This is a genomic window from Croceicoccus sediminis, from assembly GCF_007570835.1.
GTDB classification, from domain to species: domain Bacteria; phylum Pseudomonadota; class Alphaproteobacteria; order Sphingomonadales; family Sphingomonadaceae; genus Croceicoccus; species Croceicoccus sediminis.
Map to the genome: position 1 here is coordinate 567,819 of NZ_SUNC01000001.1, position 229,029 is coordinate 796,847.

General features: G+C 63.6%; 214 protein-coding genes, 2 tRNA genes and 3 riboswitches (1 of these 219 cut by a window edge). Of the genes, 112 read left to right on the plus strand and 104 right to left on the minus strand.

The window, feature by feature from the left end:
- Positions 1-231: 231 nt before the first annotated feature.
- The 6 genes from dapD (at position 232) to FAX90_RS02560 (ending at position 2,823) form a co-directional block, all read left to right on the plus strand.
- Entirely contained in the window at positions 232-1,074 is an 843-nt protein-coding gene (dapD, locus tag FAX90_RS02535) for a 2,3,4,5-tetrahydropyridine-2,6-dicarboxylate N-succinyltransferase (RefSeq protein WP_144095243.1), read from the plus strand.
- Positions 1,075-1,209: 135 nt separating this feature from the next.
- The gene (locus FAX90_RS02540) at positions 1,210-1,488 is read left to right on the plus strand and encodes a hypothetical protein (protein ID WP_144095245.1); all 279 of its coding nucleotides are present in this window, start codon (positions 1,210-1,212) and stop codon (positions 1,486-1,488) included.
- Positions 1,488-1,712, plus strand: coding sequence for a hypervirulence associated TUDOR domain-containing protein (locus FAX90_RS02545; RefSeq protein WP_144095247.1), 225 nt, complete (start codon positions 1,488-1,490; stop codon positions 1,710-1,712). Before FAX90_RS02540 ends, FAX90_RS02545 begins: the two co-directional genes overlap by 1 nt.
- Positions 1,712-1,894 carry a DUF3008 family protein gene (locus tag FAX90_RS02550; protein ID WP_144095249.1) on the plus strand — a complete coding sequence of 61 codons (183 nt, stop codon included), beginning with the start codon at positions 1,712-1,714 and terminating at the stop codon, positions 1,892-1,894. Before FAX90_RS02545 ends, FAX90_RS02550 begins: the two co-directional genes overlap by 1 nt.
- A 6-nt stretch (positions 1,895-1,900) precedes the next feature.
- Positions 1,901-2,320 carry a DUF1810 domain-containing protein gene (locus tag FAX90_RS02555; protein WP_144095251.1) on the plus strand — a complete coding sequence of 140 codons (420 nt, stop codon included), beginning with the start codon at positions 1,901-1,903 and terminating at the stop codon, positions 2,318-2,320.
- A 38-nt stretch (positions 2,321-2,358) separates the two neighbouring features.
- Complete coding sequence (locus FAX90_RS02560) at positions 2,359-2,823, plus strand: ion channel (RefSeq protein WP_144095253.1); 465 nt, start codon at positions 2,359-2,361, stop codon at positions 2,821-2,823.
- Here the strand turns inward: FAX90_RS02560 and FAX90_RS02565 are convergent.
- Positions 2,820-3,560 (minus strand): DUF72 domain-containing protein, encoded by a 741-nt coding sequence (locus FAX90_RS02565; protein ID WP_144095255.1) that lies wholly within the window; start codon positions 3,558-3,560, stop codon positions 2,820-2,822. The two genes, FAX90_RS02560 and FAX90_RS02565, sit on opposite strands and share 4 nt — an antisense overlap.
- Positions 3,561-3,595: 35 nt before the next feature.
- Between FAX90_RS02565 and FAX90_RS02570 the strand changes: the two genes are divergently transcribed.
- Entirely contained in the window at positions 3,596-4,039 is a 444-nt protein-coding gene (locus tag FAX90_RS02570) for a DoxX family protein (protein ID WP_170234831.1), read from the plus strand.
- A gap of 22 nt (positions 4,040-4,061) precedes the next feature.
- On the opposite strand, the gene FAX90_RS02575 is transcribed toward FAX90_RS02570, so the two are convergent.
- From FAX90_RS02575 to FAX90_RS02585, 3 genes are all read right to left on the minus strand, one after another.
- Positions 4,062-4,313: an SWIB/MDM2 domain-containing protein gene (locus tag FAX90_RS02575; RefSeq protein ID WP_066555351.1), complete on the minus strand. Its 252-nt coding sequence runs from the start codon at positions 4,311-4,313 to the stop codon at positions 4,062-4,064.
- Between the two features lie 45 nt (positions 4,314-4,358).
- The gene (locus FAX90_RS02580; protein ID WP_144095258.1) at positions 4,359-4,934 is read right to left on the minus strand and encodes a YbhB/YbcL family Raf kinase inhibitor-like protein; all 576 of its coding nucleotides are present in this window, start codon (positions 4,932-4,934) and stop codon (positions 4,359-4,361) included.
- 185 nt (positions 4,935-5,119) lie between these two features.
- Complete coding sequence (locus FAX90_RS02585; RefSeq protein WP_144095260.1) at positions 5,120-6,112, minus strand: hypothetical protein; 993 nt, start codon at positions 6,110-6,112, stop codon at positions 5,120-5,122.
- Between the two features lie 299 nt (positions 6,113-6,411).
- On the opposite strand from FAX90_RS02585, the gene FAX90_RS02590 reads away from it, so the two are divergent.
- The 3 genes from FAX90_RS02590 to FAX90_RS02600 all read left to right on the plus strand — a co-directional run bounded on the left by FAX90_RS02590 (position 6,412) and on the right by FAX90_RS02600 (position 8,959).
- Positions 6,412-7,020 carry a pyroglutamyl-peptidase I gene (locus FAX90_RS02590; RefSeq protein WP_144095262.1) on the plus strand — a complete coding sequence of 203 codons (609 nt, stop codon included), beginning with the start codon at positions 6,412-6,414 and terminating at the stop codon, positions 7,018-7,020.
- A gap of 62 nt (positions 7,021-7,082) precedes the next feature.
- On the plus strand, positions 7,083-8,516 hold the full coding sequence (locus FAX90_RS02595) for a S41 family peptidase (RefSeq protein WP_144095264.1): 1,434 nt from the start codon (positions 7,083-7,085) through the stop codon (positions 8,514-8,516).
- Positions 8,517-8,680: 164 nt separating this feature from the next.
- Positions 8,681-8,959 carry a hypothetical protein gene (locus tag FAX90_RS02600; RefSeq protein ID WP_144095266.1) on the plus strand — a complete coding sequence of 93 codons (279 nt, stop codon included), beginning with the start codon at positions 8,681-8,683 and terminating at the stop codon, positions 8,957-8,959.
- 50 nt (positions 8,960-9,009) lie between these two features.
- Here FAX90_RS02600 and FAX90_RS02605 read toward each other — a convergent pair whose 3' ends face one another.
- Positions 9,010-9,642: a hypothetical protein gene (locus FAX90_RS02605; protein ID WP_144095268.1), complete on the minus strand. Its 633-nt coding sequence runs from the start codon at positions 9,640-9,642 to the stop codon at positions 9,010-9,012.
- Between the two features lie 142 nt (positions 9,643-9,784).
- Here FAX90_RS02605 and FAX90_RS02610 point away from each other — a divergent pair, with 142 nt between their 5' ends.
- The 4 genes from FAX90_RS02610 to FAX90_RS16860 all read left to right on the plus strand — a co-directional run bounded on the left by FAX90_RS02610 (position 9,785) and on the right by FAX90_RS16860 (position 11,804).
- Positions 9,785-10,729 (plus strand): 1-phosphofructokinase family hexose kinase, encoded by a 945-nt coding sequence (locus tag FAX90_RS02610; RefSeq protein WP_144095270.1) that lies wholly within the window; start codon positions 9,785-9,787, stop codon positions 10,727-10,729.
- Positions 10,730-10,793: 64 nt separating this feature from the next.
- The gene (locus FAX90_RS02615; protein WP_144095273.1) at positions 10,794-11,096 is read left to right on the plus strand and encodes an alkylphosphonate utilization protein; all 303 of its coding nucleotides are present in this window, start codon (positions 10,794-10,796) and stop codon (positions 11,094-11,096) included.
- Between the two features lie 10 nt (positions 11,097-11,106).
- Positions 11,107-11,574, plus strand: coding sequence for a YaiI/YqxD family protein (locus FAX90_RS02620; protein WP_144095275.1), 468 nt, complete (start codon positions 11,107-11,109; stop codon positions 11,572-11,574).
- A gap of 95 nt (positions 11,575-11,669) precedes the next feature.
- The gene (locus FAX90_RS16860) at positions 11,670-11,804 is read left to right on the plus strand and encodes a hypothetical protein (protein ID WP_276612127.1); all 135 of its coding nucleotides are present in this window, start codon (positions 11,670-11,672) and stop codon (positions 11,802-11,804) included.
- Between the two features lie 42 nt (positions 11,805-11,846).
- Here FAX90_RS16860 and FAX90_RS16500 read toward each other — a convergent pair whose 3' ends face one another.
- The gene (locus FAX90_RS16500) at positions 11,847-11,993 is read right to left on the minus strand and encodes a hypothetical protein (RefSeq protein WP_170234832.1); all 147 of its coding nucleotides are present in this window, start codon (positions 11,991-11,993) and stop codon (positions 11,847-11,849) included.
- Between the two features lie 461 nt (positions 11,994-12,454).
- On the opposite strand from FAX90_RS16500, the gene FAX90_RS02625 reads away from it, so the two are divergent.
- Complete coding sequence (locus FAX90_RS02625) at positions 12,455-13,087, plus strand: DUF2726 domain-containing protein (protein ID WP_144095277.1); 633 nt, start codon at positions 12,455-12,457, stop codon at positions 13,085-13,087.
- 32 nt (positions 13,088-13,119) lie between these two features.
- Positions 13,120-14,301, plus strand: a complete 1,182-nt coding sequence (locus tag FAX90_RS02630; protein ID WP_144095280.1) for a hypothetical protein — start codon at positions 13,120-13,122, stop codon at positions 14,299-14,301.
- Between the two features lie 28 nt (positions 14,302-14,329).
- On the opposite strand, the gene thiC is transcribed toward FAX90_RS02630, so the two are convergent.
- The 3 genes from thiC to FAX90_RS02645 all read right to left on the minus strand — a co-directional run bounded on the left by thiC (position 14,330) and on the right by FAX90_RS02645 (position 17,901).
- The gene (thiC, locus tag FAX90_RS02635) at positions 14,330-16,201 is read right to left on the minus strand and encodes a phosphomethylpyrimidine synthase ThiC (protein ID WP_144095282.1); all 1,872 of its coding nucleotides are present in this window, start codon (positions 16,199-16,201) and stop codon (positions 14,330-14,332) included.
- A 250-nt stretch (positions 16,202-16,451) separates the two neighbouring features.
- Entirely contained in the window at positions 16,452-16,850 is a 399-nt protein-coding gene (locus tag FAX90_RS02640) for a hypothetical protein (protein ID WP_144095284.1), read from the minus strand.
- A 151-nt stretch (positions 16,851-17,001) separates the two neighbouring features.
- Positions 17,002-17,901: a MipA/OmpV family protein gene (locus FAX90_RS02645; protein ID WP_170234833.1), complete on the minus strand. Its 900-nt coding sequence runs from the start codon at positions 17,899-17,901 to the stop codon at positions 17,002-17,004.
- A gap of 147 nt (positions 17,902-18,048) precedes the next feature.
- Here FAX90_RS02645 and crtY point away from each other — a divergent pair, with 147 nt between their 5' ends.
- The 7 genes from crtY to FAX90_RS02680 all read left to right on the plus strand — a co-directional run bounded on the left by crtY (position 18,049) and on the right by FAX90_RS02680 (position 26,477).
- On the plus strand, positions 18,049-19,239 hold the full coding sequence (gene crtY / locus FAX90_RS02650; RefSeq protein WP_144095288.1) for a lycopene beta-cyclase CrtY: 1,191 nt from the start codon (positions 18,049-18,051) through the stop codon (positions 19,237-19,239).
- Positions 19,236-20,741 (plus strand): phytoene desaturase, encoded by a 1,506-nt coding sequence (locus FAX90_RS02655; protein ID WP_240704681.1) that lies wholly within the window; start codon positions 19,236-19,238, stop codon positions 20,739-20,741. Before crtY ends, FAX90_RS02655 begins: the two co-directional genes overlap by 4 nt.
- 8 nt (positions 20,742-20,749) lie before the next feature.
- Positions 20,750-21,718, plus strand: a complete 969-nt coding sequence (locus tag FAX90_RS02660) for a phytoene/squalene synthase family protein (RefSeq protein ID WP_144095290.1) — start codon at positions 20,750-20,752, stop codon at positions 21,716-21,718.
- Between the two features lie 51 nt (positions 21,719-21,769).
- The gene (locus FAX90_RS02665; protein ID WP_240704682.1) at positions 21,770-22,369 is read left to right on the plus strand and encodes a thermonuclease family protein; all 600 of its coding nucleotides are present in this window, start codon (positions 21,770-21,772) and stop codon (positions 22,367-22,369) included.
- An 80-nt stretch (positions 22,370-22,449) separates the two neighbouring features.
- Positions 22,450-23,079 (plus strand): hypothetical protein, encoded by a 630-nt coding sequence (locus FAX90_RS02670; RefSeq protein WP_144095292.1) that lies wholly within the window; start codon positions 22,450-22,452, stop codon positions 23,077-23,079.
- A gap of 72 nt (positions 23,080-23,151) precedes the next feature.
- The gene (locus FAX90_RS02675) at positions 23,152-25,929 is read left to right on the plus strand and encodes an ATP-dependent DNA helicase (protein WP_144095294.1); all 2,778 of its coding nucleotides are present in this window, start codon (positions 23,152-23,154) and stop codon (positions 25,927-25,929) included.
- Positions 25,926-26,477: a SixA phosphatase family protein gene (locus FAX90_RS02680; protein ID WP_144095296.1), complete on the plus strand. Its 552-nt coding sequence runs from the start codon at positions 25,926-25,928 to the stop codon at positions 26,475-26,477. Before FAX90_RS02675 ends, FAX90_RS02680 begins: the two co-directional genes overlap by 4 nt.
- A gap of 11 nt (positions 26,478-26,488) precedes the next feature.
- Here FAX90_RS02680 and FAX90_RS02685 read toward each other — a convergent pair whose 3' ends face one another.
- The 6 genes from FAX90_RS02685 to FAX90_RS02710 form a co-directional block, all read right to left on the minus strand.
- Positions 26,489-26,980 (minus strand): MerR family transcriptional regulator, encoded by a 492-nt coding sequence (locus tag FAX90_RS02685; RefSeq protein ID WP_144095298.1) that lies wholly within the window; start codon positions 26,978-26,980, stop codon positions 26,489-26,491.
- A 4-nt stretch (positions 26,981-26,984) separates the two neighbouring features.
- Positions 26,985-27,281: an integration host factor subunit alpha gene (locus FAX90_RS02690; protein WP_144095300.1), complete on the minus strand. Its 297-nt coding sequence runs from the start codon at positions 27,279-27,281 to the stop codon at positions 26,985-26,987.
- Positions 27,282-27,436: 155 nt separating this feature from the next.
- A complete protein-coding gene (locus FAX90_RS02695) occupies positions 27,437-28,417 on the minus strand; it encodes a beta-ketoacyl-ACP synthase III (RefSeq protein WP_144096805.1) in 981 nt (326 codons plus the stop codon).
- A gap of 5 nt (positions 28,418-28,422) precedes the next feature.
- On the minus strand, positions 28,423-29,469 hold the full coding sequence (gene plsX / locus FAX90_RS02700; RefSeq protein WP_144095302.1) for a phosphate acyltransferase PlsX: 1,047 nt from the start codon (positions 29,467-29,469) through the stop codon (positions 28,423-28,425).
- A 35-nt stretch (positions 29,470-29,504) separates the two neighbouring features.
- Positions 29,505-29,684: a 50S ribosomal protein L32 gene (gene rpmF, locus FAX90_RS02705; protein WP_066558963.1), complete on the minus strand. Its 180-nt coding sequence runs from the start codon at positions 29,682-29,684 to the stop codon at positions 29,505-29,507.
- A 181-nt stretch (positions 29,685-29,865) separates the two neighbouring features.
- The gene (locus FAX90_RS02710; protein ID WP_144095304.1) at positions 29,866-30,537 is read right to left on the minus strand and encodes an MBL fold metallo-hydrolase; all 672 of its coding nucleotides are present in this window, start codon (positions 30,535-30,537) and stop codon (positions 29,866-29,868) included.
- 273 nt (positions 30,538-30,810) lie between these two features.
- Here FAX90_RS02710 and FAX90_RS02715 point away from each other — a divergent pair, with 273 nt between their 5' ends.
- Positions 30,811-31,359 (plus strand): PI-PLC domain-containing protein, encoded by a 549-nt coding sequence (locus FAX90_RS02715; protein ID WP_144095306.1) that lies wholly within the window; start codon positions 30,811-30,813, stop codon positions 31,357-31,359.
- Positions 31,360-31,457: 98 nt separating this feature from the next.
- Positions 31,458-32,318 (plus strand): phosphatase PAP2 family protein, encoded by an 861-nt coding sequence (locus FAX90_RS02720; RefSeq protein WP_205700612.1) that lies wholly within the window; start codon positions 31,458-31,460, stop codon positions 32,316-32,318.
- A gap of 56 nt (positions 32,319-32,374) precedes the next feature.
- On the opposite strand, the gene FAX90_RS02725 is transcribed toward FAX90_RS02720, so the two are convergent.
- Entirely contained in the window at positions 32,375-33,043 is a 669-nt protein-coding gene (locus FAX90_RS02725; protein ID WP_144095310.1) for a S24 family peptidase, read from the minus strand.
- 96 nt (positions 33,044-33,139) lie between these two features.
- Between FAX90_RS02725 and FAX90_RS02730 the strand changes: the two genes are divergently transcribed.
- Both FAX90_RS02730 and FAX90_RS02735 read left to right on the plus strand, forming a co-directional pair.
- Positions 33,140-33,349 carry a hypothetical protein gene (locus FAX90_RS02730; protein ID WP_144095312.1) on the plus strand — a complete coding sequence of 70 codons (210 nt, stop codon included), beginning with the start codon at positions 33,140-33,142 and terminating at the stop codon, positions 33,347-33,349.
- Positions 33,339-33,689: a hypothetical protein gene (locus FAX90_RS02735; protein WP_144095314.1), complete on the plus strand. Its 351-nt coding sequence runs from the start codon at positions 33,339-33,341 to the stop codon at positions 33,687-33,689. The genes FAX90_RS02730 and FAX90_RS02735 overlap by 11 nt, the downstream gene beginning before the upstream one ends.
- An 11-nt stretch (positions 33,690-33,700) precedes the next feature.
- Here FAX90_RS02735 and FAX90_RS02740 read toward each other — a convergent pair whose 3' ends face one another.
- From FAX90_RS02740 to FAX90_RS02765, 6 genes are all read right to left on the minus strand, one after another.
- Positions 33,701-38,206, minus strand: coding sequence for a multiheme c-type cytochrome (locus FAX90_RS02740; RefSeq protein ID WP_240704683.1), 4,506 nt, complete (start codon positions 38,204-38,206; stop codon positions 33,701-33,703).
- A complete protein-coding gene (locus tag FAX90_RS02745; RefSeq protein ID WP_144095316.1) occupies positions 38,206-40,110 on the minus strand; it encodes a hypothetical protein in 1,905 nt (634 codons plus the stop codon). Before FAX90_RS02745 ends, FAX90_RS02740 begins: the two co-directional genes overlap by 1 nt.
- A complete protein-coding gene (locus FAX90_RS02750) occupies positions 40,110-42,068 on the minus strand; it encodes a heme-binding protein (RefSeq protein WP_144096807.1) in 1,959 nt (652 codons plus the stop codon). The genes FAX90_RS02745 and FAX90_RS02750 overlap by 1 nt, the downstream gene beginning before the upstream one ends.
- Positions 42,069-42,070: 2 nt before the next feature.
- Positions 42,071-43,489: a cytochrome c family protein gene (locus tag FAX90_RS02755; RefSeq protein ID WP_240704684.1), complete on the minus strand. Its 1,419-nt coding sequence runs from the start codon at positions 43,487-43,489 to the stop codon at positions 42,071-42,073.
- A gap of 104 nt (positions 43,490-43,593) precedes the next feature.
- Positions 43,594-45,030 (minus strand): aldehyde dehydrogenase family protein, encoded by a 1,437-nt coding sequence (locus FAX90_RS02760; protein ID WP_144095318.1) that lies wholly within the window; start codon positions 45,028-45,030, stop codon positions 43,594-43,596.
- Positions 45,031-45,055: 25 nt separating this feature from the next.
- Positions 45,056-46,711: an acetolactate synthase large subunit gene (locus FAX90_RS02765; RefSeq protein ID WP_144095320.1), complete on the minus strand. Its 1,656-nt coding sequence runs from the start codon at positions 46,709-46,711 to the stop codon at positions 45,056-45,058.
- 121 nt (positions 46,712-46,832) lie between these two features.
- On the opposite strand from FAX90_RS02765, the gene FAX90_RS02770 reads away from it, so the two are divergent.
- The gene (locus FAX90_RS02770) at positions 46,833-47,744 is read left to right on the plus strand and encodes a YihY/virulence factor BrkB family protein (protein WP_144095322.1); all 912 of its coding nucleotides are present in this window, start codon (positions 46,833-46,835) and stop codon (positions 47,742-47,744) included.
- 99 nt (positions 47,745-47,843) lie between these two features.
- Here the strand turns inward: FAX90_RS02770 and cysS are convergent, their stop codons facing one another.
- From cysS to FAX90_RS02815, 9 genes are all read right to left on the minus strand, one after another.
- Positions 47,844-49,316: a cysteine--tRNA ligase gene (gene cysS / locus FAX90_RS02775; RefSeq protein ID WP_420810961.1), complete on the minus strand. Its 1,473-nt coding sequence runs from the start codon at positions 49,314-49,316 to the stop codon at positions 47,844-47,846.
- A 64-nt stretch (positions 49,317-49,380) separates the two neighbouring features.
- Positions 49,381-56,415: a hypothetical protein gene (locus FAX90_RS16865; RefSeq protein WP_170234834.1), complete on the minus strand. Its 7,035-nt coding sequence runs from the start codon at positions 56,413-56,415 to the stop codon at positions 49,381-49,383.
- Positions 56,416-56,453: 38 nt separating this feature from the next.
- Entirely contained in the window at positions 56,454-58,253 is a 1,800-nt protein-coding gene (locus FAX90_RS02785; protein WP_170234835.1) for a ShlB/FhaC/HecB family hemolysin secretion/activation protein, read from the minus strand.
- A gap of 86 nt (positions 58,254-58,339) precedes the next feature.
- On the minus strand, positions 58,340-59,149 hold the full coding sequence (locus tag FAX90_RS02790) for a hypothetical protein (RefSeq protein WP_144095330.1): 810 nt from the start codon (positions 59,147-59,149) through the stop codon (positions 58,340-58,342).
- Complete coding sequence (locus tag FAX90_RS02795; protein ID WP_144095332.1) at positions 59,136-61,247, minus strand: adenylate/guanylate cyclase domain-containing protein; 2,112 nt, start codon at positions 61,245-61,247, stop codon at positions 59,136-59,138. Before FAX90_RS02795 ends, FAX90_RS02790 begins: the two co-directional genes overlap by 14 nt.
- A 40-nt stretch (positions 61,248-61,287) precedes the next feature.
- The gene (locus FAX90_RS02800; RefSeq protein ID WP_170234837.1) at positions 61,288-64,287 is read right to left on the minus strand and encodes a CHAT domain-containing protein; all 3,000 of its coding nucleotides are present in this window, start codon (positions 64,285-64,287) and stop codon (positions 61,288-61,290) included.
- Between the two features lie 271 nt (positions 64,288-64,558).
- Positions 64,559-66,376, minus strand: coding sequence for a cobaltochelatase subunit CobT (cobT, locus tag FAX90_RS02805; protein ID WP_144095336.1), 1,818 nt, complete (start codon positions 66,374-66,376; stop codon positions 64,559-64,561).
- A 21-nt stretch (positions 66,377-66,397) separates the two neighbouring features.
- Positions 66,398-67,051 carry a fructose-6-phosphate aldolase gene (gene fsa / locus FAX90_RS02810; protein ID WP_144095338.1) on the minus strand — a complete coding sequence of 218 codons (654 nt, stop codon included), beginning with the start codon at positions 67,049-67,051 and terminating at the stop codon, positions 66,398-66,400.
- A 165-nt stretch (positions 67,052-67,216) separates the two neighbouring features.
- Complete coding sequence (locus tag FAX90_RS02815) at positions 67,217-67,897, minus strand: DUF4197 domain-containing protein (RefSeq protein ID WP_144095339.1); 681 nt, start codon at positions 67,895-67,897, stop codon at positions 67,217-67,219.
- A 72-nt stretch (positions 67,898-67,969) separates the two neighbouring features.
- On the opposite strand from FAX90_RS02815, the gene FAX90_RS02820 reads away from it, so the two are divergent.
- The 4 genes from FAX90_RS02820 (at position 67,970) to FAX90_RS02835 (ending at position 75,149) form a co-directional block, all read left to right on the plus strand.
- Entirely contained in the window at positions 67,970-70,135 is a 2,166-nt protein-coding gene (locus FAX90_RS02820; protein ID WP_144095340.1) for a primosomal protein N', read from the plus strand.
- Positions 70,136-70,247: 112 nt separating this feature from the next.
- Positions 70,248-71,861: a tetratricopeptide repeat protein gene (locus tag FAX90_RS02825; RefSeq protein WP_144095341.1), complete on the plus strand. Its 1,614-nt coding sequence runs from the start codon at positions 70,248-70,250 to the stop codon at positions 71,859-71,861.
- 77 nt (positions 71,862-71,938) lie between these two features.
- Complete coding sequence (locus FAX90_RS02830; protein WP_144095342.1) at positions 71,939-73,495, plus strand: cryptochrome/photolyase family protein; 1,557 nt, start codon at positions 71,939-71,941, stop codon at positions 73,493-73,495.
- A gap of 58 nt (positions 73,496-73,553) precedes the next feature.
- Positions 73,554-75,149 (plus strand): tetratricopeptide repeat protein, encoded by a 1,596-nt coding sequence (locus tag FAX90_RS02835; RefSeq protein WP_144095343.1) that lies wholly within the window; start codon positions 73,554-73,556, stop codon positions 75,147-75,149.
- A gap of 4 nt (positions 75,150-75,153) precedes the next feature.
- Here FAX90_RS02835 and FAX90_RS02840 read toward each other — a convergent pair whose 3' ends face one another.
- Positions 75,154-76,197: a bifunctional transcriptional activator/DNA repair enzyme AdaA gene (locus tag FAX90_RS02840; protein WP_144095344.1), complete on the minus strand. Its 1,044-nt coding sequence runs from the start codon at positions 76,195-76,197 to the stop codon at positions 75,154-75,156.
- A gap of 103 nt (positions 76,198-76,300) precedes the next feature.
- On the opposite strand from FAX90_RS02840, the gene FAX90_RS02845 reads away from it, so the two are divergent.
- The 6 genes from FAX90_RS02845 to FAX90_RS02870 all read left to right on the plus strand — a co-directional run bounded on the left by FAX90_RS02845 (position 76,301) and on the right by FAX90_RS02870 (position 82,951).
- Entirely contained in the window at positions 76,301-77,950 is a 1,650-nt protein-coding gene (locus FAX90_RS02845) for a S1C family serine protease (protein WP_240704685.1), read from the plus strand.
- A gap of 224 nt (positions 77,951-78,174) precedes the next feature.
- Positions 78,175-78,729: a F0F1 ATP synthase subunit delta gene (locus FAX90_RS02850; RefSeq protein ID WP_144095346.1), complete on the plus strand. Its 555-nt coding sequence runs from the start codon at positions 78,175-78,177 to the stop codon at positions 78,727-78,729.
- A 31-nt stretch (positions 78,730-78,760) separates the two neighbouring features.
- Positions 78,761-80,290, plus strand: a complete 1,530-nt coding sequence (atpA, locus tag FAX90_RS02855; protein ID WP_144095347.1) for a F0F1 ATP synthase subunit alpha — start codon at positions 78,761-78,763, stop codon at positions 80,288-80,290.
- Between the two features lie 31 nt (positions 80,291-80,321).
- Positions 80,322-81,197 (plus strand): F0F1 ATP synthase subunit gamma, encoded by an 876-nt coding sequence (locus FAX90_RS02860; RefSeq protein ID WP_144095348.1) that lies wholly within the window; start codon positions 80,322-80,324, stop codon positions 81,195-81,197.
- A 21-nt stretch (positions 81,198-81,218) separates the two neighbouring features.
- Entirely contained in the window at positions 81,219-82,691 is a 1,473-nt protein-coding gene (gene atpD, locus FAX90_RS02865; protein WP_144095349.1) for a F0F1 ATP synthase subunit beta, read from the plus strand.
- A gap of 2 nt (positions 82,692-82,693) precedes the next feature.
- A complete protein-coding gene (locus tag FAX90_RS02870; protein WP_144095350.1) occupies positions 82,694-82,951 on the plus strand; it encodes an ATP synthase F1 subunit epsilon in 258 nt (85 codons plus the stop codon).
- A 79-nt stretch (positions 82,952-83,030) separates the two neighbouring features.
- Here FAX90_RS02870 and FAX90_RS02875 read toward each other — a convergent pair whose 3' ends face one another.
- Complete coding sequence (locus tag FAX90_RS02875) at positions 83,031-83,309, minus strand: HNH endonuclease family protein (protein WP_144095351.1); 279 nt, start codon at positions 83,307-83,309, stop codon at positions 83,031-83,033.
- A 151-nt stretch (positions 83,310-83,460) separates the two neighbouring features.
- Between FAX90_RS02875 and FAX90_RS02880 the strand changes: the two genes are divergently transcribed.
- The 4 genes from FAX90_RS02880 to FAX90_RS02895 are packed head-to-tail and all read left to right on the plus strand — an operon-like array spanning position 83,461 to position 88,236.
- Positions 83,461-84,480, plus strand: a complete 1,020-nt coding sequence (locus FAX90_RS02880) for a glycosyltransferase family 2 protein (protein ID WP_144095352.1) — start codon at positions 83,461-83,463, stop codon at positions 84,478-84,480.
- Positions 84,480-86,174, plus strand: a complete 1,695-nt coding sequence (locus FAX90_RS02885; RefSeq protein WP_144095353.1) for a hypothetical protein — start codon at positions 84,480-84,482, stop codon at positions 86,172-86,174. Before FAX90_RS02880 ends, FAX90_RS02885 begins: the two co-directional genes overlap by 1 nt.
- An 8-nt stretch (positions 86,175-86,182) precedes the next feature.
- A complete protein-coding gene (locus tag FAX90_RS02890; protein WP_144095354.1) occupies positions 86,183-87,250 on the plus strand; it encodes a glycosyltransferase family 4 protein in 1,068 nt (355 codons plus the stop codon).
- On the plus strand, positions 87,247-88,236 hold the full coding sequence (locus FAX90_RS02895) for a glycosyltransferase family 4 protein (protein ID WP_170234839.1): 990 nt from the start codon (positions 87,247-87,249) through the stop codon (positions 88,234-88,236). Before FAX90_RS02890 ends, FAX90_RS02895 begins: the two co-directional genes overlap by 4 nt.
- Here FAX90_RS02895 and FAX90_RS02900 read toward each other — a convergent pair.
- Together FAX90_RS02900 and FAX90_RS02905 are read right to left on the minus strand one after the other, a co-directional pair.
- The gene (locus FAX90_RS02900) at positions 88,233-88,970 is read right to left on the minus strand and encodes a glycosyltransferase (RefSeq protein WP_144095357.1); all 738 of its coding nucleotides are present in this window, start codon (positions 88,968-88,970) and stop codon (positions 88,233-88,235) included. The genes FAX90_RS02895 and FAX90_RS02900 overlap by 4 nt on opposite strands.
- A 29-nt stretch (positions 88,971-88,999) precedes the next feature.
- Positions 89,000-89,644: a sulfotransferase family 2 domain-containing protein gene (locus FAX90_RS02905; protein WP_170234841.1), complete on the minus strand. Its 645-nt coding sequence runs from the start codon at positions 89,642-89,644 to the stop codon at positions 89,000-89,002.
- A 175-nt stretch (positions 89,645-89,819) separates the two neighbouring features.
- Here FAX90_RS02905 and FAX90_RS02910 point away from each other — a divergent pair, with 175 nt between their 5' ends.
- The 4 genes from FAX90_RS02910 to FAX90_RS02925 all read left to right on the plus strand — a co-directional run bounded on the left by FAX90_RS02910 (position 89,820) and on the right by FAX90_RS02925 (position 95,506).
- A complete protein-coding gene (locus tag FAX90_RS02910; RefSeq protein ID WP_144095361.1) occupies positions 89,820-90,989 on the plus strand; it encodes a glycosyltransferase in 1,170 nt (389 codons plus the stop codon).
- A 48-nt stretch (positions 90,990-91,037) separates the two neighbouring features.
- Complete coding sequence (locus FAX90_RS02915) at positions 91,038-92,525, plus strand: lipopolysaccharide biosynthesis protein (protein ID WP_170234842.1); 1,488 nt, start codon at positions 91,038-91,040, stop codon at positions 92,523-92,525.
- Positions 92,522-93,898 (plus strand): acyltransferase, encoded by a 1,377-nt coding sequence (locus tag FAX90_RS16870; RefSeq protein WP_144095365.1) that lies wholly within the window; start codon positions 92,522-92,524, stop codon positions 93,896-93,898. Before FAX90_RS02915 ends, FAX90_RS16870 begins: the two co-directional genes overlap by 4 nt.
- A 102-nt stretch (positions 93,899-94,000) precedes the next feature.
- A complete protein-coding gene (locus tag FAX90_RS02925; protein WP_144095367.1) occupies positions 94,001-95,506 on the plus strand; it encodes a TadA family conjugal transfer-associated ATPase in 1,506 nt (501 codons plus the stop codon).
- Positions 95,507-95,543: 37 nt separating this feature from the next.
- Here the strand turns inward: FAX90_RS02925 and FAX90_RS02930 are convergent, their stop codons facing one another.
- Positions 95,544-95,786: a hypothetical protein gene (locus tag FAX90_RS02930; protein ID WP_240704688.1), complete on the minus strand. Its 243-nt coding sequence runs from the start codon at positions 95,784-95,786 to the stop codon at positions 95,544-95,546.
- 50 nt (positions 95,787-95,836) lie between these two features.
- Between FAX90_RS02930 and FAX90_RS02935 the strand changes: the two genes are divergently transcribed.
- Complete coding sequence (locus FAX90_RS02935) at positions 95,837-96,766, plus strand: DMT family transporter (RefSeq protein ID WP_144095369.1); 930 nt, start codon at positions 95,837-95,839, stop codon at positions 96,764-96,766.
- A gap of 77 nt (positions 96,767-96,843) precedes the next feature.
- Positions 96,844-96,957 (plus strand): entericidin A/B family lipoprotein, encoded by a 114-nt coding sequence (locus FAX90_RS02940; RefSeq protein ID WP_420810962.1) that lies wholly within the window; start codon positions 96,844-96,846, stop codon positions 96,955-96,957.
- 65 nt (positions 96,958-97,022) lie between these two features.
- On the opposite strand, the gene FAX90_RS02945 is transcribed toward FAX90_RS02940, so the two are convergent.
- The 16 genes from FAX90_RS02945 to FAX90_RS03020 all read right to left on the minus strand — a co-directional run bounded on the left by FAX90_RS02945 (position 97,023) and on the right by FAX90_RS03020 (position 112,114).
- Positions 97,023-97,667: a DUF938 domain-containing protein gene (locus FAX90_RS02945; RefSeq protein WP_144095373.1), complete on the minus strand. Its 645-nt coding sequence runs from the start codon at positions 97,665-97,667 to the stop codon at positions 97,023-97,025.
- Positions 97,648-98,127 carry a methyltransferase family protein gene (locus FAX90_RS02950; RefSeq protein WP_144095375.1) on the minus strand — a complete coding sequence of 160 codons (480 nt, stop codon included), beginning with the start codon at positions 98,125-98,127 and terminating at the stop codon, positions 97,648-97,650. Before FAX90_RS02950 ends, FAX90_RS02945 begins: the two co-directional genes overlap by 20 nt.
- Entirely contained in the window at positions 98,124-99,098 is a 975-nt protein-coding gene (locus FAX90_RS02955; RefSeq protein WP_170234844.1) for a bile acid:sodium symporter family protein, read from the minus strand. Before FAX90_RS02955 ends, FAX90_RS02950 begins: the two co-directional genes overlap by 4 nt.
- Positions 99,099-99,175: 77 nt before the next feature.
- Positions 99,176-100,807 carry an aminomethyl-transferring glycine dehydrogenase subunit GcvPB gene (gcvPB, locus tag FAX90_RS02960; RefSeq protein ID WP_144095379.1) on the minus strand — a complete coding sequence of 544 codons (1,632 nt, stop codon included), beginning with the start codon at positions 100,805-100,807 and terminating at the stop codon, positions 99,176-99,178.
- The gene (gene gcvPA / locus FAX90_RS02965) at positions 100,804-102,162 is read right to left on the minus strand and encodes an aminomethyl-transferring glycine dehydrogenase subunit GcvPA (protein ID WP_144095381.1); all 1,359 of its coding nucleotides are present in this window, start codon (positions 102,160-102,162) and stop codon (positions 100,804-100,806) included. Before gcvPA ends, gcvPB begins: the two co-directional genes overlap by 4 nt.
- Before the next feature lie 10 nt (positions 102,163-102,172).
- Complete coding sequence (locus FAX90_RS02970; RefSeq protein WP_144095383.1) at positions 102,173-102,919, minus strand: class I SAM-dependent methyltransferase; 747 nt, start codon at positions 102,917-102,919, stop codon at positions 102,173-102,175.
- On the minus strand, positions 102,919-103,290 hold the full coding sequence (gene gcvH, locus FAX90_RS02975) for a glycine cleavage system protein GcvH (RefSeq protein WP_144095385.1): 372 nt from the start codon (positions 103,288-103,290) through the stop codon (positions 102,919-102,921). Before gcvH ends, FAX90_RS02970 begins: the two co-directional genes overlap by 1 nt.
- A 17-nt stretch (positions 103,291-103,307) precedes the next feature.
- Positions 103,308-104,447: a glycine cleavage system aminomethyltransferase GcvT gene (gcvT, locus tag FAX90_RS02980; protein ID WP_144095387.1), complete on the minus strand. Its 1,140-nt coding sequence runs from the start codon at positions 104,445-104,447 to the stop codon at positions 103,308-103,310.
- A gap of 53 nt (positions 104,448-104,500) precedes the next feature.
- A riboswitch (glycine riboswitch) is annotated at positions 104,501-104,618 on the minus strand.
- A riboswitch (glycine riboswitch) is annotated at positions 104,619-104,723 on the minus strand.
- A gap of 36 nt (positions 104,724-104,759) precedes the next feature.
- A complete protein-coding gene (locus FAX90_RS02985; RefSeq protein ID WP_144095389.1) occupies positions 104,760-105,476 on the minus strand; it encodes an NAD(P)H-binding protein in 717 nt (238 codons plus the stop codon).
- Positions 105,469-106,686: a deoxyguanosinetriphosphate triphosphohydrolase gene (locus tag FAX90_RS02990; RefSeq protein WP_144095392.1), complete on the minus strand. Its 1,218-nt coding sequence runs from the start codon at positions 106,684-106,686 to the stop codon at positions 105,469-105,471. The genes FAX90_RS02985 and FAX90_RS02990 overlap by 8 nt, the downstream gene beginning before the upstream one ends.
- 42 nt (positions 106,687-106,728) lie before the next feature.
- Positions 106,729-107,448 (minus strand): aspartate/glutamate racemase family protein, encoded by a 720-nt coding sequence (locus tag FAX90_RS02995; protein WP_240704689.1) that lies wholly within the window; start codon positions 107,446-107,448, stop codon positions 106,729-106,731.
- 108 nt (positions 107,449-107,556) lie between these two features.
- A complete protein-coding gene (locus tag FAX90_RS03000) occupies positions 107,557-108,762 on the minus strand; it encodes a S8 family peptidase (RefSeq protein WP_144095394.1) in 1,206 nt (401 codons plus the stop codon).
- A gap of 172 nt (positions 108,763-108,934) precedes the next feature.
- A complete protein-coding gene (locus FAX90_RS03005) occupies positions 108,935-110,416 on the minus strand; it encodes an NAD(P)(+) transhydrogenase (Re/Si-specific) subunit beta (RefSeq protein WP_144095396.1) in 1,482 nt (493 codons plus the stop codon).
- Positions 110,416-110,721 (minus strand): NAD(P) transhydrogenase subunit alpha part 2, encoded by a 306-nt coding sequence (locus FAX90_RS03010; protein WP_144095398.1) that lies wholly within the window; start codon positions 110,719-110,721, stop codon positions 110,416-110,418. The genes FAX90_RS03005 and FAX90_RS03010 overlap by 1 nt, the downstream gene beginning before the upstream one ends.
- Before the next feature lie 113 nt (positions 110,722-110,834).
- Positions 110,835-111,977, minus strand: coding sequence for an NAD(P) transhydrogenase subunit alpha (locus tag FAX90_RS03015; RefSeq protein ID WP_144095400.1), 1,143 nt, complete (start codon positions 111,975-111,977; stop codon positions 110,835-110,837).
- Positions 111,978-111,991: 14 nt separating this feature from the next.
- Complete coding sequence (locus tag FAX90_RS03020; protein ID WP_144095402.1) at positions 111,992-112,114, minus strand: aa3-type cytochrome c oxidase subunit IV; 123 nt, start codon at positions 112,112-112,114, stop codon at positions 111,992-111,994.
- Positions 112,115-112,432: 318 nt separating this feature from the next.
- Between FAX90_RS03020 and FAX90_RS03025 the strand changes: the two genes are divergently transcribed.
- Entirely contained in the window at positions 112,433-113,848 is a 1,416-nt protein-coding gene (locus FAX90_RS03025) for a sigma-54-dependent transcriptional regulator (protein WP_144095403.1), read from the plus strand.
- Between the two features lie 32 nt (positions 113,849-113,880).
- On the plus strand, positions 113,881-114,651 hold the full coding sequence (locus tag FAX90_RS03030; RefSeq protein ID WP_144095405.1) for an SDR family NAD(P)-dependent oxidoreductase: 771 nt from the start codon (positions 113,881-113,883) through the stop codon (positions 114,649-114,651).
- On the opposite strand, the gene FAX90_RS03035 is transcribed toward FAX90_RS03030, so the two are convergent.
- The 3 genes from FAX90_RS03035 to FAX90_RS03045 form a co-directional block, all read right to left on the minus strand.
- On the minus strand, positions 114,641-115,207 hold the full coding sequence (locus FAX90_RS03035; protein ID WP_144095407.1) for a DUF1643 domain-containing protein: 567 nt from the start codon (positions 115,205-115,207) through the stop codon (positions 114,641-114,643). The two genes, FAX90_RS03030 and FAX90_RS03035, sit on opposite strands and share 11 nt — an antisense overlap.
- Positions 115,204-116,346: a dihydropteroate synthase gene (gene folP, locus FAX90_RS03040; protein WP_144095409.1), complete on the minus strand. Its 1,143-nt coding sequence runs from the start codon at positions 116,344-116,346 to the stop codon at positions 115,204-115,206. Before folP ends, FAX90_RS03035 begins: the two co-directional genes overlap by 4 nt.
- A gap of 69 nt (positions 116,347-116,415) precedes the next feature.
- Entirely contained in the window at positions 116,416-117,561 is a 1,146-nt protein-coding gene (locus FAX90_RS03045; protein ID WP_144095411.1) for a site-specific DNA-methyltransferase, read from the minus strand.
- 266 nt (positions 117,562-117,827) lie between these two features.
- Between FAX90_RS03045 and FAX90_RS03050 the strand changes: the two genes are divergently transcribed.
- The gene (locus FAX90_RS03050; protein WP_144095414.1) at positions 117,828-118,526 is read left to right on the plus strand and encodes a sulfotransferase family protein; all 699 of its coding nucleotides are present in this window, start codon (positions 117,828-117,830) and stop codon (positions 118,524-118,526) included.
- A 12-nt stretch (positions 118,527-118,538) separates the two neighbouring features.
- Here the strand turns inward: FAX90_RS03050 and FAX90_RS03055 are convergent, their stop codons facing one another.
- Both FAX90_RS03055 and FAX90_RS03060 read right to left on the minus strand, forming a co-directional pair.
- Positions 118,539-119,450 (minus strand): oxidoreductase, encoded by a 912-nt coding sequence (locus FAX90_RS03055; protein ID WP_144095416.1) that lies wholly within the window; start codon positions 119,448-119,450, stop codon positions 118,539-118,541.
- A 17-nt stretch (positions 119,451-119,467) separates the two neighbouring features.
- Positions 119,468-120,055: a ribonuclease HII gene (locus FAX90_RS03060; protein WP_144096811.1), complete on the minus strand. Its 588-nt coding sequence runs from the start codon at positions 120,053-120,055 to the stop codon at positions 119,468-119,470.
- A gap of 114 nt (positions 120,056-120,169) precedes the next feature.
- Between FAX90_RS03060 and FAX90_RS03065 the strand changes: the two genes are divergently transcribed.
- The 7 genes from FAX90_RS03065 to FAX90_RS03095 all read left to right on the plus strand — a co-directional run bounded on the left by FAX90_RS03065 (position 120,170) and on the right by FAX90_RS03095 (position 126,675).
- Positions 120,170-121,297: a PQQ-dependent sugar dehydrogenase gene (locus tag FAX90_RS03065; RefSeq protein WP_240704690.1), complete on the plus strand. Its 1,128-nt coding sequence runs from the start codon at positions 120,170-120,172 to the stop codon at positions 121,295-121,297.
- Positions 121,298-121,433: 136 nt separating this feature from the next.
- On the plus strand, positions 121,434-121,955 hold the full coding sequence (locus FAX90_RS03070; protein WP_144095420.1) for a GNAT family N-acetyltransferase: 522 nt from the start codon (positions 121,434-121,436) through the stop codon (positions 121,953-121,955).
- Positions 121,956-121,983: 28 nt separating this feature from the next.
- The gene (locus tag FAX90_RS03075; protein WP_144095422.1) at positions 121,984-122,553 is read left to right on the plus strand and encodes a DUF1285 domain-containing protein; all 570 of its coding nucleotides are present in this window, start codon (positions 121,984-121,986) and stop codon (positions 122,551-122,553) included.
- Complete coding sequence (locus FAX90_RS03080; RefSeq protein ID WP_144095423.1) at positions 122,550-123,152, plus strand: CoA pyrophosphatase; 603 nt, start codon at positions 122,550-122,552, stop codon at positions 123,150-123,152. Before FAX90_RS03075 ends, FAX90_RS03080 begins: the two co-directional genes overlap by 4 nt.
- On the plus strand, positions 123,149-124,330 hold the full coding sequence (locus tag FAX90_RS03085; RefSeq protein ID WP_144095425.1) for a CCA tRNA nucleotidyltransferase: 1,182 nt from the start codon (positions 123,149-123,151) through the stop codon (positions 124,328-124,330). The genes FAX90_RS03080 and FAX90_RS03085 overlap by 4 nt, the downstream gene beginning before the upstream one ends.
- Positions 124,331-124,390: 60 nt before the next feature.
- Positions 124,391-125,047, plus strand: coding sequence for a retropepsin-like aspartic protease family protein (locus FAX90_RS03090; RefSeq protein ID WP_144095427.1), 657 nt, complete (start codon positions 124,391-124,393; stop codon positions 125,045-125,047).
- A gap of 221 nt (positions 125,048-125,268) precedes the next feature.
- Complete coding sequence (locus FAX90_RS03095) at positions 125,269-126,675, plus strand: DEAD/DEAH box helicase (protein WP_144095429.1); 1,407 nt, start codon at positions 125,269-125,271, stop codon at positions 126,673-126,675.
- 73 nt (positions 126,676-126,748) lie between these two features.
- Here the strand turns inward: FAX90_RS03095 and pgsA are convergent, their stop codons facing one another.
- Positions 126,749-127,300: a CDP-diacylglycerol--glycerol-3-phosphate 3-phosphatidyltransferase gene (gene pgsA / locus FAX90_RS03100; RefSeq protein WP_144095431.1), complete on the minus strand. Its 552-nt coding sequence runs from the start codon at positions 127,298-127,300 to the stop codon at positions 126,749-126,751.
- A 113-nt stretch (positions 127,301-127,413) separates the two neighbouring features.
- Here pgsA and FAX90_RS03105 point away from each other — a divergent pair, with 113 nt between their 5' ends.
- Complete coding sequence (locus FAX90_RS03105; RefSeq protein WP_144095433.1) at positions 127,414-128,727, plus strand: MFS transporter; 1,314 nt, start codon at positions 127,414-127,416, stop codon at positions 128,725-128,727.
- 10 nt (positions 128,728-128,737) lie between these two features.
- On the opposite strand, the gene FAX90_RS03110 is transcribed toward FAX90_RS03105, so the two are convergent.
- The 7 genes from FAX90_RS03110 to FAX90_RS03140 all read right to left on the minus strand — a co-directional run bounded on the left by FAX90_RS03110 (position 128,738) and on the right by FAX90_RS03140 (position 134,154).
- Positions 128,738-129,025 (minus strand): hypothetical protein, encoded by a 288-nt coding sequence (locus FAX90_RS03110; RefSeq protein WP_144095435.1) that lies wholly within the window; start codon positions 129,023-129,025, stop codon positions 128,738-128,740.
- Positions 129,026-129,165: 140 nt separating this feature from the next.
- Positions 129,166-129,582, minus strand: coding sequence for an EVE domain-containing protein (locus FAX90_RS03115; RefSeq protein ID WP_144095437.1), 417 nt, complete (start codon positions 129,580-129,582; stop codon positions 129,166-129,168).
- Between the two features lie 89 nt (positions 129,583-129,671).
- Positions 129,672-132,206 (minus strand): DNA ligase D, encoded by a 2,535-nt coding sequence (gene ligD, locus FAX90_RS03120; protein WP_144095439.1) that lies wholly within the window; start codon positions 132,204-132,206, stop codon positions 129,672-129,674.
- Positions 132,203-132,700, minus strand: a complete 498-nt coding sequence (locus FAX90_RS03125) for an MgtC/SapB family protein (protein WP_144095441.1) — start codon at positions 132,698-132,700, stop codon at positions 132,203-132,205. The genes ligD and FAX90_RS03125 overlap by 4 nt, the downstream gene beginning before the upstream one ends.
- Positions 132,700-133,536 (minus strand): non-homologous end joining protein Ku, encoded by an 837-nt coding sequence (gene ku / locus FAX90_RS03130; RefSeq protein ID WP_144095443.1) that lies wholly within the window; start codon positions 133,534-133,536, stop codon positions 132,700-132,702. Before ku ends, FAX90_RS03125 begins: the two co-directional genes overlap by 1 nt.
- Positions 133,537-133,600: 64 nt before the next feature.
- A tRNA-Ala gene (locus tag FAX90_RS03135) sits at positions 133,601-133,676 on the minus strand.
- A gap of 166 nt (positions 133,677-133,842) precedes the next feature.
- Complete coding sequence (locus FAX90_RS03140; protein WP_144095445.1) at positions 133,843-134,154, minus strand: FYDLN acid domain-containing protein; 312 nt, start codon at positions 134,152-134,154, stop codon at positions 133,843-133,845.
- A gap of 175 nt (positions 134,155-134,329) precedes the next feature.
- Here FAX90_RS03140 and aroA point away from each other — a divergent pair, with 175 nt between their 5' ends.
- The 5 genes from aroA (at position 134,330) to gloB (ending at position 139,467) form a co-directional block, all read left to right on the plus strand.
- On the plus strand, positions 134,330-135,667 hold the full coding sequence (aroA, locus tag FAX90_RS03145) for a 3-phosphoshikimate 1-carboxyvinyltransferase (RefSeq protein ID WP_144095447.1): 1,338 nt from the start codon (positions 134,330-134,332) through the stop codon (positions 135,665-135,667).
- The gene (locus FAX90_RS03150) at positions 135,664-135,918 is read left to right on the plus strand and encodes a CBU_0592 family membrane protein (RefSeq protein WP_240704691.1); all 255 of its coding nucleotides are present in this window, start codon (positions 135,664-135,666) and stop codon (positions 135,916-135,918) included. Before aroA ends, FAX90_RS03150 begins: the two co-directional genes overlap by 4 nt.
- Entirely contained in the window at positions 135,915-136,538 is a 624-nt protein-coding gene (locus FAX90_RS03155; RefSeq protein ID WP_144095449.1) for a (d)CMP kinase, read from the plus strand. Before FAX90_RS03150 ends, FAX90_RS03155 begins: the two co-directional genes overlap by 4 nt.
- A gap of 255 nt (positions 136,539-136,793) precedes the next feature.
- Positions 136,794-138,500 carry a 30S ribosomal protein S1 gene (gene rpsA / locus FAX90_RS03160; RefSeq protein WP_144095451.1) on the plus strand — a complete coding sequence of 569 codons (1,707 nt, stop codon included), beginning with the start codon at positions 136,794-136,796 and terminating at the stop codon, positions 138,498-138,500.
- Positions 138,501-138,708: 208 nt separating this feature from the next.
- A complete protein-coding gene (gene gloB, locus FAX90_RS03165) occupies positions 138,709-139,467 on the plus strand; it encodes a hydroxyacylglutathione hydrolase (protein ID WP_144095453.1) in 759 nt (252 codons plus the stop codon).
- Positions 139,468-139,473: 6 nt separating this feature from the next.
- Here the strand turns inward: gloB and FAX90_RS03170 are convergent, their stop codons facing one another.
- The 9 genes from FAX90_RS03170 to FAX90_RS03210 form a co-directional block, all read right to left on the minus strand.
- Complete coding sequence (locus FAX90_RS03170) at positions 139,474-140,547, minus strand: PAS domain-containing protein (protein WP_144095455.1); 1,074 nt, start codon at positions 140,545-140,547, stop codon at positions 139,474-139,476.
- Between the two features lie 88 nt (positions 140,548-140,635).
- Positions 140,636-141,241 (minus strand): F0F1 ATP synthase subunit B family protein, encoded by a 606-nt coding sequence (locus FAX90_RS03175; protein ID WP_144095457.1) that lies wholly within the window; start codon positions 141,239-141,241, stop codon positions 140,636-140,638.
- Positions 141,241-141,726: a F0F1 ATP synthase subunit B family protein gene (locus FAX90_RS03180; RefSeq protein ID WP_144095459.1), complete on the minus strand. Its 486-nt coding sequence runs from the start codon at positions 141,724-141,726 to the stop codon at positions 141,241-141,243. The genes FAX90_RS03175 and FAX90_RS03180 overlap by 1 nt, the downstream gene beginning before the upstream one ends.
- Positions 141,727-141,827: 101 nt before the next feature.
- The gene (locus FAX90_RS03185; protein WP_066552832.1) at positions 141,828-142,055 is read right to left on the minus strand and encodes a F0F1 ATP synthase subunit C; all 228 of its coding nucleotides are present in this window, start codon (positions 142,053-142,055) and stop codon (positions 141,828-141,830) included.
- Positions 142,056-142,094: 39 nt separating this feature from the next.
- A complete protein-coding gene (locus tag FAX90_RS03190; RefSeq protein WP_420810963.1) occupies positions 142,095-142,853 on the minus strand; it encodes a F0F1 ATP synthase subunit A in 759 nt (252 codons plus the stop codon).
- Positions 142,854-142,926: 73 nt separating this feature from the next.
- Positions 142,927-143,244: an AtpZ/AtpI family protein gene (locus tag FAX90_RS03195; RefSeq protein ID WP_144095463.1), complete on the minus strand. Its 318-nt coding sequence runs from the start codon at positions 143,242-143,244 to the stop codon at positions 142,927-142,929.
- Between the two features lie 173 nt (positions 143,245-143,417).
- The gene (locus FAX90_RS03200) at positions 143,418-143,825 is read right to left on the minus strand and encodes a YdbL family probable chaperone protein (RefSeq protein WP_144095465.1); all 408 of its coding nucleotides are present in this window, start codon (positions 143,823-143,825) and stop codon (positions 143,418-143,420) included.
- Positions 143,825-144,040 (minus strand): YnbE family lipoprotein, encoded by a 216-nt coding sequence (locus FAX90_RS03205; protein ID WP_338080237.1) that lies wholly within the window; start codon positions 144,038-144,040, stop codon positions 143,825-143,827. The genes FAX90_RS03200 and FAX90_RS03205 overlap by 1 nt, the downstream gene beginning before the upstream one ends.
- Before the next feature lie 59 nt (positions 144,041-144,099).
- Positions 144,100-147,300 carry an intermembrane phospholipid transport YdbH family protein gene (locus FAX90_RS03210; protein ID WP_144095466.1) on the minus strand — a complete coding sequence of 1,067 codons (3,201 nt, stop codon included), beginning with the start codon at positions 147,298-147,300 and terminating at the stop codon, positions 144,100-144,102.
- A gap of 166 nt (positions 147,301-147,466) precedes the next feature.
- On the opposite strand from FAX90_RS03210, the gene radC reads away from it, so the two are divergent.
- Entirely contained in the window at positions 147,467-148,177 is a 711-nt protein-coding gene (radC, locus tag FAX90_RS03215; RefSeq protein WP_144096814.1) for a RadC family protein, read from the plus strand.
- Positions 148,177-148,926, plus strand: a complete 750-nt coding sequence (locus FAX90_RS03220; protein WP_144095468.1) for an NRDE family protein — start codon at positions 148,177-148,179, stop codon at positions 148,924-148,926. Before radC ends, FAX90_RS03220 begins: the two co-directional genes overlap by 1 nt.
- Here the strand turns inward: FAX90_RS03220 and FAX90_RS03225 are convergent.
- Positions 148,914-149,810 carry a DMT family transporter gene (locus FAX90_RS03225; RefSeq protein WP_170234847.1) on the minus strand — a complete coding sequence of 299 codons (897 nt, stop codon included), beginning with the start codon at positions 149,808-149,810 and terminating at the stop codon, positions 148,914-148,916. The genes FAX90_RS03220 and FAX90_RS03225 overlap by 13 nt on opposite strands.
- A gap of 167 nt (positions 149,811-149,977) precedes the next feature.
- On the opposite strand from FAX90_RS03225, the gene purB reads away from it, so the two are divergent.
- The 10 genes from purB (at position 149,978) to FAX90_RS03275 (ending at position 158,321) form a co-directional block, all read left to right on the plus strand.
- Positions 149,978-151,288 carry an adenylosuccinate lyase gene (purB, locus tag FAX90_RS03230; RefSeq protein ID WP_144095472.1) on the plus strand — a complete coding sequence of 437 codons (1,311 nt, stop codon included), beginning with the start codon at positions 149,978-149,980 and terminating at the stop codon, positions 151,286-151,288.
- Positions 151,289-151,397: 109 nt separating this feature from the next.
- The gene (locus FAX90_RS03235) at positions 151,398-151,697 is read left to right on the plus strand and encodes a LapA family protein (RefSeq protein WP_144095474.1); all 300 of its coding nucleotides are present in this window, start codon (positions 151,398-151,400) and stop codon (positions 151,695-151,697) included.
- Entirely contained in the window at positions 151,694-152,368 is a 675-nt protein-coding gene (pyrF, locus tag FAX90_RS03240) for an orotidine-5'-phosphate decarboxylase (protein WP_144095476.1), read from the plus strand. The genes FAX90_RS03235 and pyrF overlap by 4 nt, the downstream gene beginning before the upstream one ends.
- A gap of 2 nt (positions 152,369-152,370) precedes the next feature.
- Positions 152,371-152,895 carry a hypothetical protein gene (locus FAX90_RS03245; protein ID WP_144095478.1) on the plus strand — a complete coding sequence of 175 codons (525 nt, stop codon included), beginning with the start codon at positions 152,371-152,373 and terminating at the stop codon, positions 152,893-152,895.
- Positions 152,892-153,407 (plus strand): GNAT family N-acetyltransferase, encoded by a 516-nt coding sequence (locus FAX90_RS03250; protein WP_240704692.1) that lies wholly within the window; start codon positions 152,892-152,894, stop codon positions 153,405-153,407. The genes FAX90_RS03245 and FAX90_RS03250 overlap by 4 nt, the downstream gene beginning before the upstream one ends.
- A 10-nt stretch (positions 153,408-153,417) precedes the next feature.
- Positions 153,418-154,056 (plus strand): phosphoribosylanthranilate isomerase, encoded by a 639-nt coding sequence (locus FAX90_RS03255; protein ID WP_144095482.1) that lies wholly within the window; start codon positions 153,418-153,420, stop codon positions 154,054-154,056.
- Positions 154,057-154,093: 37 nt separating this feature from the next.
- Positions 154,094-155,347: a tryptophan synthase subunit beta gene (trpB, locus tag FAX90_RS03260; RefSeq protein WP_144095484.1), complete on the plus strand. Its 1,254-nt coding sequence runs from the start codon at positions 154,094-154,096 to the stop codon at positions 155,345-155,347.
- The gene (trpA, locus tag FAX90_RS03265) at positions 155,344-156,135 is read left to right on the plus strand and encodes a tryptophan synthase subunit alpha (protein WP_144095486.1); all 792 of its coding nucleotides are present in this window, start codon (positions 155,344-155,346) and stop codon (positions 156,133-156,135) included. Before trpB ends, trpA begins: the two co-directional genes overlap by 4 nt.
- Positions 156,132-156,983 (plus strand): acetyl-CoA carboxylase, carboxyltransferase subunit beta, encoded by an 852-nt coding sequence (gene accD / locus FAX90_RS03270; protein WP_144095488.1) that lies wholly within the window; start codon positions 156,132-156,134, stop codon positions 156,981-156,983. The genes trpA and accD overlap by 4 nt, the downstream gene beginning before the upstream one ends.
- Positions 156,984-157,004: 21 nt before the next feature.
- Positions 157,005-158,321 carry a bifunctional folylpolyglutamate synthase/dihydrofolate synthase gene (locus tag FAX90_RS03275; RefSeq protein WP_144095490.1) on the plus strand — a complete coding sequence of 439 codons (1,317 nt, stop codon included), beginning with the start codon at positions 157,005-157,007 and terminating at the stop codon, positions 158,319-158,321.
- On the opposite strand, the gene FAX90_RS03280 is transcribed toward FAX90_RS03275, so the two are convergent.
- Positions 158,318-160,057, minus strand: a complete 1,740-nt coding sequence (locus FAX90_RS03280) for an AmpG family muropeptide MFS transporter (RefSeq protein ID WP_144095492.1) — start codon at positions 160,055-160,057, stop codon at positions 158,318-158,320. The two genes, FAX90_RS03275 and FAX90_RS03280, sit on opposite strands and share 4 nt — an antisense overlap.
- 113 nt (positions 160,058-160,170) lie before the next feature.
- On the opposite strand from FAX90_RS03280, the gene FAX90_RS03285 reads away from it, so the two are divergent.
- Together FAX90_RS03285 and rsmD are read left to right on the plus strand one after the other, a co-directional pair.
- A complete protein-coding gene (locus FAX90_RS03285; protein ID WP_240704693.1) occupies positions 160,171-161,103 on the plus strand; it encodes a pseudouridine synthase in 933 nt (310 codons plus the stop codon).
- Entirely contained in the window at positions 161,100-161,645 is a 546-nt protein-coding gene (gene rsmD, locus FAX90_RS03290; RefSeq protein WP_144095496.1) for a 16S rRNA (guanine(966)-N(2))-methyltransferase RsmD, read from the plus strand. Before FAX90_RS03285 ends, rsmD begins: the two co-directional genes overlap by 4 nt.
- A 5-nt stretch (positions 161,646-161,650) precedes the next feature.
- On the opposite strand, the gene FAX90_RS03295 is transcribed toward rsmD, so the two are convergent.
- Both FAX90_RS03295 and FAX90_RS03300 read right to left on the minus strand, forming a co-directional pair.
- Positions 161,651-161,962: a hypothetical protein gene (locus tag FAX90_RS03295; RefSeq protein WP_144095498.1), complete on the minus strand. Its 312-nt coding sequence runs from the start codon at positions 161,960-161,962 to the stop codon at positions 161,651-161,653.
- A 181-nt stretch (positions 161,963-162,143) separates the two neighbouring features.
- The gene (locus FAX90_RS03300) at positions 162,144-162,752 is read right to left on the minus strand and encodes a hypothetical protein (RefSeq protein ID WP_144095500.1); all 609 of its coding nucleotides are present in this window, start codon (positions 162,750-162,752) and stop codon (positions 162,144-162,146) included.
- A gap of 145 nt (positions 162,753-162,897) precedes the next feature.
- Here FAX90_RS03300 and FAX90_RS03305 point away from each other — a divergent pair, with 145 nt between their 5' ends.
- Both FAX90_RS03305 and FAX90_RS03310 read left to right on the plus strand, forming a co-directional pair.
- Entirely contained in the window at positions 162,898-165,183 is a 2,286-nt protein-coding gene (locus tag FAX90_RS03305) for an ATP-dependent helicase (protein WP_205700638.1), read from the plus strand.
- A 149-nt stretch (positions 165,184-165,332) separates the two neighbouring features.
- Positions 165,333-165,770: an FKBP-type peptidyl-prolyl cis-trans isomerase gene (locus tag FAX90_RS03310; protein ID WP_144095504.1), complete on the plus strand. Its 438-nt coding sequence runs from the start codon at positions 165,333-165,335 to the stop codon at positions 165,768-165,770.
- A gap of 54 nt (positions 165,771-165,824) precedes the next feature.
- Here the strand turns inward: FAX90_RS03310 and FAX90_RS03315 are convergent, their stop codons facing one another.
- Together FAX90_RS03315 and FAX90_RS03320 are read right to left on the minus strand one after the other, a co-directional pair.
- Complete coding sequence (locus FAX90_RS03315; protein WP_144095506.1) at positions 165,825-167,216, minus strand: DEAD/DEAH box helicase; 1,392 nt, start codon at positions 167,214-167,216, stop codon at positions 165,825-165,827.
- 241 nt (positions 167,217-167,457) lie between these two features.
- Positions 167,458-167,922 (minus strand): hypothetical protein, encoded by a 465-nt coding sequence (locus tag FAX90_RS03320; RefSeq protein WP_144095508.1) that lies wholly within the window; start codon positions 167,920-167,922, stop codon positions 167,458-167,460.
- 223 nt (positions 167,923-168,145) lie between these two features.
- Between FAX90_RS03320 and FAX90_RS03325 the strand changes: the two genes are divergently transcribed.
- On the plus strand, positions 168,146-169,591 hold the full coding sequence (locus FAX90_RS03325) for an FAD-binding oxidoreductase (RefSeq protein ID WP_144095510.1): 1,446 nt from the start codon (positions 168,146-168,148) through the stop codon (positions 169,589-169,591).
- A 143-nt stretch (positions 169,592-169,734) separates the two neighbouring features.
- Positions 169,735-170,514, plus strand: a complete 780-nt coding sequence (locus FAX90_RS03330) for a SapC family protein (protein ID WP_144095512.1) — start codon at positions 169,735-169,737, stop codon at positions 170,512-170,514.
- Positions 170,515-170,818: 304 nt separating this feature from the next.
- Here the strand turns inward: FAX90_RS03330 and FAX90_RS03335 are convergent, their stop codons facing one another.
- Positions 170,819-171,793: an N-formylglutamate amidohydrolase gene (locus FAX90_RS03335; protein WP_240704694.1), complete on the minus strand. Its 975-nt coding sequence runs from the start codon at positions 171,791-171,793 to the stop codon at positions 170,819-170,821.
- Positions 171,794-172,053: 260 nt separating this feature from the next.
- Here FAX90_RS03335 and cpdR point away from each other — a divergent pair, with 260 nt between their 5' ends.
- From cpdR to FAX90_RS03360, 6 genes are all read left to right on the plus strand, one after another.
- The gene (gene cpdR / locus FAX90_RS03340; RefSeq protein WP_144095514.1) at positions 172,054-172,431 is read left to right on the plus strand and encodes a cell cycle two-component system response regulator CpdR; all 378 of its coding nucleotides are present in this window, start codon (positions 172,054-172,056) and stop codon (positions 172,429-172,431) included.
- Positions 172,432-172,547: 116 nt separating this feature from the next.
- Positions 172,548-172,622: transfer RNA gene (locus FAX90_RS03345), tRNA-Val, on the plus strand.
- A 169-nt stretch (positions 172,623-172,791) separates the two neighbouring features.
- Positions 172,792-174,018: an NADP-dependent isocitrate dehydrogenase gene (locus tag FAX90_RS03350; RefSeq protein WP_144095516.1), complete on the plus strand. Its 1,227-nt coding sequence runs from the start codon at positions 172,792-172,794 to the stop codon at positions 174,016-174,018.
- A 40-nt stretch (positions 174,019-174,058) separates the two neighbouring features.
- A complete protein-coding gene (locus tag FAX90_RS16505) occupies positions 174,059-174,205 on the plus strand; it encodes a hypothetical protein (protein ID WP_170234849.1) in 147 nt (48 codons plus the stop codon).
- Positions 174,206-174,270: 65 nt separating this feature from the next.
- Positions 174,271-174,600 (plus strand): hypothetical protein, encoded by a 330-nt coding sequence (locus tag FAX90_RS03355; RefSeq protein ID WP_144095518.1) that lies wholly within the window; start codon positions 174,271-174,273, stop codon positions 174,598-174,600.
- 51 nt (positions 174,601-174,651) lie between these two features.
- Positions 174,652-176,280 carry a bifunctional GNAT family N-acetyltransferase/carbon-nitrogen hydrolase family protein gene (locus FAX90_RS03360; RefSeq protein WP_144095519.1) on the plus strand — a complete coding sequence of 543 codons (1,629 nt, stop codon included), beginning with the start codon at positions 174,652-174,654 and terminating at the stop codon, positions 176,278-176,280.
- Between the two features lie 18 nt (positions 176,281-176,298).
- Here FAX90_RS03360 and FAX90_RS03365 read toward each other — a convergent pair whose 3' ends face one another.
- Complete coding sequence (locus FAX90_RS03365) at positions 176,299-177,921, minus strand: long-chain-fatty-acid--CoA ligase (protein ID WP_144095521.1); 1,623 nt, start codon at positions 177,919-177,921, stop codon at positions 176,299-176,301.
- Positions 177,922-178,086: 165 nt separating this feature from the next.
- Between FAX90_RS03365 and FAX90_RS03370 the strand changes: the two genes are divergently transcribed.
- On the plus strand, positions 178,087-179,886 hold the full coding sequence (locus FAX90_RS03370) for a cation:proton antiporter domain-containing protein (RefSeq protein ID WP_144095523.1): 1,800 nt from the start codon (positions 178,087-178,089) through the stop codon (positions 179,884-179,886).
- Between the two features lie 22 nt (positions 179,887-179,908).
- On the opposite strand, the gene alaS is transcribed toward FAX90_RS03370, so the two are convergent.
- The 5 genes from alaS to smpB all read right to left on the minus strand — a co-directional run bounded on the left by alaS (position 179,909) and on the right by smpB (position 187,547).
- Positions 179,909-182,569 carry an alanine--tRNA ligase gene (gene alaS, locus FAX90_RS03375; protein ID WP_144095525.1) on the minus strand — a complete coding sequence of 887 codons (2,661 nt, stop codon included), beginning with the start codon at positions 182,567-182,569 and terminating at the stop codon, positions 179,909-179,911.
- Between the two features lie 160 nt (positions 182,570-182,729).
- Positions 182,730-183,788 carry a recombinase RecA gene (gene recA, locus FAX90_RS03380; RefSeq protein ID WP_144095527.1) on the minus strand — a complete coding sequence of 353 codons (1,059 nt, stop codon included), beginning with the start codon at positions 183,786-183,788 and terminating at the stop codon, positions 182,730-182,732.
- Positions 183,789-183,924: 136 nt separating this feature from the next.
- Positions 183,925-186,333, minus strand: a complete 2,409-nt coding sequence (locus FAX90_RS03385; RefSeq protein WP_240704695.1) for a hybrid sensor histidine kinase/response regulator — start codon at positions 186,331-186,333, stop codon at positions 183,925-183,927.
- On the minus strand, positions 186,334-186,882 hold the full coding sequence (locus tag FAX90_RS03390) for a DUF2062 domain-containing protein (protein ID WP_338080240.1): 549 nt from the start codon (positions 186,880-186,882) through the stop codon (positions 186,334-186,336).
- A gap of 182 nt (positions 186,883-187,064) precedes the next feature.
- Positions 187,065-187,547, minus strand: coding sequence for an SsrA-binding protein SmpB (gene smpB, locus FAX90_RS03395; RefSeq protein ID WP_144095529.1), 483 nt, complete (start codon positions 187,545-187,547; stop codon positions 187,065-187,067).
- Between the two features lie 150 nt (positions 187,548-187,697).
- Here smpB and FAX90_RS03400 point away from each other — a divergent pair, with 150 nt between their 5' ends.
- Positions 187,698-189,656, plus strand: a complete 1,959-nt coding sequence (locus FAX90_RS03400) for an alpha/beta hydrolase family protein (protein WP_240704696.1) — start codon at positions 187,698-187,700, stop codon at positions 189,654-189,656.
- A gap of 27 nt (positions 189,657-189,683) precedes the next feature.
- Here the strand turns inward: FAX90_RS03400 and dapA are convergent, their stop codons facing one another.
- Positions 189,684-190,565: a 4-hydroxy-tetrahydrodipicolinate synthase gene (dapA, locus tag FAX90_RS03405; protein ID WP_144095531.1), complete on the minus strand. Its 882-nt coding sequence runs from the start codon at positions 190,563-190,565 to the stop codon at positions 189,684-189,686.
- Between the two features lie 112 nt (positions 190,566-190,677).
- Between dapA and FAX90_RS03410 the strand changes: the two genes are divergently transcribed.
- From FAX90_RS03410 to FAX90_RS03420, 3 genes are read left to right on the plus strand one after another with little or no spacing between them, the layout of a single operon-like run.
- Positions 190,678-192,729 carry a lytic transglycosylase domain-containing protein gene (locus FAX90_RS03410; protein ID WP_240704697.1) on the plus strand — a complete coding sequence of 684 codons (2,052 nt, stop codon included), beginning with the start codon at positions 190,678-190,680 and terminating at the stop codon, positions 192,727-192,729.
- A gap of 35 nt (positions 192,730-192,764) precedes the next feature.
- On the plus strand, positions 192,765-193,271 hold the full coding sequence (gene greB, locus FAX90_RS03415) for a transcription elongation factor GreB (RefSeq protein ID WP_144095533.1): 507 nt from the start codon (positions 192,765-192,767) through the stop codon (positions 193,269-193,271).
- Positions 193,264-193,731: a hypothetical protein gene (locus tag FAX90_RS03420; protein WP_144095535.1), complete on the plus strand. Its 468-nt coding sequence runs from the start codon at positions 193,264-193,266 to the stop codon at positions 193,729-193,731. The genes greB and FAX90_RS03420 overlap by 8 nt, the downstream gene beginning before the upstream one ends.
- Before the next feature lie 69 nt (positions 193,732-193,800).
- Here FAX90_RS03420 and FAX90_RS03425 read toward each other — a convergent pair whose 3' ends face one another.
- Positions 193,801-194,457, minus strand: a complete 657-nt coding sequence (locus FAX90_RS03425; protein WP_144095537.1) for an outer membrane protein — start codon at positions 194,455-194,457, stop codon at positions 193,801-193,803.
- 305 nt (positions 194,458-194,762) lie between these two features.
- Here FAX90_RS03425 and rlmN point away from each other — a divergent pair, with 305 nt between their 5' ends.
- Positions 194,763-195,995 carry a dual-specificity RNA methyltransferase RlmN gene (gene rlmN / locus FAX90_RS03430; protein ID WP_144095539.1) on the plus strand — a complete coding sequence of 411 codons (1,233 nt, stop codon included), beginning with the start codon at positions 194,763-194,765 and terminating at the stop codon, positions 195,993-195,995.
- A gap of 15 nt (positions 195,996-196,010) precedes the next feature.
- Here rlmN and FAX90_RS03435 read toward each other — a convergent pair whose 3' ends face one another.
- Complete coding sequence (locus FAX90_RS03435) at positions 196,011-196,439, minus strand: winged helix-turn-helix transcriptional regulator (RefSeq protein WP_240704698.1); 429 nt, start codon at positions 196,437-196,439, stop codon at positions 196,011-196,013.
- A gap of 38 nt (positions 196,440-196,477) precedes the next feature.
- Between FAX90_RS03435 and FAX90_RS03440 the strand changes: the two genes are divergently transcribed.
- The 7 genes from FAX90_RS03440 (at position 196,478) to FAX90_RS03470 (ending at position 203,809) form a co-directional block, all read left to right on the plus strand.
- Positions 196,478-197,071, plus strand: a complete 594-nt coding sequence (locus tag FAX90_RS03440) for an FMN-dependent NADH-azoreductase (protein WP_144095541.1) — start codon at positions 196,478-196,480, stop codon at positions 197,069-197,071.
- Between the two features lie 196 nt (positions 197,072-197,267).
- A complete protein-coding gene (locus FAX90_RS03445; protein ID WP_066765668.1) occupies positions 197,268-197,627 on the plus strand; it encodes a glycine zipper 2TM domain-containing protein in 360 nt (119 codons plus the stop codon).
- 129 nt (positions 197,628-197,756) lie between these two features.
- Complete coding sequence (locus FAX90_RS03450) at positions 197,757-198,524, plus strand: SDR family oxidoreductase (protein WP_144095543.1); 768 nt, start codon at positions 197,757-197,759, stop codon at positions 198,522-198,524.
- A gap of 57 nt (positions 198,525-198,581) precedes the next feature.
- The gene (locus tag FAX90_RS03455; RefSeq protein WP_144095545.1) at positions 198,582-199,829 is read left to right on the plus strand and encodes an SAM-dependent methyltransferase; all 1,248 of its coding nucleotides are present in this window, start codon (positions 198,582-198,584) and stop codon (positions 199,827-199,829) included.
- Positions 199,830-199,873: 44 nt separating this feature from the next.
- The gene (locus tag FAX90_RS03460; RefSeq protein ID WP_240704699.1) at positions 199,874-201,247 is read left to right on the plus strand and encodes an MATE family efflux transporter; all 1,374 of its coding nucleotides are present in this window, start codon (positions 199,874-199,876) and stop codon (positions 201,245-201,247) included.
- A gap of 9 nt (positions 201,248-201,256) precedes the next feature.
- Positions 201,257-202,474 (plus strand): argininosuccinate synthase, encoded by a 1,218-nt coding sequence (locus FAX90_RS03465; protein ID WP_144095547.1) that lies wholly within the window; start codon positions 201,257-201,259, stop codon positions 202,472-202,474.
- A gap of 765 nt (positions 202,475-203,239) precedes the next feature.
- Positions 203,240-203,809 (plus strand): septal ring lytic transglycosylase RlpA family protein, encoded by a 570-nt coding sequence (locus FAX90_RS03470; protein WP_144095549.1) that lies wholly within the window; start codon positions 203,240-203,242, stop codon positions 203,807-203,809.
- A gap of 9 nt (positions 203,810-203,818) precedes the next feature.
- Here the strand turns inward: FAX90_RS03470 and FAX90_RS03475 are convergent, their stop codons facing one another.
- The 5 genes from FAX90_RS03475 to FAX90_RS03495 form a co-directional block, all read right to left on the minus strand.
- Positions 203,819-204,229 (minus strand): hypothetical protein, encoded by a 411-nt coding sequence (locus FAX90_RS03475; protein WP_144095551.1) that lies wholly within the window; start codon positions 204,227-204,229, stop codon positions 203,819-203,821.
- Positions 204,230-204,374: 145 nt separating this feature from the next.
- The gene (locus FAX90_RS03480; RefSeq protein WP_144095553.1) at positions 204,375-204,689 is read right to left on the minus strand and encodes a hypothetical protein; all 315 of its coding nucleotides are present in this window, start codon (positions 204,687-204,689) and stop codon (positions 204,375-204,377) included.
- Positions 204,690-204,769: 80 nt separating this feature from the next.
- The gene (locus FAX90_RS03485) at positions 204,770-205,213 is read right to left on the minus strand and encodes a CHRD domain-containing protein (protein ID WP_144095555.1); all 444 of its coding nucleotides are present in this window, start codon (positions 205,211-205,213) and stop codon (positions 204,770-204,772) included.
- 52 nt (positions 205,214-205,265) lie between these two features.
- Entirely contained in the window at positions 205,266-208,202 is a 2,937-nt protein-coding gene (gene uvrA / locus FAX90_RS03490) for an excinuclease ABC subunit UvrA (protein WP_144095557.1), read from the minus strand.
- Positions 208,203-208,310: 108 nt separating this feature from the next.
- Positions 208,311-209,294: a hypothetical protein gene (locus tag FAX90_RS03495; protein ID WP_144095559.1), complete on the minus strand. Its 984-nt coding sequence runs from the start codon at positions 209,292-209,294 to the stop codon at positions 208,311-208,313.
- Positions 209,295-209,378: 84 nt separating this feature from the next.
- Here FAX90_RS03495 and FAX90_RS03500 point away from each other — a divergent pair, with 84 nt between their 5' ends.
- Both FAX90_RS03500 and thpR read left to right on the plus strand, forming a co-directional pair.
- Positions 209,379-210,128, plus strand: coding sequence for a 2OG-Fe(II) oxygenase (locus tag FAX90_RS03500; protein ID WP_144095561.1), 750 nt, complete (start codon positions 209,379-209,381; stop codon positions 210,126-210,128).
- Positions 210,125-210,679, plus strand: coding sequence for an RNA 2',3'-cyclic phosphodiesterase (thpR, locus tag FAX90_RS03505; RefSeq protein WP_144095563.1), 555 nt, complete (start codon positions 210,125-210,127; stop codon positions 210,677-210,679). Before FAX90_RS03500 ends, thpR begins: the two co-directional genes overlap by 4 nt.
- On the opposite strand, the gene FAX90_RS03510 is transcribed toward thpR, so the two are convergent.
- From FAX90_RS03510 to FAX90_RS03530, 5 genes are read right to left on the minus strand one after another with little or no spacing between them, the layout of a single operon-like run.
- Positions 210,672-210,995, minus strand: a complete 324-nt coding sequence (locus FAX90_RS03510) for a hypothetical protein (protein ID WP_144095565.1) — start codon at positions 210,993-210,995, stop codon at positions 210,672-210,674. The two genes, thpR and FAX90_RS03510, sit on opposite strands and share 8 nt — an antisense overlap.
- 39 nt (positions 210,996-211,034) lie before the next feature.
- Entirely contained in the window at positions 211,035-211,817 is a 783-nt protein-coding gene (locus tag FAX90_RS03515) for an ABC transporter ATP-binding protein (protein ID WP_144095567.1), read from the minus strand.
- Positions 211,817-212,776 (minus strand): FecCD family ABC transporter permease, encoded by a 960-nt coding sequence (locus FAX90_RS03520; protein ID WP_144095569.1) that lies wholly within the window; start codon positions 212,774-212,776, stop codon positions 211,817-211,819. The genes FAX90_RS03515 and FAX90_RS03520 overlap by 1 nt, the downstream gene beginning before the upstream one ends.
- Entirely contained in the window at positions 212,773-213,597 is an 825-nt protein-coding gene (locus FAX90_RS03525) for an ABC transporter substrate-binding protein (RefSeq protein ID WP_144095571.1), read from the minus strand. The genes FAX90_RS03520 and FAX90_RS03525 overlap by 4 nt, the downstream gene beginning before the upstream one ends.
- Before the next feature lie 3 nt (positions 213,598-213,600).
- Positions 213,601-215,466 (minus strand): TonB-dependent receptor plug domain-containing protein, encoded by a 1,866-nt coding sequence (locus FAX90_RS03530; protein ID WP_144095573.1) that lies wholly within the window; start codon positions 215,464-215,466, stop codon positions 213,601-213,603.
- A 98-nt stretch (positions 215,467-215,564) separates the two neighbouring features.
- Positions 215,565-215,799: riboswitch (cobalamin riboswitch) on the minus strand.
- Positions 215,800-216,030: 231 nt separating this feature from the next.
- On the opposite strand from FAX90_RS03530, the gene mdh reads away from it, so the two are divergent.
- From mdh to FAX90_RS03575, 9 genes are all read left to right on the plus strand, one after another.
- Entirely contained in the window at positions 216,031-216,993 is a 963-nt protein-coding gene (gene mdh / locus FAX90_RS03535) for a malate dehydrogenase (RefSeq protein ID WP_144095575.1), read from the plus strand.
- Entirely contained in the window at positions 216,980-217,483 is a 504-nt protein-coding gene (locus FAX90_RS03540) for a hypothetical protein (RefSeq protein ID WP_144095577.1), read from the plus strand. Before mdh ends, FAX90_RS03540 begins: the two co-directional genes overlap by 14 nt.
- Positions 217,480-218,100, plus strand: a complete 621-nt coding sequence (locus FAX90_RS03545; protein ID WP_144095579.1) for a hypothetical protein — start codon at positions 217,480-217,482, stop codon at positions 218,098-218,100. The genes FAX90_RS03540 and FAX90_RS03545 overlap by 4 nt, the downstream gene beginning before the upstream one ends.
- 22 nt (positions 218,101-218,122) lie before the next feature.
- Positions 218,123-219,013: a succinate--CoA ligase subunit alpha gene (gene sucD, locus FAX90_RS03550; RefSeq protein WP_144095581.1), complete on the plus strand. Its 891-nt coding sequence runs from the start codon at positions 218,123-218,125 to the stop codon at positions 219,011-219,013.
- A gap of 111 nt (positions 219,014-219,124) precedes the next feature.
- The gene (locus FAX90_RS03555; RefSeq protein WP_144095583.1) at positions 219,125-221,956 is read left to right on the plus strand and encodes a 2-oxoglutarate dehydrogenase E1 component; all 2,832 of its coding nucleotides are present in this window, start codon (positions 219,125-219,127) and stop codon (positions 221,954-221,956) included.
- Between the two features lie 22 nt (positions 221,957-221,978).
- Complete coding sequence (gene odhB, locus FAX90_RS03560; RefSeq protein ID WP_144095585.1) at positions 221,979-223,202, plus strand: 2-oxoglutarate dehydrogenase complex dihydrolipoyllysine-residue succinyltransferase; 1,224 nt, start codon at positions 221,979-221,981, stop codon at positions 223,200-223,202.
- Positions 223,203-223,243: 41 nt separating this feature from the next.
- On the plus strand, positions 223,244-224,647 hold the full coding sequence (lpdA, locus tag FAX90_RS03565) for a dihydrolipoyl dehydrogenase (protein ID WP_144095587.1): 1,404 nt from the start codon (positions 223,244-223,246) through the stop codon (positions 224,645-224,647).
- Between the two features lie 62 nt (positions 224,648-224,709).
- Positions 224,710-225,402 carry a PepSY domain-containing protein gene (locus tag FAX90_RS03570; RefSeq protein WP_144095589.1) on the plus strand — a complete coding sequence of 231 codons (693 nt, stop codon included), beginning with the start codon at positions 224,710-224,712 and terminating at the stop codon, positions 225,400-225,402.
- On the plus strand, positions 225,402-226,043 hold the full coding sequence (locus FAX90_RS03575) for a trimeric intracellular cation channel family protein (protein ID WP_144096822.1): 642 nt from the start codon (positions 225,402-225,404) through the stop codon (positions 226,041-226,043). Before FAX90_RS03570 ends, FAX90_RS03575 begins: the two co-directional genes overlap by 1 nt.
- On the opposite strand, the gene FAX90_RS03580 is transcribed toward FAX90_RS03575, so the two are convergent.
- The 4 genes from FAX90_RS03580 to FAX90_RS03595 form a co-directional block, all read right to left on the minus strand.
- Positions 226,025-226,816, minus strand: a complete 792-nt coding sequence (locus FAX90_RS03580; protein WP_144095598.1) for a hypothetical protein — start codon at positions 226,814-226,816, stop codon at positions 226,025-226,027. The genes FAX90_RS03575 and FAX90_RS03580 overlap by 19 nt on opposite strands.
- A 172-nt stretch (positions 226,817-226,988) precedes the next feature.
- Positions 226,989-227,579 carry a hypothetical protein gene (locus FAX90_RS03585; protein ID WP_144095600.1) on the minus strand — a complete coding sequence of 197 codons (591 nt, stop codon included), beginning with the start codon at positions 227,577-227,579 and terminating at the stop codon, positions 226,989-226,991.
- A gap of 201 nt (positions 227,580-227,780) precedes the next feature.
- Entirely contained in the window at positions 227,781-228,203 is a 423-nt protein-coding gene (gene rplQ / locus FAX90_RS03590) for a 50S ribosomal protein L17 (RefSeq protein WP_144095602.1), read from the minus strand.
- 261 nt (positions 228,204-228,464) lie between these two features.
- Positions 228,465-229,029, minus strand: the 3' portion of a protein-coding gene (locus FAX90_RS03595; protein ID WP_144095604.1) for a DNA-directed RNA polymerase subunit alpha. 491 nt of this gene lie beyond the right edge of the window; the window shows 565 of its 1,056 coding nt (coding positions 492-1,056); its start codon lies off the right edge, out of view; its stop codon occupies positions 228,465-228,467.

The window sequence follows — 229,029 nt, forward strand, 5'->3', positions numbered from 1 at the left end:
TTCGCAGGCCTTGTTGCTTCGCCCAAGCGGCGTTCGCGCCGTTGCGGACCCTATCGCGCAGGGTATGGACGATCCGTGAATGAAGGCCCACGGGTAAGACGGCTTGCCAAAAGCGCAAGTCTTGGCCCCTAATCCCGGTTGCCCGCGCGCCGTTCTGGCGATAGGCGGCGCGGTGAGATCGTCACATTCGTGCCCGCAATCCATGCTGGCGACCCATCGCGAGGTATTTTCATGTCCGACAACGCCGCCCTGATCGCCGCCATCGACGCCGCTTTCGAAGATCGCGCCAGCGTCACCCCCGAAAGCACCGAAGTGCGCGCGAATGTCGAAAAGGCGCTGGCCATGCTGGACAGCGGCGAGGAACGCGTGGCCGAGAAAAAGGACGGCGAATGGGTCGTGAACCAGTGGCTGAAAAAGGCCGTGCTCCTCTCGTTCCGCCTCAACGACAACGAAATCGTGCCCGAAGGGTCCGCCGGCGCGCCCGCCTATGACAAGGTGCCGTCGAAGTTCTCCGGGTGGAGCGACACGCGCTTTGCCGAAGCAGGCTTTCGCGTCGTGCCCGGCGCGATCGCGCGTCGCGGTTCCTACATCGCCAAGGGCGTCGTCCTGATGCCCAGCTTCGTCAACATCGGCGCTTTCGTCGACGAAGGCACGATGGTCGACACATGGGCGACGGTCGGCTCGTGCGCGCAGATCGGCAAGAACGTGCACCTTTCGGGCGGCGCGGGCATCGGCGGGGTGCTCGAACCGCTTCAGGCCGGGCCGGTCATCATCGAGGACAACTGCTTCATCGGCGCACGTGCCGAAGTGGCCGAAGGTGTCCATGTCGGCGAAGGCGCAGTGCTATCGATGGGCGTCTATCTTGGCGCATCGACCCGCATCGTCGATCGGGCCACCGGCGAAATCCACATGGGCAAGGTTCCGCCCTACGCAGTCGTCGTGCCCGGCGCCATGCCCGGCAAGCCGCTTCCCGATGGCAGCCCAGGCCCCTCGCTCTATTGCGCCGTCATCGTGAAGACCGTCGACGCGCAGACCCGTTCCAAGACCTCGATCAACGAGCTTCTGCGCCCCTAAAACGGTATCTTCCATCGTCGGTCCTGTGCGTTGCGGGCGGAACATATCCGCCTGCAACCGCGTTCTATGTGGTGAAAGCCCGGCTCTTTTGATGGAAGCCGGAACCACAAGATCGCGAAACAACAGGAGCATTCGATGGAACGACATGGCGACGAAGTTGACGTCACCACTAACGAGGCACGTGGCGGGAGCACCCCGCACATCGTGCGCTACGTCCTCATCATCAGCCTCGTTCTGGCGGCCGCTGCAATGACGATTGTCTGGGTCACGGGTGCCGCAACGGCCGACGATCCGATCGAGAGCGGAGCGGAACGCACGTCCGAACCCTACACCGCCGCAGGCGAACCCGTCGCCGGCGCGGCGGACGAAGTTGGTCAGGCCAGCGAACCGGCGGCAATGGAAGAGGCCAACTGATGGCCGACAACAAGTTTCAGAAGAACCAGCACGTGAAGTGGAACTGGGGCAATGGAACCGGCACCGGCCAGGTAAAAGAGCGTTTCGAACGTGACGTCGAACGCACGCTTCAGGGCAGCAAGATCAGCAAGAACGGGACCGAGGACAACCCCGCCTACCTCATCAAACAAGAAGACGGCGACGAAGTCCTGAAGCTGGGTTCCGAGCTTGAGGCGGCGAACTGATGAAGGCCGAATCAAAGGCCCAGCAGCGCGCGGCAGGCGCCGCCTTGTCCGCCAAGCGCGGCAATACCAAGGTCGGCGACCTGCAGGGCGCGTCGAAAGACATGTACGAATCCATGACCGAAGAGGAACTGGACGACATGGCATCGACCAGTACGAAAGACTTGCCCGACCACAAGGATTGAGGTCGCTTGGCCGCCCACCTCGATCGCTTTGTCACCGCGCAGGAAGGTGTCTTCCCGATTGCGCTTGCGGAACTGCGGGCTGGCAACAAGCGCAGCCACTGGATGTGGTTTATCTTCCCGCAGATCGCGGGTTTGGGCCGGAGCGCTACGGCCCGTTTTTATGCCATTGCAGATCGGGGCGAAGCGGCGGCTTATCTCGCCCATCCGGTCCTTGGCCCGCGCCTTCGCGAATGTTGCGAAGCCGTTCTGGGCTGGGCCGGGAAACGCAGCGCGGTCGCGATCCTTGGTCCGGTCGACGCGATGAAGCTGCAAAGCTCCATGACGCTGTTTCTGGAGGTGGCCGACTCCCCCGCCCCTTTCGCCGATGTTCTCGATGCCTTCTTCGCAGGCGCACGTGATAACGCGACGCTCGAACGCTTGACCTGACCGCCTGTGCTGGCAAACCTCTTACCGGGGAGGTCAGCGTGGACGACAATACCGTTCAATCGATACATATCCTGATGCCGCAGCTGGCCTGGGCCACGGCCATGATCATGGCCTGCGTCACCGTGCACGGCCTTGGCCTCGCCCTGTTGACCCATTTCGTCCACCCGTCCGATTCGGATCAGCGGGTCACGCACCTGCCTCCCGTCTCGTTCCATGGCATTCTGGTCACGCTCGCCATTGTCTATGGCTTGTTCATTCTGCACGGCATCGAAATCTGGATGTTCGCCCTGTTCTTCCGCGCGGTCGGTGCTTTGCCGACGCTGGAATCGGCGATCTACTACTCGACCATTTCCTACGGCGCGATCGGTTATGACGACGTCGCCATGGCAAGCGACTGGCGCATCGTCGGCGCGCTGGAGGGTATTTGCGGCATCATCCTGCTCGGGTGGTCGACCGCCTATTTCGTCCGCATCCTCGGGCGGCTCGACATCAAGCGGCGCTAACCTGACATTTTCCGCGCCAGCGCCATCGCGGCGGCAGGTGCACGCTCTTTCGCGCCGTTGATGCAGAACATGAAGACATCGCGCCCGCCCTTACCCCACGCCTCTGCCCGACTGGCCAGCCGCTCGATCTCGGCAGGAGGATAGCCGCGCTTCAATCGGGATTGTGCGCGTTTCAACCGGGCATAGGAAAAGTCGGCGGTCTGCCGGTCGATCGTCGGTACGTCTTCGGCATCGATATAGGCGATGGCCACGCCCGCATCCCTGGCGATGTTTGCGAAGGCGTCGCAGTCGAAACTGTCGTGCTGCACCTCGATCGCATGGCGCAGCGGCAGTCCTGCCGCCTCTCGCGGCAAGAGGTCCAGAAATGCCGCGATATCGTCGGCATCGAACGCACGCGTCCTGGGCATTTGCCAAAGAACTGGTCCCAACCTGTCGCCCAATTCGGCAATGCCCTGATCGACAAAGCGCCGAACCGCCTCGCCCGCATCGGCCAGTTTCCTGCGTGTCACGACATAGCGCGAGCCCTTGAGCGCGAACACGAACCCGTCCGGCGCTGCGGCGCGCCAGCGGGCGAATGTCTCCGGTTTTTGCAGCCGATAGAACGTGGCATTGACCTCGATCGCACCGAGGCGCGATGCGGCATAGGCCAGTTCGTCCTTTTGCCGTAGCCCGTCAGGATAGAACAGCCCGCGCCACGGTTCATAGGTCCAGCCGCCGATACCGGTACGAATGGTCATTGCACGATGGGACCGGCTCTGCGCATGACATTGCAATGAGCAACGCCCAGACCGGTTCCGCCCCGCCCCGAAGTGAAAGCCGCAAGCGAATGGTCGCACGCCTCGTGCTCGCCGCGCTCTACGCCTATGCAGGCTATGCCCATATCGCGACGCCAGAGACTTTCCTGAAGATCACGCCGGACTGGGTGCCGATGGCCGAAACGGTCATTTTCTGGACGGGCATCGCCGAACTGGCGGGCGCGATCGCGCTGGCCCAGCCATTCAGCCGTCCGCTGCGGCAGGCAGCCGGGATCGGCCTTGCGCTTTATGCGCTGTGCGTCTGGCCGGCCAACATCAATCACATGATGATGGACCTGGCGTCACCGGATGGTGGCTGGGGCCTTGCCTATCACCTGCCGCGCATGGCGCTGCAACCGGTGCTGATCTGGCTGGCCCTCTGGACCGGCGGGGTCATCGACTGGCCCCGCCGGAAGAGGTAATCGCGGGCCGAAGCCCGTATTATTAGCCGAGGTGCTTCGACACCGCAGCGGTCATCTTGAACATCGAGATCTTCTCGTTGCCGATGACGGCGCCCAGCTTGGCGTCGGGTTCGATCATGCGCTTGTCGTCCTTGGCCTGCAGGTCGTGCTTCTTGATGTATTCCCACACCTTCGAAGTCACTTCACCGCGCGACATCGGACCCTTGCCGACGATTTCCTCGAGCGTCGGCGAAACGGCGACGGGCTTGTTGATCGCATTGTTCTTGGCGGCCATTTCCTTGGCTCCCTTCAAATATGGGCATCGATTGATCGCGGTGGACTATTCCACGTCGATGTCGTCCCAATCCTCAATTTCCTTCTCACGGGCATACGTGCCCGTCAGCAGCGACACGGCAACGACGTGCCCCTGCATCGCCTCGACCAGCGCCTTGCGCGAGGCGCCCGGCGCGAGATTCAGCGGTGCGTCCAGCGCATAGAGCTGGAACACGAATGAATGTTCTTCCTCGTCTTTCAGCGACGGAAGCAGCCAGTCGGAATTGCCGGCACCGTTCTTGCCCGTGCGGGGCGGAACTTCGCCCTCCATCAGCTTTCCGCGCTGCGGTGCGATGCCCCAGACAAGCCAGTGACACTTCGCCCCGTCGGTCGCATCTTCGACGATCAGCGCCATTTCCATCGTGCCTGCAGGCGGCTGGCTCCATTCCAGTGGCGGGGCGACGGCGTCTTCCTCGTCCGCGGTAAAGGACGGGTCCAGCTCTTCCCCGTCCTCGAACGCGGCGCTGGTCAGCTTCAGGCCTCCCGCACCAAGCAGCGAACCACTGCCAAGCGTTGCAACGCTAAGCGCGCCGTTGGCGGCATCGTTCAGGGCGGCTTCTAGCCAGGCGGGGCACTCGGGCATGGTCAACTCTTGCAAATTCGTGTCTTCAACTCCCGTGCCGAGCGGCCCTTACAGGCGTGTTCGACACGATTTCACTCTCGGACTTATGGGAAAAGCGCCCCCCTTGCGAGAGGTGCGCCGGGCGTTTTGCCCCATTTAGATGGCATCTGGCGACCCCGCGGGACTTGACGGGGCCGCCAGAACACTCAGGCAACCGGGTTCCGGCGCTGTGCGAAGCCCTGGTAAAAGCGGCGGAAGTCCAGATTCGGCTGCTCCCGCAGACGCTCGGTCAGGCTTTGCACGATCAGGCGTGCACGGCGGCGGCGGGCCTTCGGCGAACGGAACGGATTCGCCTCGTCGGGCCTGGCGCGAACCAGCCGCTTCAGAAGGGCGCGGCGGCCTTCGGCGCTACGCGGCACATCGCCGGTGGGCAGGACCGCGATGGTGGGCGAGGCATTGACGAACCCCGCGTCGTCCCACTTGCTGCCACCGTACGTGACATTGGGTTGGCGACGCTGGACGGCGACAGGCCTGGCCTCTGCGACCATCGCATCGTTCGGGGCGGCGGCGGCATCAGGAACGCGTTTGCGCAAGGGCATCGCCTTACGTTCGTCCGTGATTGCCGCCGTCGCCCCGTGACGGTCCCGACGCCTGCGACGCGCCGATCCCGCCATGAACAGTCCGATGAACCCGAAGCCTAGCGCCGCAGCCCCGCCCGCCATCGTGAGTGTCGCGTTATTCTCTTTCCCGGAAACATCCCCGCTGACCGGCAAGGCGGTTGCCGCGCTGGTCGCAGCGAGAGCGCCATCGCCATCGATCGCAGTGTCGGTCGCGGGCAGACCGGCGATTTCCGCGTCATTTGCCGCATCGGCCTGTCGAGTCGAAGACACGTCCGCAGCATCGCTGACTACAGCACGGGCAGAGGACTCACTTCGGTTGAGCGTCGTTGCCGTCGGCTGCGATACAGATGGTGCCGTCGCAATCGGTGCCGCCTCGACCTGCTCGACAGGTGCCGCAGTGACAGTCGGCCCGGACTCGGCCGCAATCGTCGTGGCAGGTGACGTAGTAGGGTCAGGAATCACGATCTGCGGCGCGGGTTGCGTCGTCTTTGCGGGCGCGGCTTCGGTAACCGTCGGAACGGTCGGCACCACGATTTCGGGCAACGCAGCGTCCTGCGCCAGCGCGTTGGTTGCAGTCAATGCCAGGGCAGCTGCAATCGCGCTGCCGGCGGGGCGGACAAAATACGGTTTCGTCTTCATAGCATCGGAAGTAACAGCGATTGTCATCATCCGATCCGCAAACATGGCAATCTTGCGGCAAGACGACCCGTTTTAATCGGCAAATAGAGATTTAGACAATTCAACTAATCTGATTATTAACAGAGAAGTGCACTTACATTAATATAGCGTTCATTTGATCAGAACGTAATTAATTTGGTGTTCATCGAAACGACATCCTTATCTTGACGCTGTCGTCGCCGGGATCGATAGCGCATGACATGGCAAAGCCCCTGCTCATCACGGCGTTCGAACCGTTTCCCGGCGTTCCCGAGAACCCGACGGAAACGCTCCTGCGCTCCCTCGCCCAATCGGACGACGATGTTCTTGCGGGCGCGCGGCACCTGGTCCTGCCCACCCGATATCACGTGGCCCAGGCAACCCTGCTGGACGCACTGGACCTCGAAGCTTCTGCCGTAATCATGACCGGATACAGCAACCGCGCCACCGGGCTGACACTGGAAAGCCGGTCGACCAGCGCGTACCTGCCCGACAGGCCCGATTCTGCAGGATACTGCCCAGTTCCGGACGATGCGCCGATGGTCACGAGAGCGACGCAGGTCGATCTGCACGCCCTTGTCGATCGATTGTCAGGCGAAGGTCTTCCCGCCGAGATTTCGGACGATGCCGGAAGCTACGTTTGCAACCATGTCTACCACGCGGCGCTGGGCGGCCCGTGCGGGGCCGACGGTATTCCCGGCCTGTTCGTGCATATCCCCGCCATTGCAGGCTCACCCCTTGCCGAAACCGCTGCGGGCCGGATGTCGCTCAACGACTTGCAGAAGGGCTTGGGCATTATAGCCAGAGCGGTCATCGTAAATTCAGAATAATACTTGCATATGAAACTGCAACAAGCGGACAGCCCGGTCCGCGACAACGGATTAGGACGCCCGTGAAAGCCAAGAAATTTCCCCTCGCCCTTGCGGCTTGCGCGCTTCTGTCCGCCTGTGGCGGCGGTGGCGGCAGCAGTGGTTCGGGCACGTCCGGTGGCACAATCGGCGGAACGCCGACGCCAACTCCCACTTCGACGACTGCGGCCTGTTCGCTTTCGAACCGTCAGCAGTTCGCCCGCGACGTCATCAACGAATGGTATCTGTTCCCCGACCTGGTCGATACCGGCGTGCGCGCGTCGAACTTCGACAGCGTGCAGGGATATATCGACGCGCTCGTCGCACCGGCGCGTGCGCAGTCGAAGGACCGCTATTTCACGTATATTACCTCGATCGCCGAGGAAGAGGCTTACTACAACAGCGGCTCGACCGCGGGTTTCGGTATCCGTCTCGGATATGGCACCGACAGCGTTTACGTGATCGAGGCGTTTGAGAACGCCCCGGCCCTGGCCGCTGGCATGGACCGCGGCACGCAGATCCTGGCCGTCGGCGATAGCGAGGGCACCTTGCGCAACGTCAGCGACATCGTGGCCGCAGAAGGGTGGGACGGCTTCTCCGACGCGCTTGGCTCCTCGGACGTGGGCGTCACCCGCTCGTTCCGCCTGCGCGACGTCGACGGCACGACGCGGGTCGTGACGATTTCGAAGGAAGACTACGCGCTCGATCCGGTCTCCGATCGGTATGGCGCGAAGGTGCTAAACGACAACGGCACCAGTGTCGGTTACCTCAACCTTCGCACTTTCATCGATACGGCAGACCCGGACCTGCGCGCCGCATTCGCCGATTTCCAGGCGCAGGGGATCGACAAGGTCATCGTAGACTTGCGCTACAACGGCGGCGGGCTGGTCCGCATTGCCGAGCTGATGGGCGACCTGATGGGTCGCGACAAGGTCGGCCAGGTGTTCAGCCGCACGACGCTGCGCGACAGCAAGTCGGAATACAATGAAAGCTATCTCTTCGCGAACCAGCCGCAGTCGATCGCGCCGATGAAGATCGCCTTCATCGGGCGTGGCGGCACGGCCTCGGCCAGCGAGCTGGTGATCAATTCCATGATCCCTTACCTCGGGACGGACATGGCGCTGGTCGGCACGAACACTTACGGCAAACCCGTGGGCCAGTTCGGTTTCGACAACGAGGATTGCGACGACCGTATGCGCGTCGTCACGTTCCGCACCGAAAACGCGGACGGCAATGCCGACTACTTTACCGGCCTCGCCTCTTCCGTTCCGGTGACCTGCCGTGCGGAGGATGACATTTTCACCCCGCTGGGCAATGCGAACGAGGCATCCATCGCAGGCGCGCTCGACTTCCTGGCAGGTCGTTCGTGCACCGCAATCAGCACCGGGCAAACCACCCAGTCGCTTTCGGGACAGCGCCGCCTGTTGATGCCGACGCGGCCAAGCACCGCGCAAAGGGAAGTGCCGGGCCTGTTCTGATCCGGAGCTTTTCGATCAGTAAATTATAGGTTCGCGGCCCGCTTGTATTTAATGCAAGCGGGCCGCTTTTATTGCATTTGCTGCACTGCAACCTTTTCGTATGCTGCATCGCACAACATACGGATGTCTCGAGGCAATCCCAACTCTTTGGAAGGAATTGCTTCATGCGTAAAATCGCTATCTCCCTCGCTCTCGCATCCACCGCCGTCGCCGCTCCGGCGATCGCACAGGAAGAGAAAACTTTCACCCACAACGGTGTCGAGTACGAATACACGACCCGTACCGTCGGCGACGCCACGATGGTCACCGGCACGGACGACCGCGGCAAGGCCTTCCGCCTCTACGTCACGGATTCGCGCGTTCGCGGCACCTACAACGGCTCGCGCGTCTCGTTCGACCGTTCGGAAGCGCAGGCACGCGGCATTCCGATGGCATCGCGCTGATCGCTGCGGATTGATGAAAGGGTCGGGGCGTTCGCGCTTCCGGCCCTTTTCTATTCGGTCGCGCCGGGCCTAAGCGATTGAAGCAGGACTTCGAGGTGTGCGCGGCCAAGCCTGCTCCACACGTTGTAGGTACAGGTCTGCCCGCCAAACCGGACATAGGCGAGCGAGTTGTCGCCCACGCCGTCTGGCGCTTCGGCGCGATAGGGCTTGGCCCCTTCCAGCCCATATCCCGCAAAAGCAGGTTGCTGAAGATCCGGAAGCTGCATGAAGTGCGGCCACTGGTCACGAAGCCTGTTCTCCTGCCCGTCCGCCTTATCAGCAGGAATCACGCCGGGCCCCGCAACGCCGTAGGCGCTGTTCACTTCGTCCGTATCGAAGGCAACGCCCCAGCCGCCCGCGAAATTCGCGCGACGCGGCTCGCCCCCTGCGCCGCCGTCACTGGTCAGGATAAGCGGCGCACACTCATCCCGGTTGGCGGCGGTTTTCCATTCGTTGCGCGTCAAATCGACGGCAAGCGGGACAGGATCGGGCGTATCGACGGAATCGGGCCCCACGTGCGGCGGAGGGCTGATCGGGGCCTGCGGCGTGTCGGGTGCCTCGGTCCCGGTTTGCGCAGCATCGGGCGCAGCATCGCACGCCGCAAGCGCAGCGCAGCAGATCGCCAATGTCAAAATCTTCTTCATGCTCCACCAACGCTCTCGCGACCGCATGGCTCCCCCCGATGCTGCGCGAAACGGACAAAGCGCATGATGCCTGCGGCAAGGCGGCCGAGCCGGGTGCAGGCTTTGCTTGCCCGACAAGCCCGATACGCGGCATGACGCTGTGATGGAGCCAATCCTCACCCTGACCCTCAACCCCGCCATCGACGGGGCTTGCGAGGCCGACGAAGTCCGTCCCACGCACAAGATCCGAACGAGCGCGGAACGCTACGATCCCGGCGGCGGCGGCATCAACGTGGCACGCGTGCTGAACCGGCTAGGTGCGCCGGTCACGGCGGCCTATTGCGCCGGCGGGGCCAGCGGCGGATTGCTCGACGACCTGATCGACCGGATCGGCCTTGCCCGCCATTGCATCCCGATCGAGGGACAGACACGGATGAGCCTGTCCGTATTCGAACGCAGCACGGGGCAGGAGTACCGTTTCGTGCCCCAGGGCCCCACCTTCTCCCCCCAGGAATGGCAGGGGGTTATCGACTATGTCTCGACTGCCCAATGCGGCTGGCTGGTGGCAAGCGGGTCGCTGCCCCGCGGTGTGCCGGACGATTTCTACGCCCGCCTTGCCGCCACATGCCGCCAGCGCGGCATCCGCATGGTCCTCGACAGCTCCGGCCCTCCGCTTGCGTCTGCGGTAGAGGCAGGCGGCCTCACCCTCGTCAAGCCGAGCCTTGGCGAGTTCGAGGCGCTGACCGGCACGAAATACGCCAGCCCGCAGGAAATCGGCGCCGCGGCCCATGCCATGGTGCTTGCCGGAAAGTCGGACATAGTGGCCGTCACCCTCGGCCATCGCGGTGCCGTTCTGGCCGATGCGAACGGATCGCTCTGCCGCCCCGGCCTCGACGTTCCGGTGCAAAGTGCGACCGGTGCCGGAGACAGCTTCGTCGCAGGCATGGTTCATGGCCTTGCCAGCGGGATGGACACGGCCAGCGCCTTTCGCCGCGGCATGGCGGCAGGCACGGCCGCGGTCCTGACGCCGGGGACGGACTTGTGCACCCCGGAAGACATCGAAACCATCTGGGCCCGAATGGGCGAGGATGACGGCTGCACCGCCTGATCCGCCCTACCCTCTGGCTTTCCGCGCCGACAACTGCCATCTGCCCCCGTCAAAGGAGCATGCGATGAGCGACGACGAATATGTTTACGACGAGGAAAGCGGCGAGTGGATGCCCGCTTCCGAACTGGCGGCAAAGCAGGCTTCCGCAGACACGGTCGAGGTTCGCGACGCGGTGGGCAACTTGCTGGCCGACGGGGACCAGGTCACGCTGATCAAGGACCTGACCGTCAAGGGCGCGGGCCAGACGTTGAAGCAGGGCACGCTGATCAAGTCGATCCGCCTTACCGGCGACTCTCAGGAGATCGACTGCAAGTATCCCGGCATCAAGGGCCTGGTCCTGCGCGCCGAGTTCGTGAAGAAACGCTGATCCGCCCTTGATGACGGAGCCTGTCACGATCCTGGTCGACGCCGACGCCTGTCCGGTAAAGGCGGAAATCTACAAAGTGGCGCAGCGCTATGGCGTGCCCGTCAAGGTCGTGACCAATTCGCCGTTTCGCGTGCCGAACGATGCGATGTTCGAATTGGTCATGGTCTCGGACGCATTCGACGCGGCGGACGACTGGATCGCAGAGCATTCAGGCCCGCGCAGCGTCGTGGTGACCGGCGATATCCTCTTGGCCGACCGCTGCATCAAGGCGGGCGCGACGGTCCTTGCCCACAACGGCAAGCCTTTCGACGCGGCCAGCATCGGCAGCGCCATCGCCACGCGCGCCATCATGGCCGACTTGCGCGCAGGGATGGACGGTGTCGGCGGCGGGCCTGCGCCGTTCAGCAAGGCCGACCGTTCGCGGTTCCTGCAGTCGCTCGACCGGGTCATGGTGGTGCTGTCGCGAAAGGCGGGCTGACGCCGCCATTAGGCGGCGAACACCGATTTCGTGCAAGGCTATCGCGCCGGGTGGGATAAGGTGCGTCGGGGCATTCCGCCCCGATTGGAACGGACATGGCCAAGGGCCAACGCAAGTCGAACAAGGAAATCCGCAAACCCAAGGCCGAAAAGGCGCCCAAGCAGAACGCGTCCCAGCCCAGCCTGAAGCCAGGCGGGATCAAGGGGCTGGAGAATATGAAAAACGGTTGAGCGCCGTCTCCGGCGGCCCACGCCGCCGGACCGTGCCGCCGCCTAGCGCGTCTTGTGCGCGGCGATCGCCTTGTCGATCTCCTCGATGCGCAGCCGTTCGGGCGTGCCCTTGGCCAGCCCTTTCAGACGGCAAGTCGCCCACAGCTGGCGGCGTTCGGATTCAAGGTTCTTGAGATAGAGATCGACCATGACGGCGCTTATGCGCGCACGGTTCCCCGCTGGCTAGTGTTGTGGGGGTTTTGATCGAGATGTGAGGTTGGAAAAGGGTTGAGCGCGGGCCTTACGGCCCGTGAGAGGGTGGTGAGTGCCGCCGGGTTTTTGTCTAGCCTCAAGCGCCGGCGGCTGCATCCGCAACCTTGGCTTTCCTCGCGCCTGACGGCGCTGCGGGCGGCCGTTCGGCCTTGCGGGAGACACCTTCGGTGCCCCGTGACAGCGCTACGTCGCTGACTGGCACCAAGCATCATGTTGCCAACCGTGAACTCTGGCGAAAGTCCGGGGCGCGTCAGCGACACCCGCAAGTGCGAATGCGCGCCTCCGCTTATGCGGCGTAGCCAAGGGGCGCGGATGCGCCCCGCCCGGCGTTTGAGGGACTAAAACAAATAATCCCCGACATTGACCAAGCTTCAATAATCGCACCATAAATAGGTGCGATGACTTACGCGATCGACGTATTACTCGACCAACCTGTGATTCTATTGGTCATTCTCGCCATTGGCGCAGCTATCGGCATCAGCGTTGAAAAGTTTTTCAACGGCATCGAACGGGAAAAGCGCCGAGCCTATTGGCGCGGGCGCAAGTCCGGCAACAAAACCAAGTCGTCGTGGACTGCGAAGACCAAAGCTGCACCCGCAAGCACGACCGAAACAGCAGCAGAGCAATTGAAGAGCGTGATGAGCGCGCAATTCAAGGCCCGCTCCCTCCTCAACAAACCGGAACGCCGACTCCTGGGTGTCATCGATCAGGCGCTGGCCGAGCACAGCCCCGGCTGGCGCGCGATGGGACAGGTTTCGCTGGGCGAGATATTGTGGAGCGAGGACAAGGACGCGTTCTGGGCGATTAACGCCAAGCGCATCGATCTGCTGATCGTTGACCCCGAGTGCCGCCCACTTCACGCGGTAGAGTTTCAGGGGACGGGCCACCACAGCAGCGACGAAACGGCAGCACGCGATGCGGTGAAACGGGAGGCGCTGCGACGGGCCGGGATCGGCTATGTCGAGGTAGTTAGTGGAGATACGCCTGCTGAGGTGAGGGAGATGGTGCGGAAGTTGGCCATAACGATTTAATCCGATATCCGGAAAGGCTATCGCACTCCCCAATGAACCGATTTGAAAGGATCAACATGCCGCCGTGGGCAAACCTGGCCACGGTCTGGGGCGTGCTTTTCATTCTGTGGCTGGTCCCCTCACAATTTCAGCTTATCAAATATCTGGGTGTGGTCGGAGCACCGGCGACTGCCGCGCTGGCAGCGGCTGGAACAGGCGCATTGCTCTGGTTGACTTCGCATTTTCGATTGGCACCGTCGCGCATCTGGTTCTGGTTGCTCTGCGGGTTGTTGGCAGTGGTTTTCGTCGTCATCTTTCCGCTGGCGAATAGCGGAGCTTATGGCGTCGGGTCAGATCGCGACGACGCGCTCAATGTCACGATAGAGGCTCTGCTCGCCGGGAATTATCCCTATGGCGTTCGGACTTACCTGGGCAACCCGCCTACGCCGATGCCCGGCGCGATGGTTCTAGCGCTCCCGTTCTACCTGCTGGGCACCGCCGCATGGCAGAACCTGTTCTGGATGCCGGTTTTCGTGATCTGGGTGTATAAGCGATTTGCCTCGCCTTCGCTCGCGCTTCTCGCACTGCTGATGGTATGGTTCTCCCCAGCCGTGATGCAAGACTTCGCAACAGGTGGCGACTACGTCGTGAACGCAATATACGTTGCAATTGCCGCCGATTTAGCCGTCAGAACTGAAACGCGTGGCGGCCGCTGGTCACGGCTTGTTGCCCTGCTGTTTCTGTGCCTGACAATCTCCTCCCGGCCAATTTACGCAGTCGTTGCGCTGGTCGTGGGCGGCCAGCTTCTACAAACTGTTGGACCGCTACGAGCCTTGCACTTTCTGATGGCTGCGGCAGCCATCGGATTGGCCTTGAACCTTCCTTTTTTCCTTTATGATCCGGCCCAATTTCCGACAGCGCACCTTATGGGAAAGCTTGACGGCCAGCGCCTGGGCATTGCCGCCAAAGTGGTCCTGCCGATCGTGGCTGTTCTGGCAACCTTATTCAGCTTGCGATTGAAGGCGACGAGCGCCAACCTCTTTGCGGTGATCGGGCTTTCGCTGGCGGCGATACTCTACCCGGCATTCCTTTTGGAAGTGGGCCAGACAGGCCACGGCGACAGGTGGCTCTGGACAGCAACCTTCGCCGTGGCGGTGTCGGTTTTCGGCACGCTCGCAGTGCTAATGAAGCTGGACGAACACGCTATGCAGGAAGACCAACATCAATTGGTCTAGCGCCGCTGAATAACAGAGCGCTAACCGATCAATCGTGCTCCCGATCGCCCTGCCCCATGTAAAGCTCCGAGCCGGTTTCCTTGAAGACCTTGCTCATCTCTTCCATGCCCTTCTCCGCTTCTTCCTTTGAGGCGTCCGCAGCGAGGAATTGATCGCTCGGCTGGTTCTGCTTGGCGGCGAATTCGCGGACTTCCTGGGAAATCTTCATCGAGCAGAACTTGGGCCCGCACATCGAGCAGAAGTGCGCGGTCTTTGCGCCTTCGGCGGGGAGCGTCTGGTCGTGGTACTGTTCGGCCGTGTCGGGATCGAGCGACAGGTTGAACTGGTCGCGCCAGCGGAATTCGAAACGGGCGCGGGAAAGCGCGTCGTCGCGCACCTTGGCCGCCGGGTGCCCCTTGGCAAGGTCGGCCGCGTGGGCGGCCAGCTTGTAGGTCACCACGCCGACCTTCACGTCGTCGCGGTCGGGCAGGCCAAGGTGTTCCTTGGGCGTGACGTAGCAAAGCATCGCCGTGCCGTACCAGCCGATCTGCGCCGCGCCGATGCCGCTGGTGATGTGGTCGTAACCCGGCGCGATATCGGTGACGAGGGGCCCGAGCGTGTAGAACGGAGCCTCACCGCACGCCTCGAGCTGCTTGTCCATGTTCTCCTTGATCTTGTGCATCGGCACGTGGCCGGGGCCTTCGATCATGACCTGCACGTCTTCCTTCCAGGCCCGCTTGGTCAGCTCGCCCAGCGTGTAAAGCTCGGCAAACTGGGCCTCGTCGTTGGCGTCGGCGATCGAACCGGGGCGCAGGCCATCGCCCAGCGAATAGGCGATGTCATAGGCCTTCATGATCTCGGTGATCTCGTCGAAGTGCTCGTAAAGGAAGCTCTCCTTGTGGTGGGCAAGGCACCACTTCGCCATGATCGAGCCGCCGCGGCTGACGATGCCGGTCACGCGCTTTGCGGCCAGCGGCACATAGGGCAGGCGTACGCCAGCGTGGATCGTGAAGTAGTCGACGCCCTGCTCCGCCTGCTCGATCAGCGTGTCGCGGAACACTTCCCACGTCAGGTCCTCGGCAATGCCGCCAACCTTTTCCAGCGCCTGGTAAATGGGCACGGTGCCGATCGGCACGGGGCTGTTGCGCAGGATCCATTCGCGGGTGTCGTGGATGTTGCGGCCCGTCGACAGGTCCATCACGGTATCCGCGCCCCAACGGATCGACCAGACCATCTTGTCGACCTCTGCCGCCACGTCCGACGCCACGGCGGAATTGCCGATGTTGGCGTTGATCTTGACCAGGAAGTTGCGACCGATAGCCATCGGTTCGGATTCAGGGTGATTGATGTTGTTGGGGATGATCGCACGGCCGCGCGCGATTTCGCTGCGCACGAATTCCGGCGTCACGTATTCGGGAATTTCCGCGCCCCAGTCCTGCCCGTCGCGGACGTGGTCCTTCATCATGGCGCGGCCCAGGTTCTCACGCTCTGCCACGTATTCCATTTCAGGCGTGATGATGCCCTTCCTGGCATAGTGCATCTGGGACACGTTCTGCCCCGCCTTGGCGCGCAAGGGGCGCTTCACGACGTTCGGGAAAGCGGGCACGCCGCCGCTGCGGTCGGGGCCGAGCTGGCCGTTGTCTTCCGGCTTCACCATGCGGCCGTCGTATTCCTCGACGTCGCCGCGGCCGATGATCCAGTCGCGGCGGATGGAGGGAAGGCCTGCCTGAATGTCGATGGTGGCGTCGGGATCGGTGTAGGGACCGCTGGTGTCATAGACGCGCACCGGTTGTTCACCGCTCGACGGTTCGAGGTTGATCTCGCGCATCGCCACCCGGCGTTCGCCGACGTAGATCTTTTTCGATCCACGGATAGGCCCGGTGGTCACGCCGATTTCGAGCTTCGAGTTGATGTCGGCCATTGCAGTCTCCCAAGTGGCGAAGACGGAACGGCTGCCTTGATATCCGACAGACCGCTCCCTCCGCCGATGCTAGTCGGTTCAGGTTCAACGGGTCGGACAGCGCAACCTGTCCCTCTCAGCGCATTTGCCCACTTTCGATTTCTCGAAGTGGGAAGCTCGCTCCCCGGGGTATGACACGGATGTAATGCCCCCGGACCGCGAAGGCAAATGAACTCTGGGTCCGGGGATGTGGATTGCGCCCGATTTCCGATCAGCCGAAGTGGAGCGCTCCCGCTACGGTCAGGGCAAGGCCGACCAGCAAACTTACCGTCGCCCAGCCCTTGTGCATGAACGACAGGTTCTTCAGCCAGAAATGGAAGTAGATGTCGGAAAAGCCGACGACGACCAGCGCTTCGAGGATCATCAGGCCGCCGATGACCTTCATCACGCAGGCCAGGAGGTCCGCTGGCACCCAAGGATTGACGAGATAGATCGCAGCCCCGGCCGCCAGTTCGGCAACGCCCGAAATCATCTGAAGCGCGGGGCTGTCCTCGACCTCTTTGACCAGCGTTTGCCAGATACCGGGACGGCGCAGCGCGCCGGTGGCGGCGGACATGGCGAACAGGCCCAGCAGCATGGCTGTCCAGGCAGTGGGGTCGATAACAGGCATCTGGAAATTCCCTCCTCATTTCCCGCGAATACGGGCAAACCGATCAAGACGCTCGAGGGGGTAAGCGTCCTGTGTTCATCGCGTATTTAGTGACTGGGCGCGCCGTGGTCCAGCGCGCCCTTCGCCTTTTCGTCAGAAGCCGGGATTTGGCTCAAAATGCATAGCCGACGCCCGCCAGTACCATGAATTGGTCCCGGTCACCGCGCATCGACACGATGGGGGTTTCCGCCGCGCTGCCCTGAAGCCGTTCGTAGACGAGCGAAGTCGCAATACCGAATCCGCCGTTGCGGAAGTCGCCGTCGAGATCCATGCCCCAGTACGCCTTCGCGTCCCAGTCCTTCATGCCCCCGTCGGCTTCATAGACCGGAAGCGCGCCGTCGGTGGCCGCGCTGCCTTCGGGGGTGATCGTGTAGTAATAATCGGCCCACTTGTCGTCGTGCCAGCTCGCGCCGACCGACACGCCCGCGCCCATGCCCTTCGACAGGGCGGTGAAGTAGGACAGCGAGATCCGGCTCTGCCGCCCTGCCCCCTTGCCCGACACGTCCCAGCGCATGCCATAGCTGAGCGCCAGCGAATCGACCGGGGTGAGCAGGTTCTTCTTCGAGATGCCCGCGCTGAAGCCCAGCTCGACCGTGCTGTCGAGTTCGGGCAGCATATCGACGATCTCGTCCTTCACCGATCCGGTGCGAACCGCGCTGTACTGAATTTCGGGACCGAAACTGAGTTCGATGTCGCCGGGAAGATTGGGGATGAGATCGAGTTCGAGGCCGATCCCGCTGGTCTTGAAGGCGATACCCGCGACCGAGCCGCGCACCGCGCCGCCGACCTGCACGCCATATTCGTCCGCGCCTTCGTAGTCGGGGACATAGCCCGCGCCCAGCGCCACGATGACGTAGTCGCCGTCATAGACTTCTTCGAGGTCGGGCTGTTCGAGGCGAAGCGGCTGACGGTCAACCGCGGCCGCATTGGCGTGAGCCGCCGATGAAAAAAGGACCGCCGCGGCAAAGGCTGCGCTTGTCATGACGGTGCGGGTCGGCGCGATCTGGTTCAAGTGGGTCAAGTCCCTGAGATTGGTTTGCTTCGTTCGGGAACGCTCCGCCGTCATGCCGGTTCCGCGATGACGAGGTATGGGACAAGGTATGGACAGGACCTTGTCGGCACTTGCGCAGGGCCGCCGGGCCGTGCGAACGAGGCGGGAATGGCCAATCGATACGACATCGCGATTGCGGGCGGAGGCCTGTCCGGATCGCTGATCGCGCTGATGCTGGCCGATCGGCGCCCCGACTTGTCCATCGCCCTTGTCGAAGCCGGTCCCGCGATCGGCGGCAACCACGTATGGTCGTTCTTCGCCACCGACATCGCCGAAGAGAATCGCACCCTGGTCGAAGGGCTGGCCGCAGCGCGGTGGAACGGCGGATACGACGTGCGCTTTCCCGCCTATCGCCGGACACTCTCGACGCCTTACCGGTCGATCCCTTCGGAAAATCTGGCCGAAGCGGTGGCAAAGGCGCTTCCGGCAGGGGCGATCCATACCGGCAGGGCCGTCACCGCGCTCGACCCCGAAGGCATCGACATGGCCGATGGCTCGCGCATCGAAGCAGGCGGCGTCATCGACGCACGCGGGCTGACGCGCGAGATGCTGGCCGACCTCGACGGCGGGTGGCAGAAATTCGCGGGCGTCATGCTGCGCCTTGCCACGCCGCACAAGATCACCCGACCCATCGTCATGGACGCGACCGTCCAGCAGAAGGACGGCTATCGCTTCGTCTATGTCCTGCCCTTTTCGGCGGACGAGGTCTTCGTCGAGGATACCTATTACAGCGACACCCGCTCGCTCGACGCCGAAACGTTGTTCGCGCGGATCGACGATTATGCGCAGGGGCGCGGCTGGACCGTGGTGGAAAAGACCCGCAAGGAAACCGGCGTCCTGCCGGTGGTGACGGGCGGCGATTTCGCAAGGTTTCGCAGTCACGGTGTGTCCGGCGTGGCCAAGGCAGGCGTGCGCGCGGGCCTGTTCCAGCCGCTCACCAGCTATTCCATGCCCGACGCGGTCCGGCTGGCCAGCGCAATCGCCGATGCCGACGCGCACGACAGCGCCAGCCTTGCCGCGCTGACCGAAGCACACGCCGCCGCGCACTGGCGCACTGGCGGTTTCTACCGGATGCTGGCTCGCATGCTGTTCGGCGCGGCGCAAGGGCGGGATCGTTACAAGGTGCTGCAACGCTTCTATGCACTTGACGAAGCGCTGGTGGAACGCTTCTACGCCGGGAACAGCACGCTGTTCGACAAGTTACGTGTGCTGGCCGGGAAGCCCCCCGTTCCCGTGCTGAAGGCCGCGTCGGTGCTTGCCGGGTTCGGTGCACCGGGGCCGCTGAGAGGAAAGAAATGACCGACAAGGACCAGCCTATCCGCCGCGCCGCCGTAATCGGCGCAGGCTTCGGCGGCCTCGCGCTTGCCATCCGGCTGCAATCGGCCGGTATCGACACCACCGTGATCGAGGCGCGGGACAAGCCCGGCGGGCGGGCCTACGTCTGGGAAAAGGACGGCTTTACTTTCGATGCCGGCCCCACCGTGATCACCGATCCCGACTGCCTGGAACAGCTCTGGCGGCTGACCGATCACGAGATGTTGGACGACATCGAACTGATGGAGGTCAAGCCGTTCTACCGCCTGCAATGGGAAGACGGGACGACCTTCGATTATTCGAACGACCTGCAGCAGCTGGCCGCCGAGATCAGCAAGCTGAATCCCGACGACGTGGCGGGGTACGAAGAATTTTCCGCCTATTCCGAAGGGGTCTATACCGAAGGCTACCTGAAGCTGGGGCACAAGCCGTTCCTCAACTTCTCCGACATGATCAAGGCCGCGCCCGCGTTGGCCAAGTATCAGGCATGGCGGTCTGTCTATTCGATCGTGTCGAAATACGTGAAGAACGAAAAACTGCGCGAGGCGCTGTCGTTTCACACGCTGCTTGTCGGCGGCAACCCGATGTCGACCAGCGCGATCTATGCCCTGATCCACAAGCTGGAAAAGGACGGCGGTGTCTGGTGGGCGAAGGGCGGCACGAACAAGCTGATCGCCGCGATGGTCAAGCACCTCGAACGGCTGGGCGGCACGGTCCGGCTGGGCGACGCTGTGGAAAGCATCGACACCGTGGGCAACCGCGTGACGGGCGTGACCACGAAAAGCGGGTGGTCCGAACGGTTCGACGCGGTGGCGGCCAATTCCGACCTCATGCACACGTACCGCGACCTGCTCTCGACCAACCGGCGCGGGGGAAAAGTGGCAAAGTCGCTGGCGCGCAAGCGGTGGAGCCCGTCGCTTTTCGTCGTGCACTTCGGGGTCGAGGGCGCGTGGCCCGGCATTCCGCACCACATGATCCTGTTCGGCCCGCGCTACGAAGGACTGCTGAACGACATCTACAAGTCCGGCGTCCTGCCGCGCGATTTCTCGATCTATCTGCATCACCCCAACGTCACCGACCCGTCGATGGCGCCGGAGGGGATGAGCACGTTCTACGCCCTCGTCCCCGTCGCCCACATGGGCAAGTTGCGGGTGGACTGGGAGAAGGTCGGCGTGGAACTGGAAAAGCGCGTGCTGGACGAAGTGGGCCGCCGCCTGATCCCCGACATCCATTCGCGGATCGTGACGAAGTTCCACTACACCCCCGCCGATTTCGGTACCGACCTGTCGGCGCACATGGGCTCTGCCTTCAGCCTGGAGCCGATCCTGACGCAAAGCGCGTGGTTCCGCGTGCACAACCGCGATGACGAGATCGGGAACCTCTATTTCGTCGGCGCGGGCACGCATCCGGGCGCGGGCATTCCGGGCGTCGTCGGTTCTGCACGGGCGACCGCGCGGTTGATGATTTCCGACCTGTCGAGAGGCTGAGACCGACTTTGCCGAAAAGCCGCGACGAACTGGTTGCTCACGCCCGCAATACGATCGCGCGCGGATCGAAAAGCTTTGCCGCCGCATCGATGCTGTTCGACCGCGTGACGCGCGAGCGGGTCTGGCTGCTCTATGCCTGGTGCCGCGCGGCGGACGACCTTGCCGATGCGCAGGACATGGGCGGCGAGCTTGGCGACCAATCGGACGCTGCCGAACGACTAGCCACCATCCGGACGCGCACCGCACTGGCGCTGTCGGGGGTGGAAACCGGCGATGCGTCGTTCGATGGGCTGGCCGTGGTCGCAGGCGAATGCGGGCTGACGCAGGACATGTGCGACGACGTCATCGCCGGGTTCGCGCTGGACGCCGACGACTGGCGACCGCGCAGCGAGTCCGACATGCTGCAATATTGCTATCACGTGGCCGGCGCGGTGGGCGTGATGATGGCCAAGGTCATGGGCGTGCCGGACGAAGATGCCGACACGCTGGACCGGGCCTGCGATCTTGGCATCGCGTTCCAGCTTGCCAATATCATGCGCGACTTGTGGGAAGACGATGCCGCGGGTCGTTGCTACCTGCCGGTCGAATGGCTGGTCGAGGCCGACATCGCGCCGGGCCAACACATGAAGCCGATGTACCGCGCCGAACTGGTCGCCATGGTCCACGATGCCTGCCTCATGGCCCGCGCCTATGAAGCATCGGCTCGCATCGGCGCGGCCCGCCTGCCACTGCGCTGTCGCTGGGCGATCCTGTCGGCCACCGGCATTTACGGATCGATCGCGCGCAAGGTCGAGAAAGCGGGGGTCCATGGATGGGACCACCGCGTCTTCACCAGCCGCTTCGAAAAGCTGGGCCACGTCTTCGGCGCAGGCGCCGCCAGCCTGCGCGCCCCGCCCGCCTCCTGCGGCCAAGAGGCAGAGGCCCGCCCCCTCACCCGCCGCGACTTCGAGGAGCGCGCACGGAAGGCAGCCCGGTGAAGGTGCGCGGATGAAGCAGGCCCGGTGAGTTTCAGAAAACCTTTTCGTGCTGTGCCGCTAAAAGGCAAGAACGGCAGACCAATTCGCTTTCGCAAACCGCGCTCTAAAGGGCCGACGCTCAAGTTCTGGGATAAACCCGTCATCAAGAAGAAAAAGATAAACTGGTGGGCAATCGCGCTCGCCATCGGCTCGGTAGTCCTGATCGGCTACGGCGTGTCCATGGGCTATGGCCCGATGGTGATCGGCACCGGTACGTCTTACAGCGAAACGTCGGCCGCCCCCTTGGCCAGCCCCGAAGACACGCTCTACGCCAACTTCGGCATCTGCGACGGCGGCAAGCGGCAGAACTGCGTCGTCGACGGCGACACGTTCTGGTTCGCAGGCGAGAAGTATCGCGTTCTCGACATCAACACGCCCGAGATTTCCAATCCGCAGTGCGACCGTGAACTGGCGCTGGGCCGCGCGGCGACGCAGCGGTTTCGCCAGTTGATCAACGACGGTCCCTTCAGCCTTGAGAGCGGGCCGGAGGAAACCGATCGCTATGGCCGCAAGCTGCGCCGGGTGATGCGCGGCGGCCAATCGCTGGGCGATATTCTCGTGGCCCAAGGGCTGGCGGAAACCTGGCAGGGCCATCGCAGCGGCTGGTGTTAATCTGCCGTTTTCCATTCTTCGCTACTGTGTTTCTTGTGAGTCGGGTGGAACTCCTGGCGCAGAAGAGGCGTTGGCCTATCATGACTGTCGATGTGCAACTTCACGAGATCACCGGCGCGACTGACGCCGAGGAACGCTTTATCAAGGACAGCGTGATCCTGCTTCGCAAGGCGGTGAGCAGTCCCGGCTTCGGCGGCTCCGTCCGTCAGGCCGAATACGGCTTTACCGGCTGGCAAAGCTTGCACGGCGCCGTGAAAGACATGGACGGCGACGCTATCTGGGATCGCATCGTCCATGGCCGTGAATGCGGCATGACGGCCGATCACACGCTCGATATCGCGATTTCGGTCGAGGATATGGACGGCCCCGACAGCGATCATCCCGTCATCGGCCGCACGCGGCTCGGCACCCTTCCCATCCGCACCGCACGCTGGTTCGTGGCGCTTTGCATGGATGCGGGCGACCGCGTGAACATGGCCGCGCACCTGATGCACCAGTGGATGCACGTGTCGGGCTTCGTCCATGGCAAGGACCATACCGGCCACGATGCGCCGGCCGTTCTTGCCAAGCTGGTCCGCCGTTCGCTCGAATCGGACTATGGCGACGAAATCAACGCACAGGTCACCGCGCACCTGACGCTGGACGTTTCCGACTGCGATTGCTGCGTCAGTGCCGATGCGCCCGAGCCGACCCCGGCGCGCGCCGCCTGATTCCAAATATCGCCGGGGGTTAAGCCCCGCCTGCTCATTGGCCTGAAAGCCTGCCGCCCCTATCTGGGAAGGATGGCGTCCGCCCCCCTTCCCCAACCTGTGCCCCTGCCCGCGCTGCATGCCAGCCATTCGGGCTGCTGGCTGGCGGACCCGTCGGGCAACGTCCGTGCCCTTTCGCGGGGCGAGGCGATCATGGCGGCGGCCGAAACGCCGCTGCTGATGCTGAACGCGCCGCTGGTGGCCAGCCGCCTCGGCTATCCCGAATTGTCGGGCCTCGACCTTCTCGAACTCTATGCCTTTGTCCACCCGGCGAGCTTTGTCGTGCCGACGCCCAAGGGGCTGGCGCAGGCTCTGAACCTGCCAGTGCCGGAGCATGAGGGCGAAGTACCGATGCTCCTCGCCCGTGCCGCCGCGCGCCTTTTCGAAAGGTGCGAGGCGGATGATTGGACACAGCGCGAAGGGGCGTGGTCCGTGCTGCAATCGCTGGCGCGCCAGAAATGGCCATGGTCCGGCCTGCTAGCGCCGCACGTGCGCAAGCCGGAACGGGCCGAACGCTGGCTCTTTGCAAGATTGCCGGAGTGGGAGGAACTGCCGCCCCGCCCTCAGCCAAAGCACGTCCCGCTCGCACCCGAAGACGTCGCCGCGCGGCTCGACACTCTAACCGGCGAAGGATCGGAAAAGCGCGAAGGTCAGCGCGACTACGCACAGGAAGCCGCGCACGTCTTTGCCCCGCGCCCCGAAAAGGGCCGCCCCAACATGGTGCTGGCCCAAGCGGGAACCGGGGTCGGCAAGACGCTGGGTTATCTCGCGCCTGCGTCCTTGTGGTCACAGGCGGCGGAAGGCACCGTCTGGGTTTCCACTTATACCAAGGCGCTGCAACGCCAGCTTCGCCGCGAAAGCCGCAGGGCCTGGCCCGAAGCCGATGGTTCCGACCGCCAGACCCCCGCCGTCGTCGTGCGCAAGGGGCGGGAAAACTACCTCTGCCTGCTGAACCTCGAAGACGCGCTGCAGGGCGGTTTCCAGAACCGGGCAGGCATTTTCGCGCAGCTCGTGGCGCGGTGGGCCGCCTATAGCGAGGACGGCGACATGGTCGGCGGCGACTTGCCCGGCTGGCTGCCGACGCTGTTCCGCAGACGCGGTCTTGCCGCGCTGACCGACCGGCGGGGCGAATGCGTTTATGCCGCCTGCCCGCATTACAAGAAGTGCTTCATCGAACGCGCCGCGCGGCAGTCGGCCCATGCCGACCTGGTCATCGCGAACCACGCGCTGGTCATGGTCCACGCCGCCCGCGGTGGCGAGCGTGACGGCCAGCAGCGCCCCAGCCGGATCGTCTTCGACGAAGGGCACCACCTGTTCGATGCCGCCGATTCGACTTTCGCCGTCGCGCTCTCGGGCAGCGAGGCGATCGAGATGCGCCGCTGGGTAATTGGCCCCGAAGGCAAGTCCAAAGGCCGCAGGCGCGGCCTTGCCGCCCGCCTTGCCGATGTGGCGAGCTATGACGAGGGCGGCGAGGAAGCGATCGCCGCCGCGCGCGAGGCCGCATCGGGCCTGCCCGCCGACGGCTGGCTTGCCCGCATCAACGAGGGCGAGCCCTGGGGCCCGCTCGAACAGCTATTCGCCGCCGTGCGCCGCGTGACTTATGCCCGCGACGAAGCGGGGAGCGAGGCGGGATACGGGCTGGAGACCGAGGCGGTGGAGCTCGACGGCCCCTTCATCGAGGCGGCGTCCGAGGCGCGCGACGCGCTCGCCGCGCTGCGCCAGCCGCTGATGAAGCTGGGCTCCCGGCTTGAGGCGATCCTTGAAGATCCGCCGGACTGGCTGGACCCGCAAGGGCGCCAGCGCGTGGAAGGCGCGCGCCATTCGTTATCGTGGCGGATCGACGCGCTGACCGCGTGGGAAGCGCTTCTGGCACGGCTCGGTGGGCCGGCCGATCCCGATTTCGTCGACTGGCTGTCGGTCGAACGGGCCGAGGCGCGCGAATTCGACATCGCCATCCACCGCCGCTGGCTGGACCCGATGCGCCCGTTTGCGGCGACCGTGCTGGAACCGGCCCACGGGGTGCTGCAAACCAGCGCAACGCTGTGCGACCGTTCGCCAGAGGGGCCGGACTGGGACCGCGCGGTCGCGCGTTCGGGTGCGTCGGTCATCGGCCTAAATCCGCGGATCAGCGAAGCGGCCAGCCCGTTCGACTATGCGACCCAGGCGCAGGTCATCATCGTGACCGACGTGAAGAAAGGCGACATCGCCGGGCTCGCCGCCGCCTATGGCCAGCTGATCGAGGCAAGCGAAGGCGGCGTGCTGGGCCTGTTCACCGCGATCCGGCGGCTGCGCGCGGTCCATGCCCGCATCGCAGACAGGCTGGCGCGATCGGGCCTGCCGCTTTTCGCCCAGCATGTCGATCCGATCGACACGGGCACGCTGGTCGACATTTTCCGCGACGATCCGCGCGCCTCGCTGCTGGGCACCGACGCCTTGCGCGATGGGGTCGACGTGCCGGGTGATTCCCTGCGCCTTGTGGTCATGGAACAGGTTCCCTGGCCCAAGCCGTCGATCCTGCACCGCGCCCGCCGCGCCGCCGCCGGGGGCGAGCGGGCGGACAGGCAGGCGCATGACGATGCTATCGTGCGGGCCCGGTTGTCGCAGGCATTCGGGCGGCTCATCCGGTCGCGTGGGGACAGCGGGGCCTTCGTCGTCCTGTCGTCTGCATTCCCTTCGCGGCTGCTCTCCGCTTTCCCCACAGGCACACCTGTCACGCGAACGACACTTGCCGATGCTTTACAAATGTTGCAGCGGGGTGTTTCCTGTTCCGAGCCACAAGATAAACAAAACGTAAGGGAAAGCGACGTTTGAAACGCCTGGGTCTCCTGCGCCACGCGAAATCCGAAGAGCATCAGCCCGCGGGCTATGACTTCGACCGCGGCATCAACGCCAAGGGCCGCCGCGCGGCAGAGGCGATGGGCCGTTTTATCGGGACCAAGGTCGCACCTTTCGATCGCATCCTCGCCAGCCCCGCCGTCCGCGTTCAGGAAACGCTGAACATCGCGCTGGACGCCATGGGCAAGGCCGCACCGATCCACCGTGTGGAGGACCGCCGCCTCTATCTCGCCACTTCCGATTCGATCGAGGAGGTGCTGAGCGAGCTTGGCGGAGAGGAAGACAGCATCCTGCTCGTCGCTCATAATCCGGGGCTTGAGGACGCGGTGCTGGACCACGTGCCCGACGACGGTTCGTCGCCGCTGCGCGACCTGGTGGCGGTGAAATACCCGACCGGCGCTTTCGCGGTGCTGGAATTCGATATCGACGACTGGTCGAAGATCGAGGGCGCGAAGGCCCGTCTTGTCGAGTTGAAGCGTCCGCGCGATCTCGACCCGACGCTCGGCCCAGAAATGGCGAACTGATCAGCGCGCGATCAGGGCTGTTCGATTAACGCGGATGCCAGTTTTTCCCTGATGGAGCGCAGCCGTGCATGGAGCAGGACGTCCTGCGTCCGATTCGGTGTGGGCTCCGGCGATGAGGGCGCGGTTTCGCTGGTGCTTTCCTCCAGCGTGCGGACCGCGCCGCGCAGTTTCTCCACCATTTCGGCAGACGGCGCAGGCGCCGGTTCGGGAGCAGGCGGTGCCTTCCCCTCGTCCTCGATCGCCTTCACCGCGCCGCGGATCGTGTAGCCATCCTGGTTCAGCAGGCGGTCTATCTTCTGCAAGAGTTCGACATCGCCGGGCCGGTAATATCGCCTGCCCCCGCTCCGCTTGACCGGGCGCAGCATCGGGAACTGTTCTTCCCAGTAACGCAGGACATGCGGTTTTATGTCGAGCGCGGCCGAAACCTCACCGATCGTGCGGAACGCCTGCGGATCTTTCCCGTCCTCGAAAAGAGTTTCCTGCGTTGGCGTTCCGTCACTCATAGGCTCAGGCCCCGCTGACGCGGTCTTTCAGCATCTGACTGGCGCGGAAAGTCATCACGCGGCGCGGCGTGATCGGCACTTCGACACCGGTCTTGGGATTGCGGCCGATGCGTTCGCCCTTGTCGCGCAAGAGGAACGTGCCGAAGCCCGAAATTTTTACGTTTTCGCCATCCGACATGGAATCGCACATCAGACGCAGGATCGATTCCACCATGGTCAGGGAATCCGACCGGCTAAGACCCACCTTGTGGTGCACGGCATCGGCAAGATCCGCACGCGTGAGAGTTCCGACAGAACGCATTTTGTCCTATCCCCTTTTTTGCCCCCAGAGCTGCGACCCAGACAGGCACTATTTCACAGCATCGCCGCTGCCACAAATGAAAATCGGGCAAAAACAGGGACATTTGGCCTCATAAGGCCATTTCGCATCAGAATGGGTCTGATTTCCGCCCTCGATCAGGCGCGCAGCAGGGTCGCGCCCCAGGTAAAGCCGCCGCCCATCGCCTCGAGCATGACGAGATCACCGGGCTGGATTCGCCCGTCGCGCACCGCAACGTCATAGGCCAGCGGCACTGATGCGGCCGAAGTGTTGGCATGCACCTCGACCGTCTTGACCATGCGATCGGGCGACAGGCCCAGCTTTTTCGCGGTCGCATCGAGAATGCGGGCATTGGCCTGGTGCGGCACGACCCAATCGATCTGCGACGCCTCGTACCCGGTCGATTCGAGCACTTCGGTCAGCACGCTGGCAAGATTGACGACCGCATGGCGAAAAACCTCGCGGCCCTTCATGCGCAGCTTGCCCACGGTCTGCGTCGTCGAGGGACCGCCATCGACGTAGAGGAGGCAGTTGTGCTCGCCATCGGTGTGGAGCTTGGTATCGATCACGCCGCGCGCGGTCGCCGCCTCGGCAGTCGGGAATTCCTGAAGTTCTATGACCATCGCACCCGCGCCGTCGCCGAACAGGACGCAAGTCGTGCGATCTTCCCAGTCGAGAATGCGGCTGAAGGTTTCCGCGCCAATCACCAGTGCGCGCTTGCCCATGCCCCGGTGCAGCAGCGAATCCGCCGTACCCAGCGCATAGAGAAAGCCAGAACAGACCGCCGCCACATCGAACGCGAATGCGCTCTTGCAGCCAAGCTCGTGCTGGACCTTGCTGGCGGTGGACGGGAACGTCTGGTCCGGCGTTGCGGTCGCCAGCACGATCACGTCGATGTCGTCCGGCTTCAGTCCGGCGGCCTCGATCGCCCTGCGCGATGCGTCGATTGCGAGAGTGGAAGTCGTCTCCCCCTCATCCGCGATGTAACGCTGACGAATGCCGGTGCGCTCAACAATCCAGTCGTCGTTGGTGTCGACCTGCTCTGCCAGTTCGGCGTTCGTCACGCAGCGTTTTGGCAGGGCCGAGCCGGAGCCGAGCACGACCGAACGGCGGATCATGTCGCTCACGCGGAGGTTTCCGCTGTCTTGTCTTCGGTGCCGCGCGCAAGGTCGGCGGAGATACGCTCGATCAGGTCTTCCTCCAGCAGGCGCGCCGTCACTGCAACGGCATTGGCGACACCCTTGGCATTGGCGCTGCCGTGGCTTTTCACCACGACCCCGTTGAGGCCGAGAAAGACCGCGCCGTTATGGTTGTTGGGGTCGAGATGGTGCTTCAAAAGCTCGGTCGCCGGACGGCTTACGAGGAAGCCCACCTTGGAACGCAGCGATGACTGGAACGCGTTTTTCAAAAGGTCCGTCACGAAACGCGCCGCGCCTTCGACGGCCTTGAGCGCGATGTTGCCCGAAAAACCGTCTGTCACGACGACGTCGACGCTGCCGCGATTGATCTTGTCGGCCTCGACGAAGCCTTCAAAGCTCATCGCCAACCGCTGGTCCGCCGCGCGCAGATTTTCGGAAGCGACGCGAAGGACATCGGTGCCCTTGATCTCTTCAGTCCCGATGTTGAGCAGCGCGACACGCGGTTCGGAAAGCCCCGTGGCAATCCGCGAATAGGCCGCGCCCATGATCGCGAACTGCACCAGGTTGCGGGCATCGCAATCGGTGTTCGCGCCAAGGTCCAGCATGACCATGTCGGTTTCGCCCAGCGTCGGCATAAGCGCCGCCAGCGCCGGACGGTCGATGCCGGGCATCGTGCGCAGCGACAGCTTGGCCATCGCCATCAGCGCGCCGGTATTGCCGCCCGAAACGGCAGCGCCCGCCTCGCCCTTCTTCACCGCGTCGATCGCAAGGCCCATGCTGGTCTTGCGGGCACGGCGAAGCGCCTGTGTCGGCTTTTCGTCACCCGAAACGGCTTCGGGCGCGTGGAGGATCTCCGACGCGCCGCGCATGTTCGGGTGATTTTCCAGAGCACGCTTGATCCGCTCCTCGTCACCGACAAGGAGGAACTTGAAGCGATCGTGGCGCCGACGCGCAAGCGCGGCACCTTCGATCATGACACGAACGCCATGGTCGCCGCCCATCGCGTCGATTGCGATACGCGGCAAGCTCATGGTCTACGTCCTAGCAAGTGTCTGTCCGCGGGCGATCAGAGCCCGACGGAAACGATCTCGCGCCCGTTGTAGTGGCCGCAAGCGTCGCAAAGGTTGTGCGGGCGCTTCAGTTCGCCACAGTTCGGGCATTCGTGGAACGCCTCGACCTTAAGGGCATCATGGGCACGACGCATACCGCGACGGGAAGGCGAAACTTTTCTCTTGGGGACAGCCATTTCGGCACCTGTTCAATCAATAACGACGATCTTTGCGTGCCGCCCTAGTCCAGCCTCCGGCACGGCACAAGCCCACATCGGGAGTTCTTTCCCATTGCGGACCGGGGCGCGCGCTTTGCGGCACGGGGGGTGCGGCGAAGGCGCGCGCTATAACGTTTTCTGCGATTAGCGCAAGGGCAGTCTATTGTTTGAACGCCATATCCGCAACGAAGGGATTGCTTTGCCGCTCCGCCCCGAAGGTGCTGATCGGTCCGTGGCCCGGAATGAAGGTGACATCGTCGCCCAGCGGCCACAGGCGCTGCGTAATCGAATCGATGAGATCCTGGTGATTGCTCATCGGGAAATCGGTGCGTCCGATCGAACCCTTGAACAGCACGTCGCCGACGACCGCGAACTGGCTGGGCGCGTGATAAAATACGACGTGGCCGGGCGTATGGCCGGGACAATGCACGACATCCAGTTCCAGCTCGCCCACCGTCACCTTGTCACCGTTCTTGAGCCAGCGGTCAGGCTCGAAACTATGCGCCTCCATCCCCCAGCGCGAGCCGTCATCGTCAAGCCGCGCAATCCAGAACCGGTCGGCCTCCTCCGGCCCCTCAATCGGGACGCCCATTTCCTTGGCAAAGACACCCGCGTTGCCGCAATGATCGAGATGCCCGTGCGTGATGAGCACCTTTTCCAGCGTGATCCCCGCCTTGGCGATGGCATCCTTGATTCTCGGCAGATCGCCGCCCGGATCGATCACGGCACCCTTCATCGTCTTCGTGCACCAGATCAGCGAACAGTTCTGCTGAAGCGGGGTAACGGGCACGATAGCGGCCCGCATCGGCGGTTCTTGCGTGGTTTCGGTCATGCAGCAGGATGTGGCGGCGGCGGCGGGGGAATGCAAGCGGGGCCGATGCGCCGGAAATGACTAAGCTGCCCATGCATCAACCAACCTTGCTCCAATTGTCATTTGCATTTTGCGACCTGCACGTGAACATCGCTCTTATGAGGGGTAAATTTATCGTGGCGGTTGCGATTGCGTCTGGCCTGCCGGTGGCAGCGTATTTCGCGTCGCCGTATGTAGGAGCTGGAGCCCCCCCCCCTTACGGGTTGCGCGCGCTACATCCGGGCGGATCAACCTTTGATCGCGCACGCTGGCGGCGGACTGCCCACAACCACTTATGCCAACAATCTGGAGGCGCTCGACCTTGCCGCCCGACATGGTTTCGACCTGATCGAACTCGATTTCGGGGAAGTCGACGGTGATCTGGTCCTGGGCCATGAAGGGCACCCTCAAAGCGATCTTACCGTCGGCAGACTTCTCGAATGGTTGCGCGATCATCCCGATGTGCGGATCGTGACGGACATGAAGCATGATAATGTCAGTCGCCTTGCTACGCTCAAGACATTGGCTGGCGAGGACATCGACCGTTTCATCCCGCAAGTTTATGCTTTGGACGAGATCGCACCCGTGGCCTCGATGGGATATCCAACGCCGATCCTGACAATCTATCAGATGGATCGCCCCCTCGATCTGAACGAAGTGAACGAAGCACCGCTGTGGGCAGTCACCGTACCAAGGGATGCCATGCCCCTTACCAAGGCGATCACCCATCCGGTCTATCTTCACACGGTCAATTACCCGATGCCGGGGTTCGGCCTTTATACCGATTGCCTGATACCGGGATGAGGATGCTCGCGCCTTGTATTGCGATTACGTTAGGCACTGTCGCACTCGCGCTCGGCTTGGCAGCTGGGTCGGTCAATTGGCTCGGCCTAGTGGCTTCCATGCTGGAATGGACTGTAATGGTCGCCGCGCTGTCGTCTCTCGCGCTGACATTCGTGATGATCCAGACTATCCGCAGCGGTGATGCCCTGATTCCCGGATTGAAGTCCCGTCTTGCCAGCAATGCACAGCGGCTCCGCGTCGTTGCTCTCGGACTTGCTCTATATGTTCCTTTTCACGCCTCTTGCGGCATCGTGAAGCAGCGGCTGAATGAGATTTATCCATTTTGGGCGGACCGAATGCTGGCAGATTGGGATGCCGCGTTATTCGGGACCGATCCTGCCCAATGGCTACACCAGCGCCTTACAGCGCCAATTCTGACACTTCTCGATTTCGGTTATTCGCTCTGGTTCCCGGTCAACGCCCTGTGCTTCATCACCTGCTTGTTTTACGGGCGAGGTCGCCTCCTCTTGGCTTACTTTCTTCTCTGGGGGATTTGCGGTCCGATGGGGCAGGTGCTGATGTCTTCTGCGGGGCCGCTGTTCTGGCCAAATCTCGGATACGGCGAACGCTTTGATGGCTTGATCGCAAACTTGTCTTTCGGCCCCATCTACGGCGCCAGATATCTCTGGCTAACCTTTATGAGCGAAGAAATGAGTTTCGGCGCCGGCATCGCCGCCGTACCATCCCTGCATGTTGCAGGTTCAGCGTGGGTTGCCGCATGCAGCTACCGCACACGCCTGATGCCGCTGGGCTTTTCTTATTTCGCAATGATATCCATCGGATCTGTAGCCTTGGGCTGGCACTACGCCGTGGACGGCATCATCGGCGTTGGCTGCACGATCGTGATGCTCGCTCTCACGTCCTTGTACCCGTTCAAACGGCGAACTGTTGAGCGGGGCCAATTGGCAAGGATGGCGTAGCGATAACCGACGCCGCCAACCCACAGGCCTGACGACGAAAGCAACTTGGGCGCCTATTAAATTCGCCCACCCTTCCACACGACGCGGCCCAACACTTCGACATCTTCCAGCGAAACCGCGTGGTCCGAGGGATAGGCCTTGTTGTCCGATATCACCGCGACCTGGCCTTCGCGTTCGAACAGCAATCTTTTCACCATAAGGGTGCCGTCGCGGCGGATGACGTGGATGCCGTCGCGCAGCCGGCCGCCAAACTGGCCGTCAACGCGGGCGACAAGGATCTCGTCCCCGTCGGCTAGGGTCGGATCCATCGAATCGCCTGCGACCGACAAAGCGGTCAGAGCATTGGGCGTCAGGCCCATTTCCCGCAGCCAGCCTTCCGAAAAGCCGAGGTGCCCCACGGGGGCGTCATCGTCCGCGAGCGCGCCCGGCCCCGCCGATGCGCCGAGGGCCAGCCTGGGAATCGCGATCCAGCTTTTACGCGGCGGCTTTGCCGGAACGTAGGAATTTTCCGGCCCATCGGGGGCACCCAGTTCCGATTCGTCCACGCCAAAGAACTGCGCCAGTGTACGCCGGTCGTTCTCTTCCAGCTTTCGTGGGCTGCCCTTTCTTATAAATTGTTGAAGATAAGTCGTATTCCTGCCGATAAGCTTCGACAGCGCCGAAAGCGAGGCGCCGCGCTGCTCTGCCAGTTCGACCAGTCTGTTTCGTGCCGGATCATTAACCATGCTCCAGTTCCTACACGATGTATTTTTCCTAGACAAGTAGGATTTGAACCGTCACTTCGGGATTATTCCTACAGCGAATCAAACAGGAGGGTCGCCTTGTTGCTTCGGGAAATAGAGAAGTTTCTTCGCCGGACGGGCATGCCGGCAACCAAGTTCGGGCGTCTCTCGGTGCGTGATCCGCGCCTCGTGCTCGACATGCGCAATGGCCGCGAACCCCGTCGCCGCATGGTGATACGGGTGGAACATTTCATGAACAACTATGCCAAGAACAATCCCTGCCAACAGGAGCCAATCAATGTTCGCTGACCAGTCCCCCTCCCCGGCGAAGGGCCGCCGCTATCCCGCAGAACGGATCGAGGCCGCCTTGCGCACGCTGGCATCCGGACACGGGCAAGTCGTCATCCACCGCGAAGTCCCCTGGGCCAGCATCACTTTCGCAGGCGCGCGGCACACGATTTCGATGTCCTTTTCAGGCCGCCCCGCCGTGGAGGCGGGCGAGCACCTCATCGCGCAGCTTCCCGATCACGAATTCGTCATTCCCGGCCAGCTCGTCGCCGATGCGCAAGTCCTGTCGGTCGATCACGCGATGCTGCCCGAACCCGTCATGCGGGTGGAGATCGAGCTGCTCCTGCTCGAGGAAGGTTAGTCCCCGGGGGCTCAGTTCCGGGCGATGGCGGTGGGGGTTCGTGCCCCCACCCACTGGCCCATGTCGACGCGGTTGGACACGCGGTAGACCTCGCCCTTCGCATTGAGGAACAGGCGCTCCATCTCGTCCCGGCGGAACGGGCGACTGCCCAAACGGCCGAATACCGCGATCTGTCCGCCCGTTTCATCGACACCGCGATCCCGGTCCAGACCCTTGCTGAGCGCCAATGCGGGCGAAGGCGTCTTTGCCCAGGCGATCAGCGTCGGTTTGGGCACCGGCGCAAAGCCATAGACACCGGGGGTGCGTTCAAAGTCGGTGAGTTGCAGGACCTTCATCCCATTCACGCCGTCCGCGACATAGGCAAAGGCGCTGGCGTTGGTGGAGCCGACGATCACGTCCTCCGCATCGGTCAGCGTGCCGCCGGCGGTAAACTTTTCCAATATCTTGGGCCGAAGCGGCGCCGTGATGTCGACGATCACGAGCCCTTCGGCCTTTGCCGCGACATAGGCGAAAGTGCGCGCAAGATAGACGCGGCGTGCATCGGCCAGCGGAACGGTCGCCCCCGCAACCGGCCTCGGCCTGGCAAGCTCGGTCACGTCGAGCAGTTCCAGCCCGTTCGCCGTCGTCGCCCAGAGATAGCGGAACTGTATCGCCGTCGCGCGCGGATCGTTCAGCGGCACCACGCTCGTCACCTTGGGGTCGAGGCAGGTTTCACCGCCTTTCTTCGCGGATACCTCGCATGGCGCGCTTGGCGACCAGGGCTTGGGCAAGTGCACCGCCACCAGTGCGCGGTCTGTCACGACATAGGCATAGTCGCCCGCCAGCGTGATGTGCCGCGCACCCGTCAGTACGCCGTCGGGATTGAAGGTGAAGGCGCGGGACAGGAAGTTGTTGCGGAATTGACCGTCGGCCATCGTGTCGACGTTGACCGCGATCAGGCCTTCTTCGCTGTCGGTGACGAAGGCATAGGAATAAACCGGGCTGAACGGCTGTTCCTGGTTCGCGTCGCGCAGTTCGGGCGTGTTGCGCGTGGGCGCGATCGCCTGGTTCGTCGGGATCGCCATACAGGTCGCGTTCTTCGTCTTCACCCGCGTATCATGACCCAGCGGGCTGAACGGGGCACTGACGATGCTCTCGGAAAAGCCCTTGTTGCCGACCGACGCAATGTCATAGACCGAAAAACCGCCCTTGCCCTGCGCCACGAACATGTATTCGCCGCGCATCTGCAGACACCGAACCGCATCGGGCGTCCCCTGCACGACATTGCGGAACAGCTCGCGCTGCTTCGTCTCGCCCGACAGGTTTGCGTCCGCGATCGGGCCGCGAGTCCATTCCTTCAGTTCGCGGCCGTTATCCTCGACATGAGCGCGCCAATAATCGGGATAAGCATAACGGTGAAGATACGACCCGATCACTGCCTGCGGCTCGTCCCACTCGGTCACGCGGATCGCTTCGAAGCCGTCCTCAAGCCCGGTGAAAGCGTGCAACCCGACAAAGTTCACGTAGTTGGTGCCAAGCAAGAGCAGCTGCGACATGATCGCATTGTTGTCTTCCTCCTCGCTCACATGACAGTCGGTGCACTGCTTCGTCTCTTCCTTGCGGACGGTGTGCGGGAAGTGCGGCGCGAAAGCCTGTGAGGAATAGCCGATCGCGCTGATCGGAGGCTGCTGCACATAGATGCGTTCGCGGTTGATATTGGTCGACGACAGGATCAGCGCCGAGGTCGAACGGATCGGAGCGATCAACGCCTTGCCCGGCTCGCCGCTGGTCTTCGTCGTCTGATGACGGCCCAGCTGGAACATCTGGTCGCGCGCGACTTGCGGATTGTAGGTCGCGTAGTTGCGCGTGTCCTCGTTCTCGTACTTGTGCACGCCCGATTTCCAGTTCGCCTCGATCGGCAAGTGGCAACCGGCACAGCTCGTCGTCCAGGCAAGGTGACAGGTGAAGCACGCCATGTCGTCGTCGTCATGCGCGCGGCCCGCCTTCGCGACGCCGGTGCCAAACGTGTATTCGCCGGTTTCCGCCGCCGATTTCGACATCAGCTTCGCACGCGCCGCCTTCGGGTTGAAGACCGGCTTGCCCAGCGTATCGGTCACCCCCTGCCAGCGTGCATCGACCGAATCCTTCACCAGGCTGACCTGCCATTCGAGATCGGGATCGATGATCGACCGCTGGATCAGCACCTTGCGTCCGCTGTCGTCGGAGAACCATTCGAAGCGCGGCTTGCCGTCCATGTTGCGCAGCAGGGCAAGGTTATGCCCTTCGGGCGGCGCGGCCAGATTACTGGTCTTCAACGTCGGATAGGCGTCTGCCGTACCGTGGCAGTCCTTGCACCCGATCTCGACCGCATTGGCGACTTCGCCGTAGATCAGGCCCGAACCGTGGCTGTCCTGCGCAAAGTGGCAATCGGCGCACTGCATGCCCTTTTCGGCGTGGATGTCCATCATGTGGACCGACTTGCCCGGATTATCGCCGGCGGGGACGAACTTGCCCTCACCCGTCCTGCGCCATTTTTCAGGATCGTCTTCGTCGACGATATGCGCGGTATCGGTGCCGTAACTCGACATGTCGCCGCCTGCGTCGAGCAGGTTGCCGCGCCGGTCACGCTTCAAAATGGCGCGGAAGTTCCAGCCGTGGCCGTGGTAATCGGCGAACTGCGTGTCCCGGTTCGTTTCGTTGAGGTCGTAGACGTTGCGCAGGAATTCGACATCGCGCCACAGGCCCGACGGCGACGCGCCTTCGGGGTTGCGATCCAGCACTTCGCGCTTTTCCTTCGCGGTCGGATAGTATTGTTCCTTGAACAGCGCCGCGTATTCCTCGTCGCTCATCCCCTCGGGCCGCGGGGCGGTGTTTTCCGGTCCGGGCCACATCTGCGACGCATCGCTTTCGTAATCCCACATCGTGTAGCCGAGGTAGGTATTCAGGAAGATATTCGGCTGATGCATGTGGCAGTTCATGCACTGCGCGGTCGGAATGGCGCGAGTAAAGGTATGGGCCAGCGGGTGGCCGCGCTCACGTTCGTTGAACGGGACCGGACCCGCCTGCCCCCCTGCTTTATGGCCATGTTCGTCGAGCCCCGCGGCGGCGTGCGCTTCGGCCTTGTCCATCGCGTGGGCCTTTGCCGTGCCGTGCGGCGCAACGCCCTCTGCCGGGCCGAAGGCGACCTGCTGCGCGGACATGGTCGCGGTGCGGCAATCGGCCTCGCTCGCCCCTTCCTTGCCCGTGTATCCCTTCGCGCCGTGATGCGTGTCGAGCACCGATCCGGCGACCTTGCCGTGCGCTTCGTGTTCCGCCGCGTCGTAAGTGCCGTAGGCGCCTTCAAGGTGCCGCCCTTCGCGCAGGGAATTGATCGTCGGGTCCGCCGTCACCGTCTGCCCGTCGCGCCCGCACTGGGCATAGTTCATCGAGTGGCGCGGTTCGCGGTCGTTGGCATAGATGACATGGCACGCCGCACAGCCGGATGAACGGTAATCGCCCGGCTGGTCGTTGGTGCCCATCTGGTAGAGGAACGGATCGTTAAGGCGGGTCTTGTGAATGTTGAGAACCGGAATCGCGACGCGAAGCCCGGTCGAAGGACCGCGATTGGACTGTTTCAGGTCCGGTCGGCCCGGCTCCTCCAGCCGCTGGATCAGGCCGGTCGAATTGGGCAGGCCGATTTCCGGAAACTGCGGATTGATCGTGCGGCCGCCATCCTCGAACACGCGGAACACGTCGCCGGGCGGCACCGTCGTCCACATCGGCAGCGGATAGAGAATTGGCAGCGCGCCGCGCGCTTTCTCATCCTCTTTCACCGTGCCCCACATCGGCTTGCCATCAGGGCCGATCTCACGGCTGGCGCTCTTTACCAGCGCAGGTTCGCCGTCGCGGGTATAGCTTTCGCCGAAGATGTAATTCTTGAACGGCACGATTCCGTTGTTGTAGGCGGCCCCGCCCCACAGCATCGCACCGGTCGACATCAGGCTGCGTTCCGATGCCTCGATGATCTCGATATGGCAGGCCCCGCAGGCATCGCGCACCACGCGGTAGTCCGACGGGTTCACGAAGCGGACGAATTCGGGGCTTTCCTTCGCCAGCAGCGCGTATGACCGTTCCGGGTTCGCGCTCGACGGCCAGTTCCAGCCAGCGGGATACTTCGGCAGGACATGCGCGGCCTTCATCGCGGCCATGTAGTCCAGTCCGTCATGCGGCCATTCGGGCGCGGCCTGGATCGTCGCATCGCCGCCGTGGCAATTCGCGCAGGACAGCACGACGGCAGGGCTGGCGTGCATTGTCTTGTGATCGGTCGCCGTGTGGCAGGATACGCAGCCGGTGTTCTGCTGATCGACGTAGGCCCAGTTTTCGGCCAGCGTATTGCCCGGCTGCCCCTTGGGCGCGGGCGCGGCGCGGGTGTGCTTCACATTCTGCGGCGTCTCTCCGCCCGCAGCCATGAGCGCCGCGGGAAGCAGGATCGCGGCGAGGATCAGGAAGATCCTGCCAAGGTGAGCCGAAGCGCGGCTGGTATGCATGATTGCGGCCATCAGAAAGCAAACGTCGCGTTGGCGAGGACCGAGTAAAACCTGTCATCGCGGCCCCGCGCCACGAACAGGTCGCCGAAGCCGTCGGACGGATCGAACACCGCGCCCGACAGGCGGATCACCGCGTTCTGGTTCGCCCATGGCCGCCAGATGCCCGCGACCGATACGTCATGTCCGATCGCCTTGGGGATCGAACCCTCAGAACGCAGCACCTGTACGACTTCGGTGCTGTCGAACCACAAGTGGTTCCAGTTGGCAGAGACGCGAATGTCGGGCGTAAGGTCCGCATCGACCCCCGCGCCCAGCAGGATCGTGCCGGGATTGTTGAAGTTCGACTGCCCCTGCTCCTTGCTCGACCGCAGCGAATTCAGGATGCCGTTGCGCCCGTTGACGGCAATCGCGCGTCCGCCGCCTGCAAACGGGATCGTCTGGCGGATCCAGTACGACGTGTCGGCCCCTGCAAAGACCGGGTTTTCGAAGATCGCGTCAAAGCCTTCTTCCTTGCCGTCATAGGGATCGTCGTCCCCGCTGGCGTAAAGGCCCGACAGGCGAAAACGCAGCCAGTCGACGTCGTAGCTCGCTTCTGCCGCGGCGAAGAAAGCCTGAATTTTCGAGGCATCGTCTGTGAAGATGTCGTTCCGGTCCTCGCCAAAGGCACCGTAAAGCTGCGTCGTCACGTTCACCCGGCCGAAGTGCCCGTCCATGGCGTGGCCCAGATAGACGACGTCGTAATCCCGCCCGCGCAGATTGCCCAGCAGCGCGGGACGAACCGGAAAGCCGTTCTTGTCGACCTCGATGTCGCCCGCCTCGCGGTTCATGTTGTAGGTCACCGAAAGCTGGCTGGTCATGCCGACGATGGGGAAATCCTGCCGATAGACATTGGCAGTAAAGACGTAATCGTCGCGCGGGCTTTGCGTGATGTCGTTAAGGCCGGTGTTCGTGTCCTTCTCCACCCGCCAGAACGCGGCGGCGTTGAATTGCCAGCGGTTGTTGTCGCGGTTGCCGAAGAAACGAAGGCCCAACTGGTTGTCCTGAAACAGGAAACCACGGAAATCCGACTGCCACGGCTGTATCCCGGCGCGGACGGAGAAGAAGTCGTACCGCTTCGTGTCGAACCGGCCGATGTGATAATCGACGAACGCTTCCTGCAGGCCGATGAAGAAGTCGTAGCGTTCGCTGTCCTCGCTCGGCTCAACCTCAAGCACGCGGCGTTCGGGCACGTCGACGTAGTTGTACTGCCCCGCAACCGTCACGCGATATTCCACCGTCGGCGGCTTGAACGCAGTCATCCCCTTCAGAAGCGAAACGCCTGCGATGAAGGTTTGTGCAAGCACGAGGCTGTCGCTGCGCCCGAACACGTCCAGGCTGTCGGGCCGGTTCGTCGTCTGCACGCCCACGGGAATGGGAAAGCTGCGCGGCTCGACCACCGTGTCCGAAATCCCGGTCAGGATCAGGTACCAGTCATCGCCCTTCAGGAACCCGGGCCGCTTTTCGCCCAGCGGATGGTCGCCCTTCAACAGGTTGTGATGAAACGGGTCGAGCTTCGACCGGCACATCGCCGCAAGGTTCGGGTAAAGCGCATAGATCGAGGTGTCGCCGCCCTTGGGACACAACGACGAGGTAATCCGCGCGCGATCGGGCACCGCGACGTCAAGCGTCAGGTCACCTTCGGTTCCGTCATACTTGGAATAGAACGCCTCTGGCGGCGGGGCGCGGACCGCGCCGTCGTTCTGCTGGACGATGGGATCGGGAAGCTCACTCGGCACGCCGGGGCGGCGGCGATCGTCGATCGGCACGTCCTCCGCGTCCTGCAAGACAGGGGCCGCCGGCGCAGGCGCGTCGACCGGTTCGGCTGCCTGCATCGCGATCAGCGCCAGCGGCGAGACGAAAGCGAAGACCAGCCCCATCACAGCCCCTCGCAGACGTTCTGTTCGTCAGTGTCGAGGAACGGCGCGAACGGGCAGGAGATATAGCGCAGCCGCACTTTCGCATCGCCAAGGTCGACCACGATCCTGTCTGCACGGATGTCCTTGGGCGCGTTGCCGAGGGTTCCCGTCCGATCACCGGCGTTGTTCGCGCCGAGGAAGCTGATCATGTCGTCCTGGTCGATGCCGTCACCCGACACGCCGATGCCGCCGACCAACACGCCGTCGCGATAGACCGGGACAGAACCGGGGAAAATCTGGATACCGTTGGCGAGACGCACCTGCCCCGTGGGCGATGCCGGAATGCCGGTGCACTGGCGCGGCGTATCGGCATTCTGGCCCAGCACGAAGCCGACGTGCTGCAACAGGTTGCCCGCAATCAGCTGCACCTGAAGCCCAGTTGCGAAGGGATTGAAATCCTCGACCGGGCGGCTGAACGGCCCGTGCGGGCGGCCCAGTTCGCCATCGGGAAAATAGGGACGCGAAAGGTTGCCGCCGCTGCGGTCGGCAAAGGCGAACGTGCCGGTCAGCGCATTCGGATCACCGAGAAAATCGCGCACCGCCTGAACGAAGGGCGCGCTGGCCGGGTTCGCCAGCATCTGCTGCGCCGCGACCGGGTTGGAGAAGAACGCCGCCGTGCGCGCCTTCTGCAGCGAAACGTCGGTGCCGAAAATCGGTGCATCGGGGCTGCGCACGACGCCCAGCACTTCGCCGTAGGTATCGACCAGGCTGATCGAGACTTGTGCGCGGCTGTCGACCGGGCGGCGGATCTGCGCGCGCGCACGGCTCATCACTGCGAACGCCTCTTCCAGGATCGCTTGCGCCTCATCCTGCGTCAGCGGCTGGGCATGGGCGGCCCCGTCGGTCGCGGCGCGCACGGGGAAGCGGTTCGTACCCGCTCCATCGGTCAGGACGAAGGCATCGCCGTTCGTAAATTCGGACATGCCTGCCCTGCGAATGCCAGAGGCTTCGGTGCCATACGCCGTGCCCGCGATCAGGGTGCCGTCGGTATAGCCATTGATCGCGATCAACGCGCCAGCCGTGCCGTTTATGGCTGCAAAATTCGTCTGCAGCGCGGCGAGATTGCCGACACTTGCGTCCGAGAACCGAAGTGTCGTGCCATCAACGGTGATGCGGTTGGCCAGGATGTTTTCTGGCGGGGCGAACCCCTGTATCGCGGCCAGCGCGATATATTCCTCGGCATCGGTATCGACGTCGAGCACGTTGGGATCAAGGCCATAGTCCCCGTCGCCCATCACGCCCACGCCGCCTACGACGACACCGTTCTTGTACAGCGGAAAGCCGCCCGGATCGGCGGCCAGGCCCAGCGGCGACCGCTTCGGCCCGATCAGTCCGTCGGATGCCCGCGCGACAAGGTCCGAACAGGGCAATTGCGAGAACTGGACCCCGAACAGCGGACCCGATTCCAGCCCCGGCGTGGTCGGCGCAGGGGGAAAGTGTTCCTGCACGATCATGCTGGCCGTGCGAGATGAAAACGCGTTGCCGCCGCTGGACAGGTAAGCGCCGGTAATCGCCTTTGCGATGGCGCCCGCCGCGGACGGAATGGTCAGCCCCTGTGCGTCAATCGGCGGATCGTTCTGTGCATTCAGGAACGGGATGAACGCGCTCGTCACCATGTCGTCGTTCGCGCCGTTCATGCGGAAGACGGCGAGCACGTTGCCCACCCGGTCCACCACCGCGATCGTGCTGGGCAGGCCGCGTGCCTGCGCCTCGCCCACGGCCTGCGCGATGATCTGCTGAACGTCGGTGGCCGACAGCGATTCCTGCGCCGGATCGGCATAGAGCCTGCCGCTTACCGGAGAAGGCGTGGGCGTCGGCGCAACGCCGCCGACCGAATTGCCGTCCCCGCCCCCGCCACAACCCGACAGGGCGAGCGAGAAGGCCGCGAGGATCGGCAAGGGTGCCGCGATCCGGCGCATCGTCAACGCATGCCCCGAACGGCGCGCACAGCGCTGGACAAGGCGGCGCGGAAGGCCAGCGGATCGAAGCTGTTCGGTTCCTTCACCGAGGCATAGGCGCGGTTGATGTCGAGCCGCAGCGAGCTTGCCTGCGCAGGGGTCACCGCCCCTTGCGCGACAAGGCCGGACAGCAGCGTGTCCATCGCCATGACCGACTGCACCGCGCCTTCATAATCGGTGTAGCGGACCGCCACCGCTTCGCTGGCAATCGCGTCCAGCATGGCAAAGCCCTGCTGGTCCGTGAAGGCGGACCCTGCAAAGCGGCGCGACAGGTCCTTGGCCATCGCGCGCATCCGCGCAGCCTCCACCACGGCGGCATCGCGCCCTTGCGCCATCGAGGCGTGGAACCGCTTTACCTGCGCGTCGTAGCCACCCGCCAGATCGGGCGCGAGAACGCGCACGGCGGCGGCCAGCATGATCATGTTTTCGTCGTTATAGGGCGGATAGCCCGTCGGGATCGGGCGATAGGGGTTGGCCACCTTCTTCGCCCGCGCGTCCGCCCCGTCATAGATCGGGCGGTGGCAGGAATGGCAGTCGAAGAAGTAGAATTCGGGAAACAGCCCGTCATTGGCCAGTCCCGGCTTTTCGAACAGCGACAGCGAACGGTTCAGCGCCTCTGCCTGGCCCACCGCCCATGTCTGCAGCGCATTGGGGCGGCCCTTGCGCTCGACATAGTCGGCATCGACGTTCCAGTGCTGTTGCAGAGTGGAGAACAGGTCCAGCTCGAACGAGATGCGCGGGTGCCCTGCGGCCATGATCCGGTGGTGGACGAACTGCCCCTTGGCCGTGCCGCCGAAGTGGCAGTCGAGGCACACGCCCGCGCGGGTCTGCGGATCGACAAGGTCGGTCATCCCTTGCGAGACATTGCGTTCGTGCGTCGCCCCGACGGTATAATGGCCCGCGATCCAGCCTCCGGCATCGCCGTGGCAAGCCTCGCACCCAACGGCATCTTCGAGCCGCGTCGCGCCGGGCTCTGCATGACAGCCAAGGCAGTCGCGCGCCACGCCCGCGTCGTTGAGGCCGAGGCGGCGGATGATGTCCTTGCCCCGCGGTTCGAACAGGACGCGATAGGCGCGGCTGTGCGCGCCGGTGGGGGACGATTCCTCCTGCCAGAGCTGAAGCTCGTCCTGCCGCACGGGAACGCCGTCACCCAGCGAGCGGCCATGGCACGTCGAGCCCGCGCAGGACGCAACGCCAAGGTGACGCTTCATCGTGTCGGAATGATCGGCAGCCTGCGCTTCTGCCGGTTGCGGGGCGAGCACGAAGCTGGCCCCGAGCGCGGCGGCGGCCATCAGGAAACAGGCCAGGATCGCAAGCTTCGCCGTTCGCGTCAGGCCAAAGCCATTCACGATACGCGCCAGCCCCGTCGCTGTGTGTCCCACACCTGTTCCCCCACTCAAGGAGCCGCAAGACATGCGGCCCCTTCCCTGCCCGTGTATCAGCCTAGCGTGGCCAGCCCCGATTTTTCAACCCGCACGTGGCGTTTTTAGGCCCTTCTGATCACCATGTTCCGGATTTCGCTCATGTCTTCCATCGCGAAACGGATGCCTTCGCGGCCCAGACCCGAATCCTTCACCCCGCCATAGGGCATGTTGTCGACTCGATAGGACGACACGTCGTTGACGACGATCCCGCCCACGTCCAGCTCGTCCCAGGCGTCCAGCACTTTGTGAATATCCCGCGTGAACAGGCCCGCCTGAAGGCCGAACTTGCTGTCGTTCACTTCGGCCAGCGCCTTGTCCCAGTCGCTGAACTTCGAAAGGATCGCCAGCGGCCCGAAAGCCTCTTCGCGAACGGCGTCGCAGCCTTCGGGCACGTCTTCCAGCAGTGTCGCCTCAAGCATGGCGCCGTCCCGCTTGCCACCGACCAGCAGCTTGCCGCCGCCATCCACGGCCGCCTGGATCCAGTCGTCCAGACGCTTTGCCTCTTTCTCTGAAATCATCGGGCCGATGAAAGTGTCGCGGTCCTTGGGATCGCCCGCGACCAGCGTTTTCGTCTTCTCGACCAGCATCTGGCGGAAGCGATCGTAGATGTCTTCGTGGATGATGATCCGCTGCACGCCGATGCAGGACTGACCCGACTGATAGAACGCGCCGAAGATGATGCGTTCGAGCGCGTGGTCGAGATCGGCATCATGGTCGACGATCACCGCCGCGTTGCCGCCCAGTTCGAGGATCACCTTCTTCTTGCCGCTCTTCGCCTTCAACGCCCAGCCCACGTCGGGGCTGCCGGTAAAGGACAGCAGCTTGAGCCGTTCGTCGGTCGTGAAAAGGTCCGCGCCGTCGCGGCTGGCCGGAAGGATCGAGAACGCGCCTTCGGGCAGGACGTCGCATTCGGCCAGGATCTCGCCCATGATGATCGCGCCCAGCGGTGTCATGCTGGCCGGCTTCATCACGAAGGGACAGCCCATCGCGATGGCGGGCGCGATCTTGTGCGCGGCAAGGTTCAGCGGAAAATTGAACGGGCTGATGAAGCTGCACGGGCCGATCGGCACGCGTTTCCACATGCCCATGTACCCTTTGGCGCGGGCCGAAATGTCGAGCGGCTGGACCTCGCCGTAATTGCGTGTCGCCTCTTCGCTGGCGATGCGGAACGTGTCGATCAGGCGCGTGACTTCGCCCTCCGCATCCTTGATCGGCTTCCCCGCCTCTACGCACAGGGCATAGGCCAGCTCGTCGAACCGCTCGCGGAAACGGGCAACGCAATGGTCGAGCACGCCCTGCCGCTCGAAACTGGCCAGCTTTGCCATCGCGGGCGCCGCGCGGGTCGCCCCGGCGATCGCCTCGTCGATCACATCAGGTGTCGCCAGCGCGGTGCGGAATGCGACCTTCCCGGTAAACTTGTCGGTCACCTCAAGGTCGGTATTGGGCTGCACCGCCTTGTTGTTGAGATAAAGCGGATAGGTATCTTTGAGTTTGGTCACGTAGTTCCTCCGGTCCCGAACAGGCTCACAGGCTGGCGCTGAGTTCCTTGATGTCGTGGTTCAGGATCTGGTCGTTTTCGTTATAGTCCACCGGACAGTCGATCAGGTGCACGCCCGGCGTGTCGCGGCAATGGGCCAGGACCTCCTTGAGATGGTCCGAACTTTCGACCCGGTGCCCCTTTGCCCCATAGCTTTCGGCATAGGCCACGAAATCGGGATTGCCGTAAGTCAGGCCCCAATCCTCGAAACCCATGTTCGCCTGTTTCCAGCGGATCATGCCGTAGGAATCGTCGCGCAGGATCAGAACCGTGAGGTTGAGCCCCAGCCGCACGGCGGTTTCCATCTCCTGGCTGTTCATCATGAACCCGCCATCGCCGCAGATCGCCATGACCTTGCGGTCTGGATAGAGCATCGCGCTCATCATCGCGCTGGGCAGGCCCGCCCCCATCGTGGCAAGCGCATTGTCGAGAAGGACGGTATTGGGAAGATAGGCGGTAAACCCGCGCGCGAACCAGATCTTGTAGACCCCGTTGTCGAGGCAGATGATCCCGTCTTCGGGCATGGCGGCGCGCACCTGCTGCACCAGGTGCGGCGGGAATATGGGAAAGCGTGCATCGTCGGCCAGCGGCCTGGTGTGCTCGACCTCTGCCTTGCGATAGGCAAGCATGTGATCGAAATTCCATGCGCCGGACGGGACGATGTCTTCCTTCATCTGCCAGATCGCGTTGGCGATATCGCCGATAACCTCGATCTGCGGGAAGTAGACCGGGTCCACTTCCGCCGACTTGGTCGACAGGTGGATGACCGTGACGCCGTCGTCCTTCATGAAGAAGGGCGGTTTTTCGATCACGTCATGGCCGACGTTGATGATGCAATCGGCATCTTCCACCGCGCGGTGCACGAAATCACCCGCAGACAACGCCGCACAGCCCAGGAACAGCGGGTGGCGTTCGTCGATCACGCCCTTGCCCAATTGCGTGGTCAGGAACGGGATACCGGTCTTTTCGACGAACTGGCGCAGCATACGCCCCGTCATCTTCCGGTTCGCGCCCGCGCCGATCACCAGCACCGGGGCCTTTGCCTTTTCCACCGCGGCCACGGCAAGGCGCACGGCCTTGGGCTCTGCACTGGGGCGGCGTGCGACGCTGGGTGCGATCGGGCGGCTGTCGGTGTGTTCGTCGGCGATATCTTCGGGCAGCTCAAGGTGGACCGCGCCGGGCTTTTCCTCTTCGGCCAGGCGAAACGCCTCTCGCACGCGGCTGGGAATGTTGTCGCTGCTGGCCAGCTGGTGCGCGTATTTCGTGATCGGGCCCATCATGGCCACTACGTCAAGGATCTGGAAACGGCCCTGCTTCGATTTCTTGATCGGTTTCTGGCCGGTGATCATCATCATCGGCATGCCGCCAAGCTGGGCATAGGCGGCTGCCGTCACGAAGTTCGTCGCACCGGGGCCAAGCGTTGCAAGGCACACGCCGGTCTTGCCGGTATGGCGGCCATAGGTCGCGGCCATGAATCCAGCGCCCTGTTCGTGGCGGGTGAGGATCAGCCTGATCTTGTCGGACCGGGACAGCGAATCGAGAAAATCGAGGTTCTCCTCACCCGGCACGCCGAAGATGTATTCGACGCCTTCGTTTTCAAGGCACTCGATGAAAAGATCTGATGCTTTCTGCTTGTCGGTCACGATACGTCCCCCCTTGATCGATCGCTTCTGAGGCAATGCCTAACACCGTTCGGCGCCTGCGCCCACCTGCTTTACCGCGATCCGGCGGAACTGATGATCGCCCCATGCTTTTGATAAGGCAATGACTGAGCGCACATGGGATATGGGGCTGGACCGCAAGGGTTCACCAACGAAGCTTTCACCGAAAGCATGGATATCGGTGATCAAGGGCGGCTGGGCCCGGGCGAGCGAGCACAACATGGGCCTCATCGCCGCCGGGGTCGCGTTCTACGCCTTCCTCGCCATCGTGCCGCTTTTGGCTGCAGTTGTCATGACTTACGGACTTCTTGCCGACCCGGCGACGGTCGCGAAACACGTCGCTGCCCTGTCGAACAGCCTGCCTTCCTCGGCAGCCGACATCATCGGCGGCCAGTTGAAGGCCGTTGTCCAGGAATCAAACAAATCGAAGGGTCTCGGCCTCCTCGTATCTCTCGCATTCGCTCTTTTCGGCGCGCGCAACGGGGCTGGGTCGATGATCATCGCGCTCAATGTCGCGTTCGGCTGCCCCGAAGGACGCGGGTTCATCGGCAAGAATCTGACCGCGCTCGCGATCACCGTGGGCGGCACCCTTGCCGCGGTCCTGCTGTTTGCCGGGCTCGGTGCGTTCAGCGCGCTTCAAGCGCTCGTCGCGCCGAACAATTCGGTCGTCGCACTTCTGGGCCAGCTCGGAACATGGGCGATCCTGATCGTCGCAATGGCCTTCGCGATCGCGCTCCTGTTCCACTTTGCCCCGGCCCGCGACACCCCGCCGCTGCGCTGGCTTTCGCCCGGCTCGATCTTTGCGGCAGTGGTCGCCGCCCTGCTCACGCTGGCTTTCAGTTTCTACGTTTCGAACTTCGGCAGCTACAACGCGACTTACGGTGCCTTGGGCGGCGTGGTCGTCCTGCTGACATGGCTATGGCTGACGAGCTACGTAGTCCTGATCGGCGCGGAATGCGATGTCGCACTGATGGAACGCGCGGATACGCCCGACCTTAGCCCGCGCCCAAGCTAGGGGCGCGAAGCGCTCCGAAGTTTGGAAGCGAGAGGGGTCGGGCCGGCCAGCGGGCGACAGCCCGTCTGACGTCACGGGATTTACTCCCGTGACGGCCGGTCAGCCCAGCTTGTACTCCCAACCCAGCGGATCGCCGTCCATCACCTCGACCCCCTTGACGGCAAGCTCGTCGCGGATGGCGTCGGACGCGGCAAAGTCCTTTTCCGCGCGGGCGACCTTGCGCCGTTCCATCGCGGCCTCGATCTCGCTTTCCTCGATCGTCGCGCCCTTGGGACGGATGCGCAATTCCTCACGCGCGATCAGCGGCAGGCCCAGTGCCGACAGCATCGCGCCGACAACCGACGCCTTCTGCTCGGCGTCCACCTTCTTCACGGCCACCGCCTCTTCCAGAACGGTCAGTGCGACCGCCGTGTTGAGATCGTCGGACAGAGCCGCGTCAAACTTGTCCACCAGCGGTGTCAGCTTCTGGTGCGTGACCGTCGCGCGCACCGATTCCAGCGTCGCACCGTCGGTGACCAGTTCCAGCAGGTTTCGCGCCGAACCCAAGAGCCGCTTCAACCGCACCAGCGCGGCGCCCAGCCCTTCCCAGCTGAATTCCAGTTCGCTGCGATAATGCGCCTGCAGGCACAGCATCCTGTAGGACAGCGGGTGATAGCCCTTGTCGATCAGCAATTGCAGGCGAAGGAACTCGCCGCTCGACTTGCTCATCTTGCCCGACCGTTCGACCAGGAAATTGTTGTGCATCCAGATGTTCGCGCCGCTGTTGGCCGCATCGGACAGCGCGCCGCATTCGCAGAAGGCCTGGTTCTGCGCGATCTCGTTCGGGTGGTGGATTTCGCGGTGGTCGATGCCGCCGGTGTGGATGTCGAAGGGAAAGCCCAGCACCTTGCCGCTCATCACGCTGCATTCGAGATGCCAGCCCGGCGCGCCGCGGCCCCACGGGCTGTCCCATTCCATTTGCCGTTTTTCGCCCGCAGGCGTCTTGCGCCAGATCGCGAAGTCGGCGGCATTGCGCTTGCCGTCCACCGCCTCGATCCGGCCCTCTCCCTCCTCGGTCACGGCGCGGGCCAGCCTGCCGTAATCGGCGACGGTCGAGACATCGAAATAGAGCCCGCTGTCGAGTTCGTAGCAGTGCCTGGTCGCGATGGTCTTCGCGAACTCCAGCATTTCCTCGATATAGTCGGTAGCGATCGTCCACTTGGCCGGCTGTCGGATGTTCAGCGCCTTTACGTCCGCCCAGTAAGCCTCGGTGTAATGGCGCGCGATGTCCCAGATGGATTGGGCTTTCGCCGCCGCCATCTTTTCCATCTTGTCCTCGCCCGCGTCGGCATCATCGGTCAGGTGGCCGACGTCGGTGATGTTGATGACATGGGTCAGGTCATAGCCCTTCCACGTCAGCACCCGGCCCAGCGTATCGGCAAAGACATAGGCCCGCATGTTGCCGATGTGGGGATAGTTATAGACCGTAGGCCCGCACGAATAGACCCGCGCCTCACCGGCATGGACCGGGACGAAGGCTTGCACGCTTCGGGTCAGCGAATTGAACAGGGTCAGCGGGTGATCTGCGGCCATAGTCATGCGCGCGCCTCTGCCCATGAAAGGCGCGCCCGGTCAAGCACCGACCGGGCGCGGCCTGTCACTGGTCGCCGTCTTCTTCCTCGCACTCGTCCTGGCGGACATCGACAGGGCACTGCTTTCCATCCAGCGCGCTGTCTTCCCACAAGTCGTCGTTGCCGGTGCCCGTCACCGGCTCATCGATCAGCGGCTCGAACCCTTCGGGCGTCGATTTCTCGATGGTGATGATGCGGGTCTCGATGGTTGAGCGCGGCTCTCCGTCCAACACGGAGTGCGGCGGTTCCTCGTTGATGATTTTCTTCACCAGTTCGATATCGATGGTCGGCCCGCACAGCCCGCCAAAGCCGATGTAACAGCCGTTGACCGACGAATAGGGCACTGCCGAAAGCGGGAAGGCGATGGCGAAAGCTGTGTCCAGCCCCACTTCGCCCGCGACCACGCCGTTGATGACCACGAAAGGCATCGTGCCGCCCGAATTGGTCACCGTCATGCTGTCGGCCACGATGCCGCGCCGCGCATCGAACGATGTGTCGGCCCCGGTATTTGCGACATAGAACCCGCCCGCATCGACGAGCACCGAACCGCCTTCGATCAGGCTGCGCCCGTCGCCGCCATCCACCGCGCCCAGCGCGTCGGTCAGTTCCGGGAAGTCCAGCGTGGCGATGTCGGACAGCGTCTGCGCGCTGCCCGCGACGATCGTGTTTGCGGACAGCATCAGGCTACCCGCCTGCACCCCGCCAGAACGCACGCGGATCGAACCGCCAGCCGAGTTCACGTAAAGATCGCCGCCGCTGTCGATCATCAGCATCGCCCCGTCCGCATTGCCCAGCAGGAGCCCGCCCGAAACGGTGACGTTACCCGCCGCCATCAGGGCCATGGTCCCGCCGCTCCCGACAGCGCTACTGCCTGCAACCAGGCTGACGTCGCCCACGGCCAGCGTGCCGCCCGCGCTCAGCGAGAAACCGCCCGCCGACGCGAACCGCGCCAGTTCCGCCGCGTCGAGTAGGAAGCCCGGCGAAGCCACGCCCGCACCCAGCGCCGCATTACCCGTCGCCACGATGGAGATATCGTCCGTACCCGTCGCGCTACCGATCAGCGCCAGTGCGCCGACGGCGAGGTCGGCCGCCTCGATATAGACGAGCCTGCCACTGGCCGTGCCGTCGATGCTGGCCAGATTGCCCGCGTCGATGCCGAACAGCTCGGCGGCAAGAGCCGTGCCCAGCACGTTGACGTCCGTTGCCGCGGTCAACGCGATATTGCCTGCGCCAAGGGCCGGGATGACGACCGCCTGCCCGCTCTGGCCGCTCTGGCCGCTCGGCGAAGTCGGCGCGACGCCTGCGAACAAGTCGCCCACCGTCACGCTTGCCCCGGTCGAGGTCAGCACGATATCGCCGCTCGCCTCGGCGAACGACACCGCCAGCGCGCCTGTCGTGGTGATCGCGACATTGCCATCGAATCCGGTCGCATCCGTGACGTTCAACGCCCCAGACGATGCGACGTCGATGTCGGCGCCATAAAGTGAGACGAGCCCGCCCGCGACAAGATCCGCTACACTGATCGCGCCGGTTGCGGAGAACAGGCTGACGCCCTGCCCCGCGGTGATCGCGGAATAGGATTGACCGGCATTGGTGAAGACCGAGATATCGAGAGGCGCGCTCAACGCGTCGATGCCAAGCACCGCATTGGCCGAGAGGTAGAGCGATCCGCCGCTCACCAGCGAACCACCCGAAATGTCGCCACCGGTGATGACGGTAATGTCGCCGGCCGCATCGATGAGGCCGGACAAGAGGACATCGCCGCCATCGGCCACGAGCGTGACGATGCCGCCAGATGTCACCGGCCCGACCGCCTGTGCCCCCGTGGTGAATACCGAAACGTCACCCGCTGCGCCCACAGGACCGAGGCCTGCAACCGAGGCCGCCGTCACGAAGACCGTGCCGCCGCTGCTGACCGCATCTGCGGAGAGCACACCCGCCGCATCGATCACCACATCGCCGCCCGCCGTCACCGAACCGCCGGTCACATCGCCGCCAGTCGAGGTCAGCGAGACCACTCCGCCCGCATCGAGCGCGGTGAAAGTCAGCCCCGCCGCCGTCAACGCATCGATGTCGCCAACCGCCGTGACCGGACCGAGCCCGCTGATCGTGTTCGCCGTCAGGATGACCGAAGCGCCGCTATCGATGGCCGTGGCCGAAAGATTGCCCGCCGCATCGATCACCACATCGCCGCCAGCCGTCACCGAACCGCCGGTCACATCGCCGCCAGTCGAGGTCAGCGAGACCACTCCGCCCGCATCGAGCGCAGTGAAAGTCAGCCCCGCCGCCGTCGACGCATCGATGTCGCCAACCGACGTGACCGGACCGAGCTCGCTGATCGTGTTCGCCGTCAGGATGACCGAAGCGCCGCTATCGATGGCCGTGGCCGAAAGATTGCCCGCCGCATCGATCACCACATCGCCGCCCGCAGTCACCGAACCGCCGGTCACGTCACCGCCGGTCGAAGTCAGCGAGACCACTCCGCCCGCATCGAGCGCAGTGAACGTCAGCTCCGCCGCCGCCAGCACATCGATATCGCCAACCGCCGTGACCGGACCAAGTCCGCTGATCGTATTCGCCGTCAGGATAACCGAAGCGCCGCTATCGATGGCCGTGGCCGAAAGATTGCCCGCCGCATCGATCACCACATCGCCGCCAGCCGTCACCGAACCGCCGGTCACGTTACCGCCGATCGAAGTCAGCAACACCGCACCGCCAGCGCCCAGCGCCGTGAAGACGAGGTCCTGCGCCGAGGTCGCATCGATGTCGCCCAGCGCAGATACCGCGCCCAGTGTGATCGAATTCGCGTCGAGAAGGACCGCCCCCCCGGCCGCGATGCCGTCCGCAAGCAGCGCGCCGCCCGCCAGGATCGTCACATCGCCCAGAGCATCAATGGTGCCGCCGGTCACGTCGCCTGCCAAGGTCATGCCGACCGGGCCATCGATGACCAGCGTGCCGAACCCGATTGACGCGCCATCGACCGTAAGCGCCGAGATGTTCGACGCCGTGCCGATCGTCACCGCGCCCGGTGCGAACAGCGAAAGGGCGTTCCCCGCGGTCTGGACATCGCCCAGCGCGATCGATGTTCCCGCCTCGATAACGCTCGTCGTGCCGAGCGAGAGGGAGCCGACATTGAAGGTGCCCGGCGTGGTGTAGAGCGTCGGCACCGGCGCGCCGATCGCGCCGGACTGGACCAGTTGCCCGCCCACCAGCATCGTGCCGATATCGATATCGCCGCCGACGGTGAGACCAAGATCGCCGGACGAGAAAACCGTGCCCGTGCCAAGCAGCGAACCGCTGATCGAAAGATCGAGCGGCCCGCCGAATGCCGTGGCAGAGCCGGTCAGCGTCAGGTCTCCGCCGTCCACGATCACGCTCGTCGCGCCGCCTGATCCGAAGCTGAGCCCGTCGGCGAGGATTTCGCCCGAAGCGACGAGCGTCATCCCGTTTGCGCCTGCGATCTGTTCGGTACAGGTCGCCGTCAGGCACAAGAAGCGGATCGCACCGGTCGCGAAAGCGTCGAGCGTATCGGCGACAAAGCCTCCGCCATTGCCCGCCTGGAAAACCAAGTCGCCCGAGGTGAAGAACTGCGCCGTGCCCAGAACCGTGATCGGGTTCAGGGTTGAGGTCACGGTGATCCCGCCCTCCTGCAAGCCCGCGTCATATCCGTTGTCGAAGAACAGGCTGTCGAACTGCACCGTACCGCTGGACGTGTCGGTCAGCGCGATGGTGCCGCCCGCGACTACCGATTCGACCAATATGCCGTCGGCATAGGCGCTAAGGCCGCCACCCAAGATCGAACCGGTGCCCGCCGCGTTGATGAATATCGCACCGCCGGCCGCATCGCCGTCAATGCCCGCAACCGTGCCGAACCCGCCCTCACCAGCGTATCCTTCGGCATAGATACCAAGGAAATCGTGCGTTATCGCCCCGTCCAGCGTCTCGAAGATAACCGTGCCGCCGCTGCCAAGTGCGCCGGCGCCACCTGTGCCGTCCGCTGCCGATCCGCCGAAACCGCCAAAGCCGCTCGCATCGAGGTAGAGCGGAGTCAGGGTATTGAGCGCGCCGCCGTTGATCGCGGCCATGCGAATGTCGCCGCCAATGCCGAAGCCTGCCGCGCCGCCGTCAGCACCCGTGCCGACCGCATCACCGCCCGATCCGCCATTGCCGTAAGCGTACAGGAACAGGCTGTCGAAAGTTAGTGCCGCGCCATCGGCGATCACGGAGGCGGATCCCGCCGTGCCATTCCCGCCGGTGCCCGCATTACCCGTATCGCTGTCACCGCCATCTGCGCCGACGCCGTCAGAGATCAGCGTGATGAACTGGCCCATGGGCCCGCCCGCGGTCGTGTCGAGATCGGCCAGGACGTTCAGCGTCGTGCTGCCGCCAAAGCCCGACCCGCCGTTCGATCCGGCGAACTGGCCGCTATCGCCGCCAGATCCGTCACTGCCCGCAGCGCCGCCCAGGCCCGCCGCACCGATGTCGATGATCGAAGCCTCGTTCGAGCCACCGGCAAATTCGTACAGCGCATCGCCGCCAAGACCGTCACCGCCCGTGCCGCCGAATGCTGCGAAGAAGAACGGATCGTTAGTGCCGCCATCGCCGCCGAAACCGGCCGCGGATACCGTCACGCCGAAGGGGCTGGGCAAGCCGTTCGCGATCTGGCCCAGAATGTCGCCGCCCGCCACGATCAGCGAGGCCGATCCGCCCGTGCCCGTCCCGCCCGTGCCCGCAGTGCCGCCCTGCGCCGAACCGCCTTGCCCGGCTTGCGTGCCCAGCACCGGGTCCGGACTGCGCGGATTGCCTTCGGCGCGGATGGCGATGCCGCCAAACATGTTGAGCGTGCCGCCGTCGATCCGCACCAGCGCCGTGCCGCCCGTACCGTCACCGCCGTCGCCGACAGGCTCGAAGCCCTCGACATTCTGGTTCGACCCTGCACCGCCCATGCCGCTGGCGTTCACGTCCAGCGTCGCGACTTGCGCAAAACCGCCCGCCTGCAGGAATTGCGCCGTGCCGCCCTGACCCGATCCGCCGTCGCCGCCCGCAATCGCGGAGCCGCGTGCCGAGCTGCCATAGCCAGTGGCCGAGATGTCGAGGCTCACCCCTTCAGGAAAGTTGAACGAGCCGACCGTGCCGCCCGTAACCGACACCGTGGCGCTGCCGCCCGCGGCGTCGAAACCGTCACCTGCGCTGCGCCCGCCAACGATGTTAAATGCATTGTCGAGCGTATGGGAAAGCCCGCGTGCATAGACCGAAATTCCGTCCGCCTGCAGGTCGCCGCCGCTGACCGAAAGCAGCGCGGTTCCACCCTGCGATCCGCCCAACGTTCCTGCCGCATCGGTGCGCGCACCCGCACCGCCATCGGCGCGGATATCCAGCGTTACCGCCTCGATCGAGTCGAGGCCGAACAGCATCTGGCCATCCTGCATCAGCACTTGCGCCGTTCCGCCAGTGCCGAACGCACCGTCGGGATTGCCGTCGCCGCCCATGCCCAACGCCCAGACGTGGGCGACGTTGATCGTCTGCATCGAGGCATTGGGGCCAGTGGTTGCCAGCGTCGCCGAACCGGCGGTTGCCGTGCCGTCGGAAAAGGCCAGGCTTTCGAGGTACAGATTGGTGGCCGCCACCGTCCCGTCGACAACCGTAAGCGTAACGTCACCGGAAACGATATTGCCGATGCCCGAACGCGCGCTGATCAGCCGGATGTCGCCATCGGCCAGCATCGCTCCGCCGGTATCGACCGTCGCATCGAGCGTCGAGCGACCACTGGCCAGCAGGTCACCGAACACCGACATGAATGCCCCGTTGGTCACGTCGATCGACAGTGCACCCGAGGTCGCTTCATTGAACCCTGCAAACAGGAACAGGTCGCCCTGCACCTGCAACGCCGCTTCACCCAGCGTGGCGAGCGACTGCGAAAGCGTCACATCCAGCGAATTGAAAGCGCCGAACAGTGCATTGTCCTGAAATACGTTGGCAATGCCGCCTGCATCGGAAATCGTGATATTGTTCGTCGCGAAGGCGTTGATCTCGCTGGACGAATTAAGCCCGTCGACCAGGATCGAGGCATCGCCCGATGGCGTATCCAGATCGATCCCACCGCCGGTCAAACCATATCCGGCCGAAAGGACGACAAGCCCGTCGACTTCACCCGCGGAGGCTGCCGGGTTATAGCCGACGTTGCCCGAGAGCAGCATCGTCACCGCATCGTTCTTCGGAACGGTCACGAAATACTGACGATGATTTGGGTCAGTCGCGGTTCCCGCCGGACCGAAGGTCGACCCGTCGTGGACGATACCGTTCGCATCGGTCGTGCCGACATCGACCTGAACATCGAAGATGCCGAAGGAAATCGTCATCGTGGCCGCTTCGGCAGCGACATAGCCGACCGAACCGTTCACGTTGATGTTCGCGCTCTGCTGGATACGCGGCGCGACGACGGCAAGATAGCTTTGCTGCGCGCTCAGCTGCAGATCGCTGTCACCGCGGGGCAAGAACGTGATCGAGGCATCGGGATTGATCGCCTGACCGAAGGTAATCGGCGTGCCCGGATCGGGCAGCGTGCCGTCACCGGCCAGCTGGATAGGACTGGCCGAAAGGACAAGGCCGTTGACGTCGAACGTCGCAAACCCGCCGACGACGAAGCCATTGGGATTGTAGAACCAGACATTGCTCTGCCCGTTGCCCCAAGTCGCGCTGACGAAACCGTCGATGGCCAGCGGATTGGTCGTGCCTGCAACCGGAGTGATCCGGTTCAGCACCGTGTACTGCGGGCCTCCGCTCTGGAACGCGAGCGTCGAGGTCTCGTCCAGGAAGACGTCGGCATCGGTCGCGGTCCAGTCGATCAACGCCTCGGTCTCGGTTGGCGTAATCGTGACCGTCGTGGTCGAACCGTTGTTGACGATGCTGTCGGTGCCGAACTGGCCGACACCGTTGGCATTGACTTGCGCATGAGCCGGACTGATCGCCGCAAGCGCCGCCGCCGCGACCGAACCGCCAAGCATGAACCGCCCGATGCGCATGGCCTTTGCCTTGCGCGTGTTGCCACCGATAGTCGTCATGGCCTCAATCCCCACATTGCGTCCCATATCCCCGCCCCTCACTGTGCAAGAAGCACGGAAAGGCTGATCAGTGCGCGCCAGTCGCCCTTTGCGCCATCGTCGAACCGCGTATCGCGCAGCGGCACGGCTAGCGCCGCATCCAGCCGGAACCGGTCCATGAAATTGGCGCGAACGCCGCCGCCTGTCGAAAACAGCTTTTCCGCGCCGAGATCGTCGAAGCCGCTGTCCTCGTTCCAAAACCAGCCCGCATCGAAGAAGGCATAAGGCTGAACCGCGTGTCCGCCCGCGACCTCGGGCCAGGCGGAACCGTAGCGAACCTCGGACCGGAAGCCGAGCGCACTGTCCCCCAACACCGCGCCCGGATCGTAACCGCGCCCGATGGTGTAGTTACCGCCGGAAAACTCTTCGTACGAAAGCAACGCATCGGGCGCCCACTGCGCACGCGGCTGGAATGCGATGGTGAAACGCGGATCGGGCCGCCACGCGACATTGGCATCGGCGCGCAGCACGAAGGCGGTCGGGTCGCCGTCCAGGCGGCTGGTGAAATCCTCACCGGGGGCAAGGCACTTGGCAAAGTTCTTCGAACAATCGGTGCTGGCCCCGAAGATATCGAGCCCCTGGCGCACTTCGACGCCGCCCGACACGCCAAGCCTCGGTTCCAGTGCCGAATAACCGGCGCGTCCGTTCGCGCTCAATTCATCCACCGTCGCATAATCGGCGCGCAGCCATGCAACGCGCAACCTGTCCTCGGTCAGGGTCGCACTACCGAATTTCACGTCCTGGTCCACGATGTCGAGCCCGCCGCCCAGGAACAGGTTCCGCGTGCGGCTGCGGATCAGCGGATAGTCGGCGCGGATCGTACCGGCGACGGTTTCCGCCGCGAAAGGATTCTGCCCCCCAACGGTCGGCTTGGTCTTGGCGTAAGTGAAATCGCCTGCCAGCCGCAATCCGTTGCGGCCCGCGCGCAACTCGTGGCCGATCTGGAAGACCAGCTGTTCATCGAAATCGGCAGAGCGCACCAGCGACAACGTCGTCGCATCTCCCATGCCGGTCTGACCCGCAAAACGCACGCGGCCAAGGATCGACCACGGACCGGTGGCCTTGCTGCCGAAATTCTGGACCAGCGCATCCGCGCTCCACGGAATGCGGCGCACCGATACCTCGCCGATCAGCTCGCCGGGGCGGCCGTCCACGGGCCGCAGGGCGAGGCGCGCATCGACGCCCGGCAAATCGCGGGTGAGCAGGAGTGTCCGCTCCGCCTCATCCGAATTGAATACGGCCTGTTCGGTGAGCGGCGAGAGATAGCGTAGCAGGATACCTTCGTTCGGCCCCGCATCGCCCTTGATCTGCAAACGCGTGATGCGCGCGGCCAGAACGTCGAGGCGCAGCGTGCCGTCCTCGATCGTCTGTGGCGGCACTTGCACCGCGGCAAGATAGCCCATGCTGCGCAGCATTGTCGCGGCGCGGTCCCGGATTTCGCAGACCGCGGCGACGGGCAATGTCTGCCCCGCCATGCCCGACCACGCACCGGAGAGGTCGGTGCCTTCGGGAAACGGCTCGAGCCCGGTGAACACCACGTTGCCCAGCGTGAAGGAAATGTCGGCGAATTCCGGTGCGGCAAGCGGGCAAGGCGCACGCTCCACCACGGTCGGATCGATGGCCGAATTGTTAAGGTCGCTGAGCGCGCCCTGCACCACCCCGCGCTCGATCTCCTCGCGGGTCGGCAAAGCGGTCGGAGGGACGTCGGGACCGGCCTGCGCCAGCGCGATGGCGGGCATAATCGCCGCGCCTGCCAGCGCCATTGCCGCAATCGCGCGCCCGGTGTTCACTTTTGTCATCGTACCTCCCGCAGCGCGGCCCCAAGTTCCGCGCTTCCCCGTAAATTTCGTAGCCGCCCCCAGCGAAAGGGCGCCCCATGAGGGCATCAGCCCTCGCTATCGCCCTCGGCATTCGTCTCGGTACCGGCCTCTGCCATCGTCTCGGCATCGGCATAGGCCGCCTCGACCAGCAGGTCGCGCTGCGCAGTGCAACCGGCATCGTTCAGCATCGAGAACACCGCCGTCGCATCGTCTGTCGGCACTTGCGGCAGGACGCGGGTGATGATCGTCACCGGTGCCATGCCGGGCATTTCCAGCGTGTAGGTCGCGTTGTCGACAACCGGGAGGTCCTGCGGCCAGAGCTTCAGCGCGCTGCCGCGCTTCCACGCGATATCGGACGATCCGGACTGGCCGGTGACCTTGCCGGTCACGGCCTCCACACGGTCGGGCCGCCAGAAGACGAGCCGTGCCGGATCAGCCACGCACCAGGTGCCGCCCTTTGTGCTGTCGATCTGCCAGATGTTGGTCGGGCCGGTATGCGTTGCCGAAGCCGCGCCGCTGCCTGCGCCGCGCACGGCCCCGGTACGAGCCCGCGCGCCAGTACCGCCCGAAACCAGGTCGGCAACCCGCTGCGTACCGGTGCGGTCGCGCACGACCGCGCTATCGAGCTTCACCTTGCCGGGACCGCGCAGAACGCGGGTGCCGGCCTTGTCGAGCACGGTCACGACATCGCCCGATTTGAGCACGATCTCGCTATTGGCCGGCAGTTTCTTGCCCGCTGGATAGCTTTTCGAAGACGGGCCCGTTGCACGCAGGACCACCGATTGGGCCGCCGCGACCGAAGCCGTTCCCAGCACCGCGAAAACCGCTGCGGCACCGATCAGGCCGCGCGTAAACTTGCGCTCAACCAAGGACATAACTTTCTCCTCCACTTGTCTGCCGCAGCCTTTGGACAAGGTTCTGCAGCGAACGTATTCCCAGCGTTGACGGACCGGACGGCCCCTCTGCCAGTGCGGCATCGCCTGCCGCGGTTTCCTTTTGCCCGATACGGCCCAGTTCTTCTGTGAAGCGGTTCACAGCATCGGCATCGCCACTGGCATGAGCCGTGACGAGCGCGGCAATCGATGCGCGGTCCTCGACACTGGCATCGGGTCGCGGCTCGAAGATTTCGACCGGCGTTGCCCGTCCGCGCAAGGTCACGCGGCCCATCGGAACGAACCAGTCGGCGATGTCGGACGAACGCAGCTTTTCAATGACTTCGGCGCTGACAAGAACGGTCGTGTCGAGCGCCTTGTTCGCCGCCTCAAGCCGGGCCGCAGTGTTCATCGCATCGCCCAGCGCGGTGTACTGGATACGCCCTTCCCCGCCAAAATTGCCGACGATCGCTTCGCCATAATGCAGGCCGACGCGCGTGCGGCCGATCGGCGGCACGCCTTCGGGCACGGCCTTGCGAAATTGCTCGCCCGCCTGGTACATCGCCCAGGCCGCCATGGCTGCGCGATACCCGTCGTCGGGCTTCGCAATCGGCGCGCCCCAGAACGCGACAACCGCATCGCCGACGAACTTGTCCAGCGTGCCGCCATATTTGAGCACCACGGCCGAAAGCCGGTCGAGGTAATCGTTCAACAGGCTGGCGATCACTTCCGGCTCGACCGCGTGGGTCAGCTTGGTGAAGCCTTCAAGATCGGTGAAGACGCAGAAAATCTCGCGTTTTTCGCCGTGAAGTTGCAAGCGTTCGGGATTGCGCAGGATTTCGCCCGCGACAGACTTTGGCAGATACTTGCCCAGCGCGCCGGTCGCGAATTCACGCTCCGCCTGGCCGATCACGCGCAAGGCCGAGGCAACGGCGAGATACCCCATTAGCCAACCCCCGACCCACCCGATCGAGGGCAGTTCATACGTGTTGTAGCCCCACTTCTCGAACAGGAAGGGCAGGATAAGGAAGATCGAGAACTGGAGGATCATCGCCAGGCCCACCGCCGGACCGCCTCCTTGCGGCGCAGCGCTGCCCGCCCCCATCAGCACCGCGACAACCGCCAGCACCCATATCGTCCAGCGCGGCAGGATCATCGGCATTTCGCGGTCCAGCAGCTGCGCCAGCATCTGGGCATGGATTTCGACACCGATGGTCTGCAACTCGCCCGTCACCGGATTGCCGGTGCGGGTAAAGGGCGTATCGAATTGGTCGAAGTCGGCAAAGTCCCCGCCGATCATGACATAGCGGTCCGCGATCAGGTCGCTCATGAACTCCGCCGTGGCCGGATCGGCCAGGAGATCGATCGGCACCTTGTCGAACACGGGCCTGTCGGAGCTGACCGGCACGCGATAGCGGATCGGGCCGGTATAGCCCTCGAAACGCTGCGCCTCGTCCGGCCCGTCCTGGGTGAGCGCAAGCGTCATCAACGGGGGCAACCCGGGATAATGGCGCGGCCAGCGGCGCGCGACGCCGTCGCTGTCCGTTTCCAGCAGGATCGAGGTCGACCGCACGACATCGGACCGCACGTCCTCATGCCAGGCGTCGAGGTCCTGCTGCTGTTCGAACGTGATCGCGTCGGGATTGGTCGCATTGTTGGCATAGGCCAGCCAGACCGGCGTCTTCATTTGCGACAGGACCTGCTTCAACAGGGGGTCGTCATCCTGCGGCGAATCGAACAGCACGTCGATGCCGATGGCCCGCGCGCCCATCGCATCCATGTTGGCCAGCGCTTCGGCCAGGACTGTGCGGTCCACCGGTGAGATCTGGCCCGTCGCCCGGTTGGTGTCATCGGTATAGACGACAAGGGCAATGCGCTGATCGGTGTCGACCGCCCTTGCCGCGGTCACCGTCCTCACGTCGTAAAGCGCGCGTTCGGCATCGCGCAGCAGCGGGAGCTTCCAGCTGCCGTAGGCGATGATCACGCCGATCAACATCAGCAGCAAGGCGATGACGGCGCGCGTCGACCCGAGCTGGCGCAGCGTACGACCCAGCTTGCGCCGGATGTCCGCCTCGCTCATCGGTGTCTGCGTATCCGGCATCGCGCCTTCCGCTCCTTTCGATCCAGCCGCCTTCCTCGTCTCAACCGCCCAGGTTCAGCAGCGGGCGGGCCGCATCGCCGACGATGGCAAAGCCCGACCAGTAATAGGGGTGCGAGGTCAGCGGATCGTTCATCAACGCCTGCTGCGCATCGAGCAACGCGGTGCCCAGCGTCTGCCCCTGACCTTCGAACAGGCCTTCCATCAGCTTCGTCGTCGCGCCAAAATCATCCGGAGCAGGCCAGTGCGAGGCCAGCACCGCGCGTCCGCCTGCGCCAACGAAACTGCGCACCAGGCCATCGAGGGCGGTGCCGCCGCCCGAACCCAGTCCCGCTGCGCGCGTCGTCGCTACGTCGGCCGCAGCCGCCGTGTCGCAGGCCGAAAGGATGACGAGATCGGCATCGAGCTGAAGGTCGAAAATCTCCGAGAACGTCAGCAGGCCGTCCGAACCATCGGCGCCGAAACTGGTCAGCAGGGCGGGACGCGTCGGACAACTGGGCCCCGGAGGCGTGACCAACCCGTGCGTTGCGAAATGCAGGATGCGAAAGCTCGACAGGTCATCACGCGACTTGATCGCGGTATCGGTAAACTGAGCGCCCGTCATCAGGTCAGTACCGCCACCGACCAGTGTCGTCGCGGTCAGCAGTTCTTCGGCCGAAATCGGGTTGTTCCATTCGGCCAGCGGCCATTGGCAATCCTGTGCCGTCACGCCCGACGCGCCGCGAATGCCGGTGAAGCCCGCGGGCGTTTCACCCACTGTCGCGTTGTTGCCCATGCCCAGGTAGCTGCGCGGCGCATCCGAGGACGGCAACGAGCGCGCATCGGCAAAGGCGCGGGCGGAAACGGCGGTGGAAACCATGCGGTCGCGGCCCATCCAGTCGATCATCGAAACGTCGAAGGGATCGGCGTCGGGTGCCTCCATCGCGGCGAGGTATTCGCCAAGCGAGGCATCGTCGGCGATCAGGAGATTGGGCGGCAATTGCAGCATCGCGCCATCGGGTTCGAAGATGACGTGGCTTGCACCCTTGATCCGGTCTGAAACGGGACCGAACAGCGAGACGTAGAGCTGGCGCGCGCTTTCGACGTCGAACGGCCCGGTCAGGTACATCCCGTCCTCGAACTTCGAAATCGTGTCGCGGATCCGGCGCACTTGTGCCGCCATGTCCCGCCCGCCGACACCGGCGCGGTAGCCGGTCGCGAAGTCGGTGCCCGCGACATAGACGAAGACATCGTTGTCCAGCACCGCCAGCTTGGCATAGACTTCGCCCGGCGCCAGCACGTCCTGAAGCTCGCTTTCGCCGATATGGCGCTGCGCCACGGCGCGATAGCGCGAGTAATAGTTGAGCGCGACGGTCGTGTTCTGCGCCTGCTCTTCCAGCTTCGCCAGTTCGCGTTCGACCGCGCGAAGCTGCTGCGGACGCGCGTCGGCTCCCTCCAGCCGGGCCAGCGCCGCCCGTTCCACGCGCAGGCGTTCGAGCGAGCGGTTGAGGCTGACCGACTGCCTGAAGAGGCGGGCGGCCTCGTCGTCTCCGGCCGAAAGTTCGCGCGCCAGGACCGCCTGCGTATCGGCAACGCCGGGACGCATCAGGATCTGCGCCGCGGCAAGAAATTCAGCCGAAGCGGCAGGATCGCTGTCCATCCGCGCGGCAAGGATGTCGAACCACGGCGCCATCTGGCTGGCCAGCCCGGTGAGACCATCCGTCCGTTCAAGCGAACGCTCAACGATTTGGCGGTAGAGCGTCGATGCGTCGGCCACGCGGCCATGGCGCGCATAGAAGGCGGCAAGCTGAGCCTGCGCGGCGGCAAGGCTCCGGGTTTCGGGATATTGCACCGCGATCATGTCGACCGCCGATTGCAGCAGGCTTTCGGCCCGCCCGTTATCGCCGCGATCTTCGGCCATGCGGGCAAGCTGTGCCAGGATCTGGCCGCGCATGCGGATGATCGACACGACGCGCCCGTTGCGCACGCCGACGACACTGCGCTGCGCGGCATTGAGCGCGACCTCCGCCTCTGCCGTCCGGCCAAGGTAATAGAGTGCCGAACCGCGCAAGTGATCGGCCTGAGCGTCGAGGATCGTGGCAAGCTCGACGTCGCTGAGCTTCAAATCGTCGACCATGCCCAGCGCTTCGAGGATCGGGTCGCCCGCGTTGATGCGATTGACGAGCGGGCCCGTCAGCGTCAGGCCCTGTCGCAGTTCGTCCCCGCCCGGTGCCAGCGAGATACGCAAGGGACGTCCCAGCCGTTCGATGGCCGCGGCATAGTCGCCCTTGTTCAGCTCGTTGATCGCCTCGAAGTTGCGCAGCTTACGTTCCGTGATGGGGTCCGTCGCGGGCAGTGCATCGGCCTGTGCGAAAAGGATTGCCGCCTCGGTGAACTGGCCGAGGTTCGACCGCTGCAAAGCGGTGTTGGCGAGATATTCGGTCTGCGATGCGCCGACGTCATCGGTGTCGCGCATACCCAGCTGTTCGAAGAACGCGGCGGCATCGGCATAGTCGCCCGCGTTGTTCCGGCGATACCCTTCGGCCAGCGCGGCGCGCGGGTCCAGCGTCTGGGCCTGAATGCGGGCGAAGGCTTCGCTGTCGGCAACCGACGCCGTGGCGACCGTGACTTCGCCGGGAACAACGCGATCTTCCAGAAGCGACTTCAGCGCCAGCTCCAGCGCGCTTTCATATGCGGTGTAACCCTCGGCCACCCAGGTCGCCTTGCCATGGCCGAGCGTGACGACGGTATAGGGAAGGCCCGTGCGCGAGCCTAAGCACTGCTGCTGCGTCGCGCCGGCCACGATCGTAGAGGGGACTTCCGGCGTGCCTTCGGGGCAAGTGAAATCGGCGCGGTTGGCGGCGATCCGGCCGATCGCGCCTTCATCGCGCAGGGCATAGATGCGCGCCACGGGAAGCGCGGTATCGCGGCAGACCACGGCCCATGCGCGGTCGAACGGGCTGGCAAGAAGCGGGCTGTCACCGCGGCTTTGCACCTGGCACAGCGCCTCTGCGCCGCTGCCGACGGGGAAACTGTCGGCCAAAAGGGGCGATGTTTCGGCCAAAGCAGGCTGGGCCGAGGCAAAAATCCCCGCCAACACGAATGCCGCACGAACGGCCCGACGACCGAAAAGCGAATGCTCGCTCCGCATCATAAATCCCCCACATCAATGGTCTTGCCGCAAACACAGTGGTTAACACCGATTTCCAGCAGGGCTTCCCGTAGCCCGACCGTCCCTTCCGACTCTGTGACACCTAGCACAGTTGCCAGTCGAAAGTGCGCAATAATGTTACGGAATACGCGAAATTTTGCAGGTTATCACCCGCCGAACGGGATCAGTCGTCCTCGAAAAGTCCCGCCAGCTGCTCGATCATCGTGCCGCCAAGCTGCTCGACATCCATGATCGTCACCGCGCGGCGATAATAGCGCGTGACGTCGTGCCCGATGCCGATGGCGACGAGCTGGACCGGGCTCTTCTTCTCGATCCATTCGATCACCTTGCGCAGGTGCTGTTCCAGATAGCCCGCGTTGTTCACCGACAGGGTCGAATCGTCGACCGGCGCACCGTCGGAAATGACCATCAGGATGCGGCGATCCTCTGGCCGCGCCAGCATGCGCGAGTGCGCCCACATGAGCGCCTCGCCGTCGATGTTTTCCTTCAGCAACCCTTCGCGCATCATCAGGCCAAGGTTGCGGCGCGCGCGGCGCCAGGGCTCGTCCGCCTGCTTGTAGACGATGTGGCGCAGATCATTGAGCCGACCAGGGTTCTGCGGCTTGCCCTTCGACAGCCACTGCTCCCTGCTCTGCCCGCCCTTCCACGCGCGGGTGGTAAAGCCGAGGATCTCGGTCTTTACGCCGCAGCGTTCCAACGTCCGGGCCAGCACGTCCGCGCTGATCGCAGCGATGGAGATCGGCCGCCCGCGCATCGAACCCGAATTGTCGATCAGAAGGGTGACGATCGTGTCCTTGAATTCCTGGTCCCGCTCGATTTTGTAGGAAAGCGACTGGCCGGGCGAGATCACGACGCGGGCCAGCCGCGCGGCATCGAGCAGGCCCTCTTCCTGATCGAAATCCCAGGACCGGTTCTGCTGCGCCATCAGGCGGCGCTGAAGCCTGTTGGCCAGCTTGGTGACGACACCCTGCAGACCCTTCAATTGCGCATCGAGATAAGTGCGAAGGCGGGTCAGTTCCTCTTCGTCGCACAAGTCGGCGGCACTGACGATCTCGTCGAAATCGGTGGTGAAGGCGCGATAGTCGAAGTCGTCGGGAATCTCGGTCCACGGCCGGTTGGGCCGGACCGGCATCATGCCTTCCTGATCGCCCTCGCCCGGTTCGTAGTCGCTGTCGCCTTCCTCGCCCTCGGCCTCTCCGTCCTCGCTCTCGCTCTCGCCGTCGGGGTTTTCGGTGGGCGCGGCTTCCATGCGGCCGTCGGAATCGCTGGGCTGCTCTTCCTCCTGGTCGTTCTCGGTCTCGTCCTCGCCTTCCGGCTCGTCTCCGCCGTCGTCCTCGGACGCGTCTTCCGGCTCGCTCGCCACCAGTTCGAGGTGTTCGAGCAGGCCCAGCATCTTGCGCGAAAAGGCGTGCTGATCGTCCAGCACTTCGGCAAGCTGCGCGAAATCGTCGCCGATCGCGCTCTCGATCCCGGCACGGCGCAATTCAAGGCCAGCCAGCGTATTTTCCGGCGGTGCTTCGCCCGTAAGAGCCTCTCGCGCCATAAGGGCGAGCGCGGTGGCAAGCGGCACGTCCTCGCGCTTGTCGGCGCGCAGGATCGGGTCGCTGGCAAGACGGCGGTCGAGCGCGGCGGCAAGATTGGCGCGCGTGCCCTGCATGGCGTTCGCGCCCAGCGCCTCGTACCGCACCTGTTCCAGCGTGTCGTAAACCTGCCCCGCAATCGGTTCGACAGGGCGCGATTTACGGTGCAGCGCGGCATTGTGGTGCCGGGTCTTCAGGGCGAAACTGTCGGCCACGCCGCGCGCGGCGGCGACGGGGCCTTCCTCAAGCTTGCGACCCGGCATCGGCACGCGCACGACATTGCCGGCCTGGTTCGGGCTTTCCGAAGTCCAGTTAATCTCAAGCTCCGCCTCCCGCGAGACGGCGCGCGATGCCGCCGTCAGCGCGGAGCGGAACTTGTCGAGAGGAGACTGATCAGCCAATTCGCGCGGCTTTCCGTTCCCTTACAGGATCGACTGGCCGGTCTTGGCCCAGTCGGCCATGAAGCCTTCGATGCCCTTGTCGGTCAGCACGTGCTTCACCAGGTTCTTGATGACGGCGGGCGGCGCGGTCATCACGTCCGCACCAATACGCGCCGATTCAAGCACGTGGGTCACGTGGCGAACCGAAGCGACTAGGATTTCGGTCGCGAAGGCATAGTTGTCGTAGATCAGGCGAATGTCGCGGATCAGGTCCATGCCGTCGACGCCGTTGTCGTCATGGCGGCCCACGAAGGGCGACACGAACGTCGCGCCCGCCTTGGCGGCCAGCAGCGCCTGAGTGGCCGAGAAGCACAGCGTCACGTTGACCATCGTGCCGTCCGAAGTCAGCGCCTTGCAGGTCTTGAGGCCGTCGATCGTCAGTGGGACCTTGATGCAGACGTTGTCCGCGATCTTCCGCAGGACTTCGGCTTCCTTCATCATCGTTTCGTGGTCGAGAGCGACGACTTCGGCGCTGACCGGACCATCGACGATGTCGCAGATTTCCTTCGTCACTTCCATGAAGTCACGACCCGACTTGGCGATGAGCGAGGGATTGGTGGTCACCCCGTCCAGCAGGCCGGTGGCGGCAAGGTCCTTGATGTCGGCGATTTCGGCAGTGTCGGCGAAGAATTTCATGGGTGCGCTCACTCGTTTCATGGCGGTCATCGCGGCCCTGTCGGCGCAGAAACGCCGCAAGTGCGCGATGACCCGATTTGCTGGGGCCTGCCTTGCCGCCGCATCGGCGACTTTGCAACCGGCAAGGACGCCAGTTTGCCAAGATTACCGGCGATACCCGGCCGTTCAGGCCACGCCGAATACGCCGATGAGGACGGGATCGTTGGTCGAGCGTGGATTTTCGCGAATGAAGGCCTCTTCGTTGCCCATTTCGGTCCAGATCGTCTTTTCGGCAACGTCGGTCAGGCCATAGACCACGTTCTGGAGATTCGTGCCTGCCAGCGCGGATAGCGCGGGCCCGACGACCGGATCGGACACGAGGTCGAGCGCATCGCCGATTTCGGGGACCATCACGTCCACAAGGCGCTGCCCCATGTTGGCGCGCAGGAAGCTGGTGGCCGCGGTCGGCTGTCCGGATATCAGGGCAGCGGCGTTCTGGATGCCGACCACGCGGATCGTGTCGGCAATGACCGGAGCGGCCCGTTCGGCACCGCTGGCGGCCACATCGGCAAGGCCGCGGAACAGGCGGTCCTTCACCAAGCCAGACGTGAGGATAGAGGACAGGATGCCGCCACGCGCGCCCAGGAACTGGTCGAGTTGAAGCCGGGCGACCTGGCTATCGTAGAAACCGTTCTGGGCGAGCAACCGATCGAACGCACGTTCCGACGAGAGCGTCAGAAGGCGGCGGATCGCCTCGGCAAAGCTGAAACCGCCATAGGAGGCACAGCCCGGCAGGGTCAGGGCAGCAGCGGAAAGGCCAAGGCCGCCAAGGAAAGCGCGGCGATTGGAAGCGGGGGGCAGATTCATGACGACAACTCCTGTTGGCGGGACGCGCCGGGGTGTCGCAAGCCACGGCAGCGCCCATATAGAAGGCTGCTCATGAACCGTGTCCGACTCCTCGTACTCAACGCAGCGCTAGGCCCGCTCGACTACCGCGTGCCCGATGATCTGCATGTCGAACCCGGCAGCATCGTGGTGGCACCGCTGGGCCCGAGGCAAGTGCTCGGGATTGCTTGGGAAAGCGAACGGTTGCCGGGCGCCGAGGTTCCTGATGCGCGCCTGCGCCCAATCCTCGACGTCCTGCCCGTCCCGCCCCTGCCCGCGCCGCTGCGCCGCCTGATCGAGTGGACGGCAGAATACTACTGCGCCGCCATGGCCAGCGTCGCGCGGATGAGCCTTTCGTCAAGCGCGGCCCTGCGCGGCGGGGGCACGATCACCGAATACCGCCTGACCGGCGTGATGCCATCGCGCCTGACACCGCAGCGCGATGCCGCGATTTCCGCACTCGATGGCGAACAGGGGACGATCCGCGAACTGGCCGATCTTGCGGGCGTTTCCGAGGCCGTCCTGCGCGGGCTGGTGAACGCGGGGGTGATGGAGCCGGTCGTCGTCGATATCGACCGCGCCTATCCGCCTGCCGACCCCAATCATGCCGCCCCCACCTTATCCGACCTGCAAACTGGCGTCGCGGACCGGTTCGTTGAAGCGGTGAAGGCCCGAAAGTTCGCGCCCTTCCTGCTCGACGGGGTGACCGGTTCTGGCAAGACCGAGACGTACTTCGAGGCCGTGGCCGAGGCGATCCGCATGGGTCGGCAAGTGCTGGTCCTGCTGCCTGAAATCGCGCTGACCGAGAATTTCCTCAAACGCTTCGAAAGCCGGTTCGGGGTCCCGCCGGTCGTCTGGCATTCCAGCCAGAAGCAATCGGAACGCCGCCGCGCTTGGCGGCAGGTGGCAGAGGGCGGCGCGCAAGTCGTGGTCGGAGCACGGTCGGCGCTGTTCCTGCCCTATGCGAACCTTGGCCTGATCATTGTCGACGAAGCGCACGAGGTCAGTTTCAAGCAGGATGACGGCGTGCGCTACAACGCCCGCGACGTTGCCGTGATGCGCGGGCGGTTCGAACAGATCCCGGTCGTGCTGGCATCGGCAACGCCCGCGCTGGAAAGTCTGCAAATGGCAGAGGCGGGCGTTTACGAGAAAGTCGACCTGCCCAGCCGTTTTGGCGAGGCATCGCTGCCCGAAATCGCGGTCGTGGACTTGCGCGAACAGGTGCCGCCGCGCGGACGCTGGCTCGCCCCGCCGCTAGTCGCGGGGATAGAGGAACGGCTAGCACGCGGCGAACAGTCGTTGCTGTTCCTCAACCGGCGCGGTTATGCGCCGCTGACGCTGTGTCGCAATTGCGGGTTCCGGTTCCAGTGCCCGAACTGTTCGGCATGGCTGGTCGAACACCGCCTGTCGAAGCGGCTGGCCTGCCACCACTGCGGCCACGAAGTGCCCTCGCCCAGCCAGTGTCCCGAATGCGGCGAAGCCGACTGCCTCACCGCCTGCGGCCCCGGCGTCGAACGCATCGCGGACGAAGTTGCACAGATTTTCCCCGACGCGCGCACCGCCGTCGTCACCAGCGACACGCTGTCCAATCCCGAAAAGATCGCCGCTTTCGTCGATGCGGCGGAAAGCGGGGCGATCGACGTGATCGTCGGCACGCAGCTCGTCACCAAGGGGTACCACTTCCCCGAACTTACGCTGGTCGGCGTGGTCGATGCCGATCTTGGGCTCGAAGGCGGAGACTTGCGAGCCGCCGAACGGTCCTATCAGCAGATCGCGCAAGTCGCGGGCCGCGCGGGCCGCGCATCGAAACCCGGCGAAGTCCTGATCCAGACGCGCCATCCCGATGCTCCCGTCATCGCCGCGCTGGCCGCCGGCGACCGCGACGCGTTCTACGCCGCCGAAACCGATGCCCGTCGCCACGCAGGTGCCCCGCCTTTTGGTCGATGGGCCGCGATCATCGTGTCGAGCGAGGACGAGGCCGAAGCACGGGAAGCTGCGCAGAACATCGGCCGGGCCGCACCGCGATTGGACGATCTGGCCGTCTTCGGCCCCGCGCCTGCCCCTCTATCGCTTCTGCGCGGGCGCTATCGCTATCGCCTGCTCATCAACGCGCGGCGCAGCGCGGCGCTACAGCAGACCATCCGCGAATGGCTCGATCCGATGGAGTTTGCACCGGGTGTGCGCATAGGGGTCGACATTGATCCATACAGTTTCGTATGAAATCGCTTCATCGCCGGTACAGGGCCTCTCGGCCATGGCACGGCGGTAAGGGGTTTGTCGAAACGAAGGTGAGGCCTGGCCGGATGACGCCGGTGGGCCGAAAGAGGGGTAAATGAATAAAGTTCTGGGTCGCATCCGCAACACTCTGGCCGCAACGGCCGCCATCGCCGCGCTGGCCGCATCGCCTGCGCATGCAGAATGGTGGAAGGCCGAAACCGACCATTTCATCATCTATTCCGAGGATTCGAAGGACGACACCGAAGCCTTCGCGCGCGAACTGGAACGGTTCGATAACGCGCTGCGCACGATCCAGGCCCTGCCGGTCAAGCCGGAAGAGGAACTGAGCGACGCGAACAAGGTCACGATCTTCCGCGAAGGCCGCGTGTCGGGCATCGCCAAGCTGGCCGGTGCCCCCGGTTCGGGCGTCGCGGGCTTTTATATCCCGCGCGCAGGTGCGCCCGTCGCCTTTACGCCGGTGCAGGAAGACATCACCGACATCCGCTCCATCCGTCAGCGCGCCCGCAATACCGAGGCGGAGATTGATCCGCGCTCGATCCTTCAGCACGAATATGTCCACCACTTCATGCTGCAGACGTTCCCGGCGACTTATCCCGACTGGTACATCGAGGCGTTCGCAGAGCTTTACGCCACGATCGAGCTTTACGACGACGGCACGTTCCACCTGGGCAACCCGCCTCAGTACCGCTCGTTCCAGATCTACAACCTGCGCAGTTTCCCGCTGAAGCAGATGTTCGACCAGAACCACGAACGCTCGGGCCTTGATCGGTTCCAGTTCTACGGCACCGGCTGGATGGTCGCGCACTACCTCAGCTTCAATCCCGAACGCCGTCCGCAGCTGTTCCAATACCTGAAGGCCATCGGCGAGGGGCAGGACGGCCTGACCGCCGCAAAAGAAGCTTTCGGCGATCTCGACAAGCTGCAGGACGAAGTCGACGCCTACAAGCGGCAGGCCAAGCTGGGCAAGTTGCCGGGTTTCGACATCAAGCCCGCCGACTATGTCGCCCCGGCAGTTGAAATGCGCGAGCTGACCCCGGCGGAGGAATCGGTCATCAAGCTCTACATGCGTTCCAGGCGCGGGGTCGACCGCAAGGACGCAAAGGAAGTCGCCGACAGCATCGAGGCCAAGGCGGCAGAATATCCCAGCAGCCTTTTCGTCCAGATCGCTGCCGCCGAAGCCTTCGTCGATGCGCGTCGTTACGACGAGGCCGACCGCGCCGTGGCGCGCGCGCTGGCGCTCGATCCCAACTCGTCGCAGGCATGGCTGTACAAGGCCAAGTCGATCATGGGCCGTGCGGAGTACGAGGCCAAGGACATGGCCATGTACGCCGATGCGCGTGAGCCGTTGGCCATGGCCAACAAGCTCGATCCGCAAAACCCCGAACCGCTGATCCTCTATTACGAGACGTATCGCCGCGCCGGCGAAGCGCCGACCGAGAATGCGATCGTCGCGCTGGAATCGGTGTTCGAGGATGCGGCTTTCGACGCGGCCTATCGCATGATCCTGGCCCGCCAGCTTCTGATCGAGCTGAAAGGCCCGCTCGCCAAGACGGTTCTGGCCCCAATCGCGTTCAGCTTCCACGGCGACCAGGAAGACAACAAGCTGGGCCAGGTGATCGACCTGATCGACGAGCAGAAGACCGAGGAAGCCCGCGACAAGCTCATCGAGCTCATGGCCGAGGCCGAACGCAAGGCCAAGGAATCCTGACCGGCTGAACGGCCGACCATCAACAGGCCGTTGACGGGGCCGGGACACCTTGGGCGCGTTCGTGCGTTGCTCAGGTCATGCCCGGCCCCGTTCTTGTACCTGTCCTTGGCGATCAGCTGACCCGTGACATTGCCAGCCTGAGAGGGCGGACGAAAAAGGACACGGTCATCCTGATGATGGAGGTCGCGGACGAGACCACTTACGTCAAACACCACAAGGCCAAGATCGCCCTGATCCTGTCGGCCATGCGCCATTTTGCCGCCGAATTGCGCGATGCGGGGTGGGCGGTCGACTACATCGCGCTGGAAGACGAGGGAAACACCGGCTCCTTCACCGGCGAGATCGCCCGCGCGGTGGAACGGCACGGCGCAAGCGAAGTCCGCATCGTGGAGCCGGGCGAATGGCGCGTGCTGAAAGCGCTGGAGGGGCTTAAAGGTCCCCTGCCCGTTCCGATGGAGATCATCCCCGATGATCGCTTCGTCTGTTCCCTGAACGAATTCTACACCTGGGCCCAGTCGCGCGACACGCTACGGATGGAGAACTTCTACCGCGAAATGCGGCGCAAGACCGGCCTCTTGATGGACGGCAACGAGCCCGAAGGCGGCCAGTGGAATTTCGACCACGACAACCGCGCCTCGCCCGACAAGAACATGGACCCGCCGCCCGCGCCCAAGTTCGAACCGGACGACGTCACGCGCGATGTCATGGATATGGTGGAGCGGCGTTTTGCCGACCATTTCGGCTCACTCGACCACTTTGGCTGGTCCGTCACAGCCGATCAGGCGTCACGGGCGCTGGACGCATTCGTTACCGAGCGTCTGCCCGACTTCGGCACGTATCAGGACGCGATGGTCCACGGGTCGGATGACCTGTTCCATTCGCTGCTTTCGACTTCGATCAATCTCGGCATTCTCGACCCGCTGGAGTGCTGCCGTCGGGCCGAACAGACCTATCGCGACGGCAAGGCCCCAATCAACGCGGTCGAAGGGTTCATCCGTCAGATCATCGGCTGGCGCGAATATATCCGCGGGATGTACTGGCTGGAAATGCCCGACCTGGCAGAGGCCAATGCGCTGAACGCCACGCGGCCCCTGCCCGAGTTCTACTGGACCGGCGAGACCGGGATGCGCTGCATGGCAGACTGCGTGCGATCGACGCGGGAGAACGCGCACGCCCACCATATCCAGCGGCTGATGGTGCTGGGCAATTTCGCTCTGATCGCGGGGGTGAAGCCGCAAGAGGTCGAGGACTGGTTCCTCGTCGTCTATGCCGATGCCTATGAATGGGTCGAACTGCCCAATGTCGCGGCGATGGCGCTGTGGGCCGACAAGGGCCGGCTTGCGTCAAAGCCCTATGCGGCGAGCGGCAACTACATCAACAAGATGAGCGATTATTGCAGCGATTGCGCCTATTCGGTCTCGAAGAAAACCGGCAAAGGGGCGTGCCCGTTCAACCCGCTCTACTGGGACTTTCTCGTCCGCAATCGCGCTCTGCTGGAATCGAACCACCGCATCGGGCGCGCATATGCAACGTGGGACCGGATGAAGCCGGACAAGCAGAAGGCCTACCTCGACAGCGCGAAGGCCGTTCTGGACGACCTGAAACCCGCAAAGGGTGGATGGGCGCGCGGCTAGTTCTTGATCGGCCGGGACAGATAGGCAAGATGCCCCAAGAGACTTGGGGGTCGCGAAAATGCATCGAATACATGGGTTTCTTCTGTCGGCCACGGCAGCGCTCGGCCTTGCCTCGCCCGCTGCGGCCGAATGGCACAAGGCGGAAACCGAAAACTTCATTGTCTATTCCGAAGGCAAGGAAGACCGGGTCCGCGCATTTGCACGCGAGCTGGAGCTGTTCGACGCACTTCTGCACCAGCTTCACGGGATCGAACGGTCGGGCAATCCGAACCGGCCCACCATCTACCTGGTAGACAGCAGTCGCGATGTCGAGAAGCTGTCGTGGAGCGGTGTGGGTGGATTCTACACGGCAAACGAATACGGCACTTACGCAGTCGGCCGTAACTCACGCATCAAGACCGGTTATCGCCTGAACGGCAATTCGATCCTCTATCACGAATATGCCCACCACTTCATGTACCGCAATTTCAACAGCGCGGTTCCGGCGTGGTATTCGGAAGCTTTTGCCGAGTTCTACTCAACCACCGTCATTGGCGATGACACCATCGAGATAGGCCGCCCCGCCAACCACCGCACCTATAGCCTGCAATACCACGACGGCGATTCTGTCGCGGAATTCCTGTTGGCGGAGCAGGGAGATAACACCTCCTACTCGCGCGGCTGGCTGCTGCTTCACATGCTGCAGTCCGACCCGGGCTACGCGCACAGGCTTGCCACCTATCTCGACGACTTCCGCAACGGAAAGTCTCTGGAGGAAGCGGCGAAGGCGCTGGGCGATCTGGATCGGTTGACCGATGCTGTCGGCCACTATGGCAGGGGCAAGCTGCAGTTCAGCATCCTCGACACGACTAACCTTCCCGCGCCCGCAATCACCACTTCGCTGCCCGATCCGGTGGAGCAGGAGCTTATCTCGATAGACCTGCTTCGCCGATCGGAGATGAGGCAGGACGAACCGATCCGGCTGCTGAAAAAGCTTGAGCAGAAGTATCCGGGCGAACCGCGCGTGAAGTTCGCCCTTGCAAAGGCCCACCACGATCACGCGACTTTCGTCGACGAAATCTACGAATACGTTGAGGAACTGCGCCGCACGCTTGCGGAAGAGGAGCCCAAATCCGAAAAGATCGAGGACCTTGAAGAGGCGATCGCCTACAACATCAAGGAATATGACCTTGCCGATAAGGCAAAGCTTCGCGCAGAGCAGGCGCGGGCCTATGCCGACGCGGAACGCGAGGTGGATGTTGTGCTGGCGGCAATGCCCGACCATCCTCGCGCCAATGCGCTGAAGGGCGAAATCTTGATGCACAAGGCCGCTAAGGGCGAAGACGACCAGTGGCGCGCTGCACGCGGATACCTTGTGAAAGCCAACCGCCTTTCGCCGGAAGATCCGCTGCCGCTCTACCTCTGGCACAAGGCCTATCGCGATTCAGGCGACGAAATGCCCGAGGTGGCGCACATGGGCCTTCGCAAGGCTTACGTCCTTGCGCCCGAAAGCAAGAAAATCCGCAATGCGCTGGCTCGCGACCTGGCGGATCTTGGCCAGTTCGAGCCTGCGATCGCGATTGCCAAGATCTCGGCCTTCTCGCCTCACGCGTGGACGACGGACCGCAAGCTGCTGGAAGACATCCGCAAGATGGCGAAACTGCCAAGGAGTTGAAAGATCAGCGTTCGCTTTCCCGCTTGAGCAGTTCGCGCTTGATCGCCTCGCCATAGGCATAGCCGCCGACAGACCCGTCCGAACGGATCACGCGGTGGCACGGGATCAGCACCGCGACGCTGTTCGCGCCATTGGCGCTGCCCGCTGCGCGGACGGCTTTCGGGGTTCCGGCGGCAGCGGCAAGCTGCGCGTAAGTGCGCGTTTCACCGGCCGGTATCTTGCGCAGTTCGGCCCAAATGCGTTCCTGAAATGCGGTACCCTGCACGTCGAGCGGGATGTCGGACGGCGTGCCCGGTTTTTCCACCGCCGCGACGATGCGGGCGAACAGCCTCGCGAAATCCTCTCCGCCCTCGACAAGGTCCGCCTTCGGGAACCGTGTGCGCAGGTCATGCTCGCTCTCCCCGAACGAAAGGCGGCACACGCCCTTGGCGGTCGCGGCGGCCAGCATCGGGCCGAGGCTCGTCTGCGCCACGGCCCAGCGTATCGTCACGCCCCTGCCGCCGTCGGCCCATGCCGAAGGTGCCATGCCCATTCTCTCCCTCGCCTTTTCATAGAATCGCGATGCTGCACCGTACCCGGCCTCGTGGATCGCGCCGGTTACGTCACTGCTCGCAAGAGCGTCCTGCGCGCGCTCCATCCGCAAGGCACGGCCATAGGCGGCGGGCGTCATGCCCGTGGCCCGCGCGAACACGCGTGAGAAATGATCGGGCGAATAACCGACAGCCGCGGCAAGATCGACCAGCGGCAAACGCGCGTCCGCATCGCCGATCAATCCGATCGCGCGCGCCACGGCATGCGAATCGCGGGCCGCCTCGTCGGGTCTGCAGCGTTTGCACGGGCGAAAGCCCATCGCCTCTGCCGCCTCGTTCGTCGCGGCAAGCCGCACGTTTTCCGGCCGCGGCCGCCGCGCGGGGCAGGACGGGCGACAGTAGATCGACGTCGTCGTGACGCAGACCACGAATCGCCCGTCGTAGGCCCGATCGCGCCGCGCAAAGGCGGCAAGCGCCTCCGTCTCGCTCAGCGGCAGGGGGTCTGCGGTCGTCGTCATGCCCCCTCTTAACGCGGCAGCCATGCCACGCGCATCCCGAAACCTGCGTGCAAAACCGATATTCCCCCTGCCATCGCGCTCAGGATCGGGTAACAGCGCCGTCATGGGTTCGCGGTTCCCCCTCCCCGCCAAGGCCTTGCAGGCCTTTCGCCTCGTGCTGTGCGCGCTCTTGCTCGCCTGCTCGATGCAGATGGCCGCACCCGCCCCGGCCCGCGCCGACAGCGCCGACATCAACGCCGCCGCGCGCAGCGTGGTGCGCGTGGTCATCGTGCTCCGCGATTCGTCGGGCTACGACGTCATCGGCCACGGCACAGGCTTTGCCGTGACGCCGAAACTCATCGTCACCAACGCCCACGTCCTCGCCCCGCTGCTGGAGGATGACCGCCTTCGCCTAGGCGTCGTGCCCGCGCAGGGACGAACCGGCTATTTCGCGCGAATCGTCAGGGTGTCGAGCGATGTGGACCTCGCCCTCATCGAACTGACAGAAGATGCCAGCCTGCCCGTCGCCACGCTCTATACCGGCGTGGTGGAGGACGGTGCGGACGTTTTCGCCGTGGGCTATCCCGCCAATGTGGACGAGGCGCTGGGACTGGGCCTCAATGGCCTCGTCTCGCCGCAGGCCCCGGTGAAGTCTCGCGGACAGGTATCGGGCGGACGCACGTCGACCCAGTTCGATACGCTGCTCCATACCGCCCCCATCGGCACCGGCAATTCGGGCGGCCCGCTGCTCGACGCCTGCGGGCGCGTGGTCGGCGTCAACAGTTTCGGCACGATCAGCGACAACGGCTCCGATTCGGAATTCTACTTCGCGGTTTCGATGCGCGAACTGGCCCCTTTCCTGCGCAAGGCGGGCGTGTCGGTCCATACCACGGCGCTCCCGTGTCAGAGCCTTGCCGCCTTCGATGCCGACGAGAGCGCGCGGGCCCTGCGCGAATCCGCGGCGCAACAGGCGCGGCTGGAGGCTGTCGCCGCCGAACGCCGCCTGAAGGCCGAACGCGCCTCGCGCCGGGCAGAACTGGAAACGATCGACAACCGCGAGACGTTGATGGCGCTTTCGGGCCTCATGCTCGCGCTCATGGTGTTGAGCGCGGCGGTATCGATGCGATTCTACGCGCGGCAGGAACAGGAACAGGGCGCGGCCAGCGCGATCTTCGCACTGCTCTGCCTGGTCGGCGCGCTGGCGGCATGGTTCTCGCGGCCCAGCGTCGACGATATCGTCGAACGTGCGGCACAGGCCGAACGCGCGGCCATGGCCGAAGTGCCCGACGTGACGCCGCCGGATTCGCTGGTCGACAAGGGACGGTTCGTCTGCCGCTTCCGCCCCGAACGCAGCCGCGTGACCGTGTCGGCCACGAACGAGGTCCGCCTCGACTGGTCGCCGGATGGATGCGTGAACGAACAGACGCAATTCGGCCTGATGGATGGCGACTGGACCCGCATCCAGATCAACGGCGCGGACCAGACGATCTCGGTCAACCGCTACAACCCGCAAGGGCGCGTCTATACCGTCGACCGCTATCTCGTGGATCTTCCGACGATGGATGCCGCACGCAAGGCGCGTGCCGATTTCCAGGCACCGGCCTGCGGCGCGGGCGACGATGCCGCGCGTGAATGGGGCGATGCACAGCAATCGATCCGCGCGCTGCTGCCCAAGATGCCGAACGAAAGGCTGGTCTTTTCCTGCGATCCGGCCCCTGCGGGCAGCGCGGCGACGGCCACCACCACCGGCGAAAGCGCATCGCCGGAGGGCTGATCGCGGCCTGCGACGCGTGCCGATTCAGCTCCATCCGGTGGGCTATTTCGCAATGGCGGAATATTAGCCGATAAGCGTAGTTGTCATTTGCGGGTTTCGTTGCTAGGCGCGCCGCCGAGAAGATACCCCTGTCTGGCTCACCGCCAGATTGCGAATCTGCAGGCCCCCGGGTCATCGCGCGATTCGCCAGGCGGTTCGCGACAACGAAGAGGGAAGCAATTCGCGTGGATATTTCCGGCGGCATTACGGCCAGTCTCGCAGGACGCTATGCAGCGGCCCTGTTCGACCTTGCGGTTGAACAGAATCAGGTGACTGCGATCGAAAACGACCTCGACAACCTGCGCCAGGCCATCGCGGCATCGGGCGACATGTCGGCACTGCTGACCGACCCCGAAATTTCCCGCAAGGCCGCCGGTGAAGCAGTCGATGCCGTCGGCCGCCACCTTGGCACGTCGGAGCTTACCCGCAAGTTCCTCGGCACGCTGGCGGAAAACCGCCGCCTTGCCGCGCTTCCCGACATCATCCGCGCGTTTGGCGCGATCGCCGCTGCCCAGCGCGGCGAAGTGACTGCCGAAGTCACCAGCGCCCACGCGCTTACCGATACCCAGATCGCCGCTCTCACCGCGAAGCTTACCGCTCGCGAGGGACGCGACGTCAAGGTCCGTACCACGGTCGATCCCGCGATCCTCGGTGGGCTGGTCGTTCAGATCGGCTCGCAGCAGATCGACGGTTCGATCCGCACCCGTCTCAATTCTCTCGCCCAGGCGATGAAGGGCTAAGCCCGCAAGGCTTCGACGAAAGGCTATTTAAATGGATATCCGCGCCGCAGAAATCTCGAAGGTCATCAAGGACCAGATTGCCAATTTCGGCACCGAGGCTCAGGTCAACGAAGTCGGCAGCGTGCTGTCGGTCGGTGACGGCATCGCCCGCATCCACGGCCTCGACAAGGTCCAGGCTGGCGAAATGGTCGAATTTGCCGGTGGCATTCAGGGCATGGCCCTCAACCTCGAAGCCGACAACGTCGGTGCCGTGATCTTCGGCTCGGACGCCACCATCAAGGAAGGCGACCAGGTCAAGCGCACCGGCACCATCGTCGACGTTCCCGTCGGCAAGGGCCTGCTGGGCCGCGTCGTCGACGCGCTGGGCAACCCGATCGACGGCAAGGGCCCGCTGACCGACGTCACCCGCGCTCGCGTCGAAACGAAGGCTCCGGGCATCATCCCGCGTAAATCGGTCCATGAACCCGTGCAGACCGGCCTCAAGGCCATTGACGCCCTGGTTCCGATCGGTCGCGGTCAGCGCGAGCTGATCATCGGTGACCGTCAGACCGGCAAGACCGCCGTCGCCATCGACACCTTCATCAACCAGAAGGAAGTCAACGCTGGCGACGACGAGAGCAAGAAGCTCTACTGCATCTACGTCGCTGTCGGCCAGAAGCGTTCGACCGTCGCGCAGATCGTGCGCCAGCTCGAAGAAAACGGCGCGATGGAATACTCGATCGTCGTCGCCGCAACCGCTTCGGAGCCCGCTCCGCTGCAGTATCTGGCGCCCTACACCGGCGCCGCGATGGGCGAATTCTTCCGCGACAACGGCATGCACGCCGTCATCGTATACGACGACCTTTCCAAGCAGGCCGTCGCATATCGCCAGATGTCGCTCCTCCTTCGCCGTCCTCCGGGCCGCGAAGCCTATCCGGGCGACGTGTTCTACCTGCACAGCCGCCTGCTGGAGCGTGCGGCCAAGCTGAACGAGGAAAATGGCGCCGGTTCGCTGACCGCCCTGCCGATCATCGAAACGCAGGCTGGCGACGTGTCGGCCTACATTCCGACCAACGTGATTTCGATCACCGACGGCCAGATCTTCCTTGAAACCGGCCTGTTCTATCAGGGCGTGCGCCCGGCCATCAACGTCGGTCTCTCGGTTTCCCGCGTCGGCGGTGCGGCCCAGACAAAGGCGATGAAGAAGGTCGCAGGCTCGATCAAGCTGGAGCTGGCGCAGTACCGCGAAATGGCTGCCTTCGCGCAGTTCGGCTCGGACCTCGACGCCGCAACGCAGAAGCTGCTGAACCGCGGTGCGCGCCTGACCGAACTCCTCAAGCAGCCGCAGTTCTCGCCGCTGCCGTTCGAGGAACAGGTCGTGTCGATCTTCGCCGGTACCAACGGCTACCTCGATTCGATCGCGGTCGATGCCGTCACCCGCTACGAAGCCGAAATGCTGAGCTACATGCGTTCGGAACACGCCGATGTCCTCGGCGAGATCCGCTCGACGCAGAAGTTCGAAGGCGAGACCAAGGACAAGACGGTCGCCGCTCTCGACAAGTTCGCCAAGCAGTTCGCCTGAGCCCCAAGAGACACTTAGCTAGGGAGCCGTCATGGCCTCTTTGAAGGAACTCAAGGGTCGGATCACCTCGGTCAAGTCGACCCAGAAGATCACGAAGGCCAAGCAGATGGTCGCCGCGGCCAAGCTGCGCAAGGCACAGGCGCGGGCCGAAGCCGCCCGGCCCTATGCCGAGCGTCTGACCGCGGTCATGGCCAGCCTTGCCAGCAAGGTCGGCGGTGACAACGCGCCGAAACTGCTTGCCGGCACCGGCTCGGACCAGCGTCACCTGCTGGTCATCGTCAACACCGACAAGGGCCTTTGCGGCGGTCTCAACGCGAACATCGTTCGTGCGGCCAGCCAGAAGGCCCGCAAGCTGATCGCCGAGGGCAAGGACGTTGAACTGTACCTCGTCGGCCGCAAGGGTCGTGCGCCGCTAAAGCGCAACTTCCCCGAACGGATCGGCAACCAGTTCGACACCAGCCAGGTGCGCGAACCCGGCTTTGAAGAGGCCGAGCAGATCGCATCGGAAGTCATCGGCATGTTCGAAGACGGCCGGTTCGACGTCGCTCACCTCGTCTATCCGATTTTCAAGTCGGCCCTGGCGCAGGATCCGACGGTTCAGCAGATCGTCCCCGTCCCTGCACCGGAAACGGCTGTCTCGGACGATGCGGGTGCGGTCGTGGAATACGAACCGGGCGAAGAGGAAATCCTCGAAGAACTGTTGCCTCGTTACGTGAAGACGCAGATTTTCGGCGCTCTGCTGGAAATCGCGGCCTCCGAACAGGGCGCTTCGATGACCGCGATGGACAACGCAACGCGCAACGCGGGCGACCTGATCCAGAAGCTGACCATCCAGTACAACCGCAGCCGCCAGGCCGCGATCACCACCGAACTCGTCGAAATTATCGCGGGCGCCGAAGCGCTCTAGGATACAGGCAAGGAAACAACCATGGCCACCGCAGCACCGGTGCTCGACAGCACCAGCAACATCCCCGCCCAGGGCAAGATCAGCCAGATCATCGGCGCCGTCGTCGACGTGACCTTCGAAGGCGAACTGCCCGCGATCCTCACCGCGCTCGAAACGCAGAACGGCGACAATACGCTCGTTCTCGAAGTCGCGCAGCACCTCGGTGAAAGTACCGTCCGCACCATCGCGATGGACGGCACCGACGGCCTGACCCGCGGCCAGCCCGTGCGCAACACCGGCAAGCAGATCTCGGTTCCCGTCGGTCCGAAGACGCTCGGCCGCATCATGAACGTCGTCGGCGAACCGATCGACGAAATGGGCCCCGTCGGCGCGGAAATGACCGCACCGATCCACGCCGAGGCTCCGCTGTTCGTCGACCAGTCGACCGAAGCGGCCATCCTCGTCACCGGCATCAAGGTCATCGACCTTCTCGCTCCTTACGCAAAGGGCGGCAAGATCGGCCTGTTCGGCGGCGCAGGCGTTGGCAAGACGGTTCTCATCCAGGAACTGATCAACAACATCGCGAAGGGTCACGGCGGCGTGTCCGTGTTCGCCGGTGTGGGTGAACGTACCCGCGAAGGTAACGACCTTTACCACGAATTCCTCGACGCAGGCGTTATCGCCAAGGACGCCGACGGCAACGCCACTTCTGACGGTTCGAAGGTTGCTCTCGTCTTCGGCCAGATGAACGAACCCCCGGGCGCGCGTGCCCGCGTCGCTCTTTCCGGCCTGACGATGGCCGAATACTTCCGCGATCAGGAAGGGCAGGACGTCCTGTTCTTCGTCGACAACATCTTCCGCTTCACGCAGGCGGGCGCAGAGGTGTCGGCCCTTCTCGGCCGTATTCCTTCGGCCGTGGGCTATCAGCCCACCCTGTCGACCGACATGGGCCAGCTGCAGGAACGCATCACCTCGACCACCAAGGGCTCGATCACCTCGGTCCAGGCCATTTACGTTCCCGCCGACGACCTTACCGACCCTGCACCTGCAACCTCGTTCGCTCACCTTGACGCGACGACCACGCTGAACCGTGCGATTTCCGAACTCGGCATCTACCCCGCGGTCGACCCGCTGGACTCGACCAGCCGCGTTCTCGAACCGCGCGTCGTGGGTCAGGAGCACTACGATACGGCTCGCAAGGTCCAGGAGACCCTGCAGAAGTACAAGTCGCTTCAGGACATCATCGCCATTCTCGGCATGGACGAGCTTTCGGAAGAGGATAAGCTCACAGTCGCTCGCGCCCGCAAGATCCAGAAGTTCCTTTCGCAGCCGTTCCACGTTGCCGAAGTCTTCACCGGTATCCCGGGCAAGTTCGTGCAGATCGAAGACACCATCAAGTCGTTCAAGGCCGTCGTCGACGGCGAATACGACCACCTGCCCGAGGCAGCGTTCTACATGGTGGGCGGCATCGACGAGGCGGTCGAGAAGGCCAAGAAGCTGGCCGAGGACGCCTGATCGTGGCGCTGCACTTCGAACTCGTGACGCCGGCCAAGCTGGTCCGTTCCGAAGACGTCCACATGGTGGTCGTCCCCGGTTCGGAAGGCGAGTTCGGCGTGCTTGAAGGGCACTCGCCCTTCATGTCGACGATCCGCGACGGCGCGCTGCAGGTCTTCAAGACCGCGGGCGGCGCACCGGAAACGATCATGATCCAGGGCGGCTTCGCCGAAGTCGGCGATGCGGGCCTCACGGTCCTGGCCGAACACGTCGAGGGCTGATCCGCAGTCACGACCGGCCCTGCCGAAATCCGAAGGCCCGGCTCCCACGTGGGATGCCGGGCCTTCTGCTGTTTGGGGCCTAACGCTTCGCCTTGCGCGTCGGTGCGTGAAAATCGGGCGGCTTGTCCGAAACCCACCGGATGAAACGCGCGATCTCCTCATCGGCGCGCAAGAGTTCGAGGTTTGCGCCGTTTCGCGCCAACTGCGCATTGGTGAAACGCGCATGCAGCGTGCGATGGCATATCCGGTGAAGCGGCACCGTCTCGCGCCCACCCCGGCTTTTCGGAACCGGGTGGTGCAGTTCGAAGCGGCTGCCGATCGGGCGCTCGCACAGCCAGCAATGCATCGTCGGGTTCATCGCGCCTTTCTCGCAACTTGCGCGACCAACGCCCCGAAAAATCGCTTTCCGGTCGCCCGCGCGGCATCGTGGTTAGCCATTTCTTAAGGCAATTGTCCGATCACGGCAGCAGAAGTTCAGATTGCGCGCAATTTTCGGGGGCGAGAACACCTTGCGGCTCATCATCCAAATACCCTGCCTGAACGAGGCGGATCACTTGCCGGACACGCTTGCGGCCCTGCCGCGCTCGATCCCCGGCATCGACGATATCGAGATCCTCGTCATCGACGATGGCAGCAACGACAACACGGCGGGCGTCGCGCGGCAGTGGGGCGTCCACCACGTCGTCAGCCACCGCCGCAACCGCGGACTTGCAGCCGCGTTTCAAACCGGCATCGATACGGCACTGAAGGCCGGGGCCGACATCATCGTCAACACCGACGCAGACGGCCAGTACGAAGGCGCGGACATCGCCGAGCTGGTCCAGCCGGTCCTGCGCGGCGAGGCCGACATCGTCATCGGTGATCGCGGCGTTGCCGACAATGCCCATTTCGGACCGTTCAAACGCCGTCTGCAACGCCTTGGCAGCGCCGTCGTGCGCCGCGCGTCGGGCACGACCATCACCGACGCGGTCAGCGGCTTTCGCGCGATCAGTCGCGAGGCAGCCCAGAAACTGACGATAACGACGGAATTCAGCTATACCACAGACATGCTGATCCAGGCGGGTCGCAAGCGGATGGCGGTCAAAAGCGTACCGGTGCGGACCCACCGCACGCCGCGCCCTTCCCGCCTGTTCAAGTCAATCCCCCGCTTCATTTCGCAGACCGGCGTCACGATCACGCGCGCCTATACGACGCACAACGCGCTGCGCGTCTTCGTCGGCCTCGGCATGGCACTTGCGATCGTCGGACTTCTGCCGATCATGCGCTTCGTGTGGTTCTATCTTGGTGGCGACGGCAACGGTCATGTCCAGTCGCTGATCATCGGCGGTTCGCTCCTGATGCTGGGCACGCTGGTGGCCGTCATGGGCATCCTCGCCGATCTCATCGCGACCAATCGCAAGCTCCTGGAAGCCACCCTCTACAAGCTGCGCAAGCTGGAGGAACAGCTGGCCAGGGGCGACGAGAATCCCGGCCACGAAGAGGGTGACAGCGCCGAGATCGTTTCCCTGAAAAGCCATCGGAGCCGCTGATGGCCAGCGCTGCGGTGCCGGTAGAAACGGGGCTCGCGCATTCCGGGCCGGAAACCCGTCCGGCTCACGCCGATAATGTCAGCGCCAACTGGCCGCTGATCGCGATCCTTGCGCTTATTGGGGTGCAGGTCGCGATGGTCTTCACCCGCGCGATCAACTGGGACGAGTTTTTCCACTTCAGCCAGATTGTCCGCTATGCCGCTGGCGAGAACGTAACACTGCTCCAGTCGCCGTTCCTGCCCATGTTCGCATGGGTGCCGGGCACGACCGACCTGGCCATCGGCGACATTCGCGTCATCCGGCTGCTGATGGTTCCTTACGAACTGGCGATCCTGCTCGCGATCTATGGCTGTTCGCGCGTCTTCGTCCCGCGTCCGCAGGCGCTGCTGGCGGTTCTTGCCTATGCGGGGGCAGGGTATGTCCTGACGAACATGCTGGTCCTGCGTGCCGATCCGATGGCGACGGCGCTGGGCATGGGCGCGCTGTGGATCGTCCTTGCCCGGCCCCTGCGCGCGGCATGGCTTGCGCTTTGCGCCGTACTTTTGCTGCTGGCCATGGCCTGCACGATCAAGTCGGTGTTCTACGGGTTTCCGATTCTGGGAGCCTTGCTTTGGCGTCATCAAGAGATTGCCCGCCCGCTGCGCAAGGCGATCTTCGCAGCATTGGTGACGGCGGTGATCGGTGGCATCGCGTTTCTCTCGCTCCCTCTTGGCCAGACCGGCTTTTTGGCAAAGGCCGCACCGCTGCAACAGCTCGCGCTCGCCTCGCTCGACAGGATGTTCGGTGCCGGTCTGTTTCCCGAAGGCGGCTACCTGCTATCCCAGCTTGGCAAGGCGCCTTACGTTCCGATCGCGATTGCCGTGGGCCTGTGGCAGTGGTTCGCGCGGGAAAAGACATGGAGCGCACGGTTGGGTATCGCCCTGCTCCTCGTGCCCTTCTTCACCGCAGCGATCTATCGCAACTCCTATCCCTACAACTTCGTCTTCACCCTTGCCCCCGCCGCGCCGGTCATCGCGCTGGGCCTGGCATGGTTTGTCGAGCGGTACGGGATGAAGCTGGTCATGCTGGTCATCGGGGCCAGCATCGGGCTTGTCCTCTTGAACGAAGACCGCCAGCCCGCGAAGAACCAGATCGCGCTGGAACGCGGTGCCCATGAAATCTTTGGCGGCCGCGTCACCTATATCGACAACAGCGGCATGATCGGGCGTTTCACGCGGGCCGTTCCCACGTTCTCCACCGGTTGGGGGCTTGCCGGCTACCAGGCGCAGGGCAAAGCGCGTTACAAGCTTGCAATGGAAAAGCACGTCGTCCCGATGGTTATCGCCAATAGCGGCACACTGGCCAATGCCTTGCTCGGCACGCCGAGCGATGAGGTCCTTCTTCCCGAAGACGTCGCAGCCCTGCGCGGCAACTACATCCCGCACTGGAGCGGTATCTTCGTGGCAGGCAAGATCGTGGAACCCGGCCAGGGCACCGAGACGGTCGAGGTGCTGGTCCCGGGCCGCTACACGCTTGAAGGTGCGGACACCTTGCTGGACGGCAAAGCCGTTCCGGTCGGCGAAGTGGTCGTGCTGCCGCGCGGAAGCCACAACATCGCGCGTGATCCCTCGCGGCAGGTAATCCTGCGCTGGGGCGACCATCTCCCGGTACCGGCCACGCCGGAGCCGGAAGGCGCGATGTACACGCAATATTGAGCCGGGTCATGGCGGGCACTGAACCACGCATCATGTTCGTGACCCGCAAGTGGGCGCCTGCCGTCGGCGGCATGGAAACCTACTCGATGCGCCTGACAGAGGCCTTGCGCGATTTCGAAGCGATCGAAGTCGTGGCCTTGCGCGGCAAGGCGAACGGCATGCCGCCGGGGCTTCTCGCGCTGCTCGCCTTCCCTTTCGCGGTGTTGATCCGCTTTCTTTCGCGACGCACGGCGCCCGCCGTCCTTCATGTCGGGGACATGGCGCTCTGGCCGGTCGGGTTGCTTGGCCGGTTGGGTTCGGCAACGCGAATCGTGCTGTCCGCGCATGGCACCGATGCGGGTTATCAGCGCCGTGGTGGTTTGAAAGGGCGGATTTACGGCGCCTACCTCAAGCTGGGATCACGGCTTCTTCGCTCTGCGACGGTCATCGCGAACTCTCGCGCAACGGCCGAAGCCTTGGCCGAAACCGGATGGTCGGCAGCGCCAGTGGTCCCACTTGCCACCGATCTTGGCGGACCTATGCCGGACGGCACGCACAACGGACGGATCCTGTTTGTTGGGCGGCTCAAGAAGCTGAAAGGCCTTGGCTGGTTCGTGCGCGAAGTCCTTCCGCTGATCGACCCGGAAACGACGCTGGACGTGGCGGGAACGGCCTGGGACGCGAGCGAGCGGGCCGCGCTCGACGATCCGCGCGTCCATTATCTCGGCCAGTTGGGCGGAGACGATCTCGTCACCGCCTATCGCGAGGCGATGTGTGTCATCGCGCCCAATATCTCCACCGCCAGCGGGGAATATGAAGGCTTCGGCCTTGTCGCACCTGAATCGGCGTCTTGCGGCGCTTACCTGCTGGCCGCGGATCGCGACGGGCTGCGCGATGCGGTCCTGAACGGGCGGACCGGATTCCTTATCGAAAGCGGCAATGCCAAGGCCTGGGCCGACGCGGTCGAGCGATGCAGGGCCATGACGCCCGACGACCGCGCCGTCTTTCTGAAAGCAAGCGTCGAGGCCGCGCGAGAAGTCTATTGCTGGGAACGCGTCGCACGCGACACTTACGCCGCATACGGGCTGCGGCCATGAAGATCTGGCTGCCATACACCCATGCCCCCACCGGATCGACCACGTTCATCAAGGCGCTGGGCCGCTGGCTGGACAAGCGCGGTCACGAGGTCACGGTTCAGGCGTTTCCCCACGCGTTTCAATATGCGCCGCGGCTCTTGAAAGGCATCGCCCCGCCCGAAGGGACAGAGGCGATCATCTACAACAGCTGGAACGCCCCGGCCTTTCAGCGCGATGACTTGCGCACGATCTGCGTCGAACATCTCTTCGTACTGGACCCAGCAATCCATCGCTACAAATCGGCCTCGCAGGCGATCTTCCACGACCTGTTCGTGCGCAGCTTCATCGCGCATGGCTATGCCCTTGCCGACCACATCGTAGCAGTTAGCGAATATACCGCGCGCGCCGTTCGCGCCGAATTTCGGCATAGCAATCCGGTCGCCATCCCCAACGGCATCGACGTCGAACGCTTCCGCCCGGTCGCACCGCCGCCCGTGGATGGTCCGTTTCGACTGTTCTTCGCGGGCACGCCCAGCATTCGCAAGGGCATCGACCTGCTCGCGCCGATCATGCAAAGCCTTGGACCGAGTTTCCAATTGCGGATGACAGCGAACGAGAGCGACTGCCCCGACCTTGCCGGTCTGGCAAACGTCACGTTCCTGGGCCGTTTGCAACAGGATCAGATGATCGGCGAATACGCGGCCTGTCACGCGCTGCTCGCGCCGACACGGCTGGAAGGGCTGCCCTTGTCGGTGCTGGAAGCCATGTCCTGCGGAGCACCGGCAATCGCCAGCGACATCTCGTCACTGCCCGAGGCGGTTGAGCATAGGCACACGGGACTGCTTTGCCCGGTGGACGAGGTGCAAGGCTTCATCACTGCGGCTCGAACGCTCGCTGCCGATCCCGCGATGCGACTGGAAATGTCGAAAAATGCCCGCGCGCGTGCGGTAGAGCAGTTCTCAATCGACCGAATGGGTGAGGCCTACCTCGCCCTGCTGATGGATTAACGCCTGCCGCCGAAATGCCGCACTCGCTTGTAGAGCGGATAAACGACCCAATAGAGCTTCTGAGAAATGCGATCGACCGGCCCGCGCGCATGGACCGCGTGGATCAGGCGATTTTCGACCAGCCGTTTTTCAAGGCTGGGCCAGTCCCGCCGCGCGCTGATGCCATCGGCAGGCATGACCGCGACGATGCGGTTCACCACCTTGCACGTCGCACCTGATCGTTTGGCGCGGAGCATGAATTCGTAGTCCATGCCGACCTTGTACCGCGCATCGAACGCGCCGATCCGGTCATAAAGATCACGCCGCACGAACGCCCCCTGGTGCGGCACGCACATCGACCTTTCGAGCTTTGCGCCCAGCCCGCGCGAACGGAACCGGATGTCTCCATCGGGATGCGTGACGAGGACATCGAAGCTAACGATGTCGCTGCCATCCAGTTCGGCCTCGATCTCGGCAAGGGTCAGACCGGGCGCGAACAAGTCGCCCGCCTGCAGGATCAGGAAATATTCGCCCGTCGCCAAGGCGATACCCTTGGTCATGGCATCGGCGATTCCCTTGTCGGGCTCGCTGATCCATCGCGTGCCGGTCTGGCCGAGATATTCGGACGTCCCATCGCTCGAAGCGCCGTCCACGACGACGTGCTCGATCCCGCCCATCGCAGCGACGCTGGCCACTGTCGCAACGACCCCTTCTCGTGCATTGAAAGCTGCGGTGACAACGGAAATTTTCGGCATCGTCGTTTTCGCGGAAACCAGCTCGTGCCCTAAAAGCGACACGTGTCGTAGCCAAACCGGACAAGATCGTCGCCGTGTTTCTCGCCGACCATGTCAAAGGTTTCCTGGCTATAGAACGACCGCAAATCTCGAGAACGCTTGGAAGCATTCGCGTGCGGAAGTTCGACCTCGATACCAATTCTGCGAATTGCCTCGGCAAAGTCATCGGTCAGGTTTTCAAAGCGACCCACGAAATCGACAAGGGAGACGCCATTATCATCGTCCAACAGGTCGCTTTGTACCCGAATTGGCCGCGAGTACCGCTCTCGGATATAGGCATCGAACGAACCTAGCGAGACAACTTTTTCGTGCCGCTGATCCTTTTTCTTCTGAACGATGTAGTGGTACATGGATATTTCCCAATCCCATGGATTGCGCACAAAGGCGAAGCTGAATTTACGGTTCCAGCAATCCTCGCCCAAAATATTTCTGATGCTCGCGGCGGTGATGTGCCTTTCGCTGATCAGCCAGCGTTTTTCTCCAAGAATCGCGTCCGCGACGCGAGGAAACTTGAGCGCCGGCTTGCGGAAACGAAAAATCCTATCCGAATAGGGCAGTAACGCCTTGGTGACTGACATCCCGCCAGCCTTGAAAACATGAACAAAAATGAAGTTATGTTTTTGTGATAAAAGCAAACCAACCTCTATGTCCCGGAGGGCCTATGATTGCTGACTAGGTTATGGACTTTTGAAGGCAAGTGAAAACTCCGGCCCGATTTTTCCCCACCCCCCCGCAGCGCTCGTGCATTTCGCCGGCCTTCGCTAAGATAGACCAGTCACCTCTGATCAAAATAGCAGAAAGCCTTATCAAGTGAATCCGAACCCGTTGATCGCCATACCCGCTTTCAATCGGCCCGATGCTTTGGCACGCCTTCTAAGGAGTGTAAGCAATAGCCGCATTACAGGCGACCGGCCGCGCGTGCTGATTTCAATCGAAGGCGAGGCTCCACACGAGACGGTCGAGGTCGCCGAAAGCTTCCGAGACAGGACGATCCAATTTGAGGTTGAGATAGTAATGCGTTCGAGGCGCCTAGGCCTGCGAGAGCACATCCTTAATCTGGGCGACTTGAGCCGCGATCATGGTTCAGTCCTTCTTCTCGAAGACGATCTGACAATCGACCCCTATGCTTACGAATTCGCCAAAGCCAACATGTCGGCTTACCGGGACGACAGCGATATCGCTGGGCACGCTCTCTACGCGCCGCGCTTCAACGAGTTTGCTTGGCTTCCCTTTGAAGCACTGGAAAATGGGTACGATACCTATTTCATGCAGGTGCCCTGTTCATGGGGGCAGCTCTGGACCGCAAATCAATGGATCAGGTTCCGAGAATGGCTTGGACGTGATGACTTGCCGGATCTGCGCGAGGATGTCCGATTGCCGCGTTCCCTGAGAAGATGGCCTGACAGTTCCTGGAAAAAGCACTTCGCTCACTTCATGGCGAGCGAGGACCTGTGGTTCACATATCCTTATCGCTCCTTCAGCACCAATCATGGCGAGGGCGGAAGTCATCTCAAGAGCAAGGTTCATCATTTCCAGACGCCGATGCCACTGCCCGATCGCACAGTTCGAGGCTGGTCACTTTGCCCGAGCGAGGATCGATCGGTTGCGTACGACGCATTTATGGAGCCCTGCGGCACGGCTATTTCTTTGAACCGCGATGACCTTACAGATGATGTTACGGTCGATGCCTATGGGATCAAACCGCCAGAATACCTGCAAAAATTCAGTTGGGTAATTACCAGCAAGGCAGTTCGCCACGCTGAAGCGGTCTTTCCTGTCAGTATGAGACCGATCGAGCACTCAATTCTGCAGCCAAGCGAGCCGAAAGCGGGATCGCCAAACCTCTATCTGGTCCGTTCGGCACTTTTAAATGACGAGGGAGCAAGTCTCTCCAAGGAATGGCTCAGATACTGGCTGGGCTCGTTCGTGATTTCACGCCGTCTTGTCTCCCGTTTCCTGAAAGCGTTCTGGGGGCGATAGCGATGGCTCCGGTCACACGAGATCCTGCATATTCGGATGGCGCCATCAGTGCCTGAAGCGGAAAAAGATCGGCTCGCCAGACAGACCGGCAAGGGCGGTATGTCAGCAATCGCCATTCAGCTCGCGAACCTCAGCATCCAGGTTGTCAACTTGGCGATTTATTCCCGCCTGTTACCTCCGTCTGACTTCGGCATTATCGCCCTGTCGACCTCGTTCAGTGCCCTGATCCTAATCTTCAAGGATCTCGGTTGCAGCGCGGCAGTCATTCAGCGCGAAGATCTGAAGGAAGCGACACGCCGAACGGCTTTCACACTCAACATGGGCGTTTCGCTCGCGCTGATGGCGGTCAGCATCGTCCTTGCGCCAATTGCCGCGCGAGTGCTCGGCGAACCTCGTCTGACCCCGGTGATTATCGTCTCCGCATTATTTATACCCGTCACTGCTGCTGGAGCCATTCACTCTGCACTGCTCAGACGAGAGATGGCGATCGCTACCGACCGCATGATTGCGCTTGTATCGATTGTCGTGGGCAGTGTGATCGGCATCGTTCTCGCAATTGCTACCAACATTGGGTACTGGGCGCTGGTCGCCCAGACTGCGACCGCCGGGTTTACTCAGACCTTGCTTCTTTGGCGCGCATCCGAATGGCAACCACGCATGACCCGTAAGTTGGAAGACGCCGGGTCGATCCTTGGCTACGGACTACCCTTGACAGGTACCGAGCTGATTTTCTTTTTAAACCGCCGCCTCGACGACCTGCTAATCGGCTGGCGATGGGGAACGACCGATCTAGGGTTCTATTCGCGCGCCTATTCGATACTGATGCTGCCCCAATCCCTCATAAGCGGCCCCGTTACGGGAGCGATAGTGCCGGCCTTGAGTCGCCTGCAGTCCGATCCCGCTGCTTGGCGAGATCTGCTTTTGTCTTCGGTCAGATTCGTCTCATGGATGCATTTCGCAATTGCCGCCCTAATAATCGCCAACGCACAACAGATCGTAGCACTTCTTCTCGGGCCAGAATGGGGCCGGAGCGTTCACATTCTGCAGACTCTCGGTCTTTCCATGTTTGCGCGCGGAATAATGAACCAGAATCCTTGGATATACTTGTCCCTCGCGCAAACCCAGCGAATGCTGAACTGGCAGATACTAAGTCTTCCCATTTTCCTGATCGGCATGATATCGGGTCTTCAATATGGGCCTGAAGGCGTAGCATTAGGTTTTGGCGCTGCCCATCTGCTCATAGCTTTCCCCAGCGTGTATTTTGCAGCCGCAAAAAGTCCGGTGGTGGGCACGGGCGTACTGGCGACACTTGCACCTTCCGCGATTGTCGGCGCGATCGCTGTTGCAGTTTCGTTGGCAATTTCCACCAGCCGCGAGCAAAACGATCTGACTTTCGTGTCGCTCGCTTTGCATTTGTCGGTCACAATGGCGGTGATGACTGCCGGATTTTTGGTAGTCTTGGTTGCTTCGCCGCGGCTGAGGCAGTCTATCAGCCAAATCCTGACAATTTTTCGGACGGAGCAGAGTTTAAGATGAGCCGAAACAAACGCACGATCCGGCAATCGCTTTTGCTCGTCCTTGAAAAAATCATCACGAAAATTACGAGCGCGATTAATTCAGAAAAACAGGCGCGCCTCCGCAAGGAAATGCAGTTTTGTGGCGTGGGTGGATTTATAGATCCCACAGTGACGGTCGTTCGACCTCCAGCGCTTTCGGTAGGGAATAATGTTTTCATCGGAGCGGATTGCTTCCTCCACGCAGAAGGCGGGATCGAAATCAGGGACAACGTCCACATTTCTCGCCGGGTAACGATCTACGCGTCTGACCATGATTTCCGTAATCAGGCGGTCTTGCCGTACGGAGAGAAGCGCACATGGTCTCCGGTTACGATTGGCAAGAATGTCTGGATCGGCATGAACGCATCCATCTTGCCGGGCGTAACGATCGGGGAAGGCGCCATTATCGCAATGGGTGCGGTCGTATCGAAAGATGTGTCGCCAGGCGAAATCGTTGCACTGCCTGGACAACGTGTGATCGGATCCAGAGACATGACACAATACGTCAAGGCCGAGGCTGAAAAGGCATATGGCGGGAAGAATGGCAGGCCCCTGACGAATGCATCGGTTGGTGATTTCTGGCCAACGGGGTCTGCACGCGTCCCTCAAATCACCTTTGTCGCCAGCACCGGGCGTTCTGGCACGCAAAGCTTTGCGCGCTGGTACGATACTCTGGACGATGTCATCGGTCTGCACGAACCGCGTCACCAACTAATCAAGTGGTCCACCGACTACGCCGAAGGCAGGTTATCGCGTGACGCCATACGCAACCTACTGACCAATTCCATGTTGAATGGCACTGTTTACGATCCGGCAAAATCCTATGTCGAATCCGATCAAAAGTACTTCAATGTAATCGATATTTTGTACGATCTTTTCCCCACGTCGAAGTTTATCTGGCTCGTACGCAAGCCTGAGGAAGTAGTTTCCTCGATTATCGGACGGGGTTGGTATTCTGATGCCCCCAAATCTTATCAGACTGAAAAAGCTGCTTGGTTTTATGAAAATTGGCGGGTCCAGGGAAATAAAACAACGCCAGAGGCACTAAACTTTTCTAGAATGACCCAGTTCGAAAAGTGTTGCTGGTACTGGCACTATGTAAATTCGACTATCAAGTCGCAAATGACGCCTCTAGCCGCAGATCGTAAGCTGATCGTCAGGCTTGATGACTGGCACCGTCGCACCGGCGAATTGAGCGCTTTTGCAGGCTCAAGGTTCACTGCCTCCCCGCCGGTTACCGAAAATAAAGCCCGTCATGGCCATCACCACACGAAAAACTGGTCTGAAACAGAGAAGGAAGCTTTCGCGCGGTGGTGTGAACCGCTGCGGGTTGAGCTCTTTGGTGAAAGCTGACCCTTTCCGGCTAGAGTGTTAACCAAAAATTTGCCCTAAGCCATGATAGTGCCAGCAGCCGGTGCCACATGTGAGCGCCGATCTGCTGATCGAGGATTTGGAATGAACGCTTTCGGCCGTCGCAACGGAATGAACGGAAACGGGGGAGGACGCCCCGCCTTCGGTGTCGCAAGGCCGATGAAGGGGGCAGAGCCGCTGCGCACGCAGCCGCCCGCGCCGCCGCCGATGGACGACGACCAGTTCCCGCCGCCGCCGCCGGCCGCATCCACCCCCGAAGAAGAGGCGCTTGCCCGCCTTGCGGAACGCGCGGCCGCCGAACATGCCGGCGAAGCAGTCATCGAAGGCTTTGAAGCGAGCGTTCACCGCATCAAGGAACAGGTCCTTCCCCGCCTTCTCGAACGCGTCGACCCCGAAGCGGCCGCGACGCTGACGAAGGACGAGCTTTCCGAAGAATTCCGTCCCATCATCCTCGAGGTGCTGGCCGAACTGAAGATCACGCTGAACCGCCGCGAACAGTTCGCGCTGGAAAAGGTGCTGGTCGACGAACTGCTGGGCTTCGGCCCGCTCGAAGAACTGCTCCACGATCCCGACGTGTCGGACATCATGGTCAACGGACCGAACCAGACTTACGTCGAAAAGAGCGGCAAGCTGCAGCTCGCCAAGATCAAGTTCCGCGACGAACAGCACCTGTTCCAGATCGCGCAGCGCATCGTGAACCAGGTCGGCCGCCGCGTCGACCAGACCACGCCGCTGGCCGACGCCCGCCTGAAAGACGGTAGCCGCGTCAACGTCATCGTCCCACCCCTGTCGCTGCGCGGCACGGCGATCTCGATTCGTAAATTCTCGGAAAAGCCGATCACGATCGACATGCTCCGCGACTTCGGATCGATGAGCGACAAGATGGCGACCTGCCTGAAGATCGCGGGCGCAAGCCGCATGAACATCGTCATTTCCGGCGGTACCGGTTCGGGTAAGACGACGATGCTCAATGCCCTGTCGAAGATGATCGATCCGGGCGAACGCGTGCTGACCATCGAGGACGCGGCCGAACTTCGCCTGCAGCAGCCGCACTGGCTTCCGCTCGAAACGCGTCCGCCGAACCTTGAGGGCCAGGGCGCGATTACCATCGGCGACCTTGTGAAGAACGCCCTGCGCATGCGTCCTGACCGCATCATCCTGGGCGAAATTCGCGGCGCGGAATGTTTCGACCTTCTGGCCGCGATGAACACAGGCCACGACGGTTCGATGTGTACGCTTCACGCCAACAGCCCGCGCGAATGCCTTGGCCGTATGGAAAACATGATCCTGATGGGCGACATCAAGATTCCGAAGGCCGCCATTTCCAAGCAGATCGCCGACTCGGTCGACCTGATCGTGCAGGTGAAGCGTCTTCGCGACGGTTCGCGCCGCACGACCAACATCACCGAAGTGATCGGCATGGAAGGCGACGTCATCGTCACCCAGGAACTCTTCACGTACGAGTATCTGGACGAAGGCGAAGACGGCAAGATCATCGGCGAACACCGCCCGTCGGGCCTGCGTCCCTATACGCTGGAAAAGGCGCGCCAGTTCGGCTTCGACAAGGCCTATCTGCAGTCCTGCCTCTAATTCGGGCTAGAGCATCGAAACCACGGGATCGCGCCGGTTAAAGCGGCGCGATCCATGTTTTGAGGGCCAGCCCGCCGGTCACGACCGCGATCATCAGGGCAACGAAGAACACCGGCGTCCACGGCACCCAGCCGACCCGGTCGGGCGCCTTGCGCTTCATACGGCGGCGATCGGCCAGCAGCGCGACGGCCGCGACCAGCAATCCCGCTACCGCGATGATCGTCCAGCGACCGGCGTCGCTGGTCACAAGGTTTTCCATGTCCATAACCTGATGCCGCATGTGCGAATTGCCGCTTGATCGCGGCCCCGTGCGCGCCCAATAGCCGCGACATGCCGCAAAGCGCAAACCCGACCGTGCACTTGCCGGACGCGCAGCACCGACCGGTGCTTGCCCTGACGATCCGCTTTTTCGCCGGGGTCGCGCTGGCCACGATGCTGATGCTGGTAAAGCTGGGCAAGACGCGCGGCATCGATCTTACGCACATGCTGCTGGCGCGGCAGGGGCTGACGATACCGATCCTGCTCGGCTGGCTGGCGATGCGCGGCCAGATCCACACCATGCGCACCGAACGCATCGGCAGCCACGCGTTTCGTGCAGGTACCGGCACCATCGGTATGGTCCTCAATTTCGCGGCGCCGACCCTGCTTCCCCTTGCCGTTGCCACGACGCTCAGTTTCACCAGCCCGATGTTCGCGGTCGTCCTGTCCGCCCTGCTGTTGCGAGAACACGTCGGCCGGTGGCGCTGGCTGGCGGCGACGCTGGGGTTCGTGGGCGTCGCCCTCGTGGCCGACCCGTTCCACGCCACTGTCCCGATGTTCGGTGCCCTTGTCGCCATCGGGGGCGCATTCATGGTCGCGCTGATCTCGATCCAGATACGCGACCTGACCAAGACCGAGGATTCGGTCGCCATCGTTACGTGGTTCGCGATTTTTGCGACACCCGTCCTTCTGATCGCATCGCTGTTTTCGGACTGGAACTACGGTATCGGTGACGTGCTCGTCATGCTGGGTATTGGCGTTGCCGGCGTTACGGGCCAGCTCCTCCTGACCGCGTCACTGCGCTTTGGGCCGGTATCGACCGTCATCATCATGGATTACATGGCGCTGATCTGGGCGACGAGCTACGGCTGGCTGATATTCGACAATCTGCCCCCTGCCAGCCTGTGGCTCGGCGCGCCGATCGTGATCCTGGCGGGCGGCATAATCGTGTGGCGCGAACAGAAGCTGGCCAAGCAACGCAACGAAGCCGCGCTTCGTTGACGGAACCAATGTTGGATCACGGCGTTTTCCCTTTCAAATCACTTGAAAAGGAAACTGTGATGATCCGTCGTATCGTTATGGCCGCCGCAATCGGCTCGCTCGCTCTCTCCGCTGCTGCCTGCAACACGGTCAAGGGCGCCGGTGAGGACATTCAGTCGGTCGGTGAAGCCGGTGAAGAAGCGATCAACTGATCGCTTTCAAAAGTTGCTAGCAAAACGCCCGTCGGACCCCGGTCCGGCGGGCGTTTTGGTGTGCGTTATACGCGCCGGTAGACGAGGATGAGGTTGTTCGCGGGCATTGCGATCCGCGCATCGCGGACCAGCCCATTCGATGTGGCCAGTTCGTCTATCGCGGCCACTTCGCGAAGGCCCCAGCTTGGATCGCGCGCCTTCAGGTTCGCATCGAAGGCAAGGTTCGAAGGCGCGGTCGGAGTATCGGCCTCGATAAACGGGCCGTAGAGCGCAAGCGGTGCACCGCGCGCGAGGATACGCCCCGCCAGTGCAAAAAGACCGACGGTCGCCGCCCAGGGCGCGATATGGGTCATGTTCGCGCAAAAAATCGCCTCGGCCGTTTCAACCGGGCAATCGCCCGCGGCAAGATCCAGCTTCACCGGCGGCAACAGGTTTGTCAGCCCGCTTTCCGCCCGCCATGCCGCAATCGATGCCAGCGCCGCATCCGAAACATCGGTCGGCTGCCATTCGAGCATGGGAAACTCGCTTGCGAAATGCACCGCGTGCTCACCGGTTCCGCTCGCGATTTCGAGGACCAGCCCGCTTGCCGGCAGGATCGCGCGCAAGGCGTCGGCAATGGGTGCGCGATTGCGCTCGGTCGCGGGGGCGTGCTGCTTCGCCGCGGCGTCGGCCAGCTCGAAAGGCTTGGGATCAGATCCAGCGTCGGACACGGCGGCGATATTCCTCGTAAGTCTGGCCGAACCGGCGTGAAAGGTGCGCTTCTTCGCGCCGGATCACGAAGACCTGGACCGAGATGATGGACAGCGGCAAGGTCAGCAGCCCGCCAAGGCAGTTCATGGCGACCGATATGCCAAAGCAGACCAGCGCCATGCCCAGATACATCGGATTGCGGGTAAAGCGGTAGATACCCTCGGCAACGAAGACGGTATCGGCTTTCCAAGGTTCCGGATTGTTGCCCGACCGCCTGAACCGCAACAGGGCCTGAACGATCACGACGACTCCGACGGCAATAGCGCCCCCGCCAAGTATCCAGCGAACGGCGGTCGGGATCGCGGGGTTGAGCCCGAACAAATCGTTGATGACCCGCCCGATCAAAAGGAACCCGAAGAACACCAGCGGCGGCGGGAAACGGACCTGCGCGCTGTCTTCGTCGACGCCGAAAATGCTCATGCCGCGATTGCCTTTTCATCCCCGGCACCGTTCCGATCCCTGCGCCAATAAGCCGCAAGCAGACTGCCGATGACCACGTGATAGACCGCCGAGATCGCGGCGGGAACCGGGGCCAGCGCGGCCTGCATCGGATCGACGAACTGGCGCGCAAAGGCCGGTGTCGAAGCAAGGCTGGCGCCAAGGCCGGAATTCTGCATCCCGACCTCGATCGAAATGGTCCGCAGATCGTCACGCCCGAAACCGAGCGCCCGTGCGATCAACCAGCCAAGCCCAAAGCCTAGAGCATGAAGCGCCAGCAAGGCCAGCAGCAGGACACCGGCATTCGCCTCGATCAGCGGCTTCGACTTTGCCACGATGGCCGCGACAATCAGCACGACGAAGACGATGGAAACGATGGGCGCCACCGGGACAATGCGCCGCGTCAGCCCCGGCAGGTAACGCGCCAGCGCGACCCCCACGACGACGGGGACCAGCACGACCGAGACCATGTCCAGGAACAGGCTCCACCGGTCTATCTCGATATAAACGCCCGCCAGCCAGCCCGTCAGCAGCGGGGTCAGCACGATGGCGACAAGCGTGGAGGCCATCGTCATCGATACGGATAGCGCGACGTTCGCCCGCGCCATGTAGGCGATGACATTGCTGGCCGTGCCGCCGGGACAGCAGGCGACGAGGATCAGGCCCACGGCAAGACCGTTCGACAGGCCGAACACCCCGGCCAGCGCCGCGCCCGAAAGCGGCATGACGGTGAATTGCAGCACCACACCGGCAAAAACCGCGCGCGGCATTTTTGCGACGCGCCGGAAATCAGCCACCGTCAGCGTAAGCCCCATGCCCAGCATGATGATGCCCAGCATGACCGGGATCAGCGGCTGGCCTAGCGGGCGAATCGAACCGTCCGTCACCCACGCGAAATCGCCCGGCGCGAACCAGGCCCAGGCGACGCCCAGCACGGTCCAGACCGCAAACATGTTCGTGATCCGCTGAATCAAACGTTGCCCCTCTTCCCGCGCGGCTTATGGCAAGCCGCGCGGGCGTCGGCAAATTTTCAGCTTCCGCCGATTTCCGAAAGCGACGGCGTGCCCGGCGGAACGCCCCCCGCTTCTGCGTTCGGGGCCTTGTAAGTCAGCACCGGCTTGCGCGCGGCGCGGGTCTCGTCAAGACGGCGGCGCGGGGCATGGTGTGGCGCGCTTTTCAGCGTGTCGTCTCCGGCCTTGGCGCGTGATGCCAGGCTCTTCATCGAGGCGATGAAGCGGTCGAGGCCGTCCTTGCTCTCGGTTTCGGTCGGCTCGATCAGCATGGCGCCATGGACGACGAGCGGGAAATAGACTGTCATCGGGTGGAAACCCTCGTCGATCAGGCCCTTGGCGATGTCGAGAGTGGAGAAACCGTCGGGCAGGTTGTCGTCGCTGAACAAAGCCTCGTGCATGCACGGGCCGGCATCGGCGAAGGGCGCATCGAGATCGCCTTCAAGGCTGCGCAGGACGTAGTTGGCGTTCAGCACCGCGTCTTCCGCCACCTGGCGAAGACCGTCGACACCGTGGCTGAGCATATAGGTCAGCGCGCGAGTGAACATGCCCATCTGGCCATGGAACGCGGTCATCCGTCCGAAGGTCTGCGGCAGGTGATCCTTCGCCCCGCGTTCCTCGACAAGGCGCAGGCGGCCCTTTTCGTCGCGGCGGACGAAGGGGATCGGCGCAAAGGGCGCAAGCCGCTCCGACAGGACCACCGGTCCCGAACCCGGACCGCCGCCGCCGTGCGGGGTGGAGAACGTCTTGTGCAGGTTGATGTGCATGGCATCGACGCCAAGATCGCCGGGGCGTACCTTGCCGACGATGGCGTTGAAATTCGCCCCGTCGCAATAAACCAGCCCGCCCGCCGCGTGGACCGCGTCCGAAATGGCTTTCATGTCGCGTTCGAACAGGCCGCAGGTATTGGGGTTGGTAATCATCACGCCCGCAACGTCGGGGCCGAGCCGGTCCTTCAGTGCGGCCAGATCGACACGACCCTCCTTTGTCGCAGGGATGTTTTCCACCCGATAGCCCGCGAAAGCCGCGGTCGCCGGATTGGTGCCGTGCGCGGATTCGGGAACGAGGATCACTTCGCGCGCATCGCCCCGCGCCTCCAGCGCGGCACGGATGGCAAGAATACCGCACAGTTCGCCGTGCGCGCCAGCCTTCGGGCTCATCGCGACAGCTTCCATGCCGGTCAGCTTGCACAGCCAGTCGGCCAGCTGCTCGATCACTTCGAACGCGCCCTGCACCGTGTCCATCGGCTGCAGCGGATGGATATCGGCAAAACCGGGCAGACGGGCCATCGCCTCGTTCAGGCGCGGATTGTGCTTCATCGTGCACGAACCCAGCGGGAACGGGCCAAGGTCGATGGCATAGTTCTGACGTGAAAGCCGCGTGTAGTGACGCACCGTTTCCGGCTCGGTCAGGGAGGGAAGATCGACCGGCGCCTTGCGTGCGAATTTTGCCAGCGCGGGGCTGATCTCGCCCGGTTCCTCGTCGAAATCGACGCCGCACTTTTCTGCCCCGCCCAGTTCGAAGATCAGCGCCTCTTCCAGCGCGAGGCCCGCATCGCCGCTGGCGGTCCGGACCGCAGCGCCGTTTCCGGCTTCGCCCATCTCAGGCTTCCATCCTGTCGGGTTCAGGGCACTCTTATTCGGGGCGTTCATGCGAGTTCCTCCGCAAGAGCGGCGACGAGGGCGTCGATATCCTCGTCGCTGCAAGTCTCGGTCACACAGACGATCAGCCCTTCCGACAGGTCGGCGGAATCGGGATAGAGGCGGCTGAGCGACACGCCCGACAGGATGCCGCGTTTCGCCATGCGAAGGGCCACTTCGCGCGAATCCTGGCCGACGAGGCGCAAGGTGAATTCGTTGAAGAAACCGCCCTGGTTGACGACTTCCACCCCGTCGATAGCCGCCAGCTTGCCCGCAGCCTTCACCGCTCGGGCGTGATTGATGCGGGCCAGCTTGTCGAGCCCGTCACCGCCCAGCAGCGTCATGTGGATGGAAAACGCCAGCGCGCAGAGGCCGGAGTTGGTGCAGATGTTGCTGGTCGCCTTCTCGCGGCGGATATGCTGTTCACGGGTCGACAGGGTGAGGACGAAACCACGCTTGCCGTCGGCGTCCACGGTCTCGCCGCAAAGGCGGCCCGGCATCTGACGCGTATACTTCTCGCGCGCGCCGAACAGGCCGAGGTAAGGCCCGCCGAAATTGAGTCCGACGCCCAGCGACTGCCCCTCACCCACCACGATATCCGCGCCCAGCGAACCGGGGCTTTCCAAGAGGCCCAGCGCGACCGGTTCGGTCACGACCGCGACCAGCAGCGCGCCCTTGTCGTGCGCGGCTTCGGCGATCCTGGCCAGATCAGGGATGCGGCCCAGAATGTCGGGGTACTGCACGACGACGCACGAAGTCTTGTCGTCGATCATGGCGATCAGCGCGTCGTCACCGGCATCGGCGATCAGCGCGGGCGAAAGTTCGCGGATCTCGTCCTTGGTAAACTTCGCCATCGTCTTTGCTGTCGACAGGTAATGCGGGTGGATCGGCCCGATCACGACCCCGTCGCGGCGCGTGATGCGCCCGGCCATCGCGATCGCTTCCCAGCACGCAGTCGAACCGTCGTACATCGAGGCATTGGCGATGTCGGTGCCGAACAGGCGGGCGACCTGCGTCTGGAACTCGAACAAGACCTGCAGCGTGCCTTGCGCGATTTCGGGCTGATACGGCGTGTATGCGGTCAGGAACTCGCCGCGCTGGATCAGGTGATCGACACTGGCGGGGACATGATGACGATAGGCACCGGCACCCAGGAAGAACGGCGCATCGGCCGCCGACAGGTTCTTGGCCGCCAGCTTCTTCATGTGCCGCTCGACCGCCATTTCGCTGGCGTGGGCGGGAAGACCCGCGATCTCGGCGTTCAGCGCCCCTTCGGGCACGTCGCGGAACAAGTCGTCGACCGTGTCCGCGCCTATTACGCGTAGCATCTCGCTGCGATCGGTGGGGGTAAGAGGCAGATATCGCATTGTCTCGGGTTCAATCCTTGAAAGCGAGGAAACGCAGGCGAACGTAATCGGCGGTCCAGTTGCCGTCCGGGTCCTGCAGTTGCGGGGCGAGAAGGTCGACGGTTTCGGCGATCATCGCCTCTCCGTCCTGCTGACCGAAAAAGCCGTGGCGAAACGTGTTCAGCCAGGCGGCCATGCCATCGGGAAGCGGCGTCGGCCGTGGGACAAGCGCGATTTCTTCAACGCGAAAGCCTGCCGCCTCCAGTTCGCGGGTGGCGCGCGCGACGCTGGGGAAGTTCTGCCGGTCAACCGAGGCTTGACCACGGCGCTCCGCAACAGCACGGATCGCTGTGCGGATGGCCGCGATATTGCCGAAGCCGCCGCATTCGCAGGCAAAGCGCCCGCCGGGCTTCAAGGCGCGATTGACGCCTTCGTAGACCGCCGGATGATCGGGCATCCAGTGCAGCGCCGCGTTGGAAAACACGGCATCGAATTCGCCATCGAAGTCGAGTGCCTGTCCATCGCCCTGCCGCACGGTCAGCCCGCGCGCCCGGGCGACTTCCAGCAGGCCCGCGTCGGCGTCATAGCCCAGCACATCGGCCCCCGCCTCGGCGATCCGCGCGGTCAACACGCCGTCGCCGCAGCCAAGGTCGAGCACGCGTGCCCCGTCCTGCGGTCCCAGCAGGTCCAGCACGGGCTGCCCCAGCGCGGGGACGAACGATGCGACCGTCCCGTAGGCCTTGGCATCCCATGCCTGCGGGGTACCCGTGGCGGTCATCAAAGCGTCTCGACGTATGCCTTGTAGGCCGCTTCATCCATCAGGCCGTCAAGCTCCGACGCGTCCGACAAAAGCACCTTGAACAGCCAGCCGTCGCCTTCCGGCTTTGTGTTCACCAGTTCCGGTTCATCGGCCAACGCGGGGTTGGCTTCGCGTACTTCGCCAGAAACCGGTGTGTAGACGTCGGAGGCCGCCTTCACCGAATCGACGACCGATACCGAATCGCCTTTCGAAACGCTGTCGCCCTCGCCCGGAAGCTCGACGAAAGTGATGTCGCCAAGCTGTTGCTGCGCATAGTCGGTGATGCCGACGGTGCCCATCGGGCCGTCGACCGAAATCCATTCGTGGTCCTTGGTGAAATAGGTCGTCATGGCATCGAAGCTCCTGCTCAGGCCTTGGGTTTGCGGTAATAACGGTGGGGAACGAAAGGCATGTCGGTCACGGTCGCGTCGAGCATCTTGCCGCGCACCTCGATCTGCAGTTTCGTGCCCGAAAGCGCGTGCCCTGCCTCGACATAGCCCATGGCGATAGGGCCGCCGACCGTGGGGGCAAAGCCGCCGCTGGTGACAGTTCCGATCCGCGCGTCGCCCGCGAAGATCGGCGCCCCTTCGCGTGCGGCCATGCGGCCGTCGATCGTCATGCCGACGCGCTTCGCGCTTGGCCCCTTGGCCAGCGTTTCGACTATCTTTCCAGCGGCAGGGAAACCGCCCTGCTCGCGCCGCTTCTTGGAGATGGCGAAAGCAAGGTCCGCGCTGACCGGGTCGGTCTGTTCGGTGATATCGTGGCCATAGAGCGGCAAGCCCGCCTCAAGCCGCAGACTGTCACGCGCGCCAAGGCCGATGGGCTTGACCTCGTCCATCTCGGTCAGCGCGTCGGCCAGCATAGCGACCTGCTGCGCCGGGACGGAGATTTCGAACCCGTCCTCGCCGGTATAGCCACTGCGCGTGATGTAGAGCGGAACGTCGCCCCACTTGGCGTAAGTGCCCTGCATGAACGACAGGTCCCGCGCCACCGGGGCAATACGGGCCATCGCGTCGACCGCCTTGGGCCCCTGCAGCGCCAGAAGCGCCTGTTCGTCATGGTGGGTCAGGGTAATTTCGTCGGGCAGGTATTCGCGAAGGTGGCCGATATCGTCCCACTTCACCGCGCCGTTCACGACCAGCGCGTAGTGTTCGCCCGCGTTCGTTACCATCAGGTCATCGAGGATGCCGCCTTCTTCATCGAGCAGCATCGAATACCGCATGCGTCCGGTCTTCAGCGCAGAGAAGTCGCCCGGCATCAGCGCCTCGAGCGCCTCTGCCGCGGCGGCCATGTCGCCGTCCGGACCGGACACAGAAAGCTGGCCCATGTGCGATACGTCGAACAGGCCCGCGTTTTCGCGCGTCCAGTTATGTTCGGCAAGGATGCCTTCGTACTGGATCGGCATCGAATAGCCCGCGAAAGGCACCATGCGCGCGCCGCGTTCCCGGTGCCACGCATCGAGCGGCAGGCTTTCGATCGTTTCGATTTCGGCTTCGTTATCGCTCAACTTGCAAGCTCCGTTTACAATCGGCAGGCCATCGGGCCGCAAACTGCGAACCCGCGGCCCCCTCTGTCACGGAAACCTGAGAGCTTTCCCCCGTTCCCAAAAAAGGATCGGAGTTACCCCTTCGGTGGTTCATGCCATGAACTGGCAGGAACGCTTTCCAGAGCGTCGCTATCGACCGGCACGGTCCCTTGTGCCTGAGAGATTCCGGGGCGGTTGCTCCTTCGGCGGCAGGTACTTCACATATGCGAATCACCTGCGCTCTCCCGCGCGGTCAGCGACTGGCTTCGGCTTTGTCTGCGCGGGGGCGCCGAGTCAATCGGCCAATGCCCCGTGCGTGGGCTTAATCCGCCGTTTTGCAAGGGTCAGCGCCGGTGCGCGCAAGATCGCGTCGTTGTCGTGAACGAAACGACCCTCCGCCTTTTCACCGGCCAGGGCGAGCATGGCACGCGCCACGTCCTCTGCCTTGATGGAGCGGAAACGGCGATACTGGCCGTGGAGCATCAGGTCGGTCACGGGACTGGCCATCATGGCCAACCGTTCGCCCCTGCGCCGTTCGCCGCCGCGCGGGCCGCGCAGCAGGCCGGGTCGCAGAATGTCGACACGCGCGAAATCCATCTTGTTAAGCGCGTTTTCCATCTCGCCCTTGACGCGAAGGTAGAATGCCTTGGCATGGGCATCGGCGCCGACCGAACTGACCGCCACCATTTGCCGCGTTCCGGCATAGGCCGCGGCCTTCGCGCACTGTACGACAAGCCCGTAGTCCACGGCACGAAAGGCCTGTTCGTCCTTACCCGCCAGTTTCCAGGTCGTGCCCAGCGCGCAGGCCAGCACCGTGGGCTTCATGTCCGCGATCGCGCCCGGCCAGTTGGCGGGATCGGCGATGATCATCTCCATCCGTGCGCCCGGCGGCAGCGGTGCTTCGCGCCGGGACAGCGCGGTCAGCCGGACATTGGTGAAATTGCGCGCTTCCCCGATCAGGCTCATCCCGACAAGGCCGGTCGCGCCGATAAGGACGAGCCGTTCAGACATTGCTGAGCTCCTCCGGCGGCGCGCCGAACAGGTCGGTGTAGCGGCGGATGGCGTAACGATCAGTCATCCCTGCGATGAAGTCCGCGATGTGCCGCGCACGGGCAGGCTGCGCCTTGGGCAAGGCGGCCTGCCAGTCATCGGGCAGCAGCGCGGGATCGGCGCTATACGCCGCGTGCAGGCGTTTCAGCAGGTCGACGGCAAGGTCGGCAGTCCGCTTCTGCGCCGGGTGGTAATAGACATTGTCGTACATGAACCGCTTCAGCACGCGTTCGGCCTCGCTCACCCCGCGTGAAAAGCCAGAGAGCGCGCGGCCCGCCATGCGGACTTCCAGCGCGGTTTCGACCCCGGCGTCGGCGATGCGCCCCTTCGTCTCGGCAATGACGTCGTTTACCATCCAGCCGATCTGGCTGCGCACCAGTTCGCGCTGAAGCCTTTCGCGCGGCGTGCCGGGAAAGCGCCGTTCGATCGCGCGCCACTGTTCGGCAATGAAGTCCATCGCCAGAAGCTGGTCGAGATCGATGAAACCGGCGCGCAGGCCGTCCTCGATGTCGTGGTTGTCATAGGCAATGTCGTCGGCAACCGCGGCCACTTGTGCCTCAAGCGAGGACCAGCGGCCCAGATCGAACGGGAATGCCGCGTTCAATTCCTCCAGCGCCCAGGGCAGCGGCCCGTCATCGGGGACCGGCCCGTTGTGCTTGGCAAGACCTTCCAGCGCCTCCCACGAAAGGTTCAGCCCCTCGTGCGTGCAATAGGGGCTTTCCAGCCGCATCAGCGTGCGCAGCGTATGGGCGTTGTGATCGAACCCGCCCTGCCCGGCCAGCGCGGCGTCCAGCGCGGTTTCACCTGCATGGCCGAACGGCGCATGGCCGATATCGTGGGCAAGGCACAGCGCCTCGGTCAGATCCTCGTCGAGGCCAAGACTGCGCGCGATGACGCGGCCGACTTGCGCGACCTCAAGGCTGTGGGTCAGGCGCGTGCGGTAATGATCGCCATAGGGCGCGACGAAGACCTGCGCCTTGTGCTTCATCCGGCGGAAGGCGATCGAATGGATGATGCGGTCACGGTCGCGCTGAAAGGCGCTTCGCGGGCCGCGCACGCCGCCGTCCGGCTCACCGAATTCGCGCCCGCGCGATAGCGCGGGATCGGCGGCATAGCGCGCGCGATAGCCAATGGCCTCGCCTCGATCGTCAGGAGCAGCCAGCGTTTCCATCCGCGCGCCCTAGGCCAAATGCGTCACGACTTGAAGAGCCGATCAGCTCTCGCCCAAAATCCAGTTCGCCGCGGCCTTGGCGTGAATGGCCGCGCCATCGAAGATCGGCAGGACGTTCGCTTCGGTATGGACGATCAGGTTCAGCTCGGTACAGGCCAGCACGATCGCCTCCGCCCCGTCTTTTTCGAGGTTGGTGATGATCGTGCGCAGCGCCCTTTCGCTCTGCCGCCGAACCTTGCCCAGCATCACCTCTTCGTAAACGATGCGGTCCATCGTCTCGACCGTGTCCATTTCGGGGGGCAGCAGTTCGATGTCGCGCGCGACCAGACGGCGGCGATAGAAATCTTCCATCATGACATTGCGCGTGCCCAGGATCGCAGCCTTGGTCTTGCCCTCGGCGATGATCGCATCGGCCACGCAGTCCGCGATGTGCAGGATCGGGATCGAAACCGCCTCTGACACCCGGTCATAGACGCAGTGCATGGAGTTCGCGGCAATCACCAGCGCCTCTGCCCCCGCAGCCTCGAGCCTGCGCGCCGACGCGATCAGCGCCTCTGCCGCGCGGTCCCAGTCCTCGCGATTGGACAGCCGGTAGAGGGGCGCGAAATCGAGACTGTCGATCAAAAGCGGCGCGGACGAGTGCGCACCGACCTTCCGCTGCACGATGCGGTTGATGTCTTCGTAGTAGTCGCGGGTCGAAACCCAGCTCATGCCGCCGATTACGCCCAGCTTGCGCAAATGTCCGATTCCCTCATTCTTCATGTTGCAGTGCACTTCTACGAACAAAAGAGGCGGCGCGTCCAGCGACGCGCCGCCCCGTTTTGCCTGTGTCCTCCCCTTTTTCGATCAAAGGGGCAAGACGCGGTACGATCAGTTGTGCGGTGCGGGTCCCGAACCGAGGATACCGATCGAGTAGCTGTCCTTGCGGCGGGTCACGCCGCCTTCGACCGTGATGCCTTCGCCCCACAGCAGGATGCCCGCCGCGTGCGGCGATGCCATCGAGGTGCCGCTGAGCGAGGCAAATTTGCCGTCGAGGTAGGTCGAGACGATACCGACGCCCGGTTCGGCAAAGTCGACTTCGTCGCCATAGTTCGAGAAGCTGGCCCAGCTGTCGGTGCTGTCGATGGCCGCGATCGTGTAGATGTTCGGGCCTTCGGCGCTGGCAGGCGATTTGCGCGAAGTGTCGGCACGTTCGTTACCGGCAGCCAGCGCGAAGAGCACGCCGCCTTCAGACGCAGCGACGACCGCATCGTTCAGAGCCTGCGAGAAACCGCCGCCAAGGCTCATGTTCGCGACGTCGCCCGGCTTGCCGCCACCGGCATAGTCGACGCCCGCGATAACGGCCGAGTAGGCGCCCGAACCGCTGGAATCGAGAACACGGACCGCGATGACCGTAGCACCGGCGGCAACGCCTGCAACGCCCTTGCCGTCTTTCTTCGCGGCAATGGTCCCGGCGACGTGCGTGCCGTGGCCGTTCAGGTCCTGGCCGCCATTGTTTTCACCGGTGAAGTCGCGGCTCCTGGCCGTGTCGACGACGAGATCGGGATGGTCGAGGTCGATGCCCGAATCGATGACGTAGGCGACATGGGTGCCGGTGTAGGATTCGCCGCCGTGGACGCGGTCGATGCCGTAGGGCGTTTCCGGATCGCCGTCGTCGTGCGTCAGCGTTTCACCGCCGCCGCCGCCGCCGCCGCCGCCGCCGCCCGGGCCCTTGCCGGCGGGCGGAGCCATCGGCGTCACGTCGATCGGGCCGAGCGAGAAGACTCGGTCCTGTTCGCAATAGGCGATGCCGGGGTTCTTGGCCTTCATCCGCTCCATCGCCTTTTCAGGCATATAAGTGGAGAAGCCGCGGATCGTGTTCTTGTAGGTGTGCATGACACGGCCGCCGTTGCCGCGCACTGCGCCTTCTGCCGCAACCTTCACGAGGTTCTTGGAGACCGCGCCCTTGTGGAAGACGCAAATATACTGGTTGGCGATCGGCTTTGCGCCGTTGGCTTCGGCCGGCTTTGCCGCTGCTGGCATGGCGATGAGGCTGGCACCTGCGAGTGCCGCGAAAATCAGTCCCTTGGAATGCATGACCCTGATAGTCTCCCTGATAGTTCCCCGATCCCCGGGGGAGCGATCAGACTAACCGGTCATTTCAAGGACGCAATCACATTTAGCATCAGATGAAACTAAATTCGCCGCCGAAGAGAAACGTTCTGTCCCTTCCCGGCGGCGAACCATGGTTAATCGCAAAATGCGTTTTTTAGTCGGCGAGGGCCTTGTTGATTTCCTCGACCATCTTTTTCGCGTCGGCGAGCAGCATCATCGTCTGGTCCATGTAGAAGACGTCGTTGTCGACGCCGGCATAGCCAACACCGCCCATCGAACGCTTGATGAAGAAGACCTGCTTGGCCTTGTCCACCTCGAACACGGGCATGCCGTAGATGGGCGATGACTTGTCGGTCTTCGCCGCCGGGTTCACGACGTCGTTCGCGCCGATGATAAAGGCAACATCGGTCTGCGCGAATTCGCCGTTGATGTCTTCCAGCTCGAAGACCTCGTCATAGGGCACATTCGCTTCGGCGAGCAGCACGTTCATGTGACCGGGCATACGGCCCGCGACCGGGTGGATCGCGAACTTCACGGTGACGCCCTTTTCCTTCAGCAGGTCGGTCATCTCGCGAAGCACGTGCTGTGCCTGCGCGACGGCCATGCCGTAGCCGGGAATGATGATGACCTGTTCGGCCTGGCTCATCATGAAGGCCGCGTCTTCGGCGCTGCCGCGTTTCCACGGACGGTCGGTCTGGGCAGCGCCGCCGCCACCGCCGCTGGAATCCGCGCCGAATCCGCCCGCGATGACCGAGAGGAACCCGCGGTTCATCGCCTTGCACATGATGTACGACAGGATCGCACCCGATGCGCCGACCAGCGCGCCGGTGATGATCATGGCCGTGTTGTGGAGGGTAAAGCCCATCGCCGCCGCGGCCCAGCCCGAATACGAGTTGAGCATCGAGACCACGACCGGCATGTCCGCGCCGCCGATCGGGATGATCAGCAGGAAGCCGATGATGAAGGCCAGCACGGTGATGACCGCGATGATCCAGAACGACTGGTCCTGCGTGAAATAGACCGTCAGGCCCAGGATCGCGACGAGCGTACCCAGGTTGATGACATGACGCCCCGGAAGCATGATCGGCGCGCCGCTCATCTTGCCTGCAAGTTTCAGGAACGCGATGATCGAGCCGGAGAAGGTGATCGCACCGATGGCGATACCAAGGCCCATTTCCACGCGGCTGACCGGGCTGATCGCCCCGCCCTCACCCAGAATACCGAAAGCACCGGGGTTGAGATAGGCGGCCCAGCCAACCAGCACGGCGGCAAGACCGACGAGCGAGTGGAAGGCGGCAACCAGCTGCGGCATGTCCGTCATCGCGATCTTGCGCGCGATGATGAAACCGATGCCGCCGCCGATGGCGATGGCGACGATGATTTCCGGAAGGCTCGCGATGTCGTGCGTGACCAGCGTGGTGACGACCGCGATGGTCATGCCGATCATGCCATAGCGGTTGCCCTTGCGCGAGGTCGTGGGGTGCGACAGCCCGCGCAGCGCGAAGATAAAGCACACGCCCGCAACGAGGTAGGCAAAGGCCACCCACGGGTTCACCGCATGCGCCACTGCCGCGACAGGTGCTTCGATAATGTCGATCTGTTCGACGACGACCGAAAGGAAGGAAGAAAGGCTCATCAGTTCGCCTCCTTCTTCGGAGCGGGACGCTCTTTCTTCTTGTACATGGCGAGCATGCGTTCGGTGACCGCGAAGCCGCCAAAGATGTTCACGCTGGCCAGCACGATGCCGATCAGGCCCAGCCACTTGGCAGCCGGGCTACCGGCCTCGGCCGCGGCGATAAGCGCGCCGACGATAATGACCGACGAGATCGCGTTGGTCACCGCCATCAGCGGCGTGTGAAGCGCCGGCGTAACCGACCAGACGACGTAATAACCGACGAAACACGCCAGCACGAATATCGAGAGGATAGCGATGAAATCCATGATTTCCCCCTTGGCCGGTCAGCGTCCTGGCTGCACCTGCCCTATAAAGTAGCCCGAAAATCCTGCGATCTGCGCGGTCGGGACGTTATCCCTGCCCGGCAGATCGCGCCGGATCACGCGGTCAGCCGTTCGTTGACGACTTTTCCGTCCTTCGTCAGCCGGATGGCGTCGCCGATCTCCTCGTCGAGCACAACTTCGTTCTTCTCACCGTCCCAGAAGGCCGACAGGAAGTTGAAGAAGTTGCGAGCAAGGAGCGCCGAAGCGTCGGCGGCAAGATGCGCGGGCGTGTTGGAAAACCCGACGATCTTCACGCCGTGTTTCTCGACCACTTCGTCAGGCACGCTGCCCTCGACATTGCCGCCTTGTGCGACGGCAAGGTCGAAGATGACCGAACCTGGACGCATTGAGGCGATCTGTTCGTCAGTGATCAGGCGCGGCGCGGGCCGCCCCGGGATCAGCGCGGTGGTGATGACGATGTCCTGCTTGGCGATGTGGCTGGAGACGAGCTCGGCCTGCGCCTTCTTGTACTCGTCGCTCATCTCGGTGGCATAGCCGCCCGAGCCTTCGCCCTCGATCCCTTCGACGCTTTCGACGAAGATCGGCTTCGCGCCGAGCGACTTGATCTGCTCTTTCGTAGCGGATCGGACGTCGGTGGCCGAAACCTGCGCACCAAGCCGGCGAGCGGTGGCGATCGCCTGAAGCCCGGCGACGCCGACACCCATGACGAAGGCCTTGGCAGCGGTAATCGTACCCGCCGCGGTCATCATCATCGGGAAGGCGCGGCCATACGTGTCGGCAGCGACCAGAACGGCCTTGTATCCGGCAAGGTTCGATTGGCTCGACAGGACGTCCATGGACTGCGCACGCGTGATGCGCGGCATGAATTCCATCGACAATGTCTCGAACCCGGCGGCCGAATAGGCGTCGATCACGTCGCGATTGCGGAACGGATCGAAGATCGCGGCGACTTTCGCCCCAGGCTTCGCCCCGGCAAGGTCGAGCACGGCGGGCGCCTGAACGCCCAGCACCCAGTCCGCGTCCTTCACGGTCGCGGCAAGGTCGCCGACACTTGCCCCGGCATCGACGAAATCGGCATCGGAGATCGAGGCATGACGCCCCGCACCGCTTTCGACCTTCAGCGTCGCGCCGAGTTTCACAAGTTTCTTAACGGTTTCCGGTGTCGCTGCGACGCGCGTCTCTCCGACCGCGCGTTCCGCCACGACGGCGATGATTGGCCCCTGCCCCGTTCCCTCCATGGGTCAGCAGCCGATCAGGCGATGATCATTACGACGATGGCCGCGATGATTGCGCACGCGATCGTGCCCCACTTCGTCATCGAGATGAAGCCCTCGTAAGTCGAGCGGGCGGCCTTCATGTTGTCCTTGGTAGCCATGGCTGTCCGTATTCCCCTTGCTATTGCGCCCGATCCGGTTGCGGGCGGGCGATAACCAGTCCCTGCGGGCCGAACCCGCGGGGCGTTTGGCTCTATCCCGCGAACCGGGCGCGCACAAGCCCTGCGAAATCTGCTAGGGCCGTCGCCGGTCCGGCAGTGCAGCTTGGGCGATGAACGCCGCTTTGCGCATCACGACCCGCACGAATGGCAGCTCCGGGTAAGATCTTCGTGGGATTTAAAGGCATTGTTTACGATGTCCGTTTATTTATTTTCCTCGAACGCCGCCGGCATCCTGCCTGGCGGAATGAGGGAAACGGCATGGAAGAAGACGAACTGCGCCTTCTGCTAGTGGTCGACCGCGACCCTGCACAAGTGCGTCTCGTAAGCTCCATCGCGGCGCGCGCCGGATGGCGCACGCAATCCGTCTCCGACGTTTGCGCCGCCATTTCGCGGCTGGCCCGCGTCGATGACGGCCATGTCTGCGCGCTGCTTCTGAACAGCGAGGTCGCTGGCGACGACAGTTGCCAGGTCATCGGGACGATTCGCGAGGCCGCGCCGAACCTGCCGATCCTGTTTCTGACACAAAGCGCCTCACCGCTTCTGGCCGTAGAGGCGATGCGCGCGGGCGCAACCGACTACCTGATGCAGCCGATCGCCTCGGAACGCCTGCTCTACGCCCTTGAAAGCTCGACCCATTCCGACGTCATCCGGGACGAACTTGCCCCGCTGGCCGAAAAGATCGAGGCCTCGCTCGATTTCGACATGATGATCGGATCGGCCCCCAATTTCCGCGCTGCGCTTGCCCGTGCGGCCAAGGCAGCCCGCGGGCACGGCCCCGTGATCGTCGCCGGAGAGGCCGGGACCGGCAAGGAACTGCTCGCCCGCGCCATGCGCTCGGCCAGTCCGCGCGCCAAGGCTCCCTTCGTGGTGCTCCACACCGCGGGGATGAGCCCTGGCAACCTCGAATCGGCGCTCTACGGCCATGAAAAGGGGGCCTTTCCCGGCGCGTTCAGCCGCAAGAGCGGCGCCCTGCAGGATGCCGATGGCGGAACGCTGCTGATCGATGACATCGAACGGCTGCCCCCTGCCCTGCAGGAACGGCTGGCCCGGACGATCGCAACGGGTGAAGCAAGACCAGTGGGCGCCTCACACAGCTTCCGGCTGGACGTGCGCGTCATCGCGACGGCGGCGGACGATCCGCAATTGCTGGCCGCACAGGGCGTCATCGCCCCGGCGCTGGCCGATGCCTTCGGTACGGCGACGATCGCCCTGCCCCCGCTGCGCGAACGCACGGGCGACGTTGCCCCGCTTACCCGCCACTTCCTCGCACTCATCGGTGAACAGCCGGGCTTGCGCTGGCTGGGCGTGACGGACGAGGCGCTGGCCCTTCTCGAGGGCTATGAGTGGCCGGGCAACTTGCGTCAGCTTCAGGCCGTCTTGTTCCGCGCCGCCGTTTTCTGCGACCGCGACGCGCTGACCATGCAGGATTTCCCGCAGCTGTTCGACATCGTCGGAGAGACCGCCGCCGCGCCGGTTCCGGTCCATGGCGGCGGCATCACGCTGTTCGGCGCGGACGGGCACTTGCGCTCGCTGGAAGACATCGAGGCCGACGTAATCCGCCTTGCCATCGGCCACTATCGCGGCCGGATGAGCGAAGTGGCCCGCCGCCTCGGCATCGGCCGGTCGACGCTCTATCGCAAGCTGGGCGATCTCGGCATCGACAATGCCGCTTGATGGCGACGCCTGATCGCGGCTAGCTGCCGCGCATGACACCTGATTTCGATTTTACCGGAAAGACCGCGCTGATTACGGGCGCGGCATCCGGCATCGGCGCGGCCGTGGCCAGCTGGCTCGACGCGCATGGCGCGGCAAAGCTGGTGCTGGTCGACATGGACCGCCCCGCGCTCGACGCGATGGTCTTTGGCTGCGAAGCCGTACGGATCGGCGGGGACGTGTCCGATGCCGCGCTGTGGACCATCGGGATGCGCGATCTTGGCACGGTCGACTGCGCCTTGCTGAACGCGGGGATCGCGCCGGGCGGCAAGTCCATCGTCGACAGCGACATTGCCGAATGGAAGAAATGCATGGCCGTCAACGTCGACGGCGTATTCCTGGGCCTGCGCCGCGTCATGAAGGCAATGGCCGATAACGGCGGATCGATCGTCGTGACCAGTTCGGTCTCGGGGACAAAGCCTTATCCCGGAACCGCCGCCTACGCGACCAGCAAGGCCGCCGTTCTGCAGCTGATGCGCGTCGCCGCTGCCGAAGGCGCTTCGCAAGGTATTCGCGTGAACGCCATCGCCCCCGGCCCGGTCGACACCGCGATCTGGGACAAGGCGGACATTACCGGATCATTGCACGGGGATCAGGATGCCCGCGCCGCGATGATGGGCGAACTGGCCAAGGGAACGCTTCTGAAACGCGTGCCCGAAACCGACGAGATCGCCGCGTCGATCGGGTTTCTGCTTTCCGACCTTGCCGCCAACATCACCGGCACGGCCCTGCTCAGCGACGGCGGAGCCAGTCTCAGGGTCTGACCGTCCAGCGCTGCGCCGTCACGTCCTTACGAAGGTAGAGCGGATGGCGCGGATGGCCTTCCTTTGTCGTGCCGAAGCAGTTTAGCGTCGCATTCCTGCACAGAATGGCGACTTCGCCGTCCCGCCCGCGATGCGCGCCGTGGAGACCCCATGCCGCGATGGTCGTGGCCGCCAGGTCCAGCGCCAGCCGCGTCGCATCGTCGTTGTGCCTGCCCACCGGCCCGCGCCGCTTTTTGAGGCGGAGCGGATCGGTTTCGCGCAGGGCGAACAGGTTCCAAACCAGCAATGACGCCCCTGCCTCCCGCGCGCGGGAATGGCATCGTGCGATGGTCGGGTCGTTGGACAAGTGATCGGCCTTTGACGGGTTGAGCATGGCGATGGCCAGCATTTCCCGGTCCGCCGCCGCATCGCGCCAAAGAAGGTAGCGATAGCGCCCGCACCGGCTGAACACCGCGCCGTGACCCAAAGTCGCGTCATGCCGGAAATCCAGTTCGCGCAGCCCGGCCCACTCCGCGATCCGACGAACGGCAGTGGCGGCGTCGATCACCCCGCTCATTGCGGAAGCTGGGAGAAATCCGTCAACGCGCCGTCGCGCAGGCCCCGCCAGACATGCATCGCCTGAACCGTTTCGGCCGCGTCGTGAACGCGCAGGATCTGCACGCCCATGTCCAGCGCCATCGTCGCCACCGCCAGCGATCCGGCAAGCCGCTTGTCTGCAGGAGCCTCGTTCGAGAGCGCACCGATGAACCGCTTGCGACTGACGCCGAGCAGGAGCGGATGCCCCAGCGCATGGAACAGCGGCAGCGAATTGATGAGCGCGAGGTTTTCGGCCAGCGTCTTGCCGAAGCCGACACCGGGATCGAGGATGATGTTGTCGCGCTTTACCCCCGCTTTCACTGCAGCGTCGCGGCGCGCGCGCAAGTCGTCGAAAACGTCCAGCACCACGTTCTGGTACTTGCCACCCGCGTGCAGGTCATCGCCCTTACCCGGCGCGTGCATGATGATAACCGGACAGCTCGACCCGGCCGCGACTTCGGCGCTGCGCTTGTCGTATTGCAGGCCAGACACGTCGTTGATGATGCGCGCCCCTGCCTCAAGCGCGGCTTCCATCACTGCGGCCTTGCGCGTGTCGATGGAAACGGCGGCCCCGCCATTGGCAAGACGTTCGATGGCCGGAATGACGCGCCGGATTTCGTCGCCTTCCCAGATCGTGGAGGCACCGGGACGGGTCGATTCCCCGCCCACGTCGATGATCGCGGCCCCGGCCTCCAGCATGTCGACGCCCCGGCCCACCGCCGTATCGACATCGTCATCGAACGTGCCGCCATCCGAAAAACTGTCGGGCGTGACGTTGAGGATGCCCATGACTTGCGGCTGATCCATACGGATCGTCCGCCCGCTGCCGTCGGGAAACTGAAGCTCGATCGCCGGATGCGCCATGCGCAGGTTCGACCACTGCCGCTCGCCTTCCTCGACCAAAGCGGCGGGCAACTTTGCCAGCGCAGCGGCCACGTCGGGTGCCTGCACGATGTCGCGGCTTTGCACGTGGCCCGCGTCGGATCGGACGATCAGCGCGAAATCGCGGGCATAGCACATCGTGCCTGCCAGCCGGATCGCGCCGGGCATTTCGTCCGCCCCCTCGATCGCCTGCGGCGAGGGTGCGAACGTCAGCGGATGGATGTAAAGCTTGGGCATGGCAAAGCGCAATAACGGCCCAATTGCTTCAGGCCAATGAAGATCGGCCCCTATCCCCTGCCTTTGGCGTCAGTCCTCGGTCGCGAGGATGTAGAGCTGGCGCTGCGCATCGATGGGCTGAACCTGCCCGCCCGTTTCCATGTGCCAGAAAGTCCACCCGTTGCACGAAGGTGCACTCTGTAGCGATGCGCCCAGCCCGTGGATCGATCCCATCTCCTTGCCCGAAACCAGCGACCCGTCGGCCCGTACTTCGGCGCTGAACCGGCGCTTCTTGTCGAACAGCTTCGTCCCGGCAGGGACATAGCCGTTCTCGACCAGCGCCCCGAACGCGACGCGCGGGGCCTGGCGTTTCGACTGCATCGTCTTCAGCGCGGATTCGTCGAGCGGCAGGGCCATCTCGATGCGTTCCAGCGCGGCTTCGCGGTAATTGCCTTCACGTTCGCACCCGATCCATTCGCGGCCGAGGCGCTTGGCCACCGCGCCGGTCGTGCCGGTGCCGAAGAACGGGTCCAGCACGACATCGCCCGGATTGGTCGTCGCCAGCATCACGCGGTAAAGCAGGCTTTCGGGCTTTTGCGTCGGGTGCACCTTGGTGCCTCCCTTCTTCAGCCGTTCCTGGCCATTACAGATCGGCAAGACCCAGTCCGAACGCATCTGCAATTCATCGTTCAGCGTCTTCATCGCACGGTAGTTGAAGGTGTATTTCGCCTTCTCCCCCATGCTCGCCCAGATCAGCGTTTCGTGCGCGTTGGTGAACCGCGTGCCCTTGAAATTCGGCATCGGGTTCGACTTGCGCCAGATGATGTCGTTCAACACCCAGAACCCTGCGTCCTGCATCGCCGTGCCGACGCGGAAGATGTTGTGATAGCTGCCGATCACCCAAAGCGAGCCGTTCGGCTTCAGGATGCGGCGCGCCTCTGCCAGCCAGCCCTTGGTGAAGGCGTCATAGGCGGCAAAGCTGTCAAACTTGTCCCAGTCGTCCGTCACCGCGTCGACCGCGCTGCCGTCCGGGCGCGACAGGTCGCCGCCCAGTTGCAGGTTGTAGGGCGGGTCGGCGAAGATCATGTCGATCGAATTGGCCGGAATGGTGCGCATGGCGGCAATGCAGTCGCCATCGAGGATCTGCCCGATCGGCAGGTCCTTGCGCACTTCGATCTTGGTCTCGCGCTTCTTTTCTTCGACGCGCGAGGGTGTGTTCAGCAGAACCGTCGCCATGTGGAACCCCCTGTGGAAAACCCATGGTGATTCCTGTGGGACTCGCGGTCAAGCACCGATTGCGGCGGGCGGGTCGGTTTGGCGGGTCAGGTGAGTCCGCGTCGCAACAGTCAGGCACATCATCTTGAGTCCATGTAAGAATCGCGGACTCAACATCGTGTGGTGTGACATCGAAGACTCGCCCGAACCACAATTCGCTTGATGCGCGCCGGATCGGCAAGCATGCTCCGCTCCCTGGCGCAGGGGGCGCCCCAAGGGGGATATGCATGGCACTGGAAGTGATTGGCGCAGGTCTTGGCCGCAACGCCACGTTCTCGACGAAGTTCGCGCTGGAAGAGATCGGCTTCGGGCCATGCTACCACATGGTCGAGGTGTTTCGCGGGGCGCGCCGCTCGATCCCGCTGTGGCTAGACGTAGTCGACGGAAAGCCGGACTGGGACGCGATATTCGACGGCTATCGTTCCACCACGGACTATCCCGCCTGCACCTATTGGCGCGAACTGGCGGACTATTATCCCGGGGCCAAGGTCGTGCTGACGGTCCGCGATCCCGACAGCTGGTTCGACAGCGTGAGCGAGACGATCTTCGCGCCGCGCATGATGGACAGCCTCAAGGGCTCTCCTATCGAGAAGTTCATGGCGGGCACGATCTTTGCGCCCTTCGGCGACAAGGTCCGCGACCGCGCGTTCATGACCGACTGGTACAAGCGCCGCAACGACGAGGTGATCGCGGGCCTGCCCGAAGATCGCCTGCTGGTCTTTCACCCGAAGGAAGGGTGGGAGCCGCTCTGCTCATTCCTGGGCGCGGACGTGCCGGACAAGCCTTTCCCGCGGGTCAACAGCCGCGACGAGCTCGGCTCTGCCTCCGACGAAAAGGGCGGACTGCCCGCCGATCCGGCCGAACTGGAAGCTTTCGCCGGTGCCTATTGCGCATCGCTGAAGGAAAAAGCTTTCAACCAGACGTAAGGCAGGCGGATATCAGACCGGCGGCAAGTTCGGGTCCACGCCGGTGAGTTCGACCGAACGCTGCCAAAGCCACTGCGCCGCACCCGGATCGCGCGCCAGCCGCGTGAGGAATGCCGTGCCCGACGGTCCGCTCATCTCACGAAGACCGCGAGGCCCGTAATAGTCACCGTTCGCCGCGCCGGGATCGGTGGCGGCCTGCAAAGTCGGAACGGCCCCCTGTTCGGCGGTGTTGAGCACCATACCGACAAGCTTCATCGCGACACTGGCAAAGCCCATGTGCCGGCCGAGTTCGGTCGACGCGACACCGGGATGACAGCCGACGGAGATGACGGGCGATCCGCTGGCCTCCAGCCGCCGCGCCAGTTCGACGAAGAAAAGCGCATTGGCCAGTTTGCTGTCGGAATAGCGCTGAACGCGCGAATAGCTCTCCTCGGCCTTGGGATCGCCCCATACTGCCTGGCCGCTGCGATGCGCGATGCTGGATGTCACGATAACGCGCGGGTTCTTCCCTTGCGCAAGCTTGGGCAGAAGGTGCGAGGTCAGGGCGAAAGTGCCGAGGTGGTTGACGCCGAACTGCAATTCGAAACCCTGCGCCGTGTGCGAAAGCGGCGGGATCATCACGCCCGCATTGTTGACCAGCACGTCGAGGTCTTCACGCTGCGACAGGACATCGGCGGTACGCTTCACCGCGTCGAGATCGGCAAGGTCGAGTTCCACGAAGTCCAGTTTTGCGCCGGGCGTTTCGGCGATGATGCGACCCATGGCCTCGCGCGCCTTGTCCTCGCTGCGGCAGACCAGCACGACTTGCGCACCCCTTGCGGCAAGAACGCGGGTCGCTTCGAACCCCAGCCCGGTGTTCGCCCCCGTCACGACATAAGTGCGGCCCGAAAGGTCGGGGACGTCGGCGGCGGTAAATCCGGGCATGGGCAATCCTTCTCAAACTATAATGGCATTTCCAGCTGCGCGACCGGGGCGAAGCTGCGGCGATGCAGCGGGGTCGGTCCGTGGAGGCGCAGTGCTTCCATGTGTTCGGAAGTCCCGTAACCGGCATTCCGTTCCCAGCCATAATGCGGATGCGCCTTCGCGGCCTCTCTCATCAGACGGTCGCGATGCTCTTTCGCGATGATCGAAGCGGCCGAAATGCACGGTTCCTTCGCATCGCCCTTGACGATGGCGCGGGCCGGCCAGCGCCATTCGGGGCGGCGGCCCTGCGGCGTCAGGTTTCCGTCGATCAGCACTTCCATCGGGTCGCAGCCGATCTTGGCGCATACCGCCTCTGTTGCCAGCGTCATGGCCAGCATGGTCGCGCCAAAGATGTTCAGCCGGTCGATCTCCTCGACCTCGACGACGCCGATGCCCCAATGACAGCGCCGCAGGATCACCTCTTCCAGTTCGGCGCGCTTCTTCGCGCTCAACACCTTGGAATCGCCAAGCCCGGATGGCCGCGGTTTGCACAGCACGACCGCCGCGGCCACCACCGGCCCGGCCAGCGGACCGCGGCCCGCCTCGTCCACGCCGACAACCGGCATCATCGCAGGAACGCCTTTGCGATCAGCGTGTTGACCAAGGACTTACGGACAAGTTGGACAATGAACATCAGAATCGCATTTTTGCCCGTCGCCGCCTTGCTTTCAAGCTGCGGCATGCCTTCGAACGCCGGGGACGGTGGACAGGCTGTCGAAAACGCATGGCAGCTTGAACCCGGCCCTGCGGACCAAGCGTTCGCAATGCAGGAATTCGGCACGTTCGATAAACCCTGGGCCCTGTCCTTCGTGCCCGGCACCGACATCCTGATGATGACGCTGAGGGGCGGAACGCTGATCGGCATCGACACGGCAACGGGCCGCCAGATATCGGTGAGCGGCGTTCCGCGCGTGGATTTTGGCGGACAGGGCGGACTGGGCGACGTGGCCTTCCTGCCATCGGAGAGCGGCGACACCATCGACGGCCGGACGATCTATCTGTCCTATGCCGAAGCCGGTAATGGCGACACCCGCGGCGCGGCGGCGGGACGCGGCACGCTTTCCTGCACGGAACCTTCGTCCTGCACGATCAAGGATTTCGAAGTCTTCTGGCGTCAGCCGAAAGTGGGCGGCCGCGGGCACTACTCACACCGTTTCGCTTTCTCACCCGACGGCGAATACCTTTTCATCTCGTCCGGGGACCGCCAGAAGATGGACCCGGCGCAGGATACCTCGAACAACCTGGGCACCGTGGTCAGGCTCCTGCCCGACGGCACTCCCGCACCCGGCAACCCGCTTGCGGACGGTGCGGGCGATCCGGCGATCTGGTCCTGGGGCCACCGCAACCTGCTTGGCCTTGCCTTCGACGCCTCGGGCCAGCTTTGGGATATCGAACACGGCCCCAAGGGCGGTGACGAGCTGAACCGGGTCGAACCCGGCAAGAACTACGGCTGGCCGGTGGTGTCGAACGGCGTCCACTATAACGGCGGCGCGATCCCCGATCACGCGACACGCCCCGAATTCGCGGCCCCGGCCGTCAGCTGGAACCCGGTCATCGCGCCCGGCGACATGCTGTTCTATTCGGGCAAGATGTTCCCGCAGCTGAAGGGTCATCTTCTTGTCCCCGGTCTGTCGATCGAATCCCTCGTCGATATCGACATGGCAGGCACCGCCCCGCACGAAGCGGCACGGTACGGCTTCGACCGGCGGTTACGCGCGATCGAGGAAGGCCCCGACGGTGCAATCTGGATCGCCGAGGACAAGGACGGTGCACGCCTGTGGAAACTGACGCCGCGCACCGCCGGATAAAGGGCCCGGAAGCCCTGTCGCCGTAAGGGCCGCCAAGCGGCTCGGCCGCGATATTTCTCGATATATTTCTCGACAGGGGCCGCCCCCGGCCCTATCGGCGCGCCCCATTCGCACAGCTGGGGCACCCTTTAAGCGCATGGCCACGATCATCCCTCTCGACCAGGTCGATCCCAAGTTGATCGAGGAACTGCTCGACCGCGCTTTCGAGCCGGAGCGTCAGAAGCGCACGGCGTACAAGGTGCGCGAAGGGATGGACTGGCTTCCCGGCCTGTCTTTCGCCGCGCTCGATGACGACGATTATCTCGTCGGCACGATCCAGTGCTGGCCAGTGGCGCTGACCGATGCCGATGGACGTGCCCACCCGATGGTGATGGTGGGGCCTGTCGCGGTTCTGCCCGGACATCAGGACTTGGGATACGGCAAGGCACTGACGCTGGCCGCGCTGGCCGCGCTCGACGACACGAAGGCAGCGTCCGGCCCCTTGCCACAGGTCCTGATCGGCGATGCGGACTATTACGGCCGCTTCTTCGGTTTCACCGCCCAGCATACCGGCGGCTGGGCCGCGCCCGGCCCGTGGGAGCCTTCGCGACTGCTGGTCCGCTGCGCCAATCCGGCAATCCTCCCCGAAAAGGGAATGTTGGGGCCTTGGCGGAACTGAAGCGATCTGGCATCGCTTTACCCGAAAGATGCCGTACGACGTTCCATCAGACCTTGCCGGAATGACACTTGCCGAAGTGGCCGATGCGGTTGCTGCGCGCAAGCTGCCTCCCGTTTCGCAATGGAACCCGGAAATGACCGGCGATAGCGGCATGCGTATCGCTGCCGACGGGCGCTGGTTTCACGACGGGTCTCCGATTACCCGCGATGCCATGGTGCGCGCCTTTTCGGGACTCTTGCGGCGCGAGGGGGACGGATACTGGCTTGTCGTCCCCTATCAGAAGCTTTCGATCGAGGTTGAGGACGCGCCCTTCATCGCCACCGATGTCCGCGTCCATGACGAAGACGGGACGCGCGCCATCACGTTTCGCCTCAACACCGACGAATTCGTGACTGCCGATGGCGACCACCCCGTCGTCGTGCGCGGCGATGCCGAAACCCCCGCGATCTACGTGACCGTGCGGGACGGGCTTGAGGCGCGGCTGGACCGTTCCACTTACGCCCAGCTTGCCGAAATCGCGATTGCAGAGGGCCATGACCCGCTTGCGGTCACCAGCTGCGGCCAAAGTTTTGCGCTCATGCCCGGTGGCCGCGAATGAGTTCGATCCGCGACCGGCTGACCGCGATGCACCTGGCCGGGCATAGCCAGCAGATCACCGACTTGCGCGACGAAGGCGGGCTGGCCGACGGCACCGCCCGCGATGCAGCCGTCCTGATCGCGGTGACCGAACGGCCCGACAATCCCGGCGTCCTGCTGATCGAACGTCCCAGCAAGATGCGCAGTCACGGCGGCCAGGTCGCTTTCCCCGGCGGGAAGCTGGATCGCGGCGAAACGCCGGTGCAGGCCGCGCTGCGCGAAGCGCACGAGGAAATCGCCCTGCCGCAATCGGCCGTCCATGTCATCGGCACGACTGACCGGTTCAATTCGGCCAGCGGCTTTTCGATAACGCCCGTGCTCGCGACGGTGCCGCCGGACCTTCACTTGCGCGCCAATCCGGCCGAAGTGGACGAGTGGTTCGAAGCACCGCTTTCCCATTTGCTCGATCCGGCCAATCACAAGGAAAACCATATCTTCTGGAAGGGCCGAAACCGCAGTTTCATCGACATGGAATGGGGCGGGCACCGCATCTGGGGCGTGACGGGCGCGATCCTGGCGAACCTTTCGCGGCGTCTGCGCTGGCACGAGACGATGCGATGAAGCCGATCACCGATGCGGAATGGACGAAGCGCCCCGACCTGCCCTCGCTCGTCACGGCGCTGGGCGCGGACGAATGCCGCTATGTCGGCGGATGCGTGCGCGATGCCCTGATGGGGTTAGAGGCGCACGACGTCGATCTGGCGACGCGTCACCAGCCGGCCGAAGTCGTGCTGCGGTTGAAGAACGCGGGCATCCGCACCGTTCCCACCGGGATCGAACACGGCACCGTCACCGCCATTCTGGACAGCGGCCCTGTCGAAGTGACGACGCTGCGCCGCGATGTCGCCACCGATGGTCGCCGCGCGACGATCGCTTTCGCCACGGACTGGAAGGAAGACGCCGCACGCCGCGATTTCACGATCAACGCGCTCTACGCCCATCCCGAAACGTTCGAGGTGTCCGACTATTTCGGCGGGCTGGACGACCTTGCGGCGCGCAAGGTCCGCTTCATCGGCGATGCCCGCGAACGCATCCGCGAGGATCATTTGCGCATCTTGCGCTATTTCCGCTTCCACGCCCGTTTCGGCAGCGAACCTGCGGATGCCGAGGCGTCGGATGCCTGCCGAGAACTGGCCGCGACGCTGAAGGGCCTGTCGCGCGAACGTGTCGGCTGGGAGATACAGAACCTGCTGGCCCTGCCTGATCCTTCGCCCACGATCGCACGCATGGCCGAACTGGGCGTTCTGGCGGTCGTCCTGCCCGAATCCGGCGGGGTCCAGGTGAACCGGCTGGCTAGGCTGGTGACGGCAGAACGTGAAGGCGGGGTCGAACCGGACGCTATCCGGCGTCTTGCGGCCTTGCTGCCGCCCGATCCGGCCATCGCCGAACAAGTCGCGTCGCGCCTGCGCCTATCCAATGCACAGAAAAAGCGCATCAAGCTGGACGCCGCGCGGACGGAGAAGGATACCCTCAATCCCCGTGCGCTTGCCTATCAGCTGGGCATGGAAATCGCCCGCGACAGGCTGTTGCTGCTCGATTCCTCGGTCGGCGACCTCGCTGGTTGGGAGGTGCCCCGCCTGCCCATCAAGGGCGGTGAAATCGTTGCCGCAGGTGTTGGCGCCGGGCCGCAAGTGGCGAAAGTCCTGCAAACCGTGGAAAGCCGCTGGATCGACGAAGGCTTCCCGGACGAGACCCGGACAAGAGAGATCATGGCAGAGGAAATCGCCCATCTCGCCTGACGATGCCAAACGTGAAGCGCGGTCAGGCTGGCGAAAGGCGCAAGCGGCTAGAAACGCGTCATGGATCGCTTCGTGACCTTCCTTGAAAGCCTGCCTTATGGGGAGGTATTCGCCAGCTATCCGCTGCTGGCCATCGCGCTGATCGCGCTGTGCATATCGATGGTCGGCGGCGCGCTGGTCAAATCGATGCCGAAGACCGGCGGACTGATGCGCGGCTTCGGCAGTTTCGCACTGGTCGCCGTGCTGGTCATGACCGTGATCGACATTGCCCGCCTGAACCCAGACCTTGCCATGCCGCAACTGGGTGTGCCCGAACAGGTCGTCGAGGGGCAGGAAACGCATATCCCCCTATCACGCGACGGGCACTACTGGATCGAGGCGCAGGTCAACGGGCACCCCACCCGCTTCCTTGTCGATACCGGCGCGAGCCTGACCGCGATTTCGCCCGAAACCGCGCGCGCCGCTGGGCTTACGGCCAGTTCGGTCACGGGCACCGTCCGCCTTGAAACCGCCAACGGCACCGCACCTGCACACCTGACCAGCATCGACACGCTGGAGACCGGGACCATCCATGCCGAGGACCTGCGAGCGGTCATCGCGCCGTCGATGAACGGCATGAACGTATTGGGCATGAACTTCCTGTCCCGCCTTCAGAAATGGAGCGTGGAGGACGGCACGCTGATCCTTATTCCGCAGCCGAACAGTACCGAGCGCTGAATTCGATTGCATTTCGCAGGCGCAGCAACTATCTGCGCATCCAGCGACGGCAGCACCCTGCCATCAGCCGCCAGCGTGAGCGCCCGCCGATAGACATGGTGGAGTGGCCCGCGGCAGATCGACGGTCGCTGTCGTAAAGCTTCCCCAATCACGCACGGGTCGCCTTTGTGGACCCCCGCGCGCCGCCATCATGGCCGGCAGCGCCAATGCGAGTGTATTCAATGTCCTATTTCAAAGAACTCGGCCTTGCCGAGCCCATTCTCCGCGCGCTTGAAGCAAAAGGCTATACCGAGCCTTCGCCGATCCAGCGCCAGGCGATCCCTTCCCTTATGGAAGGCCGCGACCTCCTGGGCATCGCGCAGACCGGCACCGGCAAGACCGCCGCGTTCTCGCTGCCGTCGCTCCATCGCCTTGCCGCACAGGGTTACAAGCCCAATCCCGCCTCGTGCCGGATGCTGGTGCTTTCGCCGACCCGCGAACTGGCCGCCCAGATCGCGGAAAACATGAGCCGTTATGCCAAGCACCTGCCGATCAACGTCGAATGCGTTTTCGGCGGCGTTCCGGTGGGCAAGCAGGCCCGCCGACTGGTGCCCGGCACCGACGTGCTGGTGGCGACGCCCGGCCGCCTGCTCGACCTCATCGACCAGCGCGCCCTGACGCTCAAGGATGTCGAGATCTTCGTGCTCGACGAAGCGGACCAGATGATGGACCTCGGTTTCATCAAGCCGCTGACCCGCGTTGCCAACCTGCTTCCCAAGAATCGCCAGTCGCTGTTCTTCAGCGCGACGATGCCCAAGGACATCGCCGACCTGTCGCGCCGCTTCATCAACGATCCGGTCAAGGTCGAGGTCGCCCCGCAGGCAACCACGGCAGAGCGTGTCGAACAGTACGGTACTTTCGTCAATCAGGCTGAAAAACAGGCTCTGCTGACCCTTTCGCTTCAGGCAGGCCTTGCCAGCGGCGAAATCGAAAAGACGCTGGTCTTCACCCGCACCAAGCACGGTGCCGACCGCGTCGTGCGCCATCTTGCCGCCGCCGGCATCAACGCCGCCGCGATCCACGGCAACAAGACGCAGGCCCAGCGCACTCGCGCGCTTGACGGGTTCCGCGCCGGCAACGTTCCTGTCTTGGTCGCAACCGATATCGCAGCGCGCGGCATCGACGTGACGGGCGTGTCCCACGTCTTCAACTTCGAAATTCCCAACGTGCCCGAACAGTACGTGCACCGCATCGGCCGTACCGCACGCGCCGGCGCCGACGGTGTTGCGATCAGCTACATCGCGCCGGATGAAAAGCCCTATATCCGCGACATCGAAAAGCTGACGGGCGTGCGCCTGACGCCGATGCCGCTGGTCGAGAATTTCACCAAGCGCGCCGAAAGCCTGCCCAAGCCCAGCCGCAAGCCGGCCGGTGCCGAATATGGCGATCGTTCTGACCGCGGGGCCCGCAAGCCGCGCGGAGGAAAGAACGGTGGCAGCAACCGTGATTTCGATCAGCGCAAGGCGCGCAAGGCCAAGGAAAACCGCGGCGACGGTCAGCCGCGCGACGACATGGGACGCAAGCGGCGCTTCAAGCCCAAGGGCGCAAACGGTGTCGGCGCGCACAAGAGCGCGGTTCGCGCCCGCTGATCCGAACCAGATGAAAAAACGAAGGGCGGTGGCCGAAAGGCTGCCGCCCTTTTTGTTTGAGCACCCCTGGGCCTCAATCCATGTGACGCAGGCCGATGCGCAGGTAATCCCAGCCCGTCAGCGCCGTCAGCGCCGCCGCGGCCCAAAGCGAGCCGATCCCCGTCCAGTACACGAAATCGATCGTCGGCAGCGCACCCGACAGGATCAGCGCGCCCAGCGAAACCATCTGAAACGTCGTCTTCCACTTGGCCAACCGGGACACCGGAACGGAAACCTGCACCCCTGCAAGGAACTCCCTTAGCCCCGAGACCATTATCTCTCTGAGAAGAATGACGAGAGCGGCAAGGACATGGATCGAGGGAATGATGCCAGTGTGCACCAGCACCAGAATAACGGCCGCGACCATGATCTTGTCCGCGATCGGATCGAGAAAGATGCCCAGCCGGCTGACCCGCCCGCTGGCCCGGGCCAGCATGCCGTCGAAGAAATCGGTAATGCCCGCGACACAATAAAGCCCGAAGGCCAGCCAATGGCCCACGGTCCAGTCCGGCCACCAGAGGAAAAATACCAGCAGCGGGACCGCGAAAATGCGCGAAAGCGTCAGGAGGTTTGGAAGTGTCAGCATTATCTCAAGCTATGTCCGATAACGGCGCATAGCGTGAAAGCGCCGCGCACAAAAGCGTATCCGGGACTTGTGCCTAATCCGCGACCCGTTAAGGACTGTAGAACTCCCCCCGCATGATGATGTCCACCAAACTCCTGTCGCGTCGACGCTTCCTACCGTTGTTTACGACGCAGTTGCTGGGCGCGTTCAACGATAATCTCTACAAGAACGCGATGGTGTTGTTCGTGGTGTACCAGGTGTACAGCTCCACGGCAGAGGAAGCGCGCTTTTCCGCGATCGCATCGGGGCTGTTCACCCTTCCCTACGTCCTCTTTTCCGCGCTGGCGGGCCAACTTGCCGACATGCGCGACAAGGCCGCGATCGTCAGGATCGTGAAACTGGCCGAAATCGGCATCATGGCGGTCGGCGCCACGGGTCTCGTCCTTGCCTGGCAGGGCATCATGATCGAAACGCTGGCCATCCCGCTGATGCTGGCGGCGCTGACGGGGCTTGGCGCCCATTCGACGTTCTTCGGGCCGATCAAGTACGCGATCCTGCCGCAGCACCTGAAAAAGGGCGAAGTTCTTTCGGGCACGGGCTTGGTGGAGGCAGGGACTTATCTTTCGGTTCTGGCCGGGACGATCCTTGCCGGGTGGATCCCGGTAGAGGCCGCCGCCGCGCTGATCATGGTGCTGGCCGGGATCGGCTGGTTCGCGGGACGCCAGATCCCCGATGCCCCCGCACAGGCGACCGGCGAGACGATCGACTTCAACATTATCCGGTCCTCCATCCGCGTGGTGAAGGCGACGATGGATGAAAAACGCGTCTTCTACGCGATCATGGCGATCAGTTTCTTCTGGACCATCGGCGCCGTGCTGTTCATCGAATTCCCCCCGCTGGCCAAGAACGTGCTGTCCGCGGGCAAGGAAGTGGCCAGCCTGTTCCTGGTCATCTTCTCGGTCGGGGTCGCCATCGGGTCTATGGCCATCAACCTGCTTTTGAAGGGCGAGGTTTCGGCTCGCTATGCGCCGATTTCGGTGGTGGTCATGGGTCTGTTCATCGTGGCCTTCCACCTGGTGTGCAAGGCATGGGTGCCGCACGAAGGCGGGCTCTATACCGTGATGGACTTTGCCACCCTGCCCCTCGCCATTCCGCTGATGCTATGCCTTCTGGGCGTGGCCATCGCGGGCGGCATGTTCGTCGTACCGCTCTATGCATTCCTGACGACGGTGGTCGACAAGTCGCAGACCGCGCGCACGGTGGCGGCCAACAATATCGTGAATTCAGGCGCCATGGCGGCAGGCGCGATAATCGCGATGGGCCTTACCGAAGGCGGCGTGCCGATCGTGGACCAACTGCTGCTGGCAGCGGCGATGTCGATTGGTGCGGCCTGGCTGGGATGGATCCTCTACCGCGCAGAGCTGGCCGAACCCGCGCTGGCCGAATAAGTCGCGCTGATCAGGCGATCATGCACATGACGGCGATGAAGCAGGCGCTATAGGCCATCAGGAAATCCTTCACGTCCTGAGACGAGAATTTCGAAAGCAGACCCTTTGCCGCTTCACCTTCCATCGGCAGCGCGCTTTCGCGGCGGCGGCCGAAGATGGGACGACGGATCATCGCAGAGCGGAACTTCATGCGCCCGGTGCGGGCGGGCATCGAGATGGCGGCGTTCTGCATCATCGGGTTCGTACCTTCGTCCTTGGTCCTTTTCGGCGCGCCGCGATCAAGTCCGGCATTACCCAAGAGAACGCCCGTCTGGCGATAACGTTTCTTTAACTAATGGACTTTATCCCTTGCAAACAGGGTCTTTGCGCCTGCCGCCCCGCTTCGGGACAGGTGCGTTAACCATCGTCTTGTCCTGCCCGCGCGGGCCGGAGGGAATCTCAGCCCTTTTTCGACATCGACAGGATTTTTTTCCATTCGTCGGGCATGACCTCCGATACAGACAGGCGCATCAACTTCACCAGTTCCATCTCTTCCAGCGAAGGTTCGGCCTTGACCTGCTTTAGCGTGACGGGATGCTTCAGCTTTTCGACCGGCTTGACCTTCACCGCGGCCCATTTGCCGGTTTCGTCCGTGGGATCGGTGATGCCATCGACGCTGATCTCGACGATGCCGACGATCTCCAGCCCCTTGTTCGAGTGGTAGAAGAAAGCCTTCTCGCCCTTTTTCATCGCGGCAAGGTTGTTGCGTGCGCGGTAATTGCGAACCCCGTCCCACGTTCCCTCGCCTTCCTCGACGAGATCGTCCCACGAATAGACGTCGGGTTCCGATTTCATCAGCCAGTAGCGTTTGGCCATCGCGGGGGTCTCCTTGGGTTATTGCTGCAATTGCCTTCTAGGCAGCAGGCCGCATGGCGCAACCATAGGCGCGCGCAAACCTGTGCAAGTCAGACGTCGGGCAGCGACTGATCGGCAAAACCCCAGCCGGAAAGCGCCTTGTGCCCAGCCCTCGCCAATAGCTTCTTCGCGTCCTCGATAGAGAACTGCTGCGCGTCGGGCATGTCCTCAAGCTCGCGCCAGGACACCGGAACCGCAACAGGCGCACCGCTGCGCGCACGGGCCGAAAAAGGGAGAACCGAAGTCGAACCGCGCTGGTTGCGAAGCCAGTCGATGAAGATCTTGCCCTTGCGCTTGGCCTTGCTCATCGTCGCGGTGAAGCGGTCCGGCTCTGCCAGTGAGAGTGCCTCTGCGAAACGGCGCGCGAAATCCTTGTGCGCGTCCCACGAATGGCCTGTCCGCAACGGTACGATGACGTGAACTCCTTTCCCGCCGGACAGCATGGCAAAACTGGTCAGCCCAAGATCGGCCAGCCGGTCGTGAATGTCCTTTGCCGCGCGTTTGACGTCGGCGAAATCCAGCCCCTCGTCAGGGTCGAGATCGAAAACCAGCTTGTCGGGCGCTTCGACATCGTCGGTCCGCGCGCACCAGCCGTGAAACTCGATCGTCCCCATCTGGACGCAGGCCAGCAGACCCGGCGCATCCTCGACATAGAGGTAGTCCTCCGCACCGCCGTCCTTCTCGGTAATGGGGACATGGTGGACATGGGGTCCGAACGATCCGCTGTCGTGTTTCTGGAAAAAGCACTTCTTCGACCGCCCCTGCGGACACCGCACGAGGCTGACCGGCCTCTGGCCTGCGAACGGCAGCATCAGGGGCGCGATCTCGGCATAATAATCGGCAAGGTCGCCCTTGGTCTGGCCGCTGTCGGGAAAGACCACCCTGTCGCGGCTCGAAATCTCGACCGCATCGGCAGGTTCGGGGGCGCGGGCCGCCCGCTCGGGAACGATGTCCTTTGCCACCTTGTCGCCTCGCAGTCCAAGGTAGCTGCCGTGGCGAACGTTGCCGTCGGCGGTGAACTCGGCAAAGGCGATTTCGGCGACGAGCTTCGGTGTCAGCCACGTCACGCCGCGCGCGCTGGCCTTGTCGACCGTGGCAGGCGGGGTCTTGCGCTCCAGCCGCTTCATCTTCGCGGACAGGTCTTCCATCGCGTCCATCGTGAAGCCGGTGCCGACATTGCCCTTGTAGACGAGATCATCGCCTTGGTGCTGGGCCAGCAACAGCGAGGCAAAGGGCCGCCCCTTCGCGCTGGATTTCTTCCAGCCGATGACGACAAATTCCTGCCGCCGCGTGCACTTTACCTTCACCCATGCCTTCGTGCGGGACGAGCGGTAGGGCGCATCGATCTTTTTCGAGATGATCCCTTCCTGCCCGGCGGCGCACATCGCGTCGTAAAGCTTTTCGCCAGCGCCGATGACATGATCGGCGACATGGATCGGCGGCGCGGCATCGGCCAACAATGCCTCCAGCCGTTCCTTGCGTTCGATATTGCTGCGCGGAGCAAGGTCTTCGCCATCCAGCTCCAACAAGTCGAAAGCGTGGAGCGCCAGGGCATCGCCAGCCCCTTGCGATCCATGACCGCGCTTCAACACCGCCTGCAAGGTCGAAAAGTCCGGGTTGCCATCCTTGTCATGCGCCGCGACTTCACCGTCGATCAGGCACGGCGGCAGGTCCAGCGCGGCGATCGCTTCGACCAGCGGGCCGAACTTGTCGGTCCAGTCCTTGCCGTTGCGGGTCCAGACCGTCACGTCCTTGCCCGCCGCCGCGACCATCACGCGATAGCCGTCGAACTTGATCTCGTGCATCCAGCCATTGCCTGCCGGCACGGCATCGACCAGCGTCGCCAGTTGCGGCTTGCGGTATTTGGGCGGCTTGCAGCTTGCGCGTTTCTTTACAGGCGCCTTGGTCTTGCTCTCGTTGCGACTTGCCGCCTTATGCATTTGCGCGGCGAAATCGGCACCCTTCTTGCCCGCAAGCGAATATGCGCCCTGCTTGTCCGCCGCGATTTCCGCCATCGAACGGCCCGTCAGCACGCTGGTCAGCTCCCGCTCGATCAGCGGATCGCCCTCCTCGGCATATTCGTCCTGCAACTTGCGCAGAAGCCAGTTCTCGCGCTTTTCGCCCTTGCGCGGTTTCAGCCGGATCAGCAGCCATTCGCCCTTCATCCGCTCTCCGGTCAGGATGAAGTGCAAGTGCCCCTTTTCCAGGTCCTTCCAGCTCTTGCCCTCGATCGGCTGCCACGTCCCCCGGTCCCACAGCATGACCGTGCCGCCGCCGTATTCCTCCTTGAGAATCACGCCCTCGAACTCGGCATAGGACATCGGGTGATCCTCGGTCCGCACGGCGAGCCGCTTGATGTCGGGATCGGGCGACGGCCCCTTGGTGACGGCCCAGCTTTTCAGCACGCCATCCGCCTCCAACCGCAAGTCCCAGTGCAGGCGCGTTGCATCATGCTTCTGCACGATAAAGCGCGCGCCGCCCTTGTCGGGATCGGCGGCCTTCTTATCCCTCTCGCCTTTGGGTTCCGCGGTCTTCGCGAAATCCCGCTTGGCGTTGTAATCGGCAAGAGGATCGGACCGGCTCATCGATCCGCGGCCTCACCTTCATCGTCATCTTCGAGCCTGCGATCTCCCCCCATCCACTTTTCGGTCAGCCGCAGGATCGTAATCATGACGACGCTGATCACGAAGCCTATCGCGACCAGCGGCCATTGCCCCGCCCCGCAAGCGATGCCGAGCACCGATGCCAGCCATAAATGCGCCGCCGTCGTTATGTTGTGGAGCTTGCCCTTCGAAAAAACGATCAGCCCCGCCCCGACGATCCCGATAAAGGCTCCTGTCGCCTCGAACAGGCGCAACGGGTCCATCCGCCCAGGGCCAAGCTGCATGTAAAGCGCAAGAACCGAAATGGTGGTCGCGGCAGCGGAGAAGCAGACCAGGCCATGCGTACGCAGTCCTGCCGCATGCCCCCGCAGTTCCCGGTCCAGCCCGAGGAGAAGACCGATGACGGCAGCGACCCCTAAGCGGAGCAGAACCTCGGTATCGATCCAGTGGAGCGCAGTCGCCTCGTTCAGTTCCATCAGGCGCTCTTGCGTCGGTTCGTCGGCTTCTTCGCCGCGGGTTTGTCCTCGCTCACCGACTGCTTGAGTGCGGCCATGAGGTCGATAACGTTGGAGCCCGACTTGCCCGAAGGTTTGTCCACGTCCTCAATGACTTTCTTGCCGCTCTTCGACTTGGCCTTCTTGTCGATCAGCTTTTTCAGCGCATCGGAATAGCGGTCATGGAACTCGCTCGCATCGAAGGGCGCGCTGCGCTGGTCGATCAGGGTAGTGGCGAGGTCGAGCAGTTCCTTCTTGGGCTTGCTCTCCTCGATATCGGCGAAGAACGCCTGCCCTGCGCGAACTTCGTCGGCGTAGCGCAGCGTTTCCATCAGGAGTCCCTTGCCGCAAGGCTTGATCGCGACCAGCGTTTCGCGCCCGCGTACCGACAACTGGCCCAGCCCGACCTTCTTGGCCTTGCGCAGCGCCTCGCGCAGGACAACGAAAGCTTCTTCGGCCAGATCGTCCGATGGGGCGACGTAATAGGGCTTTTCGAAATAGAGCGGGTCGATCTCGCACGAATCGACGAACTGGACGAGCTCCAGCGTCTTCTTGCTCTCCAGCTTGACCGCCTCGATCTCCTCGTCATCGAGCAGGACATAATTGCCCTTGGAAATCTCGTAGCCGCGGATGATGTCGTCGCGATCGACCGGACCGATGCCGGGCACCACTTTTTCATAAGCGATGCGCTTGCCCGAAGGTTCGTGGATCTGGCGAAAGCTGATCTTGGCGCCGGACTTTGTCGCGGCATAGGCCTCGACCGGGATCGAGACGAGCGCCAGCCTGATCTGGCCCTGCCAATATGCGCGTGCAGCCATGCGGAAATTTCCTTTCGGAAGCATCAGCGCACGAGCAGTCAAATTGTTTCATGAAGGAGGTCGATGGTGGAGCCGAGGGGGATCGAACCCCTGACCTCTACAATGCCATTGTAGCGCTCTCCCAGCTGAGCTACGGCCCCAATTTTCCATCGATTTGCGAATGCCCTGGGAGGCATCGCGGTCCCGACCGCGTCGGGAAGCGGCTCTTTAGGGAGAGCCTTTTTCGCTGGCAAGAGGAAAAATCATCCCGCCACAAAAAGCCTGCTGCGCGACCGGGTACGGAATACCCGGTCGCGCGCGCGGCGATCAGGTCTCGTCGTCGTTGTCGTCCTTGGCCTTGGCGACGCCAAGATCGTCGTCACCGCCAAGATCGACGTCGTTGTCGGGCGAATCGTCATCGTCGTCGATGTCGAGATCGTCATCCGCCAGATCGTCGTCGTTCTGCTCCACTTCCTTCTTTTCTTCGAAGGGAATCGGCTGCTTCGACTTCAACACGGGTTCGGGCGTCCACTCGTTACCGCATTCGATGCAGGTAACCGGATCGTCCTTGCCGAGATCGTAGAAGCGGGTGCCGCACTTCGGGCAGGTGTGCTTCGCACCCCATTCGGGCTTGACCATGAATATCCTCGTTCGAAACCGCGCCTCCGCTTCGGCGGCGCCTTGATTGCTGCAATAATCTGGGCAGGCAGGGGCCGGGCTTCAAGCGCCCTGTCCCCGCCGGGGAGCGCGCGCCTTGCCATAGGGGCGCGCCCCTGTCAAAAGCCGCCGCCAAACCCGCGACCCACGGACAGCCATGAGCCACGCAAATATCCCCACTCCACGCAATTTCAAGCCGGGCGCGCCGCTGACCGGACGGATCACCGTTCCGGGCGACAAGTCGATCAGCCACCGTTCGTTGATGTTCGGCGCGCTGGCGGTTGGCCGCACCACGGCAAAAGACCTGCTCGAAGGCGAAGACGTGATGGCGACCGCCGCCGCGATGCGCGCCATGGGCGCCCGGATCGTGCGCGAGGACGATGGCACTTGGACGATCGACGGCGTGGGTGTCGGCGGCCTGCTGCAGCCCGAAACCGCGCTGGACATGGGCAATTCCGGCACTTCGACGCGTCTTTTGCTGGGCGTGGTCGCCAGCCACGGCATTACCGCGACTTTCACCGGCGATGCCAGCCTGTCAAAACGCCCGATGGGCCGCGTGATCGAACCGCTGTCCTTGATGGGCGCCGATTTCACCTCCAGTCCCGGTGGCCGCCTGCCGCTGACGATGCGCGGCGCGCATCCGGCGGTACCGATCGAATACCGCCTTCCCGTCGCCAGCGCGCAGGTGAAAAGCGCGGTTCTGCTCGCCGGGCTCAACACGCCGGGCGTGACCCGCGTGATCGAACCCGTCGCCACGCGCGACCACACCGAACGCATGCTGACCGGATTCGGTGCCGACCTGACCGTCGAGGAAGTGAATGGTGAGCGAATCATCGACATTCGCGGTGAGGCCGAGCTTCGTCCGCAGGACATCGTCGTGCCCGGCGACCCGTCCTCCGCCGCCTTCTTCGTCGTTGCCGCCTTGCTTGTGCCCGGATCGGATCTCGTGGTCGCCAATGTCGGGCTGAACCCGACGCGCGCCGCGCTGTTTGACGTGCTACGCGCCATGGGCGGTTCGATCGAGGAAGTGGACCGCCGCGACGTCGGCGGAGAGCCGGTTGCCGACTTGCGCGTCCGTCATTCCGAACTTTCCGGGATCGAGGTCGATCCCGCCGTCGCCCCGGCCATGATCGACGAATTTCCCGTGCTCTTCGTAGCCGCCGCCCTGGCCAAGGGCCGCACCGTGACGACCGGCCTCGACGAACTGCGCGTCAAGGAATCGGACCGGCTGAGCGCCATGGCCGAGGCGCTGACGCTGGCCGGTGCCAGTGTCGAGGAGCGCGAGGACGGCCTCGTTATCGAAGGAACCGGCGGCGAACCGCTTGCCGGTACGTCGGGCGAACCTGTCACCACGCATCTCGACCACCGTATCGCGATGAGCATGGCCGTCGCAGGACTTGCCAGCCGGAGCGGTGTGGAGGTCGACGACACGTCCCCCATCGCGACCAGCTTCCCGACGTTCGAGGCGCTTCTGGCACAGGCGTCGGGCGCGTGACCCCGCTCGACATCCCGACCCTGATCGGCTTCGTCGGCATGGCCTGCATCATCTTCGCCTATGCCTACATGACCGGCAAGGCGGACCCCAACCCGTTCGTGCAGCACGGCGTCAACCTCGTTGGCGCGATCCTGCTGGCCATATCGCTCTACTATCATCCCAACCTGCCCTCGATGGTGCTGGAAGGTTTTTGGGCCGCGATCGCTATCTGGGGCATTGCCAAGGCTCTCAAGACCCGGAGGACCGCATGATCATCGCCGTCGACGGCCCCACCGCGTCGGGCAAGGGCACGATCGCCAAGGCGCTGGCCACGCACTTCGGCCTGCCGCATCTCGATACCGGCCTGCTCTACCGCGCGGTCGGCAAGCAGACGGTGTTGAACGGCGGCAACCCCGACGATCCGCTGGATGCCGTGCGCGCCGTGGACTTTCCCGACAGCCTGCTGGACGATCCCGACTTGCGCAGCGAGGCCAGCGGCGCGCTGGCCAGCAGGGTTTCGGTTCACAAGGGCGTTCGCGCAGCCCTGCTCGAACGCCAGCGCGCTTTCGCCGCACAGCCCGGCGGTGCGGTTCTCGACGGCCGTGACATCGGCACCGTCATCGCGCCCGATGCGGACGTGAAGCTGTTCGTGACCGCCAGCGTCGCGGCACGCGCCGATCGCCGCCATGCCGAAAGCCTGTCGCGCGGCCACGCGGTCACGCTCGACGAAATTCGCGCCGACCTTGCCGCCCGCGACGAACGCGACCGCAACCGCGCCGAGGCCCCGTTGGTCGAAGCGGCGGACGCCATCCTGCTCGACAATTCGGACCTTGATGCCAAGGCATCGGTCGCCGAAGCGATCAGGCTGGTGGAAGAAGCGCTGGCGGCATAAGGACGGCGCGATAATCCGGCCGAAAACCCCGGAAGTTCGCCAAAAACCGGCTTTTTCCTTGCCTTCATCGCCCGATGGGCGTAACGGCGCGCGGTCCCGAAAGCCCCCGCGGCTTGACGGATGCCGTGGACCGCATTCGGCGCCCGCGGCAGTTCGGCCCTTTTGGCCCGCCGATGCAATGGTGCAGATGGCGGAGGAAAGACCGGCGGAAAAACCGCCTGGCCGGAAAATCGACAAACGGGAATACCCCAAACCATGGCCACTTCGGCAAACCCGACTCGCGACGATTTCGCGAAAATGCTCGACGACATGCTTGGTAACGAGGCCGATGGCGGCTTCGAAGGCCGCGTCGTCAAGGGCACCGTCACCGCAATTGAAAACGACAAGGCCGTCATCGACGTCGGCCTGAAGAGCGAAGGCCGCGTCCGCCTCGCCGAATTCGCCCGCCAGGGTGAAGATCACGGCTTGAAGGTCGGCGACGAAGTCGAAGTCTATGTCGACCGCGTTGAAAACGCCGACGGCGAAGCAATGCTGTCGCGCGACCGCGCCCGCCGCGAAGCTGCCTGGGACCGTCTCGAAAGCGAATTCGGCGAAGGCAAGCGCGTCGAAGGCCAGATCTTCGGCCGCGTGAAGGGCGGCTTCACCGTCGACCTCGACGGCGCCGTGGCCTTCCTGCCCGGCTCGCAGGTCGATATCCGTCCGGTCCGCGACATTGCCCCGCTGATGGGCATTCCGCAGCCGTTCCAGATCCTGAAGATGGATCGCCGCCGCGGCAACATCGTCGTGTCGCGCCGCGCCGTCCTCGAAGAAACCCGCGCCGAACAGCGCAGCGAACTCATCGGCAACCTGGAAGAAGGCCAGGTCATCGAGGGCGTCGTCAAGAACATCACCGATTACGGTGCGTTCGTCGACCTCGGCGGCATCGACGGTCTGCTCCACGTCACCGACATGAGCTACAAGCGCGTCAACCACCCGAACGAGGTGGTGAACATCGGCGACACCGTCACTGTCCAGATCGTCCGCATCAATTCGGAAACGCAGCGCATCTCGCTCGGCATGAAGCAGCTTGAAAGCGATCCGTGGGACGGCGTTGGCGTGAAGTACCCGGTCGGCGCAAAGCTGTCGGGCACCGTCACCAACATCACCGAATACGGCGCATTCGTCGAACTGGAACCGGGCATCGAAGGCCTCGTCCACGTTTCGGAAATGAGCTGGACCAAGAAGAACGTCCACCCCGGCAAGATCGTCTCGACCTCGCAGGAAGTCGAAGTCATGGTTCTCGAGGTCGACGCCGACAAGCGCCGCATCTCGCTCGGCCTCAAGCAGGCCCAGTCGAACCCCTGGGACGACTTCGCAGAGAAGCACCCGATCGGCTCGACCGTCACCGGCGAAGTCAAGAACGCGACCGAATTCGGCCTGTTCATCGGCCTTCCGGGCGACGTCGACGGCATGGTTCACATGTCGGACATCGCATGGGGCATCTCGGGCGAAGACGCCCTTGCCCTGCACCGCAAGGGTGAAGAAGTCGAAGCCGTGGTTCTCGACGTCGACGTCGACAAGGAACGCATCAGCCTCGGCATGAAGCAGCTCGAAAAGGGCGCACCGGCAGTCGGCGCGGCTCCGGGCGGCACGGGCCTTCGCCGCGGCGAAGTCGTCACTGTCACCGTTCTCGAAGTCCGCGATGGCGGTCTCGAAGTTCAGGTCGGAGACGATGGCGCAACCGGCTTCGTCAAGCGTTCGGACCTTGGCCGCGATCGTGACGAACAGCGTCCCGACCGCTTCCAGCCCGGCCAGAAGGTCGACGCAATGGTCACCGGTTTCGACCGCACCAAGAAGCCGAACTTCTCGATCAAGGCGCGTCAGATCGCCGAAGAGAAGCAGGCCGTGGAACAGTACGGTTCGTCGGATTCGGGCGCTTCGCTCGGCGACATCCTCGGCGAAGCCCTCAAGGGCAAGAACTGAGCCGAAGTGTCGGCGGCACAAGTTCGCTTGTGCCGTCCTGACACCAGGCCGGCCGGCGGGCCATAAGGCCCGTTCGACGTCATGGGATTTACTCCCATGACGGTCCCCGGCCCCGATAAAAATCGAAAGGCCCGCCGTGCATTTTGCCGGCGGGCCTTTTGCTTTGTGAGCCTCCCTTCCCTATCTTTCTCCGGATAAGGAGCCTCCCATGATCGAAGTTCACCAGTTCCCCTGTTTGTCGGACAACTACGGCTATCTGCTGCACGACACCGACAGCAATGAAACCGTGTGCATCGATACGCCCGACGCTGAGGCCTATATGAAAGAGGCCGCCGCGCGCGGCTGGCAGATCACGCAGATCTGGAACACCCACTGGCACCCTGACCATGCCGGCGGGAACGAAGCGATCAAGGCGGCAACCGGCTGCACCGTAACCGCCCCTGCCGGTGATGCGGCAAAGATTGCGGCTATCGACGTTACGGTCGAAGGAGGCGATGTTGTGCGCATCGGTGCATACGAAGCCCAAGTCATCGACGTCGGCGGCCATACCAACGGGCACATCGCCTATTACCTGCCCGAGGCGGGAATCGCCTTCGTCGGCGACGCCGTCTTCGCGCTGGGCTGCGGACGAATGTTCGAGGGCAATCCCGAACAGTTCTGGCAAAGCCTGAAGCGCGTCCGCGAACTTCCGGACGAGACCCTGCTTTACTGCGCCCACGAGTATACCGAGGCCAATGCCCGTTTTGCGATACACGCGGACCCCGAAAACCAGGCGCTTTGCGACTATGTCGAGGAAATCAAGGACCGCCGCAGCCGCGGCCTTCCGACGGTTCCGGCACGGCTTGGCCGTGAGATCGAGACCAATCCCTTCCTGCGGGCAGACGATCCGGTCATGCAGGCCCGGTGGGGCGGCGACGGTGCCGTCGGGACTTTCGCACACTTGAGAAGCGCGAAAGACAGTTTCTAAAGGCGCTTAGCTCTTCTGGGCCAGGGGCACGCGGAAGCTGACCATCAGGCCGTCCTCGTCCCAGCTATGCGTTGCCGGCCCCGGCAGGGCAGCAGACATCCGCATGACGAGACGCAGGCCCGTGCCGTGCACGATATCTTTCGACAGCGGAACGTCCAGCCATTCGCGCCAGATGAATTCCGCCTCGGTCTCGCCCAGATCGACGCGAAGGTCGACCTTGCCGCCCCTGCCCGAAAGCGCACCGTGCGTGTGGGCATTCGAATCCAGTTCGCCCAGGACGATCGCGATCGTTCGCGCCGTTTCCGCGTCGATCATCCCGCACAAGGCGCCCGACATTGAGAAACGCTCCGACTTTTTCATCTGCGCGCAAAGCCCGTCCAGCAGGTCGGCAAGTGCCAGTGAATTCGACCCGGCTTTCGCCGAAAGGCCAAGCGCGATGTTGAGCCGGTCGAGCCGTTCCATCAACCGTTCGGTCCGGTCGAGGCCTTGCGCATCGTTTCCCAGCGAAATGCGGGCAAGTGCGCCGATCAGGGCAAGCTGGTTCGACGCCTTGTGAATCAGTTCGGCTTCGCCGGAGTGCGTATCGTCCCGTTGCCGGTGGCGTGTTATGTCACGCGACGTGCACAGGACGTGGGCGGGCCAGCCGTGCTTGTCGCGGATCGGGCTTGCATATACTTCCCACCAGCGGTCTTCGCCCTTGGCAGTCGGGCAATAGGCCTCGAACCGCGTCTTGCGACCCTTGGCAGCCTCTGCGATCGCGCCGGTCAAAGCCGCGCGGCTTTCCTCTGGCCACATCTTTAGCAATTTCCGGCCAGCGACAGCCGCGAAATCGTCGATCTGCATGGCATGACGACCGTTGGGGTTCATGTACTCCAGATCGCCTTCGAGGCTTAGTACCTTGATGCAGTCGGGACTTTGATCGAGAATGGCCCAAACCAATTCCCGGTCATCGACCCCCGCATTACTGAGATGAAGCGTTTCGCCCACAACCACGACCCCATGGCGCACAAACTGCGTTTTGTGCTCGCGTGAAATAGCAACGATTGCATTCAGAGTCGACCCGGCGCATCCCGATCGCACCCTGACGCAAAAAAAGGCGGAACATCAGGCCCGCCCTTTTTTTCAGAAGCCGGTCTGATCGGAAGCGAATCCGATCGGATGGCGAGTGTCAGAGACTGGAGATCGTCTGGTCGACGAGCGAGCTGTCCGCGGCCTGGTCATGCCGCTTGGCAATGATCGAGGCTGCACCGGCAGCCGATGCCCGAGCGGCCTTGGCGCGAAGTTCGTCGATCGCGGCGCGTTCGGCACCGGCGATCTTTTCTTCGGCCATCTTCTGGCGGCGCGCGACCATGGCGGTGGAGTCGGTCTCGGCCTTGGCAACGATGGTATCGGCTTCGTGGCGAGCATGCTCGAGCATGCTCGCTGCGTCCTTTTCGGCCCCGGCGATCTTGTCGGCATACTCCTTGCGGAGCGCCTCTGCCTCGGCGCGAAGCTGCTTTGCCTCGTCAAGCTGCGACTTGATCTCCGCGATCTTCTTGTCGAGCCCGCCGGCGATCAGCTTGGGCACGCCCTTCCACAGAAGCACGCCGATGAAGACGAGCATCGCGAGGCTGATCCAGGCGAAGGGACCGATGAAACCGAAAGCAACCGGTTCGGCGTGTTCGGTGCCGGCGTGGCCAGCCTGTTCCATGCCCTGTAGTTCGGTGGCGTGTTCGAGGTTTTCCTCGACCATGGCCGATCCGTCAGCGGCAAGAACGACGGTCAGGGTGCTCATCACATCGCCTCCTTAACGGCGGGGCGGGCTTCGGCGGCGGAAACCTCGATACCGGCAAGACGCTTCACGATGTCGGCAGCGGCCTCGCTGGCTACTTCCTCGATCTCTGCGGCGGCAGATGCACGGGCCTCGGCGATACGTGCCTCCGCCTCGGTCAGCCTGGCATCGATGCCGGTCTGTGCGGCGGCCAGCTTCTTTTCGGTGCTGGCGGCGGCTTCCGCCTTGGCCTTGGCGATAAGGGCCTGGGCCTCTGCGCGGTTGGCGTTTTCACGCTCCCGCCAGGCGGCTTCTTCGGCATCGGCCTTGTTACGGGCGGCTTCCGCAGCAGCAAGGTCGTCCGAGATCTGCTTGTCACGCAGGGCGACGGTATCCATCACCTTGGGGACCATGCCCTTGCCGACGATGAAGAAGACCAGGCCGAAGATCAGCAACAGCCAGAAAATCTGACTGGAGTAGGTCGCGGCCAACTGTTCTATCTGAGGCATCGCAAATGGCGTCCTGTTACGGGATCAAGCAGCTAGAAATTCAAAGCATCCTTCTCCGGCCCGCCCGTAAATCGGACGGACCGGGAAAGGAAAGCGTTCGATCAGGCGACGAAGATCAGGATCATCGCGACGACGAACGAGAGCAGGCCAAGAAGTTCGGCGGCGGCGAAGCCGATGAACAGGCGGCCCTGCTGGCCGTCGGCAGCACCCGGATTGCGCAGCGCGCCTTCGAGGAACTTGGCGAAAACGTTACCAACGCCGAGCGAGGCGAGGCCCGCACCAAGAGCGGCGAGACCGGCACCGAGCAGCTTTGCGGCTTCTGCGTCCATTGTAAAAACTCCTTTGGAAAACTTGTCGTGTTGAACAGATCAGTGAAGGTTTTCAGCGTCGTTGAGATAGACGCTGGTAAGCAGTGCGAAGACGTAGGCCTGAATGCCCGCGACCAGGATTTCGAGCGCACAGATACCGATCATCAGGATGAAGCTCGGGATACCGGCGATGGCGAAATACTGCATGCCTGCATTGCTGGAGCCGATGACGAAGCTCGACAGCACTTCCAGCAGGACGTGCCCGGCCATCATCGCGACGAAAAGACGCAGGCCAAGGCTGAAGGGGCGGACCATGAAACTGATCATCTCGACCACGAAGATGATCGGGATCATCGGGACGGGCGTGCCGTGCGGCACGAAGAGCGAGAAGAAGTGCAGCTTGTGCTTCGCGAAACCGACGATCAGCACGATGCCGAACGAAATGATCGCGAGAATGCCGGTCACGGTGAAGTGGCTGGTGAATGTGAAGGGGTGCAGGCCGATGACGCCCAGCGGCAGGAGGCCGAGGATGTTGCCGAACAGGATGAACATGAACAGCGAGAAGATGTAGGGAACGTACTTGCGCCCGTTCTTGCCGATGTTCGCTTCGAGCATGTCGTCGATCAGGCCGGTGAAGCTTTCCACCGCCATCTGCCAGCGACCGGGCACCAGCTGACGCTTCATGCCGCCGAAAACGAAGGCCCACAGCGCAAGCGCCGAGATCGCCATCCACACCGTCGAATTGGTGATGGCGATATTGTAGCCGAGCAGTTCCAGGTGATCCGTACCGAACATCGGCTGGATCGTGAACTGATGCATCGGGTCGACTTTGGCTTCGGTTGCCACGCGTGTTTCCCTGTCGCCTTATGAACGACAGCGCCCTTCCTGACTATCAGTCGGGGCGCCGGTTCGAAATTCGTATGATGTTCCTGAAGGCGACCACCATTCCGAGGAACAGCATCACCAACAGACCCCAGGGCGACGTTCCAGCAAACCGGTCGATAACCCAACCGATCAGCGCGCCACCTGCGAGACCACCGATGAGTTCCGCCAGCACTCTGGATCCCAGGCGATAGTTCGCGTCGGGAGCCTGTACCTGCGGTTGGATGCGAGCGTCTTCCCGCTCCCGCGCGGCTTTAAGCCGGGCTTCGAGCGAATCGATGCGAACATCCTCACCAATGGGTTCCCGATCGGACCGATCATCGTTCATGCAGGTTCCTCCCGTTGAAAGGCCCGGCAAGCGCGACAAGCTGCCCGTCGAGGGCGCGGACCCTTTAGGAAAGGGGTTACGCCAAGTCAACATGGCCCAATGGTCGTATTCAAGCTATTTTGCGGCACTGCAAAATGCCGGAGCACTGCCCCTGCCCGAAAGCCGCGTGCGAATCAGCCTGCGGCGGGGCAGCGCGGGTCGACGCGGGCCGGGCCGCTACCGCGTGTCTGCCAGCTTCCGTCAGGGGCCTGGTACTTTTCACCAGGCGCGGTTCGCGCGATCAACAGGCAGCCCTGGGTAAAGGCGAATTCCTCGATCGTGACGCCCTGTGCGCGGGCGCGGTCGGCATAGCTGGCCTTGCGGCGGATATTGAGATCGTTGACCAATTTCTTGAGGTCGGACGACGGATTTCCGACGAAGCCGAGATAGCCGTCCATCTTCTCGCCGATCGTACCGTTGGCGCGGCCTGCGGCATAGGCCGGGTCGCGCTGCGCGAAGGCGGGCGAAGCGACGGTTGCCAGCGCACCTGCGGCAAGCAGGGCGGCGGCGATGTTGCGAAATGTCTTGCCGGTTGCGGGCATCAGAAAATCTCCGGGTTTTCCTCGATGTTCTCTTCCGCGGAATCGACGAGGCGGTAGAGCACTTCCTGTTTGATGTTCACGTTCAGCTCGATCACGATCGGTTCGGCCGGCGCATTCACGTTGACGCAGGCCGCCAATGCCGAAAAGCCCGCGACCATAGTGCCGCAGGCGATCAGGCGTTGCCAGTCCAGTGCCCTGCCCCTTGGAAAATCCATCGGGGCCGTGTTTGCACCGGCGGCCGCCGGCGTCAATCGAGCCATCCATCGTGCTCCACTCATTGCATTCTCTCGCTTTCCGGTGGCTGAATGCCTTCTTCAACCGGGGTGATATCCTCGCCCAGCACCGCCTCGCCCGAGGGGACGAGCGTATTTCCGCTCACGTCGATCAGGCCCAGTTCGCGTGGATCGCGCACCGAGGCCGGGTCGTAGAGCGACTTGAAGCTGGACAGCAGCTGGTAGAACGGCGCGCGCACGTTCACGTCGAAACGGATCGGCAGCGATGCGAGGCGCCGGGTGATGATGTTCTTCTTCGCGCCATCGCCCTGTTTGACCCCGTCGATCTTCACCCGCGTCACGATCTCGCCGTCCAAATTGCCGTCGAGCCCGATTCTCATTGCCGTGTAATCGAGCGATTTGAGCGCATCGAAAGCGAAGTTGGCGATGGCGTTCAGGTCCTCGTAGGTCAGCGCGCCGACATAGGACACATTGCCCCCCGGCGGCCGTGACGTGAGCACGCCGCCTTCGATGCGACCGCCGTTTTCGTCAAAGATCAGCGGGATCGTGCCGTCGAATGTGCCTGTCGCGCTGAGGTTCGCAAGCTCCATACGTTCAACGAAACGGGCAGCGTCCAGGCCCTCGATCTCGAAGACGTAGCTGCGCACCTCGGTCTGGCCCAGGTTGATCCGCGTGGGCCGCATGGTCAGCGTGCCGCCCAGGAACGGAAACTTCGCGTCGTTGAGTTGCAGGGCCAGTTCCGGCTCGATCGTGAAATCGACGATGCCATCCTCGACCACGATGCCGGGATTGACCTCGGCGATGGAAACCCGCTGATTCGGCGCGGTTTCAAGCGCGAGCAGGTCGGTGAATTCGACCGTGCCGGACAGCCCGCGGACCGGACCGAAGGCGGCCGCGAAATCCAGCGAATCGGTAGAGAACGACCCCGTCGAGGTAACGCCATCCTTGCCCCAGTCGATCCGGCCCTTGCCCGTGACCGTGCCATAGGCATTGGCGATCGTGCCGAGCGCAAGGCGCGTGACGGTATCTGGCTGCAAGCCATCGTCGAAGGTGATCCCGTCCACGGAAAGGTCCGCATGGCCGGTGCTGGTGCCCAGCGCATGGACGATATCGACGCCGACGACCGCGCGACCAGTCGTCTCTTCGCGCAACAGCGCGTCCGCGACGATCGTATTATCGGCAAAGACAAGCTCGGCATCGCGCGCGATCATCGGCTGAAAGCGGGCATCGGCCTGACGGTCCGTCACGCGCAGAGTGCCGTTTTTGACGATCAACGAATCGTCGCGCCATGCCCAAGTGCCCGAGGCCTGAGTGATATCCAGCGGCACGTCGGCAAGTCGGAATTCAGCATCGGCGAACGTGCCCGCGATCTCTCCGCCGATATCCGCGGTCAGTTCGCTCAACCGGAATCGCGTCGCGCTCGCTTCCTCGCCAAGCGCGATATCGAGATCGCGTGCAACAAACGTACCGGGAATGCCGATCCCGACGGGACCACCGCGAATCGTGGCGGGCGTGTCGCCAAGCGTTCCGGCCAGATCGAGCGAAGGGACACCGGCGGCAAAGCGCGTTCCCGCCGAATCGCTGCGCAGGATAGCGCTGTTTTCAGGAGAGCAGAGCGTCAGCGACTGGTCCTGCAAGGTCAGGCTGGCCAGTTCGAGCCGGGCAAATCGCGGCGTGACGCATCCGGGCCAAAGAGCAAGACCGCCCCCTGGCTTCCAGCCGCCGGTAACGGGGAGTTGCAACGATTCGACCCGGCCGCCGGGTATCGCGCCAGATGCTTTCACCATGCCCGAAAGCTGCAGGAAGCCCGCAGTGTTCTGCCTGATTTCCAGCGACGGGATAGCCAGCCGCGAATCGCCCTCGGCATATTCGGCCATCGAAAGCTGCATGGTGATGCCGCCCGCGCCGCTCTGTTCCATCCGGCCCGAAATGCGCGGCATCCCGCGCCCGCCGCTTTCGAACGCGCCCGCGAACCGCGTGCGGCCATCGTCGGTGAGCGATAGCTGCCCGCGTGAGATGGACAGCAGGGTATCCCCGCCCTGCCCCCGCCAGGCGGCACTGGGGACGATGACGGTGCGCCCGTCCGGCCCGATGCGCGCCTGTACGTCGGCGTCGAACGTGCTGCGCCGCCCTTCCCTTGCCAGCGCCGAGCGCAGCTTGGCGACGAGCGGCGCACCGAGCGTGCCTTCGGCAAGCTGCTGATACCCGGCGAGCTGTCCGTCGAAGCCCTGACCCGGCCTGAGCCCTGCGCCCCGCAAGCTGCCGTCGAAGGCGACGTTGGCAAAGCCATCGCGTGCCCGCACCGCGCCTTCGACCGCGAAGCGGGTTATGTCCGCCCCCGCGATCCGTGCATCGGCCGCCGTGAGGTCGAGATTGCTGGTAAGGCCGTCCTTGTTCAGCGCGATCGCGATTTCCCCCGCGATGCTACCGACCGACTGCCCTGCGCTTGCCAGCCGCCCGCTCAACACATCGGCCTTGCCGTCGAAACCGTCGAACTGCCGCGTGCCCGTCAAGTCGAGTGCCAGCATCGCCTGCCCCAGCGAGAAGTCCGTTTCCGAACAGTCGACACCGGAAAGCCGCAACGGACCTTCGAATCGCGGACGTTGCCCCGTGATCGAAACAGTTCCGTAAACCGAAGCGTCGCTGAGCGTGCAGTCCCCGTCCGAAAGTCTGGGCGCAACTGCCCCGATCACGCCGGAGAAACCGCCGTGCAAGTGGCCCGAACCTGCCAGCTTCACACCGATGTCGCCATAGTCGGAGCCGAGCAGCGCGCGCCCGTCATCGATCGCGACCCGCATGTCGGGAAGCTCGAACGGCTGGTCCGAAGGGCCGGTATAGATGACCCTGTCGAGCGTGCCGAAGCTCATCCTGCCATCGACCAACCGTCCGTAAAGCCGGGGCTTCACCAGCCGGATCGCGGCGATCTGAGGGCTTCCGAAGCGATAGCGCAGGGTAATTTCGGCCCGCTCTATCGTCATGTCGGGGCGGTCCGGATCGCCGATCACGACATTGTCGATCACCTGCATCGATGGACCGATCGAGGCGATGTCGTAAGTCGCGGGCAGGTCGTAGCTTTCCAGCGTATCGGCGATCAGCCCGTCGGCAAGATCCTTGCGCACGGTCCAGACGCCGCCGACGACAAGCGCCAGCGCCGCCACGCCGCCCAGCGCGATTCGGCCAAGCCGTTTGCGCCGCCGCGGGGGCAGATCGGGCTGTTCATCGATTTCGGCGGATTGGTTCATGCTTCTTTCTTACAGGCCGCGACCGGACAATCGATCCACGGTTCGCAGGCGCGCGGAACTTGCGCGGGCCGCGAGGCAAAGGCAATGGTTCGAAACGCAATTTTACGCACGGGCTATCCCGGCGGGGGAGCAGGTCGCAGTGAACAGCAGGCAGGACGAACTGCCGATGAACGAGGTGCCACCGGCCCCTGCGAAGAAGGCGGACGGGCACGATCCGAAGGGTCACCGTGCACGGCTTCGCGCCCGCTTCATGGATGGCGGGGCCGATGCGCTGGGCGATCACGAGATCGTGGAATACCTGCTGATGACCGCGATTCCGCGCCGCGACGTCAAGCCGCTGGCCCGTTCGCTCATCCAGCGGTTCGGCGGTCTTGCTGGCGTGTTCAATGCCGATCGCAAGTCGCTGGAAACACACCCCGGCATGGGCGAGACGAGCGCGGCGGCGCTGAAGATCGTCGCCATCGCCACCCGCCGTCTTGCCCGCGCGCATGTGCAGGACAAGCCGGTGCTGGGTTCGTGGCAGGCGCTGATCGATTACCTTACCATCGACATGGCGCACCTGACGGTTGAGCGTGTTCGCGTGCTTTACCTTAATGCGCAGAATCGCCTGATCCAGGACGAACACATCGGCGACGGGTCGCTGGACGAGGCGGCGATCCACCCGCGCGAGGTTATCCGCCGGGCGATGGAACTGGGCGCGGCGGCGATGATCCTCGTGCACAATCACCCCAGCGGTAATCCGGAGCCCAGCCGCGCCGACATCCAGATCACGAACCGCATTGCAGAGGCCGGGCGGCTTCTCAATATCACCGTTCATGATCACATCATCGTCGGGCGGTCGGGGCACGTCTCACTCAGGTCCAAGGGCCTGATCTGATGTGCATCGCCGTTGCTGCCTGGCGCTGCGCCCCGGACTGGCCGCTGGTCATCATCGCCAACCGCGACGAATTTCACGAAAGGCCCACGGAAGGTCTGTCTCGCTGGAGCGACGGCAGCGGCATCATTGCCGGGCGCGATCTGCGTTCGGGTGGCACCTGGCTGGGCGTTTCTGAGCAGGGCATCTCAGACCGGCGCGGGCGGCTGGCGCTGATCACCAACTTCCGCGATCCGGTGAACTTTCGCCCCGACGCTCCGTCGCGCGGCGCGCTCGTCACCGACTGGCTGACCGGCGACTGGCACCGGGTCGAGGATCGCTTTGCCGATCTTTCCGCATACAACGGATTCAGCCTCGTCCTGATCGACGGTGCGAGCGGCTGGATCGTAGATAACCGAACCATGGCCGAACCGCGGGCCATGGACAAAGACGATTATTACGGATTGTCGAACGGGGCCTTTGCCGATCCATGGCCCAAAGTGGACAGGCTGACGGGCGACATGCGCCGCTTGATCGACAGTGGGCAGCCCGATGAAAGTGCCTTTTTCGCAATGCTTGCCAAGAGCGGCCCGGCGGCAGAAGCCGACAGCGAGGCCGCGCCTGTCTTCATCCACAATCCGAAGTACGGCACGCGTTGCAGCACCGTCGTCATGATCGGCGCCGACGGCAAAGGTTCGATTGCGGAGCGGCGGTTCGCGCCGGACGGCTCGCTTTCGGGCAGCGAGCGGGTCGACCTCACTTATCGATTCTGAACGCGACCCGGCGCGGCGATCACGATGCCCGCCAGGATGATCGCGATCCCGACGCCGTGATACCATCGTAGCGCCTCTCCCAGCAGCAGCGCGGCGAGCAAGGCGCCGATGATCGGCATCAGCGCGATCGCCTGTCCCCCAATCGCGGATCCCGCCCGCGCGACAGAGGCATTGAACAGGAAATAGGCAATGACCGAGGGGAAGACCGACACATAGGCGATCGCGCCTATCGAGGCCGCAGTCAGTTCAAGGTGACGCCCCGGCAGGATCAGCGCAACCGGCAGCAGGATGAGCGCGCCCCCGGCAAAGAGCACGAACAGGAAGCTCGCCGGTCTGACCTTGGGCGCCAGCCGCAGCAGCACCGTGTAAATCGCCCAGAGCAGGCATGCGGCCAAGACGATCAGGTCTCCTTTGCCCAGCCGCAGGGCGAGAACTGCGTGCACATCGCCTTTGAAAATCGTGAAGGCCGCACCGAAGACCGACAGCAAAATGCCGAAGACCTTTATCCAAGGCTCCCTTTGAGCAAAGAAGATGGCGGCAATCGCCAGGACAAGCCCCGGAACGCTGGCCTGCATCAACAAGGCGTTGGCGGCCGAGGTGTATTGAAGACCTGCGTAGAGCACGGTGTTGAACCCCACGATGCCGGCTACACAAAGCGCCAGGGTCGGCTTCCATGCGGCACGGATCGCGGGAAGGTCCGCTCTAAGGCCCCGCCATGCCAGCGGCGTGACGACGATCGTCGCCCCGATCCAGCGCATGAGCGCCAGCGTGACCGGATCGATCTCTGCCCGCACGGCGCGCCCGACGATGGAGTTGCCCGCCCAGAACGCGATCGTGCATCCCAGCATGACGTAAGTCAGCCAATCGCCGCGCTTGCTGGTCATCTCGTGCATCGTCTCCACAGGGGCAGGCGCGCGCCCTAACAGCGCCCGGCGCGTCTGTCGCCTGTGGAACGCATGGCAAGGCCAGCCCGATGAACCCTTGCCAATTCGGCCCCCTCCCCCTAGCCGCGCGGACGAATGCGCAACTGAACTGCCCGACGGAGTCGAAAATGGTCCCACGTTATGCCCGCCCCGCGATGACCGCGATCTGGGAACCGGAGATGAAATACGCCATCTGGTTCGAGATCGAGGCCCATGCGACCGAAAAGCTGGGCGAACTGGGCGTCGTCCCGGCAAGCGCGGGCAAGGCCCTGTGGGACTGGTGGGCGACGAACCCGAAGATCGACGTCGAAGCGATCGACGCGATCGAGGCCGTGACCAAGCATGACGTCATCGCCTTTCTGACCTGGGTGGCGGAGAACGTGGGCGACGAAGCCCGCTTCATGCATCAGGGCATGACCAGTTCGGACGTGCTGGACACCACGCTTGCCATCCAGCTGGACCGTGCCGCCGCGATCCTGCTTGAGGATCTCGACAAGCTGCTGGCCGCGATCCGCACCCGCGCCGAGGAACACAAGTACACCCCGACGATCGGGCGCAGCCACGGCATCCACGCCGAACCCGTCACGTTCGGCCTGAAGATGGCCGAAGCCTATGCAGAGTTCTCGCGCTGCAAGGAACGTCTGGAATTCGCCCGCAAGGAAATCGCTACTTGCGCGATTTCGGGCGCGGTCGGCACATTCGCCAACATCGACCCCAGCGTCGAGGAATACGTGGCGGAAAAGATGGGCCTCTCGGTCGAGCCCGTCTCCACGCAGGTCATTCCGCGCGACCGCCACGCGATGTTCTTTGCCGTTCTGGGCGTGATCGCTTCGTCGATCGAACGTCTTGCCGTCGAAGTCCGCCACCTGCAGCGCACCGAAGTGCTCGAAGCGGAGGAATACTTCTCGCCCGGTCAGAAGGGTTCGTCGGCCATGCCGCACAAGCGCAACCCGATCCTGACCGAAAACCTCACCGGCCTCGCCCGCGTCGTGCGCGGGGCGACCATTCCGGCGATGGAGAACGTGGCGCTCTGGCACGAACGCGACATCTCGCACTCCTCGGTCGAACGTTTCATCGGTCCCGACGCGACGATCACGCTCGACTTCGCGCTCGCTCGCCTGACTGGCGTGATCGAAAAGCTGCTCGTCTATCCCGAACGGATGCAGAAGAACCTCGACCGCATGGGCGGCCTCGTCCATTCGCAGCGCGTTCTGCTCGCCCTCACGCAGGCAGGCGTCAGCCGCGAGGATGCCTACCGCCTGGTGCAGCGCAACGCGATGAAGGTATGGGAATCGGACGGCGCGCTGTCGCTGCTCGAACTGCTCAAGGCCGACGAGGAAGTGACCGCCGCGCTGAGCCACGAACAGATCGAGGAAAAGTTCGACCTCGATTACCACTTCAAGAACGTCGACACGATCTTCGCCCGCGTCTTCGGCTGATCGATTCGGATAAGTGCGCGGGCGCGGCCGGCTCAGGCTGGCCAAAGCCGCGCATTGGTCCTAGTTTCGGTCCGGACAAACGGGACTGGAGGAAACGGGTTTGCAAATATTGAAGACCATCGTCTGGGCGGTCATCGTCGCGGGTCTTGCGGTATTCGCCTATGCCAACTGGTTCAGGATCGACGTCCTGATCTGGAGCGACGTGGTGCTGAACACGCCGCTGCCGATGATCATCCTGTCGTCGTTCCTGCTGGGTTTCGCGCCGATGTGGATGTTCCACCGCGCCGCACGCTGGCGGTTGAAGCGCCGGATCGCGGCTCTTGAATCCTCGCAACGTTCGCTGATCGCGGCGCGCGAGGAAGAAGAAGCCCGCTTCGTGCCCGAGGAAGAGCGTCCCACCCTGCCATGAGCAATCCGGTTTACATCGCGATCGACGTGCCGCGCCTAGACGGGGCGAAGGCGCTTGCCGAGAAGGTGAAGGGCCACGTCGGCGGCATCAAGCTCGGCCTCGAGTTTTTCTGCGCTCATGGCCATCACGGCGTGCTGGAAATGGCGCAAGTCGGGCTGCCGATCTTCCTCGACCTGAAACTGCACGACATTCCCAACACGGTCGCAGGCGCGATGCAGTCGATCCACGTGCTGGAACCGGCCATCGTCACCGTTCACGCCAGTGGCGGGCGCGCGATGATGGAAGACGCCAAGGCCGCGGCGGGTGAGAACACCAAAGTCGTCGCCGTCACCATGCTGACCAGCCTCGATGAAACCGACATGGCGAAAACCGGCATCGGCGGCAGCGCGCACGATCAGGTCATGCGCCTTGCCGAACTGGCCGAAGCGGCGGGTCTGGACGGGATCGTCTGCTCCGGCCACGAAGTCGGCGCGGTCCACAAACATTGGAAGAACGGCTATTTCGTCGTTCCCGGCCTGCGCCCTGCGGGCAGTACGGTCGGCGACCAGAAACGCGTCGTAACCCCGCGTCAGGCGCGTGACGACGGGGCGAGCGTGCTTGTGATCGGCCGCCCGATCGCAAGGGCCGAAGACCCGCTGGCTGCCGCCCGCGCGATCGAGGCAACGCTCTGATCATGATGGCCGCGTTGCTGGCGCTCGCACTGGCCGGCGCGTACACGGGCACCGGCGCGGTAGTCTCGACACTACCGCCTGAAACCACTGTTCTCGGCGCGCCGGAGGCTGGCTTTGCCCTGCCCGCGTGTTCGCGCACGACGGCAGGCGCAGTCGAAGGCGGCTGGGAACTGGCCGACAGCGATGTCGCCGCGATGGAAAGCGCGCTTGCGCCCGTTCTGCATTCGCTTGCCGGGAAGAACGGCTACACCCCCGGCACCGAAACGCCCGATCCGCTGACTTATGTCGCCAACGATCCGCGCTGGACCCGCGAGGTTTTCGGCATCGTGCGCGGCGGACGGCGCATCGTCTATGGCAACTATCTTCCCGCCAGCGTCACCCCCAACCCCGAATTCATGCCCACCGGCGTATGCGATGGCGGACCGGTGTTCTTTGGCGTCGAATACGATGTCGATGCACAGGCGATCACGCACATCGCCTTCAACGGCGCGCTGGGTGGTCCGTTCTGGCCGGTCTACACGCCGTGAACGCGTCGATCCCGATCGAACCGGCAAAGAAGGAAGACCTCGCCGCCCTCAAGCTGATGATCGAAGGCGCCTATCGCGGCGATCACGCCCGCATGGGCTGGACGCACGAGGCCGACCTTGTCCAGGACGAACGCATTTCGGTCGAGGAAGTGGTCCGCCTGTTCCTCGATCCGAATGTGGCGATCTACGTTGCGCGGTCCAATGCCGACATCGTCGGCTGCGTCACGGTCACCGATGAGGGCGAAGGCGTCGCCTATATCGGCCTTCTCTGCGTCGATCCGCCGTTCCAGTCCTCGGGCGTGGGCGCGCGTCTTCTCACCACCGCCGAACGGCTTTGCGCCGCTTTGGGGGTGGAGAAGATGGAAATGACCGTGATCGAGGATCGCGAACCCCTGATTGCCTGGTACGAACGCGCCGGATACAGGCGTAGCGGCGAACGTCGCCCCTTCCCCGTGCCGCAGGACCCGCCGCTATTTTTCGTGGTGCTGGAAAAGACACCGGCCAGCGACTAACCCCGCCCACATGGCGACTCGTATCAAGATATGCGGCATCCGCGATGCCCGCGCGCTGGACACGGCGATCGAAGCGCATGCCGACTATGCCGGCTTCGTGTTCTTTCCGCCCAGCCCCCGCGCCGTTACCCCGCGCGAGGCCGCCGAACTGGCCGCCCGCGCCGACGGCCGCATCCGCAAGGTCGGTCTTTTCGTGAATGCCACGGACGAGGAACTGGCCGAAGCGGTCGCCGCCGGAAAGCTCGACGCGGTGCAATTGCACGGCCAGGAAACCCCCAACCGCGCCGCCGCGATCCGCTCGCGCTTCGGCCTGCCGGTGTGGAAGGCGCTTTCCATCGCCTCTGCCGCCGACATTTCCCGCGCCAGCGAATATCGCGACGCGGCCGACCTGATCCTGTTCGATGCCAAGACGCCCAAGGGCACGCTTCCGGGCGGCATGGGCGTTCGCTTCGACTGGAGCCTGCTTGCCGGATATCGCGGGCCCGCCGAATGGGGCCTTGCCGGCGGAATCGACGCGGCCAACGTGGCAGAGGCGATCGCCTCTACCGGCGCGCCGCTGGTCGACGTATCATCGGGCGTGGAAAGCGAACCCGGCGTGAAGGATGCGGACAAAATCACCGCATTCTGCCGCGCTGTGCGTGCCGCCTGATCTGGACAGTCATCAACCCATCTGCCAAGCGCGAGCCATGAACGACGCACCTGCCCCCAACTCCTTCCGCAACCAGCCCGACGATCGCGGCCATTTCGGCCAGTTCGGCGGACGCTACGTGTCCGAAACGCTGATGCCGCTCATTCTCGATCTTGAGAAAGAGTACAACAGGGCCAAGACCGACCCCGCCTTCAAGGCCGAGTTCGAGGACCTGCTGGAACACTATGTCGGCCGCCCCAGCCCGCTCTATTATGCAGAGCGGCTGACCGAGGAACTGCGCAAGAACGCGCCCGAGGGCCCCAATGGCGAAAAGATGGGAGCGCAAGTCTGGTTCAAGCGCGACGAGCTGAACCACACCGGCGCGCACAAGATCAACAACTGCATCGGGCAGATCCTGCTCGCCGTGCGCATGGGCAAGACGCGGATCATCGCCGAAACCGGCGCGGGCCAGCACGGCGTGGCGACCGCCACGGTCGCGGCGCGCTTCGGCCTGCCCTGCGTGGTCTACATGGGCGCAAAGGACGTGGAGCGGCAGCAGCCCAACGTGTTCCGCATGCGCCTGCTGGGGGCCGAGGTAAAGCCGGTGAAGGCCGGGGCCGCGACGCTGAAGGACGCGATGAACGAGGCGCTGCGCGACTGGGTCGCGAACGTCCACGACACGTTCTACATCATCGGCACGGCGGCAGGTCCGCATCCTTATCCGGAGCTTGTCCGCGATTTCCAGTCGGTGATCGGCAAGGAAGCGCGCGAACAGCTTTTGCAGCGCACCGGACGCCTGCCCGACCTTCTGGTCGCGGCCATCGGCGGCGGATCGAACGCCATCGGCTTGTTCCACCCGTTTCTCGACGATCCTTCGGTAAAGATGCTTGGCGTGGAAGCGGCGGGCCATGGCCTCGACAAGGACCATGCCGCATCGCTTGCTGGCGGATCGCCCGGCGTGCTGCACGGCAACAAGACTTACCTGCTGCAAGACGAGGACGGCCAGATCATCGAAGGCCACTCGATTTCGGCGGGCCTCGACTATCCCGGCATCGGGCCGGAGCATTCGTGGCTGAAAGAAAGCGGCCGCGTCGAATATACCTCGGCGACCGACAAGGAAGCGCTGGACGCGTTCCAGCTGCTCTGCCGGACAGAGGGCATCATTCCGGCGCTGGAACCCAGCCACGCCATCGCGGCGGTCGTTAAAGTCGCCCGCGAAATGCCGCGTGACGCGATCATCTGCGCGAACCTGTGCGGACGCGGCGACAAGGACATCTTCACTGTGGCCGACGCGCTGGGAGTCGAACTGTGACCCGCCTCGCCAACGCCTTCGGCAAGTCTCACCCCGCCCTCGTCTGCTTTGTCACTGCCGGTGACGGCCCCACCGATGCCGTGCTCGACGCGCTGGTCGAAGGCGGGGCGGACGTGATCGAGCTGGGCATGCCGTTTACCGATCCGATGGCCGACGGCCCCGCGATCCAGCTCGCCAACTTGCGCGCTCTGGGCAAGGGAACGAAGACCGCCGACGTCTTCCGCATCGCGACCGATTTCCGCGCGCGCCACCCCGATGTGCCGCTGGTCCTGATGGGCTATGCCAACCCGATGATCCGGCGCGGCTCGGACTGGTTCGCGGATGAGTGCGCCAAGGCCGGCGTCGACGGCGTCATCTGCGTCGATACTCCGCCCGAGGAAGACGCCGAACTTGGCCCCGCTCTGCGCGGCGCAGGTGTCGCCACGATCCGGCTCGCCACGCCGACCACCGATGCGGCGCGCCTGCCGCAAGTGCTCGAAACCGCGACCGGGTTCCTTTATTACGTGTCGGTCGCCGGGATCACCGGTTTGCAGCAGGCGGCTACCGATTCCATCGAACAGGCCGTTGCCCGCCTCAAGGCCGGGACCGACCTTCCCGTCGCTGTCGGTTTCGGCGTTCGCACCCCCGAACAAGCCGGGGCCATCGCCAAGGTGGCAGACGGTGTCGTCGTCGGATCGGCGCTTGTCGAACTCGTCGGCCAGCACGGTGAGGACGCGCCCGCCAAGGTACGCGAACTGACTGCCGCTCTGGCCCATGCCGTCCATTCTGCGAAGGAGACCGCCGCATGAGCTGGCTCAACCGCGTCCGTCAACGCATCCCTTTCGTCGCCAAGCGCGATACGCCGGACAACCTTTGGCAGAAGTGCCGCAAGTGCCAGGAAATGCTGTTCACCAAGGATTACGAGGAAAACCTCTGGGTCTGCCCGCGCTGTGACGATCATGGCCGCATCGGTGCCGACTGCCGCCTGGGCCAGGTGCTGGACGCCGGATACGAGATCCTGCCCAGCCCGACGGTGAAAGAAGACCCGCTGAAGTTCAAGGACTCCAAGCGTTACACCGATCGTCTGAAGACCGCGCGCAACAATGCGCCGCACCCCGATGCGCTGACCAATGCCGCCGGTTCGATCGAAGGCCGCAAGGCCGTCGTCGGCGTGCAGGATTTCGGATTCATGGGCGGATCGATGGGCATGGCCGTGGGTGAGGCGTTCATCGCCGGTGTCGACCGCGCCGTGACCGAGGGTTGTCCCTATATCATCTTCACCGCTGCTGGCGGCGCGCGCATGCAGGAAGGCATCCTGTCGCTAATGCAGATGCCGCGCACGACGGTCGCGATCCAGCGGCTGAAGGCGGCGGGCCTGCCTTATATCGTCGTCCTGACCGATCCCACCACGGGCGGCGTCACGGCCAGTTATGCCATGCTGGGCGATGTCCAGATCGCCGAGCCCGACGCCCTGATCGGCTTTGCCGGACAGCGCGTCATTCAGGACACGATCCGCGAAAAGCTGCCCGAAGGGTTCCAGCGCGCCGAATACCTGCTGGCGCACGGCATGATCGACATGGTCATCCACCGGAAGGACCTTCGCGATCGGCTTGCCAGCGTGATCGACTACCTGATGGCGGCCAAGCAGGCCGCCTGACCGGCCGATCGGCGCGAAATTATGCGCGACTTTGCCATATCGGATTCGCCCGCCGTCCAGAAACAGCTGGACCGGCTGGCGGCGCTCAGCCTGCCGCAGGGCCGGATCGGGCTTGGCCCCGTGCGCGAACTGCTGTCGCGTCTGGGCGATCCGCATCTCTCCCTGCCGCCGGTGTTCCATATCGCCGGGACCAACGGCAAGGGATCGACCAGCGCGTTCCTGCGCGCGATGCTGGAAGCGGGCGGCCTGCTGGTCCACCAGTTCACCAGCCCCCACCTCGTCCGCTATAACGAACGCATCAGGCTGGCGGGCGACCTCATATCCGACGATGCCCTCGCCGACTCGCTGAAAGAGGTTCTCGACACGGGCGAGGATATCGGCGCCAGCTTTTTCGAGATCACCACCGCCGCCGCATTCCTTGCCTTTGCCCGCAAGCCTGCCGATGCCTGCGTGATCGAGGTCGGACTTGGCGGACGGTTCGATGCCACGAACGTGATCGAACATCCGGCCTGCTGCGCGATCGCATCGCTGGGCATGGATCACGAACGCTTCCTGCTCGCCCCCGAAGACGGCGCGCCGACCCACCCCCTTGCGCGAATCGCGTTCGAGAAGGCAGGCATCATCAAACCCGGCTGCCCCGTGGTGACGCAGGCCTACCCGCCAGAGGTGCAGAGCGAGATCGAACGCGCCGCGATGGTCGCGGGTGCGCCGCTCCACATGCGCGGGGCGGACTGGGACATGACGGCAGCGGACTTCGTCGCCTATCGCGACCGGCATGGCGAACTGACGCTGCCGCTGCCCACGCTGCCCGGCGCGTTTCAGGCGATGAATGCCGCCCTGGCGGTCGCGATGATCCGGCATCAGGACCACGTCTCGGTCACGTCCGAGACGATGGCGCAGGGTATCCGCGCTGCGCGCTGGCCCGCACGGTTGCAATGGCTGGGCGACGGTCCCCTGACCGCCGGCGGTGCGAGAGTACTGCTGGACGGCGGCCACAATCCCGATGCGGCGCGGGTCATCGCGGACTACCTGGCCGGCCTTGGCGAACCCGTGCACGCGGTTGTTGCGATGCTGGAGACCAAGGACGCGAAGGGCTACCTTGAACCGCTATCGCCCCATCTCGCCAGCCTTACGGCCATTCCGGCACCGGAAGGCCACGAAGGCCATACGCCAAAAGCGCTTGCCGCCATCGCGTCGGACCTTGGCATCGCGTCCGGCCACGCCGCTTCACTGGAAGACGCTTTGCAGGCCGTGCCCGCGGGCGCGCCGGTCCTTGTCGGCGGCTCGCTCTATCTCGCAGGCGAAGTGCTGCGCGCCAATGGCGAAGTCCCAGACTAGGGGTTCACCGCGACGACGCCAGCCCTTCGGCCAAGGCGAACCTGGCGCACCCATTCGATGATGCAGGCGACCACGGCGATGAAGCCGAGCAGCGTCGTCAGGATGAAGACAGGGTAATAGCCCTGTTCGTCGATCATCTGCCCCAGCGCCCCGCGCCCCAACGTCCCGACAAGGAAGGTAAGCGAGGACAACAGCGCATATTGCACCGCCGAGTAGCCCTTGGCCGTGATCGATGACAGATATGCCACCAGCGCCGCCCCGGCGAGCCCGCCGGCAAGGTTCTCGCCCGCGATGGCCACCATCAGCTTGGCCAGCCGCAGATCGCCGCCCAGTCCTTCGACCAGGATCGTGAAGCCGGTAAAGTTCGACACCACTTCCATCGTGTGCCCGCCCAGCGCGAGATCGGCGTAAAGCAGGTTCGAAAGCGCCGCCGTCAAGGCGCCGATGAACAGCACGGCCATGCGCCCGATAAAGCTGAACAATGCGCCGCCCAGCGCGATCCCCGCCATCAGCGCGCCGACGCCGAAGAACTTCGACGCAATGGCTACCTCGTCCTTCGTGTACTGCAGCTCGCCGAGGTAGAACGGATAGGCGAAGCTGCCCCAGACCGTATCGGTAAAGCGGTAGGACAGCACGAGCGTCAGGACGATGATGACGGCCCAGCCGAGCCGCCCGACGAATTCCGCCAGCGGCAGGATCAGCGCGCGGTATCCCTGATCGACAAACCCGTCGAGCGCGCCCTTCTTTTCCGCCGCGACCGTCAGGACATGCCGCCCCTTGCGGCGCCAGTTTTCCAGCACGGCAGCGATGATGACCGGGACGACGACCGTGGCGATGACGATAATCGGCCCCATGTTCTGGATGAACTGGACCGAATCGGGCCGCGAGTCGGGATCGCTGGACAGCGACTGCACCATGAAGACGCCCACGGTGATCAGTGCCCAGGCCCAAAGCACGCCCACGATGGCAAGCGCGATGCCGCGCACCTTAGGGGCAAGCTGCCCCGGATGGCGCAGTTCGCGCAGCGCGTCGTCATCGGCGGTCAGCGATGCGCTGGTCCGCGCAGGTTCGGGCGCAAAGATCGCGGCAAAGGCGATCACGCCCATCAGCACGCCCAGAAGCGCATAGACCGTGGGCCAGCCGGTCCGTTCGGCCAGGAACAGCGCCAGCGCCCCGCCGACGAGAACCGCGGTGCGCCAGCCGAGCTGATAGACGGTGGAAAGCATGTCGATCGTCGCGACCTCGTCGGCGACGTCAACGCGCCATGCGTCCATCACCACGTCCTGAGTCGCGCTGGCAAATGCGCCGATGCCAGCCAGAAGCGACAGCACGCCGATCGCGCCTGCGGGGTCGAGCTGCGATACGATGACGAGAATCACGGCCAGCGCGAACTGCGCAGTGACGATCCACTGCTTGCGGTGACCCAGCTTCTTGATCACCGGCAAGTCGATCCGGTCGAGCAGCGGGGACCACAGGAACTTGAACGCGAAGGCAAGACCGATGAGCGAGAAGACGCCCATCGTTTCAAGGTCGACCTGCGCATCGCTCATCCAGGCATAGAGCGTGGAGAGCAGCAACGTGTAGGGCAGGCCCGAGGCAAACCCGAACAGGAGCATATAGGCGGTCTTGCGATTGCCCAGCGCCGAAAGCAGCTTACGCCAGCCCGGCACTTTCTCGTGCGGTCCGGGCGAGGCCTCGTCCGGGTTGCTGGCAGTTTCGTTGATCGTGCTCGTCATGCATGCTCCAGGCTTCGTTGGGGCGGAGACTAGGCGCTTGTCAGGCACATGCAATCGCACCTTGCCCCTATCCCCGACTTGTATGATTTCACCCGATGGCGCATGGCGCTCGCGTGAACAGGCCGAAGAATCCGAACGACAGGCGCCACGGGGCGCGCAGTGGTCCGCCGCGCAAGGGTGGCGGGCCGAGAGGCGTGCCCGGCAAGGGCGGCGCGAATAACGCAGGCGGCAGGCGCGGTCCCGGTGGCCGCAAGCCGCAGGGACGCGACACCCAGATCCCCGATCCCAACCTGCCCAAGCGCGACGGCGACCGTATCGCCAAGCTGCTGGCACGCGCAGGCATCGCCAGCCGCCGCGAGGTGGAGCGCATGATCGAGGACGGCCGCGTCGCAATCGACGGCGAGGTTGTGACCACGCCTGCGACCGTGCTGACTTCGCTAAAAGGCGTGACGGTCGACGGCAATCCCGTCGGAGCGCCCGAACGCACGCGGCTGTTCCTGTTCAACAAGCCCGCGGGCCTTTTGACGGCGGAGCGTGACCCCAAGGGCCGCGCGACGATCTATACCGCGCTGCGCAATGCCCTGCCCGCCGATACGCCGCGCCTGATGCCGATCGGTCGCCTCGACTACAATACCGAGGGGCTGCTCCTGCTGACCAACGATGGCGAGTTCAAGCGCGCGCTCGAACTGCCGTCGTCGGGGATTCCCCGCACTTATCGCGCCAAGGCCATGGGCAAGGTCGGGCAGAACGACCTTGAGGCCCTGTTCGAAGGGGTGACGGTCGACGGTGTGCACTACGGCCAGATCGAGGCGAACCTGGAACGCCGCAGCGGCCTGCAGAACTGGATCGAGCTGACCCTGACCGAGGGCAAGAACCGCGAGGTTCGCAACGTTCTCGAACACCTCGGCCTGCAGGTTTCTCGCCTGCTGCGCATTGCTTACGGTCCCTATGATCTGGGCGACCTTCCACGCGGCGCGGCGGTTGAGGTCAAACAGGGCGAAGTGGAACGTTTCCGCAAGGCGCTTTCGCGGGAGCGGGCGAAGTGAGGATCATCGCCGGGGACTGGCGCGGGCGAAAGCTTGTCACGCCGCAGGGCGATACGACACGGCCCACTGCGGACCGCACGCGCGAGACGCTGTTTTCGATGCTGGTCAGCCGGTTGGGTTCGTTCGAAGGGCTTTTCGTTGCCGACCTTTTTGCAGGCTCCGGCGCGCTGGGCCTTGAAGCGCTTTCGCGTGGTGCTGCCCGCGCGTTGTTCGTCGAACAGGACGCATCGGCGGTAAAGGCGCTTCGCGCCAATATCGCGACCTTCGACGCCAAGGACCGCAGCGACGTGCGCGCCGCATCGGTTATGGGCCTCGGCCCTGCAAAGGACCAGCCGGACCTGATTTTCATGGACCCGCCCTATGACACCGGGGCAGGATCGGTCGCGCTCGACAAGTTGAGCCGCCTGGGCTGGATCGCCCCTTCGACGTGGATCAGCATAGAGACTTCGCGCGGCGAAACGGTCGAGGTCAAAGGCTTCGAAATCGACGCCATGCGCGATTCCGGCAAGGCGCGGCTTCACTTGCTGCGCCCTGCCGGATAGCGAAATCACTCGGCTGCAGATTCGGCCTTTTTCATCCGTTCGGCAGGCGTCAGCTCGCTGGCGGGCGCGCCCGGCCAATGATCGAGCGGGACGTTGCCGAAATTAAGACCCGCCGCGCGCGGGTTGATGCAGCCGTCCTGCATCTCGGGCGTGCAAACGGCATAGACAGTCTCGCCCACCTTTACCTTGGTCGCCTTGCCCTTGGCGTTGCGTTCGACGACTTCGGCCTTCATCTCTTCGTGATGTTCGGCAAGTGCCGGTGCGGCTGCGGCCACCAAAACGCCGGCGGCCAGCGCGGGTACGATGATCTTTTTCATGTATCGGGCTCCCCTTTTTCCCAAAGAGCAGACCCGAATAGGCCCCATCCTTGCCGAACATGCAACCGCCAAGGTCGGACGCGGTAGTCGTGCACACGCAAACGGGGCGGTGGCGCCTAGGCACGCACCGCCCCATCCCCGCCGCAGGATCGCGAACCGCGGCGTAGCTTGTTTCGTCAGCTTACATCGAGCTGGCGGGCTTGCCCGGCCAGTAATCGAGCGGGACATTGCCGTAGTTCTTGCCGGCCGCACGCGGCTGGATACAGCTGTCCTGAATGTCGCCGCCACAGATCGGATATTCACCGGTACGCGGCGCCGGTGCGCTTTCTACCGTCGTCTTCGACGCCATCACCATCTCCGGCTTTTCCGAAGCGGCGATCTGGGCGTTGATCGAATCCCATGCCGCCATCTGCTGTTCCGGCGTCATGGCGAGAATCTTGCCGCGCTGTTCCGGCGTCAGGGCCCACCATGCTTCCTGCTGGCTGGGCTCAAGCTCCCAGTAATAGGACTGGTAATCGTTCGGCCATGCCCAGTATGCGGTGCGATAATCCGCGGGCCAGCCCCAGTAGCTCACCTGGTAATCTTCGGGCCAGCCAAGGTACACGGTCTGATATTCCGCAGGCCATGCATCGTATTCGGCCTTCTGCGCTGCGTCCAACGCGTCATAGCCGCGCTTGTCCTGAATGCTGTTGGTACCGCCGACAGCGTCCTGCGCGGTTGCGATAGTCGGGGCGGCGATGGTTGCGGCGCCAAGCATCAGGGCAGCGCCAGCTTTCAGAAAGGCCTTCATTCTAAGACTCCTGTAATTCGATTGCTTTTGCCCGACTCTACGCGGCAAACGGCATTTCGGTTCCGAACCGGCGGCCTTGCGCGCGCGCGGTGCGTTCCCTAGATGTTCACAAGTGAGCGATACAGAATCCCCCCTCCCCGCAGCGCTGGCCGAAAATGCCGCCAACCCGCAGGAACCTTGGCTTTCGGGCCTGAATCCGCCGCAGCGTGAGGCCGTCCTGACGACCGAAGGACCGGTCCTGATGTTGGCCGGGGCGGGAACGGGCAAGACCGCGGCGCTCACCGCAAGGCTGGCACATCTCGTCGCAACGCGCCGGGCATGGCCCAGCGAAATCCTGTGCGTCACTTTCACCAACAGGGCCGCACGCGAAATGCGCGAACGCGTTGGCCGCATGGTCGGCCCGGCGGTCGAGGGAATGCCCTGGCTTGGCACCTTTCACGCGGTCGCGGCCAAGATGCTGCGCCGCCATGCCGAACTGGTCGGCCTTCAATCGAATTATACGATCATCGACACCGACGATCAGCTTCGCTTGCTCAAACAGCTGATTCAGGCCGAAAACCTCGATGAAAAACGCTGGCCCGCGCGGCAACTTGCCGGATTGATCGACCGGTGGAAGAACCGCGGGCTGAACCCCGACGATCTCGATGCGGCGGAGAACGAGGCCTATGCCAATGGCAAAGGCACGCATTTTTACCGGCTTTACCAGAACCGCCTGAAGGCCCTGAACGCCTGCGATTTTGGCGATCTGCTGCTGCACATGCTGAACATCTTCCGGCGTGAAAAGGACGTGCTCGAATCCTACCGTCAGCGGTTCAAGTATATCATGGTGGACGAGTATCAGGATACGAACTCGGTCCAGTACCTGTGGCTGCGCCTTCTTGCCCAACCGCGTCACAACATCTGTGTTGTTGGCGACGATGATCAGTCGATCTATTCATGGCGCGGCGCAGAAGTTGCCAATATCCTGCGGTTTGAAAAGGATTTTCCCGGCGCGAAAGTCATCCGGCTGGAACAGAACTATCGCTCTACGCCCGAGATCCTTGCCGCGGCATCGGGCCTGATCGATGCCAATAGCGAACGTCTGGGCAAGACACTCTGGACCGAGATCGAGCCGGGCGAAAAAGTCCGCGTGATCGGCGTCTGGGACGGACCGGAAGAAGCGCGGCGCATCGGCGACGAGGCGGAAAACCTGACCCGCCGGGGCATCCCTCTCAGCCACGCGGCGATCCTTGTCCGCGCACAGTTTCAGACGCGCGAGTTCGAGGACCGGTTCATCCAGATCGGCCTGCCCTACAAGATCATCGGCGGCTTTCGCTTTTACGAACGCGCCGAAATTCGCGACGCGCTGGCCTATTTGCGTGTCATCGCCCAGCCTGCCGACGACCTCGCGTTCGAGCGGATCTACAACACGCCGAAACGCGGGCTTGGCCAGAAGGCGTTGGAAAAACTGCACGTCCACGCGCGGTCGCAGAACATCCCGCTGGCCGCAGCCGCGATCGACATCTGCGACACCGACGAACTTCTCGCCCGCGCACGCAACACGTTGCTGTCGTTGATGAAGGATTTCAAACGCTGGCGCGAAGAAGCCCAGACGCTGAGCCCGGCCGAACTGGCGCGCATGGTGCTGGACGAAAGCGGCTATACCGCGATGCTCCAGGCCGAAAAAAGCGCCGAGGCAGCTGGTCGGCTGGAAAACCTTTCCGAGCTGGCCCGCGCGATGGAGGATTACGAAACGCTGGGCGGGTTCCTCGAACACGTCAGCCTCGTCATGGACAACGAAGCCGCCGATGCCGAGGCGACGATCACGATCATGACCATGCACGCGGCCAAGGGCCTGGAATTCGATCACGTCTTCCTGCCCGGCTGGGAAGAAGGCGTGTTCCCCTCGCAACGCGCGATCGACGAAGGGGGGCTTCGCAGCCTGGAGGAAGAGCGCCGCCTTGCCTATGTCGCGATCACGCGCGCTCGCAAGGAATGTACGATCCTCCACGCGGCGAACCGGCGCATCTACGGCCAGTGGTCGAGCGCGATCCCATCACGCTTTGTCGAGGAATTGCCCGACAGCATGGTCGAGATGGAAACGACGATGACCGGCGGTGCATCGATGTGGCGCGCGCAGTGGTCGGAACATTCCGATCCCTTCGCCCACGTCGCCAAGGCACAACCCGCCCGTACGATGACGCGCGGGCCGGGCTGGAAACGCGCCGCGAATGCCGATTTTGACACCGTACCCAAGCGTATCCCAGAGGCACGGCGCAGCGCCGCCAGCTTTGCCGCCAAGGCCCGCAGCGACATCGCCATCGGCGACCGCGTATTCCACGAAAAGTTCGGATATGGCGAGGTCAAGGGACAGGAAGGCAACAAGCTGGAAATCGATTTCGAAAGCGGATCGACCAAACGCGTGATCGACAGCTTCGTCCGACCGGCCTGACCCACTGTTGTGGACGCGGGCAATTATGGCCCGGTGCCGATTTGACATCGCGGTCCACGCTTGCAACCTTTGGGACAAATTCGGCGCCACTACGGGTGCCGGTCCAGACGGCGCGTCGTGCGCCGAACATTTCAATCCAGGGAAACATCATGACGACTGCAAAAAGCGGTGACACCGTGCTCATCACTTATACCGTGCGCACGAACGACGGGAACGTCGTCGGCAGCACCGAGGCCGAGGGCCCCCAGACACTAACCATCGGGGCGGATCAGATCTTTCCGCAGATCGAAGCTGCGCTGACCGGCATGGAAGTGGGCGGGGAAACGTCGGTGAAGATCGACGCCGACGACGCCTTCGGCCCGCACCGCGAGGAAATGGTCGTGGAAATTCCGCGAGCCAACCTGCCGGCCGAACCCGAACCGCAGCCGGGCATGTCGCTGGCCGCACAGCAGCAGGACGGGCAGACCGTGAACCTCGTGATCACGCAAGTCGGCCCCGAAAGCGTGACGGCCGACGGCAATCACCCACTGGCCGGTCAGGACCTGACGTTCGACCTGACGCTGGCAGAAATCAAGGAAGCCGCCTGATCGCGGTAATAGCTATGGCGGCGGGGTTTTGCACCCTGCCGCCGATAGCGGAGATTAAAGGGCGCTGACGCCCAGGAACTCGGGCACCGGCCCGTTCCAAACGCCGGGTTCGCTCGGCTCCACCGTTTCGTCGCGGCGCTGACGCGGCTGACGTTCCGGCTTCTTCTCGGCCCGTTCCGGCTTCTTATCGGCACGTTCGCGGCGCGGCTTGCGTTCCGGCTTCGGACGCTCTTCCCGCTCTTCGTCGTCATCGCGGCGGCTGCGCGAGCGTCGAGCCGGCTTTTCTTCCGGCTGCTGTTCGCTTTCCGGATAGCCGTTCTGTTCAAAGTGCGCCTTGAAGTCGAATTCGGGAAGCTTTGCGCCCGTCAGCTTCTCGACATTATCCAGCGCCTCGGCATCGTCCGGCGCGATCAGCGTGAACGAGCGGCCCTTCGCGCCTGCACGACCCGTCCGGCCCACGCGGTGCACGTAATCGTCGGGATGCCACGGGCAGTCGAAGTTCACGACATGGCTCACGCCCTTGATGTCGAGCCCGCGGGCGGCGACGTCGCTGGCGGCAAGAATGTTGATCTTGCCTTCCTTGAACAGGGCGAGCTCTGCCAGACGTGCAGGCTGATCCATGTCGCCGTGAATTTCGCCGGTCTTGAAACCGTGACGCTGCAGGCTCTTGTTGAGCTCTCGCACGGTCGTCTTGCGGTTGGCGAAAATGATCGCGGTGTTGACGTTGTCGTTCTCGAGAATCCAGCGCAGCGCCTCGCGCTTCTTGCGCGCGGGCACACTCATCTTGAACTGCTCGATATTCACATTCGTGGATGCGGCGCGCGAAACCTCGATGTTTTTCGGGTTCGTCAGGAAGCGGTCAGACAACTTCTTGATCGGCGGCGGCATCGTTGCCGAAAACAGCAGCGTCTGACGCTGGCTGGGTAGCTTTTCGCAGATCGTCTCGATGTCGGGGATGAAACCCATGTCGAGCATGCGGTCCGCTTCGTCGATGACCAGAAGGTCGCAGCCCGTCAGCAGGATCTTCCCGCGTTCGAACAGGTCCATCAGGCGGCCCGGCGTGGCGATCAGGACGTCGACGCCTTCGTCCAAAGCCTTGACCTGGTCTGCCATCTGCACGCCGCCGATAAGCAGCGCCATCTTGAGATCGTGGTTGGTGCCGTACTTCTCGAAATTTTCGGCGACCTGTGCGGCCAGTTCGCGGGTCGGTTCAAGGATGAGCGAACGCGGCATGCGCGCACGGCGGCGGCCGTGGGCGAGAATGTCGATCATAGGGAGCACGAAGCTGGCGGTCTTGCCGGTGCCGGTCTGCGCGATCCCGATCAGGTCACGCATCATCAGCACGCTGGGGATCGCTTGCGCCTGGATCGGCGTCGGTTCGTCATAGCCGGCCGCTTCGACCGACTGCAGCAGTTCTGGAGAAAGGCCGAGATCGGCAAACTTCATGCAATCATCCTGTACGGGGCTTCGACAAGCCGTAAACGCCCCTTCAAATCTGGTGGTATTCTAACGGAAATTACGCGAGCGATCCGTTTGTCCGAAACCGCGCGGCAAGGCCGGTGCAGTGGCGGGCCGGGACCGACCGGTATCTGGTTGCGAACCGCAAGGGTGCCAACCAAGGGGCCGCTAAGCCGAGAACGCGGGAAAAGTCAAGGTTTACGCAGGAAAAACGCCGCTTCGGGATTGGTCAGTCGTCTTCGCCGGGCTGGACCTCGTGGAACTTGCCCAGCATGCAGTCCGCCCCGGATCGGGCGTGAAGCGCTTCTCGCCCGGCGCAAAGCTGGCCGTCTTCGGGTCGTTCGACATAAAAGCCGGAGTAGAAGCTGCTGACCTGGCATGAGCGGTCGAGGCTGGTGCCGACGATGCGCCTGTCGCGCATGTAGAGCAGCAGTTGCCGCCCCTGCCCCAGCCGGACACCCGCGATGTCCTTGATCGGAATGCAGCGCTCCATCGCCTCTGCCGCCGGGCGGCGGGGTGGCTCGACCATCGCGCTGGCAGCGGGCGGCGGGGTCATGCGGCTGAGCGGTGTGATGCGGATGATGACGCGCTGGCGGACCTGTGTTTCCACTTGCCGCTGCACCATCTCAAAGGGGATGTCCGCCTGTTCGGGAAGGTCGACATTGGCACTCGAGCTCGCGAATGCGAGCGGCACAAGCCAGTAAGCTCCCAAAGATGAAGCCAGGCCCAGTCCCAATGCGCGTGCTCCTACCCTGATGCGGCCGAAGGTCTGCGTAGGGGAATGTTCCCCACCCTCGCAAGTCCGCGTGATGTCCCGCCCCCGGTATTGCGCGCGCGAGATTGAATAAGTGGTGAACCGTCGAAAAACGGGCCTGCCGGGCGCAGACAAATGCCCCGCGCTATGGCACAGGAACGTCATGACCGAACACAGCACGATAGAGCGCGCGAACTCGCAGGACGATTTCCTGGAAGAAGCCGGACGCATCCTCGGGAAAAAGGGCCTCGTAACCGATGCCGATGACATCGAACCCTGGCTGACCGACTGGCGCGGGCGCTACACCGGCGCCGCGCGCGCATTGGCGCAACCTGCCGATACGAAAGAACTTTCCGAGATACTGGCGCTGTGCTCGCGCCTCGGCGTCCCTGTCGTTGCGCAAGGCGGCAATAGCGGCATGGTCGGCGGGGCAACGCCCGACGGCACGGGCACCGCGCTGCTGCTTTCGACGCGGCGGATGAACGCCATTCAAGTCGACGCGGACACGATGACTGCGACTTGCGGTGCAGGCGCCGTGCTGCAGACCCTGCACGAGGCGGCAGAGGCGCAGGACATGCGGTTCCCGCTGTCGCTGGGCGGCAAGGGCTCTGCGACCGTTGGGGGGCTCGTATCGACGAATGCGGGCGGGACGCAAGTGCTGCGCCACGGCGTCATGCGTGCGCTGGTCGCAGGGCTGGAAGTCGTGCTGGCCAGCGGCGACGTGCTCGACCTCACTTCGCACCTCAAAAAAGACAATCGCGGTTTCGACCTCAAGCAGATGTTCATCGGCTCCGAAGGAACGCTGGGTGTCGTCTCCCGCGTGGTCGTGCAGCTTTCGCCCGCCGTTGCCGACCGGCGCGTGGTCATCGCCGGGATCGCATCGGCGCAGGACGCCCGCCGCCTGATGCAGCATTGCCAGTCCGCCATGGCCGATGCCCTCGAAGGGTTCGAGATCATGCCGCAATCCTGCCTCGACGCGGTGCTGGACTATCTGCCCGACGCGCAGGCCCCGCTGGAAGGGCGGCACCCGTGGTATGCGCTGATGGAGTTCGTCGCCGACAAGGAAGGCGCGGATACGCTGGGCGATCAGGTCGAGAAAGTCCTGATGGACGCTTTCGAGGCCGAGCTCGTCTCCGACGCGGTGATTGCCGCGAACGAGACGCAGGCCGAGGCGTTCTGGCAGCTGCGCGAGACGATCTCTCCAGCAGAGCGTGCCAAGGGCCCGGCGATGCAGCACGACATCTCCGTCCCGGTGTCGAAAATGCCCGAATTCATCGACGCGATCACCGAACTGGTCCACGCCGAACATCCCGACCACGAAGTCGCTGCTTTCGGCCACCTGGGTGACGGCAACGTACACCTTCACGTCATCGCCCCGCCCGGATCGGACACCCGAACGTGGGAGCGCGAAAAGGGCAAGGCGATCAGCGCGCAGGTCTATCGCGCGGTCACCGACTGGGGCGGCTCGATCTCCGCCGAACACGGCATTGGTCAGGACAAGCTGCAGGTCCTTCGCGACACCTACGACCCGGTCGCCCTGTCGGTGATGCGCAAGGTCAAGGCAGCGCTCGACCCGGATGGATTGCTCAATCCCGGCAAGCTGGTGTGATCCACGCACCGTCACGCCGCATTTCGCCCCGCCTCCGCCTTGCGCCCGCGTGCGCGAGCGCTTAAGGCGCGAATGATTGTCGCTGGGGGGCGGCGAACACCATTCATCACCTTTTACCGATTTCCTTTTTTCGGAGAGAGACCATGGCCAGCGCGCCGAACGCCAATCTTCCGCTTTTCTACAAGTCGCTGCAGCCGCTCAACAGCAACCAGCACGGCAACTTCAGCGCCCGCACGACCGACAAGGCCCCGTGGCTGGCCAACGAACACGCGGTACCCCTGACGGTCGAGGAATTCCCGCTTGCGCAGCGTTACTTCCCGATCATCTTCTCGTCGGGCGAAAACCCGGTTCCGCTGGCGCTGATGGGCCTCAACGAAGGCGTGAACACGTTCTTCGATGACGAAGGCGAAATGACCACGCCGTGCTACGTCCCGGCCTATGCCCGTCGCTATCCCTTCCTGCTTGCCAAGCTGCAGGCCGATAGCGATCAGCTTTCGCTTTGCTTCGACCCTTCGAGCGGCCTTGTCGGCGAGTTCGAGGACGGCCAGGCGCTGTTCACCGACGGTCAGCCCAGCGAAGCGACCCAGAACGTGATGAAGTTCAACGAGAACTTCGAACAGGCCGGCATGAAGACCAAGGCATTCATCGACGAGCTGAAGAAGCACGATCTGCTGATGGACGGCGAAGTCTCGATCAGCCGCGAAGGACAGGCTCCCTTCATCTATCGCGGGTTCTCGATGGTGAACCAGGAAAAGCTGAAGGAAGTACGCGGCGACGTGCTTCGCCAGTGGAATCAGAACGGCCTGCTGACGCTGGTCACCTGCCACCTGATCTCGCTCGACCTGATGCGTGAGATCTTCTCGCGTCAGCTCAGCATGGGCAAGGGCCCGACTGCGCAGCAGGCCGAACCGGCGAACTCGTAAAAATCATGTTCGGCGGATTTCTTGCTCCGCCGAACATATACCGCACTGCAAAAAATAATTCTTGCGTGATGCACTCTTGCAACAGGCAATCTAATGGCCTAGTTTAATGGTAGTTCCGGTGGGCTTCCCTCATGGCCTTCCGGACCGGCGCATTAACGTGCGTCAACCTCCCTGAACCTTGACCACCCCGTGATATTCACGGGGTGGTTTTTTATGTGCGCTATTGGGCCCGTGATATTCACGGGGTGGTTTTTTATGTGCGCTATTGGGGCCCGTGATACTCACGGGTTGGTTTTTATGTGCGCTATTCGGCCGCCAAGGGCCATTCGCCCCGGCCTTCAAGTAGCGCGGCACAGGCCCGCACCACTTCGGCAACGATACCCGCCTGGATCGACACGCGTGCCGCATCCGGCTGTGCATCTGAATCGAGGTATTCGCCCCTCGCGATCTCCAGCTGGATGGCGTGGATACCGTTACGCGGTTTCCCATGCCGGTCGAGGACGTAACCGCCCGCGTATGGGCGGTTGTAGGCGACCTGAAGCCCAGAGCGATCGAGCGCGTCGACTGCCGTGGCCACAAGGTCGCGGCGGCAACTCGCCCCGAACCGGTCGCCGACGACGTGAGTCGCAGCCGGCACGCCCGAAGCCTGGGCGGGAAGATCCGGCATGGAGTGCAGATCGAGCAGCAGGACCTCTCCCCACCGATCCTGCATCCGCGCCAGGGCCTTGCCCAAGGCGTCGTGATAGGGCGCGTGTATCGCGGCGACACGGCGGTTGGCGTCCTGCGGCACCATCGGGGCGCGCCAAAGCTCTCCCACCCCCGGCAACCGGCGCGGAAACAGGCCGAGCCCTCGCAGCGAACGTGCACCCTGCCCCGGCCCGCGCGGCATCTTGCGGCGCATGACCGCCTTTTCGGCCTCGCTGGCGGTGAACATCGACAAGTCGAGGTCGTGCGGATCGCGATTGAGATCGAGCATCGCGCGCGGCGCGTGGGCAACCAGCAGTGACGCCGAACAGGCCGCCGCCGCCTCCCTCGCCACGAGATCGACGAAACGATCCTCTAGCCTGCGCTGCGATTCGCCGGGATCGCGCATCCTTGCGAGCAGGTCGGCAGGATAGGCCCGTCCCGCGTGCGGCACCGCGATCAGGACGGGCAACACCGATTGACCATGGCTGAGCGTATAGGCCGGACGCGAAGTGCCGGGTATCGAACCGCCACTGGCCACGCCTGCCCCCATGCTCGGCTGACCGTCAGGCGGAGTGGATCGGGGGGCGCTCATCGTGGCTCACGCTGGCCAAGCGTGCCCCCTGCGTCAATGCCGCGCCTGCGCCTCCCGGTCCGCCGGCCATCGGATTTCCCCTGTTTCAAACCCGAACAGGCGCGCGAAAGATGAAAAAATTAAACCATTTTGTTATATAGTTTGTTTCTCAGAAGGCGCCGGGCAATCCGGACATCGCCGCCCGGTGGAATGGACGGACAATCCACAGGACGGTCGGCACATGTTTCTGCGCCGGAATCGACGGGGTTATTGAAAGCATCATGATTCGCATCCTGCTGGCCGAAGACGAAGATTCGATGCGCACGTACCTTGCCCGAGCGCTGGAAAACGCCGGGTATGATGTCGTCGCGGTAGACCGGGGCACGCACGCCCTGCCCCTGCTCGAAGAACAGCACTTCGACCTGCTGCTTTCCGACATCGTGATGCCCGAAATGGACGGTATCGAACTGGCGCAGCGCTGCGCACAGGTTTCGCCTTCCACGAAAGTGATGTTCATCACCGGCTTTGCCGCCGTGACGATGAAAGCCAGCCGCGAAGCACCGCAGGCCAAGGTCCTGTCCAAGCCGTTCCACTTGCGCGATCTCGTGCTTGAGGTGGAACGTCTTTTCGACGGATCGATGGTCAACGCGAGCCTGTAACGAAACTTTTTTCGAAGGCTGCGCAAACAGGGTTGCCCCGGCGCGAAGTGATCGCTATTGGGCAGCGCCTGCCAGCCGGAAGCGTTGCTTTCCGGCCTGCGCGGAACCGATGGTGCGGGCGTATAGCTCAGTGGTAGAGCACTATGTTGACATCGTAGGGGTCGCAAGTTCAATCCTTGCTACGCCCACCATCGGTTCCCGGCGCACTTCCTGAAAACTGCGCCAGACACCCTCGACATTCCGCTAGAACACGTCGTCGCGCCTTGCGCTCGCCTCTTGCTTTGCTAAGAGGCGCGCGACAGTTCCTGCGCGCCGAACAGCGCGCTCTCCCTCTAGAAACCAATCAAGAGAACGAGCCCTATGCAGAAGATCAAGGTAACGAACCCGGTCGTAGAGATCGACGGCGACGAGATGACCCGCATCATCTGGCAGTGGATCCGTGAACGGTTGATCCTGCCTTATCTCGACATCGACCTGAAATACTATGACCTCTCGGTCGAGAAGCGTGACGAGACGGACGACCAGATCACCGTCGATGCCGCCAACGCGATCAAGGAATACGGCGTCGGCGTTAAGTGCGCCACGATCACGCCGGACGAAGCCCGCGTCGAGGAATTCGATCTCAAGAAGATGTGGCGTTCGCCCAACGGCACGATCCGCAACATCCTTGGCGGCGTCGTCTTCCGCGAACCGATCGTCATCGACAACGTGCCGCGCCTGGTTCCGGGCTGGACCGACCCGATCGTCGTCGGCCGTCACGCTTTCGGTGACCAGTATCGCGCCACCGACACGCTGATCCCGGGTGCCGGTACCCTGCGCCTTGTCTTCGACAGCGCCGACGGCAAGGGCGATCTCGACCTCGAAGTCTACAAGTTCGAAAGCTCGGGCGTCGCGATGGCGATGTACAACCTCGACGATTCGATCCGCGACTTCGCACGCGCTTCGTTCAACTACGGTCTCGGCCTCAAGTGGCCGGTCTACCTGTCGACCAAGAACACGATCATGAAGGCCTATGACGGCCGCTTCAAGGACCTGTTCCAGGAAGTGTTCGACACCGAAGGCTTCGCCGAGAAGTTCAAGGAAGCCGGCATCCACTACGAACACCGCCTGATCGACGACATGGTCGCATCGGCGCTGAAGTGGTCGGGCAAGTTCGTCTGGGCCTGCAAGAACTACGACGGCGACGTTCAGTCGGACACCGTTGCACAGGGCTACGGCTCGCTCGGCCTGATGACTTCGGTCCTGATGGCGCCCGACGGCAAGACCGTCGAAGCAGAAGCGGCCCACGGCACCGTCACCCGCCACTATCGCCAGCATCAGCAGGGCAAGGCGACTTCGACCAACCCGATCGCCTCGATCTTCGCGTGGACCCGTGGCCTCATGTACCGCGGCAAGTTCGACAACACGCCCGACGTCGTGAAGTTTGCTGAAACGCTTGAGCGCGTCTGCGTGAAGTGCGTCGAGGACGGCAAGATGACCAAGGACCTCGCGCTCCTCATCGGCCCCTCGCAGGACTGGATGACGACCGAGCAGTTCTTCGAAGCTATTGTCGATGGCCTCGAAAAGGAAATGTCCGCCTGGGCATGACCGGAATACTGGCACGATCGCGGCGTTAAGCGTCGCGATCGTGCTGGCGGGGCCGCTTCTGGCCCCGCAACTTCTCGCGTTTCCGCATTACCGCGAGAGCAATGGCGACAGGGTCTGGTCGGTGGAACCGATCGACCCTGACGCAGTCGACGCCGTGACGTCGCGGGCCAATGCCCTCATCGCGTAATGCTCCATCGCCAATGGCGACGAGAGCCGCGATATCTTCCTTACCAACCGTGGCTGGCGCTGGCTGTGGCTATCCACACCGTCACACTCGGGCGCCTTTGCGCTGTCCGGTCTGCTGCGCAGGCGCTTTCGGCCGTCATCGCCCATGAAACCGCACACGGCATGATCCGCAGCCGTTACGGCTTCGTCAAAGCCGCGCTTGCGCCGCAATGGCTGGTCGAGGGGTATGCCGATCACGTCGCGCAGGAATCGAGCCTGTCAGACGCCGATTACCTGCGTCTCAAGGAAGCAGGCGAACAGCACCCTCCAATGCCCTATTACGAGGGGCGCAAGAGGGTAGAGGCGGCGCTGGAACGGAACGGCGGCGACGTCGATGCGCTTTTCACCGGCGAATAAGCGAAAACCCCGCCCTTACAATCATCCCGTCATCGCCTAGATAGACGAACGATGAACCAGAAAAGCAGCAAAGCCCGTCTTGAAGTCCGCCAGGCCGAAGCACGGGACGTATCCGCCATCGCCGCCCTCGTCCGCCGTGCTTACGAGGATTTGCCCGCCTATACCTTTGGCGAAATTCGCGGCCAGATGAACCACTATCCCGAGGGATGCTTCGTCGCAAAGCTGGACGGAAAGCTCGTCGGGTACTGCGCGACGATGCGCGTCACCAAGAACATGGCGATGCGCGCGCATACATGGGACGAGATCACGGGCAACGGTTTCGGTTCGCGACATATTCCGAACGGCGAATGGCTCTACGGGTATGAGATGTGCGTCGATCCCAAGGTGCGCGGCACGCGAATCGGCCGGCGGCTTTACGAAGAACGTCGCGCGCTGGCCGAACGGCTGGAACTGGCGGGCATCGTCTTCGGTGGCCGCATGCCAAACTACACCCGCAACCGGCGCAAGGTGGAAGACCCGCAGGACTACCTCAACAAGGTCGTTGAAGGCAGGATTCACGATCCGGTCCTGCGGTTTCAGCTCGCCAACGGGTTCGAGCCGATCGGCATCCTCGAAGGCTATCTGCCAGAGGACAAGAAATCGAAGGCCAACGCGGTCCACATGGTCTGGCGCAACCCGTATGTCGACAGCGAGCAGCCGAAGAAATTCCGCCTGCCGCGCGATGTGGAGTCCGTGCGGATCGCGACTTGCCAGATGCAGGCCCGCGCGGTGAAGGACTATGAAGAGTTCATGCGCGGCGTCGAATATTTCGTCGATGTCGCAGCAGATTACGAGGCGGACTTCATCCTCTTTCCCGAACTGTTCACCCTGCCCCTGCTGTCTTTCGCAGACCAGGAACTGAGCAGCCAGGAATCGATCGAGGCGCTGTCCGCCTATACGCCGCGCATCCGCACGGCGCTGTCGAAGATGGCGCTCGAATACAACATCAACATCATCGGCGGTTCGCACCCGACCCGCATGGACGACGGCGACATTCACAACGTCGCCTATATCTGCCTGCGCGACGGTTCGATCCACGAACAGGAGAAGATCCACGCCACCCCGAACGAGGCCTATTGGTGGAACATCAAGGGCGGGGACAGCATCGACGCGATCCAGACGGACTGCGGCCCGATCGGCGTGCTGATCTGTTACGACAGCGAATTTCCCGAACTCGCCCGCCGCCTCGTCGACGAAGGCGCGCGGATCATTTTCGTGCCGTTCTGCACCGACAGCCGCCAGGGATACATGCGCGTGCGCTATTGCGCGCAGGCCCGCGCGATCGAGAACCAGTGCTTCGTGGTGATGAGCGGGAACGTCGGCAACCTGCCGAACGTGGGCAACATGGACATCCAGTACGCCCAGTCCTGCATCCTGACGCCTTGCGATTTCCCCTTCGCCCGCGACGGCATCGCGGCTGAGGCGAGCGAGAATGTCGAAACCCTGACGATCAGCGACGTGAACCTGGCCGACCTGTCCTGGGCCCGGGCGGAAGGCACCGTTCGCAACCTGGGCGATCGCCGCTTCGATCTTTACCGGATCGAATGGGACGGCCGCGTCGGCAAGCCTAACGACGCTGCGGGCGTTGCCGAAGATGCGGGCGGCCGCCCGCTCGGCACAAAGACCATGGGCGGCGGCTGACGATCGGCCGGCTGGCGGTCAGATAGCCGCCAGCTCGCCGTCGGCATACATCTCGCGCAGCTTCAGCTTGTTGACCTTGCCTGTCGCGCCAAGCGGGATCGCTTCGACGAAACGGAACTCATCCGGCATCCACCAGCTGGCGATACGACCATCCAGGAACGAACGCAGCTCCTCCTCCGTGGGTGCGGGGCCCGCTTCCGGTTGAATGATAAGCAGCGGCCTTTCGCCCCATTTCTCGTTCGGGATCGCGATGGCGGCGGCGTTGGAAACCAGCGGATGGGACAGAACCGCGTTTTCCAGATCGATTGAACTGATCCACTCGCCACCCGACTTGATCACGTCCTTCGACCGGTCGGTCAGATGGATCGCGCCTTCCGCGTCGAGAGCGGCGAGGTCGCCCGTGTCGAACCAGTTGTCCGTGTCTAGTATCTCTCCGCCCTCGCCCCCGAAATAGCTGCTGACGACGGCGACACCACGGATCTGCAGGTTACCGGAATCGCCGCTGCCCCTTGCCACCGGCTCACCCGCCTTGTCGATCACGCGAAGCTCCGTGCCGAACAGGGGAATGCCCTGCGCCAGCTTGTGCGGCAGCACTTCGTCCAGCGGCGCGTCAGCAAGGTCGCGGGGGACGTGCGAAACCGATCCGATCGGCGAACACTCGGTCATGCCCCAGGCGTGCCCGACCTCGACGCCGTAATCCTCTTCGAATGCGCGCAAGATGCGTTCCGGCAGGGCCGAACCGCCGATGCAGACGCGTTTCAACCACGGCAGGGCAAGATCGTTCGCCCGCATATACTCGAGCAATCCCATCCACAGCGTCGGCACCGCAGCGGTCAGCGTCACGCGCTCGTCCGTCAGAAGTTCGTGGATCGAACGGCCGTCGAGCCCCGGCCCCGGCATGACCATCTTGGCCCCGGCCATCGGGCCCGCAAAGGCCAGTGCCCAGGCATTGGCGTGGAACATCGGCACCACCGGCATCACGGTGTCGTGGCTGCCAAGGTCGAAACAATCCTTGCTGATCGCCATCATCGCGTGGATCGTGTTGGACCGGTGCGAATAGAGCACGCCCTTGGGATTTCCCGTCGTGCCCGAGGTATAGCAAAGCCCGCAGGCGCTGTTTTCGTCGAATCCGCCCCACGGTGTGTCCACGCCCGCAGCCGCGATCCAGTCCTCGTAACAGATCGCGTCCAGCTGGTTTTCAGGCATCTCCGCCGCGTCAGCGATGATCACGTAATGCTCTACCGACACGCGTTCGCGAACCGCCTCGACCAGCGGCAGGAAGGACGTGTCGAAGATCAGCACGCGGTCCTGCGCGTGGTTGATGATCCAGGCGAGCTGATCGGGATGCAGACGCGGGTTCAAGGTATGCAGCACCGCGCCGATACCCATCGCCCCGTACCAGCTTTCCATGTGCCGCGCGCCGTTCCAGGCCAGCGTGCCAACGCGGTCGCCCGCCGCGATGCCCAACCCCTTCAACGCGCCGGAAACCTGCTTGGCCCTTGCGTGTACTTGCGCATAATTCGTGCGATGGACCGACCCATCGGTTCTACGCGTGACGATCTCGGTATCGCCGAAATAGCGCGCCGCGCGGTCGAGTATCTTGTCGACCGTGAGCGGCCAGTCCTGCATCAGGCCAAGCATTCTCGCTCCTCTCACCCATGTTCTTGTCTTTGTTCGGGAAGATGGCCGGGTTCGCGCCCGTGTGCAAATGGTCTTGCCCCGCGCCGATCTTTTTTGCCGTCAAAGCGTGCGCGCAGCCCCCACCCTCTGGTCAATCGCGGCCTTGCACCCTAGGAGTTGCAGCAGATGGCAAGCGAACTGCATTTCTCACCCGTCCTGTCCGACGCACTGGTCATTCTGGGATCGGCGGGCATCGTCATTCCGGTCTTCGCCCGGTTCCGGATCACCCCGATCATCGGGTTCATCCTTGTCGGCATGCTGGTCGGCCCGTTCGGCCTCGGCAGGCTGGTCTTCGAATATCCCTGGCTGCAATACATAACCATCACCGACCCACAGGGGCTGGAACCATTTGCCGAATTCGGCATCATCCTGCTGCTGTTCACCATCGGGCTGGAACTGTCGTTCAACCGCCTTTGGCAATTGCGGCGTATGGTCTTTGGCCTTGGCGCCCTGGAATTGACGATCTCGGCGGCGCTTATCGCCTTCGCCCTGATGACGATGGGTCAGTACTGGACCGGCGCAATGGGCCTCGGCCTCGCGCTCGCCCTGTCCTCGACCGCGCTGGTGCTGCCGATCTCGGGCACGAAAAGCCCGGTGGGCAAGGCCGCGCTCTCGATGCTTCTGTTCGAGGATATCGCCATCGTCCCGATCATCTTCCTGCTGGGCGCAATGGCACCTTACGCGGCAAGCGGCGGGGTGGGCGGCCTGTGGTACACGATCTGGACCGGCGGGCTGACCGTCATCGCGCTGATGATCGGTGGGCGCTTTTTCCTGCCCCGCCTGTTCGCGCAAGCAGCCCGAACCAAGAGCCCGGAACTATTCCTTGCCGCCAGCCTCCTCGTCGTCATCGTCTCGGCGCTGGCGACGGCGGCCGTGGGTCTGTCGCCCATTGTCGGCGCGCTGATCGCGGGGCTGCTCATCGCAGAGACCGAGTATCACACCGAGGTCGAGGGCATCACCGCACCGTTCAAGGGGCTCGCGCTCGGCATCTTCCTGATCACAGTCGGCATGGGCGTCGACCTCAGCGTGATCGCAGCGAATGCCTGGCCCATCGCACTGGCCGTGTCGGGCGTCCTGCTGGTCAAGGCGCTGGTCACCGGCGGCCTGCTGCGCATGATGGGCGCACGCCGCGGCACCGCGGTCGAAACCGGCATCACCATGTCCAGCCCGTCGGAAACGACGCTGATCGTGCTTTCCGCGGCGGCAACAGCACAATTGATTCAGCCCCAGACCGCGCAATTCTGGCAGATCGTAACGGCCATCGGCCTTACCATCACCCCGATCCTCGCGCTGCTAGGCCGCAAGGTTGCGCGGCATGTCGATGCCGCTCCCGCACTCTCGCTCGACGGGGATAGCGATCCGTCCGAAGGGCGCGCGATCATCATCGGCTATGGCCGCGTCGGCCGGTTGATCGCGGACATGATGCAAAAGCACGGTCAGCGGTTCCTGGCCATCGATTCCGATCCGGAACTGGTCGAGATCGCGCGTCTGCGCAAACATCCGCTGATGTTTGCTGACGCACGCGGCCCCGCGCTGGACCGGATCGACCTGTCGAAAGCGTCCGCGATCATCCTGACGATGGACGAACCCGTCCTCGCTGCCCGACTGCTGCGAAAGCTGCGCAGTTCCTATCCCGACATGCCGATCATCGCTCGCGCCCGCGATACCGAACACGCGGCCGAACTCTACCGCGCCGGCGCGACGGAGGCCGTGCCCGAAACGCTGGAAAGCTCTCTGCAACTTTCCGAATCGGTGCTGGTCAATATCGGCGTCGCGATGGGGCCGGTCATCGCTTCGATCCACGAAAAGCGGGACGAATTTCGCGAAAAGATCATGCGAGAGGGCGAGCTCAGCCGCAAGCCGAAGCTGAAGACAAGCCTGGCCGACCGCGCATCCGGCAATAAAGGCGAGCCCGAAACGGCCTGAACCGTTGAGGGCGCGCGGCGGATCAGCCCGCCAGCGCTTCCTTCACAGCCGCGATTGCCTGGTCAGCCTTACCGCCATCAGGTCCGCCGCCCTGCGCCATGTCGGGTCGGCCACCGCCGCCCTTGCCGCCAAGCGCTTCGACACCCTTGCGAACGAGATCGACCGCACTGAACCGCCCGGTCAGGTCGTCGGTCACGGCCACGGCAAAGGCTGCACGCCCTTCATTGACCGCGGCAATGGCCGCAACGCCGGAACCAAGGCGCTTCTTCGCCTCGTCCAGCAGGCCGCGCAGTTCCTTGGGGTCCATGCCTTCCAGCACTTGCCCCGCGAATGCGACACCACCGACGTCCTCATCCGCCGGACCAGCAGCAGCGCCACCGCCCGAAGCCTCGGCCAGCGCAAGCGACTTCTTCGCCTCGGCCAGTTCGCGTTCGAGCCGCTTACGCTCATCGATCAGGGCCGAAACGCGGCCCGCGACTTCATCGGGAGCGGCCTTCATCGCGCCGGCAATCGCCTTCAGCGCGTTCTCACGCCCGACGAGCCACTGGCGCGCGGCCTCTCCGGTCAGTGCCTCGACGCGGCGGACGCCCGAAGACACGGCGCTTTCCGAAACGATGCGGAAAACCGCGATATCACCCAGCGCATTGACGTGCGTGCCGCCGCACAGCTCGACAGAATAAGGCTTGGTATCGGAACCGGCGCGGCCCATCGAAAGAACGCGGACCTCGTCGCCGTACTTTTCGCCGAACAGCGCCATGGCGCCAGCCTCTATGGCATCATCGGGGCTCATCAGGCGGGTCGTGACGGTCTCGTTATGACGGATCTCGGCATTCACTTCGGCCTCGATCGCCTCGATATCCTCGGTCGTCAGCGCCGTGGGATGCGAGAAGTCGAAACGCAGGCGATCGGCCGCGACGAGCGACCCCTTCTGCGTGACATGCTCACCCAAACGGTTGCGCAGCGCAGCATGCAGCAGATGCGTTGCCGAGTGATTGGCGCGGATGGCGTCGCGGCGGTCAGTATCGACGGCAAGGTGAACGGTCTCGCCCACCTCGATCGTGCCGCTTTCGACATGTGCGTGATGGACATGCAACCGGCCGAGCGGCTTCGACGTGTCGCTGACCTTGAGCGATAGCCCGGCGGGGCCCGTGATCGTGCCCGCATCACCGCTCTGGCCGCCGCTCTCGCCGTAGAATGGCGTCTGGTTGGTCAGGACCAGGACGTCCTGTCCGGCCTGGGCCATCTGCGTTTCGGCTCCGTCGATCAGAAGCGCGACCACGCGGCCTTCGCCGTCGGTTGAGGTATAGCCGGTAAACTCGGTCGCGCCCTCGCGCTCAGCAATGTCGAACCAGACTTCGCCCGATGCAGCATCGCCGCTGCCCTTCCAGGCGGCGCGGGCGGCGGCTTTCTGCCGGTCCATCGCGGCATCGAAGCCATCGCGGTCGACGCCAATGCCGCGCGAACGCAACGCGTCCTCGGTCAGGTCGTAGGGGAAGCCATATGTGTCGTAGAGCTTGAACGCGGTTTCGCCGGGCAGTTCGTCGCCCTCACCCATCTGGCCCGTCGCGTCGTCGAGAAGACGCAGGCCTTTGTCCAAAGTCTGGCGGAAGCGGGTTTCCTCACGCTCCAGCACTTCGCTGATCAGCGCCTGGGCGCGGGCAAGTTCGGGATAGGCCTGGCCCATTTCGGTGACGAGCGACGGCACGAGGCGGTGCATCAACGGTTCGCTCGCGCCCAGAAGATGCGCGTGGCGCATTGCGCGGCGCATGATGCGGCGAAGCACGTAGCCGCGACCTTCATTCGACGGCAGAACGCCGTCTGCCAGCAAGAAGCTGGTGGACCGCAAGTGATCGGCGATGACGCGGTGGCTGGCCCGCGTGTCACCTTCGGCCTTGACGCCGGTCAGGCTTTCGGACGCGGCGATCAGTGCCTTGAATGTGTCGATGTCGTAGTTGTCATGCACGCCCTGCATCACGGCCGCGATGCGCTCCAGCCCCATGCCGGTATCGATCGAGGGGCTGGGCAGCGGATCGCGGGAACCGTCGGCCTTCTGCTCGAACTGCATGAAGACGAGGTTCCAGATCTCGATGAAACGGTCGCCGTCCTCTTCCGGCGATCCCGGAGGTCCGCCCCAAATGTCCTCGCCATGATCGTAGAAGATTTCGCTGCACGGACCGCAAGGGCCAGTGTCGCCCATCGACCAGAAGTTGTCGGAAGTCGGGATGCGGATGATCCGGTCTTCGGAAAGGCCCGCGATCTTCTTCCACAGCTCGAACGCTTCGTCATCGGTGTGATAGACCGTGGTGATCAGCTTGTCGGCGGGGATGCCCCATTCTTTCGTCAGCAAGGTCCAGGCATGTTCGATCGCCTGTTCCTTGAAGTAGTCGCCGAACGAGAAGTTACCGAGCATTTCGAAGAACGTGTGGTGGCGGGCGGTGTAGCCGACGTTGTCGAGATCATTGTGCTTGCCCCCGGCACGGACGCATTTCTGCGACGACGTAGCCCGCGGTGGATCGCGCGTTTCAAGGCCGGTGAAGACGTTCTTGAAAGGCACCATCCCGGCGTTGACGAACATCAACGTCGGGTCGTTGTACGGCACCAGGGGCGCCGAGTGGACTTTAGCGTGCCCAGCCTTGCCGAAATAGTCGAGGAAGGAGGCGCGGATATCGTTGGTCGAACTCATGCCATGCCAGTTAGGCGACCCGCGCTTTTCCAGCAAGATCGAACGTGTGCACTATTCCCCGTAACCGCAATCGGACGACTCGATCAGTGTTGAAATGGAAAAGGCGGGCGCGGTCATTGCCGTGCCCGCCTTTCGAATGCGGCAGAAAACCTGGGAAAGATCAGTCGTCTTCGCCCGGCCCCACCATCATTTCCTCGGCCACCTCGTCGGTCTTGCCGCGGATCGCGTTTTCAAGGCGCGCGCAGACTTCCGGGTTTTCCTTGAGGAAGGTCTTCGCGTTTTCACGGCCCTGACCGATGCGGATCGAATCGTAGCTGAACCACGCGCCCGACTTTTCGACGATGCCGGCCTTCACGCCCAGATCGAGGATTTCGCCGATCTTCGAGATGCCTTCGCCGTACATGATGTCGAATTCGACCTGCTTGAACGGCGGCGCGACCTTGTTCTTCACGACCTTCACGCGGGTCGCGTTGCCGACGACTTCGTCCCGGTCCTTGATCTGGCCGGTCCGGCGAATGTCGAGACGGACCGAGGCATAGAACTTGAGCGCGTTGCCGCCCGTCGTCGTTTCGGGGTTACCGTACATCACGCCGATCTTCATGCGCAGCTGGTTGATGAAGATCACCATGCACTTGGAACGGTTGATCGAACCGGTCAGCTTGCGCAGCGACTGGCTCATCAGGCGGGCCTGAAGGCCGACGTGGCTATCGCCCATCTCACCCTCGATCTCAGCGCGGGGCACAAGCGCGGCGACCGAATCGACCACCAGCACGTCAATCGCGTTGGAGCGCACCAGCGTGTCGGTGATTTCCAGGGCCTGCTCACCGGTATCCGGCTGAGAGACGATCAATTCGTCGATGTCGACGCCCAGCTTCTTGGCATAGACGGGGTCGAGCGCATGCTCGGCATCGACGAAAGCCGCCGTACCGCCGTTCTTCTGCGCCTCTGCAATGACGTGCAGGGCCAGCGTCGTCTTGCCCGAGCTTTCCGGACCATACACCTCGATCACGCGGCCCTTGGGCAGGCCGCCCACGCCAAGCGCGATGTCGAGACCAAGCGAGCCGGTGGAGATAGCCTCCACGTTCATCGCTTCCTTCGAGCCCAGCTTCATCGCCGAGCCCTTGCCGAATGCCCGATCGATCTGGGCCAGTGCGGCGTCGAGCGCCTTTTGCCGATCCACTTTGTTTTCCTTGTCCACCAGCTTCAGATTTGCTGCCATCGTTCCGGCCTCCACATCATGATTGCCCCCGATCGGGTGATCGGCAATGACATCCATGTATCGCATTTGTTCTCATGGAACAAGAGGGGAACGAACATTCCCGCGAACGGTTCGCGGAACACTCACAGCGATAGGTCTATTCGCGGGTCGCGCCCAGTACCGAAACGACCTTTTCCCCGATCTGTGCGACGGAAAACGGCTTTGGCAGGAAATACATGGAGGCGATGTCGATTTCGCGGCGCAGCTGTTCCTCGGCATAGCCGGACATGAACAGGACCGGCAGGTCGGGCTTCAGCTTGCGGATCTCGCGCGCCATGGCCGGGCCGTCCATCGTGGGCATGACGACGTCGGAAATGACGAGATCGAAATCCGCCCCGCCCCGCACGATCTCCAGCCCCTCTTCCCCGTCCGAAGCGGCGGTCACCTTGTAGCCCTGACGCACCAGCGCGCGTTCCGCGACGGCACGGACCGTGTCCTCGTCCTCGACCAGCAGGATGCGGCCCGATCCGCCGAACGGCGTGCGCGGCTCCACCACCTTCTTCGGCTCGGCGACGACTTCGCCCGGCGCCTGGACGTGGACCGGCAAATAGACGCTGAACCGCGCACCCTGCCCCGGTTCACTGTCGCAGAAGATGAAGCCGTCCGACTGCTTGACGATGCCGTAGACAGTCGAGAGACCGAGCCCCGTTCCCTTGCCGGTTTCCTTCGTCGTGTAGAACGGCTCGAAAATCTTGCCGAGCTTGTCGGTCGGAACCCCCTCGCCCGTGTCCTCGACAACCAGCGCGGTGTAGTTGCCCGGCGGCAATATCTCGTTCTTTAGCGCGCGAACCTCGCGCGGGGTGATCTTCTGGGTCGAGATGGTCAGCGTACCCGCCTCGCCCTTGCTGAGCATCGCGTCGCGCGCGTTCACGGCGAGGTTGACGATCACCTGTTCCAGCTGGCTGGGGTCTGCCCGCACGGCGCCAAGCGCGCGGTCATGCTTGACCTCGAGCTTGATCTTCTCGCCAATGAGCCGCTTCAGCAGGGCCGACACTTCCGAAATGACGTCGGGCAGCTGGAGCACTTGCGGGCGTAGCGTCTGCTGACGCGAGAAGGCGAGCAACTGGCGCGTCAGTGACGCGGCGCGGTTGGAATTCGCCTTGATCTGCTGAATGTCGTCATAGTCGCTGTCGCCCGGCGCGTGACGCAGCAGCATGAGATCGCAATAACCGATGATCGCGGTCAGCACATTGTTGAAGTCATGCGCGACGCCGCCTGCGAGCTGGCCAACCGCCTGCATCTTGGTCGCCTGCGCGACCTGGCGCTTGAGGCGCGTTTCCTCGGTCGTGTCCTTGAGGCTGAGCAGGACCGCGGCATCGCCAAGCCCCCGCACCCCGGCAAGGCTGAGCGTGACGGGTTCTTCAGGGCTCGCGTGAAGACGAATCGGCATGGCGCCAGAGCTTGGCGTACCGGCGGCCTGGCGGCGGATCGAATCGGCCAGCGCGCCCTTGTCCTCGCGCACGACGAGATCGGACGGAAACGGCGGAATCTCGCCCAGCACTTCCAGCCCCGCGGCACGGCGGAAAGCCTTGTTGGCAAAGAGGAAGCGCCCGTCCCTATCGGTCATCGCAAGACCCAGCGGCAGCAGCGCGAGAAGGCTCTCGATCTCAGGCAGCGCAGCCGAGTTTCCGGCGTGCAGGCCGCCTTCGAGGATCAGGAAAAGAACCGGTGGCTGGCCATCACCGCTTCCGATCACGTCAGGGTCGCTGATCGGCATGTGGACGAGGCGCAAATCCTCTCCGCTCGTCCCTTCGCGCGCGTAATAGATGCGGTCGTAGTCGTCGGCGGTCAGGAATTCCACGAATTCGCGCCCGACAAGATTGGCGGGAATTTCGCTAGCGGCGCGGCGGGCGAATTCGCCGTTGGAGCCGAGGATTTCGCCCTTTGCGCTGACCGCGACGGCCTGAATGCCCGCAATGCCCAGCGCGCGGCCAAGCTTGTCGTCCAGCTGGCGAACCACGCGCGCGGCAAGGTCGACCATTTCGACCGGCGCCAGTTCCCAGACCAGATGATTCTGCCCGCGCCCGGCGCGGCGCAGGACCGCGTGCCAGCGGCCGCTGGTGCCGACGAGCGGGCCGGCCGTCGCTTCGCCTGAACGCCAGGCCTCACGCTCCGCATCGCGCAGGGATTCCTGCGAATCCTCGTCGAGCGCGAGTTCGGGCGGTTTGTTGTAGAAGCCAAACCATTCGCCATAGCGGCTGTTGGCGCAAACGACCTTGCCCGAACGCTCGGTAATGACCGTGGCGACGTCGGGGCGTTCTATGGCCGCGACCGTGACCGACCAGTCCGGCGGAGCAAGCTCGGTCTCTGCCTCCTGCGGCATCCGGCGCGACATGTTGTGCAGCGCGGCCGCGAAGACGAGAAGCGCACCGCCATAGGCGAGCGTCAACTGCCAGATGCCAGTGGCAAGCTGGATCGCGACGACCGAGGCCAGAACGGCAAGCCCGATCAGCGTCCAACCCGGCAGCACTTTGCCGCTCGTCCCTTTCAGCCTTGCGAAATCCACTTACTCAGCCTCCGCCTTGCGGGCCTTTTCCAGCCGCTCTCGCCGCAGGCGTATCACGCGCAGGCGCTTGCGCGCGACCCACCAGCGCCAGAACCAGGAGGACAAGAGATACCCAAGCGACGCGCATACCGAAGCCAGCGTGACGAGGCCGAATGCCGTCACCAGCGTTTCGCCCGTCAGCCACTCGAGAAACCGGTCGAATTCGGTCTGCTGCATGGCGGTACTGACAGGAGCGATAAAGGTGTTCTGATCGACCTTCAGAAGCCAGCTGCCCAGCCAGTTCGCGAACCACCAGACGAAGGGGATCGTGGCCGGATTGGTGATGAAGGTCGTGACCGCCGCCACCGGCACGTTGGCGCGGAACGGAAGAGCCAAAAGCGCCGCGACGAAAATCTGGCCCAGCGGGATGATGATGCCCGCCGCAATGCCCAGGGCAACGCCGCGCGGCACGGACCGGCGGGTAAAACGCCACAGTTCGGAACGGAGCACGCGATGCGCGAAGGGACGGATGAAGCGATTGCGCTCCATCTCTTCGCGCGTTGGCATCATGGACCGTGTCCAGCGTACCAGTCGCCGTCCCATCCGCTCAGGCATAAAACTCTTTCCAAAACCAGCCGAAGCCCCCGCACGGACCTTCGACACCCCCATAGACCGGCCTAGATACACAACCCGTGAACAAGATCACCTTTTGGGTGATATGTTTCACGATTTGTCACGATTCCGGCCGATAATTACCCGTGCTCGCGCATGACGCGGGCCTTGTCCCGTTTCCAGTCGCGTTCCTTGATCGTCGCGCGCTTGTCATGCGTCTGCTTGCCCTTGGCGAGCGCCAGTTCGACTTTCGCGCGCCCCTTCGAATTGAAATAGACCGAGAGCGGGACCAGCGTCATGCCCTTTCGCTCCACCGCACCGAGCAGGCGCTCGATCTCGCGATTGTGCAGCAGCAACTTGCGCGGGCGCTTCGGCTCGTGGTTGTGGCGGTTGCCGTGAGTGAATTCCGGGACGTTGGCGTTGACCAGCCACGCTTCTCCGTCCCTGATCTCGGCATAGGCCTCGGTGATCGAACCCTCGCCAAAGCGTAGCGATTTCACCTCGGTCCCGGTCAGGGCGATGCCCGCCTCGAAGGTGTCCTCGATAAAATAGTCGAACCGCGCGCGCCGGTTCTCGGCGACGGTCTTCACCTTGTCGAAAGTAGAGGGCTTGGGTCGTGCCATGGCACGCGCATGTAGGGACGGTGCCTGCAAAACGGAAGAGGCCCGAACGCCTGTGTCCCCTTTCCCGTTCGCCCATAGCAAGGCGGTTGACCTTCGCAGCATTGCTGGCAACAACGGGCACAGTTGGGAAAATCGTTCCGGGGGAACAACTTGAAATATCTTCGTGCGTTTTGTGCGCCGCTTGCCATCGCGGTTGCCGCCGTGCCGTCCACCGTTCTTGCCGAAGCGCCGCCGCTCAGCGCCTATGGCGAACTGCCGCAATTCCAGACCGCCGCGCTGTCGCCTTCTGGCAAGCGCCACGCCATGATCGCGGAGCGGGACGGCGTGCCGATGCTTTACCTGGTGGAGGGCAAGCGCGCGCTTTCGATGCTGCCGGTCAAGGACATCAAGGTCCGCGGGCTGCGCTGGCTGAACGAGGACACGGTCGAACTCTATACCAGCAACAGCGACACGTTGAGCAACAAGTTCACCACCGCAAAGACCGAGTTCTTCTCCGCCCACCTGGTATCGGCCGATCCCAAGGTCGCCACGCGCCAGGTGTTCGACAAGCAGAAGGGTATCTTCAACGCGATTTTCGACACGTATGGCGTGCGAACCGTGGATGGCAGGACTTATGCCTACTACTCTGCGTTCGAGTTGAAACCGATCAAGGTCAACAGCCACATGCGCGAATGGGCATTCGATCACAGTCGCCCCGCCCTCTTCGCCGTCGATGTCGAGACGCTTGACGCAAAGCGCATCGCCGTCGCGGCCAGCGAGGGCGAAGCGCGTGACTGGCTCGTCGATGCGAATGGGGAAGTTGCCGCGACTTGGCGAATCGACGGTCAGGGCAAGTGGGACATTCGCAACGCTGCCGGCCTGATCATTGCCGAGGGCATGAACCCACTGGGCCAGACCTCGCTGTCGGCGCTCGGCCCTCAGGGGCGGACAGTGCTTTACTGGGCCGAGGATGCCGCGCATCAGGAAACCGTTCTGTGGCACGTGCCGCTCGACGGATCGGGTCCCGCCAGCCGGTTCGAACCTGAAAGCGACATCGTCTCGATCTATACCGATCCGGCAACGGGCCACTATTCCGGCCATCGCACCGCCAGTGGCAAAAGGGTCATGCTGAACGAAGCGATTGGGCAACGGATTGCCAATGTCCACGGTGCCTTCCCGAACCTCAATTCCACGGTTGAGGACGTTTCCGGCGATTACGCGACCTACCTCGTCCGCACGGACGGTAACAAGGACAGCGGCACTTGGTACAAGGTGGACCTGCGTGCGGGCGCTGCCGATGCGATCGGGTATGAACGCCTGCCGATTAAGCCTGCCGACGTGGGTCCGATTTCAACGTTCGAATACAAGGCGAGCGACGGGCTGGACCTTGACGGTGTCCTGACGCTGCCGCCCGGCGTCGAAGCGAAGAACCTTCCCGTGGTCATGCTTCCCCACGGCGGACCGCATTCACGCGATGTCGAAGGGTTTGACTGGTGGGCGCAGGCGTTTGCCTCGCGCGGCTATGCGGTGTTCCAGCCAAACTTCCGCGGCTCCACCAACCGTGACGAGGCATTCAAGCGCGCCGGTTACGGCCAGTGGGGCCGTAAGATGCAGACCGACGTGTCGGACGGCCTCGCTGCGCTGGCCAAGGCGGGCATCGTCGATCCCGACCGGGCCTGCATCGTGGGGGCCAGCTACGGCGGCTATGCCGCACTGGCCGGGGTGACGATCGAACAGGGAAAATATCGCTGCGCCGTCGCGGTCGCGCCCGTCACCGACCTCAAACTGCTGCGACGGCTCGACATCGGAGCCGCTGACCAGACATCGGATGGGATGATGGGGCGCCGACTGGAAATGACGCTCGGGCCGCGTTCGGAACTCGACGCGGTATCCCCGCTGCGGCTGGCAAGCCGCGCGGATGCGCCGATCATGCTGATTCACGGACGTGACGACGTGGTGGTCGAATATCTCCACAGCCAGAAGATGGCCGATGCCTTGAAAGACGCGAACAAGCCGTTCGAGTTCGTCGAACTGTCAGAGGAAGACCACTGGCTGTCGAAGGGGCCGACCCGCCTGCAAATGCTCACCAACGCGGTCGGCTTCGTGCAGAAGTACAACCCGGCGAACTGAGGAAACAGCGCGGGCGCGCCGGGCGGATCAGACCAGCCCGGCGTGCTCCAGCGCCTCGTCGACGGCCGCGCGCGCCTTTTCGGATGCCCGGACCAGCGGCAGGCGCAAATCGTCGGTCATCCAGTCGTGCACCCGCGAGAGAGCATACTTGAGCGGCGCGGGGCTCGCGTCCTCGAACATGGCGTAGTGCAGCGGGTAAAGCTTGTCGTTGATCTCGCGCGCCTTGGCGAAATCGTTGTCGACGCAGGCCTGCTGGAATTCGGCGCACAGCTTGGGCGCGACATTCGCCGTGACCGAGATACAACCCGAAGCGCCAGCGGCATTGGCGGGGAGCGAAAGCTCATCGTCGCCCGAAAGCTGGCAGAAATCCGCCCCGATGCCCATGCGGTGATCGACGACGCGCGAAAGATCGCCGCTGGCATCCTTTATGCCGACGATCTTGTCGGGAAACCGCTTGGCCAGTTCACAGACCGTCTGCGGCTCTATGTCCGTCACCGTGCGGCCGGGCACGTTGTAGAGGACGATCGGCAAGTCGCAGTTTTCCGCAAGGTGAGAGAAATGCGCGATGATGCCTTCCTGGCTGGGGCGGTTGTAATAAGGCGCGACGACCAGTGCCGCCGATGCGCCGTACCGCTTCGAAAAAGTCATGTGCATCAGCGCATTTGCGGTATCGTTGGATCCGCAGCCTGCGATGACGGGAACACGCCCTGCCGTATGTTCGACACAGATCTCGATGACCCGGTGATGCTCTGCATTGGTGAGCGTGGACGCCTCACCCGTCGTGCCGCACGGGACGAGCGCCTTGGAGCCGTTCTCGATCTGCCAGTCGATGAGTCGGCGAAAGGCTTCCTCGTCGACGTTGCCGTCGCGAAACGGGGTGACGAGGGCAGGAATTGACCCTGAAAACATCGATAAGGCTCCGGATTGATACAATATTACAGTGGGTAACCCGCGATTGGTTAAGATGGAACAATACTCGCGGGTTAACCGTTCACCGCCTGATAAGGAGGGACCCCCTATTATGTCCAGCATGGGCAAACGTCGATCACTGATCCGTTCCGCGCCCCTTTTCAGGGCCGGTGTCGTCGCAACTCTCGCTTTTGGCGGGATTTCGGCCGTTCCAGCCGCCGCGCAACAGGCGCCGCAGGCCGAAACGTTCGGGAACATTCAATGGAACCCGTCCGACTGGGACAAGGCGCGGATGCGCAGCCTTGCGTCCCGTCCGGGTCCGATGACGTACGCGGTCACTCGCTGGAACCAGCTGATTGCCGCAAGGAACGGATCGTTCGAGGAATTTGCTGGCTTTATCAGCCGCTATCCCGGCTTCCCGCGACAGGATTACCTGCAGGGCAAGGCCGAAAAGGCGCTGGCCGATTCGTACGTCGAACCGGGCCGTATCGTCGCCTTTTTCGATCGCAATCCGCCGCTTTCGAACACTGCGCAGGCACAATATGCCCTGGCGCTGAAAGCCGTCGGCAGGCCCGAAGCTGCGAAAATCGCGCACGAGGCATGGCGCGGCGGCAAGATGTCGCCCGTGGCCGAAGCGACGATTTATTCGATGTTCGGCGCAAGTTTCTCCGAGGAAGATAACGTCGCGCGCATGGACGAACTGCTGTGGCAGGCCGATCTTGCCGCCGCGCAGCGCCAGATCAGCTATGTGCGCGGAATGTCGCGCCCGCTCCTGATGGCGCGTCTGGCTGCCGCGCAGGGGCAGGACCCGGCTTCGATCGGCCTTACCGTGCCACGCGAGTCGACCGGCGATCCGGGCTATCTCTACAACCGCGCACGCCAGCTTCGCACCAGTGGTCAGGGCATTGCAGCACGCAGCCTTCTGACGAACGCACCCCCGCTTTCGCACCGTCCCTCCGATGCCGAAGCTTTCGTCACCGAAATGCGCCAGCAGGCAAGCGATGCGGTCTCGGTCGGCGACATCGGCACCGCAGTCCGCATCGGCCGCCTCGCCACACAGGCGTTCACGCCCGACACCGACGTTTCCAAGCTGTCGAGCGGCATTCGCGACGAATACGAGAAGCTGTTCTACTCCGTGGGCGAGGCGGCCCTGTCGCGCGGCGATGCCCGCAGCGCGGCGGAAATGTTCGAAATCTACGGCAAGAGCCAGCGAACCGCACCTGCGCGCACCAAGGGTTTCTATTTCGCCGGGCTTGCCGCGGACCGTGCGAACCTGCGCGATATTGCGCGCCGCAATTACGAAGCGGCAGCCGCATATCCCGACCAGTTCTACGGCCAACTGGCGCACGAAAAGCTGGGCCGCGCACTCGAAGTGCCGGCAGGCGTGCTGCCCATGCCCTCGATCGCTGCGCGAACCGAATTCAACGCCAAGCCGCTGGTTCAGGCCGCGCGCGAAGTGGGTCGCATGGGTGACTGGCGCACGGCGGTCTATTTTTTCCGCGAATTGGGCCAGCAGGCCGAAACCGGCGAGGATTGGGCCCTGATCGCGGAACTTGCCCGCGAAACCGGCCGCCGCGACCTTGGCGTCATCGCCGGACGCGAGGCTTCGACTTCGCAGGTTCACGCCTTTGCGCCCTATTCCTTCCCGCGCATCGATGTTCCGGCCGGAACCGACAACACCTGGTCGATGATCCACGCGATCAGCCGTCAGGAAAGCCAGTTCGCGACCGACGCAGTCAGCCATGCGGGCGCACGCGGCCTAATGCAGCTGATGCCCGGCACGGCGCAGGAGCAGGCGGGCAAGATGTACATGAGCTACAACCGCAGCTCTCTCATCGACGATCCGCAATACAACATGCGGCTGGGCGCGGGATATTTTTCGCGCATGATGGACGTGTTCGGCGGCAGCTATCCGCTGGCCGTGGCAGCCTACAACGCCGGTCCCGGCAACGTGGGCAAGTGGCTGCGGTCCAACGGCGATCCGCGCAAGGGCGAGATCGGTTGGGTCGAATGGATCGAGAAGATCCCGTTCACCGAAACGCGCCGTTATGTCGCGCGCGTTCTGGAGAACGCGGCCTATTATGACGCGCTCTACCCCGAAGCGGGCAATCGCAGCGGCGACTATCCGCTCAGCTATTATCTCGGGAAACGTCCGGGGCAGTAATGGCCCCGGCCCCGACCTCTCGTTAAGAGAGTGGCATGAGCGAGCCGGTCAACGATCCCGTCAAGAAGGTGGCGGGTAATCCCATCACGCCCGCAGGGTATGCCGCCCTGCGGGCACGTTACGACGTGCTGCTGGGGGAAGAACGCCCCAAGATCGTGGACATCGTCAGTTGGGCCGCTGGCAATGGCGACCGCAGCGAGAACGGCGACTACATCTACGGCCGCAAGCGGCTTCGTGAGATCGACCGCGAACTTTCGCACCTTTCCCGCCGGATGAAGGCGGCGCGCGTCGTCGACCCGGCAGAGCAACCCAACCGCGACAAGGTATTCTTCGGCGCCCGCGTGACAATCGCGGACGAGGATGACGAGCATCGCACCGTCACGATCGTAGGCGACGACGAAGCCGATGCCGGCTCTGGGCTGATCGGCTGGGGCTCCCCCCTCGCCCGCGCGCTTCGCGGTGCCGGTATCGGGGACTTGCGCACGGTCCGTCTTCCCGCTGGCGCCAAGGAGTGGGAGGTGATCGAGATCGCCTATGACTAAGTGGCTGATCGCCTCTCTCGCGCTCATGGCCCTGCCTGCACAGGCCGCGCCCGAAGCGGTGTCCGTCCATTCCGGATGGGGCGCGTTTCGCGATGGTGAGCGCTGCTATGCCATTGCGCAGGCCGAACCTTCGCCCTTTTCCCGCGAACGACAGCCCTTTGCCAGCGTCGTCGTCTCTCCGGGTGAGCCGCGCTTCACCTTGCGCCTTTCACGAACGCTGGCGCGCGATGCGGTGGTGACGCTGGACGTGGGCGACAAGCGTTTCCGCCTGCAAGGCGGCGGGGACAGCGCATGGGGCCGCGATGCGGCTGGCCATGCCGCCATCCTGTCCGCCATGCGCAGCCGCGACACCATGACCGTGGGCGCGCGCGACAGTCGGGGGCGGTTCTTTCGCGATTCCTACAAGCTGGGCGGGGCGCCGACCGCGATGGACGCGGCCATCGTCGCCTGCCGCCAGTAACTCACGCGCATAGAAAAACGCGGGCCGGTTTCCCGACCCGCGCTTTCTGTCTTCCAACTGCGGCAGCGCTTAGAAGCGCATGCCAACCGAGGCTACGACCTGGTGACGATCGGTGTCGATGTCGAAACGGTCGCTATCCGGCAGGTCGCCATTTTCGAACTCGGCCTCGCTGTAGTTCGAGTAACGATACTCGATCTTCGTGAAGGTGTTGTCCGAAAGGGCATACTCAAGACCCGCACCAGCGCGCCAGCCGTCGGCGTTGATGTCCTGCTTCAGCTCGCTCACACCGTCTGCTGCCAGCACGTTGAACTTGGCATTGGTGTAGCCGCCCTTCACATAGGCCAGCAGGTCCGGGGCGACCTTCGCACCGACACGGGCGCCGATATAAAGGTCACGGCCGGTATCGACACGGCCGAGGCCGAACCCTTCGTAGTCCATACCGTCGCTATATTCGGTCTTGGCGGTCGAGTCAGTGTATTCACCCTCGATACCCAGCACGACATTGCCCATGTCGTAATCGTAGCCGATGCCGACACCATAGAGCAGGCCGTCGATATCCTGGTCGTCCATGTCGTTCAGGTCGTTATCGGCGTCCGATCCGGCCTGCGACACGTCGTAACCGACGATGGCTTCGACGCGCGGGCCGCTGAAATCTTCGGCGGCGGCGGGCATGGCAACAGCACCGAAAGCGGTACCTGCGGCGAGAATTGCAACGATCTTTTTCATAGTAACTCCAATCATTTCCCTCATTCGCCCTCTCATGAGGTGCGATGCCCCTCGGCGGGGCTTGGACCACGGAAATGATCGATCGGCGAACCTTGTTTCATGAACGCCAGACAACGACGCGGCTGGTCGAAAACCTGTCACATCTGGCCGGTTCGCCGTGCGGATCTTGCGATGAATACCAAGTAGATACAATTCGTTGCGGAACCTGGTCTTGAAAGCGGTGTTCACGCGCCCTTTGCGTGCGCGCGCTTCGTCTCTATCACGCGCCCTTTGCGTGCGCGCGCTTCGTCTCTATATGGCGCGCCATGCAGATCCCCGGCCATATCGATCCCGTTCCCGTCCCCCGGGAGGTCACCCCGCGCGAAGATGGGCGCATCGACCTTCTCGGCCTGACGAAAAAGCAGATTTCCGCCCTCTTCGAACAGGCTGGCCTCGACGCGCGTCAGGCAAAGCTGCGCGGCAAACAGGTCTTTCACTGGATCTACCATCGCGGCGTGTCCGAATTCGACGCGATGACCGATATCGCCAAGACCATGCGCCCGTGGCTGGACGAACGCTTCGTTATCGCCCGCCCCGAAGTGGTCGAGGCCCAGCATTCGACCGACGGCACGCGCAAGTGGCTGCTGCGCACGGCGGACAAGCACGATTTCGAGATGGTCTTCATCCCCGACGCGGATCGCGGCACCCTTTGCGTGTCGAGCCAGGTCGGCTGCACCCTCAATTGCCGTTTCTGCCACACCGGCACGATGCGTCTTGTCCGCAACCTGACGCCGGGCGAAATCGTGGGACAGGTCATGCTGGCCCGCGACGCGCTGGGCGAATGGCCCAAGGGGCGGATGGACGGCCTCGACGATGCGGAGAACGAGGGCGAATATTCCGCCGACGGCCGCCTGCTGACCAACATCGTGATGATGGGCATGGGCGAACCGCTGTATAACTTCGACAACGTGCGCGATGCGTTGAAAATCGTGATGGACGGCGATGGCCTCGCCCTGTCGAAACGGCGCATCACGCTGTCTACCAGCGGCGTCGTGCCGATGATGGACAAGTGCGGCGAAGAGATCGGCGTGAACCTTGCCGTCTCGCTCCACGCCGTGACCAAGGACATCCGCGACGAGATCGTGCCGATCAACAAGAAGTACGGGATCGAGGAACTGCTGCAGGCCTGTGCGGACTATCCGGGCGCATCGAACGCGCGCCGGATCACGTTCGAATACGTCATGCTGAAGGACAAGAACGACAGCGACGAAGACGCACGTGAGCTTGTCCGCCTGATCAAGAAATACGACCTGCCGGCCAAAGTGAACCTGATCCCGTTCAACCCCTGGCCCGGTGCGACCTACGAATGTTCGACGCCCGAGCGTATCCGTGCCTTTTCGAACATCGTCTTCGAAGCCGGAATCAGCGCACCGGTCCGCACCCCGCGCGGGCGCGATATCGATGCGGCCTGCGGACAGTTGAAGACAGCTGCGGAAAAGAAAAGCCGGGCCGAACTGGATCGGATCGCCGCCGAAAAACAGGCAGCACTAGAGGACTGATCGGCTTTCGCCGGTTCAGACTTGTTCGCGTGCGTCGTATTCGGCGCGGGCGCTTTCGATTTCGATACGGTTGTCGATGACCCACCGGCTGAGCATCGTCACCGGCTCCCACAGGGAATGGCCCAGCGGGGTCAGCGCATAGTCGACCCGCGGCGGAACCGAAGGCGTGACCTTGCGGCTGACCAGCCCGTCGCGTTCCAGGTTGCGTAGCGTGCGCGTCAGCATCCTTTGCGAAATGCCGTCGACCGCGCGGCGCAGTTCGTTGAAACGGCGCGGTTGTTCGCCCAGTTTCGTCACGACCTGCATCGACCACTTGTCACCCACGCGCGACATCATGTCGGTCACTGCGGGGCATGCGCCGATCGCCTCGATCGCGGCGGTAACACCCGTGTTCCCTGCAGACGTTCCTGTGCCTTCTTGAAGGTCGGGGTCGATCATTTCCATATGGACCCGGTTATCATTTGATACCGGAGTATAGCAACGTGAATATCCTGCACATCGACAGTTCGACATCCGGCGCCGATTCGGTCAGCCGCGCGGTAACCAAGGCCGCCGTCGACAAGCTGACCGCCGACAATCCCGGCGCAACCGTTACCTATCGCGATCTGGGGACGGAGCCGCTGGCCCATCTGAACCCGATCATTACCGGCGCGATCCGTACGCCCGAAGAAGACCAGACCGAGGACATGAAGGCCGCAGCTGCACCCGAACGCGCGATCCTCGACGAATTCATGGCTGCCGACACGATCGTCATTGGCGTACCGATGTACAACTTTGCCATTCCCAGCAACCTCAAGAGCTGGATCGACCGGCTCGGCGTGCCGCGCACCACGTTCCGCTATACCGAAAACGGCCCCGAAGGACTGGCGGGCGGTCGCCGCGTGATTTTTGCCGTTGCCACGGGCGGCCCCTACGAACCGGGAAAACAGCCGCTCAGCCTGATCGAGGATTTCCTGACGACGATGTTCGGCTTCATAGGGATCGACGACATGACTTTCGTACGCGCCACCGGCGTCGGGATGTCCGGCCCCGAAGCCGCGATCGAGAAGGCGAAGGAAGACATCGCCAAACTCTGAGCGCGACGATCGAGACCGGCGAAACGTGCCTAATTCGGAGTTAATCGCGTTTCGTCGTTTCTCGGAAACAACTCGTCCATAAGCTTGAATCTGACGATGCGGTTCATCTCCCGTTCCGGGACCGGATTGCAGTGATGGGAACAAGAGCTGACCGGCTCGACTGACCGGAGCAGTCGGACTGAAGAAAGGACGAACCATGAAGAAGACGCTGATGGGGGCCCTGGTGGCAGCAAGCGTTGCCATTCCCGCCCCGGTTCTCGCAGATCCGCCGCCATGGGCGCCCGCACACGGCGCGCGTGCCAAGCACAAGGGCGGCCATTACTACGAACCGCGCGTCATGCGACGCGGCGATCGGTACTGGCGCGGTGACGACGGACGCTATTACTGCAAGCGTAACGACGGCACGACCGGCCTGATCATCGGTGCCGCCGGTGGCGCACTGCTCGGCCGCGAAATCGATGGCGGCCGCGACCGTACCACCGGCACCATCCTGGGTGCCGCTGCCGGCGCGATCATCGGCCGCGCGATCGACAAGGGCGATGCCCGCTGCAACTGATGGCATGATATGAATGCCAGCCGGGGGCCGGACACCGAATGCGGTGTTCGGCCCCTTGCCGTTCAGGGCCGCCTCGTTTGCGGCAAGGCCTGTTTGCGATAGGCGGCGTTTTGTGGTCCAAGCCACGCCATGTCCGGTACCGATCGTCCCACCGTCCTGATTACAGGGGCCGCCCGCCGCCTTGGCGCTGAAATGGCCCGCAGCTTCGCCGCAAACGGATGGCACGTCATCATCCATTATCGCAGCTCCGCCGACGAGGCTGAAACGCTCGCCTCCGGCCTCGAAAGCGCCGAAACGGTGCGCTTCGATCTTGCCGATCGCGGTGCGATGGAACGGGTGGTCCGCGATCTGGCCAGCCGGCTTGCGGACTGGCGCGCGCTGGTGAACTGCGCCTCGCTGTTCGAACTCGACAGCACCGAAACGCTGGACCACGCGGTTTTCACCCGCGCGCTACAGGCCAATGCCGAAGGGCCCAGCACCCTTGCCCAGGTCTATCTGGCGCAGGCCCGCGGCGCTGCCGGGCGCCGCGTGATCAACGTGCTGGACCAGAAGCTGGCCAACATGAACCCCGATTTCTTCAGCTATACGATGTCGAAGGCGGCGCTCGCCTCGGCAACGGAAATGCTGGCAATGTCGTGCCGGGGCACGCGCGACCGCATCTACGGCCTTTGTCCGGGTGCCATGTTGCCCAGCTTCGACCAGGAAAAAACCGAACATGAAGCGAGCGGCAGGATGAACCTGCTGCGCCGCCTGACCGATCCTGCCGAACTGGCCGACGCGGCCCTGTTTCTGGCCAGCGGCGCGGCTGCCAACGGCCAGGTGCTCTATGTCGATTCGGGGCAGCACCTGATGCAGCAGGACCGCGATGTCCTGTTTCTTGCACGCGGGGAAAGCTGAAAACATGTGCGATTGCCGCTTGCCTCGCGCGGTAAATATGCGTCTACGTTCAGGGGCATGAGCGCCTCTGACCGGATTATCGCCCGCTTCTTCGCAAGTACCGTCACACGCGGCACGTTGACCGTTCATTTCGAAGGCGGCGGCAGCCAGACTTTCGGTACGCCCGCCCCCGGCTTCGAAGACTTGTCCGTCACCCTGCGCGAAGGTGCGACCCGCCAGATCCTGACCGACCCGCGTCTTGGCGCTGCAGAAGCCTACATGGACGGCAGGCTGACGATCGAAGGCGGCGGGATCATGGAACTGATCCACATGCTGCGCGCGAACCAGCCTTGGGACCGGGGACAGCGCCTGCGCCCGCCCAGCTTCCTGCGCCGGATGAAGGACCGCGTGGCTCATCTGCGCGTGGCGAAAAACCGGGCGTCGAGTTCAAAAAACAACGTCGCGCATCACTACGACATCGGCAACGATCTCTACGAACTGATGCTCGATGCTCCGCACATGCAGTATTCCTGCGCCTATTGGCCGCGCAAGGACATGACGCTGGAACAAGCGCAGGAAGAAAAGCTCGCCCACATCGCGGCCAAGCTGGCGCTGGAGCCTGGACAACATGTCCTCGACATCGGCTGTGGCTGGGGCGGCATGGCGATATTCCTGGCGCGGAAGGCGGCGGTTCGCGTCACCGGCATCACCCTTTCCGAGGAACAGCTGGCCCTTGCCCGCAAACGCGCCGAAGCGGCGGGCGTTGCCGACAAGGTCAGCTTCGAACTCGTCGATTACCGCGACCTTGCGGCATCGGGGCGCCAGTTCGATCGCATCGTTTCGGTCGGCATGTTCGAACACGTCGGCCAGCCGCAATTCGAAACCTATTTCCGCGCCGTCGGCAATCTCATGCATCAGGACGGCGTTGCCCTGATCCACACGATCGGCCGCATGGGCAAGCCCGGCATGACCGACGCGTTCACGCGCAAGTACATCTTTCCCGGCGGCTACATCCCCGCCCTGTCCGAAACCGTGGCGGCCAGCGAGAAGGTGCGCCTGATCGCCAGCGACGTGGAAACGCTGCGCATCCATTACGCCAAGACCCTGCGCTGCTGGTACGACCGCTGCATGGCGCACCAGGCCGAGATCGAGGCGATGTACGATCCGCGCTTCTTCCGGATGTGGACGTTCTACCTGTCGGGCGCGACCGCCGCGTTCGAAAGCGGCGGCATGTGCAATTACCAGATCCAGTACGTGCGTGATCGCCGCGCCCTGCCGCTGTCGCGCGACTACATGGGCAAGGCCGAGAGCAAGCTGCTCGGCTAAGCCGCTGCTTGCCCCGCATGCGGCAGCGGGGCATGGGCGCACGGGTGACTGACGCAGGCCCCCTCACCATGCCCCTGACGCGAAGAGCGATCCTGGCGCAGGCCTGGCCGATCATGCTGGGCCAGGCCTCGGTCCCGCTTGTCGGCATCGTCGACACCATCGTCGTGGGCAGGACCGGCGATGCCGGCGCGCTGGCCGGCGTGGCGCTGGGCGCGACGATCATCAACCTCGTGTTCTGGAGCTTTGGCTTCCTGCGCATGGGCCTCACGGGCCTGACGGCGCAAGCACAAGGGGCAAATCGCCCGCGCGAGGTAGAGGCGATGTTCCTGCGCGGCATCGGCATCGGTGTGGCGCTGGGTCTTGTCCTCCTGGCGCTGCAAGTCCCGCTGACCGCGCTTGCCCTTGCGGTGATGGCAGGGGGCGAAGGGGTCAGCGCAGAGGCTGACGCCTATGTCACCGCCCGGTTCTTCGGCGCGCCCGCCGCATTGGCCGTCTTCGCGATGACCGGCTGGCTGCTGGGCCTTGGCCGAACGCGGGCCGCGCTCCTTCTCCAGATCGTCATGAACGCATCGAACGCGCTGCTCGACGTCGCGCTGGTTTGGGGGGCGGACATGGGCGCGGGCGGCATCGGCGCGGGAACAGCGGGGGCGGAATGGATCGCGCTCGTCACCGGCCTCGTGATCTGCGCGCGGGTGGCAGGCGCAGGCCCGCTGGCCTTGTGGCGACGGGTGCCGAAATCGGACCTGCTGGAACGCGAGGCTCTCAGGAATCTATTCGCGGTGAATCGTGATCTCATGATCCGCACGATCGCCCTGCTCTTGGCCTTCACATGGCTGGCCAGTTCGGGTGCAAGGCTGGGCGCGACGACGCTGGCGGCAAATCACGTGCTGTTGCAGTTCATTTCGGTGGCGGCCTTCGTGCTCGATGCCTTCGCCTTTACGGCAGAAGCGCGCATCGGACAGGCCATCGGGTCCGGTTCATACCGGCGCTTCCTGCGGGCCGTTCGCCTCACCAGCGAATTTGCCCTGATCGGCGGGGCCGCCCTGTCGCTGGCCTACTGGGCGTTCGGAGGATCGGTCATTTCCCTGATGGTCACCGATGCCGCAACGCTTCAGCTAGCCGTTACTTTCCTGCCCTTTGCCGCGCTCGTCCCTTTTATCGGTGCGCCCTCGTGGATGCTCGACGGGGTGTTCATCGGCGCGACTCGCGGCAAGGCGCTGCGCAACGCGGCGGTGCTGACCACCGTGCTTTATATCGGGCTGGACCTGCTGCTGCGTCCCTATGGCAATTGGGGCATCTGGATCGCGTTTTCGGCCACTTATGTCCTGCGCGCCGCGACCCTCGGCGCCTATGTTCCCGGCCTCCTCCGGTCGATCAAACCCGCACAGGCACTTGCAGGCGGCGCAAGTCCCGACTAACCGGCGCGCATGAGCGATTCCATCAAGAAAGTTGTGCTGGCCTATTCGGGCGGCCTCGATACCTCGGTCATCCTGAAGTGGCTGCAGGTCACCTACAACTGCGAGGTCGTGACTTTCACGGCAGACCTCGGCCAGGGCGAGGAACTTGAACCCGCGCGCGCCAAGGCGAAGCTGATGGGTATTCCGGACGAGCACATCTATATCGACGACTTGCGAGAGGAATTCGTGCGCGACTTCGTCTTCCCGATGATGCGCGCCAATGCGAAGTACGAAGGCGACTACCTGCTTGGCACGTCGATCGCGCGTCCGCTGATTTCCAAGCGGCTGATCGAGATCGCCCATGAAACCGGCGCCGACGCCATCGCGCACGGCGCGACCGGCAAGGGCAACGACCAGGTCCGCTTCGAACTGTCGGCTTATGCGCTCGACCCCGATATCAAGGTCATCGCCCCGTGGCGCGAATGGGATCTCAATTCCCGCACCGCGCTGATCGAATGGGCCGAACAGCACCAGATCCCGGTGCCCAAGGACAAGCGCGGCGAAAGCCCGTTTTCGACCGACGCGAACCTCCTGCACACTTCGTCAGAGGGCAAGGTGCTTGAAGATCCGTGGGAAGAGACCCCCGATTACGTCTATTCGCGCACGGTCAATCCCGAGGATGCGCCCGATACGCCCGAATATATCGAGATCGGTTTCGAAAAGGGCGACGGCGTCTCGCTGAATGGCAAGACGACTTCGCCGGCCACGCTCCTGACCGAGCTTAACGAACTGGGCCGCAAGCACGGCATCGGCCGCCTCGACCTCGTCGAGAACCGTTTCGTGGGCATGAAGTCGCGCGGCATGTACGAAACGCCGGGCGGCACGATCTATGCCGCCGCACACCGCGGGATCGAACAGATCACGCTGGATCGCGGAGCGGCGCACCTCAAGGATGAGCTGATGCCCAAGTATGCAGAGCTCATCTACAACGGTTTCTGGTTCGCGCCGGAACGCGAGATGCTGCAGGCCGCGATCGACCATTCGCAGGCATCGGTGAACGGCACCGTGCGCCTGAAGCTCTACAAGGGCTCGGTCTCGGTTGTCGGGCGCAAGTCGCCGAACTCGCTTTACTCCGAACGCCACGTGACGTTCGAGGACGATGCCGGGGCCTATGACCAGAAGGACGCGGAAGGCTTCATCAAGCTCAACGCACTTCGCCTGAAACTGCTGGCGAAGCAGGGCCGCTAAGCGCCTTCGCGGGCGTGCCGCAGTAGCGAGATTGGCTCGCTTCTGCGGCGAACCGCGCCAATTGACGGATTTATCCACTCTTGTCCACCGCGAAGATCGCGTTTTGTGGATAACTTTGCGTTTGGCTGCTTGAACGACTCACGCATCAGGATCACCTTGAACTTGTCGAACGGGGATGAAGCCCTCTCGGATCGGGCCGCAAGGCTCTGAAACGAAAAGGAAATCGAACCGATCGATATGCTGGCGAAAGCCACGCGACAGATGGACGGACCAGCGTCCGGCAGGCCTCTTGAAGGCCGCGGATGAGGAAAGCCCGAATGACGCGAAGGGCACGGTAGCATGGCCGGAATTCCGGTACGACGTGGACGAAAAGGTAAATCCCTTGCGGAAATACCGGATCGGTCGAAACGGCGGACCATCAAGGAAGGAAGGCTTCGGATCCTGGTGAGAACGGAATGGTAGAAGAGAACGCTCTTCTCAACCGACCGAACCCCCGCCATGAACCGGATGCCGGCGCGAGCGCCGGGCGACATAGGCCTCCCGACCTTCGGGGAAGGAAGCCGAAACGCCAGGCGCCAAGTTCCCTTGTGGACCACGCGTCGGTGAGAGTGGGGCCAGCAGCGATGCTGGCCCCATTTGCGTTCGGGCCGCCGATTCGCGTTTTTCCCGCAAATCCGCCCAAAATGAGATCATCCCGGATCGATTGTGGCCGAATTGGGACGGGCCGAAACCATTCAACTACTATTCCATGGTATAAAATATCCCATGGACGGGACAACTTTGCATCGCTTTATCCGCCGCACCCGTGTGACGGATCGCCGCCGCCGCGTATCGCGCCTGGCCGTGGGCTTCGCCCTCGCCTCGCTCGTTCCCGGCGCCGCGCTGGCCGTATCCGAGGACATTCAGGTAACCGCACCGGGCTTCGAACTCGATACGGCCACGCCGGACGAGGCGCTGCCCGAACTGCCCGGCATGGGCACCGACGATACCGGTTTTGCAGAGGTCGAACCGACCATCTCGGAATTGAGTGACGTTGCCGAGGAACTCGGCATCGGGGTCGCCAGCTGGTATGGTCCGCGCTTCGCCGGTCGCCCAACGGCAAATGGCGAACGCTTCGATCCCACCGAATACACGGCTGCGCATCGCACCCTGCCCTTCGGCAGCAAGGTCCGCGTGACATCGCAGCGGACCGGCAAATCGATCATCGTGCGGATCAACGATCGCGGCCCGTTTCACGGCAAGCGCGTGATCGACCTTTCCGAAGCAGCAGCCGATGCGATCGGCATGAAGTCGCGCGGACAGGACCGCGTTGCACTAAGCCTCCTGCAGGACTGATTTTCCCGATTACTGGACCGGCGTTGCCTCTGCCGCTGTCGGCTCTTCCATGATCGGTTCGGCCTCGCCCGGCGTTTCGGGTTCAGGAGTGCTGCTTTCCGCCGCCTTCGGCGCAGGAGCCGTGCTCTTGCTGAAGATGCCGACCTGCTGACCGCACCAGCGCAATTGTTCCATGGCGCGGTCGCGTTTTGCCCCGCGCAGATCGTCTACGGTAAGCTGCTGCTGGGCCAACCTGCCGGTCAGACATTCGCACAGCTGGTCTTTCTTCCGCTCGGTCGGCGCGAAGTGACCGACAACCGACTTGCAATCGCTGACTTTCTCGACACGCTGCTCGTCCTCCAGACCCGGCTTCGGGTCCTCACACCCTGCGAGTGCGAATGTCGCGAGCGCCAGTGCGCCTGCAAACCTGACCGCCGTCATCGAAATGCCTCCATTATGCGTCCGTTCGGCCCGATTCCTAGCGGGTGACGGTGAAGAGCAGGTTACCCGCCCTGCCCCACGGGCTCGATCTCATGGATTTTCACCCGATCAGCGTGCCGCTGCAAGGTGTCAAATCCAGCGGTGGTCAACCCGCGTGCATATGCAGGCACGCGTCGGAAATCGACTTCAATTCCGGCGCGTCGGTACCGAGCAATTCCTCGAGTTTCAGCTTCTGACGCCGCGTCTCCACGATCAGGCAATCACAGACGAGCCCTGCGCGCCGTTCGGTAAGCGGTTGCTGCATGTACTGCGCGACGCACTGTCCCCGCACTTCGGCGTTCTGCCCGCCGCCGTGCTGGTTCATTCTCGTGCGAATATCCTCTGCGAAGAAGAACGACACCGCCGTCGCTATCACCGCGAGGATGAGGAAAATAATCAGTTTCTTGGCACCGTTGCTCATGCAAACCCCCTGGAATCGGGAGCTTGCATGGCATGGGACTGGTTAACCGCCCGCTAAGGCTATCGCGGGGGACGTGGCGATCAATGGCTCATCAATTGCCCGCGAACCGCGCCTGCCGGATGTTCGGCATTGTGGACGTTGACGTAGAACGAACCCGGATCGGCCCAGATCGCCGCCATCGTATCGGCGTCGACGTCGGCGCAGCCTTCGACCTTGCCGTCCGTCGGCGCGGAAAGGGCGACCGCGACACCGCCGTTCACACCTGCCGCGCCGCTGTGAATGTGCGCCGCCGTCGGTGCGTCGACTTTCGTAACCATCAGGCGATAGCAAAGCTTCCCGTCTTCATCCGGCCAGGCCATGAACTGGCCGCGTCCATCCTCGTCACCGTCCGATACCTCGTTCGTGCCGAGCAGGCCTGCCATCAGCATTTTGGAATGGCCGTCAGCCTTGGGATTTTCCTCATGATGACCAGCGATGGCGGGTGTAGCTGCGACGATCGCAGCAAGAGCGATGATTTTTTTCATTCTTCGCGACTCCTTCTCCTGCGCTCAGCCTATCACGTGGCACGCGCTACCACTACTCTGCCGCTTCGCGCCCCAGCACCGGCTTGCCGAGCATGGGGGCAAGGTACTGTCCGGTAAAGCTGCGCGGGTTTTCGGCGACCGTTTCGGGCGTGCCTTCGGCAACGATCTCGCCGCCGCGCACACCGCCTTCGGGGCCAAGATCGAGTATCCAGTCGGCCGTCTTGATGACATCGAGGTTGTGTTCAATGACGACCACGCTGTTCCCCTGCTCCACCAGGCGGTGCAACACTTCAAGCAGCTTGCGTACGTCTTCGAAATGCAGGCCGGTCGTCGGCTCGTCCAGGATGTAGAGCGTCTGTCCGGTGGACCGGCGCGACAGCTCCTTGGCCAGTTTCACGCGCTGCGCCTCACCGCCCGAAAGCGTCGTTGCCTGCTGGCCGACCTTGACGTAGCCGAGGCCGACCTCGTTCAACATGTGCATCTTGTCGCGAATCGGCGGGACTGCCTTGAAGAATTCTTCCGCATCCTCGATCGTCATGTCCAGCACGTCGGCAATCGAATGCCCCTTGAACTTCACTTCCAGAGTTTCGCGGTTGTACCGCTTGCCGTGGCATTCCTCGCACGTGACATAGACGTCGGGCAGGAAGTGCATCTCGATCTTGATGAGGCCGTCGCCCTGACACGCTTCGCAGCGGCCGCCCTTCACGTTGAAGCTGAAGCGCCCCGGCTTGTACCCTCGCGCCTGCGCCTCTGGCAGCCCTGCGAACCAGTCGCGGATGTTGGTAAAAGCGCCCGTGTAGGTCGCCGGGTTCGACCGCGGCGTGCGTCCGATCGGGGACTGGTCGATCTCGATCACCTTGTCGCAATTTTCGAGCCCGGTGATCTTGTCATGCGCACCGGCCACGACGCGCGCGCCGTTCAATGTTCGGGCAGCACCGGCGTGGAGCGTGTCGATTGTGAAGCTCGACTTACCCGAACCCGAAACGCCGGTGATGCAGGTGAACGTGCCCAGCGGGATCGAGGCGGTGACATCGCGCAGATTGTTCGCCCGCGCGCCGTGCACCGTGATCTTCTTGCCGTTACCTTTGCGGCGCTTGTCGGGCACCGCGATTTCCCGCGTGCCGTTGAGATAGGCCGCCGTCAGCGAGGTCTTCGACTTCAACACCTGCTTCAACGTGCCCTGCGCGACGACTTCGCCGCCATGCACGCCCGCACCGGGACCGAGATCGACGACATGGTCCGCCGTGCGGATCGCGTCCTCGTCATGTTCGACGACGATGACCGTATTGCCAAGGTCGCGCAGCCGCTTCAAAGTTTCCAGCAAGCGATCGTTATCGCGCTGGTGCAGACCGATCGACGGTTCGTCGAGGACGTAGAGCACGCCCGAGAGACCCGAACCGATCTGGCTGGCAAGCCGGATACGCTGGCTCTCACCGCCCGACAGAGTGCCGCTCGTCCGGTCGAGGTTCAGGTAATCAAGCCCAACATTGTCGAGAAAGCCCAGCCGCTCGTTGATCTCTTTCAGGATCGCCTTGGCAATCTGGTTCTGCGTATCGTTCAGCTTTTCCGGAAGGGCCAGGAACCAGTCCTTGGCGTCCGAAACGCTCATCTTCGTCGGCTCGGCGATGTCGGTCGCGGCGATCTTTACCGCCAGCGCCTTTTCATTGAGGCGCTTGCCGTCGCAGACCTCGCAAGGTTGCGCGGTCTGGTACTTGCCCAGTTCTTCGCGCATCCACGCGCTTTCGGTCTGCAACATGCGGCGGTTGAGGTTGCCAATCACACCTTCGAACGCCTTCTTGACCGTATATTCCTTGCGTCCGTCCTTGAACGTCAGCGGGATCGCGCGGCCCCTGGTTCCGTAGAGGATGATGTCGCGGATTTCCTTGTCGAACTCCTCCCAGGGGGTGGTGAGGTCGAATTCGTATTCCCGCGCAAGGCTGGCCAGAACCTGCATGTAATAGGGCGACGGCGGATTGGACTTCGCCCATGGCACGACCGCGCCTTTCTTGAGGCTCAGCCCTTCGTTCGGGACGACGAGCTGCGGATCGAACAGCAGCTTTTCGCCCAGACCGTCACAGGCCGCACAGGCCCCCTGCGGCGCATTGAACGAGAACAGGCGCGGCTCGACCTCTTCGATAGTGAAGCCGGATACCGGGCAGGCGAACTTTTCGGAAAAGACGATGCGGTTTGCGGGAAGCCCCGCGCCTTTCATCTGGCCGCCGGTGACGTTGGCGCCTTTCTCCTCTTCCTCGCGCCCCGGCACGACGCCGTCGGCAAGGTCGATATAGGCCAGCCCCTCGGCCAGCTTCAGCGCGGTCTCGAAGCTGTCGGCCAGCCGCGTCTCGATCCCTTCGCGCACGGCGATGCGGTCTACAACGACCTCAATGTCGTGCTTGTACTTCTTGTCGAGCGCGGGGGCTTCCTCGATCGGGTACATCTCGCCATCGATGCGCACGCGGGTAAAGCCCGCCTTCTGCCACTCGGCCAGTTCCTTGCGATACTCGCCCTTGCGGCCGCGCACGACCGGCGCAAGCAGGTAGGCGCGCGTCCCTTCGGGCAGGGTCATCACGCGGTCGACCATATTGGACACCGTCTGCGCCTCGATCGGCAGGCCGGTCGCCGGGCTGTAGGGAACGCCGACCCGCGCCCAGAGCAGGCGCATGTAGTCGTAGATTTCGGTCACGGTCGCCACGGTCGAGCGCGGGTTGCGGCTCGTCGTCTTCTGCTCGATCGAGATCGCGGGCGAGAGGCCGTCGATATGTTCGACGTCCGGCTTCTGCATCATCTCCAGAAACTGGCGCGCATAAGCCGAAAGGCTCTCGACATAACGGCGCTGCCCTTCGGCATAGATCGTGTCGAAGGCAAGGCTCGACTTCCCCGAGCCGGACAGGCCCGTGATCACGATCAGCGCGTCACGCGGCAGATCGATGTCGACACCCTTCAGGTTGTGTTCGCGCGCGCCGCGCACGGAAATCTTGGTAAGACTCATGGGAGAATGATGTTCCGCAAATGTTCCGCCGCGTCAAGCCGCATCGTCAGACGGTCGCGTGGCCAGTTACCGTCGATGTGGTAACGCGCGGCGCGATTGCAACGCCGGTCAGAACAACGGCGCGGGCTGTTCCAGCGGAATGCCCGCGCTGGCCGAGACCTGCCCGATCCATTGAACGACTTTCGCGATTTCCTCGTCGACGGTTTCGCCGTGACTCTCCGAAGGTGTTGGAACCGCGCCGCCGGTCTTGGCATCGCGAGCGAATGTGCCGCCGTTCGCAATTTCGCGAGCCATCTCGTCGCTGATCGCCGCGCCTGCGAATGCCATGGTGTGCCGGACGGTGTCGGCCGCCCGCTCCTTCACCAACCGCGCGTCGAGCGATCGCAGCCTCTCGCCCGCCGCAGCCATCTGCATCGCAAACCAGCGCCGGTTCATCAGCCACGCCAGCCCCGCCACCTGCAAGTCGCTCATCGCGAAAACTTGTCTGCCGTCCATACCGAGGTTCAGCGGCGCATAGTCCTGTATTTCGAGATAGAGCCGCCGGGCCCAGCTGCGCCCCGGCAATCCCTTGCGATGGATCGAGGCAAGAAACGCCTCGCACCCGCTCGAAAGCATGATCGCGCGCGCATCGGGGCGGGCCGCCATCAGGGGGGGGATCAGGCCATTGGCGTGATTGCTGGGCTTTACGAAGACGACCTCGCCCTCGCTGCGCGGGCGTGCAAGCAGCGCCAGCACCGGCGGCAACAGCGGATGCGCCGCCGTTCCATGGGCCGCGATGTCGTTGAGGATACCCGGCTCGCTATAGCCCACCGAATGCTCCGGAATGTCCAGCGCCTTGGCCAGCAGGGTCGAGCGACAGAACGCCGTGTGGAAGATGAAGTGCAGCCGCCCGCCGGGTTGGGCCACGTGCTGCAAGTCCGCCAGGGTCAGCCAGGTCTGGTCTTGCTCGCCGTACGGTTCGAACTGGGCCAGGAACGGACCTTCGCCCAGCCGTTCACGGTCGATTTTCAGGAACTGGATGCGCCGCCCGGCCATGTCCAGCCGATGCGGCATCCATGCCGGGTCGCCGATGATCGTTGCCGCGCTTGCCATGCCGATGCTCTAGGACGCTGCTTGGCGGTGTGCAATCGCGCCTCGCCTGTTCCGTCAGGCGGCGGGCGCTGCTAGCACGATGGCATGGACCTCGGCCTCAATCCCGAACTCGACCGCGCGGCGCTGGCGCAGACTTACCGGCACGACAATCGCGTGCAGATCCGCGACGTGCTGCGCCCTGAAAGCGCGCAGGCCGTGCTGGAGGCACTGCATGGCGTGCCTTGGAACCTTGTCTTCCGGGAAGGTGACAAGGTGGTGGAGATGACGCCGGAGCAGCTGCGCGCCCTCTCCCCGGAACAGGCCGGGCAGATCAGGCAAATCGTCGATCGCGGCGCGCAGAGCGGGTTCCAGTTCTTCTACAACAACTACCCGTTGCTGCAGGACTACTTCCGGCCCGGACGGCAGGACCGCGAGATTTTCCGCGCCTTCGAATTCCTGAACAGCGAGCCGGTTCTGGATTTCCTGCGCGAGGTCACCGGGCTGACGGACACGCGCTGGGTGGATGCTCACGGCGCGCTGTATCAGGCCAATCATTTCCTGAAATACCATACCGACAAGTCGGAGACCGAGCCGCGCCTTGCCGCCTATGTCCTTAGCCTGGCGCATGACTGGGATCTGGACTGGGGCGGGTTGCTGCAGTTCTGGAACGAAGATGACGACGTCGAATTCGCGCTACGCCCGCGGTTCAACGCGCTCAACATCTTCACCGTGCCGCGCCGCCATTCGGTCAGCGCGGTGACATCCTATGCGCCGCCGCGCCGATTTTCGATTACGGGCTGGCTACGCGCGGACGAGCCGCCGTTTCCGATTCCGGCAACCAGCCAAAGCCGATGAGCCACCGCCTCTTCGTCGCCATTCGCCCAAGCGAGCAGGCGATGGATGCCATGTTCGATGTCATGGACTGCATCGAGGATGCCCGCTGGCAGGACGAAACACAGCTGCACCTGACCTTGCGCTATATCGGCGAAGTCGACACGCCGCAGGCCAACGACATCGCTGACGCGCTGTCGCGGATAGAGATGCCTGCCTTCGATCTGGAACTGCGCGGACTGGGCCATTTTTCCCGGTCGCACTGGCCCCACGCCGTCTGGTCGGGTGTGGCGCATTCGCCCGAATTGCTGACGTTGCAGAAGAAGGTTGAGCGCGCCGTGGTCTCAGCAGGTTGCGAACCGGAAACGCGGCGGTTCCTGCCCCACGTGACGCTGGCGCGGCTCAACCGGTCTAGCGGCCCGATCGGCGACTGGATGGCGCGTTTCGGGGATTTTCACGCAGCGCCCATGCCGGTGGACAGCTTCATCCTGTATGAAAGCACGCTGACGAACAGCGGGTCGCAATACGACCCTATCGTCAGGTTCGAACTGGGCAAAAACACAAACCTCAAGTAACCTTGAGGTCGACGTCGGCGACCATTCGCCCCCTGTATTCGCAGGTATAGCGCAGCACATAGACCGCCTCGCGCATCGATATCACCGATTCCTCGGCAAAACGGGCGCAGGAACTGGCGCAGGCGTCCGGCGAAAAGGTCGTGTCCTGCATCAGGATGACGTCCTTGATGTAATCGTTCGTCAGCCTGAACGTGCAGTCGAGCGCGGCCCGTTGCCGGATCGCCCGCGGATCGCGCGACTCCTGCGCCGCCGCCGGTACAACCGGCGCGGTGACGAGGCCCAGCACGACTGCGGCCAGGTAAGGTATTCCACGCATCCTGGACAAATCATGCCGTAACCGTGGTTTCAGTCAAGTTTACGCGGGCAACTGTCCCATGGCGAGAGCGCGCGCGCCCCGCTCGCCCAACCATTGGCAGGGGACTTGCCACACGTTTTCGATGACTTCGCGCGACAGCGCCCTTTCGGGGATGTTGTCGGCGACGATCCGGCCACGATCGATCACGATGACCCGGCCCGCGTGGTTCATGGCGGCGGCAAGATCGTGCATGACGACCACGACACCGCGCCCCGCGTTCGCCTGTTCCTTCAGTGAAACGGCCAGTGCCTGTTGGTGCGACAGGTCGAGATTGGCCAGCGGTTCATCGGCCAGGATCCAGTCCGGCTCCCCGGCCAGCACCCGCCCCATGGCGGCGCGCGCCTTTTCCCCGCCCGATAGCTGAGAGACGGGACGATCGGCCAGCAGATCCAGCTCCATCGCCGTCATGGCCTTGGCAATCGCGTCGCGGTCCGCATCCCTGCTGGCCCGCGCCGGACGGCCGGGAACGGAACGCCAAGGCAGGCGGCCCAGCGAAACCAGCGTCGCCACCGAAATGTCCCACGCGACATCCGCCTGTTGCGGCAGGAATCCGATCAGGCGCGCTCTTTCGCGGGCGGGAATGGACGACACTCCACGACCGCCCAGCTTGACTGCTCCGCCCGCCGCGGGAAGCAGCCCCGCCAGCGCCGCCAGCAGGCTCGACTTGCCAGCGCCGTTCGGGCCGCAAATCGCGGTGAGCACGCCCGGTTCAAGCGCGAGCGAGACATCCTCGACCACCTTTCGGTGCGCGCGCGAGACCGCAAGATCGCTTGCCATCAGCATCAGGCGAGTTCCCGGCGCAGACGCAAGAGAAGCGCAAGGAAGAACGGCGCACCCAGCAGCGAAAGCGCGATGCCAAGCCGCAACTCGCTCGCCATCGGCAGGATGCGGCAGATCGTGTCGGCGACCAGCACCAGCAGTCCGCCGGCCAGCGCGCTGGGCAGGATAAGGCTGGATGGACGGCGATCCGTGAACGGGCGCACGAGATGCGGAACCATCAGGCCGACGAAGCCGATGATGCCCGCAACGGCGACGCCCGCCCCGATGACAAGGCCGATGCCCAGCACGATCCACCACTGCAACCGCTTTGCCTCGACCCCCAGCGACACGGCGGCCTGCTCACCCAGCGTCAAGGCGTCGAGCGAGGGCCCGGTCCGCCACAGCACCGCCAGCCCCGCCAAAGTGAGCGGCGCGGCGATCCACAAATCGGCCCAGCTTCGATCGGTCAGCGCGCCCATCAGCCACGTCACGATCTCGCTGGTTGCGAAAGGGTTGGGTGATAGCGAGATGGCAAGGCTGGTCAGCGTTCCGGCAAGGCTGGCGATCATCAGGCCCGCCAGCGTGAACAGCGCGATCCCGCCCGTGCGTCCGGCAATCAGGGCGAGAAGGGCCATCGCCCCGCCAGCGCCGACCAATGCGAATGCGGGAAGCACGAAAGGAACCGAGGCCAGCCCCAGGAACAGGGCCATAACCGCCCCGAATGCCGCGCCCGGAGCGATACCGAACAGGCCCGGATCGGCCAGAGGATTGCGCAAGTAGCCCTGCATCGCGGCACCCGCACCGCCAAGACCCGCGCCGATGACAACGGCAAGGAGCCCGCGCGGCAAGCGTAGTTCCATCAGGATCGTCGTCGCGTGCGGCACGGGATCGGCCCATGGCGCGATCCACGCCCGCCCTGCCAGCAGCGATAGCGGCAGCGCGGCGGCGAGTGCCAGAAGTAGAAGGAGCGAAAGGCGCCTCACCGCGGCAAGCCCTCCCGGATCTCGGCAAGTCTGGCCGCCGCGGCAATGATCGTCGGACCGCCACACCACGTCAGCCGCGTATCGAAATCGGTCGTCCGGCCGGACAGCGCGGCCAAAGCGGGATGGTTCTGCATCCGCCCGCTCCCGGCGTTCAGGATCACTTGCGGCGGATCGGCCAGCACGTCTTCGAGCGGCACTACGGCCCCCTGCCCCAGCCCGCGCCCTGCCGAAAAGTTGGTGAAGCCGGTATTGCGCAGCAGATCGGAGACCAGCGTAGCTTCGCCCGGCACAAGACCACCTGATTGCCAGACTAGGGCAGAGACCGGCTCCTGACCGGAGGGCTTCGCCGCGATCAGGCTTTCGTCGATTTCGGTCACTAGCCGCTCTCCGGCATCCCGCTCGTCAGCGATGGCAGCAAGTTCGCGCACTTGCTGCCTCGCATCATCGACCGAAGCGATCGAACCTGTCTTCACCACGCGATACCCCATCGCGGCAAGCGCCCGCTCGGTCGCCGGCGGCAGAAACGTGCCGGCAATGACGACGTCAGGGTCCAGCCGCGCGATTTCTTCCGCGTTGCCCGAGGTGGCGGCGAAACGCCGTGCAACATCGGTATCCATCGAACTGGATGCCGGATCCTGGCTGTAATGCGAAACCGCGACCAGATGACCGGGAGCAATCTCGGCCAGAATGGCATCGGCGCAGGGGTTCAGCGACGCGATTCGCGGGCCGCCTGCATCCTCGCCGTCCCGGTTATCCGGCGCGGGCGCACACGCGGCGGCAAGCAAGCTTGCCAGCACCGCGATATGCGCGCCGCGCCGCATGGATCAGATGCTCAGCCGAGCGCCGACATAGGCGCTGCGCCCCGCAGTTCCGTATCCGGCGACGGTTTCATATCCGGCGTCGAACAGGTTCTCGACCCGGCCGAACAGCTCAACCGTGCCCAGCGGCACCGAACCGCGCAAGTCGACGGTCTGATACCCGTCCAGCCGCGTCCATTCGCCGCGATCGTCGAAGCTGTCTCCGACCATGCGAATGTCTGTGCCCAGTGCGATTCCCGCGAAAGGCGCGGTCCAGTCGAGGCTGGCCGTCATCGCGTGGCGTGGGCGGCGGTTGAGGTCGTTGCCTTCATAAACGCCGCCCGGCGTCCGGTCGGTCGATTCGACATATGTATAGACAAGGCCTGCACGCAGATTGTCCGAAGGACGCGCGCCCAGTTCGATCTCGACCCCTTCGGACCGCGCCTTGCCGATGTTGTAATAGGAATAGGACACGAGATCGAAATCGATCAGGTTGCGGCTGTCCCGGCGGAACAGCGAAACCCCTGCGAAGAACGGACCGTCGCGGTATCCTTTCTCCAGGCCGATGTCATAGCCCTTGCTCGTTTCCGGGTTCAGCCCGGTATCGCCATAGAACGAATAGAGCTGGTAAAGCGAAGGGACCTTGAACCCCTCACCGTAACTGGCGCGCACACGCAGGTCTGCCGCGATCGAGACCGCGGCGTTGGCACCGAACGTCCATTCATCGCCGAAGGTCGAGTGATCGTCATAGCGCGCACCGGCCGAAACCGACGCAAAAGGCAAGTAGATACCCAGCATGGCGTGGCCGCTGTTGATCGAGGCATCCCGGGTCGTGCCACTGTCCTCGAATTCCGACCATTCCCGATCTGCGCCGAAGTCGAGCCGCACCGGACCTGCCAGAGCGTACTGCCCGAAGACCTCGGCCCGCTCGGTACGGCCCTTCGTGGCATAGGGAAAATCGCCGTAGCTTTGGCCGGTATACGTCCGCTCGGTATCCGAAAGCGCATAGCCCGCGCGCAGCGACAGGCGGTCGCCACGGTATTCCGCGCCGATCCGGCCCGACCACTCGCTGGTATCCTGCAAGTCGGCGGTGTCGGCAAAGGCGTAAGTGGGCGCAGGGTAGCCGTCCTGTTCCAGCCGGGAATCGGCATAGCGGCCATTTGCCACGATGCTGAGGATGTCGGTCAGCCGGTACCGCGCGCGGCCGGTGACTTGATACTGGCGATATCCGTCATCTTCGGTGCCGCTGCGTGCCGCGCTGAAACCGTCGGTGTCATAGTAGCTGCCGGTGACGCCCATTTCGAACGCATCGCCGCGAATACCGCCGCCAAGCGTGGTGTAAACGCTATCGCGCGCGCCATATTCGGCACTGGCCACAATCCCGTCCGGCGCGCGGGTGGTCAGGTTCATGACCCCGCCCATCGCATCGGCGCCCCAGGCAACGGAATTCGGCCCGCGCAGCAGTTCGATCTGCTCGATCTCGCCTGCCAGCAGATTACCGAAGTCGAAACCGCCGCCGGGCGATGCGGCGTCGTTGACTTTCACCCCGTCGATCAGGACCAGAAGCTGCTCGGACGCGGCGCCGCGCACGCGAACGCCGGTGAACCCGCCCGCCCCGCCGTTTCGCGTGGCCGTGACGCCGGGCATGCGCTGAAGCACGCGGGAAAGGTCCGGGCCCTGCACGGACTCGATCTCATCGCGCGAGATGATCGATATCGGCTGCCCGGTCTGAGAGACGTCGATCGGCAGCCCCGTCGCAGTCACGGTGATGGTGGACACTTCCTCCACCATCGGCGGCGGGGCGGCTGTCGCGTATTCGATCTCACCATCGGCATCCTGCGCAAGGGCGGGTGCGGCAAGGACGGAACTCAACAGGAACAGGTACTTGTACATAAAAACTCCCGAATGGAACGAAACGCCGTCCAGACGGGAGATCAGCCGGACACATTGCCGACCGACCGCTCGCTGCTCCAGGTACACCCCGCCCCGAAACGTGAACGACAGCTACGGGCAGGTCTCCTGGCTCCCGGGTCATCGCGCATCCCTTCGCCTTCCCGGTCCGCATCGCTGCGGCAGCCAGTGGCGCGTGAAGGGCGCGCTGTCCGGTTACAGTTGCGGGGGCAGCGCCGGAGTGGCAGGCTTCGAAACGAAGCACAAAGCGCACCGGACTTCCCTCTTAGCGCCTCACCCGGATGGGATCGGCGAACCCGTAACGTCGCCGCGCCCCTAGGACGGCAGTGCAACATTGGCAATAGTTGCCGTGGAAACAGCCCATCTTGATACTGCGAACCAATTGCAAAGATAGTTCTCGGGCTCGACTTTTTGCTGGTTGCAATCCCTAGATCAGGGGCCTAGGTCGCCTTTCGAACCCGTGGCGAGCGACGAATTGCGGGCCGTCGCCGTGCGCTTATCGGTTTTAAACCGCCGCCCGCAGCGCGATACGAGGAGCCTAGTTCTATGGCACGCAAGAAGATTGCCCTTATCGGCGCCGGCATGATCGGCGGAACGCTCGCCCATCTCGCCGCCAAGAAGGAAATGGGCGACGTCGTCCTGTTCGACATCGCCGAGGGTATGCCGCAGGGCAAGGCCCTGGACCTGTCGCAGTGCGGCCCGATCGAAGGTTTCGACGCGAAGATCACCGGCACCAACGACTATGCCGATATCGCAGGCGCCGACGTCGTGATCGTCACTGCCGGTGTGCCGCGCAAGCCGGGCATGAGCCGCGACGACCTGCTGGGCATCAACCTCAAGGTCATGAAGTCGGTCGGCGAAGGCATCAAGAACCACGCTCCCGACGCATTCGTGATCTGCATCACCAACCCGCTCGACGCGATGGTCTGGGCGCTGCGCGAATTCTCCGGCCTGCCGCACAACAAGGTGGTCGGCATGGCAGGCGTGCTCGACTCGGCTCGCTTCGCCACCTTCCTTGCATGGGAATTCGGCGTTTCGGTGAAGGACGTGAACGCCTTCGTCCTCGGCGGCCACGGCGACACCATGGTTCCCGTCACCAGCTACACCACGATTTCGGGCATTCCGGTCGACGACCTCGTCAAGATGGGCAAGTCGAGCAAGGAAGCCATGGACGCCATCGTCCAGCGCACCCGTGCGGGCGGCGGCGAGATCGTCGGCCTGCTCAAGACCGGTTCGGCTTACTACGCACCCGCCACTTCGGCGATTGCAATGGCAGAAGCGTACCTGGGCGACCAGAAGCGCATCCTGCCCTGTGCAGCCCACCTTTCGGGCCAGTACGGCGTTGACGGCCTCTACGTCGGCGTTCCCGCGATGATCGGTGCCGACGGCATCGAGGAAGTCATCGAGATCGAACTGAACGACGAAGAGAAGGGCAACCTTCAGGTGTCGATCGACGCGGTCAAGGAACTGCTGGAAGCCTGCAAGGGCATCGACGGTGACCTGGCTTAAGACCACCACCTTTTGTGCGAGCCTGTCGGCCCTCGCCTTTGCGGGGCCGGCAGCGGCACAGTCGAAGCCGGCGACACCCGAACAGGTCGCCGAAGCTATCGACGTTTGCGCGGCGATCACTTCCTCCACGTGGATCGAGCTGGACGACCTCAGGGGTCACGGCTGGAGAAACGTGCGTAAATCGGGCGGCAATCGCCAGATGGTCGTGCGCGGCGCATATGAGAAATCCGGTAACGAGGCGTATATCGTCGTCACGAAGGAAAACCTTCGCGACAAGACCTGCATGGTCATGACGAAGCTGGACACCACGGCCGACTACAATCCGCTGGCGCGCGATGTCAGCGCGGTTATCGGCATGCCCGTGTCTCAGGACGGTTTCATTTACACGTGGCTGCGCTCTGAAAAGACGGTCGAAATGAACCCGAGCGGGGACCGTTCCTCGCCCAAGGCGCTCTTCGTCGTCTCCGCTGCGCAAGAGTCCGCCGAGTGAGGCTGCGCGCTGCCCTTCAGGCCGGTGCGGTTTCCGCGCCGATGCTGATGGCGGCACCTGCCTTTGCGGCTGACGACGTTTATCCGATCGACACGTTGTTCGCCGAATTCGCCAAGGCGTGCGGCACGATGCCCGACTATGCGGGAACCGTTGCAAGCGTCGCCGGGGCCGGTTGGGAAGCGACTGACCGAGCCGGCGTCCCCGCCCTCGCCTCCTTCATGGAATTTGCCGAAGACGCCGGTCAGAAGGCCGTTGCCGAAATGGGCGGCACGATGTCGCCCGCGGCTATTTTTCGCAACACGGTCGGGGGCGAGGAAGTCGCCATCGTCGTGACCGAAGTGACCGTCCACGGCGGCCGCGTCACCGGATGCCGCCTGTTCGATCCGGCCGAAACTCGCGATGCGGGCGCCGCAAAGATCGCGGAACTGGCTGGAAGCGAGCCCGTTCAGAAGATCGAACGGGAAGGCAACACCATCGTGAAGTTCGAGGGGCTCAGCCCGTCAACAGACAGTTTCGACTACTATTTCGTCCCGGCGGGTAGCCCGCTGGAATCCCATGTCCATTTCAACGGCCTGGCCATGAAGATCGATTCGATCGGCCCTGTCGCCAACGACTGACCCAGCAAGAGGGGAAAACCGAATGTCCATCCTCGTCGACAAGAATACCAAGGTCATCACCCAGGGTATGACCGGTTCGACCGGCACCTTTCACACCGAACAGGCGCTGGCCTACGGCACGCAGATGGTCGCGGGCGTCACCCCCGGCAAGGGCGGCACGACCCACATCGGCCTGCCCAACTACAACACCGTGCACGAAGCCAAGGCCGCGACCGGCGCGACCGCATCGTGCATCTACGTTCCGCCGCCGTTCGCCGCCGATTCGATCCTTGAAGCGATCGATGCCGAGATGGAACTGATCGTCGCCATCACCGAAGGCATCCCCGTTCTCGACATGGTCAAGGTGAAGCGAGCCCTGCAGGGTTCGAAGTCGCGCCTGATCGGTCCGAACTGCCCCGGCGTCCTGACGCCCGGCGAATGCAAGATCGGCATCATGCCCGGTTCGATCTTCTCCAAGGGTTCGGTCGGCGTCGTCAGCCGTTCGGGCACCCTGACGTACGAAGCCGTGTTCCAGACCACGAACGCAGGCCTTGGCCAGACCACCGCGGTCGGCATCGGCGGCGACCCGGTCAACGGCACGAACTTCATCGACGTGCTCGAACTTTTCCTGGCCGACGACGAGACCAAGTCGATCATCATGATCGGTGAAATCGGCGGTTCGGCCGAAGAAGAAGCCGCGCAGTTCATCAAGGACGAAGCCAAGCGCGGTCGCAAGAAGCCGATGGTCGGCTTCATCGCGGGCCGCACGGCGCCTCCGGGCCGCCGCATGGGCCACGCCGGCGCCATCGTTTCGGGCGGCCAGGGCGGCGCTGAAGACAAGATCGCGGCGATGGAAGAAGCGGGCATCCGCGTCTCGCCCTCGCCCTCGCTGCTCGGCGAAACGCTGAGCGGCCTGCTCAAGGAAATGGCCTAAGCCTTCCGGCGGTGGAGCGGCCAGGGAGGGACGGCCGTTCCGCCGCCTCCGGCTCCACCGCCAATATTACACCTGTGCCGGAACAATCCGGCCAGATGCGGGTGACTGAAAATGGGTAAAGAGAACCAGTCCTTCCTTCCCGAGCTGGAGCCCGATGGCCCCCAGCCCGGACCTTCCTGGGCCCGCAAGGGTTGGCCGCTCGACATGGGCGGCACCGACGACCTGACGGCGTCGATGGACCCCACCCGCATGAAGGCAGAGATCAAGGCCTCTGCCGACAAGAAGGGCGCAAAGCTGGACGAAAAGGCGGTCGAGGCCGCTTGCGACGATTCGGTTCGCGCCATGCTGCTCATCCGCACCTACCGCGTGCGCGGCCACCTGGCGGCCGATCTCGATCCGCTGGGCGTGTCGAAGCCTGAGCTTCCGGCCGACCTTACACCCGAATTCCACGGCTTCGGCCCGGACGATCTTGACCGTCCCGTCTACATCGGTGGCAACCTCGGTTTCGAATGGGCGACGATCAATGAGATCGTGGCGATCCTGCGCGCGAATTACTGCGGCAAGGTCGGCCTCGAATACATGCACATCTCCGATATCGAGGAACGCCGCTTCCTGCAGGAGCGCATGGAAGGCAAGGACGCCTCTATCGACTTCACCATCATGGGCAAGAAGGCAATCCTTCAGGCCGTGATCCGCGGTGAACAGTACGAAAAGTTCCTCGGCAAGAAGTACGTCGGCACGAAGCGTTTCGGCCTCGACGGTGGCGAATCCATGATCCCGGCGCTCGAATCCGTCATCAAGTACGGCGGTGCGACGGGCGTGAAGGAAATCGTGTTCGGCATGGCCCACCGCGGCCGCCTGAACATCCTCGCGAACGTGATGGGCAAACCCTACAAGGTCATCTTCCACGAATTCTCCGGCGGCAGCGCCAACCCCGACGACGTCGGCGGTTCAGGCGACGTGAAGTACCACCTCGGCACTTCCACCGACCGCGAATTCGACGGCACCAAGGTCCACATGAGCCTCGTGCCCAACCCCTCGCACCTTGAGGCCGTGGACCCCGTCGTTCTCGGCAAGGTCCGCGCGCAGCAGCGTTTCCAGGACGACATTGGCGTCGGCAAGCATCACACGGTGCTGCCGGTGCTGATCCACGGCGACGCGGCCTTTGCGGGCCAGGGCATCGTGTGGGAATGCTTCGGCTTTTCCGGCATCCGCGGCTACAACACCGGCGGCTGCATCCACTTCGTCATCAACAACCAGATCGGCTTTACGACCAGCCCGCAGTTCGCGCGTTCGTCGCCCTACCCCTCTGACGTCGCCAAGGGCATCCAGGCACCGATCCTGCACGTCAACGGCGACGATCCCGAAGCCGTTACCTTCTGCTGCAAGCTCGCGATCGAATATCGCCAGCGTTTCGGCCGCGACATCGTGATCGACATGTGGTGCTATCGCCGCTTCGGCCACAACGAAGGTGACGAGCCCAGCTTCACCCAGCCGCTGATGTACCAGAAGATCCGCAAGCACCCGGGCGTCGCCTCGATCTATGCGAAGCGGCTCGAGGAAGAAGGCGTGATCGACGGCGGTTTCGCGCAGGAAGCCATCGACAGCTTCACTAGCCAGCTCGAAGACGAATTCGAAGCGGGCAAGAGCTACAAGGCGAACGAGGCCGACTGGTTCGGCGGTCGCTGGGCCGGGCTCAACAAACCTGCCGACCCCGAAACCGCGCGCCGCAACATCGCGACCGGGATCGAGGGCAAGCTGTTCGACGGCCTTGCCCGTACGCTGACGACCGTTCCCGAAGACGTGAAGATTCACAAGACGCTGAACCGCGTCCTCGACGGTCGCCGCGACATGTTCGAAAGCGGTGCAGGCTTCGACTGGGCGACGGCGGAATCGCTGGCCTTCGGGTCTCTGCTGGCAGAGGGCTTTTCGGTCCGCCTGTCGGGCCAGGATTCGGGTCGCGGCACCTTCTCGCAGCGTCATGCCGTCTGGGTCGATCAGGAAACCGAGAACAAGTACATCCCGCTGTGCCATGTCCCGCACGGCCACTTCGAGGTCTATGACAGCCCGCTTTCCGAATATGGCGTGCTCGGCTTCGAATATGGCTATGCCCTGGCCGATCCGAAGAGCCTCGTGCTCTGGGAAGCGCAGTTCGGCGACTTTGCGAACGGCGCGCAGATCATGATCGACCAGTTCATCGCGTCGGGCGAGGCAAAGTGGCTTCGTGCCAACGGGCTCGTCCTGCTGCTGCCGCACGGGTACGAAGGCCAGGGGCCGGAACACTCCTCCGCACGTCTCGAACGCTTCCTGCAGCTTTGCGCAGGCGACAACATCCAGGTGTGCAATATCACCGAACCGGCGAACTACTTCCACGTGCTTCGCCGCCAGATGCTGCGTTCGTTCCGCAAGCCGCTGATCATCATGACGCCCAAGTCGCTGCTGCGCCACCCGATGGCCAAGTCGACGAAGGACGAGTTCCTCGGCGACAGCCACTTCCGCCGTATCGTGTCCGACACGAATGCGCCGGCGGACGAGGACGTCAAGCGCCTGGTCCTTTGTTCGGGCAAGGTCGCTTACGACCTGATCGAGGCACGCGATGCGGCCGGGCAAACCGACACCACGATCGTGCGTATCGAACAGCTCTATCCCTTCCCGGGTGAACCGCTGGCGCTGCGCCTGTCGCGCATGAAGAACCTCGAAAAGGTTGTCTGGTGCCAGGAAGAACCGAAGAACAACGGTTCGTGGTTCTTCGTGGAAAGCCAGATCGAGCAGGCCCTGTCCGAAGCGGGATCGCCGGTAAGCCGTCCCCGTTACGCGGGCCGCGCCCCGTCCGCATCGCCGGCAACGGGCCTCGCCAGCCGCCACATCGAACAGCAGACCGCGCTTGTTGCGGACGCCCTCGGCCTCTCGGTCGAAGACGTCATCGCAGCGCGCCAGAAATAAGATCGGTAAAGGAAACAAACCGATGAGCACTGAAGTCAAAGTCCCCGTACTGGGCGAATCGATCTCCGAAGCCACTGTCGGCGAATGGCTGAAAAAGCCCGGCGAAGCGGTTGCGCAGGACGAACCGATCTGCAGCCTCGAAACCGACAAGGTCGCGATCGACGTCAACTCGCCTACTTCGGGCGTGATGGGCGAACTGATGGTGGCCGAAGGCGATACGGTCGTCGTCGGCGCGGTCATCACCACGATCGCCGATGGCGCGGGCGCAGGCGACAAGACCGTCTCGCCCCGCAAGGACGAGGATACCTCGGTCCCGTCGCAGTCCACCCCTGCCCCGGCAGAAGGCGATGACGCTGTCGTTCTGTCGCCCGCGGTCCGCCGCGCGGTGCTGGAACACGGCATCGACCCCACGACGGTCAAGGGCACCGGCAAGGATGGCCGCCTGACCAAGGAAGACGTCCTGGCTGCGGCAGAAGCGAAGAAGAGCGGCGCCGCCCCGGCAGCCGCGCCCGCCCCTGCCGCCGGTGAGGCGCCTGCCGCATCGGGCCGCAACGTAGAGCGGGTGAAGATGACCCGCCTGCGCCAGACGATCGCAAAGCGTCTGAAGAGCGCGCAGGACACTGCCGCCCTCCTCACCACCTTCAACGATGTCGACATGACCGCGGTCATGGAAGCGCGGTCGAAGTACAAGGACCTGTTCGCCAAGAAGCACGATGTGCGCCTCGGCTTCATGGGCTTCTTCACCAAGGCCGCCTGCCTTGCGTTGAAGGACGTGCCCAGCGTCAACGCCCAGATCGAAGGCGACGAAATCCTCTACCACGATTTCGTCGACGTTTCGGTCGCGGTCTCGGCCCCGAACGGCCTGGTCGTCCCGGTCCTGCGCGATGCCGACAAGAAGGGCTTTGCCCAGATCGAAAAGGACATCGCCGACTTCGGCAAGCGTGCCAAGGAAGGCGCCCTGACCATGGAAGACATGAAGGGCGGCACCTTCACGATTTCCAACGGCGGCGTTTTCGGATCGCTGATGTCGACCCCGATCATCAACCCGCCGCAGAGCGCGGTCCTGGGCCTGCACCGTATCGAGGACCGTCCGGTCGTCGTCGACGGCCAGATCGTGATCCGACCGATGATGTACATCGCGCTGTCCTACGACCATCGGATTATCGACGGGCGCGAGGCTGTTACGGCACTGAAGATCATCAAGGAAGCAATCGAGGATCCGACGCGCCTGCTGATCGACCTTTGATCGCGCGCCTTCCTTACGCAGCATAAAGACGAGAATAGACAATGGCTGAATTCGACTTCGACGTGATCGTCATCGGCTCCGGACCCGGCGGCTACGTGGCCGCGATCCGCGCGGCGCAGCTGGGCCTGAAGACGGCCTGTGTGGAAAGCCGCGAGACGCTGGGCGGTACCTGCCTCAATGTCGGCTGCATTCCGTCAAAGGCGCTGCTCCACGGCTCGGAACTGTTCGAGGAAGCAAAAGACGGCACGCTGGCCAAGTTCGGCGTGAAGATCCCGGCCCCGGAACTCGACCTGTCCGCTCTGCAGGGTGAGAAGTCGACGGCGGTCAAGGAATTGACCGGCGGCATCGCGTTCCTGTTCAAAAAGAACAAGGTCACCTGGCTCAAGGGTCTGGGTTCCTTCGTCGACAAGCACACGGTAAAGGTGGGCGAGGAAGAGCATTCTGCCCGCAATATCGTGATCGCCACCGGATCGTCGGTCACCCCGCTTCCGGGCGTGGAGATCGACAACGATGCCGGCATCATCGTCGACAGCACCGGCGGCCTTGCGCTCGACCGCGTGCCGAACAAGATGGTCGTCATCGGCGGCGGCGTGATCGGGCTTGAACTCGGATCGGTATGGCGCCGCCTTGGCGCAGAAGTCACGGTCGTCGAATTCCTCGATCAGCTCTTGCCCGGCATGGACGATTCCATCCGCAAGGAAGCGGCCAAGATCTTCAAGAAGCAGGGCATGGAGCTGAAGCTCAGCACCAAGGTGACCGGCGCAGAAGTGAAGGACGGCAAGGCAACCCTCACCGTCGAACCGTCGAACGGCGGCGATGCCGAGACGATCGAGGCGGACTGCGTCCTTGTCGCCATCGGCCGGAAGCCCAACACCGACGGTCTGAACCTTGAGGCCATTGGCCTGTCCACCAACCAGCGCGGCCAGATCGAACCCGATCACGACTTCCGCACCAAGGTCGACAGCGTCTGGGCCATCGGCGACGTCATCCCCGGCCCGATGCTGGCGCACAAGGCCGAGGACGAAGGCATTGCCGTTGCCGAGAATATCGCGGGCGAACACGGCATCGTGAACCACGCCGTGATCCCCAGTGTCGTCTATACGATGCCCGAAATGGCGGGCGTCGGGCTGACCGAACAGCAGGCGAAGGACGCAGGGCACGAGGTCAAGGTCGGCAACTTCCCGATGATGGCCAACAGCCGCGCGAAAACCAACCGTGAGCCTGATGGCTTTGTAAAGATCATCGCCGATGCCGAAACCGACCGTGTCCTTGGCGCATGGTGTATCGCCAGCCTTGCCGGCACGATGATCGCGCAGATCGCGCAGGCCATGGAATTCGGCGCGACGTCGGAAGACATCGCCTACACCTGTCACGCGCACCCGACGCACTCCGAGGCCGTGAAGGAAGCGGCAATGGCCGTGCGGGGCAAGCCGATCCACATCTGATCCTTTCGCGGGATTTGACGAAATAGCCCTCCGCCCGCAGACATGCGGCCGGAGGGTTTTTCATGTCTCAGAAAACGATGCGCCTGTTCGCCAAGTGGCACATCTGGCTTGCCTGGCTGGCGGGCGTGCCGCTGCTCATGTGGACAGTCAGCGGCCTCGTCATGGTGGCAAAGCCGATCGAGGAAGTGCGAGGCAGTCACCTGCTGAAAAACACCGAGAAACGCGCCATACCGCCCGGCCACCTCGCCCGCATGCTGATCGAGGGTGAGGACCGCCCGGTGGAGCTGCGCACGCGGATGCAGGGCAATTCGGCGATTACCAGCGCAATCTATGCCGATGGCAAGGTCGAACGCTATTTCGCGCGCTCCGGCGCGCCGGTTCCCGAAATCGACGTGGCCGCCGCCCGAACGATCGTCGCGATGGAAATCGACGGCGGTGACGAAGTGAGCGAAATACGCTTCTTCGCGCCTGACGAGGTACCGCTCGATTTCCGCCGCCCGATTCCGGTCTGGCAGGTCGTTCTGAAGGACGGCACCCATGTCTATGTCGGGCGCGACAGCGGCGCGATCGAGGCGGTTCGCACGCGTTGGTGGCGCCTGTTCGATTTCATGTGGGGCCTGCATATCATGGACCTTGAAGAGCGCGAGGACACGCACCATCCGATCCTTGTCGCCTTCGCGGCGCTTAGCGTGGTCTTTAGCCTGATCGGCATCGTCCTGATGTTCCGCCGCCGCAAATCCCGCGTCACCGCGTGATGGACATGCTGGCCGCCTTTCCGTGGTTCGAAATGCTGGGGACGTTCGTCTTCGCGCTGTCGGGCGCAATCGTCGCAGCGCACTTGCGCCAGACGATGGTGACGGTCTGCTTTTTCGCGTTTGTTACCGGCGTTGGCGGTGGATCGGTTCGCGATGTCATGCTGGGGCAGGAAGCGTTCTGGATCGCCGATCCCTATACCTTGCCGGTGGTTCTGATCGCCGCGCTTCTGGCATGGTTCAGCCCCGTGCGATGGTGGCAGGGGCGGCTTCTGGAATGGGCCGACGCCGTCGGGCTCGCCGCCTTTGCCGCGCTGGGCACGGCAAAGGCGCTGTCGTTCGGAGTCGCACCACTATCGGCCGTGGTGCTGGGGGTCGTGACGGGCTGCGTCGGCGGCATCATCCGCGATGTCGTTGCGGGCGTGCCGTCGATCCTGATGCGGCCGGAACTCTACGTGACGGCGGCGGCGCTATCTGCGCTTACCGCGACGGTGCTGCTGATGCTCGACGTGCCGCGCGCACCGGCGCTGGCCGTGGCGACGGTGCTGGGCCTCGCGCTGCGCGGAGCCGCCCTGATCTGGCGGATCGAGCTGCCGGCCTATTCAAGGCACGGCAGCGATCCCGATCATCCGACCAGCGCATAGTCCGGACCGTCGGCCGTTTCATAGCGGTCGTCGGCCTCTCCGCGTTCCCAGGTCCTGCTTTCGTCGTCGGCCTCGGCGTCCTGCTCGACAGGCGCCGGAGTGGAGCCCTGATCAATTCGGGCACGGGCGTCAGCGTAGTAGTCGTCGCCATAGCGGCTGTCGCGTGCCGGACGGACCGTCTCGTCGGCGCGGCCATAGCTGCGCGATCCGATTTCGATATCGATGTCCCGCACGCGCCCACTGGCGTCGATCTCGCAGTCGAAGCGGCCGCCATTTGCCAGATCGCCTTCGACACGCCAACCGCTCGCGTCCCGCTCAGCCGTATCGACGCTGCGCACACGCTCGCTGCGCTCGACCTCGTCGACACATTCCTCGATCGCACCCTCGATGCCGCGGCGCGAATTGTCGGCGTACCGGCGATCGTCATAGCGGCTATCGTAAGGGCGGCGGCTGTCGCGGTCGTAATCGCGATAGCGATAGTCGTCGTCCCGGCGCTCACGATACTTGCGCTCCTGGGCGTTCTCCGCCGCCTTGGCGATGGCAACGACCCCACCCAGGATCAGGATGCCAGCAAGAACATCGCCTCCGTCGACCCGGTTACGGTGCCAGCGGCGATGATGCCTCCACCCATGGGCCGTCTCGTCCTCGATGGTCCACATCCCCTGCGGGGCGTTGGCAGAGGGCGTAATCGGCGCGGCCTGTACCGGCACGGCCATCGAAGAAGCCCCCAAAAGGGCAGCAGCCCCGGCAGCAGAACGGAAGAAATTTTTCATGGTTTGCGATCCCTGAATACCGGAGACCCGAAGCCGAGTCCCTGACACTGTACGCCAATCTAGGTCCGAATGTCTTTCCGGTCCCTGAACCGCAGATAAACGAAGGGCCCGGCAGGAAGGGGTTCACCGCCGGGCCCAACGTGGGCATCAGTTGTCATTGCTGGCAGGAGGATCAGCGCAGACCGCGGATGCCGGAGTAATCGATGTCGCGAATGCGGCCATACTTGATGTCGCAAGTGAACTTGCCGCTGTCCCAGCCCCGCATGGAATTGTTCCAACCGCGGTAATCGCGGCCCCAACCGCGACCATAGTTGCCGCCACGGTAACCGCTGTCGACGGCAATGCGGCCCTTCACGCGGTAACCGCCCTTCTTGCGATCGACATCACGGATGTCCGTCACCTTGGCGCGGGCAAAGCCATAGCGACGCGCATCACGCTCTGCGGCGCGGACGCACCGCTCTACCGATGCGCGGGCGTTGTTGCGGCGGTCGTTATAACCGTGGCGGTCATAATCGCGGTAACGGCCATCGCGATAACGACCGTCGCGGTAATCGCGGTCGTAGTAATAGTCGCGGTTCTTGTCCTTGCTGGCGGCGCTGGCGATGGCGGCGATACCGCCAATGATCAGGGCCCCTGCAATGACGTCGCCAGCATCGATACCGTCGCGCTCATAGCGGTCGCGGGCCATGGCGGGGCTGGCCGAGGCAAGAGCCATCGCGCCGGCCGCAGTAGAGCCAATGATGGCTTTAGAAAGAGTGTTCATCGGTGCGATCCTTAGTCCTGACCGGACGGAATAGCCCGGACGAGACTCTGGATAGCAATGAGGCCATGATGTGATCCTGAATTCGAGTTACAGCCTTTGTTCAGAAAAAAGGTGAGTTTGATGAATGCGCAGCCCCAAAAGAAAAGGCGCCGGTTGCGTGACTGCAACCGGCGCCCTTCTGGCTGACAAAGATGCCTGAAATCAGGCTTCTTCGAATTCTTCTTCGTCGCTCATGACCGGACCGGAATCCTGGCCCTTGGCATCGACGTCGCGGTCGACCAGCTCGATGATAGCGACCGGAGCGGCGTCCGAAGCGCGGATGCCGGCCTTGATGATGCGGGTGTAGCCGCCGTCACGATCCTTGTAGCGTTCTGCAAGGACGTCGAACAGCTTGGCCAGCTGCGCATCGTCGAGCAGCTTCGAGTTTGCTAGGCGGCGGTTCGAGAGACCACCGCGCTTGGCGAGCGTGATCAGCTTCTCGACGTAGGGACGCAGTTCGCGAGCCTTCGGCGTGGTGGTCTTGATCTGCTCATGCTTGATGAGGGCTGCCGCCATGTTGCGCAGGAGGGCCTTGCGGTGGCCGGTCTTACGCTGGAGCTTACGCCCACCCATCTTGTGACGCATTGTCTTTTCCTTCTTCTGTCCGACCCTTCCGGACGGGAAACCGGTTCCCGCTTTCCCTGAAGGGATCGGTCGTTCGTTAGGGGCCCGTATGAGGTAACCCGTACCCGGTGCCCGTTAGCGGTCGGCACCTTCACCGTAAAACCAGGCGGCTCATTCACATTCCGGGGCGCCGAAGGCGACACCCGCAAGGCCGAACGGCCGCCCGAGCTTATGCGAGGAAGCCAAGCGGCCCGGATGGGACGCGCCCGGCGCTTGAGGGCCTTAACCCAGCAATTCCTGTTCGAGCTTCTTGGCCATCTCTTCGATGTTCTCCGGCGGCCAGCCGGGGATGTCCATGCCGAGGCGCAGGCCCATTGAGGAAAGGACTTCCTTGATCTCGTTGAGCGACTTGCGGCCGAAGTTCGGCGTACGGAGCATCTCGGCCTCGGTCTTCTGGACCAGGTCGCCGATGTAGATGATGTTGTCGTTCTTGAGGCAGTTTGCCGAACGGACCGACAGTTCCAGCTCGTCGACCTTCTTGAGAAGGTAACGGTTGAGCTGGTTCGCATCGCTCTCTTCCGGGGCCGCGGCAACGCCGGCGACCTGCGGTGCGCCCTGCGGAATGCCTTCCTCGAAGTGGACGAACAGAGCCAGCTGGTCCTGCAGGATCCGCGCTGCGTAGGCAACGGCGTCTTCCGGCGTGACCGTGCCGTCGGTTTCGACGGTCAGCGACAGCTTGTCGTAGTCCAGTTCCTGGCCAACGCGAGCGTTCTCGACCTTGTAGGAAACCTGGCGGACCGGCGAATAGAGCGAATCGACCGGGATCAGACCGATCGGCGCGTCAGCC

Excerpts from the sequence above, each read along its gene's own strand:
- dapD (WP_144095243.1), top strand. The coding sequence starts at position 232 with ATGTCCGACAACGCCGCCCTGATCGCCGCCATCGACGCCGCTTTCGAA.
- FAX90_RS02540 (WP_144095245.1), top strand. The coding sequence starts at position 1,210 with ATGGAACGACATGGCGACGAAGTTGACGTCACCACTAACGAGGCACGT.
- FAX90_RS02545 (WP_144095247.1), top strand. The coding sequence starts at position 1,488 with ATGGCCGACAACAAGTTTCAGAAGAACCAGCACGTGAAGTGGAACTGG.
- FAX90_RS02550 (WP_144095249.1), top strand. The coding sequence starts at position 1,712 with ATGAAGGCCGAATCAAAGGCCCAGCAGCGCGCGGCAGGCGCCGCCTTG.
- FAX90_RS02565 (WP_144095255.1), bottom strand. The coding sequence starts at position 3,560 with ATGACCATTCGTACCGGTATCGGCGGCTGGACCTATGAACCGTGGCGC.
- FAX90_RS02570 (WP_170234831.1), top strand. The coding sequence starts at position 3,596 with ATGAGCAACGCCCAGACCGGTTCCGCCCCGCCCCGAAGTGAAAGCCGC.
- FAX90_RS02575 (WP_066555351.1), bottom strand. The coding sequence starts at position 4,313 with ATGGCCGCCAAGAACAATGCGATCAACAAGCCCGTCGCCGTTTCGCCG.
- FAX90_RS02580 (WP_144095258.1), bottom strand. The coding sequence starts at position 4,934 with ATGCCCGAGTGCCCCGCCTGGCTAGAAGCCGCCCTGAACGATGCCGCC.
- FAX90_RS02590 (WP_144095262.1), top strand. The coding sequence starts at position 6,412 with ATGGCAAAGCCCCTGCTCATCACGGCGTTCGAACCGTTTCCCGGCGTT.
- FAX90_RS02600 (WP_144095266.1), top strand. The coding sequence starts at position 8,681 with ATGCGTAAAATCGCTATCTCCCTCGCTCTCGCATCCACCGCCGTCGCC.
- FAX90_RS02605 (WP_144095268.1), bottom strand. The coding sequence starts at position 9,642 with ATGAAGAAGATTTTGACATTGGCGATCTGCTGCGCTGCGCTTGCGGCG.
- FAX90_RS02610 (WP_144095270.1), top strand. The coding sequence starts at position 9,785 with ATGGAGCCAATCCTCACCCTGACCCTCAACCCCGCCATCGACGGGGCT.
- FAX90_RS02615 (WP_144095273.1), top strand. The coding sequence starts at position 10,794 with ATGAGCGACGACGAATATGTTTACGACGAGGAAAGCGGCGAGTGGATG.
- FAX90_RS02620 (WP_144095275.1), top strand. The coding sequence starts at position 11,107 with ATGACGGAGCCTGTCACGATCCTGGTCGACGCCGACGCCTGTCCGGTA.
- FAX90_RS16860 (WP_276612127.1), top strand. The coding sequence starts at position 11,670 with ATGGCCAAGGGCCAACGCAAGTCGAACAAGGAAATCCGCAAACCCAAG.
- FAX90_RS16500 (WP_170234832.1), bottom strand. The coding sequence starts at position 11,993 with ATGGTCGATCTCTATCTCAAGAACCTTGAATCCGAACGCCGCCAGCTG.
- FAX90_RS02625 (WP_144095277.1), top strand. The coding sequence starts at position 12,455 with ATGACTTACGCGATCGACGTATTACTCGACCAACCTGTGATTCTATTG.
- FAX90_RS02630 (WP_144095280.1), top strand. The coding sequence starts at position 13,120 with ATGAACCGATTTGAAAGGATCAACATGCCGCCGTGGGCAAACCTGGCC.
- thiC (WP_144095282.1), bottom strand. The coding sequence starts at position 16,201 with ATGGCCGACATCAACTCGAAGCTCGAAATCGGCGTGACCACCGGGCCT.
- FAX90_RS02640 (WP_144095284.1), bottom strand. The coding sequence starts at position 16,850 with ATGCCTGTTATCGACCCCACTGCCTGGACAGCCATGCTGCTGGGCCTG.
- crtY (WP_144095288.1), top strand. The coding sequence starts at position 18,049 with ATGGCCAATCGATACGACATCGCGATTGCGGGCGGAGGCCTGTCCGGA.
- FAX90_RS02655 (WP_240704681.1), top strand. The coding sequence starts at position 19,236 with ATGACCGACAAGGACCAGCCTATCCGCCGCGCCGCCGTAATCGGCGCA.
- FAX90_RS02670 (WP_144095292.1), top strand. The coding sequence starts at position 22,450 with ATGACTGTCGATGTGCAACTTCACGAGATCACCGGCGCGACTGACGCC.
- FAX90_RS02675 (WP_144095294.1), top strand. The coding sequence starts at position 23,152 with ATGGCGTCCGCCCCCCTTCCCCAACCTGTGCCCCTGCCCGCGCTGCAT.
- FAX90_RS02685 (WP_144095298.1), bottom strand. The coding sequence starts at position 26,980 with ATGAGTGACGGAACGCCAACGCAGGAAACTCTTTTCGAGGACGGGAAA.
- FAX90_RS02690 (WP_144095300.1), bottom strand. The coding sequence starts at position 27,281 with ATGCGTTCTGTCGGAACTCTCACGCGTGCGGATCTTGCCGATGCCGTG.
- FAX90_RS02695 (WP_144096805.1), bottom strand. The coding sequence starts at position 28,417 with ATGATCCGCCGTTCGGTCGTGCTCGGCTCCGGCTCGGCCCTGCCAAAA.
- plsX (WP_144095302.1), bottom strand. The coding sequence starts at position 29,469 with ATGAGCTTGCCGCGTATCGCAATCGACGCGATGGGCGGCGACCATGGC.
- rpmF (WP_066558963.1), bottom strand. The coding sequence starts at position 29,684 with ATGGCTGTCCCCAAGAGAAAAGTTTCGCCTTCCCGTCGCGGTATGCGT.
- FAX90_RS02710 (WP_144095304.1), bottom strand. The coding sequence starts at position 30,537 with ATGACCGAAACCACGCAAGAACCGCCGATGCGGGCCGCTATCGTGCCC.
- FAX90_RS02720 (WP_205700612.1), top strand. The coding sequence starts at position 31,458 with ATGCTGGAATGGACTGTAATGGTCGCCGCGCTGTCGTCTCTCGCGCTG.
- FAX90_RS02725 (WP_144095310.1), bottom strand. The coding sequence starts at position 33,043 with ATGGTTAATGATCCGGCACGAAACAGACTGGTCGAACTGGCAGAGCAG.
- FAX90_RS02735 (WP_144095314.1), top strand. The coding sequence starts at position 33,339 with ATGTTCGCTGACCAGTCCCCCTCCCCGGCGAAGGGCCGCCGCTATCCC.
- FAX90_RS02740 (WP_240704683.1), bottom strand. The coding sequence starts at position 38,206 with ATGGCCGCAATCATGCATACCAGCCGCGCTTCGGCTCACCTTGGCAGG.
- FAX90_RS02745 (WP_144095316.1), bottom strand. The coding sequence starts at position 40,110 with ATGGGGCTGGTCTTCGCTTTCGTCTCGCCGCTGGCGCTGATCGCGATG.
- FAX90_RS02750 (WP_144096807.1), bottom strand. The coding sequence starts at position 42,068 with ATGCGCCGGATCGCGGCACCCTTGCCGATCCTCGCGGCCTTCTCGCTC.
- FAX90_RS02770 (WP_144095322.1), top strand. The coding sequence starts at position 46,833 with ATGACTGAGCGCACATGGGATATGGGGCTGGACCGCAAGGGTTCACCA.
- cysS (WP_420810961.1), bottom strand. The coding sequence starts at position 49,316 with ATGGCCGCAGATCACCCGCTGACCCTGTTCAATTCGCTGACCCGAAGC.
- FAX90_RS16865 (WP_170234834.1), bottom strand. The coding sequence starts at position 56,415 with ATGACGACTATCGGTGGCAACACGCGCAAGGCAAAGGCCATGCGCATC.
- FAX90_RS02785 (WP_170234835.1), bottom strand. The coding sequence starts at position 58,253 with ATGACAAAAGTGAACACCGGGCGCGCGATTGCGGCAATGGCGCTGGCA.
- FAX90_RS02790 (WP_144095330.1), bottom strand. The coding sequence starts at position 59,149 with ATGTCCTTGGTTGAGCGCAAGTTTACGCGCGGCCTGATCGGTGCCGCA.
- FAX90_RS02795 (WP_144095332.1), bottom strand. The coding sequence starts at position 61,247 with ATGCCGGATACGCAGACACCGATGAGCGAGGCGGACATCCGGCGCAAG.
- fsa (WP_144095338.1), bottom strand. The coding sequence starts at position 67,051 with ATGAAATTCTTCGCCGACACTGCCGAAATCGCCGACATCAAGGACCTT.
- FAX90_RS02815 (WP_144095339.1), bottom strand. The coding sequence starts at position 67,897 with ATGAATCTGCCCCCCGCTTCCAATCGCCGCGCTTTCCTTGGCGGCCTT.
- FAX90_RS02820 (WP_144095340.1), top strand. The coding sequence starts at position 67,970 with ATGAACCGTGTCCGACTCCTCGTACTCAACGCAGCGCTAGGCCCGCTC.
- FAX90_RS02825 (WP_144095341.1), top strand. The coding sequence starts at position 70,248 with ATGAATAAAGTTCTGGGTCGCATCCGCAACACTCTGGCCGCAACGGCC.
- FAX90_RS02830 (WP_144095342.1), top strand. The coding sequence starts at position 71,939 with ATGCCCGGCCCCGTTCTTGTACCTGTCCTTGGCGATCAGCTGACCCGT.
- FAX90_RS02835 (WP_144095343.1), top strand. The coding sequence starts at position 73,554 with ATGCATCGAATACATGGGTTTCTTCTGTCGGCCACGGCAGCGCTCGGC.
- FAX90_RS02840 (WP_144095344.1), bottom strand. The coding sequence starts at position 76,197 with ATGACGACGACCGCAGACCCCCTGCCGCTGAGCGAGACGGAGGCGCTT.
- FAX90_RS02845 (WP_240704685.1), top strand. The coding sequence starts at position 76,301 with ATGGGTTCGCGGTTCCCCCTCCCCGCCAAGGCCTTGCAGGCCTTTCGC.
- atpA (WP_144095347.1), top strand. The coding sequence starts at position 78,761 with ATGGATATCCGCGCCGCAGAAATCTCGAAGGTCATCAAGGACCAGATT.
- FAX90_RS02860 (WP_144095348.1), top strand. The coding sequence starts at position 80,322 with ATGGCCTCTTTGAAGGAACTCAAGGGTCGGATCACCTCGGTCAAGTCG.
- atpD (WP_144095349.1), top strand. The coding sequence starts at position 81,219 with ATGGCCACCGCAGCACCGGTGCTCGACAGCACCAGCAACATCCCCGCC.
- FAX90_RS02875 (WP_144095351.1), bottom strand. The coding sequence starts at position 83,309 with ATGAACCCGACGATGCATTGCTGGCTGTGCGAGCGCCCGATCGGCAGC.
- FAX90_RS02885 (WP_144095353.1), top strand. The coding sequence starts at position 84,480 with ATGGCCAGCGCTGCGGTGCCGGTAGAAACGGGGCTCGCGCATTCCGGG.
- FAX90_RS02890 (WP_144095354.1), top strand. The coding sequence starts at position 86,183 with ATGGCGGGCACTGAACCACGCATCATGTTCGTGACCCGCAAGTGGGCG.
- FAX90_RS02895 (WP_170234839.1), top strand. The coding sequence starts at position 87,247 with ATGAAGATCTGGCTGCCATACACCCATGCCCCCACCGGATCGACCACG.
- FAX90_RS02900 (WP_144095357.1), bottom strand. The coding sequence starts at position 88,970 with ATGCCGAAAATTTCCGTTGTCACCGCAGCTTTCAATGCACGAGAAGGG.
- FAX90_RS16870 (WP_144095365.1), top strand. The coding sequence starts at position 92,522 with ATGAGCCGAAACAAACGCACGATCCGGCAATCGCTTTTGCTCGTCCTT.
- FAX90_RS02925 (WP_144095367.1), top strand. The coding sequence starts at position 94,001 with ATGAACGCTTTCGGCCGTCGCAACGGAATGAACGGAAACGGGGGAGGA.
- FAX90_RS02930 (WP_240704688.1), bottom strand. The coding sequence starts at position 95,786 with ATGCGGCATCAGGTTATGGACATGGAAAACCTTGTGACCAGCGACGCC.
- FAX90_RS02935 (WP_144095369.1), top strand. The coding sequence starts at position 95,837 with ATGCCGCAAAGCGCAAACCCGACCGTGCACTTGCCGGACGCGCAGCAC.
- FAX90_RS02940 (WP_420810962.1), top strand. The coding sequence starts at position 96,844 with ATGGCCGCCGCAATCGGCTCGCTCGCTCTCTCCGCTGCTGCCTGCAAC.
- FAX90_RS02950 (WP_144095375.1), bottom strand. The coding sequence starts at position 98,127 with ATGAGCATTTTCGGCGTCGACGAAGACAGCGCGCAGGTCCGTTTCCCG.
- FAX90_RS02955 (WP_170234844.1), bottom strand. The coding sequence starts at position 99,098 with ATGTTTGCGGTCTGGACCGTGCTGGGCGTCGCCTGGGCCTGGTTCGCG.
- gcvPB (WP_144095379.1), bottom strand. The coding sequence starts at position 100,807 with ATGAACGCCCCGAATAAGAGTGCCCTGAACCCGACAGGATGGAAGCCT.
- gcvPA (WP_144095381.1), bottom strand. The coding sequence starts at position 102,162 with ATGCGATATCTGCCTCTTACCCCCACCGATCGCAGCGAGATGCTACGC.
- FAX90_RS02970 (WP_144095383.1), bottom strand. The coding sequence starts at position 102,919 with ATGACCGCCACGGGTACCCCGCAGGCATGGGATGCCAAGGCCTACGGG.
- gcvH (WP_144095385.1), bottom strand. The coding sequence starts at position 103,290 with ATGACGACCTATTTCACCAAGGACCACGAATGGATTTCGGTCGACGGC.
- FAX90_RS02985 (WP_144095389.1), bottom strand. The coding sequence starts at position 105,476 with ATGTCTGAACGGCTCGTCCTTATCGGCGCGACCGGCCTTGTCGGGATG.
- FAX90_RS02990 (WP_144095392.1), bottom strand. The coding sequence starts at position 106,686 with ATGGAAACGCTGGCTGCTCCTGACGATCGAGGCGAGGCCATTGGCTAT.
- FAX90_RS02995 (WP_240704689.1), bottom strand. The coding sequence starts at position 107,448 with ATGAAGAATGAGGGAATCGGACATTTGCGCAAGCTGGGCGTAATCGGC.
- FAX90_RS03000 (WP_144095394.1), bottom strand. The coding sequence starts at position 108,762 with ATGCATTCCAAGGGACTGATTTTCGCGGCACTCGCAGGTGCCAGCCTC.
- FAX90_RS03005 (WP_144095396.1), bottom strand. The coding sequence starts at position 110,416 with ATGAGCCTTTCTTCCTTCCTTTCGGTCGTCGTCGAACAGATCGACATT.
- FAX90_RS03010 (WP_144095398.1), bottom strand. The coding sequence starts at position 110,721 with ATGGATTTCATCGCTATCCTCTCGATATTCGTGCTGGCGTGTTTCGTC.
- FAX90_RS03015 (WP_144095400.1), bottom strand. The coding sequence starts at position 111,977 with ATGGAGGGAACGGGGCAGGGGCCAATCATCGCCGTCGTGGCGGAACGC.
- FAX90_RS03020 (WP_144095402.1), bottom strand. The coding sequence starts at position 112,114 with ATGGCTACCAAGGACAACATGAAGGCCGCCCGCTCGACTTACGAGGGC.
- FAX90_RS03025 (WP_144095403.1), top strand. The coding sequence starts at position 112,433 with ATGGAAGAAGACGAACTGCGCCTTCTGCTAGTGGTCGACCGCGACCCT.
- FAX90_RS03030 (WP_144095405.1), top strand. The coding sequence starts at position 113,881 with ATGACACCTGATTTCGATTTTACCGGAAAGACCGCGCTGATTACGGGC.
- FAX90_RS03035 (WP_144095407.1), bottom strand. The coding sequence starts at position 115,207 with ATGAGCGGGGTGATCGACGCCGCCACTGCCGTTCGTCGGATCGCGGAG.
- folP (WP_144095409.1), bottom strand. The coding sequence starts at position 116,346 with ATGCCCAAGCTTTACATCCATCCGCTGACGTTCGCACCCTCGCCGCAG.
- FAX90_RS03045 (WP_144095411.1), bottom strand. The coding sequence starts at position 117,561 with ATGGCGACGGTTCTGCTGAACACACCCTCGCGCGTCGAAGAAAAGAAG.
- FAX90_RS03050 (WP_144095414.1), top strand. The coding sequence starts at position 117,828 with ATGGCACTGGAAGTGATTGGCGCAGGTCTTGGCCGCAACGCCACGTTC.
- FAX90_RS03055 (WP_144095416.1), bottom strand. The coding sequence starts at position 119,450 with ATGCCCGGATTTACCGCCGCCGACGTCCCCGACCTTTCGGGCCGCACT.
- FAX90_RS03060 (WP_144096811.1), bottom strand. The coding sequence starts at position 120,055 with ATGCCGGTTGTCGGCGTGGACGAGGCGGGCCGCGGTCCGCTGGCCGGG.
- FAX90_RS03065 (WP_240704690.1), top strand. The coding sequence starts at position 120,170 with ATGCCTTCGAACGCCGGGGACGGTGGACAGGCTGTCGAAAACGCATGG.
- FAX90_RS03070 (WP_144095420.1), top strand. The coding sequence starts at position 121,434 with ATGGCCACGATCATCCCTCTCGACCAGGTCGATCCCAAGTTGATCGAG.
- FAX90_RS03075 (WP_144095422.1), top strand. The coding sequence starts at position 121,984 with ATGCCGTACGACGTTCCATCAGACCTTGCCGGAATGACACTTGCCGAA.
- FAX90_RS03080 (WP_144095423.1), top strand. The coding sequence starts at position 122,550 with ATGAGTTCGATCCGCGACCGGCTGACCGCGATGCACCTGGCCGGGCAT.
- FAX90_RS03085 (WP_144095425.1), top strand. The coding sequence starts at position 123,149 with ATGAAGCCGATCACCGATGCGGAATGGACGAAGCGCCCCGACCTGCCC.
- FAX90_RS03090 (WP_144095427.1), top strand. The coding sequence starts at position 124,391 with ATGGATCGCTTCGTGACCTTCCTTGAAAGCCTGCCTTATGGGGAGGTA.
- FAX90_RS03095 (WP_144095429.1), top strand. The coding sequence starts at position 125,269 with ATGTCCTATTTCAAAGAACTCGGCCTTGCCGAGCCCATTCTCCGCGCG.
- pgsA (WP_144095431.1), bottom strand. The coding sequence starts at position 127,300 with ATGCTGACACTTCCAAACCTCCTGACGCTTTCGCGCATTTTCGCGGTC.
- FAX90_RS03105 (WP_144095433.1), top strand. The coding sequence starts at position 127,414 with ATGATGATGTCCACCAAACTCCTGTCGCGTCGACGCTTCCTACCGTTG.
- FAX90_RS03115 (WP_144095437.1), bottom strand. The coding sequence starts at position 129,582 with ATGGCCAAACGCTACTGGCTGATGAAATCGGAACCCGACGTCTATTCG.
- ligD (WP_144095439.1), bottom strand. The coding sequence starts at position 132,206 with ATGAGCCGGTCCGATCCTCTTGCCGATTACAACGCCAAGCGGGATTTC.
- FAX90_RS03125 (WP_144095441.1), bottom strand. The coding sequence starts at position 132,700 with ATGGAACTGAACGAGGCGACTGCGCTCCACTGGATCGATACCGAGGTT.
- ku (WP_144095443.1), bottom strand. The coding sequence starts at position 133,536 with ATGGCTGCACGCGCATATTGGCAGGGCCAGATCAGGCTGGCGCTCGTC.
- FAX90_RS03140 (WP_144095445.1), bottom strand. The coding sequence starts at position 134,154 with ATGGTCAAGCCCGAATGGGGTGCGAAGCACACCTGCCCGAAGTGCGGC.
- aroA (WP_144095447.1), top strand. The coding sequence starts at position 134,330 with ATGAGCCACGCAAATATCCCCACTCCACGCAATTTCAAGCCGGGCGCG.
- FAX90_RS03155 (WP_144095449.1), top strand. The coding sequence starts at position 135,915 with ATGATCATCGCCGTCGACGGCCCCACCGCGTCGGGCAAGGGCACGATC.
- rpsA (WP_144095451.1), top strand. The coding sequence starts at position 136,794 with ATGGCCACTTCGGCAAACCCGACTCGCGACGATTTCGCGAAAATGCTC.
- gloB (WP_144095453.1), top strand. The coding sequence starts at position 138,709 with ATGATCGAAGTTCACCAGTTCCCCTGTTTGTCGGACAACTACGGCTAT.
- FAX90_RS03175 (WP_144095457.1), bottom strand. The coding sequence starts at position 141,241 with ATGAGCACCCTGACCGTCGTTCTTGCCGCTGACGGATCGGCCATGGTC.
- FAX90_RS03180 (WP_144095459.1), bottom strand. The coding sequence starts at position 141,726 with ATGCCTCAGATAGAACAGTTGGCCGCGACCTACTCCAGTCAGATTTTC.
- FAX90_RS03185 (WP_066552832.1), bottom strand. The coding sequence starts at position 142,055 with ATGGACGCAGAAGCCGCAAAGCTGCTCGGTGCCGGTCTCGCCGCTCTT.
- FAX90_RS03190 (WP_420810963.1), bottom strand. The coding sequence starts at position 142,853 with ATGCATCAGTTCACGATCCAGCCGATGTTCGGTACGGATCACCTGGAA.
- FAX90_RS03195 (WP_144095463.1), bottom strand. The coding sequence starts at position 143,244 with ATGAACGATGATCGGTCCGATCGGGAACCCATTGGTGAGGATGTTCGC.
- FAX90_RS03200 (WP_144095465.1), bottom strand. The coding sequence starts at position 143,825 with ATGCCCGCAACCGGCAAGACATTTCGCAACATCGCCGCCGCCCTGCTT.
- FAX90_RS03205 (WP_338080237.1), bottom strand. The coding sequence starts at position 144,040 with ATGGATTTTCCAAGGGGCAGGGCACTGGACTGGCAACGCCTGATCGCC.
- FAX90_RS03210 (WP_144095466.1), bottom strand. The coding sequence starts at position 147,300 with ATGAACCAATCCGCCGAAATCGATGAACAGCCCGATCTGCCCCCGCGG.
- radC (WP_144096814.1), top strand. The coding sequence starts at position 147,467 with ATGAACGAGGTGCCACCGGCCCCTGCGAAGAAGGCGGACGGGCACGAT.
- FAX90_RS03220 (WP_144095468.1), top strand. The coding sequence starts at position 148,177 with ATGTGCATCGCCGTTGCTGCCTGGCGCTGCGCCCCGGACTGGCCGCTG.
- FAX90_RS03225 (WP_170234847.1), bottom strand. The coding sequence starts at position 149,810 with ATGACCAGCAAGCGCGGCGATTGGCTGACTTACGTCATGCTGGGATGC.
- purB (WP_144095472.1), top strand. The coding sequence starts at position 149,978 with ATGGTCCCACGTTATGCCCGCCCCGCGATGACCGCGATCTGGGAACCG.
- pyrF (WP_144095476.1), top strand. The coding sequence starts at position 151,694 with ATGAGCAATCCGGTTTACATCGCGATCGACGTGCCGCGCCTAGACGGG.
- FAX90_RS03245 (WP_144095478.1), top strand. The coding sequence starts at position 152,371 with ATGATGGCCGCGTTGCTGGCGCTCGCACTGGCCGGCGCGTACACGGGC.
- FAX90_RS03255 (WP_144095482.1), top strand. The coding sequence starts at position 153,418 with ATGGCGACTCGTATCAAGATATGCGGCATCCGCGATGCCCGCGCGCTG.
- trpB (WP_144095484.1), top strand. The coding sequence starts at position 154,094 with ATGAACGACGCACCTGCCCCCAACTCCTTCCGCAACCAGCCCGACGAT.
- accD (WP_144095488.1), top strand. The coding sequence starts at position 156,132 with ATGAGCTGGCTCAACCGCGTCCGTCAACGCATCCCTTTCGTCGCCAAG.
- FAX90_RS03275 (WP_144095490.1), top strand. The coding sequence starts at position 157,005 with ATGCGCGACTTTGCCATATCGGATTCGCCCGCCGTCCAGAAACAGCTG.
- FAX90_RS03280 (WP_144095492.1), bottom strand. The coding sequence starts at position 160,057 with ATGACGAGCACGATCAACGAAACTGCCAGCAACCCGGACGAGGCCTCG.
- FAX90_RS03295 (WP_144095498.1), bottom strand. The coding sequence starts at position 161,962 with ATGAAAAAGATCATCGTACCCGCGCTGGCCGCCGGCGTTTTGGTGGCC.
- FAX90_RS03300 (WP_144095500.1), bottom strand. The coding sequence starts at position 162,752 with ATGAAGGCCTTTCTGAAAGCTGGCGCTGCCCTGATGCTTGGCGCCGCA.
- FAX90_RS03310 (WP_144095504.1), top strand. The coding sequence starts at position 165,333 with ATGACGACTGCAAAAAGCGGTGACACCGTGCTCATCACTTATACCGTG.
- FAX90_RS03315 (WP_144095506.1), bottom strand. The coding sequence starts at position 167,216 with ATGAAGTTTGCCGATCTCGGCCTTTCTCCAGAACTGCTGCAGTCGGTC.
- FAX90_RS03325 (WP_144095510.1), top strand. The coding sequence starts at position 168,146 with ATGACCGAACACAGCACGATAGAGCGCGCGAACTCGCAGGACGATTTC.
- FAX90_RS03330 (WP_144095512.1), top strand. The coding sequence starts at position 169,735 with ATGGCCAGCGCGCCGAACGCCAATCTTCCGCTTTTCTACAAGTCGCTG.
- FAX90_RS03335 (WP_240704694.1), bottom strand. The coding sequence starts at position 171,793 with ATGAGCGCCCCCCGATCCACTCCGCCTGACGGTCAGCCGAGCATGGGG.
- cpdR (WP_144095514.1), top strand. The coding sequence starts at position 172,054 with ATGATTCGCATCCTGCTGGCCGAAGACGAAGATTCGATGCGCACGTAC.
- FAX90_RS03350 (WP_144095516.1), top strand. The coding sequence starts at position 172,792 with ATGCAGAAGATCAAGGTAACGAACCCGGTCGTAGAGATCGACGGCGAC.
- FAX90_RS03360 (WP_144095519.1), top strand. The coding sequence starts at position 174,652 with ATGAACCAGAAAAGCAGCAAAGCCCGTCTTGAAGTCCGCCAGGCCGAA.
- FAX90_RS03365 (WP_144095521.1), bottom strand. The coding sequence starts at position 177,921 with ATGCTTGGCCTGATGCAGGACTGGCCGCTCACGGTCGACAAGATACTC.
- FAX90_RS03370 (WP_144095523.1), top strand. The coding sequence starts at position 178,087 with ATGGCAAGCGAACTGCATTTCTCACCCGTCCTGTCCGACGCACTGGTC.
- alaS (WP_144095525.1), bottom strand. The coding sequence starts at position 182,569 with ATGAGTTCGACCAACGATATCCGCGCCTCCTTCCTCGACTATTTCGGC.
- recA (WP_144095527.1), bottom strand. The coding sequence starts at position 183,788 with ATGGCAGCAAATCTGAAGCTGGTGGACAAGGAAAACAAAGTGGATCGG.
- FAX90_RS03390 (WP_338080240.1), bottom strand. The coding sequence starts at position 186,882 with ATGATGCCAACGCGCGAAGAGATGGAGCGCAATCGCTTCATCCGTCCC.
- smpB (WP_144095529.1), bottom strand. The coding sequence starts at position 187,547 with ATGGCACGACCCAAGCCCTCTACTTTCGACAAGGTGAAGACCGTCGCC.
- dapA (WP_144095531.1), bottom strand. The coding sequence starts at position 190,565 with ATGTTTTCAGGGTCAATTCCTGCCCTCGTCACCCCGTTTCGCGACGGC.
- FAX90_RS03410 (WP_240704697.1), top strand. The coding sequence starts at position 190,678 with ATGTCCAGCATGGGCAAACGTCGATCACTGATCCGTTCCGCGCCCCTT.
- greB (WP_144095533.1), top strand. The coding sequence starts at position 192,765 with ATGAGCGAGCCGGTCAACGATCCCGTCAAGAAGGTGGCGGGTAATCCC.
- FAX90_RS03420 (WP_144095535.1), top strand. The coding sequence starts at position 193,264 with ATGACTAAGTGGCTGATCGCCTCTCTCGCGCTCATGGCCCTGCCTGCA.
- FAX90_RS03425 (WP_144095537.1), bottom strand. The coding sequence starts at position 194,457 with ATGAAAAAGATCGTTGCAATTCTCGCCGCAGGTACCGCTTTCGGTGCT.
- rlmN (WP_144095539.1), top strand. The coding sequence starts at position 194,763 with ATGCAGATCCCCGGCCATATCGATCCCGTTCCCGTCCCCCGGGAGGTC.
- FAX90_RS03435 (WP_240704698.1), bottom strand. The coding sequence starts at position 196,439 with ATGGAAATGATCGACCCCGACCTTCAAGAAGGCACAGGAACGTCTGCA.
- FAX90_RS03445 (WP_066765668.1), top strand. The coding sequence starts at position 197,268 with ATGAAGAAGACGCTGATGGGGGCCCTGGTGGCAGCAAGCGTTGCCATT.
- FAX90_RS03450 (WP_144095543.1), top strand. The coding sequence starts at position 197,757 with ATGTCCGGTACCGATCGTCCCACCGTCCTGATTACAGGGGCCGCCCGC.
- FAX90_RS03455 (WP_144095545.1), top strand. The coding sequence starts at position 198,582 with ATGAGCGCCTCTGACCGGATTATCGCCCGCTTCTTCGCAAGTACCGTC.
- FAX90_RS03465 (WP_144095547.1), top strand. The coding sequence starts at position 201,257 with ATGAGCGATTCCATCAAGAAAGTTGTGCTGGCCTATTCGGGCGGCCTC.
- FAX90_RS03470 (WP_144095549.1), top strand. The coding sequence starts at position 203,240 with ATGGACGGGACAACTTTGCATCGCTTTATCCGCCGCACCCGTGTGACG.
- FAX90_RS03475 (WP_144095551.1), bottom strand. The coding sequence starts at position 204,229 with ATGACGGCGGTCAGGTTTGCAGGCGCACTGGCGCTCGCGACATTCGCA.
- FAX90_RS03480 (WP_144095553.1), bottom strand. The coding sequence starts at position 204,689 with ATGAGCAACGGTGCCAAGAAACTGATTATTTTCCTCATCCTCGCGGTG.
- FAX90_RS03485 (WP_144095555.1), bottom strand. The coding sequence starts at position 205,213 with ATGAAAAAAATCATCGCTCTTGCTGCGATCGTCGCAGCTACACCCGCC.
- uvrA (WP_144095557.1), bottom strand. The coding sequence starts at position 208,202 with ATGAGTCTTACCAAGATTTCCGTGCGCGGCGCGCGCGAACACAACCTG.
- FAX90_RS03495 (WP_144095559.1), bottom strand. The coding sequence starts at position 209,294 with ATGGCAAGCGCGGCAACGATCATCGGCGACCCGGCATGGATGCCGCAT.
- FAX90_RS03500 (WP_144095561.1), top strand. The coding sequence starts at position 209,379 with ATGGACCTCGGCCTCAATCCCGAACTCGACCGCGCGGCGCTGGCGCAG.
- thpR (WP_144095563.1), top strand. The coding sequence starts at position 210,125 with ATGAGCCACCGCCTCTTCGTCGCCATTCGCCCAAGCGAGCAGGCGATG.
- FAX90_RS03510 (WP_144095565.1), bottom strand. The coding sequence starts at position 210,995 with ATGCGTGGAATACCTTACCTGGCCGCAGTCGTGCTGGGCCTCGTCACC.
- FAX90_RS03515 (WP_144095567.1), bottom strand. The coding sequence starts at position 211,817 with ATGCTGATGGCAAGCGATCTTGCGGTCTCGCGCGCGCACCGAAAGGTG.
- FAX90_RS03525 (WP_144095571.1), bottom strand. The coding sequence starts at position 213,597 with ATGCGGCGCGGCGCGCATATCGCGGTGCTGGCAAGCTTGCTTGCCGCC.
- FAX90_RS03530 (WP_144095573.1), bottom strand. The coding sequence starts at position 215,466 with ATGTACAAGTACCTGTTCCTGTTGAGTTCCGTCCTTGCCGCACCCGCC.
- mdh (WP_144095575.1), top strand. The coding sequence starts at position 216,031 with ATGGCACGCAAGAAGATTGCCCTTATCGGCGCCGGCATGATCGGCGGA.
- sucD (WP_144095581.1), top strand. The coding sequence starts at position 218,123 with ATGTCCATCCTCGTCGACAAGAATACCAAGGTCATCACCCAGGGTATG.
- FAX90_RS03555 (WP_144095583.1), top strand. The coding sequence starts at position 219,125 with ATGGGTAAAGAGAACCAGTCCTTCCTTCCCGAGCTGGAGCCCGATGGC.
- odhB (WP_144095585.1), top strand. The coding sequence starts at position 221,979 with ATGAGCACTGAAGTCAAAGTCCCCGTACTGGGCGAATCGATCTCCGAA.
- lpdA (WP_144095587.1), top strand. The coding sequence starts at position 223,244 with ATGGCTGAATTCGACTTCGACGTGATCGTCATCGGCTCCGGACCCGGC.
- FAX90_RS03570 (WP_144095589.1), top strand. The coding sequence starts at position 224,710 with ATGTCTCAGAAAACGATGCGCCTGTTCGCCAAGTGGCACATCTGGCTT.
- FAX90_RS03575 (WP_144096822.1), top strand. The coding sequence starts at position 225,402 with ATGGACATGCTGGCCGCCTTTCCGTGGTTCGAAATGCTGGGGACGTTC.
- FAX90_RS03580 (WP_144095598.1), bottom strand. The coding sequence starts at position 226,816 with ATGAAAAATTTCTTCCGTTCTGCTGCCGGGGCTGCTGCCCTTTTGGGG.
- FAX90_RS03585 (WP_144095600.1), bottom strand. The coding sequence starts at position 227,579 with ATGAACACTCTTTCTAAAGCCATCATTGGCTCTACTGCGGCCGGCGCG.
- rplQ (WP_144095602.1), bottom strand. The coding sequence starts at position 228,203 with ATGCGTCACAAGATGGGTGGGCGTAAGCTCCAGCGTAAGACCGGCCAC.